Source organism: Vibrio syngnathi (assembly GCF_002119525.1).
Classification (GTDB): domain Bacteria; phylum Pseudomonadota; class Gammaproteobacteria; order Enterobacterales; family Vibrionaceae; genus Vibrio; species Vibrio syngnathi.
Map to the genome: position 1 here is coordinate 1 of NZ_CP017917.1, position 230,686 is coordinate 230,686.

Consider the following 230,686-nt stretch of genomic DNA (forward strand, 5'->3'; position numbering starts at 1 on the left):
TTATGTGAGTTTGCTCATAAATGCATGTTCATGTTTTTGTTGTGTTTGTTGTTAATCGCTGTACAATTTGTGCTTAGTTAATCATTACGGAAACTGGCAATGAAAAGAGAACAAACGATTGATAAGCTCTATCAGCTAGCCGAACAAACTCAACAAGTTCAGGCTGACCGAATTGAGATTATTTTGGAAGAGCGAAGTGATGAACATTTCCCTCCAATGTCTAAAGCTATGATGGAGACTCGTTCTGGTTTAACGCGTCGTAAACTCGATGAAGCGATCACTAAACTTGAAGCTGATGGCCACCAGTTTACAAAGAACAACGCTAATCACTACTCGATTTCATTGACAGAAGCTCACATGTTGATGGACGCGGCAGAAGTGCCAAAGTTCCATCAACGTAAGCAGCATGCTGACAACAAACCATGGATTATCAACGTACAAAACCAAAAGGGTGGTACGGGTAAATCGATGACGGCAGTTCACTTAGCTGCTTGTTTGTCTCTAAATTTAGATAAGCGCTACCGTATCTGTCTGATTGACTTGGATCCACAAGGCTCTTTACGTCTGTTCTTGAACCCACAAATTAGTGGTGCAGAGCACGACAGTATTTATTCTGCAGTCGATATCATGTTGGATAATGTGCCAGAAGAGCAGGATGTTGACCTAGAATTCTTACGTAAGAACGTGCTGTTGCCAACTCAGTATCCTAACTTGAAGACTATTTCAGCCTTCCCAGAAGATGCGATGTTTAATGCTGAAGCATGGCAAAGCCTGTCTAGAGATCAGTCACTTGATATTGTTCGTCTTTTGAAAGAAAAGCTTATCGACAAAATCGCCGATGATTTTGATGTGATCATGATTGATACTGGGCCACACGTGGACCCGTTAGTGTGGAATGCAATGTACGCGTCGAACGCACTTTTAATTCCATGTGCAGCCAAGCGTTTGGACTGGGCTTCTACGGTTAACTTCTTCCAGCATTTGCCAACAGTTTATGAGATGTTCCCGGAAGATTGGAAAGGGCTTGAGTTTGTTCGTCTAATGCCAACCATGTTTGAAGACGACAACAAAAAACAGGTATCTGTTCTGACTGAGATGAACTACCTGCTGAATGACCAAGTTATGATGGCCACGATTCCAAGAAGTCGAGCCTTTGAAACTTGTGCCGACACTTACAGCACGGTTTTCGACCTCACGGTAAGCGACTTTGAGGGTGGCAAGAAAACTCTGGCTGTCGCTCAAGACGCAGTACAAAAAAGTGCTCTAGAATTAGAGCGTGTATTACATAGCAACTGGCCTTCACTTAATCAGGGATAACAAGAATGGCAATTAAAACATCTGACTTAAATGCAAAGCTATTTGGTAAAGCAAACAAACGTCGCGTAGCTACGCCACAAGAAGCTCAAACAGCGGCAAAAGAACAAGCTCAAGTGATCGAGCTTTCTGTTGCGGGCGAAGACTTAGTTTCATTTGAATTAGTTCGAATTCCTGCGGCTGATGTAGCAACACGAACGGTTGTTTTCGAAGAGAATGCACGTGAGCAATCTTTCTTAAATGAGCATGCGCTTTCCGATGTACTGACTACGCTTAAAGAGCGCGGTCAGCAATATCCAGCGGTTGGTCGTAAGAACAAAGACGGCAAGATTGAAGTTCTTGATGGTAGCCGTCGTCGAATGTCATGTATTTTGGCTGACAAAGAGTTCCTAATCTATGTCGCTGAAAATATTAACGGTGAGCACGCTAAGTTTTTATCCGATGTAGCTAACGCTCATAAACCACTTTCTCTCTATGAGAAGGGTAAAGAGATGCAAGCTAAGCTTGATAAAGGCGAAGCTGAAGACCAAAAAGCACTCGCGAAAATGTTCCAGTGCAGTGAAGCTTTGGTCAGTGGCGCATTAAAAGCGGCCGCTCTGCCGCTTGAATTGCTACAAGCTTACCCAAATGTAAGCGACCTTGGCCGTCCGACTATTGTTAAGCTACACAAACAATTCAGCGCTCTTACTAGTGAGCAGCAACAAACATTACTGACCAAGTGTGATGCTTCTGAAGGTTTTGTGTGGCAGCGTAGCGAAGCTCAAGGTGTCACTCGTTTAACAAAAGACGTTACAGAGACTTTAGAAGGCTGGGTTCTTGAATTGGCACCAGCACCTGCGAAGAAAGCGTCTCCAAAAGTTGAATTTATTAAAGGCCGAGCGTCATATAGCCGTAAGGGTTCAAACTTGGCGTTGAACCTTAAGAAAGTTGATGATGCAACAATGCAAGAAATCCTCGCGTTCGTTCAATCTAAGCTCGACTAAGTCGACGACTTTTCATTACTCTTCTAAAGCCGCTTTATGCGGCTTTTTATTTGGCTGTGATAAACTGTGTTTAGATGAATCTGGACGCTAACTATGACAAACCCAAGCAACACTTTTCTGCATACACTTTTTAATATTGCCCAACACAATGGTCACCGTTACGGCGTGGTCTTTGATGGCGACTTTAATTGGCAAAACTCTGCTGTTTTTACCTTCCTTCAAAATTCATACACTCCGAGCATCTTCCAGATTGGCGGTACTCCATTTGAAGGTGTGATCCATGCTCCAGTCAAAAAAGGGCAACAACTGCTGGGTCGTGAGTGCCAAGTTCTTGTTTGTGATTTTAGAGAGCAGTTTGATGCGAATGGCTTTAGCGCTGCACTAGGTTCGTTAGTCGGTGGCGGACTGATGCTGGTGTTGCCGCCAAAAGTTGATGACTCCGAAGATAGCGCGAGCTTTGGCCAACGTTGGTTAAAGGGGCATTTCGATAAGCTTATTTCTGTTTCACAAAGCAATGAAGCTGACGATATTGTTCAAGCAACTAACGCACTTCCTCTGAAGAAAGACTTTGAAAATGGTTTGGACAAATTTGACCAGCAAAATCTGGCTGTTGCGTTAGTTAAAAAAGTGGTGTTTGGTCATCGCAAGCGTCCTTTGATCATCACTGCTGATAGAGGGCGTGGTAAAAGCTCGACATTGGGTATTGCGGCCGCACAACTTTTGGTTGAGCGTGTTGGGTTAAATATCATTGTGACAGCGCCTTCAGTAAAGGCCATTGAGCCGGTTTTTTTCCATGCGGGTCAGCGACTCAAATCCAACGAAATGATTAACGCTACTCACTTTCGCTATCAAGGCGGAAGTTTAAGGTTCATCGCTCCAGATGAATTACTTAAGTCTAAGCCTGATTGTGATTTGCTATTAGTCGATGAAGCGGCTGCAATTCCAATCCCGATGATCAAATCTATGGTTGGCATTTATCATCGTATGGTTTTTTCAACCACCGTTCACGGATACGAGGGCAGTGGACGAGGTTTTGGTATCAAGTTTGAATCTTGGCTTTCAGAGCATCGTCCGGGGTGGAAAGGCTTTAAGCTTGAACAACCGATTCGTTGGAATCAAAACGATCCGCTAGAGGCTTGGTTGTTTGATTGCTTTCTACTTGGTAATAACGCATCACTAAATGACTCGGCGGTTAATGAATTAAATGGCTTTTCCGCTGATGCAATTAACCAATTAACTCTGGTCGAGTTATCAAAAGCAGAATGCTTGGCTAATCCTGATCAGCTACAACAATGTTTTTCCCTTCTTGTGGATGCTCATTATCAGACGTCACCAAACGATTTAATGCAGTTCTTAAATAACCCCGCAATCCACCTGTATGCAGCTTGGCATCAAAATGAATGTGTGGGCTGTATGTTGGTAACTGAAGAGGGCGGGTTGGATTGCGATCTGATTGCTCAGATTCAACTTGGAAAACGAAGACCTCAAGGTCACCTGGCTCCAGTATTACTCGCAAACCAATTGGGTTGTACACAAGCGGCGACCAGTCGTTGTCTTCGAATCATGCGTATTGCCGTTTCAACTCGTCATCAAGGTCTGGGAATTGGTCGCTGGATGTTGGGGCAGTTGTCAAAGAAAACTAATCAGGCGGATTACTTAGCAACGAGCTTTGGCGCGACCAGTGAATTGATATCTTTCTGGCGTGGCAGTGAGTTTAACGCTTTGCATATTGGCCACCAGCGCGATCAAGCAAGTGGCTGTCACTCAGTGTTGATGGTTAAGCCACTTAACGAACAGACTCAGAACTGGACTTATCATCTCGAAAGTCATTTTGAGCGTAGTTTCTGTTTCCTCGCTTCTGGTTCTCTGGCTTCTCTTGAAACGGATATGGTGCGTTCATTACTACCCAAACATTCGGAATCTGTCAGCGAATTTGAACTGCAGTTAGTTAAAAATTATGTTGATGGCGGTAACAGTTACGATGCTGTTGGGTTCAGTATCTTGAAGTTAATACTGCTCAGTCACACTCGACATGCTGAGAATTTTCAAACTCACTCTTTGTTTCAAACTCACTCTCTGTCTCATAATAACTCTCAGCCTCAAAATCAGTCACTGTCTCAAGCTCAATCTTGCGTAGTTCTAGGAGCGGGTATTTCTGACTTACTTATCGCGAAGGTAGTGCAGCAAAAAGAGTGGGGGATTTGTGTTGATCAGTTTGACCTTGTTGGACGAAAGCAAATTGAGCTACAGTTTAGAAAAGACGTTGAAGCCTTATTATTAAATTTACAGTGTAAATAGGCAGGCCAATGATTGTTACCAAATTTGGAACTGCAGATCATATTTAGAACTGCTAATTAGATTTACAGTGTAAATTAGAATCCCGGATTTACACTGTAAACTGAAGCGCTGATTGTCGAAATCTAAGTAATTCCAATTAGCCAATCGTTATGTAGATTTCCCCTTTGTTGAGCATGTCCACCATGACGCTTCCGATATCAATTCTACCAATCTAATTGTCGCCGTTGTTTGGAAGCAATGATTTCGGATTATCACATTCATCCCGAATAATTTGGTGATGAGCTCCGTCGCTGTATTGCGATCTTATACTCGTACCCAATACTCATGGTTTGAAAAAATCGTGAAAGAATCTTTTTTGTAAAGGTGAAGTAGAACTTAGAATTGGTCAGTCTTATTTATGAGTCCCTTTGCAACATCGAAAGTAAGTGATGTGACGCTGATTATTATACTGTAGTGATTCTAAGCACTGAGCGAATTATATAGACTGCATAACAACAGAGTTATTAAGGGTACACAATTCGAATGTGGGATAGCATCGTTACATTGTCGGAAGATAAGAAGCAAGTAATGGCATGTCTGCCGTCTGGGTTCGTGGTCAACGCAAGCTTTGACAATAAGACATTGCCAACAACCTTAGAAGCTTTGAACGCATCAAACTATTTTATTTTCGAAGAAGAGATACTGCGTTTTGTCACTCTTGCCAAAGAAGGTAAGGGAGAAGCTTATAAAGGAATATTGATTGCTGAAGTTCGTAATTCCAGTGTTGCGGTTGAACTGTCTGATGATGAGATGCTTGCAAGTCTTGTGGTGACCGGGGCATATAATGGGCAGGCATTACGAGGCAGCGATATCATTCATTGCTTGGCTCAAGCTCACATAACGAAAGGAATTAACAAGCTAGCACTTAGAAAAGTCTTAATGATGAGTAGCAAGCTTAAGCCGGGTGAAAAGTTTACTCAGCCAGTAGCCAAAGGTTCTCCACCGGTCAAGGGGAAAGATGCCAAGTTTTCGGCGTTAGTCGAAGATATTACTAACCAAGTATTAAAGCCTCGCAGTAAAGATGAAGGCAAGATCGACATGCGAGATCTCGGAGAAACCATTACCGTTGGTCAGAATGACCCATTAATGAAACGTACTCCTGCCACCAAAGGTATTGCGGGCTTTACAGTTCAAGGTCGAATTATCCCCCCCCTTCCTGGACAAGACAGTTTGATCAAGCCAGGCAAAGGCACCCACATTTCCCCTGATGACCCCAACTTATTGCTCTCTTCATCCTCTGGACTTCCCATCATCAAAGAGCGAAGTATTGAGGTGGATGACGCCTTGTGTGTTAGTAATGTCGATGTGTCTACCGGGCACGTTAAATTCAAAGGCAATGTGTTTGTCTCTGGAAATATAGAACCTGGAATGATCGTTAAAGCGACCGGAAGTATTACCGTTGGTGGTTTTATTGAATCTGCAGAAGTTCAGGCTCAGGGAGACATAAAAGTCGCGAAAGGAATTATTGGTCACACGACTAAAGAAGACGAGCCCAAAAGCTGTAAGGTGCTTAGCAAAGGCTCTATCACAGCAAGCTATGCACAGAATACAGAACTTCAAACTGCCAATGATATTCTACTCAATCTACATAGCATGAGTAACGACATTCGTTGTGGCAACAATCTCATTGTGATGGATACCTTGAAAAAGCATGGCACGCTGAGTGGCGGTGAAGCCAAAGTCGGCGGCAAAGTCGAATGTGTTTTCTTGGGCGTTGAGGGCGATACAGCAACTAAGGTTCATGGTTTTGCACGCTACGATGGGTATCAAAAAAAGATAGCTCAATTGAAGGAAATTTATAAACACGCTCAAGAACAAACTATGGACGTCATCCGCCAAGAACTCGAATTTAAGAAGCGACCAAAAGCTGAAAGAAGCGAAGAGAAAGCGTTGGAAATTGAACAGCAACGAGAAAAAAACAATCAAGCGATAGAGAATACTAAATCGCAGTTGGATACACTCGAAGCTGAATTTGAGACAAACCTTGCAGAGTGCACAGTAGAGGCGCACGAGAAAGTGTACACCCGTGTATCGGTTTTGTTTGGTGATGAGATGGTGACAACGAAGCGGACGCATGGCGGCAGTGTTTTCTCATTCAATCAATATGAGATTCAATGTTCTTTCAAAATGGAAAAAGAAGATCTTTCATTGTAATTGAACCTTTTTCATTAGGGGTGTTTGAGGTGCTTTTTACTCAATCAAACCAATCCTAGCAGGGGGAGGGGATACCTTCAGGCTGGTAAATTAAGTATCAGCTGTCCCGTACTGAAATGTACTTTAGGAGGCCTTATCGTTTAGCGATAAGGCCTCTTTTTTTGCTCGCGTGATAGTTGTATTTACGGTAAGACCGATCAATAACATGTCATCTAAACTTGCAAAAACACGGCATCATGCTGCTAGGATTTCTGATTATAGAAATTCTACTCTCCGAAATGACTCATCCAAAAGCTGCACCTTGTTCCGAGGTTTATTCCTACGCTATTTCTGAACACTTACTACTATGATTAGTACAACTTGGTTTTGATGCTGTCACTGCTTCGCCAGATATGACCCAATTCAAAACCCTCAAGGACAGTTGTAAAGAACGCGTCTCTCTATCTTTGGTGATAATTAAAAAACATCGTTTTATTTAGCAAGTTTAACCTTTTGTCAATATGTGAATTTTATTTATAAAGAATATACCCAACAAATATGACCTTACCTCTTGATAAATCAAGGGCTACAGATAGTCACTTTATCAATGAAAAAATAGGTTTCATTTGTGAGGGTTTTATAAATCATTCGTCAGCGATACCGTGATTTACATCACAGGATGAGTAAACAAGGTATTATCATGAAAAAATCAGTATTAGCACTCGGCTTAATCGGTTTAGTTTCACTTCCAACTTTTGCAGCAAGCACAGATGGTGGCGCGTATGTAGGTGGTGGACTTAGTGTCTATCAAGATTCCGATACAGATGGTCACGGTAATTTAGATTCAGATGGTATGGGTTATAACCTATACGGTGGTTACCAATTCAACCGTATTGTTGGCGTAGAGCTTGGCTACAACGATTATGCAGATTACAAAAATGGCGCAGAAAAACTCTCGCCAACCTCTATTTCCGTATCAGCGAATATCGGTTATACGTTTGACAACACTATTCGTCCATTCGTGTTAGCTGGTTTAAGCTCTGTTGACCTTCACGCGAACCAAGCGGCAAACTATGGGGACGACAGCGGTACTGGCTTCCACTTTGGCGTCGGTGTTGAATACACGCCGATTGAGCACTTAACACTTCGCCTTATTTCACAAGCTGACGCGGTGAGTGTTGATGACTATTCCTATCAGGGTTCTCTCAAAAACGATGACCACACACTAGCGTTCAACAGTGTTAGCTTCGGTGGTTCATACAACTTCTAATGTGCTCCTCACGGCCACGTTGTAAGTAAATAACTCAAATTCACTTTGCTACTTTGCCCTATGATAAGGCAGCACAGTAAAGTGAATTTTTGTATCTATACACCCTATCGAGCCATTTCACTTTAGCCGGTTATCACTCACCATCACTTCTCGATCTTTATGCGTTGATATTAGAGCTTTCTTGATAGGGAGACTAAAATAAAGAGATAAGATACGCAGGAAAAAAGACCTATGAATCTACCAAGCTTAAACATGTCGATAAACAAGCTGCCCTTTGTGTTGGCTGTGTATTATCTGCTTGTCGTCAACCTACCGCTCTCTCAAGAACTGTTTAGTATTGTTCAGGCATCAAAGTCTGAAAGTGTCGCGTTTCTTGTATCCATCCCGTTCTTCTTCCTTGCTGCTTTTAATTTCATCTTCCAAGTCTTTAATTGGCCGATATTCTCCAAACCGTTTTTCATCTTATTACTGATCACCTCAACCTTAGTCAGCTACAGCATGTTCAATTACGGCATCTATGTAGACTACGGGATGATAGAAAACGTATTCGAGACCAATAGTGGTGAAGCAGCTAGTTATATCAGCGGTCACTCAATCTTATGGCTACTAGCCATGGGTGGAATTCCATCACTTATCCTCTGGTTCACCAAACTTGAAAAAGAGTCTTGGAAAGATTTCTTTGTCTGGAAATCGATTGGGCTGCTCTCTTCCTTGATCGTCATTGCCATCATTGCCGGGCTTTTCTACAAAGATTACGTATCTATTGGTCGTAATCATTCGCACATCAAAAAGATGATCATCCCGACCGAGTATGTGTCATCAACGGTTAAATACATCAATAACACCTACATCAAACAGCCCATTCCCTATCAAGAGTTAGGGTTAGATGCGAAGCAAACAGCACAAGCCAAAGCGGCAACCAAACCGACCTTATTGGTGTTTGTGCTGGGTGAGACAGCTCGCGTGTATAACTACCAATATTATGGCTATGAGCGTGAAACCAACGCTCATACCAAACCTTACAACCCGATATTTTTCTCTGATGTTCAGTCGTGCGGGACAGCCACTGCGGTTTCTGTGCCATGTATGTTCTCTAACATGAATCGCAGCAACTACGACCGCGACAAGGCTTACAACCAAGACAACGTGGTCGACATTATGAACCGTGCAGGCATTCACTCTATCTGGCGAGAACACGATGGTGGAGACAAGGCGGTCGCACATCGAATCAAAGAGATGACTCTCGTCGCCAAAGACAGCGACCCGCTGTGTAATAACGATGTGTGCTACGACACAGCCATGCTAGAGAACTTCGAACAAGATACTCAAGAACTCAAGCAAGATAGCATCATTTTCTATCATATTTCGGGGTCTCACGGGCCTACTTACTTTGAACGTTACCCAGACGAACATAAGAAGTTTACGCCAGATTGCGCTCGCGCTGATATTGAAAACTGCACCAAAGAGCAAGTCGTCAATACCTATGACAACACTATTTTGTACACGGATTTCTTTCTCTCACAGGCGATTCAAAAACTTGATAAACTCACAGATAAGTTCAATGTCGCGTTGATGTACATTTCCGATCATGGAGAGTCTTTAGGAGAAAACGGCGTCTACTTGCATGGCATGCCCTACTCACTGGCACCAAAAGAGCAGACTCACGTACCAATGATTCTATGGATGTCTGATGGCTTTGCTACAGAGAAAGGGATCAATGAAACGTGCTTGCGTAAAGAAGGAAAGGAACAGAGCTTTTCGCACGACAACCTGTTCGATTCTTTGCTTGGCTTGATGGACGTGCAAACCAAAGAATACCGAGAGGAACAAGATATCTTCGCACCATGTCGATAGTGCTTTGTCTTATGTAAACCATCGAAAAACTCGAGTTTCCTGAGCAGGCTCTCCTCAACTTCCCCTAAAAAGAAAAGACCTCGGTCTTTTCTTTTTTTTTCGTCGCTAACATGGAGACAGAGTGCTAATTTATAACGACGAAACAATGAGCTACATTTAATGGAGACAATAATGGAAGAGTCCGTCGCGAACCCAAAGACCAACCTCTCTTATTAGACTTTATCTCACTCACATAGCTCATTAAACTTACCACTATTAATCTCAGTTCAATACGGCACCTGAATGGCGCCATAATACCAATGTTTACGTCATATCATTAAGGACAGCGAATGGACGCTTTCATAATTTCAAGCTGGCAATTTTCAGAAGGTGTGGCACATGAGCACACCACCAGCCCTGCCTCATTCGAGCAATCAACTTGGTATCACTGCCAAAGAGATGCTGACGGTTTGAGAGAATGGCTCCACAGTAATACGGTTCCAAATGCCATCATCGATTCATTACTCACAGACGATACTCGTCCTCGATTTGAGCAGTTTGGTCACGACTGCTTTTTGATGATCTTGCGAGGCATTAACCTAAACGAAGGTGCGAACCCTGACGATATGTTGAGCTTACGCATCTTATGGTACAAAGGCACTTTAATCTCGACACGTAAAGTTCCTTCGAAAGCGGTCAGTAATCTAATATCCGATCTAAAACAAAACCAAGGTCCAACATCATTGCCTGATGTCTTACTTGGAATGATCCGTGGAATTAACCATTACATATCAAGCTTCTTGACTCCCGTCGAAGAACTGATTGATCAGCTAGAGTCTGAATCTCATCACGATATTAAGTCCATCAATGCTCTGCATTCTAGATTGCTCAGGTTGAGACGCTATTTAAAACCACAGAAATACGTTTTTGAGGACTTAATGAGTGACCTGCCTGCACCATTGAGTAAGCACAACAGTCATATCAAAAACAGTCTTGATACCATCTTGAGGATTAACGAATCCGTTGAATTCTATATCGACCAGATTAATGTGTTTTTGGCGAGTAGAAGTCAGCAGCAAGCTGAAAAAATGAATAGAAATACATACCTATTTTCTATCATTGCGGGTATTTTCCTACCTGCCGGATTTTTCACCGGTTTGTTGGGCGTCAATATTGCTGGGATCCCAGGAACAGACAACACTGTGGCATTTCCACTTTTTTGTATCGGACTGCTGATGGTCGTGGCGATTGAAGTCGCTATTTTGAAGAAATTAAGGTTTATTTAATGGTTGAATATTTACAATCAAATATGTGGCTTAAGCAAGTGAGTTTAGGTTTACTTCTTATCACTGCGTATTGGGTGACAAAACGCTTGGGGAAGAATTGGATCGAAGCACTGGCTAAAAACAAGCGAGTAGCATTCAAGCGTAAGCAATTCGTGATCAAGTGTTTTAATATCGCTCTGTTTCTACTCTTCATCGCTGTGTTTACGATTGTTCTTAACTTAGGTTTTGGTGATATTTCACTATTCTTGTCATCCATATTTGCGGTGCTGGGTGTCGCTTTGTTCGCGCAATGGTCGATTCTAAGTAACCTTACAGCCAGCGTACTAATATTTTTCGTATTCCCTTATCGCATTGGTGACAGAGTAAGAGTCGCGGAGAAAGACGAAGACATCAGCGGTGTGATCATCGATATCACCATGTTCCACGTTATTCTTCGACACAGTTCGGGCAACATCATCACCTACCCTAATAACCTGATCCTACAAAAGGGCGTGATAAAGGTATTAGTTGATCCTGAGTTAAAGAGTAAAACTGTCGATACAAAACTCATCAAAGCTGAAGACTCAGGAAAGTAATGCGCCCTATTCAACGTCCCAATCAATAAGTTCAGCAGAGGGCAAAATATCTTGCCCTCTTTCAATTAACATCAGCTCTTCTGTTAACACCCACACACCTTTCAAAACTGTCGTTTTTATTCAATACCAGCCTCAAGCCGTCGCCTACAATTGCTGTTATTAAGACGTGGCTCAGCTAATCGATTTATTTCATCGTCAATTGAAGTACCTGAGAACAAGCTGACGACCACGCACTCTACCGAATCAAGACAGCAGGAATTCAAGCGATGTTAGACATCAAAAAAATCTCAACACTTAGCGACTTAAACGAATTTAAAACGGCTTACTTTGCTGAGTCAACAGCACCACTCGATGGCATGTGGCACTTTGGCTTTGTGCCAATGTCTGACCATTTTGGTTTTTACGAAAACGGTAATCTTGTCGGTTACTGCGTATTAAATGGTGAAGGCTACTTGCTTCAGTTATTCCTAGCGGCAACAGCCAACGCGAACATAGCCGACTTGTTCACCTTGATCATCGAAAACAACAGCTCTGTGATTGGGGAGGTGAAAGGCGCATTCGTGAGCACAGCAGAGCCGCAATATCTGTCACTATGCTTGGACAATACCGAGTCCTTCAAAGTCAACGCATTGATGTTCCGCCAGCGTCCAACGGCTGTCGCAAACAACATTGAAAACATCGAGATGACTCTCGCGACGGAAGAGCAACTCGATCAGCTAGTCGAATTTGCTTCCTCAGCGATTGGCGCGCCTAAAGAGTGGCTCACCGGTTACTACGGTAATTTGATTGCCCGCCAAGAGCTATGGGGCTACTGGGAAAGCGACAGTATTCTTGCTACAGGAGAGTGCCGTAAGTTCGATGAGCACCAAACGCAGTTTGCTGACTTGGGTATGATTGTCGCGCAAGCAGAACGTGGAAAAGGCTTAGCAACACGCGTACTGAACTTTCTAACACAACACGCCACCAGCCAAGGTTTGGAAGTTATTTGCTCCACAGAAAGCAGCAATATTGGCGCACAAAAGGCCATTAAACGCGCTGGGTTATCATCAAAACATCGCATCTTACAGTTTGATTTTAGCGAGTTAAAGAAATAGCTTAGCCTTGATATTGGCTAAATATCAGAACTAAGCTGAAGGTTCAGTTCTGATAATAGATGCTCTTAAAAACTGTCACCTCCAACGATATCCACATATAGTTGGAGGTGACAGTCATCTGAAATAGAAGGTCTAATGATCAATTGGTTACAGTCTCCAAAATCCCCTGTAGTTGCTCAGTTCATTGATTGCTACTGGCTGATTGAAAAGACGCCCGACGCTCAAACTCATCAATTTCCGATACTCAATCCCGATCCATCGGCGCACCTGATCTTATCGCCAAGCGAGCAGGCATATCACTACACGATTGAGCAACAGATCGATCAAGGCGTTGGCAGCCATCTGCTGTTACCACACCATAAAGCCATCGAATTGGATCACTCGAAGCCCTTTGTTCACCTAGGCATTAAATTCCATGTCGGGGCCTTGTATTCATTGGCTCTCCCAGATTGCCCTCACCCTAGTTTAGACAGGGTTAGTCAGGTTTGCTAAACAACCCAAACGCCGATGCAACGTCACTGATCAAGCTCGCCCAAACCGATGTTGAGGCCTGCTGTCAGCAGTTAGATGATTTGCTGCTTCCTTGGTTATCGACAGCTAAAACGGATAGGCACAGCGAACTGACAAGTAAGGTGTTGGGTGTGCTTGGTTCGACACCGATTGCAGAGCTTGGCGACAAGCTGTTTTGCTCGCAAAGAACCTTGGAAAGAAGCTTCAACAAGGTAACTGGGCTGACATTAAAACAGTGCCAATCGATGAACAAAGTCGAAGCGATGTTGGAATACTTGTATAAGCGAAATTTGGATGACATCGACTGGATGGACGTCGCCTTTCAATTTGGATTTAGCGACCAACCGCACCTGATTCGTTACCTAAAGAAAACCATCGGTCTAACACCCAATACTTACGCTAAACAAGGCGGTTTAACTATTGATGTTTATGGTGGAGTGAGATCGGACTAACCTACCCTTTACCTTTACCCATCAAGCACTCTCTGTCTTTTGTGTCCCATTAGTAGCAAGTTTTATTGAGTTTAGATTTGCGACTAAATATACTGGGGACACCATAAGACGGAGGACAAAAATGAATAATAAAAACAAACATATAGTTTTAATTCATGGTCTATATATGCCTGCGTTGATCATGCAGTATCTGGATAGAAATTTCAAAAAACGCGGCTTTACAACGCACAAGTTTGCCTACAATTCGCTGCGTTTTCCTTCTGCAGCCAAACGCCTTAATCGCTTCGTGAATGCTCGATTTGATGAGCACGATGAGGTCTATTTCTTCGGTCACTCACTGGGTGGCTTGCTCATTCGCCACTACTTTAAGTTCTACCAACCCAACTTTGCCGATACCTGTATTATCACCGCAGGCACGCCGCACAATGGCGCGACTATCGCCAAAACACTCTCGAATCATGGCCTCGGCTTTATATTCGGTTCGAGCAAGATGATCTTAAGTGATGGCTTGGGTGACTACGATATTGATGTGCCGATTGGCGTGATTACCGGCACCTACGACGCCGGAGTCGGACGTATTGTACTGGGAAGAAACCCTGGCGATGGCACAGTGACACTCGAAGACGCAAACCTGAGAGGGGCAACAGATACATACGCTCTCAAACTCAACCATACTGCGCTTGTCTACTCCAAAGAAGTCGTGACACTGTCGGCTCAGTTCATCGAACACAGAGCTTTTAAGGACGCTTCATAGTTTTTTCCTGTTAGCTTTTGCGTGCTAGCTCTTGTATCAAGCTCTGGTTTTGTTATTTCTGTTTTCTTACTTCTGGTAGACCGAGACAAAGATAGATAAAAATAAAAATACCACTCTGCGATAAGAGTGGTATTCAAAGATTCATTGCTAAAATGAGTGCTTGTTATACTTTCTATACTTGTTACAAACGATTCACTCGCGTTGGTAAGAACACCTCACCCAACATGCATCGCACCGAACCACCACCAATGTCTTCAATCGTTTTCACGTTAAATGGCAGTAGCTTTCCATGTGTTGAAAGCTGAGCTAATTGAGCTGGAGAAAACGCATCGTAAGCCGATTGGGACATCGCGATCACCTTGTCGCCATTCACCGTTTCCAATTGCAGAATGTTGCCGCAGAATCGGTTCATCTGATCGAGCGAGATTGAGATAACCTGCTTGTCTTTGGCAAGAGATTTCACCACAAAGCGGCGTTCAAACTCAGGGATCACTTCATCACAGATCACGCAGAAGTTATCACCAATCGCCATCATCACATTGGTGTGGTAAACCGGCTGACCAGACGGTAATGCAGTTTGGAATGAAACCACACGAGAATAACCAATACGCTTCGCGTAATCTTCCAAGACTTCGCGGTCGCAACGCTGAGAAAGCGCAGCATAGATGGTCTTATTAATATGATCGATAACCATCACACCAGTGCTCTCTAGATAAGAACCTTGGGCAACGTATGACCCCATAGACTCACTATGGTTAACAATGCGACCAGACGCTTCCAACACTTCAATAAGAGCTGTAGGCTTAACTTCATGCTGACGGTTTTCACAGGCCATAGGGAAAGTGAATAGGCTTCCATCACTACAAGTACTGAACCAGTTGTTCGGGAACACTGCGTCAGGGGTTTCAACATCCAGTTTCGGATAATCAAACTCTACAACTTGCACACCTTCTTTACGCAACGAAGCCACCATGGCCTTAAACTCAGCCATTGTTTCAACCTTCACCTCAGCTTCGGTCAGATTGACCCTGTGCTGAAACTCGTTATCACGGGCAGTTTCTTCGTTAAATTTAAATTCTTTTGGTGGCACCATAACAACGCAATTTGCGTTTTGAACATTAGTAATATGCAGTGATTTTTTGTGTAGGTTTAACATTTCAACCGTCCCTATCTTTTATTTACCTCAGAATTGTAAACAACTTGTTACAACAAGATTCACTGAAAATAATAATGATTTGAATATTTATCCCAAACAATTACTGTAGATCTTAGATTAATCGGTAATTTTTACTGCAAGATAACAGCACATCAGAAAGAACCAATTGTATGCATATTCGTTAAAGAATTTTATGGATAAATATGCCTATTTCATTATTTCAGCTCCACACGAGTTTTGATTACAATTTAATCCATTTAACGTTAGGATTATCACCGTTGCATAACCATCAATTACGTTTGAAATAAGCTTAACTTTTCCTGCCTAATTCAATCTAAGATAAGCGTCGTGAAAGACACTCTTTGAACCTTTCCTACGTCACTTAAAAAGAACTAACAACAAAATCTACCTGATGAGGTCATACTGATAAGAACTCATTAGCACTTATAAAATTTCAAACCAAATTTATAAAAACAAGCTACACGACGATGCCGTTACTAATAGATGCATTGTTTATAAAGGGAAATCTATGTACAAGAAATTTGAAGGCTTTACTAAAGCCTTTCCAAAGGAAGAGCCGATACAACCTCCTGCTGGAATAGTGGCATTCTGCCGCCATTACACCCGTGGTTTTGAAAAACCGTTGATCTTGCTCGGCCTAATGAGCATGACCATCGCGATCATCGAGGTCGCGCTATTTGGTTACATGGGACAACTGGTTGACTGGCTATCAACAAGCAATCCCGAAACCTTCCTTGCTGATAATAAATCAACACTGATGGGGCTCGGCGTTCTGCTGTTGGTCGTGATGCCAATCTTGATCAGTGTTTATTCGCTATTGCTTCACCAAACTTTGCTGGGCAACTACCCAATGTCGATTCGTTGGCTAGCCCACCGTTACCTTTTGAAGCAAAGCTTGTCATTCTATCAAGATGATTTTGCCGGGCGTGTCGCGACCAAAGTGATGCAAACCTCGCTCGCAGTGCGTGAAACCGTAACCAAAATGGTCGATGTATTCGTCTACGTGACGGTTTACTTTACAGCGATGCTATTCATGCTTGCAGAATCAGATTGGCGCTTGATGGCTCCGATGTTGATTTGGTTGTTCATTTACGTTGGCATTCAACTGCACTTCGTACCAAAGCTGAAAGACGTGTCTTCAGAGCAAGCGGATGCTCGCTCGTTGATGACGGGCCGCATTGTGGATAGCTACACCAATATCGCAACGGTCAAACTGTTCTCACACAGCAAAAGAGAAACCGAATACGCTGAAGAGGGCATGGAAGGCTTCTTAGACACAGTCCATCGCCAAATGCGCTTGGTTACTGGCTTCAACATCTGCGTTGAATTTGCTAACTATCTATTGGTATTCAGCATTGCCGGTATTTCTATCTACCTATGGCTAGACAACGCGATCACCGTGGGCGCAATTGCCATTGCAGTCAGCTTGGCTTTGCGTATTAACGGCATGTCGAAATGGATCATGTGGGAAATCGGCGGTCTGTTTGAAAACCTAGGCACCGTGATTGATGGCATTAAAACGCTATCTAAACCTATCGCTATCGAAGACAAAAAAGATGCGAAACCTTTAGATGTGCCACAAGGCGGCATCAACTTCGATAACGTGAGCTTTAACTACGGCGAGAATAAGGGTGTGATTAACAACCTTAACCTCAACATTAAACCAGGTGAAAAAGTGGGCTTGGTTGGCCGTTCAGGGGCAGGTAAATCAACCTTGGTTAACTTGCTGCTGCGTTTCCACGACGTAGAAAGCGGTCGCATCTTAATTGATGACCAAGTGATCTCAGATGTCACGCAAGATTCACTGCGCAGCAACATCGGCATGGTGACTCAAGATACTTCACTGCTTCATCGTTCAATCAAAGAGAACATCCTTTACGGACGACCTGACGCAACAGATGAAGAAGTGTATGCCGCAACCCAACAAGCGCACGCCCACGAGTTCATTGAAACGCTCACCGACCCGTTTGGTAACATTGGTTACGATGCTCAAGTGGGTGAACGTGGCGTTAAGCTTTCTGGTGGCCAACGCCAACGTGTGGCTATCTCACGCGTACTTTTGAAAAATGCACCGCTGTTGGTTCTAGATGAAGCAACATCAGCACTCGATTCTGAGGTAGAGGCTGCGATTCAAGAGAGCTTGATTGAGCTAATGGAAGGCAAAACGGTTATCGCGATTGCACACCGTTTATCGACGATTGCAGCAATGGACCGTTTGATCGTACTCGACCAAGGTAATATCGTCGAAGAGGGCACGCACCAAGAGTTGATTACACAAAATGGCATCTATGCTCAATTGTGGAATCACCAAACAGGTGGCTTTATTGGTGATGATCTTGAGCAGGCAACGAGTGCTTAATTAATATTCCATTTTAAAAGTGCAGCGTAATTCACACCAAAATGTTAAATACTAGTAAATTACACATGGCAGAATGTTATGTCGTAATCATATAATGACATTAACAGCAATGACGCTTCGCTTGCGCGTTCTGGAATAAGGCTAGACTTCGGGGGGAGGCTAGCCTTTTTTATGTCTGTTATTCTTCGCGTCTCTCTCGTCTGTTTTTATCGGTTCTATAACTTCGTCGATCCTTTTGTTTTTTTCTTGGCATTTTTTTCTTAAAATGCGCGCAGTATTCTTTTTAGAGATCAACCATGAACAAAAGTGTCTTAACTAACGTTATTGCGTTAGCGCTGCTTGCTGGCGGCTATGCGACAGCAAACCAATACTTACTTTACGCAGGCTTATTCGCCTTTTCTGGTGCCATCACCAACTGGCTTGCGATTCACATGTTGTTCGAGAAAGTACCCGGCTTATACGGTTCTGGCGTTATTCCTGCACGCTTTGAAGAGTTCAAGGCAGCCATCAAGCAATTGATGATGGAACAGTTCTTTACTGAAAGTAACATCGACCGTTTTCTTAGTAGTGAAATGACCGGGAAATCACTCAACCTAGAGCCTGTGATCAAGAAGATTGACTTTAACCCTGCATTCGATTCACTGGTGCATGTTATCGAAAACTCACAGTTTGGTGGCATGTTAGCGATGGTTGGTGGCACAGAAGCACTACAGCCAATGAAAGCGCCATTTGTTGAGAAGATGCAAGAATCTGTGATTGAAATCAGCAAGAGTGATTCTGTAAAAAATGCCATCAAGGATGAACTTGAATCGCCTGCAATGATGGATGAAATTAAAGAAAACATTGAGGCGATCATCGATCAGCGCTTGAATGAACTGACACCTAAACTGGTTAAAGAGATGGTTCAAGCCATGATCAAAAAACATCTTGGTTGGTTGGTCGTTTGGGGTGGGGTATTTGGCGGTGTGATTGGCTTAATCTCTGCGGCAATTACGCTATAAGCAGTTTATCTGTTCTCATTCTATTTGCTCTAACTTAATCTGCTCCCCTTTATCTGACGTTCAACAAAAAATGGAAGCTTATTGGCTTCCATTTTTTATATCTAAATAATCTTGGTAAGGCGAAAGCAGGCTACTATTTTAGGGTTGCCAATAGCTCGGGGTTCACGCCAAAACCTTTTTTGTGCTCTTCAATCACCACTTCACTGCGCGTCTGAATTACTCCGGGTAGGGTACCCAACTTAGTTGCCATAAATGCTTGGTACGCCTTCATGTCTTTTACTCGAACCTTGATCATGGTGTCAAAATCCCCCGACAGCGAATAGCACTCTTCGACTTCAGGCATCGTTTCAACCGCTTGGGCAAATTTATCAAAAATTGAAAAACTGGTTTGATCGAGACGAATATGGATAAACACTTGGACATCGAGCCCCAGCTTTTCTGAACAAAGCTCAGCATGATAGCCAGTGATGTAACCCGCTTTTTCCAATCGCTTCAACCGATCAGAGCAAGGTGAAGTCGTTAGGTTGACCTGTTTGGCCAGCTCGACCACAGGCAAACGGCCTTTCATATGCAGAATTCTTAGTATCTCTTTATCGATACGATCGAGTTGATGCTGAGACATAACATTCCTTAAACATTCTAGATTGTGCTCAGTATATTCCATACTAAGAGCAATCGAAGAAAACCGCGCTCACACATTTAGAAAACTAAATAGGCCATTCGCATTCACGTTAAATATAAAACCACACAGAGTGATAACAACCCTTATAAATCAAACTCCGGATATTAACAAATTATTATAGGAATGACCCGATTAACAAATAAGTTGAGCCAGAAACGAAAGAAAGGATATAGGCCAAAGTGAATAATAGAATTCTCAAAGAGAAAGGATGACTCTATTATGAAAACGCAAGAACTCGCATATAAACCTTACGGAATCGGTTCATGGACACACGTAACGGTATCTAAAGATGTTGCCCAAGCACTCGCAAGTGAATACTCAAACTATGGCTGGGAAGTTAAAGTTGATGGCAATGTCGTCGAAGCAGAACCTGCACGAAAAGCGGCATAGAAACGAAAAAAACCTCCATCAGGGAGGTTTTTAAATCTAAGTTAGTAAGCACTTACTATAATCTAAGCCAGACCAACTTGGGGAACTGTAGTTCCTGTTTCACAACGACAGTTGCACGTTCGACAGAAGTGCTGAGTTTCCATGTCGTAGTACAGGTTTCCACTAAATAGCTTTGACGTCCATTGCATCATACGGCCAGATGTTGTCTCAGGCTCAGATTCACAACGTTTCATTATAGACTTATGTAGTGTTGTTTTTTTACATCCTTTGCAATAGAGATCAGGCATACCTTTGTCCTATAGGTCTTTAGTGGTTACTGATAATTGACACATGATGTCCAATTCAGTGTAACAATTCACCGAGCTAATAACAAAAGTGAGCGTCAAGTTCAAAAAATAGCCATTTTATCGTTTGTTTTTTGACATCAAGCGCTATAGAAAGTCTCCCTCTTCTATGTTTTTCTTCTATCATTTGGTTTCAATTTACATTGTAAACCTCACAACCGCCGTATTTCCCCTGTATTCAGCAGAATTTTTAATAAGACAAAGGTAGTGCCCGCATAAAAAAATAGAGCCACCGAAGTGACTCTATTGCTTTTATTGTTCAATTACTTTTTTACAATTGCTTTTTAGCTCATGTTCTTTTGCTAATTCACATGTGTTTTACAATGTAAATTAGTCTAGCTCAACTAGGTTCTTCTCGAACTCAGCGTGTTGCTTTTTCACTTCGTCTTCTGGTTCGCCAGTCATTAGGCTCACAATCACGATAGAAAGCGTCGATAGGATGATTCCCGGTACGATTTCGTAAACATCGAACCAACCGCCCGTCAATTGCTTCCAAAGTACAATCGTAACACCACCAACTACGATACCCGCTAGAGCGCCGTTACGGTTCATACGAGACCAGTACAGGCTTAATACGATGGCAGGGCCGAATGCAGCACCAAAACCAGCCCATGCGTAAGATACAAGGCCAAGTACTGAGCTGTCTGGTGTCATCGCCAGAACAAGAGCAACAAGAGAAATTAGAATAACAGCGAAACGGCCGACACGAACAATCTCTTCTGACGTTGCGTCTTTCTTCAAAACTTGCTTATACAGATCTTCTGCCATTGCAGATGAAGAAACAAGAAGCTGTGAATCCGCAGTACTCATGATTGCCGCTAAGATTGCAGCCAGTAGGATACCGGCGATTACTGGGTGGAACATCGCGTTCACAAGAAGCATGAAGGTCTTTTCGCCATCGTCTAGCTTAGGTGCACCAGAGTTAGTCACATAGATTAGACCCACAAGACCCACAAGCATTGCACCAACCATAGACAGTGCAGTCCAGATCACTGCAATGCGACGTGCCGCTGTTAGGTCTTTATTACTACGTGTTGCTTTGAAACGTGCAAGGATATGTGGCTGACCGAAGTAACCCAAACCCCATGCCGCGAGAGAGATGATCGCAATAGCAGAAAGAGGTTCACCTTTCGCATCATTCCATAGCGTAAGTAGCTCTGGGTTGATGTTGTGTAGGTCGCTAGAAAGCTGACCTAGGCCACCGTTCATTGCCGCGATGGGTACAATCAATAGCGCTGCAGACATCAGTAGACCTTGAACCAAGTCAGTCCAAGATACCGCAAGGAAACCACCAAACAGGGTGTAAGAAACGACACATACTGTACCGATAATTACCGCTGTTGTGTAATCAAGGCCGAATACCGTTTCAAACAATTTACCACCAGCTACCAAGCCTGAACTTGTGTAGAAAAGGAAGAATAAAAGGATAAAGAAAGCAGAAATCGTTTGGATCAGCTTAGAGTTATCATTGAAGCGGCGAGATAGGAACTCAGGCAGCGTCAGTGATTCAGTTGTAATGCTGTAAGTACGTAGACGTTTTGCACTGATTAACCAGTTTGCCCAAGTACCCACAAGTAGGCCACCAGCAAGCCAAAATGCTTCAAAGCCAGCAGCGTAAGCGTAACCAGGCAGGCCAAGTAGCAACCAACCACTCATGTCTGATGCACCAGCAGAAAGTGCAGCAGGCCATGGGCCTAACGAACGACCACCTAGGAAGTAGTCAGTTGAGTTAGATGTACGTTTGTAAGCAATAACACCGATCGCTAGCATCATAATTAGATACGCAATGAACGTCGTCGTTATTGCAAAACTGTTTTCTATCATTTGATAGTCCTCATTTTGTAGAAAGCCTTCCATGCCTAATTCAATGCAAGACACTCACCGTAAAGGCAAGCGAGTGCATTGAGTTAGGTATTGAGGCTCCAAGGCGCTAGGGGAGAAAACCAAAAATGGGAAAACCCAAAAATGGAGCAAACCAAAAGTGCTCAGAGCCAATTTTACTGAAGGTTAGTGAGCTTCGCTTCCAAGTTCGAGCAAGGTCGCGTTACCGCCCACGGCTGTTATATTTATAGTTCGCGTACGCTCGGTAATGAAGCGCAGCGATAGGTGTGGATCATTAGCAACATTCATTGTCACCAGATCCGTTTCAGCCACTAAACCGACGATTGCACCGTCACGCTTAGCAAGCTGTAAATTGATAGCTTGTGCCGTTTGTGAATTACCCACGTAACCCGCGCTTCGCACATCGCAAGACAGCAGCTGTTGAGCAGCGTCATACGAGGCAACCTGCACCAAGTTGGTTGGTAGATTCGCTTGTTTTGCGGCGTCAGCAATTAAGGTATTGAACTGCGCATCATCACTGCACAATTGGACGCTGTTACCTGCCAATAGTGCAGCGGTAATCAGAGCCATTGCCGTTTGTAGTGCTGGCAGTTTGTCTTGGCAATCATCAACAATCACTAAAGCCACACCGCGGCCTGCGGCATACAACTCATTGGTTTCGCCCGTAGGGCCAGCCATTAGGTGATGCTCAGAAAGCAGCGCAGAGGCTTGCTCTAGATGATAAGTCGCCACTGCAGCCAAAGGCGCAGATTGACTTTCGATCTCTGATTTGAATGAAAGTACCTGAGCACTCTTATGATCAAAGTCGGTAAGATTCCATTGTTCCCACGCTAACAAAGCATCAGAAAAACCTGTCACTTGATGAACCATGATACTGCTCCTTATGCCTTGTCTTGTGATTGAGAGAAATGAACATCAGTAAAGCGGAATAGGTAGTGAGGACCACCCGCTTTAGGGCCAGTACCTGATAAGCCTTGGCCGCCGAATGGTTGAACTCCAACAACGGCGCCCACTTGGTCACGGTTGATGTAGCAGTTACCCACGCGCACGTGTTTTTCGATCCAACGGTAAGTTGTCTCGTTACGGCTGTGGATACCCATGGTTAGACCAAAACCGGTTTGGTTGATTTGGTCTACCACTTGCGCTAGCTCACTCGCTTTGAAGCGAACAATGTGTAGCACAGGGCCAAATTGTTCTTCTTTCAAGCAGCTGATGTCATCAATTTCAAAAGCACTTGGTGGAACAAAATCACCATGTTCACAATCCGTACCTAGAGAAAGTTGAGCCACCTTCTTCTGGGTATTGGTCATGTTTTCTAAGTGCGCCATTAGCTTCTGTTTCGCGTTTTGGTCGATAACAGGGCCAACATCGGTTTTATGAAGGTGTGGAATACCAACACTCAGCTCGTCCATTGCACCATGAATCAATCCAACCACGCGGTCTGCAATGTCTTCTTGGATGTAAAGCACACGTAGTGCAGAACAACGCTGACCTGCTGAAGCGAATGCTGAACGAATCACATCACGAACTACCTGTTCAGGCAGTGCAGTACTGTCGACGATCATCGCGTTCTGGCCGCCTGTTTCCGCAATAAACGGAACTGGCTTAGCGTTACGAGTGGCTAATGACACATTGATACGCTGTGCCGTTGGCGTAGAACCAGTAAAGGCAACGCCCGCAATCGCATCATGGCTTGTTAGTGCACTGCCGATCTCAGCACCGCGACCTGGTAGTAACTGAATCGTGCCAGCAGGGAAGCCCGCTTCATTCATCAGTTCAACCGCGCGAGCTGCAATCAGGCTTGTTTGCTCGGCAGGCTTAGCCACAACCGTGTTACCTGCAACCAATGCCGCTGTAATTTGGCCAAGGAAGATAGCTAGAGGGAAGTTCCAAGGGCTGATACAAACGAACACACCACGACCTTGTCGAGAAGCGATTCGTGTTTGGCCATCAAAACCTTTTAGTTCGAAACCTTGTAGGTTGTCCGCTTGTTTTGCGTAGTAACGACAGAAGTCGACTGCTTCACGTACTTCATCAACACTATCGTGAATTGTCTTACCCGCTTCTTGATGACAAATCGCCACCAGCTCAGCGAGGTTGTCTTCCATCAGGTCTGCCAACTTATCAAGTGCCGCCGCTTTGGTTTCAACCGATGTTGCGTTCCAATCAGCGAATGCTGCGTCTGCGCCAGTGATCGCTGCGGAAACATGATCAAGGTTAGCGAAAGCCACCTGCCCCACATTAATACGACGATCATAAGGTGCAGTCACTTGCTCAACGTTCTGATCAGCCTTGATCATGCTTTCGGCAAGAGATTCACCGTTGATCACAGGGCCCGCAGTCCATTGATTGTTTAGGAAGCCTTTTACTTGCTCTTCAAACTGATGCGCTTCGCTTTCAATATCAATGTTCACACCGTAAGAGTTCTTACGCTCAGGGAATACCGCTGGAGGCAGAGGAATCTTAGTGTTGTGCAATGTATCGAACGCCAGAAGCATATCGACAGGATGTTGAGTCAGCTCTGCCACAGGGCAACGCGCATCAACTAGACGGTGTACAAACGAGCTGTTTGCGCCGTTTTCTAGCAAGCGACGTACTAGGTATGGCAGTAGATCTTTATGGCTGCCAACCGGTGCGTAGATACGTACCGATTGTTGGTAAGCTTCCATCGCATGGTTGTACAGAGAATCACCCATGCCGTGTAAACGTTGGAATTCAAAGTCTTTATGGTCGGTCATGACGGCAATAGCAGAAACCGTATGAGCATTGTGGCTCGCAAACTGCGGGAAGATATTGCCACGAACACTTGGGCTCAGTAGGTAACGCGCACAGGCAAGATAAGCAACGTCTGTCGCTTCTTTGCGTGTGTAAACTGGGTAATCAGTAAAGCCAGCTTGCTGTGACCATTTGATTTCGCTGTCCCAGTAAGCGCCTTTTACTAAGCGAAGCGGGATCAAATCACCTTGCTCTTTCGCTAGGCGGTTTAGCCATACTAGAACCGGTAGTGCACGCTTTGAGTAAGCTTGAATAACCAAACCAAATTTACCCCAACCTTTTACAAGATCGGTACGGTACAGTTTTTCGAATAATTTTAGAGAAAGCTCTAGGCGATCCGCTTCTTCAGCATCAATCGTAATCGCTACATCGAGCTCTACTGCGCGGCGCAATAGCTGCTCTAGCGTGTCGCAAAGTTCTGTCAATACGCGTTCTTCATTCGCTACTTCGTAACGTGGATGAAGCGCAGAAAGCTTGATAGAAACAGACGGTGCTGGGCTTGATTTTGAAGAGACATTCGATTGTGGAGAAACATAGCTGTCTCGACCTACGGCTTCAATCGCCATTAGGTAATCTTTGAAGTATTTGTTTGCGTCAGCTGTAGTCAGTGCCGCTTCACCTAGCATGTCGTATGAGTAGGTAAAACCTTTGTCACGCATAGACTTACCGTTCTTTTGCGCTTCAGCAATGCTGCGGCCAAGAACGAATTGGTGACCCATCACCTTCATTGCTTGGTGCATCGCTTTACGAATCACCGGCTCAGAAAGCTTGTTCACTAAACGGTTTACTGCTTGACCTGCACTCTGCTCGTTAGATGAAAGTCCAACCACCTTGCCTGTTAGCATTAGGCCCCAAGTTGATGCGTTAACAAAAACTGAGTCAGAATTCTTCAGGTGAGATTTCCAATCCGCAACGCTTAATTTGTCACGAATCAGTGCATCAGCCGTTGCCGAATCAGGAATACGCATCAAGGCTTCCGCCAGACACATCAGCAAGATGCCTTCTTGAGTATCTAAGCTGTACTCAAGCAACAGCGCATCGATCATCTGGATGGAAGTTTTATCCGCACGGATAGCTTCGATCAATGATGTCGTCTTGGCTGTGATCTGCTGCTTTTCAGACTCAGAAGGGGTAGCTAGTGGCAGAAGTTGCTCTAGCCATTGGGTTTCATCCACCATATATAATGGTGAGATAAGCGTCCAAAGATCAGCAAGCGACTGCTCGTTGAATTCTGGCTTTAACACATCAGTAGCTGTAAACATGCGCTTTCCTTAATCTCACACCCGAAAAGAGTTCGGGATCTCTACAATGGCTGCAGTGTATTTAGAGTATATAAGGATTACTTGTCAAAAACTCCGAGTTTTTTGCTAAAAACTCGCTTTATTAACAAAACAAACACAAGGTCACACATAAAACTTTAATATAATATGCCGTTTTGTTTCATTGTTTAACAGAAGTTTGCTTTTTGTATTGAGATGGTGACATGCCTTGAAGGCGAGAAAAGGTGTGAGTAAAGGAGGATTGACCGGAGAAGCCCGCCAGTTCTGCAACCTGTCCAAGGCTAAGATTACCTTGTTCAATAAGGCGTCGAGAGCGGTCGATACGCTTTCCTAAAACATATTGGTGAGGGGTAATGCCCATTTGATCTTTGAACAACATGTGGAACTGACTTTCGCCTAAAAACACGCTGCCCGCAAGCTGAGCGACTGAGATCTTATTAGCCAAGTGTTGTTCGATGTAACGATCCAATGCCTCCAAATCAAAACGCGAGTCTTTAATCGAGGTTTCAAAGGCCGAAATGTGCCTTTGCATTAACGCGATCACCGTGTCATTACAGGCACGGCTTAGTAGAAGATCATCAGGACTGGCCTGCATCTCTTGCACCAACATATGAATAAGCTTTTGAATTTGAGCGTCTAATTGGAAGTAAACGTTCGATGATTCTAACTGGTTGATTTTCTCTAGCATCAGAGGGTCATCATCCGTTGGCACTGGCATATTGAGTACTAGGATGTCCGACTGACCAACCACACCACCGAAAGCATGATCAGAGCTTGCTGTTACTACACAACCCTGACCGGGGCCGACAAGATTGCCTTTACCGCTGACTTCAAATTCCGCCTGACCTTTCAGACCAATCACCACCTGCGAATAATGATGATCGTGACAATCCATATGCGAAGGCAAAGTAATGATTTCCGCTGGTCGAGGGCCTGTAAGCCCTAGCGGAGACAAGTCTAGGTTTGGAAAGGGTAAAGGTTTTGGCATGACAGCAAAGTACTTAGGTCGACATAATAAGAATAATACTCTGAAATCTGCATAAGATGAATTTGTAAATGATCATGAGAGTCGTTTTCTCTTCTTTAAAGAAAGATCATTACTGATAACCATTTGATCATGCCTCCGGAAGTATGATCAAGTGTGACCAAACTACGGACTTTGTAAAACCAACCTTCCAATCTTTCGACCACTTTCTTCATCTCAATATTAAAGAAATCAGAACACCAAAAGTCAAAGCAAGTCACAAATGGAAACCAAATGATTACACCATAACGACAATATTTTCTTATATAGCTCAATTATTTCGGTGTAAATATGTAAAAAGTGTATCCGAAGTACCGAAACTTAGCTTTTGAGTAGATTGGAGGGCAATAAAACGGTATAAAGACGGGTACTGTGTTAATTGCTAATAACTAGTGACTCACAACTAGGAAGTAGACACTTTATTAACGAGCCAATTTTAAATATACAAGTTGCAGGGACCTATGACTAACTTTCGAATTTCAGCGCTTTTACTTGCGCTATCCCCACTTTGGGTATCTGCATCGTTATCAGCTGAAGAACTGAATCAAGTCGATCCCGTTTCAGCTATCGATGCAAAGCTAACAGAGAAAAACTCAGATATTGAGCGTATTTCAGCGACCAAAGTATCGGCAACTGAGACCTTAAAACAACTACAAAACCAGAACAGTAAGTTGTTACGTGAAGGTGAAGAGTTAAAGGCAAAACGTAACCGAGCTAAATCTGTACTCGACAAACAGTACAGTCGCTTACTTGATGATCCAGAAACGGATCTGGTTTCTTTTCAGAAAGGATACCAAGATGCTTGGGCTGCGGTTAAAGAGAATCAATCGTCTCAGCTAGATAATCAGCAAGCGATGAATGAGAACGAAATTTACCTTTCTCAAATTAAGCAAAAGCAAGCTCGTTTGAATAATGAGCTGGCTAACTTGAAAGAATCAAAAGTTGAAGCTCGCGTTAAACGTATTGCAACAGAACTTCGTGAAAGTGCGGTTCTTGAAACTAGCTACACCACCACATGTTCATCAACAATGACGCTGGGTGAGTGTATTGCTCAAGGTAACCACCTGACGAAGCAGAAAGCGGTACAAAACTTCAAGAGCAAATTACTTGAGCAGCTCACAGAAAGCACGCTAGCGAAGCAAAACTTACAAGGTGTTCAATTGAACATTCATGTTCAAGACAGCCAAGCAATCAAGAGCGGTTTCTCAGGAAACAACTCTTACTTTGTGCAGATGCAAGCTCAACTTCAAGCAAAGCCTGAAGCGATTGCAGCATGTAACTTATTGAACGTTTCAACTCGCTACTGTTTAACGGACAGCGACGTTAAGGTTGCAAAGAAGAGCGACAAGCAGTGGGCAAACGTGATGGTACGTTCTGATCAATATAATGACTCAGTCACTATCAACGGTATTAAATACGGCAGCACACCTCTAGAGGTTTCGCTACCGAGCGGTCGTCATCAAGTAACCATTTCAAAAGAAGGTTACGAGTCATACAACCGCACAGTGACTATCAACGGCAGCGATACTATTTGGGTGAAACTCCTTCCTAGTAAAGAAAATGAAATCTAAATATATAAAGCTAAGCCTGATATAAATAGCCGTGCCTATTTCACAAAGCTGAATGAATACTCGCCATCTTGTTGTAGTTATAGAAAGTAGCTTCAAACGAAATGGCGTTTTCGTTAGAATATTCAATTAACCTAAATTACGACTGAAGTAGCCCAACATGCGCCAAGGTTTTCCTACTCTATTATTTGCACTTGCTCCATGCTTAATGACGCCTGCTGTTTTCGCTGAAGCGACATCTCCAGCAATCACGTCATCAGTCATCGACATTGAAAGCTCTCTTTTCGAAGAACATGCCAGTTTAACGGCTATCGAGAAGAAGATGGCGGACAAACAAAATCAAGTCGACAACCAAGCAGAGCAAATGGCACGTCAAGCCAAGTTATTAGCTCAATCAGAGCAAAAACTCGCAACGGCGAAAACTAGCCTAGAGCAAGATTACACTCGCATGATTGATGAGCCAGGTTTCGATATTTCACCTGCTCAAAACCATTTTCAAGACGCCTGGAAATCGGTAAAAGAGCACAAGCTTACGATTTCGGATTCTGAGCAAAAACTGCAAAGTTTAGTGATGGAGCTAGAGGCCATCAAAGCCGAAAAGTCGGCTGTAGAAATGTCTATCGCACATTTGAATCAAGATAAGCTAAGAGCAAGAGCCGAAAGGTTGAGAAGCGAGGTTACTCAAACACAAGAGCACACCGTTAGCTTTACTAACCGCTGTAGCAGCGATATGACCTTAGCTCAATGCTCAGACCAAACGGTAGCTTTAACACTTCAAAAAGCAGTAAAACAATTTCAAAATAGCCTTGTAGACAACGCGACAGAATCAAAAATAGTAAAAGAACACCTAGCGTCTGCTTCTTTGAATATTCACGTTCTGCAACACAACGTGAAATCATCTGGCTTCTCCGAAGATAACCGTTACCGAGCAGTGGTTACTGCGAATTTAGAAACTCGTCCAGATAAGAACACCCCTTGTCGTCTACTTGGTATTCAGTCTTCAAACTGTTTCGATCAAAGCGATCAACAAGCCGATGATCAACAAAAAGAAGTGGCTTGGGTTAATTTGGTGGTTCGTTCAAATCAATATAATGATAACGTTTCTATCAATGGCGTGAATTATGGCAGCACACCGGTTGAAGTGATGCTACCTACAGGGCCACACATGGTTACGATTGAGAAAGAAGGTTACCTTTCTTTCCACCAAGAGCTGAAAATAGCCCGAGACCACAACCTAAGAGCAGTATTACAAGCGAAGCAGAATTCACTGAATGTAGGTACCAAATTTGCAGACCCAATGGGCAGTGGTACTCAAAGTCCAGAAATGATTGTGGTTGGATCCGGGACTTATCTACTCGGTGAAAACAATGCTGAGCAAGTCACGATCAAACAGCCATTTGCGTTAGCGGCAACCCCAACTCGCGTTCAAGATTTTAGAGCATTTGTGAAAAATACGGGTTACCAGACAGACGCTGAGTTGATGAATACCTGTGACACTTTCGTCAATGCAGAGATCACGACTGTGTCAGACAATGACTGGAAAGCTCCTGGTTTCAAGCAAGTCGATAGCTCGCCTGTTGTATGCGTTAGCCAAAGCGATGCGAAAGCGTATACGCGTTGGTTATCTAAAAAAACAGGCTTTACTTACCGTCTACCAACACAACAAGAGTGGGAAGCGGCGGCAAGAGCAGGGCAAGATACTAGCTTCTGGTGGGGCAACAAATTCCGTTCAGGTAGAGCCAATACTGGTTGGTCTGGCACACAGTGGTCAAACGTCAGTACTTCTCCCGTTAAATCATTCTTGCCAACGCCAACAGGTTTCTATGACATGGTGGGTAACGTTTGGGAATGGACTGCAACTCAGAAAGGTATCGCTAAGGGGGGCGCGTGGAGCTTCTCTCCTGAAGAGGCAAAGGTGTTTACTGAACTGTACGTTTCGCCTTCTACTGCCGCGAACTATCTAGGGTTCCGAGTATTGCGAGAGCTGTAAGCTCTTGGTATTACTCAAAGCCCTCAAATATTTACCTTAGATTCTCCTATTATCACATTGAGCCTGCGTTTATAGGGGAATTCCCTCCTTATATTCGGTCTCGCCTAGGAGTAAATTCGTCGATAGAGTAGTAAGTCACTCTGGGTATCTAACTGATACCTCAGCTTAATTTACACGACCCTCGTAAATTAAACTGGAAATCTTCTACGTGTCGACAAGGTATATCTTGTCTTTGGCCAGCCCTTCTTCAGGCTGGCTTTTTTTTGCTTTTTCTTTGCCCTTTTTGTTTAGGTATTGATCAATGGCAGCGCGCTTAAACGGCATGCCGTTCAACTATTGATCATTCTCCATTTCTGATGCGTAACTCGGCTTCTAATTGTCATTGCAGACCAATAAGAAACTGATATCATTGCAATACTTCCTCTTACGAGATAAAGCCTTGCCGGATCCCTTTGACTCCATACATCACTCTTTATTTGAACAACTTCCAGGTTGCTGGGGTTGCAAAGATACTGGCTCTGTCTTCGTGTATGCCAACCTTGCTTACAACCAATTAATTGGCTTAAAACCCAACGAAACTTGTACCGGCTTAACCGATTTCGAGATGCCTAGTCAAACAACCGAATGTGCTCAGGATTTCAGGGCTCAAGACAAGCATGTAATGGATACACGCAGTACTCTTAAAATCCTCGATATTCACCCTTATCCAGACGGACGCTGGCACGCTCATATTTTTACTAAAACCCCTTGGCTTGATGGGAATGGCGAAGTTCAAGGCACCATTTTTTATGGTCAAGAACTCACCGACACCGCCATTTTAGAGGTTGGCCATTGGGTGTGTCAGGCGACTTGCGAAAAAGACAATCAAGTGTCCATTACAGGATCAAAACCGCGCGTGTCAAAGCTTCAAAAGCGACTGACTTCGCGAGAATCAGAAGTGCTGTTCTTGTTACTATTCGGCAAGAAACCACAGTACATCGCGTCTACGTTGAACATTTCAATCAAAACGGTCGAAGGGCATGTCGCCAGGTTGAAACAGAAATTCGATGCGCGCAGTAAAAGCCAGTTGATTGGGTATGCGTTGGACTCGGGGCTAGGCTCTATGATCCCAGAAACCCTGCTTAAAAAGCAGATCTCGGTTGTCCTGCACAGTGACTAGTTATTGATTTGATGAGTTTAAGCTCCAAATCAACGGCATCTTTATATCTATAAAGCAGGCGGTTAAGCTGACTATGGCGCTAGGCGATCAATATCCCAGCTATTGTCTTGGCGTGAGAACAAGAAGCGGTCATGCAAGCGGTGTTCGCCACCTTGCCAAAACTCAATGCTATCTACACGCACACGGAAGCCTCCCCAGAAAGAAGGAACCGGAATCTCTCCTTTTGCGAACTTCTGTTTAAGCTCTAGATATTTGCCTTCCAAAATCCCGCGAGCAGAGATACGGCTACTTTGCTTACTTGCAATTGCGGCCAATTGGCTCTCTTTTGGTCGTGACGAGAAGTACTTCATGTTTTCAATCGCTGTTAGCTTTTCAGCCGTACCCGTAATATGAACTTGTCGTTCAAGTGGGTGCCATGGGAAATGCAAACTGATTTTACTGTTGTGACCAAGCTGATGTGCTTTACGGCTACCTAAGTTGGTGTAAAAAACGAAGCCGTCTTTATCAACATTCTTTAGTAGAACAATTCGTTGGAATGGCTGACCATTTTCATCAACCGTAGCAACTGTCATGGCAGTAGGGTCCGTCAACTTAGCTTCAATAGCTTGCTCTAGCCATAGATTGAATTGTTCAATCGGGTCTGCGGCTAAGTCTTTACGTCTCAATCCACCCTTAGCGTATTCGCGACGAATATCGGTCAGTTCCATTTGGTTGCTCCTTTAAATTTTTTTTGATTTTGCGCTGTAATCCTTTGAAACACAAGTCTAAGCCATGGTTTTGTCTCACAGAAGGCGCTCTGTGTTAACAAGATCTCGGTACTCTGTCCATCATATTGGTAATCTTTATACAAACCGATTACACGCTGAGATCCGAGTGACCAAGATACTGCCTAACCTAATGACTCCTTTTGTTTTATTCTCGTTGTTACTGGGAGCCGCAGGGCTGACCGCAACCCACTTTATGGCCGTACAGTTCCAAGAAAAAATCGTCACTCAAAAGCTCAGCGAAGCAGCCAATAAAGCGAACCTACAAATCGATTCTGAACTGGATAAGTTCAAACAGATCCCTGATTTGCTCAGCCATGACCCGCGCTTGCTTTCTTATTTTGACTCATCACCACGAGCAGATAAGATTCCTGCTTCGCAGCTTAATCAATTGCTATTTGAATGGTCGAATCAGAGTCAAGCCGACACTATCTATATCCATGACCCTAGTGGTACTGTCGTCGCTTCAAGTAACTACCAAAAGCCTAGCACTTTCGTGGGTGAGAACTTCTCGTTTCGTCCTTACTTCGCCTCTGCAATTAAAGGCAGCAACACACACTATGTCGCACTGGGTGCACGCTCGAATGTACGCGGTTACTTTTTGTCTTCACCACTGTATATAGAGAATGACATTGTTGGGGTTATCACCGTTAAAGTGAGTCTAGAGAACCTTGAAAATATCCTAACCAGCGATGATTTTGAGATTGTGGTACTCGACTCTAATCAAGTGGTTTTTCTCTCGAGCCAAACTCAGTGGCTTTATCACTCGTTGTTGCCATTAAGTCAGAAGCAACAAACCGATATCGCTTTGCAACGCCAATACGGTCAAAGCGAAATTTCGATCATAGAAGCTTTTCGCTCTTCCAATTATCAACCACAAGTTAACGACGCTAATCAGCCCAACAATATTCAACCAAATCGAGAACAAAAAGAACTCACAGCAAACCAATTGTTTAAACTTGGGGCGTTCAATCTTTACCCCGCAACCTTCAGCAACAATCAGTACCAAGTTGTCGCATTAAAAAAGGCCGAAGCAGAGCTTATTAAAGTGCTGCAGATCGATGTCATCTTCGTGGTGATTTACAGCTTGGTGATGCTCATCGCGTGGTCGTGGCGACAGACTTACGTCGCGAAAGTGGCGCTAACCCGGCTCAACCAAAACCTAGAACAAACCGTTGATAAACGTACTCACTATTTGAAGAAATCCAATCAACAACTTCAGCAAACCATTTTTCAATACCAAGCATCGCAGTTAAAGCTGAAGCAGACAGAACAAGAGCTGACCCAAACAGCAAAATTAGCGGTACTCGGAGAGCTGTCAGCAAGCATTAACCACGAAATCAACCAACCGCTTGCAGCGCTTCGAACTTATAGCGAGAACAGCTTAAAGCTGCTTGAAATGGAACGGACAGATTTAGTGAAGAGCAATCTTGAGAAAATGATTGGCCTCAACAACACCATTACCGACATCATCGCGCGACTCAAAGTCTTTACTCGCAAGGTCACTAAACAAGAACATCATGTCGCGAACCTGCACCAAGCGATCAATAACGCCACCAGTATTCTCAGTACGCTGATGATCAAGCAAGGCATTACACTAAGACTAAGCACGGTGCCTGATGAGATTAATATTGCGATTCACCCAACCGAACTCGAGCAAGTGCTGGTGAATCTGATTCACAACGCGACCCAAGCGCTTCAACAACAAGTTCTTGAACAGAAAATCTTGCAGGAGCAACACAACCTGGAAAACGTTGACCAACAGGCCAGCCCACAGATAGGTATCGAATGGCAACTGCATCATAACTCTTGTCAGTTGATCATTTGGGATAACGGAATTGGCATGCCGAACGATAAGCTAGAACAGCTGTTCGACCCGTTTTTTACCACTAAACCGGAAGGCTTAGGGCTAGGGCTTTCAATATCGAAACGGATTATTGAAGCGTATCACGGCACGATCAGCGCCAACCGATTAGAGCCTTCAGGCATGGTATTCTCGCTAAATATCCCGTTATATAACGATAAAGACCAACGTGCCGTTGTTATCGTTGATTAGAAAATGAATGTTACATACTGCTAGTTTTATATATAGCTAACCTCACATACTGTTAAGGATTCGACTTTTGCACTCTATGCCTAAACTCTATTTTGTCGACGATGAACCTGCCATCCGAGACTCCGTAGAACAAGCCATGCTCATTGAAGGCATCGATATCGTCTGCTTCCCCAATGCCATTGAGGCACTAAAGAAAATAGATGTGACGCAAGCTGGGATTGTGATCACCGATATTCACATGCCAGTGATGGATGGCATCCAATTGACGCAAAAGCTGCTGAATCAAAACCCTCATTTTCAGATCATCGTACTTACAGGTCATGGAGACGTGCAAACAGCCGTATCCGCGATGAAAGCCGGCGCCTACGATTTTCTGGAAAAACCATTTGTGGTTGATGCCCTTTTAACGGCAGTCAAAAAAGCGGCCGACAAGCTCGCCTTGGTAGAAGAGAACAACCTACTGCGTAAAGAGTTGGCGGTACAGAATCAGGTAGGGCCAAAACTGATTGGTCAATCGCCATCAATGCAGGCATTACGCCGAGAACTGATCTCTCTAGATACCAAAACTAATCCACTTCTACTGTTTGTCGGTGATGTAGGGACGGGTAAAAGAGTTACGGCGCAGTACACGCACGATCTTCACAGCCATAAAGCTGCAGAGCTTTGCCCTGTCGCAGCGTTTAATTTGCCACGCCGTGACGAAGCGACATTCCATCAGTTTGTTTTACAACTGTTCTTGAAGCATCAAGGTGGAACGCTTTATATACATGAAACAGAAACATTAACTCAAGACCAATGGCAGTGGTTAGCGAACTTAAAACCCACTCTACTTCGTGAAAACTCATGCAAGACCAATGCAACTTGTATCATTTTAGCAACCGCAGCACTTCCTACTACAATGGTAAGTGAGTTCCGTCGATTTGACTTGCTACCACTAGCGCAACGAACAGAAGACATTGGCTCTTTGTTTAAGCACTTTGCTCGTGGTGCGGCGAGTCGATATCAGTTGCCTCCCCCGGTGATTACAGAAAAAGAGGTTCAACGATTGATCGCCACTCATTGGGGGGGAAATATTCGACAGCTTCGCCAACATGCTGAACTCCGAGTGTTGACTAAACCCAAGCTGCCATCGCTCGACAATACTGAAGATGATGAGAACAAGCTTGATGTCAGCATTGAAGAGCAACAACGGTCATTAAGCCAACGTACCGATAGCTTTGAGCAAATCATCTTGATAGAGGCACTACATCGTCATCAAGGGCGTTTAAAAGAGGTACAGCAAGAGCTGCAAGTGTCACGAAAAACGCTTTATGACAAGTTGAGAAAGCACCAACTTGATAAAACAGATTTCAAAAACCAATAAGAGTTAAAAAATATATAAATTCAAAGATTTAAAGGAGCAAAGCCTTAACATTTATCAAAAGTAAGAATACACTCACAAAGCTTGCACTTTTATTTAGCGAACAAGGACTGTTATGAGTCAGAAAAATTTCAGCAAATTGAACGAGACCGAACTTGAGTATGTCGATGACAAAACAGCGGCACTGCTCCTCAATACGCCCACCAGTGCGCGTATTATGCTATGGGTGATCGTGCTGTTTTTTATTGCTGCTATTGGGTGGTCTGCTTGGGCTGAAATCGACAAAGTGACAGTTGGCCAAGGCAAGGTAATCCCTTCTTCTCAGATTCAAGTGGTGCAAAACCTTGAAGGTGGTTTGGTTAAAGAAATTTTAGTCAAAGAAGGGCAACGAGTTCAAAAAGGGCAACAATTACTATTAATAGATGACACTCGATTCCGCTCTGACTTTCGTGAGCGTGAGCAACAAGTTGCGAACTTAACTGCTAATGTACTTATGCTGTCCGCTTCGCTGACCAGTGTTGTTATCAATGAAGAATTCTCAGTAAAAGAGTGGAAAAAAAGTGTCTTACTCGACTATGGTAAACTCGCCTTCCCACCACTATTCTACGACCTTCACCCCAAATTGGTTAATCGCCAAAAAGCAGAATATCGTCAAGATCTGAACAACCTGAAGAACCAACTTTCCGTTTTTGATCAGCAGGTTGGACAGAAGCAACAAGACCTAGTTGAAATAAAAGCGCGTGTTCAGAATTTAAGACAGAGTTACAACTTTGCCCGTCAAGAGCTGGATATTACCAAGCCTCTTGCTGATGAAGGGGTGGTGCCAAAAATTGAACTGCTCAAGCTGCAAAGACAAGTTAACGACACTCGCCGAGAGATGACCTCTAGCGAACTCAAAATCCCTCTTCTACGTTCAGCAATCAAAGAAGCGATGCTCAGTCGTATCGATGCTGCATTGAACTTCCGATCAGAACAACAAGAGAAGCTAAACCAAGCACAAGATAAGCTCTCTGCAATGACGGAATCAGCGGTTGGCCTTGAAGACAGAGTTAATCGAACTGTAGTAGTTTCTCCAGTAACAGGAACCGTCAAAACGCTTGGTATTAATACCGTAGGCGGTGTTATCCAGCCGGGTATGGACATTGTTGAAATTGTACCAACTGAAGACTCCCTATTAGTTGAGGCGAAAATCGCCCCACAAGATATCGCATTCCTCCGTCCAGAATTGAGCGCTGTGGTTAAGTTCAGTGCCTATGACTTTACTAAATACGGTGGTTTAGTAGGTGTGTTAGAACACATCAGTGCCGATACCACTCAAGATGAAGAAGGCAACAGCTTTTACATCGTGCGAGTGCGTACCGATAAGTACAGCTTTGGGGCTAATGAAGAGCTGCCTATCATTCCCGGTATGACCGCTTCTGTCGATATCATTACGGGTAAAAGAACCGTGCTTGAATATATGTTGAAGCCAATTTTGAGTGCTCAAAACAACGCACTAAAAGAGTAAGGACGGTTAATGCTTGAGAACGTCTTCCTACATGCAGTGAAAAAACAAGAGCAGCGGCAATGAAATCTCGATTTTCGTTATTGCTGCTGTTCCTTACCTCTTTTACTTCCGGAGCACTGAACAAGAGTGACCAAAGGTGGATAGACGCAGTCTCTGTAACCTACGGAGAAAGAGCAGGGAAACGAGTATCGACATGGCGCTCGAATATGACGTCGTACGCAGGGTTAAGTGAAAAAGATAAACTCGATTCGGTAAACCGGTTCTTCAACCAAATGTACTTTGTCGATGACAGTATACTTTGGGGAAAGAATGACTACTGGGCGACACCGCTGGAGTTTTTGGGCAGTAACGCGGGTGACTGTGAAGATTTCACTATCGCAAAATACTTCTCTTTACTTGAGCTGGGCGTCCCAGATAAGAAATTACGATTAGTGTACGTAAAAGCACTTGAGTTAAACCAATTCCATATGGTGTTGGCTTACTACTCTACACCCAGTGCAGAACCGTTAATTTTAGATAACTTAAACCCTGAAATAAAACGTGGCTCCAAGCGCAGAGATCTACGACCGATATACAGCTTCAATGGTAAAAACCTATGGTTGATCAAGTCGGCGGCTGGCAGCGGTAAGTTATCAGGAAAATCTTCAAGATTGAGCTTGTGGAACGACTTACGTTCTCGTGAGCGCTCTCTAAAATTAAACAAACCCATTATCAATTACGATGAGTAGGTACAATGACTTTATATAAACAGCTTGTGGTCGGGATGGTTGCAGTGTTCATACTGCTGATGACGTCAGTTTTTATGATCGAATTCAATACCACCCGTGGATACTTAGAAGAGCAGCAACGCTCTGAAGTAAATAATACCATTAATACTGTTGGACTGGCGCTCGCCCCTTACCTCGAAGAAAAGGACCAAGTGGCTGTAGAGTCTGTTATCAACGCACTGTTTGATGGTAGTTCTTACTCTGTCGTACGATTGATTTTTCTAGACACCGGAGATGACATTCTTCGCTCATACCCTGTGAAACCAACAGGTGTACCACAATGGTTTACCAACCTGAATTTGTTTAAACCGATTCATGATCGCCGCGTGATTACTAGTGGTTGGATGCAACTTGCCGAAGTTGAAATAGTGAGCCACCCAGGCCCAGCCTACACGCAGCTTTGGGAAGCATTTACCCGACTAGTGACCTTCTTTGGAGCGATTTTCTTACTGGGTTTGATCTCGATTTCATGGATACTCCAGCGAGCACTACGCCCGCTGTCACTAATTATAAAAAAAATGAATCAGATTGCTAAAAATCAGTTCGGAGAACCTCTGGCTCGCCCTAAAACAAAAGATCTCATCTTAGTCGTCGACGGTATTAACCACATGTCGACTCAGGTAGAGCAGGCCTTTAAAAATCAGGCGCAAGAAGCTCAACGACTTCGTGAGCGCGCGTATATCGATCCTGTTTCTCAATTAGGTAACCGTGCTTACTACATGTCTCAACTAACTCAGTGGTTAGAAGAGTCTAGTTTAGGTGGTCTGGCGGTGCTAAAAGCCGAATTTATTAGTGAAGAATATGATGACAAAGGCTATCAAGAAGGCGATGCCTTAGTTCACCAATTAGCTGAACAGCTACAGGCTTCTATTTCATCTCCAGATATTACTATCGCTCGTATTTCTAGTGATGAGTTTGGCTTCATTATGCCGAACATTGATGAAAATGAACTGAAACTCGTCGCGAGCAGCATCGTAAACTGCATTCAAAATCTAGGTTCAGATCCAACAGGTATGGCAAATCCACACATAGCTCTCGGTGTGACATACAGCAAGAAACGTAAAACCAGTACTGAAATCATGTCTTTGGTCGATAACGCACTGTCTAGCGCGAAAGCTAACCGTGAGCTCGCTTACGGTTACGTAACTGCTGACGACCATGGCGCTGTAATGGGTAAACAGCAATGGCGCATGTTGGTCGAAGAAGCAATCATCAATGACCTAGTAACTTTCCGCTTCCAAGCTGCAAATAATAGTTTTGGCAAAACCTATCACCAAGAAGTGTTCTCTGCGATTGAGAAAGAGGGGGTTCGTTACGGTGCCAACCAATACTTATACGCATTAGAACAGCTTGAAATGAGCCACATCCTCGATCAATACGTTATCGAGAAGATGATTGATAAACTGAATGCAAAAGAGCTTACTAGCCCCGTTGCTATCAATATCTCGCCAAGCAGTATTTCTCAGCCAAGCTTCATCCGTTGGATCGGAAAGTCTCTTGAGAAAAATGCGTCAATCGCTCATCTGTTGCATTTTGAAATTCCAGAAAACTGTTTCGTCAATGTTCCTCACTACACGGCACTATTGTGTAACACCATTCGCAACGCTGATGCGGTGTTTGGTGTCGATAACTATGGACGCAACTTCCAATCGCTCGATTACATCAACGAGTACCGCCCTAGCTATGTGAAGCTGGATTACCTATTTACTCATAACCTTGATGACGAAAAACAGAAATTTACGTTAACGTCTATCTCAAGAACGGCTCATAACCTTGGTGTGACGACTATTGCGTCACGAATTGAAACTCAGACTCAGTTAGATATTTTGTCTGATAACTACGTAGAAGTGTTCCAAGGCTTCATTGTTGATAAATAGTTGTAAGGTTATATCGCATGCAAGATCCACTATTAAACTCACTGATCTACGTTAGTCGGTATTACGGGTTAGCTAACTCGCCCGAAGCGTTGATCAATGGGCTACCACTCTCTGATGGAAAGCTAACCCCTTTCCTATTCCCTCGCTCTGCAGAGCGTGCGGGGTTAGTGGCCAAAGAAAACCGTTCCGATCTAGAAAACATCCCTCACTTAATTCTGCCCGCTATATTGTTACTCAAGCAAGGTGAGGCTTGCGTTCTTAATAGTATCGATATTGAGAAGCAAGAAGCCGAAATCATCACAACGGAAAGTGGGATGATGCCAATCGTCATCCCAATCGAAGAGTTGAAAGAGCAATTCATCGGCCGTTACTTCTTAGTAAAGAAACAATTCCGTTATGATGAACGCTCACCAGAAATTTTAAAAACGCGCGAAGGTCACTGGTTTTGGAGCACAATTTGGCAATCTAAAAAAATCTATCGAGATGTGCTGATCGCATCAATTCTAATCAACCTTTTCGCTATTGCAGCTCCAATGTTTACTCGTTTGGTGTACGACAAAGTGGTACCAAACCTAGCGTTTGAGACGCTATGGGTACTCGCGAGTGGTATTTTTGTCGTCTTCCTCTTTGACTTGCTTTTAAAGTTAATGCGAAGCTATTTTATTGACGTTGCGGGTAAGAAATCCGATATCCTGATTTCATCTAAGTTGTTCAGTAAGGTGCTCGGGATTCGTATGGAAGCGAAGCCTGCTTCTGTCGGTGCTTTTGCTAAAAACCTGCAAGAATTCGAATCAATCCGTGAGTTCTTTACTTCGGCAACTATAGGCTCATTAATCGATTTGCCATTCGCTCTTATGTTCTTGGCGCTAATTTGGTTGATGGCTGGCAACCTTGTGTTTGTTCCTGTCGCTGGCGTGGTGATTCTGATCATCTATGCATTGCTAATACAAGGCCCGCTGCGTCGTACCATTGAAGAAGGCTCTCGCCTTGCTTCTCAGAAGTACGCAAACTTAATTGAGAGTTTAGCGGGACTAGAAACCGTTAAGCTATTCAGCGCTCAAAGCCAGTTCCAATTCCGCTGGGAAGAAGCTGTCGCGCACATGGCGAACTGGAATATCAAGAGTCGTCGCATTACCGATAGCATCCAAAACACCGCAGGCTTTGTTCAACAAAGTACCAATGTGGGGATGATCATTTTTGGTGTGTACCTAATGGCAGAAGGCACTCTTACAATGGGTGGCTTGATTGCCGCTACTATGTTGAGTGGTAGAGCAATTGGTCCTCTTGTCCAGTTATCATTGCTTTCTACGCGTTATAACCAAGCGAAGTCATCAATGACCTTGATTGAGCAAGTCATGTCGATGCCCAGTGAGCAAGAGGAAGGTAAGCGATACATCCACCGTCCGATTATTCAAGGGCATATCGCGCTTGATAAAGTAACATTCCATTACCCTGATTCGCCAATCGCGTCTATAAGAGACCTGACTCTTAATATTAGTCCAGGTGAAAAGGTCGCGATAATTGGCCGAATTGGTTCAGGTAAAAGCACACTTGAACGCCTGATTATGGGCCTGTATAAGCCCACAGAAGGTCATGTTCGCATTGATGACACTGATATGGAGCAACTTCACCATGTCGACGTACGACGCAATATAGGCTGTGTGCCGCAAGACAGTAACCTATTTTATGGCACTGTAAGAGATAACATTACTTTGGGACGCCCGTTGGTTGACGATCGTGATGTTATGGATGCAGCGAACCGTGCTGGTGTTACCGCTTTTACTCAGCAAGATCCCGCAGGCTTAGAACGTCAAGTTGGCGAAGGTGGTGGTTTGCTCTCTGGTGGTCAACGTCAGTCGATTGCCATAGCTAGAGCCTTCCTAGGGCGTCCTCCTGTATTATTGATGGACGAACCTACCAGCGCTATGGATAACCGTTCAGAGATGCACATTAAGCATCAGCTGAGCCAGCTGTTACCTAGTGAGACTTTGATTCTTATCACCCACAAAACGTCGATGTTGGATATCGTGGATAGAGTGATTGTGATGGAGAAAGGCAGCATTATTGCCGACGGACCAAAATCACAAGTTCTGTCAGACTTGAAGCAAGGTAAGGTAAAAGCGGCAAGTTAGGTTGTTCTGAATTTTCAGCTCGCTTGAGATGAATATCTTCAAGCGAGCTGAAAGTAATTTAAACCCAAGCTGGTATAAACCAAAACCGACGAGGCTGTTCCGCTTTCATGCTGAATATCAGGCAGTAGCTTCCAAGATCAGGCAGTAGCTTCCAAGATCAAACTTTGGCGTCGTCACTAGGGTCGTAGACAATCAAGTATGAGTTAAGCTTTGCAGTAAACGCGAGCTTCACGTGGTGTATAAATACCGAAAGTCAAAGTCGCTAGTAAACCATTTACGAATGTTTCTTGAACTTCAACTTTAGTCACGTTGTCGATACCGTTACATACTTTAGCTGCATCAATGTGCTTTTTCTGCGCTAGACCATTGATGAAAAAGTGGTGTGACTTTTCAGTTGTTGGTGCTGTTGCTTCGCTCTCTTGAGGGGCTATTACGAAAGTTTGTTGAGCGCAACCTGTTGCTGCTAGCGATAGTGCCGCGATGAGCATTAATTTTTTCATGTGTTTCTCCAGAGATAAAATTCAGCTCACGCTAGTAAGACTGAACGAGTGTTGTATTCTTTGAAGGGGATATGTACTCCCCTTCAGCTGATGAAGAATATTATTCCAGAGATGATTTTTCGTTACTGTATGGGTTTGTCAGCTGAATCGTTACATAGCTGAGTTATTACATAGCTGAATGGTAATGGTGAATACCGCACCCTTTAAGGTTTGGCTCTGACCAACCTCCACAGTAGCGTCGTGTTGAGCACAGATCTTCTCGACGATAGAAAGCCCTAGACCATGACCGCTCTTGGTTTTGTTACGTGCTTTGTCACCAACATAAAAGGGTTCAAACAGGCGAGCTTGATGTTCTTGAGCCACACCATCACCATCATCATGTACTGCAATTTGTAGTTGTTCTTGATGCACGGTTGCTTCAATCAACACTTGAGATCGTGCGAATTTCATCGCGTTACGGACTAGGTTATCTAGTGCTCGGTTGAGCAGTGTTTCATCCGCCAGTATCGAGCTAGGTTGCTCTGGCAGTGATAGGTCGATGTTGAGCTGAGTGTCTTTATTCCAACGCGTTATTGCGTGGTTGAGAAAGTCTTGTATCTCTAATGGTTTTTGTAAGTTTTCTAGGTCAGTACTATCGAGTTTGGCGTAATACAATAGTTCATCGACCATCTTTTCCATCTCTTCGGTATCTTCAACAATACTTTCAATAGTTTTTTTCTGACTATCGTTGAGTGGGGTGTCTTTGAGCATTTCCGCTTGCCACTGAATGCGGAATATCGGTGTGCGCAACTCGTGAGCTACCGCATTGGTGAGTGAACGATTACTCTCGATTAAGCTATGGATTCGGTCGGCCATCAGATTAAAGGATTTATTCAGAGATCCAATTGCGCTGCCTCCAGACGTTTCTGCTCGCGAAGAGAGGTCGCCTTCTGCAAAGCGCAGTGTGGCATTTTCAAGTTTCTTGACTCTTCGGAAAATAATCAACAGATGACCTATGCCATATACGATGAAGCTCGCGATAAAGAATACCCAAATAAGATCATCTTCGAGCTCAATCTTTTGTCGAACGAGTGTGTCGTCATTGGGCTGGTAGTGGTAAGTGTTTTGACTATCAGATAACCTGAACCACAGCTCACGATAGTCGTCGTGAAAAATAAATATGTTGGGGTTAGCAATAAAGAATTCAGAAACTTGAGTCGGTAGCTTATCATTCGGTTTGAATGTGAGTAGGGTGTTGCGAGTAGTATCTACAAACAGACGTATGGCTTGATGAGCGGCTTCGAGCCCTTGATTATTCGCAATGTTTTCTATGAGTTGCTGGTGAGCTGTCGCTTCGTAATCTTGAAATATGTATTCGTAATCAGTATTGAGCTGATAGACGCAAACCTCGTAGGCAAAAAGGCCAACAATAAAGCAAGTTAACAGCCCTAGAACGGACTCCAAATAGATACGTCGCATAATCGCTCTCTTTCATTGCGCCCACACTGAACGCGGTTAATGCCAGGCGGTCGAAACAAATAAGTAACCTTTTCCGCGAATGGTCTGAATTTTCTCTGCCGGTGTTTTGTCATCACCAAGTATCTTTCGCAAACGCACCACTTTGTTGTCAATCGTTCGGTCGATCCCGTCGTACTCGATCCCACGCAGCGTTTGAGTTAAGTAATCACGTGAAAGCGGGGTATCAGGGTTGGATGCTAACAGCCAAAGTAGATCAAATTCACTGTCTGTCAGTGATAACACCGAACCTGAAAGTTGACACTTTTTATAGGTGTTTTTCAGCGTAAGTTGATCGAACTGAAGGCAACTTGGATCATCAACTGTAGGTGTATTGGTTTCTTGACGTCGTAATAGCGAGCGGACTCTTGCCAACAGAACTCTTGGTTTTATTGGCTTGGTGACATAATCATCAGCGCCAGTCTCTAAACCAGCGACGTGATCAAAGTCATCATCGCTGGCGGTGAGCATTAAAATTTTACCCTTAAAGAGCGTACGGGTCTGTCGGCAAATTGTCAGTCCGTCAGTTACAGGAAGCATTAAATCCAATAATACGATATCTGGCTGTTCGGCAAGAATTATCTGCGAGGCATCACTGCCGTCATCTAACGCGGTAACATCAAAATCTTGCGCTACAAAGTAATCCTTTAGCATTCGCTGAAGTTTTAAATCGTCTTCAACGATGATCATTTTAGGTTTTGTCATTCCGTTATCAGCCCTGTTGTGCGTTTAATTTATTGAGATTACGTGACCGCATTTAATCTTGGTGGTTACTGCTGTTGCATATTAATCGAAAATGCGTCACGAAGAAATTCCTGATGCGAATGATTAAACACTTTCCACGCTAGTTCAATGCCGATTTGTGATTAATTATTAAAATAAAAAACAATGTTCAAAAAGATCTACAATCTATTACATTCGCACGACAGACCGTTTTATGATTAACCAATAGAATCTCCCAATCAAAATTTGGGGAATAATGGTATGAAGTACTATCGAAATACTTTGCTAGCGTTACCTTTGGCTCTCTTGGCTGGCTGTAATTCAAGTTCAAACGCGGGACACTCAACCACCATTTCGCAAAAGAAACCGAAGGCTGACTACGTATTTTCTTCAGCTAAGCTTGGTGAATTGTATCAAGAGAGGCAAAAGCTCCAAGAAGAGGCTATGAAGCTCTCTTACGATGGTATTTTGTATCAAAAAATTCAGTTTGCTGAAGATATTAGTGGTAAGCAAAAAGTGATTAGGCTTTTGGATGGCTTAGGTCAAAGCGTGGATCTGTACTTTCCTGATGCTGGGTTTGATAGCTGTGGTATCTATACAGAGAGTAAAGGCTTGGATCTATTTGATTGTGATGCAGCACAACGCTTTACTTCTAATGATACTACGTCAATAAAAGCGATGACGAAGGATAAAAAAATCTCCGTTAAGCTTGAATACCATAATGAAATGTTGGAATACGTGACTAGTGTTGGGTCGACTGTTCTGAGTAGGGTCTCAGAAGGAAACAAGGTGACTATCACAACTTCGTTTGCCTTTAACGCATTTTATCGTGATGTATTTAAAAATACTGGGGATGTTGAGCGCATTACTTCGACGCTTGGTGTATCAACCTATTCCCAGATTTTTGATATCGTGAAGTTATACCAAGGCAGTGAGATGACCTTGAAGTTTAATAATCATATCGGTGGCAGTGCCGACGACGATATCAATATGTACACTGGGCGCATGATTAATAATAGCAATATGACAACGGTTGTAACGCCTGTAGGCTCTGTTTTCTCAGGAGGCACGGATCTATTCGCAGCGGGTAGTCCGCGTATTTTACAACGCGCAGATCCCACTAAAGCCATTGAGCTGAATAAGCAGGTTGGTGTACATAGTTGGGCAGAGGGTGATAAAACGGCCAAGCAATTCTCATATACTAACGAGAGTCATCGCAAACAAGCGACCTATTTCAAAAAGGTGATGGGAGAAACTGGGATCGATTTCTATATCTTCACTTTAGACTCTGCGCCATCTGATGGAGAGCACTGGGTGACTAAGGCTGATTCAGACAAATATGGCTTCATCACTCGCATTGAGTAATTTAAGCTCGGATTAAAATAGAAATGACTTGAGAAGGTTGGTGATGACGTTGTTGTCACCAATATTTTTTGTTCATTTTTTGATTCGTTACTTATGTTGAGTGTGAATTTCCTGTCTCACACTTCAGTATCAAAACTCACAGATACTACTTTTTTACTTCCCTCCCCAAAAGTGTCTACACGGACTTTTACTGAATGATTTTTGCTCTTTCCAAGCAAAAACATTTGACCAATAACTATCACACCTCAAATCTTTAATTATTTTCCATTGTGCTCTAAATGATATTTAACTTGTTGTTTTATTGTGGCTTTTATTGTTTTGAATGTTGTGTTGTTACGGGTTTGTTTAAATTAATCGTTTGAACCCTAACTAAACTTCTGTCATTTTATATTTAACTGAACGTTCAATATAAAATAGAAGGACTAAGAAATGCCCAAGGTTGGGATGCCTGACATACGTAAACCACAGCTTGTTCAAGCGACCATGACGGTGATTGATCGAGTCGGTTTGCATGCCGCGAGTATTGCGTTGATCAGCAAAGAAGCGGGAGTCTCCACTGGCATTATTAATCACTATTTTGGTGGAAAGCATGGGCTGCTCGAAGAGACCATGCGAGAAATACTGCGTCAACTTTCGAATACCATCACCACGTCACTAAAAGCGCTTCCTGTTGATGCTCACCAACAGAGAATTAACGCGATCATCGATGGTAACTTCAAAGGTTACCAAGCCGAAAATAAGGTCGCGAAGGCATGGTTGGCATTTTGGTCCTATTCAATGCATGACCAACAACTGAAAAGACTGCAGCGTGTGAATGAAAAACGTTTGATTGCTCACTTACTTATTGAATTAAAATCGATTTTTCAACCTGATCAAGCGGAATTGATCGCACACGGCATTGCATCATTAATTGATGGGGTCTGGCTCAGAGGGACGCTCAATCCTGAAGGCATTAACGCCGATAAAGCTCGTGCAATCATCAATGACTACTTAGACAAGCAGCTTACGTTTTACTCGTGTCAGCGCGATTAATGAGTCATCAAAAATTATAGTGAGTGAGCTTAAAAGGCTCGCTCTCAACAACGATATGCATTCACAAATACATAGACCGATAGAGTCTAACAACAATAATTAAGTCAGAAGATCAAATGGAAATGAACTCGTTATACATCGATGGTAAAGCGGTTGACGCTACCTCAGGCGAAACTTTCGTCAGCATTAACCCTGCAAACGGCGAACCTATCGCAACGCTTGGCCAAGCTTCTTCAGCTGACGTTGAAAATGCGATTGAATCGGCGAAGCGCGGATTTGCGGTATGGTCAGCAATGACAGCCGTAGAACGCAGCCGCATTCTTTTAAAGGCGGTAGAGATACTTAGAGCTCGAAATAATGACCTTGCGAACCTTGAGGTTGTCGATACGGGCAAGCCGTTACAAGAAGCGATCGAAGTCGATGTGGCTTCTGGCGCCGACGTTATTGAGTACTTCGCAGGGCTAGCACCTACGCTGCAAGGCGATCAACAACCTCTTAGTGAATCTCAATTTTTCTACACACGCCGTGAACCGCTAGGTATCTGTGCGGGCATTGGCGCGTGGAATTACCCTATCCAAATCGCAATGTGGAAATCGGCTCCAGCACTCGCTGCGGGTAATGCGATGATCTTCAAGCCTTCAGAAGAAACGCCGCTAACGGCAATTAAACTTGCTGAGATCTTTACTGAAGCTGGCCTTCCTGATGGCGTGTTTAACGTAGTTCAGGGTGACTACCGAGTGGGTCAAATGCTAACGGCTCACCCTGACATCGCGAAAGTGTCGTTCACAGGCGAAACCGGTACGGGCAAAGCGGTAATGTCAGACAGTGCTAAGACACTGAAATCAGTCACCATGGAACTTGGCGGCAAATCACCGATGATCGTGTTTGATGATGCGAAATTGGATGATGCAGTTTCCGCTTCGATGGTTGCTAACTTCTACACCCAAGGCGAAGTGTGTACTAACGGTACCCGTGTTTATGTACACGAAAAGATCTACAACGCATTCATCGACCAACTTAAAACACGCACTGAGAAGCTGATCATTGGTGATCCAATGGACATGGAGACTCAGATCGGCGCGTTGATTTCTAAAGAACACCTTTCAAAAGTTCTCGAAGCAATTGAGCTAGCTAAACAGTCGGGCGCAACCCTGCTGACGGGCGGCTATCGAGTGACAGATAACGGCCTCGAAAATGGTAACTTTGTTATCCCAACCGTGTTTGTGGATTGCGAAGACAACATGCCTCACGTTCAGCAAGAGATCTTCGGCCCTGTGATGTCAGTGTTGAAGTTTACGGACGAAGACGATGTGATTCGCCGCGCTAACGACACCAAATATGGCCTTGCGGCTGGTGTGTTCACGCAAAACCTTTCTCGTGCGCACCGTGTTATTCATCAAATGCAGGCGGGTATTTGTTGGGTGAACACGTGGGGCGACTCACCGGCAGAAATGCCTGTTGGTGGTTACAAGCTTTCAGGTATTGGTCGTGAAAATGGACCAGAAACCCTACTTCACTATACGCAGACTAAGAGCATTCTTATTGAACTTGGCGACTACGCCAGCCCTTATGCCTAACGCGTAACACTCAATTTTATGGGTTAGCTTAACAGAGCTAGCTCCACTGACTCATCTCAGGGAAATCAAAACATGGAACAACGCTACGATTATATTATCGTCGGCGCGGGTTCGGCCGGCTGTGTGTTAGCGGATAGGCTAACGGAAAGCGGTGAACATAGCGTTTTATTACTGGAAGCGGGTGGCACGGATAAGAGTATTTTTATCCAAATGCCAACCGCGCTTTCTTACCCAATGAATACTGAAAAGTACGCTTGGCAATTTGAAACAGAGAAAGAACCGGGCCTTGATGGACGTGAACTGCACTGCCCACGTGGCAAAGTGTTAGGCGGGAGCTCATCAATCAATGGCATGGTTTACGTGCGTGGCCATGCTTGTGACTTCGACCAGTGGGAAGAAGAGGGTGCTGCCGGTTGGAATTACCAAGCGTGTTTGCCTTATTTCCGCCGTGCTGAATCATGGAATAAAGGTGGCGATCAATACCGTGGCGACAATGGCCCAGTCGGCACTTGTAACGGTAACGATATGGAGCTTAACCCGCTTTATCAAGCATTCATCGATGCAGGTAAAGACGCTGGTTACCCAGAAACACAGGACTACAACGGCTACCAGCAAGAAGGCTTCGGCACCATGCATATGACGGTAGACAAGGGTGTTAGAGCCTCAACCTCTAACGCTTATCTACGTCGAGCATTGAAGCGTTCAAACCTGACCTTGAAGAAGGGCATCGTGGCGCGCCGTTTCTTACTTGAAGCACTCGTCGTAAAAGACCAGTCATCAAAAGGCCAATCAAAGCTGAAAGCCGTTGGTGTCGAGTTTGAAAAGTCAGGCAATACCCAAGTGGCTGTGGCGAACAAAGAAGTGATCTCTTCTGCGGGTTCTATCGGTTCTGTTCAACTGCTGCAGCTTTCTGGTATCGGCCCGAAAGCGGTACTTGAAAAGGCAGGCGTTGAACTTAAACACGAGCTGAATGGCGTCGGTGAAAACCTTCAAGATCACCTAGAAGTGTACTTCCAATATCACTGCAACGAACCCATCACACTCAACAGCAAGCTTGGCTTGGTCAGCAAGGGCATGATTGGCGCAGAATGGATTCTGACTCGTAAAGGTTTGGGTGCCACTAACCACTTTGAATCGTGTGCGTTCATTCGTTCTCGCAAGGGATTGAAGTGGCCGAATATTCAATACCACTTCCTACCAGCAGCGATGCGTTACGACGGACAAGCGGCTTTTGATGGTCACGGCTTCCAAGTACACGTTGGGCCTAACAAGCCAGAAAGTCGCGGTACGGTGGCGATCACTTCGGCTGATCCACATGCCAAGCCTGAGATCATTTTCAATTACATTTCGACCGAACAAGACCGCCAAGATTGGCGTGATTGCATTCGCTTAACTCGTGAAATTTTGTCGCAACCTGCGATGGATGTTTACCGTGGCGAAGAGATTCAGCCAGGTCTGAGCGTCACTTCTGATGAAGCGATCGACGAATGGGTTAAGCAGAACGTTGAAAGTGCTTATCACCCTTCTTGTGGCTGCAAAATGGGTTCAGATAACGACCCAATGGCGGTACTTGATGAAGAGTGTCGTGTTCGCGGCATTGATAATCTGCGCGTTGTCGACTCGTCTGTTTTCCCTGTTATTCCAAACGGTAACCTTAACGCACCGACCATTATGGTTGCTGAGCGTGCCTCGGATCTGATTCTGGGCAAGCCCGTTTTAAAAGAACAAAACGTTCCGGTATGGATTGCACCTGAATGGGAAGACAAGCAAAGAATGAATAAACCAGTAAGAGAAGCGTAAGCCTCTGTTATTATTTAAAAAATAGAAAATATTTCAAAAATAGGAAAAGCAAAAAGTAACAACAAAAATTAGTCAAAAGTCAGAAGAACTGCTCTCTATCGGTGTTGATATCGAGCAGCAAAAGGAAAGATAAAAAGGAACCATTATGACGACTCTAAATATTCAGAACGTGAAGACAAAAACGTTAACAGCACTAGCCATCAGCTCATTTGCATTTGGTGTTAACGCTTCTGTTGAACCACAACAATGTGAAAACGTACGCTTCGCTGATGTTGGTTGGACAGACATTACCGCAACAACGGCTGTCACTTCTGAGCTACTGAAAGGCCTAGGCTACAAAACCAAAACTGACCTACTTTCAGTACCGGTTACTTACTCTTCAATGGCGAACGGCGATATTGATGTCTTCCTAGGTAACTGGATGCCAACTATGGAAGGCGACATCGCTAAGTACCGCGAAGCGGGAACGGTAGAGACCGTGCGTGCCAACCTTGAAGGGGCAAAATACACACTAGCCGTACCAAAATACGTGTACGACTCTGGCGTGAAAAGCTTCGCCGACCTAGCAAAACATGCCGACAAATTTAAAGACCGCATCTACGGCATCGAGCCGGGTAACGACGGTAACCGCTTAATCCAATCAATGATTGATTCTGACGCGTTTGGCTTGAAAGATTTCAGCCTAGTGGAATCAAGTGAAGCGGGCATGGTATCGCAAGTATCTCGCGCTGCTCGTCGTAGCCAGTGGATCGTTTACCTTGGTTGGGCACCGCACCCAATGAACAGCAATGTTGAGATGGAATACCTTTCTGGCGGTGACGACTTCTTTGGCCCTAACTACGGCGGCGCGAATGTTTACACCAACGTTCGTTCAAACTACCTGTCTGAGTGTGCAAACGTCGGTCAACTTCTGCAAAACCTAGAATTCACTCTTGAGATGGAAAACCAGTTGATGGAAGAGATTCTTAACCAAAAAGTGAAGCCAGAAAAAGCAGCTCAACAATGGTTGAACAAGAACCCTCAACAAGTTGAAGCTTGGTTGGATAACGTAAAAACGCATAAAGGTGAATCAGCGACTCAAGCGGTTACTGAATACCTAAAGCAAGTTAAAGCTTAGTTCTACCTATCTCAACAGCTACATAAATAATAAAGGTGGGCTTGCCAATTTATCGATTGGTTTGAAGTAGCCCACCCATAATAAAAGGCAATATTGTGAATTTTATTACGGAAAACAAAATCCCTGTCGGACAATGGATGGAAGCGGGTGTTGATTGGCTAACAATCAATGCAGCAGGCTTTTTTGATGCTATTTCTATCTTTTTAGAAACTGTCATTATGTTTTTAGTCGATGTATTTAAGTGGATGCCGCCTGCTCTGCCAATCGTGATGACTGCTGCGATTGCATGGTACTTACACCGTAAACCTTCGCTAGTGATATTTGTGGTCGCAGCACTGCTGACTATTCTTAACCTCGGCTATTGGCAAGAAATGCTGGAAACCTTTGTTCTCGTCTTTGCGGCGACAACGATTTCCGTATTAATTGGCGTACCGGTTGGCATCATGGCTGCTCACCGTCCTTGGCTCTATACAGTTTTGCGTCCAATCCTTGATTTGATGCAGACAGTCCCAACTTTCGTTTATCTGATTCCAACTCTGGTTCTATTCGGCTTGGGTATTGTTCCTGGCTTAATCTCGACCATTATTTTCGCGATAGCTGCACCGATTCGTTTAACCTACTTAGGCGTCACTAAAGTGCCTGAAGAGTTGATTGAAGCGGGTAAAGCGTTTGGTGCCAGCCGCATGAAATTGCTGATGAAGGTCGAATTACCGGCGGCTCTACCAAGCATCATGGCGGGTGTAACCCAATGTATTATGTTGTCGCTTTCGATGGTGGTTATCGCCGCTCTTGTCGGTGCTGACGGACTTGGTAAACCTGTTGTTCGTGCATTGAACACAGTGAACATCTCACAAGGTTTTGAAGCTGGATTAGCGATTGTATTAGTCGCAATCATCCTTGACCGCTTGTGCAAAACACCAAACCAGAAGGAAGCTTAATCATGTCTAACTCTCAGGAAAAAAAGACAATGGACGCGATTACCATTAAGAATCTCGATGTTGTGTTTGGTAATAAATCGAAACAAGCGCTTGAGCTACTCGACCAAGGTAAAACTCGCCAAGAGATCATTGATGAAACTGGTCAAGTTGTCGGCGTAGATAATGTGTCGCTGACGGTGGAAGAAGGCGAGATCTGTGTATTGATGGGTTTGTCTGGTTCTGGTAAATCATCTTTGCTTCGCGCAGTTAACGGCCTGAATGAGATCAGCCGTGGCTCATTGGCGATCAAAGATGGAGACAAGCAGGTTGATTTAGGTGAACAGTGCGACGAAGCGACCTTGCGTCATCTTCGTACTCACCGCGTTTCTATGGTGTTCCAAAAATTTGCCCTAATGCCTTGGTTAAACGTGTTAGATAACGTGGCGTTTGGTCTAGAAATGCAAGGCGTAGCCAAAGATGTTCGTCGTGCTAAAGCGCGTGAACAACTTGAAATGGTGGGTTTGGCAGAGTGGGAAACCAAGTATCCGCATGAGCTTTCTGGCGGTATGCAGCAACGTGTTGGTCTAGCGCGTGCCTTTGCGATGGATACCGACATTCTTCTTATGGATGAACCGTTTTCAGCGCTTGATCCGCTGATTCGTGCGCAGTTGCAAGATGAGCTAATTTTATTGCAAAACAAGCTTAACAAAACGATTTTGTTCGTGAGTCATGATTTAGACGAAGCGCTGAAGATTGGTAATAACATTGCGATCATGGAGTCAGGCAAACTGATTCAACACGGTAAGCCTGAAGAGATCGTACTGACGCCAAAAACCGAATACGTAAAAGACTTCGTTGCTCACACCAATCCATTGAATGTGCTTAAAGGTCGTTCTTTAATGCAGCCTCTTGATTCACTGACGCAAGAGAATGAAAGCTGGAAGATCTGCGATTCTAAAGATCTCTGGATTGAACAGAATGAAGGTGCTTTATCGGTGAAAGGTGAATCTACCTTGGCGCTTGTTGAGTGGAGCGAGTCTGACGACCTAACCGCGATTAACGCGTCTAGTGTGGTAGTGACAAGCCCGGAGATTGGTATGCGTGATGCGATTAAGCTTAAGCAGATCAGTAACCACCCAATTCTGTTGGTTGAAAACAATCAATTGGTAGGGATTTTGGATAACAGCGAGTTTTACAACGCGCTAACGGGTAACTTTTAGATGAATACCGCTGCGTAAAATTTCGTTTTTCAGCTTAGCTATTGAGGCTGGTTTTTTATTGGTAGGAGAGGGTTAAATCTCTCTACCTCTATGATTATTAAAATATATTATTCTTTGAGTTTGTATTCTCTGGTTCATTATTTTTGTCTTCATTGAAGCTTTCATTCCCTCTTCATTAAGCAAAAGTGCCGTACCACGCAAGTTTAGTGGTATAGAAAAGATTGAGAATAGTATGAACATCAGTACAATGCGGAAAAATCAATGAAGTAATTTATCAATTTACAGTGTAATTCGAGCGCGCGTGACGTAATCACTCGAGACATTTCATCGCTTCGACGCTGTAAAACCATTCACAGTATATTAGTACAAAGGTCTGCATCTTGGACAAACATGACGAAATCCTGGTCGCTATTCGCCAAATTATTCGCGCTATCGATTTACACTCGAAGAAGCTGAGTAAAGAGTATGGTTTGACTGGCCCTCAATTAATCTTAATGAGAGCAATCCAAGAAATGGGTAATGTGACGATCAAAGAATTGTCTAATCAGACCAATGTAAGCCAAGCAACGACGACGACGATCATCGACCGTCTTGAGTTAAATGGCTATGTACAACGAGTACGCAGTTCATCGGACCGCCGTAAAGTACACGCGAACCTGACTGAAAAAGGTCAAGAGTTGCTAAACAATGCGCCACCGCCGCTGCAAGATAACTTCGTTAAAAAATTCCAAAACCTAGAGACGTGGGAGCAAAGCTTACTGCTTTCTTCGATGCAGCGTGTATCAGCAATGATGAACGCAGAAGACATCGACGCTGCTCCAGTGCTTCAGCTTGAAGGCATTGCAAACGTAGCCAAAAGCTAACGTTATTTTTAAATTGTCTATTTAAAACAAAAGCTTAAAGAGTTATTAAATGGTCGCATTAAGCGGCCATTTTTTGATCTTGGCCTCCCAGTTTTTCTGACTTTACTAATGAAAATCATCTTTCAGTTGTAGCCTATCGATATAAGCTAAGGTTTTCGAAAGACTAAGTATCAAGCGAAGGTATCTATATAGGCTATTGTATCAAGTTTGTGCTGACATATGATGATCTTCTCGTTGTGTCTAATCTCCCCCCACTTCTAAGCGACAAAACTTTTTTCAAGACAATCGCATATCATAAAACGAAAATAACAACCTTAAAGGGCTTGTTTGATGCCTTAAAATGGCTAAATTGAGGTGTTTTAAGTTGCTGTTTTTGTTGGTTTTTAATTTGGTGTTTTCTTAAGATCGCAATGGTAGTCTTAGCTTAATTTTTTTAGGGGGCTAAATGAACACCAATAACAGCACTTATCATCAGCACAGTTTTGCTCAGCAAGATCTATCAGAGCTTACATTTACAGCCTGTACGTTTATTCGTTGTGATTTCAGACGTTCGAACTTACGTGATGCAACGTTTGTGAATTGCAAATTCATCGAGCAAGGTGACATCGAGGGCTGCCACTTTGATATTGCAGACTTACGAGACGCAAGTTTCCAGAATTGCCAGTTGGCGATGGCGAACTTTAGTAATGCGAATTGTTATGGGATTGAGCTGCGTGAATGCGACTTGAAAGGAGCGAATTTTACTCGTGCTAACTTTGCCAATCAGGTAAGCAACAGGATGTACTTTTGCTCTGCGTATATTACGGGCTGTAACCTGTCATACGCCAACTTGGAGCAGGCTTGCTTGGAAAAGTGTGAGTTGTTTGAAAACCGCTGGATAGGGACTTACCTTGGCGGTGCGTCACTGAAAGAGTCTGATCTCAGCCGAGGCGTGTTCTCCGAAGATGTATGGGGGCAATTCAGTATGCAAGGGGCTAACTTGTGTCATGCGGAATTAGAAGGGTTAGACCCTCGCAAAGTGGATACGACAGGGATTAAGATTGTCGCTTGGCAACAAGAGCAGTTGCTTGAAACCATGGGTATTGTTGTGATGCCTGATTGATTTCTAATTCTGCATATCACGCTGTAAAACTCGGTTGTCGTATCACTCGGTGTAATACCCACAGCAGTTAGAAGAAAAGCCCAAAGTTAATAACTTTGGGCTTTCCGTATTTGGAGTCCGTAACCTGCAATTTATCAAAGCGACTCCTCAAACTGAGAGCGAAGTAATCTTGTGAGTCTTTCGGTTTGATATACTCAGTGTTCATTCGATTAAGATGATGGAGATGATATGTCGAAAACCGCGAAGATCATTAATGAAGATAAATTGCTCAAGAAAGCTTTGGAAGTCGGTTCTAAAATGGCAAAGTTACAAGGCTTTGATTTGCCACACTCATCTCAACCTATAAAAGTTAAGGCTGTGTACTTGTTTCTTGTTGGAGTTAATCAGATCACGCCTTTACCTGAAAGTAAGCTTGATGGCGCGAACATTAAAAAGCGCCTAGCGTTATGGATACACAAGGCACTGCCTGATAATGATCCTTTAAAGTAATTCGCGTTGAACTCGATTGACTCAAACTCGTTTCTTTTGATTAACAGCTAATTGATTTTATTTGAGAAACCTAGCTATCACACGCTAGGTTTTTTTGTTTTAGGTATCTGCGTTTCAATAATAGAGCCTCAACCGACTCTGGTGAGAGTGTGACGGTTCATTTCCTTCCACATTGGATTCGATAGTTTTTTGATTCCGGGTATTTCCCGAATAGGCTCTTGAACGCCGTATTTTACGAATTGCACTAACGATTTCCTTTCGTCTATTTCCTTCAAGACACTCAGTTTTATACCGCCCTAATAAATACATTAGAACTCAAAGTATTATTAAATACATGCAACAGGCCTTAAAGTGTGATCTGAGTCGATAAAATTTGATTTTAAGAGTTAAGGTGTTGATCTTTGTATATGGTAAATGCTCATAATAAAAAGGAATTTAATTAGAGTTCAAAGGAATTTCTCGGTATGATTACATCAGCGCCTTGGGTGTTGTGTCCAGAAGTGATAGAAAAAACGAGTGAAGAATGGAGTTTTCGCGAGCCCAAAGCTTCAGATGGCAACGACATTTATCGACTGATTTCAGAATGTCCGCCACTAGACACCAACTCGTCATATTGCAATTTTTTGCAATCCACTCACTTTAGTAAAACTTGTATTTTGGTTGAGAACAAAGGTGAGCTTGCGGGCTTTATCTCGAGTTATCAAAAACCGAGTGAGCCTAATGTTCTCTTTATTTGGCAAGTTGCAGTTGCCCCTCGATTTAGAGGTCACTCTTTAGCTTACAAGATGTTGAACAGCTTACTTCGTCGAGAGTGGCTGAAGAGTATAGAAGCTATTGAAACAACCATTACTAAGTCAAATCAAGCGTCTTGGGCACTCTTTAAAAAGCTAGACGCAAAAAATAGTAGCACTGGAAAAGTGACCACTTTCTTAGATGAAAATGTTCATTTTAAAGGGCTGCACGATACTGAGTATTTGTATCGAATACCCCTTAAATAATCATTAACTTATAGGAATCAAATAACGGCCTTATCATGGATATTTTTAAAAAGCAGGAATCTAACGTACGTTCATACTCGAATAGTTTTCCAGTCACTTTTGCTAAATCAAAAGGCTGCTGGCTTGAAACAAAACAAGGTGATCGTTACCTCGATTTTCTTGCTGGAGCAGGATCTCTCAATTACGGTCATAACAATCCAATACTTAAGCAAGCTTTACTTGAGTATATTGAAATGGATGGAATTACACATGGCTTGGATATGCATTCAGAAGCCAAAGCTGAATTCCTAGAAGCTCTTAGTCGCTTTATTTTGGAACCTCGAGCATTAGATTACAAAGTTCAATTTACCGGCCCGACAGGAACAAATGCGGTTGAGGCAGCGATTAAGTTGGCGAAAAAAGTAAAAAGTCGAAGCAGTATTGTTGCATTTACCAATGGTTTTCATGGTTGTACGGCGGGTGCATTGGCTGCTACAGGCAACCAACACCACAGGCAAGGTGCGGGCTCAAATCTCAACAACGTTACGCGTTTGCCATTTGAAGGTTACGCTGGAATCGATGGTTTAAAATTATTTGAAACGATGTTAACCGATAATTCCGCTGGTATGGATAAACCTGCTGCCGTTTTATTGGAAACGGTTCAGGGTGAAGGTGGGTTAAATGTCGCTTCAAATGAGTGGCTACAGAAGTTAAGCAAAATCTGTAAAGCCCACGATATCCTACTTATTGTGGATGATATTCAAGCCGGTTGTGGTCGAACAGGAACGTTTTTTAGCTTTGAACCTTCAGGTATAAAACCAGATATCGTTACGCTATCTAAGTCGATAAGTGGTTATGGCTTACCGATGGCTGTGGTTTTATTAAAGCCTGAACTAGACAAGTGGGAGCCGGGAGAACACAACGGCACCTTCCGTGGTAACAACCATGCGTTCATTACTGCTGCTAAAGCGTTAGAAATGTATTGGTCAAATGATGATTTTGAAAATCATATTCAACGTAGCTCAAGCATGGTCGATGATGTCATTCAACGCAATCTCAAGCGTTTCCCTGAGCTATTTGTTCAACGCAAGGGACGCGGAATGATGATTGGCATTGAATGTAAAGATGGGAACACAGCTGATGAGATTGCAAAAGTGTGTTTTGACAAGGGCATGGTAATTGAGACCGCAGGTCCAAACGATGAAATCTTGAAGTTCTTTTGTCCATTAACCATTTCAGAATCGGAATTGATGCAAGGTTTAACTATTTTCGAAGACTCAGTTGAAGTGGTAGCAACCAAGCATTTCAAGAAAGCATCGTAATAGGGAGAGTAAAATGATTGTTAGAACACTTGATGAATGTCGTAATAGTGAAAGACGTATTGTATCGGATAACTGGGAAAGCACTCGCATGTTATTGAAAGATGACAATATGGGATTTTCTTTTCATATCACAACAATTTACGAAGCGACAGAAACACATATCCATTACCAAAACCACTTGGAGTCTGTGTTTTGTATGAGTGGTGAAGGGGAGATTGAAGTCGTTGGTGGTAAAACTTACCCAATCAAACCCGGTACGTTGTACATCCTAGATAAGAATGATGAGCATTATTTACGCGCATATAAAAACAAAGAAATGACAATGGCTTGTGTGTTTAACCCACCAATTACTGGCGCTGAAGTACACGATGAAAACGGCGTTTATCCACTCGTTGATTAACCCATATATTCAGGGGTGATATCTCACCCCGCTCCCTATTATTTAGTCTTTAATCTCTTCAAGAACAAAAGGTCTTTTATGACATTTACCGTAGAAAAAATCGGCGGTACATCAATGACAGCATTTGATGCTGTGCTCGACAATATTATTCTCCGCCCTCAAAATCCTTATAACCGAATCTTTGTTGTGTCCGCTTACAGCGGTATGACGGATGCATTGTTGGAATGTAAAAAAACAGGTAAGCCTGGTGTCTATCAATTGATAGCGATGCGTGACGATTCGTGGAAGGATGCTCTATCTTATATTGAACGCCGCATGCTATTGACCAATGAGCATATTTTTGCGGATCCAATGAATCGTATGAGAGCAGATAAGTTCATCCGGTCTCGTATTTCAGAAGCCAAAAACTGTATTACTAACATTCTTGAAACGTGCCAATACGGACAGTTTTCACTGAGACATTATTTACCACAGATTAGAGAGTTTCTTTCTTCAATTGGAGAGTCACATAGTGCATACAACACGGCTCTTAAATTAAAAAACATTGGTATAAATTCGACCTTTGTTGACCTTTCTGGTTGGGACAACAAAACCCCTCAAAGTTTGGACGATACGATTAGAGAGGCTTTCTCTGACATTGATGTTACTGAGGAGCTTCCCATAGTAACTGGTTATGCGTATTGCAAAGAAGGTTTGATGCATACTTATGATCGTGGTTACAGTGAGATGACGTTTAGTCGTATCGCTACTATTACTGAGGCATCATTGGCGATCATCCATAAGGAGTATCACTTTAGTTCGGCTGACCCAAAAGTCGTTGGTGTAGGTTCGGTTAAACCGATTGGGGCAACTAATTATGATGTTGCCGATCAACTGGCTAACCTTGGTATGGAAGCTATTCACTCTAATGCGGCTGCTGGGTTACGAGAAAGTGGCATAGAACTGCAAATCAAAAACACCTTCGAGCCAGAACATGAGGGAACACTGATTTCTTCTGATTACCGACCAGACACGAATCACATTGAGATCATTGCCGGAAAACAGAAGGTATATGCGTTACATGTTTTTGACCAGGGAATGGTCGGTAAGGCGGACAATGTTAGTTATGAGTTAATGGAGATTATCGCAGATGCTAGAGTTAACCTTATTGGTAAAGAGATGAACGCCAATTCTATTACCTATTATCTAGGTGGTAGCACCGAGAGTTTAAACAAGGTGTCTTATAAGGCTGAGAAACGTTACCCTCAGGCATCTATTTCAGGTCGAATGGTCGCTATAATCTCAGCGATCGGTTCTCAAATTGATACCAATAAAACGCTCGCTAATGGTGTATTGGCTTTGATGAACCGTAGTGTTACGCCTATTGCATTACATTCGTCTATGAGAAACGTAAATGTGCAATTTGTTGTGAGTGATGACAAGTATCAACAAGCGATTTGCGCGTTGCATGAAGAATTCTTTGACCAAGATAAAAGAACCGAGACATCGGTGAATGCAGCATAAAATTTAACAGTGGAGGGCTCACCCTCCACTGTTAAAATTTCATGGAAAAGCAAAACATCAACTGCAAATTAACGATCGCCTGTATCTATTTTGATCACACAGCAACATCAGATATGAGTATTACTACTCTTGATACTTATCGAGCTTGTTATAAAGCGTTTTGATGCTGATTCCCAAGTCTTGTGCTGTTTCCTTTTTGTTGCCTTCATTTTCTTCGAGCGTATTGATAATCGCCGCTTTCTCAATCTTCTCGAGAGAAACACCCGCCGGAACCATATCCTCAACGGTAGTCCCTGTTTCTAAAGGAGGAGTATCAAAAATTAGGTGTTCATCTTTAATCGTCTCATCTGCCAATATAAAAGCTCTTTCAATACAGTGTTTTAATTCCCTGACATTCCCTGGCCACGCATGGGCTGATATTTTTTGAAGCGCTGATGTGAAAATGGTCTTCGCAGTGGTTTCATTTGCGTTGCGATGAGCAATAAAATGTTTTGCTAAGCCGACGATGTCGTCGCCTCTTTCACGCAATGGAGGGACATGTATGGGGAAGTGAGCCAACCTGAAATAGAGATCCTCTCTCAAAAACTGTTCTTCAATAGCGACTTGTGGATCTCGGTTTGTCGCTGCAATGACTCGAGTATTAGCGATACTCGTTGCATTACTGCCTACAGGGCGATATTCACCTGTTTCTAAAACTCGTAGTAATTTGACCTGGTGTTCAAGTGGCATTTCGGTGATTTCGTCGAGAAACAATGTGCCACCTTCTGCTTGCCTAAACACCCCTTGGTGTGTGCGATTCGCCCCTGTAAAAGCGCCTTTTTCATGACCAAATAATTCACTATCAACTAACTCAGGGCTGATAGCACCGCAGTTGATCGCAATAAAAGGTTGGTTTTTACGATCACTGGCAAGGTGAATCGTTTGTGCGACTAATTCTTTACCTGCCCCACTTTCGCCGACAATCAAAACATTGGTGTCAGTCTTCGCGACTCTTCTTAAAGTTCGATACAGCTTATGCATGGGCTTAGAAGAACCGACTAACATACCGAACTGGTCTAAATCGCTGGTGGACACTTTACGCCCTTCTTCCTGCTTCTGGAGGAAGTATTGACTGAAGTCTGCAAGGGTATCTTCCAATATTTGCATGTCGACGGGCTTTCTATAATGGAAGATTGCGCCATGGTTCATCATCATGTCTAAATTTTTGTTTGGCGTACCTGTACTGATAATAATCAAGTCCATTTCGTCCAATCCTGTTGCACTCGATAAGGACTTAAAATCATCGTTAGTAAATCGAGAGACTTCAACAATAGCAGTATCTGGTTGCAGTTGTTGTAGCTTGTCAATCCAATGAACATCCATAGTACTTTGAATTATTTCAAAGCTTGATAATTCATCTAGAGAGTTTATTTTAGACCGCAATAATTCATCTTTTAACTCTATAAACAGTGTCGGTAATGACATGATTTAACTCTCTTTTTGTACGACAGAAAACGACCTTGATAATAACATGATGTCCTTCAAATACGAATCTATCATTTACTATACGCCACCTTTTAAATGTAGTTACAATATTACTGATAGTAGAAGTGGCTAATTAACAGTATTGATATTAATTATTCTAGGATCTCCATTGATGATAATTTTTACAAAATACTCGTGTAATTAATACACCTCCGATTATTTTACCAATGGTAAATTTTCAAAATTAAAGTGTAAATCCTTTATTTTCAGTCAGTTAAAAAGTTGGCATGCTGGTTGCAATTGTACAAGTGTCAATTAACTAGAGGAGATAATTAATGAGAAATACTGCAAGTAAAATATTATTAGCTACTTTGATTGCAACTTCTTCATCAACTGTTTTTGCTAATAGCATGTGGGAAAAAGAAACTTTCGATGCGTGGATTGATGGAAAAGCAGAAACGACTTTATTACTGAATACTAATTTAAACTCATTTGACATCAACACCTACGTTAAAAATCGAGTGGTTACTTTAACTGGCTCGGTTAAAAATGAAACAGAGAAAGATTTGGCAGAAGAGTTAGTGCTAAGCCTAGATGACGTTAAGTCTGTAAAAAACGAACTTACAGTGATTGATGAAGACAAAGAAAAAACACCCGCAGCCGTACAAGCTTTGACTGATGCTCACATCAAGACACTGGTAATCACTCGTTTATTAATGAATACCAATGTTAGTGGTAGCGATATTCAAGTTGAAACTGAAAACAGTGTGGTTATCTTGAAAGGTTCAGTTTCATCAAGCAGTGAACACGACTTAGCTTTATCTATAGCAAATAATACCCCGAATGTAGAGAGAGTGGTGGATAAATTAAATATTATTTAACCTCTCTACAATTGGTAATTTATTAAAAATTGGGGAATAACGATGATTCGCTGGTCGCTAATATTTTTTATTGTCGCAATTATTGCCGCCCTATTGGGATTTAGTGGTATCGCTGGGGCTGCTGCGACAGTAGCAAAGATCATATTTTATATATTTGCAATATCACTACTGGTTTCAGTGGTAATTATGTTGCTGAATAAAAACAAACATTAGGAGTTTATATGAACATCAAATCGAACGCTTACCGTTTTTTAACTATTGTGGGTATTACATTTGCACTTGCGGCATGTAGTGATGAAGGTCCGATGGAACAAGCCGGGGAAAATGTAGATGAGGCTGTAGAGGATACTCAAAACGCAATAGAAGATAGCTGTGAAAATATTAAAGAGCATTTAGATGCGAAAGATGAAGATTGCTAGAACTGTCATCTAGAGTGCAATGAGATGCCAAAATCCTCATAAAAATAAACCAATGAAGTAGGAATTAGACATGAAAAATATATTTGATGTGCTCAAAGACAGTCATGAAAAGCAACGACTTTTGATGGATGCGTTACTCCAAACTTCGGGAGACACACAAGCTAGGCAAGAACTCTATGTTAACCTTAAGGATGAGTTAACCAAGCATGCGATTGCAGAAGAGCGCCATTTTTATGCACCTTTGATCGAGAGTGATCAATCCATTGACATGACTAGACATGGAATCGCTGAACATCATGGAATCGACAAAATACTCGCTCAACTCGATGATACAGAGATGTCTTCACCAGCTTGGCTTGTTTTAATGAAAACATTAAAAGATAAGGTTGAACATCATTTAGAAGAAGAAGAGCAGCGTTTTTTTCAAACCGCAGGTCGAGTCTTAGATACTGAACAAAAAGAAACATTAGCTCGTAAATATGAAAAAGAGGTTGCTTGAATCACGAAGTAATCAAATTCTTTAAATAAGTATAAAACTGCTTTGTTATCAAGCTAAGGGCTCATTCTTGAGCCCTTCTTTTATTTAATTTAGAGATAGATAAATTTACGGATAAATATATTTAAATTAACGGATAAATTAAGGCGTAACATGTTTATTATTAAATATTATATGCTTCTTGCTATAGCTTGTTTTTTTGCTGCTGCTCTTATACCACAGCTAATAATCCGTGGTGTTTTTGCCTGGTGTAGTTTGTCGATGTTCATCGTTAGTGTTGCCTACATCTTCGATATGCCGTCAATATTTAGGAAGACTAGCGATGGGAAAATAGTGTGGTGGATTAGATGGATCTTCATTCCATTCTTCTTAGGTGTTCGACTGTACAATGCATGGGCAATTAAAAGAGATAAAGTTGAACCAATACAGAAGGTTGGAAAAGGTTTATATGTATCTCGTCGTTTGTTCCCTTCAGATTTATCGTTCTTAGAATCTCAAAACATCCATTGTATTGTAGATGTTACAGCTGAGTTTTCTGGTTTAGAAAGTGCAATGACCGGTGATCAATTTCGCTATTTAAACACCCCGGTTCTTGATCATAAAGTCCCTAAAATGCATAAGCTTAAACATGCTATAAATTGGATCGATACCCAAATCAATCAATCTAGATCGGTTGTTGTGCATTGTGCTCTCGGTCGAGGACGTTCTGTCTTTGTCGTAGCTGCCTATCTTTTAGCAAAAAATCCGTCACTTACTGTAGAGCAGGTCTTGAAAAGTATTAACGACGTGCGAAGTACAGCCCAATTGAACCATCTACAACTAAAAACACTTCAAGCAATCAGTGATAAAGGTTTGCTCACTCTTGGCCATAAAGCTTGCCTTATTGCCAACCCTGTTGCAGGTGGTGGTAAATGGTTGGCGAATGAACAACAGGTTATTCGTGAACTTACGAGAAAGTATAGTTTAGATATTTTTCTTACTAGCCAAGAAGTATCAGCAGAAATATTAGCTAAGCAGGCCAAAGACCGGAATACTGCGCATATTATCGTTGCAGGTGGCGATGGGACGGTTAGTGAAGTCGCAAGGCAAGTTAGGAAGACTGATACACAACTCGGGATTATACCTTTGGGTACCGCGAACGCTCTATGTCATATGCTTTATGGATTGACCTCGAAAATATCGCCTGTTGAAAAAGCGTGTGAGGCTATTTTATCTGGCAACTCAAAAAGAATCGATCTGGCGTTCTGTAATCAACAACCAATATTACTGCTTCTTGGTATTGGGTTTGAAGAACAGATGATCGATTACGCACATCGAGAACAAAAAAATGAAAAAGGGCAATTCGCGTATTTGACTGGGTTCTTCAATGCAGTAATCACCGACGATAATCAACATTTTCAAATTTCAATCGATGACCAACCATCACAAAGTATGAAACTACAAAGTTTGGTCGTGGCGAACTCTTCCCCTTTTAGTACTGTGCTTGCTCAAGGGGGACAGCCTCCTAGGCCGGATGATGGGAAGCTGCATATTACCTATTTGGAAAATACAAATTCACTTAGTAAACGAGCTATCGCTCTATCTGATCTGTTGTTATCGAGTCTCGGAGCGAAAGAACAAGCTAGTTACTTTACTTATGCTTCGGCACAGCTCGTTAAAATTGATTCTGACCGACCTATTTCATACGTGATTGATGGAGAGACGTATTCGGCTGATTCACTGGAGATAAGTATTGATAAGCAAGCCTTAACGGTTTGTATTCCATGAATGTATTGAATAATCCGCATATTGAATAAGAAGGAGACACCATGGAAATGAATCTCTCTTTTAACTTAGAGAAGTTTCAGCATCTGATAGAGGGTAAGTTAGAGCATTGGTTAGTTGAAGCAATTAAACTTATCCCTAACCTGATTGTTGCTTTTGTTACGTTTCTTATTTTTATCTTTGTTGCCAACATAAGCGGTAAGTTGTTTAAAAGATTGAGCAATAGAGTTGTCGACTCTCAAGAAGTCATTAACTTACTGGCTTCTATTGTTAAGGTTACCATTGTTACTATTGGATTTTTTGTCGCGTTAGATTTTGTTGGGCTCCAAGGTACGGTTACATCGTTGCTTGCCGGTGCCGGTATTCTAGGTTTAGCTATCGGTTTTGCTTTTCAAGATATGACTGAGAACCTCATTTCAGGTATTACAATGAGTATTCGTAAACCTTTTAAAATTGGCGATGTTGTTGGTTCCAACGATGTCATGGGTACCATAGTCAAAATAAACTTACGAAATACACTGGTTGAAACGTTCTCTGGTCAACACGTCATGATTCCCAATAAGATGGTTTTCCGAAATATTTTGACGAACTACAGTCGAAAAGGACGAAGAAGGGTCGAGATCCCTGTGGGGATTTCCTACGCAGACTGTCCTAAAAGAGCCGCTGAGGTGATAACCAAAGCGATAAACCAAAAGTCTTATGTTAGTCGGAAAGAAGATACGACGGTTTACGCTTCAAGCTTTTCTGATAGTAGCGTTAACTTATTGGTTTGGTTTTGGATTGAGTACCCAGGAGGTTTTGGTTATATGGACGCAAAGCACGACGGTATTATAGCGGTTAAAGAGTCATTATCAGAGGCTGGAATGACAATACCGTTTCCGATTAGAACACTTGATTTTGATCCCAAAGGCGGTAAAAGTCTGTCTAGAATGATGACTGGGGCTGTCGATGACGCTTCCTAGAATAACATAGCGGTCCCTCTCGTAAAAAAGCGTCAAGGCAATATGCCTCGACGCTTTTTATTTTGAGTGATGTCAGAATTAGATCAGAATTAAACCTAGATTATTCCCACTGTTTAATGATTGTGTTGTAGGCTTTGATTCTCTTCTCAAGTTAATTAATCGTATCTATTTTAGATGGGTTATATCTGTTACAAATGCTTTGCTATCTCATCATTTTCAACTTGCAACGCCGCAACCCAATAGGAAAAAAAAGCAGACATATGTTGATTGTTAAACTTTCTAATAGTGTTTTTGAGGTAAGAAATTAGGCTTAAATTACTCTGGTACATATCGTTATAACTAACAATTAACGCAGGGGGCTGACTCAATATGTCATTGTCATTAACTTCATTGTTAATGCAGAACTTGGTGTTTACTTCGTTTATTAATGAACGTTCAACTTTTATAAATCGATTTGCAGCTCTTGCAATGTTCCCATGTGCTTTCTGTTCAATTAGGTCAACACATGAGAAGTAGTGATCTTTCAATGTACATAGTATTTTTTCTATGCCTTTATAGTGAATTACCTCAAGGGGATCATTGTCCTTTTTAAACAACATATCATTACTCCTTTTTATCTCAGTAGTATTTATAATTTCAGTTGATTTATAATAATTAAAATAAGCCTTTTCTTTGATTCTGATTTCCAACCATCATTCGCTAATAACTAATTCTGACGCATGTTGTGTATTTGGTCTCGACATGATTCCATTTCATTTTTTACCACTTTTAATCTTCTTCTCCCTTCTAAATCAGGGTTAGTTTCTAGCAGTGATTCAATGTCGGAAATGATCTTTGTCTCGACACCTTCTAGGTGCTTTAAATAGAGCTCTTGATTGTTTTTACCTTTTGTATCTTCCGCTTCAATACAGCGCTCTCTGGCATTTATCGTATAACTAGCGGGTATCTGTTCTTGATGTATTTTTGAGTAGTAAGTTAAAGATTGTAACTTTAACTCTGCACATTTCTTTACCGTGTAGATATCAAAAAGATTTTTTGCCATCTTTTCACTTCTTATGTTGGATATCGCTTTTTCGTAAATAATATTTCCACTTTTTATCAGGTTAACAATAGATAATATACTTTGGTTTCTCATGAATCCTCATTTGGTTCTAAGCTGTATTTGGTTTATTGCATTTTTTATGCCAATTAATAACCCTATATTCAGCTTGTTTCGTCTAAGGTTTTACTTTGTTTTTGTAAAAAATACATTAATAGATGTTTTCTAGTGAAATTATTACATTGATTAATGCCATTTATTAATGATATGGGAGCTTATCTTCAATTATTCTGGTACTTGTGAAAGTTGGCACGATGCTAGCATTGATTATTAAAGTAGCTAGAGATTAATATTATTCTCTGGCTTATGATAATCAAATAAGGAGAAAACTTATGCCAAAGTCAAACGCTAAAAATTCAGAAGCCAAACAACAAATTGAAGAAACTTATGAAAAAGCTGAAGAGGCCGCAGTAGAAGTTATCGAAAATGTGAAAGAGGCGGTCCATGAAACTCTCGAGGCCAGCTCTGAAAGTGTGAAGAACACGTCTGAGAAAGCGGAAAACATCATTAAAGAGCGTCCATTATTGAGTGTTGGCTGTGCGTTTCTCGCTGGTTGGGCTGTCTCGAAGTTAATCAAATAGCCATATATCAACATCGCAATTGAGAGAGCACCGTTATGCAGGTAAATAGTCAAAATGATCCAGTAAACTCTGCCAATGATAAATCGAGCGATCGTAAGGTGGATGATCTTAAACGTTCTGCTTCTGAGTTAAATGGATTGTGGAAAGACTTAGCTATATTACAGACACATACCCAGCAATGGTCTCAATCGACCTTAGAGCTTTTCTTATTGGAGTTTCGCAATAGTGTTGATGCATTTAAAAAGCGTCTTGTGTTTCAGCTCCTCTTTGTTGCGTTGTTACCGCTGTTTCTTTTTAGTATCGCCGTCGGTGCTGGAGTAGTGATCTACTACTTCACTTTGAATCTGTTAGCGGGTTACGGCGCGTTTATATTCACACTCGGTTTGATTCTAATATGCTTGGTACTTCGTTCTAGTTACTTAAAGCAATTTATAGGTTTTGAATGTACGAAAGAGCAATTGAAGGAGGGGTTACATGTCATCACTCAAGAATCGACAAAGACAGATTCAAATGAAAAGACTTGAGGGGAGAAGTAGAGCTCGTCAAGTTGCACTTTGTATGGGACTTATTCGTCACAAAGGAAAAGAGTTTGTTCACAAGTACCCCTTGTATGCTCTTGGCATCACAGGCCTTGGTGTTGTAATTTTGAATCGAACTCATCGTTTTAAATCGTCTGTTTTTGGTTATAAACAGCTATCGCTAATACTTAATTTACTTAAGTAACCATCATTTTTAATTCAAGTTAGTGTTGGCTGACGGTATCGAGTGCCTGATTCAAATTGACGAAGCCTCAAAAACAAAACCTCCTACTCATAGGAATAAAATGACATCAAAAAAATACAGTATTCTTAGACAACGAAGTGTGTTGCAAACTAGTTTTATGCTCCTTGCTGTTCTCATGATGTCTATTTTTACATTACATATCGCCAAGCCATTTTTGTTGCCAATCATCTTTGGTGCTTTTATTTCTTTGCTATGTAGCCCTCTAGTTAACTACCTTACTCGCTTCGGTATCCCTCGAGTTATTAACGTAATGGCTGTACTTATTGGTTTTATTGGCTTTGTTGTGATTAGTTTGAATATGTTGAGTGAGCCCGCTCAGCAATGGTGGTCAAAATTACCAATGTTGGTTGAGAATGTATCTAATGAAGTGAGTGAGGTTACTCAAAACAGTCGCTTAACTGACGCCACCGGGTTCTCCATGAGTAGTACTGTTACCAATGATGGGCTTACCAATAACACGGCTTTTTCCATTATAGAATCAGTGCTTACGACAACACCAACCATTGTTACTCAGTTGTTGGTTGCGTTTCTTATGGCGTATTTCATGATGAATTACGGTCGAAAAATTTATTCTCAAAGCTTATCTCTTTTTGAATGCTTTTCAGATAAGCGTAGGGCTGTTGAATTGGTTAAAGTTGTTCAAAAGGATTTGTCTCGTTACATAGGCGCCATCACCATCATTAATGTTTGCTTAGGACTCACTGTTGGCTTTGCTTTTTATATGATGGGATTGCAAGACCCTTTCCTTTGGGGCGCTTTTGCAGGCTTAATGAATTTTATCCCCTATCTTGGCCCGATGGTTTCAGTTACGTGCTTTGCTTTAGTCTCTTTTATACAGTTTGAGTCGTTTAGCTACGCATTGACGGTCGCTGCGATCTTCCTAGCGATTAATTTGATAGAAAGCCAATTGGTTACTCCTACATTACTGGGGAAAAGGTTTAGTCTCAATCCGCTGATTTTATTTGTATGGCTTGTATTTTGGGGTTGGCTATGGGGCTCTATGGGAATGCTAGTAGGGGTCCCATTACTTGTCTGTGTGAATGTATTTTTTGAACAGTTAAGACATCCAAGGTTGAATGCTCATAAAGGTCAGTAGAGCAGAAGTAAGCCTTGATAACCACTCAGCGTCACTTCTTTCACATAGTCTCCAATGTTGCCATTTGTATCGACCGGCCTCATTGGCTTGTTTAATGGAATACTGAGTTTAGGTACCAAATAGAAGTCACGATTTTTACCATAGAAATCGGTTCGATAAAGTACGCGACCTTGCTCAAACTCTCTCGCGAGCACCATCTCTTGTGGGCCTCCCTCTACGATGTTTGTTTCCGAACGATAAAGAAAATAGGTATAGGTTGGTAACAGCTGAACCTTACCGTTTGGCAGATCAGCATGCACAACTTGGTGCTTGGTTGAATCGCCGACAATGGTGTAGTCACTAGGTGTCGAGAGTGTGGTCGAAAGCATCAACGGAATGGGCTCTAATTTATTTGGAATCCGGTTGGCTGGAGAACCTAGGTCGACCTTGAGCAGTTGTGTCGGTCGGTAAGCGATGTTTTTCGGCACACCACTCTTCCAAAAATTCTCTTCGGTAGTATTGCCGCTGCCATACACATAACTGCTATTCCACTGGTTAAAATAACTATGTTGTGGCTGGTAGCTGAGGTAATAAATAGCGAGGGTTGAATACTGATCTTGTTGCCAGTTATCTTGGCTGTTACCTAGGTATTGAACGCGCCCATAGCGAGTAGTGGCTTGGAATATAACGTTTGAATCAGTGTTAGCTAACGCTGAGTTGTCCCAAAACTTAGATAGTCCAGCATAGCCACTAAAACCAGTGGAAGGGAACAGGTAGTGCTCTCTAAAATACAAATTTCCGGCTTCAATCAGGTGTGATTGTCCATTTTTGCCATACAGATTGGCCGTTCCTATATTGAGACCTACCGAGGCTGTGTCCTTGTTAATCTGCAAGCGTTTGAGAAAATTAGAGAATTGTTGTTTGTAGAGATTATCAGCCTCGACAGAGCCTACGACAACCCCAAGCTCACTGACGGTTCCCCCTGAATAAACCTCAAATTGATTACCGCCTAAAAGCTTATTGGTATCGTCGTTGTAGGCGCCATTGAGCCCTTGCTGCCCCCAATGTTTGGAATAGTAGTTTCGCATCAACATCAGTAGGTCTGGGTTAGCAAGGTTGGTCAATGACCACGATGAGTTTTGGTTCCACATTCGACCGAAAGGAATAACGCGTGACTCCCAACGAAATCGAGCTGTAGCCAATTTGTTGTTCCTTTTTTCATACTCATAAGATGATAAATAGTTGTCTTGGTCGAGATCGGCTGATTGGTCAAAACCACGGATTTTTCGCCAATGGTTAGTTTCTTTTGGTAGTTGCGGGTCTGTCTTGGAAGATTGCAGATCTGTCTTGGAAGACTGCAGATCTTTGAATTCTATTTTTGGGAAATAGTTCTTTAATTGAACGTGATTTAAGCGAGGCCGAATATCATTTCGGCTCCCTTCCCAGCGCACTCTAACAACGTATAAACGCCCGCCATCTCGAATAAACGTAGAACCAAAATACTGACCTCCACCATAACTCTGGCCACTTCCATCGTGAGTGCTTGCTCTTGCCCAGTTAGATGGTACTTGCCAGTTTACGGCTTGGTTCTGGGTCATGTTGCTTGTGTTGTCTTCCGTTATAACGACGCTAGACCATGCCGTAACTTTGCCCTGAACGTTCATCGACGATGGATACTCAATCTGAAATTCTCCGCCCTGCGCAAAGCGTGAAAATTCAAATGCTAAGTGATTGAATTTCTCAGAGTGGTAAATATAGAGCGCCCCACCTTGCTCAAAGTTTTCAAACACATCGGCATCCCAAGGCGGTTGTTGATAAAGCGAAAACCCCGCATGCATTTCATCTGCGGTATAGCCAACGATCATAGGCTTGCGATTTAAAATTGTATTTTCACCGTGTGTAGAGTCTGGTTCTGCAAGAATTGTGTCTTCTGAAAAGTGTAGAAAAAAGTCTTCGTAATCAATGCCATTTCGCTTTGTGGCGTTTCTAATTTCGTTTTCCAACGCTCCCGAATTTAGTTCTAACTTTTGGTTGTACATATAGCCGATACTATTGGCTTTTTCGTTGTCACTTTTATTGCCGTAAGCCCCAAATACCAAATCGCTGTTATTAATCTCCCAATCAATCACTTTGTCTGCTGATACAGCAGATCCTTGCAGGTTGTTCCCTTGCTCATGCTGGCCGGGTAGCACAATGGCGTAGTTAGCTAAACTGGCATTTGGAAGTGCGAGGCTGATAAAGGAGAGGAGTGACCATAACGAGGTACTGTGTTTTTTCATGAAGTTTCCTAGCTACGATGGGAGTCACCTTGTAGTGATCAATAAATACCGGAGACTCGCTAAAGCAAGAATAACAAAACGTTCTCAGAGCGATATAAGTGTAGCAAACCCTGTCAATGAAATTATCGTCTCTAACTTGACAGCTTAGAGGTTACTAACAACTATTAAGTTGATGATTTTAAATCCGTAATCCATAGATTTACCGAAGTTGCATGATTAAGGGCGTAGGTGTGGATATTTTTATGACGTTCACCTTGAGTGAACTCGATAAATAAGGAGAGGATGCCTCTTATGATGTCTTTATTATTTTTGTTGTTACTTGTGGCGATGGTGTACGGGTTTTTCGGCAAGAAGACCGCCGCGTATGGCTTTTTCGCTGGCTCTGTGATCCTTGGTTTGTATTGGTTTAATCACCATGCGACTGACCCTTTGTCGATCTTATTGTAAGGAGCGAGCATGAATCGAAATCAGTTAACTCTTCTGAATACGCTTGGGTTACTGGGTATGACAGCCGTTTTGTTGATCGGCTTTATTCTTCAGTTTGTCCTCAATGAACTTCCTTGCCCACTGTGTTTACTGCAACGAATTGGCTTTGTGATGGTCGCGTTTGGCTTCATGCTGAATGTGGTTTATGGGCCTCAACCTCGTCACTATGGGGTTGTGCTAATTGGCGCTTTGTATGGTGTCGCCACATCGTTAAGACAAGTTTCCCTACACGTGATTCCGGGTACTCCTGGTTACGGTAGCCCTATTTTTGGGATGCATTATTACACTTGGGCCTTTGTGTTGTTCGCTGCAACCATATTGGGTGTTGCCGTGATCTTGATGCTGACCAATAAGGCCGAGTCTCATGAACTTTACAAGATGAGTAATTTCGGGCGGATTGTTTGTCTGCTGGCTATCGCAGTGGTGGCATTGAATGCTATTGCTACGTTTGTAGAGTGCGGGCCTTATCAGTGTCCGGATAATCCGGTGAGCTATTGGTTACTTAATCAAGGTTCTGGTGGATAATTTCTGGATTGGAACAAAAAGAGCGAGAGGCTAACCTCTCGCTCTTTTTGTATGTAAGGCGTTCTCAAATTGGTGAATAGTTTGGCTGGCTTGGATTAGATTGCTTAGCGATTCACCTGCTCAACAACCTCTCGCGTTAGGCGGGCGATCTCATCCCACTCTTCGTTTTCAACGAGCTTCTTGTCTACCATCCAAGTGCCACCGCAGGCTAATACTTGAGGTACAGCCAAGTAATTGTCGATGTTTGATGACGTAATGCCGCCTGTAGGCATTAGCCGAATATCGCCGTATGGGCCGACTAATGACTTAACCATACTGATACCGCCTGATGCTTCTGCTGGGAAGAATTTGAGTGTCGTTAATCCCATTTCTAATGCCGCTTCAACGGTGCTTGGATTGTTCACACCTGGAATGATATCGATGCCGATCTCTTGGCATGCTTTAACTGTGTTTGGATTGAATCCCGGTGATACCACAAACGTTGCGCCCGCTTTTTTCGCGGCCAGTGCTTGCTCACCATTCAAAATCGTTCCGGCACCAATCAGCATGTCTGGTTGAGCTTGTCGTAGCAGTCGAATAGCTTCAACTGCGGCTTCTGAACGGAACGTAATTTCTGCTGCAGGCAGCCCATTTTCAGCCAAGACTTTACCTAGTGGAATAATATCTTCAGCGTTATCAATCGCGATAACAGGGATAACTTTAAGTGCTTTTAATTGGTCATTAATTGTAGGCATGGTTTACTTCTTAATAGGGTTTGAAAGAGTATCGGTGATGGCTTTTGGAATAATTGCACCGTGGTGTTGAATCACTAGTCTCGCTAGTGCATTACCTTGTTGACAGGCTTCTTCAATAGAACCTCCAGAGAGGTAACAAGATAAGAAGCCACCGTTAAAAGAGTCACCTGCAGAGGTGCTATCAACCACAGTTTCGATAGGTGTCGTTGTGATTTTTTCTGGTTCATTTTCGGCGTTTTCGCTGATCAAGCAGCCTTCAGCACCAAGCTTTACAACAACAGTTTTGACGCCGAGTGCATGCAGCCTTGTTATGGTGTCTTGTGGTGTTTGATCACTCCACAACAGTTGTTCATCATCGAACGTGACTAGGGCTATATCGGTCGTTTTATAGCCCAATAGATAGCATTCTTTAGTTGCGGCCTCTGAGCTCCACAACTTTGGTCGGTAGTTACTATCAAAGGCGATGGCAACGCCGCGTTCACGTAGACCTTGGATGATAGTGAGTAACTTTAGCTGATCGCCACGAGGCAAGATCGCCAGAGAGATTCCGCTCAAAAACACCATATCGACATCTTCAAGTTGTGCGGCTATTTTGTCGAAATCTGGGTGCTGTACCATGTAGCGAGCAGCCGAGTCATTACGCCAATACAGAAATGTGCGTTCACCAACGTCGTCTAATTGAATCAGATACAGGCCTGGCGAGCGCTGTTCGTCGATAAGCACTAAATCGGTTGATAACCCTTCATCTTGCCATCGGTTAAGCATCTGCTGACTGATAGCGTCTGAGCCTAGCGCTGTGACATAACTGGTACGAATCATAGGTGCATCTGACGAACAGGAATAGCTGGTGGCACTTCGGTTCAAATAAACAGCGGCGTTGAGCGTATCCCCACCATAGGTCTGTTGCATGGTACCGAATGGAGCGCCGTTCAGTTCTATCATGCACTCGCCGATAATCGCAATGTGGCTCATAGTGTGCCCTTACAGAAAAATTGGTATTGCTAGGTATAAATGATGGAACGTGGCTACAAGGAAAGTAGCCACGTTGATTCTTTTCCCAATAGCTTGAGAGGAGGTCTTATTTGTTGTCTAGTTTCACGAACAACAGCGTTAGAACATAAGACAGTGCGAACACACCAACCACGCCCATTAGTGCTTGAATGAAGTTTTGTGTACCGCCTGCAAGGTAAGCCGGCAAGCTGAACACAGAAGAAAGAATGTAGCTGGTTAAGTGAGTATCTATCGTTACCGAGATAGCACCGAACACACCCGCAGCCAAACTCGCGGTCATCATTGCTTTTGTGTATTTCGTTAGGACACCAAATAGAGCTGGCTCCGTGATGCCTAAGATAGCGGTAACGCTTGAGCCCATAGTAATTGAAGATTGCTCTTTAGAAACTGTCTTACGCTGCTTGTGCCAGATTGCCATTGTCGCACCGGCAATTGCCATGTTACCTAAACACATGATTGGCATAAGTAAATCCTTACCATACAGTGCAAAGTTGTTCAGGCTGATTGGTGTCATGCTGTGGTGAATACCAAACACAATGGTAATTGGGCGAGTTAGACCAAACACAAAGCCCGTTAACGTCGGAGAGATTTCCAGTAGTGAACTCATCACCCAACCTGCGCCATTACTTAGCCAAATTCCTGCTGGGCCAACAAATGAAAGCGTGATAGTAGAAGTCACAGTAAACGCAAGCAGTGGCGTAAATACTGGTTTCGCTGAAGAGGGTACCAGTCGGTCAACCATCGGCGTGACTTTAGACAACAACCAAATCGCCAAAATAGCGGGTACGATAGCGCCACCGTAGTTGAGCAGCTCAATGGGTACTACGCCTAGCACCGTCAGCTCAGGTGCAGCGCCAGCCTCTTTTAGCATCGCCGCTTTATCTACTAGCTTGGGTGCTAGCATTGCAGAGGAGACAGCAAGTGCTATGTACTCGTTTACTTTGAATACCTTAGCGGCAGAGAAAGAAACCAGCATAGGTAAGAAGAAGAACACAGCAACAGAGATTGAGCGGAAGAAATAAACCGTGTCTGAGGTTTCAGAGATAACATTGGTTGCGATAAGGCCAGAAAGTAAACCCATCAACATACCTGCACCGGCAATCGCTGGAACTACAGGGCCGAAGATGCCCGCGACAATGCGCATCACGCCTTGGAACAGCTTGCCTTTCTCTAGCTCATCGGCCGGATTAGCGTCAGCTTGTTGAGTATTCGAGAGCGCGTTGAACCATTTCTCTACCTCAACTCCAATGATAACTTGAGTTTGGCCTTGTTGAAGGACCACACCTTTCACATCAGCGATCTTCTTGATAGCCTCTTCGTCTACCAGAGACTCGTTTGCTAATTTGAATCGTAGCCTTGTCATACAGTGCGTGATACTCACGATATTGTCTTCACTACCAAGTGCAGTGATTAATAACTGTATATTTTCTTTGAATTTTTTATTTTTCGATGATGACTTTGAGTTATTAATAACGGCATCACTTTTTTCTACCATTTGCATACTACACCTGTTATTGGAATGTATTTAACTCGAGCAATCATAACGACAACCAATTTAAATCCAACGCAGTAAAAAGAGATCTCAATCACACTTAAAATTAGAAAAATTATTTTTTCAATGTTTTTAGCCAATTGGTATGTTTTGTTTATCAAAAAAATACTCTTAACGTACCAATTATTTTTTCGAAAAATTAGCGCTTGAAATGTGGTTTTTAAAGCGGTTAGATAATAGGAGTTGACTTAAGTTTAGGTTATTTAATTGTGAAAGAAACTATTATATCTGATATCCATTGTATTATTACTAAACCAGACAGACACAATCTCATTACCGTGGTAGTTGAAACGAATGAAGGCGTGACTGGATTTGGTTGTGCGACATTCCAACAGAGACCACTTGCTGTAAAAACAATGGTCGATGAATATTTAAAACCTATTCTTATTGGTAAAAACGCCAATAATATTGAAGACTTATGGCAAATGATGATGGTCAACGCTTATTGGCGAAATGGCCCTGTCATCAATAATGCAATTTCCGGTGTTGATATGGCACTGTGGGATATTAAAGCTAAATTGGCGGGTATGCCGTTACACCAATTATTTGGTGGTAAGTCTCGTGATGCTATTCCTGTATACACACATGCGACTAGCGACACGATGGAAGGTATTTATGAGCTGGTGGAGTCTTTCCTAGACAAAGGCTACAAGCACATTCGTTGTCAGCTTGGTTTCTATGGCGGTGTTCCAACCGATTTGCATACCACTCAAAACCCAACTGAAGGTTCGTACTACGACCAAGATCAGTACATGGACAATACTCTAACGATGTTTAAGTCGCTGAGAGAGAAATATGGTAACCAATTCCATATTCTGCATGATGTTCATGAACGCCTATTCCCGAACCAAGCGATACAATTTGCCAAAGAAGTCGAGCAATACAAGCCTTACTTCATTGAAGATATTCTGCCGCCCAATCAAACTGAATGGTTGGATAATATCCGTAGTCAAAGCTCAGTTTCATTAGGTTTAGGGGAGTTATTTAATAACCCTGAAGAGTGGAAATCTCTGATTGCTAACCGCCGTATTGACTTCATCCGTTGTCATGTTTCACAAATTGGTGGGATTACTCCGGCTCTGAAACTCGGCCATCTATGTCAGAACTTCGGTGTTCGTATTGCATGGCATTGTCCGCCAGATATGACGCCAATTGGTGCAGCGGTAAATACGCATTTGAATGTGCACCTACACAATGCAGCAATTCAAGAGCATGTTGAATACAACGAGAACACACACAAGGTATTCCCGAACGCTGCAGAGCCAATTAATGGCTACTTATACGCTTCAGAAATCGCAGGTATTGGTGTTGAAATCGACCGAGAGGTTGCAGCCGAGTTCCCTGTTATGTATCGCCCCCATGAGTGGACTCAAAGTCGCCTTCCTGATGGCGCGATCCACACTCCATAACTCATTGAGTTAATCAAAATGGCCGCTTAAAGCGGCCGTTTTTTTATCTGAGATTTCTCATTGGTTTTAGCTTCAGGGTCAGTGTTCGTTCTAGATTTTTTTGCTGTTGCTTGCCTAGCCAGTTAATCAGAAAGTTATCAAATTTTTCATATCTAAATTCTTAGTATTATCTCTCATATAACTTCGATTAACTGAATTTAAATCGCTCAGTAATAACAGGCTGACTATCATGATAAATATTTCATTATAAGTTTACGTTAATTCCCCCCACTTTCTAGGCTTGTCTTTTCGATACAATTTTAAGTTTTATTTGATCGGTTAATGGAAAAGTAGTGATGTACATTAATTATCACTGTTATTGTTTTTAATACGGTTTCATTCGCCTTTAGCTATTGAAAGTTCAATCGACAAACTGGCTGTTATTAAATAGCTTAATGGTATTAATAGTTAAGTGATTTAACGTATTTTCTATAAAACCACACATCTATTGGTTGTTATTTAATCTGTGTTGTGTAATAGAGGTTATTTTAGTTTTTAATTTTGCATTTTACATTTAAAGCATTGAATTTAAAGTGTATTTTCATAAATGTAAAACAGTGATTTAGGTCTGCAATTTCAGATGGATAATATTGTGGGTGAGGAGTTAATTAGTAAATATACGCCCTAGAAATCGAGTCGAATACTGTCCATATATTTCAACTTGAAGACCAATAAGTTGCTATGCAACTAATAACAATAAAATAATATTAGGGTTTATATGAAAAGCACATTCAAACTGTCTTTAGCTGCTGTTTTAGTTACTTCTGCAATGGGGGTTCATGCAGGCATTGCCATTGTTGATACAGAAGAAGGCAACTTCTCTGTCGGTGGTAACGTTGAGCTGAACTTCAACTACCAAGATAGAGAGTCTAACGATAACGGTGACGCAGAGTTCAACCAAGATGGTCGAGTTCTGATTGAATTCGCTGGTGAAAAGTACACCAGTAATGGTCACTATGTTGGGGTTAAAGCGCAGCCTCTATTTGAAAGCACAGGCAATGTCGCACTCGATGATGCCTATTTTGAGTTCGGCAAAAAAGACGGGTGGGCGATAAAGGCGGGTCGTTTTGAAGCCTACGATATGTTCCCTGTGGGCCTCGATGTTTTCCTTGAATATTCAGGCGATACTTCAAATGAACTTTATACGGGTGGCAGCGCATATGTGTACCAGATGAAAGAAGCACGTGGTCGTGGTTCTGATGGTCAGTTGATGTATAGCCAAAGTTTTGGGGATTTGTATGTCGAACTAGGAACAATGATCGGTGATCGATCTGACTTGTTCTCTGATAGCTACCATGGTGTGGAAGTAGACCACGACAACGCTAAAGATGCGTTCCTTGTTCGCCCGGTTGTGTCATATAAAATGGGTGACTTTGCTATTGCAGCCTCAATGGAAACTAACTTAGTCAGCGATGCCGTTGTCGACAGTTCGGGTAAAGATATCTCTGACCGAACTGGCTACGGTCTAACAGGTAATTGGTCTAATGGTTCTTGGAACGTTAACGCTAACTTTGCTTACTTAGATGCTGTCGATGAGGCTAATGCAACTGTGGGTTTGAACGCGCTTTATAACAACTTCGGTATCGGCTACATCTATGGTGCGAACGAATATGACTCAACATGGGCGAAAGGCGATGTGACGGTTAACACAGGCTACGCATCTTATGAGTTCCAGAATGTGCTCGAAGTACAAGATTTCTCTGTTCTTCTTGGTACTTACTACACAACAGTCGATAACAAAACGACGAACACGTCTGCGTTCTCTGAAGACGATGATTTTGGTGCTCGTGTACGTCTGTACTACGAATTCTAATAACAGTTGATTCAATTCTACTGACAACCCGCCACTGTGCGGGTTGTTGTTTTTTTTTGGGGAGGAGGAGAGCTACGGAAAATAAATGTGGGAAGGCAAAGTGGTTTGAATACCAACCAAACCGTTACTTTTTGTCTCGGAAGCTCATGCTCTCACTGTTAAAAGGCGTGTGGTAGGTGCATTGATAGTTGATGTCGATGATATCGCTGACGATGAACAGTTCACCCGATGCCAAGAAACCTCGGTTGGTGATATTCATCGCTGCTGCATTTTTTTTGCAGCCGAGTAGCTCTGCGTCTTCTTTAGAAACGTTGATCGCTTGATAAGTCGTTAAGTAGCTATCGATCTGAAGGCCTTTCGCTAGCGCATGTTTCTGGATTGAGCTTTCAATGATCTCGGCATTCATCTCTGGGAAGACGCTGACAGGTATCTTGGCTTCTTCAATCTGGACTACTTTGTTGTTAATTAATCGAAGTCGTCTAATTTTCCAAATGTAGTCATTGTCGTCTAAAGAAAAAATCTGCTGTTCGTGGTTATCGGGTAGCGCTTTATTCAGTTGGAGCTTTTTATAAGTGATTTCTTCAAAACTGTTTTCAGTGATGGAGTTGTACACTAGTGGTGTACCAATGAGAGAAGTGTTGACGAAGTAACCAGAACCTATTTTAGATTTCACCATGCCAATAGCCTCTAGCTTGGCTAGCGCTTTACGAATCGTAAAACGAGATAATCCATATATTTCAGATAGTTCTCTTTCTGAAGGAAGCTTATGGTTGATACTGTTTTGGCAAATTTTGCTCACAATATCTTGAACAACTAACTCGTACTTTTTCATAGATCAATCACTTTAAAGTGTATTCACTGTGACTAAAGAATAGTGAACTAAATCAAGGATTCAGCACGCTCTGAATGACTGATAATTATAACATAGAAGGTTAAATGGGGGATGATAATTGAGGGTAGCTAGGTACATTAGTGATGGTCTTCTTTGTGCCAGCTCTGTGACATATTGTGGTTTCAGTCCTCATTTTGTAAAACAAGATTATGAACTTTAAGGTGCGGCATTTAATGTCTGTGTTGTTGCTATTTTAAGTGACTAATTCAGGAGTAGGGTATGAGTTCGAATCAAATCAAAAATGTCGTATTTGATGTGGGTAATGTGATTGTGCGTTGGTCGCCGCTGGAAATTACTCAACTAACGTTTGGTAACATTGCCGACCCTGAAGCCCGAGCGCTTTCGATTTTCCAAAGTGCGATTTGGTCGGATTTGAACAAAGGGTTCTTAACCGAAAATGAAGCCAAACTTCGTTACCAACAAGAGCTCAATTTATCTTCATTAGAGTGCGACCGCCTGTTTTATTACGTTAAGCAAACGCAGATCTTATTGCATGGTTCTGTCGACCTCATCGAGCGTGTAAAGCGTGCTGGGTATGGTGTGTATGCACTTACCGACAACGTGGCCGAGATTGTTGAACACCTAAAAGCCACCTACGAATTTTGGCCTTTGTTTGATGGCACAGCCGTATCCGCTGAACTTGGCATGCTTAAACCACAGCCTGAGATTTACCAAGCGTTGCTTTCTAATAATGGACTTGAAGCTTCAGAAACGGTGTTTATTGATGATATGCCTTACAACGTAGAAGGGGCAAAGGCCGTAGGCATGGCAGGCATTCAGTTTATCGATTCTGTGCAATGCGAGAACGAACTGCGTGCTCTTGGCATCGAATTTACGTGACCATGTAGTGAAGTGCTCAAGTTATCTATATTTAGTCAGGTTTCTCTATACAGATAATCTAGGTAGGCAAGATAAGTAGAAAAACGACGGATAAAAGCTAAAATGAATCGATTAAAAAGAGGCGATGTTTCATCATGAACATCGCCTCTTTTCTATTTGTTCTTTTAATTAACTTTATTCTTCTACTTAACTCTATTGTTCAGTATTCAAGTGTCGAATCAACTTCGCTGGCGTACCACCGTAGAGACAGTCTGGCGGAACATCCCTGTTGACCACAGAGTTAGCCGCGATAACCGAACGAGCGCCAATCGTCACGCCTTGGTTAATCACCGAGTTTCCGCCAATCCACACATCATCTTCTACTGTAATAGGCAGACAGAAGGTTTCCCATTTACGACGACTGAGGTGATCCAGTGAGTGAGAGGCTGTGTAAAACTGGGCACTTGGCCCCACCAATACATTATTACCAATTCTGATATTCGCACCATCCAGCATCACCACGTTCATGTTGATGAAGGTGTCGTCACCAATCTCGATGGTTTTACCAAACTCACAATGAAAAGGGGGCTGGATTAAGCTGCTACTACCAACCTTACCGAATAGCTGCTCTTGCAATGTGTGTTGTTGATCTGGGTTTTGGTGGTTGTTGAAAGCCATTAACGCCTTTTTGGCATTGGTACGCATGGTATCAATTTCTTGGTCTACACCATCATACACTTGCCCAGATAACATTTTATCCAGTTCAGTTTTATCGTTTGTATTACTCATGCTTGCCCACTTTCCGGGAGTCTCGGTCTAAATGACGAATACTGCAAGATTAGCGATTTTTGGATATAAAAAAAGAGAAAAGCCTCAGCCTTTCTCTTCCTATTTTGTACCTTTAAGCACTAATGCTAAGTGAGCCCAGCTATTCAGCAAAAGGCGCGCTCTACAAATTAGATTTGTTCAACAAAACCCATTAGATGCTGTTTCACTTGGTCTGAAGCAAAAGCGCTCTCCACAGAGTACTTGTAGATTTCTGCGTAATCTTCTTTTGTTAGGCCGAAAGTCTCACATACACGCTTCACTTCGTTGGTCATGGTTGTGTTCGACACAGTACGGTTGTCTGTGTTGATGGTAACAACGATGCCGTCTTTCTTGAATTCAGCAATTGGGTGGTCGCTGAATTTGTGAATACATTTAGTTTGCACGTTACTTGTTGGGCAAGTTTCAAGCGCAACCTGCTTCTCTTTAACGATGTTGTACGCGTCTTCGTTACCTTGGATATGAACACCGTGGCCGATACGCTCAGCGTCAAGCAGAGTTACTGCATCGTAAACGTTCTGACCATGCCATTGCTCACCTGCGTGAACCGTCACACGGTAGCCTTTTTCGATCGCGTATTGCGTGTACTCAGGGAATTCAGCGCAGAAGCCTGGCTTTTCACCACCAGCGATATCAAACGCAACAACACCTTTACCTAGGTAGGGTTGGCCTGCATCGATTACGTCTTTAATAGAATCTTTAGGGAACATACGAAGCACAGACATGATGTAGTTGCCCTTGATGTCGTATTTCTCTTCAGCACGCTTCATGCCTTTTACTGCGCTTGCAATGATCGTATCAAGAGACAGACCTTTGTTTACGTGCAGGATTGGTGCGAAGCGAACTTCTAGGTATTTAACGTTCTCTAGTGCCGCGTCTTCGTATAGCTCGAAAGAGATACGTTCAATCGCTTCTTCAGTCTGCATTACTTGTAGTGGCAGGCTGAAACAAGCCAGATACTCATCTAGGTTTTTGCAATCTTCTGGCACAGTTAGAGATTGAACAACCGCGTCGCGATCTTCAGGTAGTTCGATATTGTACTGTTTTGCTAGGTCAATAATCGTATCTGGGCGAACACTTCCGTCTAGGTGGCAGTGTAAATCAATCTTTGGTAGTGCTAGAAAATCCATGAGTATTCCTTAATTCTATTATTCTTTGAGTGTTTTAACTCACATGCGCTAAATTTACCAAGACAATGATATGATTTAAAGTGACAATTAATCATCATTAACCTGAATTTAGGGAATATCATGGTAGATGTTAAAAGCTTACTTAAATGCGATATGAATTTGTTGCTTTGCCTACACGTTCTTATTGAAGAGCGAAGTGTGAGTAAAACAGCAGAGCGACTCTTTTTGAGCCAGTCTGCGGTAAGTAAACAGCTCACTAAGCTGAGAGCTTTGTTTGATGACCCGCTATTTGAGCGAGAATCCAAAGGGCTATTCCCCACACCCAAAGCACTCGCGTTAGCGCCTAAGATCCACCAAATTCTACTGCAGATCGAAAAGCTGACTGTTCCCGAAGTTTTCGACCCCAAAGACAGTGAGCGTACCTTTACTATAGACCTTGTCGAAACCGCGTACACGGCGATTTATCCGCATTTTATGCCGACGGCACTTGCTGATGCGCCTCACATCACCATCAACAGTTCAACGTGGAGCAGCGATAGCTTCAAGCGCTTACTGAAGCGTGAAGTGGATTTTGGTATCGGTATCTTTGAGCTAGATGAGCGCGCTTCTACCCACGTGCAGTGTATTCCTGATGAGCTGGATTATGTGGAGCTGTGCTTGGATTACTCGGTGTGTTTGATGCGAAATGACCACCCAGCCTTGCAAGAAGAGTGGAACCTCGACACTTTCTTGAAGTATCGACACATACAGTTGGTGACGGGTGGAGCCGGTGATTGGCTTCTAATGGAAGTGTTAAATTCCAAGCAATTGGAAATCAATAAAGCCGCGAATGTTTCAGACATCACCAGTGCCATTAAGCTGTGTAAGCAGAGTGATTTACTTATGTGTTACCCATACAACTCGGTACGCGATTACATTGATAGCGGAGAGTTGGTGATGAAGCCTGTCCCGGTTGATTTGGTGCCGGGAGGCTTGTTCCTTCTATGGCACAAATACTTCGATTCAGAACCGAGCCATAAGTGGCTCCGAGATTTGATAGTCAATAAGACCCAAGACACTCCTGATGTCAGTCACAACTTGTCAATCACAACTAAAGCACTTGATTAGTTGAATACCTATTAAAAAACCAGAACGCATATTCTGGTTTTTTGTTTCTGAGATTAGAGGGAATATGTGAATTTTGGAGCGAGAGTTAAGTTCTTAGCTTAGTGAAAGCCAATGGTGTTTGCCCTGTTTGTTGCTTAAAAAAGGTAATAAAGGCGCTATCTGAAGAGAATTCAAGACGATGGGCAACATCACTGACAGGTAAGTGTTGAGCGAGTAGCTCAATCGACTTAATGAGTCGCCATTGCTGACGCCAGTCTTGATAAGTCATTCCTGTTTCAGCCCTAAATAATCGCGTGATAGTTTTAGTGCTCGCCCCAACCGATTGAGCGAGTTCATTGAGTGGTGGAACCAAGAAATCTTCTCTTCCAACTTGCTCGCTAAAACGTTTTAATCGGCGATCTGTCGGCAGTGGCAATACCAAAGATTGCTGCTTCGCTTGATTGAATTCTTCCCAGAACAACGTACAAGTTGTGGTTGTTTTATTCATGGCGATATCCCAATCCCACAGCGCTATTTTGTTGATCAGTGCTTTCAATAAATCATCGACGTTGACTGTTGTGATTTCTGGCGGGCACTCGAACAGAGCGGTATCAAAATATAAAGAACGATAAGAGACCACATTGGTCATCTGCGCTCGGTGCGGCACGTGTGGCGGGATCCACACGGCTTTGGTCGGCGGTAAAATACACAGTGCATTGTCAAGCGTGAGCGTAATACAGCCGTATGGCGCGTAAAGAAGTTGCCCTTTATTATGCTGATGGATTCCAGAATCATGCTGTCCGAGATCTGCAGCAATCCCCACGACGTTTGCTTTGATGCCATTTGCATCAACGATTGAATCTACGTTAAATACGGTTGTTTCATTGATGAATGCCATCTGTCCCAATCTTGATGTTTTTGGTTTTAATGTTGTTAACGAGTCAAGGTTAGTTTCCACTAGACTGCCCGTCAAGTTGATTGATATTGGAATAAATGATGAAAACAAAACCTTCGCTATGGCAGATGATGGTGCTACTGATGTTTCCGCAAGTTGCAGAGACCATTTATAGCCCGGCTTTAGCTTCTATTTCGCAGTCTTTTGCTGTGACCAACGCTCAAGCCGCCCAAACCCTCTCGGTTTACTTTTCGGCGTTAGCGATTGGTGTGGTGGTATGGGGAATCTTGGCGGATAAGTGGGGTAGACGACCAATCATGCTGCTCGGGTTAACTATCTTTGCTTGTTCAACAATAACGGCAATGCAAACCGAAAGCTTTACTGTTTTGATGTTGGCGAGAGCTACGAGTGCATTTGGTATCGCCGTTGGTTCTGTGGTGACACAAACCATGCTCCGTGATGTGTTTAGTGGTGATGAGCTTGCTAAGGTTTTTAGTTTTATGGGAATTGGACTATCGATCAGCCCTGTTGTCGGGATGCTCTTAGGTGGTCAGCTCGTTCATGTGGGCGGTCACCAAGCAGTATTCTCTGCGTTGTTTGCATTGGTCATGTTAGTGCTAATTTACAATGTAAAGATGCTTCCAGAAACTCAGCAGTCAAAACAGCCAATGCAACTTAAAGCGCTGGGTTTTAAGATGTTAAAAGATCGCCAAATTTGGACTTCTGCCATGCTGGTGGCACTGTACAACATCGCGCTGTTTTCTTATTACCAATTAGGCGCTTTTACTTTTTCAGAACTTGGGCTCAGTGCAGAGATGTTTGGGTATAGCGGCGTTGTTTTGGGAGCAGGTACATTCCTAGGTAGCTACCTGAACAAGATACTATTAGACAAAGGCTTTTCTCAAAACACATTACTCAGCGTTGCCTGCGGTTTGTTGATGTTTGGCTCTTTGGGCGTGTTAGCGATGCAGCATCATATTGGGTTCCTGTTACCAATGATGTTGGTGGTGATGGCGTTTGGTATCGCAATCCCTAATGTTTTGAGCGGTGCTTTGGTCGACTACCGTTCACGAGCGGGCAGCGCTGGCGCGGTGTTAGGTTTGCTTTATTATTTGATGATTGGCTCTGGACTGGCCGTTGTTGGTATGGTGCAAAACTTAGGCGTGAGTTTGGTGTGTTGCGCGCTAATTGTGGCCACTATTACTTTCACATCCAAGGTTAGAACTCGCTGTTAGTATTGGCTCAACGTTCGGCTAATTGATGATTTTAATACACAATCCTGCTTTTTGACCGAAGCAGGTTTTTAGGTTTTTCTCTAGAAGAAAGATCATATTGTCGCGGTAATACAACCAGTCTCTGCAGAGCGTATTGGTATTGGCTCAGACTCAAGTTACAGCTATACGATCGTCGGCTAAGCTCTATTATGTAAAAGTCGGTAAGGCTAGCAAACTTGTCTAACCATAAATCACAAATGGTTGATCCATAATTGGTCGAGCTCACACCAACCGAAACCATTCACTTGCGCGCCGTGTATCTTTTCAGAAACCTCTAAGTTGAACGCCTCTTGCTTGAGCTCAACCACAACCCCAGAGTTATTCAACCAATGCTTGAGTGCTAACAGTGCATTCATCGCTAACTCAAAGTTTGGCTGGCTTCTTATTGAGGCCAAGTATTGTTCTATTGTCTCTAACATCTCAGCAGGCAGCGCTAACTCCTCAAAGGGGAAGCGAGTGAAAAAGCTTAACCACGAAGTGAAGGGGTCGTTCTCATCAATAATGCTGCATAGCGCGACGTCTTTGGTAGTTAGGTAGTGGCCATATTCCACGTTGGTTTTGCTGTCGCCGGATACTGATAACTGATCGAAAAGGGCTTGGCATTCAGAGGTGTCTTCAACGGTGAATTCACTAATGGTGTTCGACAACATCGGGTTCTGAATTTTGAAAAACGTTGAGCCGAAATCCGGTTGAGAATAATGGTCATCACCACGCACGGTGGTCGTCTTTTCGGGCAGTTTCACGCACACCTGATTTTGAGCGCAGGCTTTGCTCTGTGCCCATTCCGGATAGACCCACAACTCGACTCGATTGAGAATCGGAGTGCTATGTGAATACGCGCTATTACGGTTTAATCTCAACATCTTGCTCGAGAATATGTTTAATGAGAACGCGCCAGAACCAATCAACCTATCAGTCGGTGATGAGGGATCAAATACAGAGGCTTCAACTCTGGAAAGTAAGCGCGGTAAATGCCAATCAGGTTGATTCAATTTTACGACAACCACATTACCTGCCGAGGCAGAGACCTCATCAATATGCTGATAACAGCGACGCCATATTTTGCTTTGGCAGAGCGAGTTAAGGTTGCACGCTATGTCTTGAGGTTCGAGAGTTCTTCCGTTATGAAAGCGAACGCCATTGCGTATTTGAAAGTGCCACTGTGTCGCATCTTCATTAGGCTGCCAATGATAAGCCAGATCGCCGCTGAGTTTGCCGTGCTTAACTGAGGTTAAGCGTTGGCAAATTTGCATCACTAAGAAACGTTCGGTGCGCCTAAGTACTCGTTGAGGGTGAAGAGCCTCGAGCTCTCGGTGAAAGGGGATGTACGCGATATTCTGCGCCGACGAATTGGTATTGCTTAGAAAGGCTTGCAACTCAGCGCCAGCATTGCGGCCATTGAAGCTCAAGGTGCTAAAGACCTGTTCTATGTTACCTGCGTCAGCTTGGGTTTGTGCGTATTGGTAACATGCCTCAATGGGCTCAACCAGACACGTGAGTTGTGCCTTCTTGCTGCGGCCTGAGCTGGCTTGCCACTCAAGCCAACCTTGTGCTGTCATCGCTTTTATTAAGGTCTGAACATGACGCTCACTCACATGCAGCAGTGTGGCCAGTTGGTTGACCTGACAATGTGATACTCCAGGCCCAAAAGCCTGAAATATCTTTTCATACAGTTCAAGCTTGCGCTTAAGGTTGCCCAATTTGCTTTTCCTAACGACGAGGTTGAGTTAAATGTGGATAGCCAGAGTCAATGAGTGCTTTTTCCATCGTATCGAGAACTCGTGAGGTTATCTCTGAGCTTAGGATATCCGACTCAGTTTTGCCTTGAAGCACCAATCCTGAAAAATGGTCGATTTCAAATTCGAATCCATTCCCCATCACTCGGTTGGTGATAGTCGACTTTTGCCCTTGATGTTCAATGTCAATAAAGGCCGGGTTCCACCATTTTTCGTGGATGGTGATCTTGGTATCAGGCCCACTCAAATGTGCTGTTCTGGGAAGGTTCTGCACCGTTGATGCCGATATTTTTCCGTTCATATCACCAGAGAATGTAAAGCATGCATCGGTATCAACATTCACCCCCTCATAAAGACACGACATCTCTACTTGAGGTTTTGAAGGATTCACACCCAACGTGCGACACAGATCGTAGAAGAACCAAAGCCCATAGACGCCGACATCGAGTGTTGCTCCGCCTGACAAATCCGGATTGAAGATAAACAAATCGGGCTCATAGTCGTGATGGTTACCAAAGCTGGCTTCGATTGAATCTATCTGAATGTTGTTGTCGACCAAAAATGATTGGAGCTCACGATACGCGGGAAACACCACGGTTTTCATCGCTTCTAACAGCATCACGCCATTTTGCTTGGCGAGGGCTTTCATCTCCAGCCAATCATTAAGATTGGTGAAAGCGGGCTTCTCGACCAATACGTGTTTTTTATGGCTTAGAAACAGTTCAGCAAGTGGCTGGTGGTATGGATGAACGGTGGCGATGTAAACCGCTTCTACTGTTGGGTCATTCGCCATGGCTTCATAAGAACCATAAGCCTTGTCGCAACCAAACTTGTTGGCGAACGTGGCTGCGCGTGAGTGATCTCTGGCGGCAACCGCATAAAGCTCACTATGCAGACAGTGTTCTGTGACTGCGGTTGCGAATAGATTGGCGATATTACCTAGCCCTGCGATGCCCCATTTTGTTTTGCGTTGCGTGTCGCTCATCAGTTGCTCCAAATCGTTGTTTGTCTCAGTGTACTCAGAGGCGCCACATACAAATAGAGAACAGATTTCTCAACCTGTTCTCTATTTAATTCTATTCTAGTTGAAGCTCTGGATCAGCTCCCGGATTAGCTCTGTAGGGAGCGTTTCCAATCGGCTAGGGCTTGAATGTGTTTTGGCCCGATGCCACAACAGCCACCGACAATATTCGCTCCTAGCGCGTGCCAGCGTTTTGCGTAAACTAAATAACCTTGACCATCCAGTTCACGTATCTCTTGAAGCATATCATTTGCTTCATGTTCGCTACTGATCGGTGCAAAGTTGTTGGCGTAGACACCAATTTCTAAATCACAGCCTAGCTCACCAATCACTTTCTTAGCATCAATAATGGCTTGATCCATCACTTCAGGCACTGAGCAGTTAAACATAATGCCTTTCGCGTTTGATTGGCAGGCAAGTTTGATCGCATCTGTTACGCTTTCGCCAGAGCGAATGCTGGCAGAGTCGCCCTTGGTATCTTCCAAGCTAAAGGCGTAATAACACGGTTTGTTTGATTGCTTGAGTACCGCATGAATGGATTCGAATTCTTGCAGGCTACAGATGGTTTCTGCTATCCAAAGATCGATGTTCGGGTCTTGGGCATCGTAAAGCGTTTGAATGATTGGCGCTGCCTCTTCGACCTTAAATAAGTCTGGTCGGTAGCTGCCAAATGGTGGTGGAATCGCGCCCGCCACTTTCACGGTGTGAGAAGCTTTGTCAGCAACTGCTTTAGCCAGTTCGCCAGATAGTGCTGCGAGTTCAAAGCCTCGTTGTTCAAAGAGCTCTTCACCCAAGTGAAAAGGTACACACGCGTAGCTATTGGTGATCAAGATTTCAGCACCTGCATCGACAAAGTTTTGATGCGCTTGGCTGACAAATTCGGGTGCTTCAGTCAGCGCTTGAGCACTCCAAAGCGGTTGAGAAAATGGCGCGCCAATTTCTTTGAGTTCTCGGCCCATGCCGCCATCAAGTATGGTTAGTGTTTTCATATTCAATACTATCTAAACAATTGCTGAAGTTCTGCCGTCACCATATCAGACAACCTTGTCAGACAGAAGCCATCAAGACTCTGTGTTATTGATAAAATGTGTCGGACTGTTTTGGAGATAGCCTCTGCATAATTTAGATCACCCTTATCCAATAATGTTCACCACCACACGCATCAATATCTATACGCATGAGTGGCATACTTGCTATTGTAGTCAGCAGTTTAGAGCGAGTTACCAACTTATGAAGTATGGCCTTACCATTTTGGTCTACAGCATGAACACTGAAGTGGTTTTTAGCTAGGTCGATACCGCAGAAATAAGAATAATCAGACATGGTGCCTCCGGTGCATTTAAGTACTACATAAGTTTGGCAGATTCTCGGGAGGAGAATTCATGTTATTCGTTATAACTACGTGGCATTTTTGAACTCCCTCGAAGTAAATTCTTACTGCTTTGCATAGTAAACTAGTTGCTATTAGCCTATTGGTTTACAATGCCAATTAGGAGTGGATATGTTCAAGTGCCCAAACTGCGCAGAGTCCTTGACAGTGAGGGATAAGTTAAAATTCATCCCTGGCAAACTAATAAAATGCAAAAAATGTTCTCATGAGTTAAAGCTGTTCAAGGTCTATTATTATGCTACCTTTTTTTTTGCAGCTTCGGGTAGTTCCCTTTTCGTCAATCAATTCGGACTTAACGAGTTAAATGCAGCAGGATTAGCGTTTGCGTGTTGTTTTTTGTTGTTTATATGTCAACCAATTAGGAAGCGTAGTTATAACAAATAAGGATTAAGGTGTTGCGCAGTCAACACTAAATCCCGAGTGTTGAACAAGCCCGAAGCCGTATTATTAAGTAAATGGTACGATTGGGTTTGGGAGATATGTTTATCTCATCAACCATTTCAGAACGTTAAATGGTAGGTCATAACAATCTGTAGAGGGAAAGTACATTGAAGTTAACGAATAAACTCGTACGTTACCCGCACATTGATGTTGATCGTGCGTTTGAAAAAGAAGATGAGTTATTGCAGCAAATACAGGCCGGTGAGATTGCGCAAGCCTTAATGCTTTGGCAAGCAAAAACGGCAACACTCGTATTGCCTGCGGGTAAAAAGTGGCCAGTGACGTTAGAGTCTAGAAAACAACTTGCGGCACAAGGCTGGCAACTCACCTCACGAAAAACCGGCGGTGCTCCTGTTCCCCAACTACCAGGGATCATTAACCTATCGCACATTTACCATTGGCCTCGTGATGAAGCATACAACATCCCAAAAGCGTATCGACATTTATGCGATGTATTAACCCTGTTTTTTAAAGTACTGGGCATTGATGTGGATGTACACGCAACCCCCGGTTCTTATTGTGATGGTGACTACAACCTCAATATCAATAAACAAAAAATAGTGGGTACTGCACAGCGTGTTTTGCTTAAACAAGGGGGCGGTCAAATCGTACTTTCGCAAGCCTGTATCTTGTTAGACGTAGACCTAGAGAACATCGTTGCTCCCGTGAATTTTTATAATCAAGTTTGCGATAACCCAACCGTGGTGGATGCGCAGGTTCATACTCCTTTGTCTGAGCATTTGGCAACCCTGCCCAACGTAGACTCACTCTTTCAGCAGCTAAGCCAGGCTTTCATCAAGTATGCGTAATGCTAACCAAACAAGAAAGCCTCAACTAAATGAATTAGCTGAGGCTTGGTCGGTATTAGCCTTGTGATAGCCTATATTGGCTTCGTTGACGTTATTATTATTTTGTTTTTTAGGTCTTAATGAGCGTGAACAGCTGAATCTTGGTATAGCTCAGCATCCACTTCTTCGCCTTTGTTCGGGCGAGGTACAATCTCAAAATAGGTGTCGGCTTCAGTCAGAGAATTCAGCAGTTTATTGAGCGATGTCTTGTCACCTTTCACGCCAGCTTGTCCTTCTTCCAACAGTTTATTGAGCGTCGTTTTCTTCAACACGATGTCAGACACATCAGACTTATTGATGATCAGTGTCGTATCCGCATCTTGTAGCTGACTTACTTGAATGTTGTTTAGGTTGCCATTAGACATCTCAACGTAGTAGAACTCTTTCATGTCAGGTAGCTGAATATTCATTGTGAACGGCGTGTCTTGCGCCTTCAACGAATCCACTTTTACCGCTAAGTAATCGAGTAGGTTTTCAATCGTCATGTTCGCCAATACATCCGGAGAAGCGGTTTTTGGCGCGCCTGGTTGTGTACCGATACGCAGTTCTTGAGCACCCGTCAGATAGATGTTTCTCCAACCTGCACCTTCTGATTTATAACCTAACTGCTCGTAAGTATCTGCCAATAAGCCACGGGCTTTTTTGTTCTCTGGTTCAGCTTGGACAACCTTGTTAAGTGCCGTTGCGACGAAACGATATTCGCCTTCTTGGAAATCTTGCTGCGCTTTCTCAATCACAGCATCACTGCCCCCCATGTATTCAACAAACTTAACCGACTCTGGGTGAATTTGCAGTGGGTTCAGGTTCGCAGGGTTCATGTCGAAGTAGCCAAGGTACATGTTGTACACAGCGCGAGCATTGTGAGAGTAAGTACCGTGGTAACCGTTGGTGTGCCAAGACTGTTGAATGCTGTCTGGCATTACCTTGTAAATCTCGTCACCGATGTCTTGTAGAACCACACCGTTGTTGGCTAAACGAAGCGTTTGGTTATGAGTAAAGCCGTACGCGTCACGCTGCATTTTTAGGTAATCAGAGATCTCTTGCTCACCCCAAACTGGCGCTGAGTGAGACGCAAATAGCACCTCTGTTTCTTCGCCCCAAGTGACTAACATCTCGTTGATTTTTTTAGACCACTTCAAACCATCACGTACTTTTGCGCCGCGAAGTGTGTATAGGTTATGCATGCCTTGGTAGGTCAGTTCGCCTGTCCAAAGTGCTTTCATGCTTGGAATATACGTCACCATTTCTGATGCCGCTTCGGTACCTGAAGCATCCATGAATTGCATTTCTAAGCCGTCGATAACCAGAGTTTCAATCTCTTCGTTATGGTTCAGCTCGTAGTCTGGCAGTACGTAAGTAATGCTACCGGTTGATAGGCCTTTCGATAGTGCCGCATCCACAATACCGTGTTCATGACGATTCAGTGTCGCGCCGTATTGATAAGCAGTACGACGAGACATTGCATTACCCGCCAGTACGTTTTCGTCGACGATTTCTTTGGTGATGTTTTTTGAACCGTAGACTTTTACATCTGGGTACGCGTCTTTGATTGCTCTTGCGCCACCAAAGTGATCAGCGTGCGAGTGAGAATAAATCATGGCAACGACGGGCAGTTCACCGCCATCAGGCACATTGTTCTTAAAGAATTTGAGTGATTTAGCGGCCGCTTCTTTGGTGAGCAGAACGTCGTAGGCGATCCAACCGTTGTCACTACGGATGAAAGAGATCGATGCCAAATCGGCACCACGAACTTGATAAACTTTGCCCGGTACAACCTCGTACAAACCTTCAGCCGCTTGGTTCAAGACCGCTTGGCGCCAAAGCGAAGGGTTTACTGAATCTGGTGCTTTTTCAGCGTTTGAAACACTTGGTTCGATGAAGTTGAAGCTGTTACGGATGATATCGCCAGTTTCTTGATCGAAGCTAGCAATAAGGCCTTTGTTGTTATTGTCGAAAGCACGAGTGTCGGCAAAGTTGAGTGTTTTTGCGAACTCTTGGTTTGCTTTGGTGGTCATCTCGGTTGCGCTTTTGCCACCTTGGTCGCCAATTTCGCTAAAGTGTGCGTGGTCATGGTTAGCTGCAACAGCAGGGAATGCGAGTGAGATAGCTAGGAACAGTGATGCATTTTTGAACGTGCGAGAAGTTTTCATAAGAGCCTCTTCATTTCAGAATTTTGTTTCGTTGAGGCGATTATAGGAATAAGACATATAGCAAAAAATAAAGTAAGCTTTAGTTGATACATCACGGATGGCTATGTATTGAATCATGCAATGGTTGGGGAACGAAGACGAAACCTGACCTATGATTGATTAAGGCCACATTGACAGGGAGAGTAACGGTGAGCGACGTGGAAAAGTTGGATTTAAATCTATTGAGCGTGTTCTTAGAGGTGTATCGATTAAAGTCGATCACGCTTGCATCTGAATCGCTTGGTATGACTCAACCTGGGGTGAGTGGGGCATTGAAACGACTGCAATCTCAGCTTGATACTGACCTGTTTATTCGTGAAGGGCGAGGGATCATTCCGACCAATGCTGCGGTGCAATTGGCAAGCCGAGTAGAACCTGCACTCGAGGGGATAACCAGCGCAGTCAGTACCTTAAAGCAGTTCGATAATCAGCAGCATCATGTCTTCCGACTTCTAGTGAATGAGATCGGTTTAACCAAGCTTCAGCCCCTTGTAGAGCAAGATGAAACGCTGGGAAATATCTCAATCGAATTCAATATGGTGCCGAATAACGAAGAAGAACTTCTTCAGAGTTTGAGCATGCAGCAAGCGGATCTTGCCATCGATATTCACTACCCTCAGGTCAATGGTTATATGAATCAGCAAGTGCTTGAGGACAAGTTGGTATTGATTGCTCGTAAAGGGCACCCAAGAATTGATGGTGTCGTGACCGAAGATCAGTATTACGATGAGAAGCATGTTACTTTTAGGATGCGTCGTTCTCGCCTTTATACGGCTGACTATTTCACCAAGAAGGCGATCAAACCGAGAAAAGTGAGTTCAGAGTGCGACTCATTGATGATGATGTGTGTGTTGGTATCCGGTTCTGATTGCGTCGGCAGTACTTCTCGTGATTTTGCAAACCAATTTGCGGAGCGATTCCAGCTTCAAGTTCTTGAGCAGCCATTTGAGGTGTTGCCGATGCAGCAATACATGATTTGGCATAAAAGAACCGAATCCAACCCTGCTCATCAGTGGTTGAGAAACAAGATCCAACAATACATGGCTGACTAACGAGATGCTCTTTCTGCTCGTTTTTGTTTGGCGCTCTCTATCATCTTAGAAGGTGTCATACCTGTTACTAACATGGTGCCAGTGATTACCAGAATTGAACCAGTAATCGTATTGATGCCAATTGCTTCATCTAAGAATAAGTTACCCCAGAGAATACCAAATACCGGAATGATGAAGGTAACGGACAGGGCTGAAGGCGCGCCGAGTTCAGAAACTAGATTGAAGTAAAGCAGGTAAGCAAGTCCAGTACACACCGCGCCCAGTAAGATAACCGATGTAGTAATAGTTAGATCCGGAGCCTCTCTCATCGGAATGAAAAAGATGAACGGCAACACGATCAATACCGCAGCCCACATGCTGCCATGAGCATTATTGAATGCCTCAACTTTAGGTGCTTGTTTGGTATAGTTTGATGCTATTCCGTAGCTAAAGGCCGCCATCACCGCAGCACAAATCGGAAGTACAGCTTCATGGCCGATGTTTATCGCATCCCAACCAACGAGCACTCCTACTCCTGCTACCCCAATCCCAAGTCCTAATAGAACTCTCGCCTCGAGTGCTGTTTTCGTCCATATCGCACCAATGATTGCCGCCCATATTGGCGCGGTAGAGTTCAAGATGGCGAGTGTCGAGGCGTTCAGTGTTTGTGCGGCATAAGCGAAAAGTAAAAAGGGAACCGCAGTATTGAACAATCCAAGAATAAAGAAGTGTTTAGCATGTGAATTGAACGACAACTTCTTTCTCAAGTAGAAAGAGACCAATAATAGAGTGATGGCAGCAAACAGTACTCGTGCTTCAATCAACACCGCTGGGCCCAATGGATTAGCGGCAATTCTCATGAACAGAAACGAACCGCCCCATATAGCCGCAAGTAGTATCAGTTTTAAAAAGCTCACAGTTTGAATCTCAGATTGTGTAAAACACCGACTATGGATCAAAGCTATGTATTGCACAAATTTAGATGTTAATACTGTGCAGCTAATTGTTGGTATTTTGATAACGGAACTGACTATTAAATAGGAACACTTTTGATGAATTATGTTCTGTTTATTGTTCCTTATTTGATGAGTAATCTAGCGTTAGACATCAAACTTAGGCAAACAAAATGAAGATTGAACACATCGCAATTTGGACCAAAAAACTCGAAGTACTAAAGCGATTTTATGAAGATTATTTCGGCGCGACATCGAACTCAAAATATCACAACCCAACTAAAGGGTTTTCTTCATACTTCCTCTCGTTTGAAACGGGAAGTCGTTTAGAGATCATGGAAATGGATTCTGTGCCTGAATCGAAAGATGACATTTATGACCAGTTCACAGGCTTCATTCACATGGCGATTTCATTAGGGTCGGAACAAGCGGTCGATCAACTGACTCAACGCTTGGTTGAAGACGGCTATGAGCGCTTAGATGGCCCAAGAAGAACAGGCGATGGTTATTATGAGAGCTGTGTGCTCGATCCTGATGGCAATCGCTTGGAGCTTACTGCTTGAAGCAAGAACTCAAGACCAATCTAGCAAACACACACATGATCAATATTTTGAAGAGCACTGATCGTAACGCTGACTTTTGATTAGTCTGTAGTTCGATCAGAAAAAGATCGTTTAGTTATTGCTGAAACCGGTTTCAATCTGTATCTTGGCTTTTATTGAAATCGGTTTCAGAGTTGTGAGCGCAGCTCTAACCCTGATCTTTTTCACGAATAACTTGTAGCGAGTAATGGTATGAACAACGAATTTCCGAACGATTTTTTATGGGGTGGCGCGGTTGCGGCGCATCAACTAGAAGGCGGCTGGGATGCGAATGGCAAGGGTGTAAGTGTTGTTGATGTATTAACAGCGGGCGCTCATGGCGTGCAACGTCGAATCACCGATGGTGTGATTGATGGCGAAAACTACCCAAACCAAGTCGCTGTTGATTTCTACCATCGATACAAAGAGGACATTAAGTTATTCGCTGAGATGGGCTTTAAGTGTTTCCGTACCAGTATCGCTTGGACGCGTATTTTCCCTAATGGCGATGAAGCTGAGCCGTGTGAAGCGGGTTTAGCGTTCTACGATGATCTGTTTGATGAGCTATTGAAATACGAAATTCAGCCAGTCGTAACGCTGAGCCACTTTGAAATGCCTTACCATCTAGCCAAAGAATACGGCGGTTGGATGAACCGTAAAGTGATCGACTTCTTCGTTAAGTACTCGACTACGGTAATGGATCGTTATCAGCACAAAGTGAAATACTGGATGACGTTTAACGAGATCAACAACCAGATGAATACCTCTGCGGATATTTTCGGTTGGTTATGCTCGGGCGTGAAATTCCCACAGTGCGAAAAGCCGCAAGAAGCTATGTATCAAGCAGTTCACCACCAGTTTGTGGCAAGTGCTTTAGTGGTTAATAAAGGTCACGAGATCAACCCAGATCTTCAGATCGGTGCAATGTGTGCGATGGTGCCTTTCTACCCTCGTTCTTCAAAGCCAGAAGACATTATGGTGGCGCAGAAAGCGATGCGTGATCGTTACTTCTTCTCGGATGTGATGGTTCGTGGTCATTACCCAAATTACGCTAAGCGTGACTGGGCAATCAAAGGCTTCAATATTGAAATGCAGCCAGAAGATGAGCAGATCCTAAAAGAAGGTAAGGCCGATTACTTAGGCTTTAGCTACTACATGTCGAATACCTTGGATTCTTCTTCTCACCAATCTACAGAAGAAGCGATGGACGGCGGTCATGAAAACTCGGTCGAAAACCCGTTCATCCAGTCGAGCGATTGGGGCTGGCCAATTGATCCAACAGGTTTGCGTTTCTGTTTAGCTTCTCTGTATGAGCGTTATGAAGTGCCATTGTTTATTGTTGAAAACGGTTTTGGTGCGGTTGATACCGTTGAAGAAGACGGCAGCATTAACGACGACTACCGTATTGCTTACCTTGGCGACCACATCAAAGAGATGAAAAAAGCAGTCGTAATCGACGGTGTTGATTTGATGGGTTATACCCCATGGGGCTGTATCGATTTAGTGTCGTTTACCACCGGTGAGATGAAAAAGCGTTATGGCTTCATTTATGTAGATAAGCACAACGATCAATCTGGCTCACTAGAACGCAAGCGCAAGAAGTCGTTCGAGTGGTATAAAGGCGTGATTGCATCTAACGGTGCCACTATTTAGAATGCATTTCCCAGCGCAGTTATGTGAACTGTGAGCTGTCATTTTGCAATGAATTAGTCGGCCTATGTCGGCTAATTTTTTATAAAGGAAAAGAAGCGAATGGTAACCATGCTTGATGTCGCAAACCGCGCAGGCGTATCTAAATCGACCGTTTCTCGTGTCTTAAATGGCAAGAACATCGTGCGCCCAGATGTGGTGAAAAAGGTATTTGATGCGATTCAAGAAACAGGTTATCGACCGAACTTGTTGGCTCAGCAATTGGCGACCAAGAAGACCAATTTCATCGGCTTTGTAATCACCAATGAGTTGTTCAATGGCCCTTACTTCTCTTCCTTGATGTATCACGCGGCTTCTTATAGCGAAAAGTCGAATCACCAGCTGGTGATCACCGATGGCAAACACAGCGCTGAAGACGAAATAAAGGCGATCAACTTCCTGCTGGATATGAAGTGCGCGGGCATCATCATTTATCCGCAATGCTTAGCTGAAAGTGAGATTGCAAAGATCATCGAAAGCACTGACACACCGATTTTGGTGCTCAACCGAGAAATGCCGTCGAAGCCTAATCATGCTATCACCACCGACCATTATCAGAGCGCTTGTTTGATGGTGGAACACATCATCGAACAGGGTCATACAGAGATTGCGGTTATTCGTGGTAAAGCCGGTTCTTCGACCGATGAGCTGCGTTACCAAGCCTATCAAGATGTGCTAACTAAACATGGTATTGCATTGGATGAGGCCAAAGTTGTTCAAGGTGATTGGACGATGGAGAGCGGTTATCATGCGGCTCAGGCTCTGGTAAAAAGCAAAGTAACATTCACTGCTATCTTGTCGGAAAACGATGACATGGCGATAGGTGCGATTAAGGCGTTAACCGAACTTGGGTACTCATTACCTCAAGATGTTTCTATCGTCGGTTTTGATAACAGCAAAGTGGGGGCGTTTTTAACGCCAAGCTTAACGTCTGTCAGTGTGCCATTAGAGCAAATGACGCAAAAGGCGATCCTGCAAATTGTCGCTGAAACAGAGCAAGCGACCACCATCAATACCACTGGCAGTTTGGTGTTACGTGATTCGATAGCGAAGCTAAATTAGCACCGTTCGAATTTCATATTTCACCTACAAAAAGTGACGAGCTGCGCATCTCTTCAACCAAGCGTAAACACTCTTTATTCACTGTTATTTAGATGTGCGATATTGCGTTTTTGGGTCGATGAATTGACCTGCATTAGTTAAGTAATGTGAAACTAGATAAGTAATATGAAAATAACTAATTGATGTGAGAACAGGTAAGTAACGTGAAAACAGAAAAACAAAAAATGCTAGCAGGCGAACCTTATCAGGCTTGGGATAAAGAGCTTTATGCCGCTCGTATCGAATGTCGTAAGGTGCTTCAAAAAATCAATAACAGTATTCCTGATACACCCGAATGGGAAGCGGCAACGCAAGAGCTCATTCCGGGCTGCGAAAATGCGCATTTAGAGCCGCCGTTTCGTTGTGACTACGGCTCGAACATCAAGTTGGGCAAGAACTTCTACGCTAACTTTAACTGCGTGATTTTGGATGTGGCTGAAGTGACCATTGGCGACAATGTGCTGCTTGGTCCAAACGTTCAAATCCTGACCGCAGGCCATCCACTTGATGTGAAAGGCCGAGTTGAAGAGGGTGTTGAGTTTGGCACACCGATTAATGTTGGCGACAATGTTTGGCTTGGCGGTGGTGTAATCATCTGCCCGGGTGTAACCATTGGCGAAAACAGCGTTATTGGCGCAGGCAGTGTGGTAACTAAAGACATCCCAGCCAATGTGGTTGCAGTCGGTAATCCATGTAAAGTGCTGAAAGCGATCGATAACGGACAATAATCAGATTTAAATGACGAAGCCCGAACCTAGGTTCGGGCTTTGTTTTTTCTATCCTTGCTAGATGCTAGATGCTAGATGCTAGATGCTAGATGCTAGATGCTAGATGCTAGATGCTAGATGCTAGATGGAACAGCTTGTTGTGCTTGCTTCTTATCTAACGCACCACTGAATCGAGTCAGAATAAGAGCGATCAAAACAATCACAGCACCTACCCAAGGGGTGTTCATTAATCCAGATTTCGTGACAATCAAACCACCACCCCACGAGCCCAATGCAATACCGACGTTGAAGGCTGCAATGTTCAACCCAGAAGCGACATCGACTGCGTCTGGTGTGTATTTCTCAGCCAGTTTCACAACATACACTTGTAGCCCCGGAACGTTACCGAATGCAAATGCACCCCAAACCAAAATAGTCGCAACGGCTGCATAAGGGTTTACAGCGGTAAAGTTGAATACCACCAATACTGCGGCTAAACCAGAGAAGATAACGGTCAGCGCTTTAATTGGGCCCATCTTGTCGGCCATTTTACCGCCCCAGATGTTACCTACCGCCACTGACACACCATAAACCAACATGATTAAACTGATAGAGCTCGAATCAAACCCTGATACGTTTTCCAGTATTGGAGCAAGGAAGGTAAAGGCTGTGAATGTGCCGCCATAACCTAGTGCTGTGATAGCGTAAACCAACAGTAAGCGTGGTTGAGTTAGAACCTTTAGTTGTGCCGAAATCTTCGCCGCTGGTGGTTGCTTAAGGTTGCTTGGAACCAAGATAGCGCTACCGATAAGAGCAATAAGACCAAGCAGAGCAACGATCAAGAAAGTCGCTTGCCAGCCAAAGGTTTGGCCGATGTAAGTGCCCAGTGGTACGCCGGTTACCAATGCAACCGTTAAACCCGTAAACATGATCGCGATGGCACTGGCTGCTTTATCTTTTGAAACCAAACCTGTCGCGATGGTCGACCCAATCGAGAAGAACACACCATGGGCAAGGCCAGTCAAAATTCGTGCGGCGATCAGCGTGTTATAGCCTGGAGCTTGCCACGCCAATAAGTTACCAATGACAAACAATGCCATCACGGTCAGCAACACCGATTTACGATTCCATTTGCCGGTTAATGCCGTTAATACTGGTGCGCCAATAGCAACGCCAAGCGCGTATAAACTGACTAATAAACCTGCTGATGGCAGAGATACATTCAAGTCGCTCGCCATGGTAGGAATCAAGCCTACGATGACAAATTCTGTGGTTCCGATGGCAAAGGCGCTGAACGTCAATGCGAGTAATGCTAGTGGCATAATCATCTCTCTTACTGTTCTTTGTTAAATACCGAGCGCGATAAAATGGGGCAGCTTGTGACTGCAATAGGAGCGCTTCGTTTGATGGCGAGGATTATCTAGCAAAATATATTTGTGAAAAATGCCGTCATTAACAAATAACCTTTGTGTTATTTGCAATAATCGGAGAGTTAGCCGATCATTGGATTAAGCTGATGAGATCGAAAAGACACCGTGATTTGAGCTGTGATGAGCACAAGCGAGATGACATTAAACAAAATGAAGATAGCGAAGGAGCCTCATGTTAACCCGTTCAGATGATTTAGAAATGGTACTCACCGTCGTCGATGCTGGCGGGTTTTCTGCGGCGGCAGAGGCGCTAGATGTGCAGGTCGCCAAGGTATCTCGTGCGGTGAGTAAGGTTGAGTCGCAACTCGGCGTCTCAATATTCAACCGAACAACGAGACGCGTGGAATTAACGGAGGAAGGGCGGCAGTTTGTCGATTCAGTCAGGGTGGGATTACAGATGATTCAGAGCGCGGAAGAAGAAATCGTGTCGCGCGGTGAGTTGCCAAAAGGTCGTTTAAGAGTCGATGCCGCCAGTCCATTCGTATTCCATCAGCTAGTGCCTTTGGTGCAGTCATTCAAAGAGGTTTATCCAGACATTGAGTTGGAACTCACTTCCAACGAAGGCTTCGTTGATCTTCTGGAAAAGAGAACTGATGTTGCGATTCGAATCGGTAAGTTGTCTGATTCAACACTGCACGCTCGCCCGTTAGGAAAAAGCTTACTCCATATTGTGGCGTCACCTGATTATCTCGCTAAGCGTGGGCTACCCACCAAACCTGAAGATTTGAGTTCGCATCAAATTGTGGGGTTTGCGGGTAACAAAGTGCTTAACCATTGGCCTTTGCCAAACCCAAGTGATGTCGCGCCGACTGTGACAGCCAGTAATGGTGAAACGGTGCGTCAACTGGTATTAGCTGGAAATGGGATCGCTTGTTTATCGGGGTTTATGGTGCAGGAAGATATGGCAGCAGGGCGTCTAATCCCTATTTTGGAACAAGACAAACTTGCCAACACAGACCGAGAGCGAGTGAATGCGGTTTATTACAAGTCGTCCTCTGTCTCTAAACGTATCTCGGCGTTTATTGACTTTATTCAGCCCCGTTTGAGCTTGTAGGAAAGAATGAAACACTCTTTAGCAGCACACAGCCAAGCCGTTATTTGAATCGTTTGAGAGCGGGTATTCGTATCAATGTTTAGAGAGTGCATACTGTTGTATTGAGATTCGATAGGTGGATGTGATCTCAATAGCGTTTACTGACTTTCAGTGTTTAAAAACCGCCCGCCCAAGCATCGAAGTCATCAATATTGTCGAGTTCTTGCTGGCTTCTTGGCGCTGGGTAATAAGGCAGAGCCAATCTCTGAGCGGAAGGTTGCAGTTCCCAATCGGGCGTAATCTTGAGTCGGGTCAACTCATCGTTGAGGCGCACAAACATATAGTAGCCATCGGCATGGGTATTGGCGTAACTCGCGATTGTGGCGATATCACCAGAAGGTAATTTTACGTCTCGACCGAGTGGATAGAGTTGGTGCAATGCGAAACTCACTTTGGGATCTTCAAGTTTGCCTCGCTTAAAGCGTTCTAATCCGATGGCGGTTGAAGTAGTGCGCGGCTTCCACCCTGTGAGGAACAATCCACTCAGATTATCTTGGAACGGCTTACCCTTTCGATTGCCTTCATTGGTAATGAATTGAACCGTCAGCGTGTCTCCCGATTCTTGCAGAATTTCTAAAAACTGTTCACCAGTGCGATCGACCAAAAGCTTCATAATATCCAGCTACCATCAAGAATGAGAGACGATAAAGGGTACTACTTTAGGGGAGGCTTGTGTAGAGACGGTAAAGCTTACGTCGCGTGAACAATGTTTTCGGTGTTGATCCTTTCATGCCCTTAGAGCAACAACAGCTTTAATGCTTACGTAAGTAATGCGTTTGCACTATTTCATCAAGGTACGTCGTGACGTCTTTTAACGTAAAGTCGACGGGAGATACTAAGTCACCAAATAACGGAAACCCGCCACCAAGCACGACAGGAATGGTCGAGATGATCAGCTCATCAATCAGGTCTTCTTTCATGAAGTTTTGAATGGTGATGCCGCCATCAATGTACAAGTTGTTTAGGCCTTTGTTATTCAAATCCGCGACAATCTGTTTAAGCTCGCCCTTCATCAAAAACACCTTACCTTCAAGCTCTTGAGGTACTTCATTTAAAGTGTTGCTCAGTACATAGACTGGCTTGCTGTAAGGCCAATCAATGCCAAAGCTCAGCACCATGTCCATTGTATTACGCCCCATAACCAGTGCATCGATACGATCGGTGTGGGTGTTGTAACCCATGTCGTCACCGTCTGGATTTGGAATCGCTTGCAACCAATCTAAGCCGCCTTGCTTGTCTGCAATGTAACCGTCAAGGCTGGTTGCGATGAATACAATATTTGACATTTTTAACTCCGATATCGATGAGAAACTTGGCATCTACACAGTAATAAATTAAAATATTCTACAGTGTAGAAATAAAGTTTAAGAGGTGACGGTATGACTGTCAAGGATCAGAAACGAGGTCGACCAAAGAGTGGATCAAGCCAACTCAGCGCCGAGAGAATTCTCGCTATTGCTAAAAGCATGATGCGAGAGAGTGGCAAAGTACCAAGTATTCGAGGGCTAGCGACAGAGCTCGGTGTGGATGCGATGGCGATATACCATTACTTTAAGAACAAAAATGATCTCTTGGAATCGATCACTGTCTCTTTGGTAGGAGAAGTCGCGCTGCCTCAACAAAACCAAGTGTGGCAAGAGAACCTTTATCAACTCAGTGTGAGTTACCTGTCGGTGTTGAATGACTATCGTGGGTTGCTAGAAACTCTGCTGACCATGCAATCTCTTGGGCCGGTTGAGGTATTTAGCGAGCGTTTTGAAGCGGTGTTGAGCCCGTTATCGTTAACCGAAGAGCAAACCAAAAACGCGTTGGATTTGCTGGTGGATTATTTACACGGCTACGCTTTGGCGTTGAACTGCAACCCAGACCGAACTGAACTCACTATTGAAATGGTCGAAAAGCCGCTGAGTTTATACTGTTTGGCGCTCACTCAACTTAAGTGATCTGTAGGCCAATTTACCGACCTTTAAATTTATACTGGATAATTACCTATAAATTTCAGGCTTTAGCAGTAATAATCAATGAATAGATCGGAATAGCTTGTTCATTGAAAAGCTGTACGGAAAGTTTATAAAGACGCCATCGTGAAAAGGAAGTCAGATACATGCCTGTGCTCCAACGCATCAGTTTAACCTTAGTTTTAGTCGCTATTCTCGGCGGCTGTTCTTCATTACCCGAAGGCATCGACCACCCAGCTGAACCGCAAACCTCTCCTGAACTTAGCACTCTGTCGGTTTTAGCCAGTGAATATCAACCTCAAGCATTAGAGCAAGCAACCACAGCTGTTCGTTTACAAGAATCTGGTTGGGATGCATTGGCTCAGCGATTGGCGTTGGTTGAAAGCGCAGAACACACTATCGACATCCAATACTACATCTGGAACTCTGACGAATCGGGTAGCTATCTCGCTAGCCGTTTATTAGCCGCGGCTGAGCGTGGTGTGAAGGTTCGCGTAATGCTGGATGATATCAACCTAAACGAACGTGAAGGCTTGTTGTCGGCGCTAGATGCACACCCGAACGTCGAGATTCGTATTTTCAACCCAACGCCAACGCGACGTGGTTTCAGTAAGTGGCTGAGCTTTGTTGGTGACTTTTCTCGCTTAAACCGCCGTATGCACAACAAGTCGTTTACCGTAGATGGCACCTTGTCTGTGGTGGGTGGACGTAATATTGGTGATGAATACTTCGACCTTTCTGACGAGATAAACTTCCGAGATCGTGATGTGTTAGTGATGGGCTCAGTCGTTAACACCATCCAAACAAGTTTTATCGAGTACTGGAATAGCCGTTGGTCTTACCCCGTCGATATGTTGGGTGACGATGAACAACCCGATCTCTCAAAGATAGATAATATTGTCGCTCCGCATTATCAAAATTACCCTGAGTTACCATTAAATCCTGAGGCTGCTGATAGCTTGCTGAACGAGGTGATTGGTGAGATGACTTGGGTAAATGCGCGTTTTGTTTACGATCCACCAGTGCCTATCGATTCAGACAATACCGATCAACCGAAAGCGACCGCGGTTCTTCTTGGGAAACTAGCGAGCGAATCGAAACAAGAGATCTTGTTGGAATCGGCTTATCTAGTGTTTGATGATGGTCAACTTGATGAGTGGCAATCTCTGAGTAACAACGATGTTGAAATAAAGGCGCTGACCAATTCAATGGCCTCTAATGATCTTGTGAGCAACCACTCTGCTTACGCTGGAAGACGTTCCGATATGCTAGAGCATGGTATTGATCTGTTTGAGCTCAAACCAGAATCTAAGCTATGTGAAGAATCGACTCAAGACGCGGCTAAATGCGCCCCAACGACCGCTTATGGTCTGCATGCTAAATCAGTCGTATTTGACCGCAGCATTGCGAGCATCGGCTCATTTAACTTCAACTTACGCTCTACCTATCTCAATACGGAATCGGTTTTGATCATCGAGAATAAAGAGATAGCTGAAACATTAGCAGAAACCATTGAGCAAGCGATGAGTGAAGAAAACAGCTGGCGATTAGAGCTGGAAGACGGTGATGTGTATTGGTATTCCGGCGAGCAAAGTTGGGACAGCGAACCTGAAACAGGCAAGTGGGAGAGAATGCAGTCAGGCTTCCTGCAGTTGTTACCGATAGAGAAGTATCTGTAAGCTAATCGCCTCCGGATAAATAAAAATGTCAGCGTATATTACGCTGACATTTTTGTTTGTGATGGCGAAAATTGAGCTCGCTCATCTGAGTCTTTTCTGTATTGAGCTCTGTTCTAGACTTATCGCTTGGTCAGCTGTTTGCTGTTTAAGTAAGGCAGAATGTGTGGGCGAGACTCACCAGACAGCTTTTGCGTGATCTGTTGTGACCAACTGCTTTGCTTCTGATTGCTTGAGCGGTTTGCGTAGTAGCTTTGCATTGAATCGTCGTAGCTAGCAATTTCATCTAAGCTCAATGGCTGGTATTGGTTTTCGTGCATTACTACGTGAGCTGGAAGGCGAGGCTTAACCTCTGGTTGCTGCGCCGGGTGACCTAAACACATTCCGAACAATACGGCGGTGTGTTGTGGTAGTTCTAACAGTTCATCGACTTGTTGTGCGCTGTTACGCAAACCACCAATGTATACGCCACCCAAACCTAGAGACTCAGCAGCCAGCATGCAGTTTTGCGCCATGATGCCAGAATCTACCGCGCCAATCAGGGTCAGTTCAGTAAAGTCGGTTTTCACTTCAGGGTTGATTTGAGCGTGACGTTGATAGTCGATACAGAACACCAAAAACTCAGCCGCGTTCTCAACGTAAGCTTGATTGCCTGCGTATTCGGCTAACAGTTTGCGCTTCTCTTTGTCTGTCACCCTCACGATAGAAACAGCCTGCAGTAAACTGGATGATGACGCGGCAAGACCGGCCTGAATAATCACATCAAGTTGTGCCTTTTCAATCGGTTGATTTGTATATTGACGAATGGAGCGGTGCCCCAGAATAGTTTCAATCGTGCTGTTCATAACTCTCAGCCAGTCCTTGTGATGATGACGTAGAGAATCACAATAACGACTATTACCATGAGCGTAAAGGGTGTTAGAGCCTTTCTGTTTGGCGAAGTGATATTCGTGAATTCAAAAGGATTGCTCTCACAGTTAATCCTTTTTTCGTACTGTTTCCTGCTAGAAGCTAGAAGCTAGAAGCTAGAAGCTAGAAATGGAACGATCAAGAGTTCGCTTTAATGGCGAAGAGATAACGTGATGAAGTGGACTCTGTTGGTCGAATAGCGACCAGAAGGCTGAAATAATCCGGAGTCAGCACTAATTTCACCATGGCCTAAGTCCTGGTATTGGTAGCTCAGCCCAAGATACAAGTCATTGGATATCTTTTTCTCAGCACCGAATCCGATACGCCACTGTTTATCGAGCGGGAGTAACACATCCCTGTTTTGACTGCTTACAGGACTCTACGACACGATCAATTCCCTCTGGCACTTCACCTGCCCAGCCTTTATTGACCAAAATCACTTTTGAACCGTGGTCTCCGACATTCTTGACGTGCAGATCTTCAATCGAATCAGAGTAAGCATCCAATAACTGAACAATGTAGTAACGGCTATCGGTACGAGGAATATCTATCACCATCGGGCCCGACAAATCGAGATCGTAGTGAGCTTGTGAGTAGAGCGTATCGTTGTTGACAGTAGGCACAATTCTATCCTGAGGCCCAGATAGAACGCGTGTCTTACCCATCTCATTCAATGGTGCCATGGCGTTGTCCATCGGCGCGTCAACCGATGTGGTTGTTTGCCTAACCGCCGCCACGGTTAATGGACCCGTACCGTAGATAAACGCTTGAACACCTAAGTTGTAAGCGAGCTCTTCTTCAGGATTAATAGATTGTTGGGCAAGGGATGGCATCGCGATAATACTGGACAAAGAACACACTAAACTGGTCAGTACACTTTTCTTATAGAGCAGCTTTCTCATGGAAAACCTTAGATCGTAGGAACAGAGTTAGGCATTTATCATATGAGTAAGTGAGATTAAGGAGTGTAATAGCCGATATTAAGGATGTTAATACGCTATTTTTGTTATTTAACTCATTGCTTTATTTGATGTTTTTTTGAAGTGGAAAGGCGCTTGGATAGCGTGTGTTAATAGGGCGACTGAGGCGCTATTGTTTGATTGATTTGCGGTTGATATGTTGACAAAAAAGTACGGGAATCAATATGAACACATCAACTCATCCTTTTAGCTTATTCATTAAAGCCGAAGGGGCTCAGTGCAATCTGGATTGTAGCTACTGCTATTACCTCAATAGACAAGATGGCGACAAAAGGTCTTCGATGTCTCTGGACATGATGGAGCAAATTGTCGGTGCTCATATCGACGCGCAGCCAATGAAAGCTCAGCAAGTGGACTTTATCTGGCATGGTGGCGAGCCCATGTTAAGAGGGCTCGATTTCTATGAAACAGCAATGAAAGCACAGGCAAGCAAAGCGACGAAAAAGCGTGTCGTAAATACCATGCAGACCAATGGCACCATGATTAACGATCGCTGGGCGAGCTTCTTTGCTAAACACAATTTCATGATGGGCATCAGTATCGATGGACCCAATATTCTGAATGACATCGCTCGGATTGATAAAAATGGTCAGTCGTCTTTTGAGCGCACAATGCGTGGAATGTCTTATCTGAAAAAGCATGATGTTGAGTTTAATACGTTAACGGTCGTGAATAATAAAACCTACAAACATGGTAAAACGATTTATCAGTTTTTGGTTGAAAATGGCAGTGGTTATATGCAGTTTCAGCCTTGTATCGATCATGAATTAGATAGGCGAACAGGGCATGATTGGTCGAATCATGGACCTTGGCGGTGACGATTCTGCAACCGCTCAAAAGCTCATGGATCAATGGAACATTAGGACTTTGTCGGAATACTTAGGTCAGAAAGGTCCAGATCCCGTTGTTCGCGAATATCCAGATCCTAAAGACTCTAATTGGGTTGAACGAACCAATTTTATTTTGTCTGAAGGAACGATGAAGGCACATGACCAAAAGCTTCTTGAGCAATTTAAGCAACTTGGTTTAGGTGACTCTGATTTAGGCAACGTCAGTAATCCATTTACGGTAGATCAGCTTCGTATGATCGAGTCTGGCCAAAAAGAGGGGCTGGAACGAATCACTAATGCGGGCTTTGATGATTCTCGTGACGTATTAGGCACTCGCGATGAAATGACAAAGGTTCCAAGCTTTCAACACGCCTACGGTACGTTGATGGGCCAATGGGGGCTGCCTGCAAAGCACACTATGTATAGCGGTGACTTCTTTGATAGTGAAGGTGCTGCGCTCGATGGTGGAAAATATGATTACACGGTGACCTTCGATGCGCCACCGCTAGAAGAGGGTGGTTTTTGGTCATACACGGCTTACAGTGGTGAAACCCGATTGATGGAGAAAAACGAGTTAAACCGCCATTCCCGTGGAGACAGAACGCTAACGCCTAATGCTGATGGCAGTTACACCATTTACATGAGTAGCGATGTAAAAGGGCATGAAGATGATCCTAACTTCTTACCTATCCCCGATCATCAATGGTATTCAGTGTTACGTATGTACACGCCCGGTGAAGAGGTCATAACAGACAAGTGGAAATCGACACCGTTTACTAAGGTCAAGAAATCCACGATAAAGTGATGACTTAGATCGCCTGTTTAAATCAGCCAATGAGTGAAAAAGCGCAGAGCGTAAATAATAACGAACTTAGAAAGCTGAACTTTGAGAAATTGAAGTTCTGCTTTTTGTAAACATAGGTTCGTTGGCTAATGAAGCGATACTTTTTCATTAACCAAGGCTTTAGCGGTAGGTGAGGCTTTCTTCTATGTAAAACACCGAATCTCACCGACTGATGTTGTAAGTTTGTGAATCTTAATTGTCTATATTCTAGGCTGTGTACTGGATCTCATTTGTTATTTGAGTCCCTTGCTAAGGTAAATAATGAATGTGTACTACCAATCACTTTATTCAACTTAAGAGGTTTCTATACTAGGTGAAAATCACTCTCTTGTTCACGAATTTCCTGAAATGAAAGACAAAATTGCTGAGCTTGCTAAAACTGACGATGGCTTTGCAGCAGATATGAAGACATACGACAACCTTGATAAAGAGATTCGTAAACTAGAGCTGAAAGATTCACCCATTGATGACGGCTCGATGCACCAATTGAAGCATGATCGTTCTGAGCTTAAAGATTCACTGCATGCTCGCTTAATAGCCTAGCTAGCGGGTTGTTTTGCTGAATAGCTAAATTAAATAGTTAGTTAGCGAATTGCAGATTTAGACTATAAAAACTCCTTCGGGAGTTTTTTTCGTTTCTGCGTTCCAGTCTCTATCTCAACGCATAAGAATATTTGGATACAATAAAACCGTAGATGTAGGCAAACCCAATTAGCATTAAGGTTTTGTAAATAGGGTGGGTATAAAAAAGCTTAGCGCGGGGGACGCTAAGCTTGGTTGTTAAGTATGTTCTTGAACCATGTTTAGGCTGGTGGAATTAGCCCACTTGAGAAAAGCTCACTACCTTTCTTTGTAGTTTCTCTTTCAGGTAATCCGTTACTGCATGCTGCTCTGATTCACTCATGTACAGACCAAGCTTGGTTCTGCGCCACAAGATGTCTTCGTCAGTCATCGCCATCTCTTCATTGATCAAGTAATCGATCTCAACTTGATAAACGCCATGCGCTTCGTTTGAAAATTGGCTGCCAAGGTCAGCTTCGCTATTTGCGCCCTCAAGTAGCTTCCACGTGTAAGTACCAAATTGAGTCACGTAGCGAAGTAACAACGCTTCAGATGCCCAAGGGTATTTAGTGTGGATCATCTTCGCAAGTTGCTCTCTGCTGCAACTAAAGTTACCACCTGGAAGCGTGTCGTTAGCTGTCCATGGTGCCCCCATGTTGGTTAGGTGTGGCTCAAGTTTCTTAAGTGCCGCTTCGCCGAGTTTTCGGTAAGTGGTTAACTTGCCACCGAAAACCGAAAGCAAAGGTGCTTGATCCAGCTCTGCGTCCAATTCCAACGTGTAGTCACGAGTGATCGCTTGTGGTGAATCGGATTCGTCGTCACAAAGCGGTCTTACACCACTGTATGTCCAAACCACGTCTTCACGGCCAAGCTGTTTAACAAAGTGCTGGTTAACGATATCAATCAAGTAATCCACTTCGACATCATCAATTGCGACATTACGTGGGTCGCCTTTGTATTCAAGGTCGGTGGTACCGATGATCGAGAACTTATCTAGGTAAGGGATCATGAACACAATGCGATTGTCTTTGTTTTGCAGAATGTACGCTTGTGGTTCATCGTGAATGCGTGGCACAACAATGTGCGAGCCTTTGATCAGACGAATATTACGAGGCGAAGCCTGCTCTAATCCATCATCGAAGAATTGCTTAACCCAAGGGCCAGCTGCGTTAACCAGTGCTTTCGATTTACGTTCAAAACGCTGGTTTGTCATGACATCAAGGATCGTCACATGCCAAATACCACCTTCGCGGTGCGCTTTTTCAACACGGCAGTAGTTACGTACTTCTGCGTTGTTTTCTTTTGCTGCCAACACGTTGAGCAATACCATACGAGCATCATCCACCCAGCAATCTGAGTATTCGAAGCCTGTCTTCATTTCTGGTTTCAGTAGCCCTGATTTTGCTAGGTTGACGGCCTTACTTCCAGGAAGAGTGGTGCGCTTACCCAAGTTATCGTAAAGGAATAGGCCACAGCGAATCATCCAAGCTGGGCGTAAAAATGGTCGATGAGGTAAACGGAAACGCATTGGCTGAGCAACGTGAGGCGCTTTTCTTAACAAGACTTCACGTTCAGCGAGTGCTTCCGAAACCAAACGAAATTCGTAATGTTCAAGGTAGCGTAGGCCACCGTGGATAAGCTTTGAGCTAGCGGAAGACGTCGCAGACGCGAAATCATTTGCTTCGTATAAGCCAACGTTTAGACCACGACCTGATGCATCTGCCGCGATGCCTGCACCATTGATGCCGCCGCCAATCACGATCAAGTCTAAAGTGGAAGATGTACTGTTGTTTGAATTATTTTGTTGAGCACTCATGGTTTTGACCTCTTCTGAGCGAACGAGCATTTTAGAACATAATTGAATCCTATATGAACTTTCGTTTGCGGTCATTTATTATTTTCGTTTATGCGCGTTTTATGTGATTTGGGCATAAAAAAACCTCTGCTTATGAAAGCAGAGGTTCAAATAAGTCTAATTCGAGCATAGAAGCGACAGTGGTAGTGAGCAAGTTTTACTTTTTTAACTTTTCTATAAAGAATCGTGATTCATTATAGAAAGTGGCTCACCGAGCACTTATGTGAGTTATTCGCTCACAGGACGAGCGGTATTGATCACTTCTAATGGTATTGCTGAATCTTTAAGGATGTTGAGAATCTCTTCTGGTGGCTGTTTATTGGTAAAGACCATGTGCGCTTGAGAGATATTACCGAGCTTAACCATCGCGTTACGGCCAAACTTGGTGTGGTCGACGGCTAAGAAGATGCTGCGACTGTTTTCGATGATAGCTTGTTTCACACGAACTTCGTGGTAATCAAAGTCGAGCAGTGAGCCATCAAAGTCGATGCCGCTGATGCCCAAAATACCGAAATCAAGGCGGAACTGCTTCACGAAATCGAGTGTCGCTTCGCCAACTATGCCGCCATCACGGTTTCTCACTTCGCCACCCGCCAAGATAACCTTGATCTCTGGGTTCGGTAGAAGGATGCTGGCAACGTTGATGTTGTTGGTGACGACTCTTAGTTGTTTGTGGTTTTTGTTGAGTGCGCGTGCCACCGATTCTGGCGTGGTACCGATATCAACGAATAGGGTTGCACCATCTGGGATGTGCTTAACTAGTTCGTCGGCGATCACGTCTTTTTCGTTGAAGTTAAGCGCTTTACGCGTGTTATACGAGGTATTTTCCGAGCTTAAAGGAATGGTTGCACCACCATGATAGCGACGAATTTTGTTGCTATCGGCAAGTTCATTGAGGTCTCGTCTGATGGTTTGTGGGCTGACATCGAACTTTTCAACGAGCTCTTCGGTACTTACATATCCTTGTGTTTTTACCAGATCTACAATCTGCTGGTGTCTTGGTATCTGCTTCACTTAACTTACCACTCCCTGCGCGCAAAGGGCTCTAGCGCGTCAAAATCGAAAATATAAACTCACGCTATTGTGCTCGAATTGATGAAAAGAGAGAAGTAATGATGGTAAGGAATCATGTCTAAACCGCAAAAACGCTGCGCAAAACGCGGAATTTGAGCCTGAAACGCAAAAAAGAGCACAAAATAGTGCTCTTTTTAGTTTCGTTTGCTGAGGTTCGAACAATCTAGTCGATTAGATTACTCGGGTTCCTAGGTCAGCGGCTAATGATTAACGATTAGCTGAATAATCAGTATTACTCGTTGTCATCGTCATCGTGCAGCTCAGACCAAACCTGTGCACACTTGATAGCACGTTTCCAACCTTTGTAACGGCGGTTACGCTTTTCTTCGTCGTGGTGCGGCATGAATGTGCGGTCAAGAACGGCTTTGTCTTGAAGCTCATCAATGCTGTCCCAGAAACCAACCGCTAGGCCGGCAAGGTAAGCGGCGCCCAGAGCGGTTACTTCCGTTACTTCAGGGCGGTGAACTTCAGTATCCAGCACGTCTGATTGGAATTGCATTAGGAAGTTATTCGCTACTGCGCCGCCATCAACACGTAGTTTCGCTAGCTTGATGCCAGAGTCAGCTTGCATTGCGTCAAGTACGTCACGCGTTTGGTAAGCAATACCTTCCAACGTTGCACGGATGATGTGGTTAGAGTTAACACCACGAGTCAGGCCAACAATCGTACCGCGAGCGTAAGCATCCCAGTATGGTGCGCCTAAACCAGTAAACGCAGGGACTACGTAAACGCCGTTTGAAGAATCTACTTTGGTTGCGAAGTACTCAGAGTCTTCTGCGCCAGCCAGCAGCTTCATTTCATCACGTAGCCATTGGATTGATGCGCCGCCCATGAATACTGCACCTTCGAGTGCGTATGCAGGCTCGCCTTTAGGACCACATGCTAGCGTTGTTAGTAGGCCGTTCTTCGACGTTACTTTCTCTTGGCCAGTGTTCATTAGAAGGAAACAACCTGTGCCGTAAGTGTTCTTAGCTTGGCCTGCTTCTACACACATTTGACCGTAAAGTGCAGCTTGTTGGTCACCCGCAATACCCGCGATTGGGATACGAGTACCGCCTTTACCACCAAGGTTCGTTTGACCGTAAACCTCAGAAGAGCGCTTCACTTCAGGCATCATGATTGCGGGAATGCCCATTTCATCAAGTAGCTTCTGATCCCAGCATAGGTCATTGATGTTGAACAACATAGTACGTGACGCGTTGGTGTAATCCGTAACGTGTACACGTCCTTGAGTCATTTTCCAAACCAACCAAGTATCAACTGTACCGAACAGTAATTTGCCAGCTTCAGCGTCTTCGCGAGCGCCTTCAACGTTGTCTAGAATCCATTTTACTTTGGTACCTGAGAAATACGGGTCAAGGACTAAGCCAGTATTGTCACGTACGTAGTCTTCTAGGCCACGCGCTTTTAGGTCTTCACAGATGTCTGCAGTACGGCGACACTGCCATACGATTGCGTTATAAACAGGCTTGCCTGTCTCTTTGTTCCAAACAATGGTGGTTTCACGTTGGTTCGTGATACCAATGCCCGCTAGCTCATCGCTGCGGATGCCTGCTTTAGCAAGAGCTTCAACCAATGTAGAGCTTTGAGTCGCCCAGATTTCCATTGGATCATGCTCAACCCAACCCGCTTTCGGGTAAATCTGAGTGAATTCTCGTTGAGAAGAACTAACGATGTTTGCATCGTGATCGAGGATTACAGCGCGAGAACTTGTGGTGCCTTGGTCTAGGGCAACAATGTATTTTTGCTCGGTCATGGTAAGAATCCTTTTTCTTTCGTTATTTATATTTTAGTAAATGTAAGGTCGCTTAGGGATTAAGCTTGAGCTTGAGCTTGTTCAGCTTCTTCTTCTGTTTCACATTGGTTTGGAATTGTGCAGCCTTGGCCTTCTACTGGTAGGTAAGCACCGATAACACGTGGGTACAACCAACCACCAAAACACGCACCAGCAATTGGAGCAAGAATTGGAACGATGAAGTAAGGAATATCACGAGCACCGCTTAGTGCGAAATCCCAACCTGCAAAGTAAGCGAACAGTTTTGGTCCGAAGTCACGAGCAGGGTTCATTGCAAAGCCCGTCAGTGGACCTAAAGAACCACCGATAACCGCGATAAGAATACCGATCAGTAGAGGGTTCATTGCACCGCGAGACGCGCCGTTGTTCTCATCACCTAACGCTAAAATGGCAAACATCAACACTGCAGTAATCACGAATTCCACAGCAAAAGCGCCGAAGAAAGAAAGTGAAGCATGTGGGTAAGTCGAGAAGATACCAGCAGTTGATAGTGCGTCTTGGCTGCTACGAACAAAGTTATGTGCGATTTCGTAGTCAGTAAATAGGTTGCTGTACAGGCTGTAAACCAATGCTGCAGAGCAGAAAGCGCCAAGCAGTTGCGAAATGATGTAAGGCACCACTTTCGCTTTATCGAAGCCATGGAACATGGCCAGTGCAATCGTTACGGCTGGGTTGATGTGTGCGCCTGAAACGCCGGCAGTACAGTAAATTGCAATCGCAACACCGAAGCCCCAGATGATGCTGATTTCCCATTGTCCGAATGTCGCACCGGTCAGTACCAGTGCTGCCACACAGCCAACGCCGAAGAATATGAGTAATCCTGTGCCGATAAATTCAGCCAAGCATTGCCCAAATAAAGAAGGGTGTTTGTTTGTTGTCATGTTCGAGTCCTTTTTAGTTTTGCTTATCTAGCACGTGTATTGTGCATATATTTGCGAACTCGAAAATAAACGAACATCAAAAGTGAGCGTTTGAGCATAAAATTGTTAATTAAAGTCACTTGAAATGTTAATCCGAACACTTTTGCTCGAAAAAGATGCTCGCATGAACGTCATTGCTCGAATTGATAGGTTGCGAAGCCGCTCAAACTACCTATATGTAAATGAATGCGCAACTGGTACGAGGAGTTTATGTTTGGATTTGTGATGCTACTTCGTGAGTGGCGGATTATTAGACTTAATTAGGGAGGGCTGTGTGATGTTTTTGCTATGTAACAAGGGCGTTAACAAATGAGCTCATATGCATAAATGAATAAACTGCCAACTATGTTGTAGTTTGGCAGTTTTAATAGTTAGTCAGTTCATGGCTTTTAACTTGCCGTAGTTGGTTAACAACAAGTTATAAAGAATTGTCTACGATCGGTGTTTGAGACTCTAGTTATTGAACGATGTTTGATATTGAATTAATCAAATACGGATACTCAGGTACAGCCTAAGTTCGATCTTCTCTCGCAATAGATATGATAATTTTATTACCCTATCTGTTGTTTCCAGAGTTTGGCATAAAGCCCTTCTTTCTCAACCAGCTCATCGTGAGTTCCGTTTTCACACACTTGGCCTTTATCAAGAACTAGAATGTTATCCGCATGACGAAGAGTGTTGAGGCGGTGTGCGATGCTAATTACGGTTCTACCTCGACAGATCTCGTCCATGTTGCTCATGATGGCAGCTTCAGAGTTATAATCGAGAGCAGAAGTCGCTTCATCAAGCAGCAAAATTCGAGGGTTTACGAGTAAGGCTCTTGCCAATGCGACACGTTGACGCTGACCACCAGATAGAGAAGAGCCTTTCTCACCAACAGGTTGATCGAATCCGTGGGGAAGCTCTTCAATAAATTCTAGAGCGCCAGCAAGTTGCGCTGCGTGGCGCATCTCTTCATCTGAAGCTTGTGGCTTACTTAGGCGAATGTTATCTGCAACACTTCCTGAGAAAAGAATGCTGTCTTGCAACACAACACTCATATTGCGGCGTAACGATATAGGGTCCGCGATAGCTAGGTCCATACCGTCGACCAACACTTGACCATGCTGGGGAACATACAAGCGTTGTAGTAGCCGGGTTATGGTGCTTTTCCCTGAGCCCGATGGGCCTGTAATACCGATAAATTGCCCTGGTTTTATTTCTAATGAGAGGTTAGCTAGTACCTCTGGAGCGTCTTCGTGGTAACGGAATCTAATGTTGTGAAACTCTATGCCACCATTGAGTTCAGGGACAGAAGCTAGCCCCTGTTTACTGTTTTCTTTTGGTTCATCAAGAATGTCACCCACTCGCTTCAATGCAATGAGAGTATGTTGAAAGTCTTGCCAAATTTGAGCAAGTCTAAGTACCGGTTGGGTAACATGACCAGCTAACATATTGAATGCGACCAATTCACCGGGCGTTAGCTCACCATTTAGTACAGCGCTGACTCCCCACCATAGCAATAATGCGGCGGTAAGCTTTTGGATAAGTGCGATGCTTTGCCCTGCGATTAACCCAGACTTTTGAGCATCGAAACTACGCTTTAGTTGCTGGCTGAGTATGCGTTGCCATTGATGTAAGAATCGATGTTCAGTCGCAGTTGTTTTAATGGTTTCAATGCCTGTTACTGCTTCAGTTAAAAAGGTTGTGGCGTCGGCGTCTGATTCGTATTCTGATTCCACTTTTTTTCTTATTAAGGGGCCAGCGATAAGCCAAAGTAAGAAGTAGATGATCAATGAACCGATGACTAACCAAGTCAGAGTACTAGCATAGTGGAACATGACGGCGATAAAGACAGCCACAAAAATTAAGTCGAGTACTAACATTAACGTCGAACCCGTTAAAAACTGACGGATTTGTGCCATTTCACGAACTCGCGCAATGATTTGCCCGGTTTGTCTCTGCTTAAAATAAGTGAGTGGAAGGCCAACTAAGTGACGATAAAGGCGCCCTGATAGCTCAGCATTAACCTGACTCGCCAAATGACCAAAGACGGTATTGCGTAAGTAGCTGTATGCTGGTTCAGCAATAGCTAATGCGAGCATGGCCATTGCGAGCACATGAAGACTTGATAAACTGCGACCTACTAGTACTTTGTCGATGACATTTTGAAATAGCAACGGGCTTACTAGTGCGAATATCTGAAGTGCAATAGCATAGAAAAACACATCACGCATCTGGCTTTTTTGACGCCAAATAGAGGGGGCAAACCAACTAAGGCCAAATTTCACTTCTTTGTTACTTAGTCTTTCATCCGCGACCAGCATTACCTTGTACATCGATAATTGACTACTCAGACTAAGCTCACTCTGTTGGTCTAATTGAGTGGTTGGGTCATATAAAAGAGAGGAACCATCGGCTGACTTTGTGAGCACTTTCCAACTATTGTCGATTTCAATTAAAACGGGTAGTGGAAGGGTATCTAACTCGTTTGATTTTACTTTCGTTACTTGACTTTTCAGGCCGATATAATCCGCCGCTTCCCTTATTTGCATGTCGCTCAAATTGGAATGATTGACACCCAATGCATGTTTTAGCTGTGTTTTAGTCGATTTCTTGTGAAAGTGATTTCCGGCATAAACGACGGCGTCTATTCCGCCATTATCTTTTGTGGCAGATATATCTTGATTGCTAGAGGTATCTTGAGTGCAAGATGTATCTTGGGCGATAGGCACATCTTGTGTTGTTGATAAGGTCATATCCATTCTCATCTCTCTCGTAGCGACTCAGCTTGGTATTCACGTATTGGGCTAAGTATATAGTCGATAACTCGGCGCTTATCCGTTTTGATTTCCGCAACAACGGACATACCAGGCGTTAGCTCAACGCTTTCTCCGTTAATTAAGATATTGTTATTGATGAGTTTAACTTGGGCTGGGAAAACAAGCCCTAGACGTTCATCCGTGGTCGAATCACGAGAAATACTTAACAACTCCGCTTCGATAGTGCCGTAGCGAGTATATGGAAACGCATCTACTTTGACGGTCACTGACTGTCCGGGATAAACAAAACCTACATCTTTGTTGAGAATCTGTATCTCTGCTTGCTGAACGGAATTTCCAGGGACAATAATCATCAAGTTTTGTGCAGGTTGAAGTACCGCGCCTAGCGTGTAAATGCTGAGTTGCTGCACCGTGCCATCGACAGGGGAGCGGATTATTTCTAATTGTTCACGCTCACGAACTTTAGATAACTCCTGAGCTAACCCAACCAACTGCAACTTTGCTTGCTTTCGTTTCTCAAGCCACTCTCTTTGCTTTTGTGCTTTGAAACCGGTTAACCTCTCTTCAAGGCTGTGATATTGGGATTTCAAAACCTCTAATTCAGCTCGCTGCTGAGACACTTGACGCTGAACCTCCAGTAGCTCTTTTTCTTGCTCTAGATACTCTACGTGTCCAATGACTTTTATTTGATTCAACGTTTTTCGTGCCGCGAGTCTTTGGCTAATATTTTCGGTCAACTGGATTAAAGCGTTGATATCGCTTTGACGGGCTGCCTGTGATGCATTGTTGACGTGCATTTCTGCCTTGATACTTGCAAGAGTCGACTCGTACTCGCGTTTCTCGCTAAGGTGGTTTTCATTGATTAATGTCTGCTGTGCCGATGGTAAGGTCGAAAATAGAAGGTCTTTAGAGAGTGGAAGGCCACTGTTCAGAGATCGATAGCGAACTAACTCATTTGTCTGATATTCGGATTGAGTGATGAGACGTGTAATATCTTGATTAATGCCTAGGGTGTCGAGAGTAAGAAGTGGCGCGCCTTTATCAACTCGCTGCCCGTCCTTAACGTGAATGGAGAGGACTCTACTTTGTTCATAAGATTGAATTACTTGTGAACGTCCAGAGACAACGAAACGCCCGGTTGCTGTCGCTTGTACGTCCAGTTTTCCCCAATACGCCCAAAGCAATACCGCCATTACCCCTAGGCTAAGAGTGATTGCCGTTAAACGAGCAAATGGTGAAGGAGGGCGCTGTGACAAAGCGAGGTGTGCAGGCAAAAACTCGTAGTGGTTCTCTGCAGCTTGGTTGAACTTGAATCTAGCCAAGAATTGCTTGATTACGCTTTTCATGCGTTTGAATCCTCTTGTTTGAGCTCTTGTTGAAGTTGCCACAACTGTTTGTACTGTTTACCCAACGTTAATAATTGTTGGTGGCTGCCTTGCTCGACGATACTCCCTTGGTGAAGAACAATAATTCGATCACAATCTCGTACGGTGGATAATCGGTGAGCGATAGTAATGACCGTTCGGCCCTTTGCGATGTTCGCCATATTGGATTGAATCAACGCCTGTGATTCATCGTCAAGTGCACTAGTAGCTTCATCTAAAATAATGATTTTGGGGTTAGAAAGCAGAGTTCGTGCAATCGCGAGCCGTTGCTTCTGCCCGCCAGAAAGAGATTGCCCGCCTTCGGCTAATATCGTGTCATAGCCAATTGGGAGCTTCATAATAAACTCGTGGGCTCCAGAGAGCTTCGCCGCTTCGATAACCTCTTCTAAGCTTGCCTCAGGTTTTGATTGGGCAATATTCTCGCAAACGCTTTTGTTAAATAAATAGTTTTCTTGCAGCACTATGCCGATTTGTTGGCGCAGTTGCTGAATACTAATTTGATTCAGTGGAGTGTCATCAACCGCGATTAACCCTTGCTCTGGGTTGTATAGTCGCAGTAATAATCGAGCTAAGGTGCTTTTCCCAGAACCAGATGTGCCGACAACGCCTAAGGTTTCTCCTGCTTGTATATCCAAAGATAAATTATGGAGAGTAGGAGGGGTATCAAGTTGGTAACGAAACAGAACGTTTTTGAAAGAAATAGCCCCTTGCATTGTCACCATGTCGTTACCTGTATGTTGTTCTACCGGCAAATTGAGCATGTCTCCTAATTTCTCTAACGCTACGCGGGTTTGAATAAACTGCCCCCAAAGTTCGACCATACGAGATAAGGGTTGAGCGATGTGATTCGTCATCATGTTGAAGGCAATGAGTTGGCCAATAGTCATCTCCAATGACAATACTTCAGTTGCTCCTAGCCATAAAATACCGACACTGGTTACCTTCTGTATAAGTTGAACAGCATGATTAGAGCGATTGTTGATTTGTTGGACTACGTATCCAGTAGAAACCATTTTTTCTGTTTGTTCGTCCCAACGGCGAACAAAGCGTGGCTCTACGGCTAAGCTTTTTAGAGTTTCACTGCCAGCCACTGTTTCTGTTAGAAATGAGGTGTTTGCAGCAGCATGTGTAAATTGCTCTTCTACCGCTGTTTGCATTCGAGGCGTAAGCCACCAAGCGAGCAATACATAAAGAGGAATGGTTGCAATAAATAACCATGTGAGGGTCGACGAAAGTAAGCTCATTACGTAGAGAAAGACAAACATGAACAAGAACTCGACAGTTAAAGTGAACATAGAGCCTGTCAAAAATTCTCGTACGGTATCGAGCTCACGCACTCGAGTTACGATAGCGCCTACTTGGCGTGTTTTGAAGAACATCAAAGGAAGGCCAAGTAAGTGTTTTACTAATTTAAGCCCCAATTGAATATCAATTCTATTGGCTGTGTGCGCATATTGATATTCGCGCAAGCCGCGAAGTATAACCTCTACAATGCCAGTGATCACAAGCCCTATCACAAGCACGTCAAGGGTTGACCAAGCTTGATGTACAAGCACTTTATCCATCACAACCTGAAAAAATAGCGGTGAGATTAAGGCGAGTATTTGCAATACAAAAGAAAACAAAAAAATTTCCCCGAGTATTCTTTTGTGTTGCAAAAACTCAGGAATGAACCAGGTGATATCAAAACGTGATTGAGGTTGTTTTATTTCAAGCCAACTTTTATTCCATATCGAGTTGATTTTATCATAAGAAATAACTTCAGGAGATTCTTTATTAGGGTTTTGTATTAAACAAGATCCTTTATTAGTCTTAGCTAAAATAAATGGTAACCCTTGAGCATCAAATAGAATAACAGGTGTTGTTATATTGTTAATTTTTTTTGTTTTTGAGCGTTTAATTACAACATTAACTTTGTTGTTTATTTGTATTTTCTTTAATTCATCGTTGAAGTTTTTTGATTCTTCAGTTGTGTTCTTTATATTAGTTATGTCTTTTTTTACGCCTAAAATACTCAAGTATAGGTTTATACATTTCAGGGTTAGAACTTCATTTTGTGTCATTATTTAAGCTTCATTGCTGATTTTTATGATGTTTAAAAAAGGGCGGCATAGTATCAGCACCTTAGAAACTCTTCAAATTTATATTTACTAATAAGAAAAATAAAACATGCAACATTTTTCTTGGAAAATGCATTGTTTATTTTTTTTATTATGATAATGAGATTTTTAAGTTTTTCAATTAATAGAATATATACTCTAAAACAAAAATAAAAGTAAGTTGATTCAAGTTTTTTTGAGGTGTAAAATTAATTTATAAAACGCAACTAATTCTTATTTTGTGTTTTTCTATTTTAATAATAGTTGTTTCCAAGGCTAATCAAGCCGTTGTATATAATTAATCGGGTTTAATTTATGACAGAAAAGTTTGTTCAAACAGTATCTAGTGTTAATTACAATAAAGGTGTTTTCTCTCTTTATTTCGTAGGTCAAGATCAAAACAATATGGCTAGCGGCGTAATGGCTGAAAATGATGGTGACCTCGAACTTAAACAAGTCGTTCATATGCCAGCTTCTGGTTTTATGTATATGGTCTCAATGGTTAAAAATATGCTCGAAGATCCTCGCATGTCGGCAGAATTTGACAAGCTAGTTGCAGCAGGTTTTTTACCTTCAGACGAGCCTAATGTTGAGCAGACTGAAGAAGTGCAGACAGAAGAAAAACTTGCGCCAAAGAAGAGAGCTTCTAAAGCTAAATAATAGCTGTATTCGGTGATATAGAGCCTATGTCTATTACACATCAATCAGCAAATCTTACCTTAGCTCAAATTAAAAATTTAATTGGTGGGGTGATGTTGTTAAGTCAGCATTCTCCTCTCCACAGCAGATACGTTGTTGCTGAATGGCAGCAGCGCATTATGCCGGCGTTTGAGCTAAACCAGTTTTGCTATTACGAAGATGAACAAGGTCGCCCAATTGCATTTTGTAATTGGGCGTTTTTGTCTGAGCAGAGTCGAGATGCACTGCTATCAGGGAATCGAGAAATCTCTTTATCTGACTGGCGGTCCGGTCAGCATATTTATATTCCAGAGATGATAGCGCCATTCGGGCATGGTCGAGAGGTCGTAAATGACCTTCGACGCCGTGTATTCCTTCCGTGGAAGGGGCAGAAAGTTTGCACTGTCCGCGGCAAGGTCGATGTTCAAAATGATCGCTGTATCAGAAAAGTACAGTGGTTTTCTATTTAACCCAAATTTAGAGTTTTTTTTATGGGAAAACCATTTTGGAGAAGTGTTGAATACTTCTTTACAGGGAACTATTCTGCCGATGAAGGTAACAACAACATTGTTGCTATCGGTTTTGGCGGCGAAATACATGCTCGTGGAGGTGATGATCACGTCACTGTCGGTTCAATTGGGGCGACGGTTTATACGGGTAGCGGAAATGATACGGTAGTAGGTGGTGCGGCATATCTAAGAGTAGAAGACTCTGTTGGCAACCTAAATGTACAAGGTGCTGCCGGGTATGCGGACATTAACAAAAGTGGCGATGGGAACGTTTCATTTGCTGGCGCTGCTGGTGGAGTATCTATTGATCATCTAGGTAATCGCGGTGACGTAAATTATGGCGGTGTTGCTGCATATAATGGGATAACCCGTAAAGGTCTAAGTGGTAATGTGACGTTTGGTGGTGCTGGTGGCTATAACAGCCTTTGGCATGAAACAAATCAAGGTAATTTATCCTTTACTGGAGCTGGGGCCGGAAACAAACTTGACCGAACTTGGTTCAATAAATACCAGGGTTCTCGCGGTAATGTGACGTTTGATGGTGTTGGTGCTGCCAACAGTATTAGCTCACGAGTAGAAACGGGTAATATCACTTTCCGTGGTGCTGGTGCCGATAACCATCTCGTACGAAAAGGTAAAGTCGGTGATATAACATTGCAGGGTGCGGGCGCATCAAACCGTATTGAACGTACGCGACAATCGGATGATGTCTATGTGGAAACACGTGGCAACATTCGTTTTGAAGGAGTTGGTGGATACAACAGTATCTATTCTGATGTGGCACACGGTGATATTCATTTCTCTGGAGGCGGGGCTTACAACAAGATTACCCGTAAAGGGTCTGGTAACGATTTCAAAGGCGAAGGGTTAGCCAATGCCAATGCCGATGAAATCGTGCTTACTAAGGCTGTAATGAGTGGCTCTTGGGTTGGTCAAAATCATCAAGTAACTGGCATCAGCTCATCTCGTGAACCTAATACTTACCTGTTTGCATTCGCAGACGATACTTATACAAAAATCAACAAAGTTCAGCTTCGTAACGATCCTCAAACTGGCTTGTTAGAGTACTACTCTACCGCTTGGTATAAAGCGGGTAATCACCTTGATAACTTATCAGATCTAGATATCTCTTCTCAGGGAGGGTTCAATGCTGTCAACATTAATGGCGCGTATACACTATCTGATCTTACGGTGGAACATCAACAGCCAGTAACCGTTCATGCTATTGAGAAAGACCTGACTGAATATGAATGGGTTACATACGCAAACGGTGCCTTAATCGATGCTGAAGATGTTGTTTTGGCCGATGCAAAAATGGGTGGCCATGCTATTTCTACAAATGGCACCACAGTTGATGTTAAAGGTGTTAAGTCAAATCGTAAATCAAACACGTATGTATATGCGAAAGTGCTTGGCCCTTATACAAAAATTGTGGTGGTTGAATTAGCGAATGATTCAGAAACTGGCGAGTTAAAGTACCAGGCCCGTTCTTGGTACAAAGAAGGTAATTACACCGGAAATTTGGCCAATGAAGATATTTCGTCAGCAAATGGTTATCACTCAATGGGTCGAGGTGGATATTCGCTGAGTGATCTTCAGTACAGTGTAAATGCGGTAAGAAGTACTAGCGAAACGGTCGCAGATATTGACGAGTACAATGAACAAGCATTGATCAAACCTGCTACAGATACCGGTGAAAGCTCAGGAGATGTGCGTTTTAATGGTGTTGGTGGTGGTAACGTCATCAAATCCAATGTTACCCGCGGTGATGTTCATTTTAATGGTGGAGGGATTGCCAACGTTATCCTTCACAGCTCTAAGTTTGGTGATACTGAATTTATTGGTGGTGGCGCGGCTAACGTTATTGTTAAAAGTGGCGATGAAGGCGATCTCACTTTCCGTGGTGCTGGTTTGGCTAACGTATTAGTCCATCAGAGCAAGCAAGGCAAAATGGATGTCTATGCAGGCGGTGCGGTCAATGTATTGGTTCGTATTGGTGATGGCGAATATTTAGCTCACTTACTTGCTTATGGCAATATTTCAGTTCACAAAGGTAACGGTAATAGTCGTTTGACTATGCTAGGCGGCTACAACACGCACACCCAAATTGGTTCTGGCAACGGGCTGTGGTTAGCGGTCGGTGGCTTTAATGTCATGACACAGGTTGGTAAGGGTGACATCGCATCTGTACTTGTCGGTGGCGCGAATGTCATGACTAAAGTGGGTGACGGTGACCTCACGGCAGGTATGCTTGGTGGTGCCAATATCATTACTCATATTAGCGGTGATGATACGGCCTCAAATACGACCGCAGTCGCACTTGGTGGTGCAAACATCCTAACCAAAAAAGGCAATGGCAATGCGCTTGCCGTTATGGGAGGAGGCGCTAACGTACTTACACATGTTGGTGATGGCTCGACAACTGGCGTCATGGTTGGTGGGGCGAACATTCTAACCAAGGTGGGCGATGGTGATACCACTGGCATTATGTTGGGTATTGGTAACGTACTGACTCATGTCGGCGATGGCCAAACAATTGGCGTAATGGGTGCTGCGGGTAATATCTTCACCAAAGTAGGCGACGGCACTTCAATAGCAGCTATGATCGGCGTAGGCAATATCTTCACTCACGTTGGTGAAGGGAACGCATGGGCGCTAATGGGTGGCCTAGGCAATGTATTTACCAAGGTTGGTCATGGTGATGCATTAGCGCTTATGGTCGCGGAAGCCAATGTCTTTACGCACATTGGTGACGGTACAACAGTCGCATTAATGGTGGCGAAAGGTAATATCGCAACCAAAGTGGGCAATGGTACTTCGATAGCCGCGATGGTAGGTAACGCAAATATATTCACTCAGGTGGGTAATGGCAGCACGTTTGCTGCAATGCTTGGCCAAGCCAATATCATGACTAAAGTGGGTAATGACCTAACTGCTGCATTAATGATCGGTAAAGCGAATATCTATACTCACGTTGGTGATGGCACAAGCTTAGGTTTATTTGCTGGCGAACTAAACGTGATGACGAAAGTGGGTAATGGAACAACCTTAGCCGCGATGTTTGGTAAAGCAAACATTATGACTCACGTAGGAGATGGTCTTACTGGCGTACTAGCCCTTGGTGAAGCGAATATCATAACGAAAGTCGGTGATGACTTCATGGGTGTTGTCGCAGCTGCGAAAGCAAACGTAGTGACCCATGTTGGTGATGCAACAACCGCAGCTGTGTTGGCGGGTAAAGGTAATATCTTAACCAAAGTTGGCGAAGGAACCACCGTTGGTTTACTGATATCAAAAGTGGGCAATGTCATGACCCATGTGGGTGATGGTACGACTATTGGTTTGGCGAAAGGTAAAGCTAACATCATCACAAAAGTGGGCGATGGATTAGGCGTTAACGTGGCCTGGGGACAAGCAAATATCTTCACTCACGTCGGTGACGGTGATCGATACAACTTCGCCAAAGGTGAAGCGAACATCATTACCAAAGTAGGTGATGGCCAAGAAGTTTCTGTGGTTCAAGGTAAGGCGAATGTCATTACTCACGTCGGTAATGGCGATGATTACACGGGAGCTTGGGGCAAAGCGAATATCATTACGAAAGTGGGTGATGGCCGTAATGTTGTTTTAGCGAAAGGTGAAGCGAACATCATTACTCAAGTGGGTGACGGAGATAGCTTCAACGCACTTTGGAGCAAGGGCAATATTGTCACTAAAGTCGGTGATGGTATGCAGGTCACGGCGGCGAAAGGTAAAGCTAACATTACGACAACCGTGGGTAATGGCCTGAGTGTAACGGCGGCCTATGGTGATGCGAATATCAACACCAAAATTGGTGACGGTATTTCAGTTAACGTTGCATGGGGCAAATATAACGTCAACACCAAAGTGGGTGACGGTCTAAATGTTGCGGTGATGAAAGGCAAAGCAAACGTGAATATTCACGTAGGTGATGGCTTAGGGATTAACGCTTCTTATGCCAGAAATAACGTTGCTATCAAAGTGGGTAACGGTGATTTCTATAGCCTAGCCGTCGCGTCAAGTAACACGAGCAGCAATAAGCTTTCCGCACTGTTTGATAATATTAAACAGACTCTTCTTGGAGTGGGTGGCAGCCAAGCGATTAATTACCTAGTTCAAGGTGATGAAGCTTCGTCATCAGGAATTCAGAAAGGGCGAGGTGCTATTTCAACGCCTGAAATCACGAAACTTGATGGTTTCGCTCTGGATGAAATCGAAGAAGTAGGTTCCGATCTAGGAGACGGGCTAAGTGGAAGCGTGACTAACGTTGAAACGCCTGATCTCAGCAGCATGGAAAATGAACTCAACATCGAAGAGTCTTCAGATCAAGCGCAAGCACCTAACCTGATAGTTAATGGCGATTTTGAACAAGGTGGCGACGGTTGGGAATCTACTCATGGCGTAGAAGCATCATATTCAAGTAGCGCTTATGGCGTAAGTGGCGAAGGCCATGGCTCACGTGTAACAGAGCTAGATACTTATACTAATACAAGTCTTTCTCAAGATTTAACGGATTTAGCGGAAGGTGAAGTCATTGCGGTTAGCTTTGATTTTGCGAAGCGTGCAGGCATTTCAAGTAACGAAGGCATAGAGGTTCTCTGGAACGGTGATGTTGTATTCTCAACCTCTGGCGATGAAGCAGCTTGGCAACAAAAAACACTTAAGTTGACTGCAAATTCTGGCAGCAACCGAATAGAATTCAAAGGCACAGGCCATAATGATGGGTTGGGCTATGTTTTAGATAATGTGGTGGCGAAATCTGAAACGTCACACCAAGCTAATGCTGTTGCCGATAATGCGGAACAAAATCAAGCTGCAAAAAATGCAATGTCTGACAAAGAACGAGCGGAAGCCGATCGCCAGCGTTTAGAGCAAGAAAAGCAGAAACAACTTGAAGCTGTATCAGGTTCTCAGGCTCAATTAGAATCAACCGATCAAGAAGCATTAGAGAGTAATGGTCAAGCGCAGCGCGACGCTGTGAACGAAGAGTCTAAAGCGGTAACTAAAGATTTAACGGCAATGGCTCAAGGCCTTGATGTACTTGACAACAAAGCTGAGTATACGGGAGTGTCTGGTGATCATTGGCGCGATCGTTTTGCTGGTGGTCTTCTAAAGGATGTACAAACCCAATTAGACAATGCCAAAGATGTGTCTGGCGAGCAGATCGCCGATGCGAAACAGGCTCATAAAGACAACCAAAAGAACGTCAACGATTCGGTGGCTAAATCAGAAGCAGGCGTTGCGAAAGGCGAAGATAATCGTTCTAGTGCAGAGCAAGATATTGCGGACGCTAAAGCCGATGCTGATGCACGTAAAGCAGAAGCGACCACGAAAACCAATGAAGCTAAACAAGCTGAATCGAATGCCAATAATTCAGCTAGAGACGCTGAAGAACGTGGTAATAGTGATGCAAGAAATGCTGAAAATAAAGCACATCAAGCACAAGCGGACGCGAAAGGTTCTAAGCAAAATGAAAGTGACCGCCCTGATCGTCAAGGTGCCTCTGGCAGCGGCTTATCTAATGAAAGTCACTTTACTCAAAGTGAAGAGACAACCAGTAGCGATGTCGACACGGTAAATCCACAGAGTGCCGACGGTCGATTCAGTGAAGGATTAACCGATCAAGAACAAGAAGCGTTAGACGGTGCGGTACAAGCCGTAAATCGACTACAAATCAATGCAGGCATTCGTTCTAAAAATACCGGAAGCTCAGTCACTTCTCTGTTCACTGAGAGCAATGCCGATAGCATTGTGCTGCCAACTACGCACTCTCAGGATGTGGCTCGAAAAGAGATCCGTATTTCAGGGGTTAATCTTTACGGGTTGGGCGAAACGGCTGATGTTTCAGCTTCGATAACGAAAAACGTAGACGGTTTTAAATTCTCATTACTTGGTCCTGACGATGTGAGATTTGTCGACTCGACTAAGAGACATCTTGGCAAACTTTCAACTGATTTACCTAGCAAAGAGCTGAAAGCTGTAAGAAGTCACATTCAGTCAATTCAGCGTATTCCATCTGAAAGTAACCTTGCTGTATTAGAGCTAGCTGTTGAACAATGGCAGCAAAATAATCCGAAAGAATTTGCTCAACGCGGTGAGATGGTTAAGACACTTCAGTTTGAAATTGTGTCGTTGCAAAGCCATATTCAGAAAAACCGTTCGAAGGATGCAGGTATCTTTGGTATTGCAATCGATCCAAAATCTGTCGAAGCGTTTGAGTCTAAGGTCGTGTTTGATGGTGTTGGCCGTGTAATTGGTTTAGTTGAACCTCTAGCTGATGCCCAAATTAATAGCTTAAAGTCTCTTGAAGTAGTTTCTCCGACTCTGACGAATTCAACATCGGACAGAGAAACGGCAAAAACTGAAAGTGAGAGTATTGTTGAGTTTATTTATAAATTAGGTCAGGTAGAGAGTACAGAAACCTCTACGAGTGAAATAAACAAGTTAGCAGAGCAAGCTAAGACGCTATGGATGAGCGGTAATGTGACTCAAGACAGCGCCGTTAAGCTGTTTACGGAAGCTAATGACAAGCTTGCTGCGCACCCTAAACTTCAAGTTTTGGCAAGCAAGTTGCTTTTTGATGCAAAGAAAGAAAAAGAAATAGGTCAGTACTTTGATAACTTGTTTGGACGCCGTTTTGATTCTGAAATAGCTCATGAGTTGGTAAAAACACCGACAGATAAAGCGATTAATACTTCAGCTCAAATCGGGAATAGCTTAGTTAATGATTTCGACGAGTGGATGCATAGCCTGTTACCGGACGCGGCGGATGACGTCCTGAGAGCTGAGCGAATCCAGACAAAAATGGAAGAATTTGCCCAAGCGATAGCTCAAGATGAGCGACCATGGTTTAGCCGAGTACCTACCTTAACTCAATTCTTAGATACACCGAGCCATGCCAACTTCAAGACCATGATGACACAGGTTGATGATGGTTTCGGAGTGATTAAAGTTCCTTTCCTTGCTGTAAAAATGGCAATTACCCCTGGCTTGGGGATGGAAATGGCTCCGTGGAAAGCTGAAGGCGATCGTTTTTATCAAAATGTGATCACCAAAGCTCGCTCAACCAATACAGTAATCTCATCAGGGGTTGATGGTGAAAACCAAGTTAACCTTATTGAAAAGAAAACCAGTGATTATGGTACAGCGCTTCATTACCAGCCGAAGGGCGATACTTACGATGACTTTAAAGAAGGTCGTAGTGTTGCGGATGGTCGAATTCTTAACCCGGGCAAAAAGACAACCTTTGAAAGCAATGCGTTGAATAATGGTCTCTCGGTAGTGACGGGCGCGTCGGGTTCAACCAATATCATGACCCACTTGAACCAATATATTGCGAGTAAGAATCCAGGATTCTCTGTTGATCAAGCGTATCTGAATACATTGTCTTTCCTAGTCTTTGACGGCGGTCACTCAGTCAACGAGAGTCTTGCTGTGTACAAGGCTCTTCAGGAAACGGGAGATGATCGCAAAGCTGTACTGGAAAGCTATACCGCTAATTATCAGGATCTGATAGATCTAGTTGATGATAGCTCGAAGGGCACAGTGCGTGATGCGTTGGACAACGCCCTGGGTAAAACTCTTGAGTTCTACAAAGAGCACGCAAACTCCGCATCAAACGAGTTAGAAGCTCTTGGTGGTAAGCGTAAACCTATTTCAGAACGGAACAAAGAAAACGTAGCGATTGAAAATGATGGTACACCACCGCGCGACAAAGAGTCTGTTAGCCCGTTAACTCGATTCCTAAACAATGAGTTGTTCGGAACTAAAGATGCTCGTCGTAAGGTTGGTGATATCACCGAAACATTGCTAGGGTTTGCTGTCGAAAAAGGCGAGTCTCAAAAAGTGACTCTGAAAGGTGAAGCTGGTCGTTTGTCAGGATACTTCCATAAGGGGGCTAAAGCATCTGAAGGCGAAGAGAGTGTTGGGAACGGTAAAGTAGTGCTGTTCCTACACGGTTCTGGTTCATCCTCAGAAGAACAAGCGAGCGCAATTCGCAGTCATTATCACAAGCAAAATATTGATATGTTGGCTGTTAACATGCGTGGTTATGGCGAAAGCGACGGTGGGCCGAGTGAAAAAGGTCTCTATCAAGATGCCCGTACTATGTTCAAGTATCTCGTGAATGATAAGGGTATAGACCCAAGTAACATTATTATTCACGGGTACTCTATGGGCGGTCCGATTGCGGCTGATCTCGCGCGTTTCGCTGCTCAAAATGGTCAAGCTGTTTCGGGCTTGTTATTGGATAGACCAATGCCGAGCATGACCAAAGCGATCACTGCGCATGAAGTGGCGAATCCGGCAGGAATTGTTGGAGCTTTGTCTAAAGCGGTCAATGGCCAGTTTTCCGTAGAGAAAAACTTGAAAGGTTTACCGAAAGATACGCCGATCATGCTGTTAACTGATAATGAAGGTTTAGGCGGTGAAGGTGAGAAGCTTCGTGCCAAGCTAGCGGTATCTGGCTTTAATGTGACCGGTGAGCAAACCTTCTATGGCCACGAGGCGAGTAATCGCTTGATGAGCCAGTACGCGGATCAAATTGTCTCGGGTTTGTTCAATGCAGAGCAAGCGGCGACAGAAGCGGGCGAAGTGCTTAAAGGACTACAGGAAGACTTTAAACGCTATGGCGACGCGCTGAAACCGGATACTAACGTACCAGGAAAATCGAAAGACATTCGGACCACCAAAGATTTCCTAAATGGTTACAAAAACGACCATGCGAAGGACACCGTTGATGGCTTCTACTCAGATATGAGCATCAAGCAACTGGTGGATCTGTTTGTTAAGGGCAACTGGAGTGCAGAGCAAAAAGGTGCGCTTGCTTGGGAAATCGAAAGTCGTGCACTGAAAGTGACGTTCCAGAACAAATCTGAGAAGTATAACCGACTGTTCCGTGAGATTGCCTCTGTTGGAGTGGTGGATGCGAAAGCTACCGAGCAACTCGCACCGCAGTTAATGCTGTTGAACCTATCGAACGACGGTTTTGGTGGACGCTGTGATCCACTCTCTAAACTTGTTCTGGTTGCGAAACAGTTAGAAAGCGATGGTCAAACTGGCGTTGCAAGACAACTGCTGGAGAAAATGTATTCTGCGGCGGCGGTGCTGAGCAATCCAACGCTTTACTCCGACAGTGAAAAAGCCAATGCAAGCAAGTTGCTCAGCAGCTTGGCTGCGATTCATGCTAAGAACCCAATGCATGATACTTCTATGAAAGTATGGCAGGAAAAGCTGGAAGGGAAGCAAGCGCTGACCGTAAACGGTGTGGTTGAAAAGATCACCGATGTATCGGCTAACGGTAAACCTGTGTTGTTGGAACTTGATGCGCCGGGTCACGCGATGGCGGCTTGGGCAAAAGGCTCAGGAGAGGATCGTGTTTACGGTTTCTATGATCCAAATGCGGGCATCGTTGAGTTCTCGTCCGCAGAGAAATTTGGTGCCTACCTAACGCGTTTCTTCGGTAAGTCCGACCTGAACATGGCTAAAAGCTACAAGCTGGGTAAAAACGATGCAGGTGAGGCGATCTTCAACCGCGTGGTAGTGATGGATGGCGATACGTTGGCTACTTACAAGCCGACATTGGGTGACAAGACGACATTGCAGGGAATTCTTGATTTACCTGTCTTTGACGCAACACCAATTAAGAAGTCAACAGAAGTAAAAGTAACGGACCTTGAATCGTTAGGAAACAAGACAAAATTAGTCGTTGATTTGTCTACCATTATGACGAAGCAAGAGTTGAAAGATGGCGGTAAAGTCTTTGCTAAACCGATTGGTGCTTCTTATCAAGCCATCTTGGAGCAAGTTGAATTAGTGCATAGTTCTATTGGTCGAGATCAGGTGGGGGCGAGTTTTGAACTGAACAAGCAGATCAATAATTATTTGGCCGAACATCCAACCTCTGGACGTAACCTTGCGTTGACGACATTGAAAGAGCAAGTAAACACAGCGCTGTTCAGTGGCAAGATGAAAGTAACCCAAGAGAGCATTGATGCTATTGCACAGACGCGAACTGATTTGGCCGCTCGTATTTATGTTGTTGCTATGGAAGAAGCAAATGGCGAGCATGTTGGCCTAACGGACATGATGGTGCGCTGGGCTAATGAAGACCCATACTTATCGCCAAAACAAGGTTATGCAGGAGAAACTCCGAGTGACTTGGGCTTTGACGCGAAGTATCACATCGAGCTTGGTGAACAGTATTCTGACTTTAAACTATGGTTAGAAAAGTCACAGTCTGCTGACTTGCTTAGTAAAGCTGTTTTGGATGAGGCAACACAAACCGTTCACCTTGGCTATAGCTATCAGGAGCTTCAGGATTTGACGGGGGTTGAGTCGGTACAAATGGCTTTCTACTTCTTGAAAGAAGCCGCTAAAAAGTCTGACTCAACGACCAGTGATTCCGCTGAAATGATATTGCTGAAAAAATTCGCTGATCAAGGCTATATATCTCAGCTTGAGACAGATCGTATGGATCACATTGAGGGTATATATCGCAGCAGTCATGAGACCGACGTTGACAATTGGGATCGCCGTTATTCTGGTGCTGGTTATGATGAGTTAAGCGACAAGCTTGCGGGTGCGAACGGCGGTGTTGAAGAACAATTGTCAGTACTTCTCAACGAGCGCAAAGGCCTCTTAATTGGGGAAGTTCATGGAAGCGATGTGAATGGTCTGCGCTTTGTTAATGAACAAATGGACGCGCTCAAAAAGCAAGGTGTGACAGTCATCGGCTTAGAGCATCTTCGTTCCGACCTTGCCCAACCACTGATCGACAACTATTTGTCCACAGGCATTATGTCTAGTGAGTTGAGTGCAATGATCAAAACTAAGCATTTAGATATTACGTTGTTTGAAAACGCCCGTGCTAACGGGATGCGTATTCTTGCTCTAGATGCAAATAGTACAGCGCGACCTACAGTTCAAGGTACAGAGCATGGCTTGATGTACCGTGCTGGTGCTGCGAACAACGTTGCCGTCGATGCATTGCAAGCTCTTCCTGATGGCGAAAAGTTTGTCGCTATCTACGGGAAAGCGCACTTGCAGTCACATAAAGGCATCGAAAGCTTTGTTCCAGGTATTACCCATCGTTTAGGGTTGCCTGCACTTAAAGTGAGTGCCTCGGATCAGTTTGTCATCGAACAAGATGATAAGACTTTACGTACTGTCTACGATGATGTGGCGAACAAACCTAAGATTGATTTCCGAGCAAGCTTAAATGGCTCGGATGACACGGTTAAAAACAAAGACGTTAACAGTTGGGAACGCCTCATAGTATCCCCTCAATCTGACGGTGGTGAAACGCGTTTTGACGGTCAAATCATTATTCAAATGGAGAATGATTCTTCGGTTTCCAAAGCAGCTGAAAATTTAGCAGGCAAACATCCAGATAGTACCGTGGTTGTTCAGCTAGACTCAGACGGTAATTATCGTGTGGTTTACGGTGACCCGTCTAAGTTACCTAAAGACAAGTCAACTGGACAATTACGTTGGCAACTAGTTGGTCATGGTCGTGATGAATCTGAAAACAATAATACTCATCTAAGCGGTTACAGCGCAGATGAGTTAGCCGTGAAACTAGCAGCGTTCAATCAAGCGTTTAGTGAGGCTGAAAATGTCAAGGCTAGCCCTGATTATATTAGTGTAGTCGGTTGTTCGTTAATCAGTGATGACAAACAAAATGGCTTCGGAAGACTTCTTATTCAATCGATGGGTGACAACGATATCCGTAGCGATGTTTCTGTCCGTAGCTCAGAAGTTGCTGTTGACTCGAATGGTCGTAAACATACCCATGACGAAAATGGTCATTGGGTACAAAAAGAGAAAAGCAACAAAGTGACACTTAGCTGGGATGAACAAGGCGAAGTGACCGAAAAACATGAACGTATAAGAAATGGTATCGCAGAAGGAGACATCGATCTTTCTCGCGTAGGTACCAGCGACGTTGATGAGACCGCTCGCGGCGCAATTGCTGAAAACAGTGATGTGTTCAATGCACCAGAAAAACGCAAGAATGATACAGAGTCCTCATCATCTGGTAGCAGTAAGAGCAAGCTCAGTTATTCTGGCAATATCCAAGTTAATGTCGGTGATGGTGAGTTTACTGCAGTGAACTGGGGCACTTCGAACGTTAGCGTTAAAGTCGGCACTGGTGGCTTTAAATCTCTAGCTTTTGGTGACAACAATGTGATGGTTCACGTTGGTGACGGGGAAAGTAAACATAGCTTTGATATTGGCGGATATCAAGCTCTAGAAGGCGCACAGATGTTCATCGGTAATCGTAATGTGAGCTTCAATTTGGGGCAAAGCAACGACCTTATTGTGATGATGGATAAATCAATTCCTACGCCTCCTCTGGTTAATCCGTTTGACGGCGCCTCTCGAATCTCTGGTGTGTTAAAAAGCATAGCGAGTTCAGGTGAAGGTCAAGATTGGTTGGCTGCTCAAGAGCAGCAGTGGACATTATCTGGGGCTAAAAAGTTCGTTAAAGATATGTCTGGCTTAGATCAGAGTAGCAGTGTTGATTACACAAGCTTGGTTGACTTAGATTCTCAAAACGAACGCAGTAGCCGCGGCTTGAAAAATGACGCTGAAGCGACGTTAAACAAGCAATACAACCAGTGGTTAGGCGGAAGTGATAACTCTGACTCAAGCAAAATGAGCCGTGCAGATAAGTTCCGACAAGCGAATGAGAAGCTAGCGTTTAACTTTGCTGTTGGTGGCCAAGGCGCTGATATTCAAGTGACGACGGGTAACTGGAACTTTATGTTCGGTGATAATATTCAGTCGATTCTTGATACCAATTTGGGTTCGTTGTTTGGTCTTATGACTCAACAATTTTCCACAACGGGGCAAGCTAAAACAACGTTTACTTACAGCCCCGAGGATCTTCCTCGTCAGTTAAAAAACAAGCTTCTAGGCCAACTTGCCGGTGTAGGTGCAGAGACGACGCTAGGTGATCTCTTCGGTGTGGATTACACAGCTGCAGGGCATATTGTGTCTCGTACTGGCGAATCAGTAGATGGTGTCGCAATCCTAAAAGAAATGCTGGAAGTTGTTGGTGAGTTTAGTGGCGATCAATTACAAGCCTTCGTTGACCCAGCTAAGTTGCTAGACAGCCTAGAGTCGGGCATCAATATGGGTGCTGACGGCATTAAGACGTTCGCAGAAACACACGGCTTGAAGGAAAAAGCACCGGAAGAGGAAGAAGATAATTCATCCGTTTCTGTCAATGGCACTAATGTCGCTGGAGCTCAGGATCACGGCCATGCAATAACGGCAGATAGCTCCGCTAAGGAAGATCGTGCATTTGGTTTTAATTCGCTAAATCTACCTAATTTGTTTGCGACCATTTTCAGTGAAAATAAGCAAACAGAAATGAAATCTCTGGTGGAAAACTTAAAAGAAAACCTGACGGCTGATCTACTGAATATGAAGGAGAAAACATTTGATTTCCTTCGTAATAGCGGTCACTTGCAAGGCGATGGAGACATCAACGTTTCTTTAGGCAATTACAACTTCAATTGGGGTGGTGATGGTAAAGATCTCGGCGCGTATCTAGGAGATAACAATAACTTCTGGGGTGGTCGAGGTGATGATGTCTACTATGCGACAGGAACATCTAATATCTTTACCGGCGGTGAAGGCAATGATATGGGCGTGCTAATGGGACGTGAAAATATGATGTTCGGTGGCGAAGGCAATGATACTGCCGTCGTTGCTGGACGAATCAATCACGTCTTCTTGGGCGCGGGTGATGATGAGTCGTTTGTCTTTGGTGAAGGCGGCGAAATTGACACTGGAACTGGCCGTGATTATGTCGTCACATCTGGTAACTATAACCGTGTTGATACAGGCGGCGACCAAGACTACTCAGTTACGATTGGTAATAATAACCAAGTTGAGTTAGGGGCTGGAAATGACTTCGCCAATGTCTTTGGCAATTACAACCGTATCAATGCTAGTGGCGGCAATGATGTTGTTAAGTTAATGGGTTATAACGCGGTGCTCAACGGTGGCGAAAGTGATGATCACCTAATTGCTGCTGCGCTTTCTAAGTTCAGCCAGCTCAATGGTGGCGAAGGAAGTGACGTGATGGTACTTGGTGGATTCCAAAATACCTTCAAGGGCGGCACTGGCGTAGATAGCTTTGTTGTAAGTGGTGACGTCATTGACAACCTCGTTGAAGACATTCGCAGCGAAGACAACATTGTTTTCAATGGGATTGACTGGCAGAAATTGTGGTTAGAACGCAGTGGCTATGATCTTAAATTGTCGATACTGCGCGATCCTGAAAGTGATACTGACCAAGCCAAGTTTGAACACATTGGTTCTGTCACTTTCAATGATTACTTCAATGGTAATCGTGCGCAAGTTGTTGTGGCGATGGGAGATCAAGGCACATCCCAAGATGATACTGTGTTGTCCAATAATGCGGTTGATGCATTAGTTCAAGCTATGAGCGCTTTTGAGCCTCAGGCTGGTGATAATGGCTTTATCGATAACCTTGATAGTAAATCTCGCGTTGCTATTACAACAGCATGGTCCGATGTATCTAAAGGGAACAGTGCTATCTCGTAGCAAATAATCCCTACTTTAGGTAAATAATATGAGCCGTCTTCTTTTGAAGACGGCTTTATTAATTCAGCACACTTACTTTTCCTTTCGCTACCAATTGATCTCGAACTGAGTCATACGCCCAGTTGAACGCTATCGCGTAAAGTACGAAGAAAATAACTAGGCCGATGTCCATGATCAGTACGGTTAGGAAGTCGAGTTGTAGAACCCACATCAAGACAGGTAGAGTCACTGTCATTAAGCCAAGCTCAAAACCTAATCCGTGCAGGACACGTGTTTTCTTGGTTCTTTTGCTTCGGTCAGCTCCGTAAATTTTGTCGTAGCCATAGTTGTAAGCGTAGTTCCAAGCCATTGCTATCAATGATATTACGAGCGCTAAGCCTGCCATTTCGCCTGCGCCGTTTCCTGTAATATAGGTTGCAAGCCCTGCCATCAAAACCAAAGCAACCAATTCAAATAGCACCATGTGCAACATGCGTTCTTTATGTGACATTTTTCTAACTCTCTTTACGATTAAATAGCCGCCGATGGGCTAATGACTTGGCTAGATAATATCTAGTTAAGTGATAATATAAAGATAGTTAGCATCACATATTGTGATAGTAAGTTTTGGGAGAAACCGAATGTACAACATTGAACAGCTGAAAATGTTTGTGTATGCCGTTGAATTAGGGTCATTTTCTGCCAGTGCTCGTCATTTAGGGAAGGTGCAGTCGGCGGTAAGCCAAGGCATCAGTAATCTTGAAATAGATTTTAATGTTGAGCTTTTTGATCGTTCGACTCGAAAGCCTTCACTAACCAAAGCAGGCGATCAGTTATTTAAACAGGTGAAAGCGATCGTGCTTCAGGTTGAAGATCTGAATGTGACGGTTAGTGCGATGGGTAGCGGTGAAGAGGGGCTCATCAAAATTGCATTAGATGATTCATTACTGGTTCCGAACTTATCTAAGATCCTTAGTCAGTTCAGTCAACAATTCCCTGCTACTGAAGTTGAACTGGTTGCGTGTACCACAACAGAGGTCAATCCGTTAATTATCGAAGAGAGAGCCGACATTGGATTGATGTTTACCAACTTGGCTTTTGATGTCGGTTCTGAGCCATGCTTTATCGGTCACTTACCGTTTATTGCTGTGTGTCATCCAAGTCATTCGCTCGCAAAAACAGGTGTGGCGAAACTTTCTGACTTACTCCCGCATCGTCAGTTAATGTTGAGGGGAGATAAAGGAAAGGTGATGGACCAGTTTCCGCTGATTGCCGGTAAGGTATGGTGGTCGAACAGCTTTATTGTGATCAAAGAGATGGTACTTGGCAGCGATATTGGCTGGGCATACTTACCCCAGCACCTTGTCGAAGAGGGGCTGAACAAACAGCGTTTAGTGGAGATTAATGTCTCATTCGATCACAAAACATGGTCGCCGCCCGTTGATCTTGTTCTGTCTAAAACACGCTCAAAAGGTCCTGCATTACTTTGGCTTGAACAAGCATTGAAAGGCTTATTAGACGAAACGTAAACTGGACGAGACTTAAATTGGATCAAACTGAATAAAGAAAAGGCTCACCGTTTAACGTGTGAGCCTTTCTGTTTCAAGTGATACTGCTTTTTGTGAGTGCTAGATGTAGATCCTAGACGCTAGGTTTAACCGTCTGACCGTTGTAGTACTTGTCTTTCATCTTAAGCGCCACGTTCACTAGGTAAATCAACACAGGTACTTCAATCAGTGGACCGATAACACCTGCAAACGCTTGGTCTGAGTTGATACCGAATACAGAGATTGCTACGGCAATCGCTAGCTCGAAGTTGTTACCCGTCGCTGTGAATGCAATTGATGCGTTCTTGTCGTATTCAATACCCATCTTCTTACCAATGAAGAAGCTGATGAAGAACATCGCTGTGAAGTAGATAGTCAGTGGAACCGCAATCAACAATACGTCCATTGGCAACTCAACAATCATCTCGCCTTTTAGGCTGAACATCAGAACGATAGTCGCAAGTAGCGCAATCAGTGTGATTGGAGAGATACGTGGAATAAACACGTCGTTGTACCACTGCTCGCCTTTCATTGACACAAGGATCTTACGGCTCAAGAAGCCCGCTAGGAATGGAATACCTAGGTAGATAAGTACACTGTGTGCAATGTCGATCATCGAGATATCAACCATCATGCCTTCGTAACCGAATACCGGTGGTAGAACGCTGATAAATAACCACGCCATAAAGCTGTAGCTCACTACCTGGAATGCACTGTTTAGAGCAACCAATGCCGCGCCGTACTCTTTGTTACCACCACCGATGTCGTTCCAAACCAGAACCATCGCCACACAACGAGCAAGACCAATCAGAATTACGCCGACCATGTAACCTGGGTGGTCACCTAAGAATGTTAGCGCCAACACGAACATCAGAATAGGGCCAACAAGCCAGTTCATGATCAGAGATAGTTTGATGGCTTTCTTATCTTTGACCACGGTGCCTAATAGGTTGTAGTTAACCTTAGCAAGAGGCGGATACATCATTAAGATAAGGCCAATCGCAAGCGGAATGTTGGTGGTACCAACCGACATCGATTCATTCCACTGTTCGATCTGTGGGAATAGGGTGCCAAGCAATACACCAAGGCCCATGGCAATAAAGATCCACAGTGTTAAGTAGCGATCTAGAAAACCTAACTTTGGTTTCATGATAATCTCTCTTTGTTGATATCGTTAATCGTCGAAAAACGATATTTAAAGGCAAAAAATACGCTTAGTTTATTGTATTCGACAAACTAAGCGCGATAAATCTATTTCAAAATGGTGTCGATTAGCGATTCAAATTGCTGAATATTATCTCGATTAATGCGGTAGCACATCTTCGGTGGTATCGATTCAGCAGTGATGAAACCAGAGGTTTTCAAGATTCTTAGGTGCTCTGATACTGTCGATTGCGCCAAACCTAATTCGCTAACCAAGTCACTGTTCAAACAGCCCCCCGATTTTTCTAGCGTTGAAAGGATACTCAATATACGAACTCTTGCCGGGTGAGCGAGCGCTTTGGCCAGAGCTGCCATTTGCGTTTCAGCTTCGGTATCACCATGTCCGATTGGTAGAGCGCAGCCACCAGTTGTAGGGCAAGTTTCGTTCATATTGATGTTTCGCTTTCCATAATCGTTAAAAGACGATTAATAGTAAGCCCATTTTATACAAGGGTCAATGTGATCTTTCAATTTGCTCTTAAGTTGGATACGAAAATCGTTACTTACTATTGAAATTCAACGGACTAAGACTTAGATGAACCAAACCAGTATAACGGCCATTTTTGTTGTGAATTGCTGTTATTCAATAACGCACCAATACCGACCAAAGCGATGCTGCCGATTAATACTGGAGTAAATAAGAACGTCCAATCCACATGCGTAGTACCTGCTAAAGCTATCACAATAGGATTAGCGCCAGCAGGTGGGTGAACCGCTCGAAAGTATTGCATTAGCATGATGGATGAGCCGACGGCGATTGCCATGGTTAAATAGGCATCCCCAAAGCCATATAACGCGATTAGACCAACAGCAGCCGAAATAAAGTGGCCTGCAATGACGTTTCTAGGTTGAGCTAACGGCGATGTAGGCACCGCAAACAGCAGTACGCACGTCGCACCAAATGGAGCCATTAGCCACGCAACCCCAGAACTTTCTGCTAATAAACACAAGATTAAGATACCCAGCGTACCGCCAATAAAACCTTTAATCAGTTGGCTTATGCTTGCTTTCGGAGGAAGAGCTCCACCACCAGATAGTTTACCGATCATAATCATTTCCTCTTGTTATCTCTTTTTATTGAAAGTGTACAGATCTGTACCATTTGATCTGGATGATACAGATCTGTACACTTCTTGCAACGAGAAATTGAGCTCTACGATTTCAGAGCGATTTGAGGTTGATGAACGATGAGTAAAAAAGATTTGATTCTGGATGTAGCGGAGTCGCTATTTAATCAGTATGGCTATACCGCAGTTGGAGTGGATATGATCCGAGACGAGGCGGTGGTATCTAAAACCTCCATGTACCGCCATTTTGGCTCGAAAACCAAACTGATTGAAGCGGTGTTAGAGAGGCGTCATCAGCGTTTCGAGTCGAGTTTAGAAGCGGTGCTATCATCAACTTCTGGGATACAAAATCAACTCGATGCGCTGTTAGATTGGCATCTTGCGTGGTTTGAACAACCTGACTTCAAAGGCTGCATGTTCATGCACGCACTAGCCGAATTTAAAGAGTCGGAAGATGACATTGCGATGCTCTCACGACAGCACAAGGTTTGGCTCAAAAACAGCATTCGTGATGTGGTAAGAGGTAATGAAGAAGTAGACACTGCAATACTCGAATTACGCAGTGAATCGGTTATGACTTTTATCGAAGGACTTATTGTAAGAAGTGAATTTGGTCAGCTTGATTCAAAGTCAGACTCAAGCCATCATTCGAAGAAAAAAGCCTATCGAAAAGCATTGCTTTCACTGGCTACTCTAGCGATATAATCGAACGCAGAACCGTTACACTAGATAACGAAAAATCATAATTTGCTATTTAATTTTCATACCAATCACAGTAAGTAAATGATCAGATATAGCGCAGGAAAAAGACTTGAGAACAAGGCGGAATTTTTTGATAAGTAGTTATTCTACAATCAAAAATTCTAACGCAGTTATCGAGTATTTTAACCAGCTAGGATGAACAGTTATTTACTACGATTGGTATTACTATAGGTAAGCCCTGAAATGCCACAACAGAACATCAAATTTATCGCTGCTGATATGGACGGCACCCTGCTTAATGAACATGGAAAGTTAGACCCTGAATTCTTCAATCTTTATGAGCAACTAGAAGCGAAAGGCATTATTTTTGCTGCGGCATCGGGTCGTCAGTATTACAGCTTGATGGAAACCTTTGCCCCGCTTAAAGATCGCATGATGTTCGTTGCTGAAAACGGCACATTAGTGATGCATAAAGGCCAAGAGCTTTACAGCTGTTTGCTTGATACTGATGCCATCAAAGAGATCATTAAAGAAGCTCGCTCGATTGAAGGTGCTCATGTGGTGCTATGTGGTAAGAAGTCTGCATACATTGAAACCAAAGACGAACGTGCTTTAGCGGAGATCTCTAAGTACTACCACCGCCGTGAGCAAGTAGAAGACTTACTGGCGGTAGAAGATGATTTCATCAAGGTGGCTATTTGCCATTTTGATGGTTCACAAGAGAAAGTAAACCCAAGCATCAACGCCAAGTTTGGTGAGAACTACCAAGTGGTTGTGAGTGCAAAAATCTGGCTAGATGTGATGAACGCTGAAGCGTCAAAAGGTGCGGCGATTAAGCATCTACAAAACACATTAGGCTTCACTTACGAGCAGACCATGAGCTTTGGTGATTACCTCAATGACTACGAAATGCTAAAAGAGAGCTACCACTCTTACGCGATGGAAAACGCGCATCCAAAGTTGAAAGAGATCGCTCGGTTTGGTGCGCCAAGTAACGTTGAAGCGGGTGTATTCCAAGTGCTTGAGAAACTGCTAGCGTAACGCGGTTAGGCTCATCATATTTTTATCAAAGCCAACTCGTGAAGATGAGTTGGCTTTTTTGTTGGTTACTGGGGTATCGAGTTTAATTTGAACGAGTGTTCAGCTTGTTGTAGTCTAATTAGAAAGATGGGTATTCACTTTGAATTGGATACGCCTTAGCAACGATATTTGGAATGACGATGAGCAAGAAACTTCAACTCGATATTATTTCTGACGTAATGTGCCCTTGGTGCGTGGTCGGCTACAAAAACTTAGAGCAAGCCATTGCGGAACTTGGCTTAGCGGAGCAAGTTGAACTTGAATGGCAGCCGTTTGAGCTCAACCCTGATATGCCACAAGAAGGTGAAAACCTGCGTGACCATATCATGAGAAAATACGGTTCTAGTGCGGAAGAGAGCCAAAGTTCTCGTGAGCAACTGGCTGCTCGTGGCCAAGCCGTCGGGTTCGATTTCAATTTCTATGACAGCATGAGAATGGTGAATTCACGTCACCTGCATGTGCTGCTCGATTTCGCACTGGCGCATGGCAAACAGACCGAGTTAAAGCTACGCTTCTTCACTGCGCATTTTTCAGAGCAGAAAGATCTGTCTGATCTTGAGGTTATCGCACAAGAGCTTGAAGCGGTTGGGCTAGATTCAATGAAGGCACTGAAACGTTTGAAGAACATCGACAACTTAAAGCAAATTGAAGCGCAAGAGTTTGAATGGCAACGCATGGGCATCTCTGCGGTCCCTACCGTGGTATTCAACCGCAAGAGTGCAGTCACTGGTGCGCAGACAGTAGAAACGTACAAGCAAATCCTTCAAGAGCTTATTGCTGAATCATAAGCTGATCATTGGTATCAATTAGAGTCTGAATTTCATGGAATCACTGTCACTCGCTCAAGCGAAAAAAATTGTACTGCTTTCGCAAAAGCTGCCGCCTAAAAAGCAACGTAATGGCGGGGCCTTAGCGAATACGCTGTCTGCGATTGAAAACCTTGGCTATGTGCAAATTGATACCATTTCGGTGATTCAGCGAGCTCACCATCATACGCTGTGGAATCGCAATCAAGACTACCAACTTGACCACCTTGTTGAACGAAGCCGCTGCGCGGCAGATTAAAACGAGTGCAAGCCATACTCTTGTAACACCATCACCCTGATGGTCGTTCACAGGAGTAACCCCATGAAACCCGATGACTTAAAACGCTACAACACCCTTTATGAACAACACCTTACCAACCTAAAGCTGCAAGGTAAACGACCTGCGACGATCGATGCCTATTCTCGTGCGGTTCGTCGGATCACCGCTCATTTCGATCGCGTACCTGACACGTTAACCACTGCCGATCTCAAACAGTTCTTCGCGTCTCTTATTCAAACCCATTCGTGGAGCACCATTAAACTCGATCGTAATGGCTTGCAGTTTTTCTATCGCTACACGCTCGATAAACAGTGGGAGTGGCTCAATATCGTCAAGCCGCCACAAGTAAAACGACTGCCCGACATACTGACACCACAGCAAGTCAGCTCTCTGATTACTTACACTCGACAGGCACGTTATCAGGTGTTTTTTCTTACTCTGTACAGCATGGGATTACGACTCAGTGAGGGATTAAATCTTACGGTTCATGATATCGACAGCCAAACAATGCGCGTTCACATACGGGAAGGAAAAGGCGGGAAAGACCGAATGGTGCCGCTTCCTCTGCGAACGCTTAAAACTCTTCGTGTGCATTGGCTCAGCCATAAGCACCCGCGATTACTGTTTCCAGGGCTTAGAAAAGGTGACAACGCACCGATGGACAGAGGCGGCATTCAAAAAACCATGAAGCTTGTGCTCAAAGAGTGTGACATCCAAAAACACGCCAGCCCCCACTCTCTCAGACACTGCTTTGCAACACATCTACTTGAGCGAGGGCTTGACCTGCGTTCACTGCAAACGCTGCTGGGTCACGCAAGCCTTAATACCACTGCCCGTTACACCCGAATGACTACGCTTAAACAACGCGATGCGGCGATGGCCATCAACCAATTAACCGATGCTCTAGACTTAACAGGGAGCATGAAATGAGTACGTTCATTGAGCTGCTTCGCCAACATCACCGTGCGCTTAAGCGTCACTATCATGCTCAGATGAATGGCGATATGCATCGGGCCATTGGGGCGATGCTCCGTTGCAAGACCGAGCAACAAGGTCGCTCACAATGGTTCTGCAGTCACTGTCATCACGACGACCGATTACCGCTTTCTTGTGGTCACCGACACTGCCCTCAATGCCAACAACGCACCACTTCTGACTGGCTACAACGTCAACAGCAAAAGCGGTTACCTGTTCACTATTTCATGGTGACCTTCACTTTGCCGTATCAACTAAGAGTCTTAGCAAGACATCAACCTAGAGCGACATATAACGGTATGTTTAAGGTGGCATCGGGGGTTTTAAAGGACTTTGCGAAAAGACAGATGCAAGGTGAACTTGGGTTTACCGCCGTGCTGCATACCCACAGCCGACAACGAAACTTGCATCCACACCTGCATATTATTGTGACGGCAGGCCAATACGACCCATCAAGACAAACGTGGCACAAAGGCAACAAGCATTACCTTTTTAACGCGTTTGCTTTGGCCAAAGTCTGGCGAGCAAGAATGCTAGAGGCGATTAATCAACATCCTACGTTGTGGCTGCCGAGTGGCATTCCCAAACAATGGGTGGTCGATTGTAGGCAGGTTGGTTACGGTCAGTCAGCACTGAGCTATTTGTCGCGCTACCTCTATCGCGGCGTGTTGCCTGATGAAGACATCATCCATATCACCGATGATACCGTCACCTTCCGCTATAAAGAGAGCCAAACCAAAGCATGGCGAACGCGCACCTTGCCCATCCTTAAGTTCTTATTGCTCATTTTGCAGCACGTGCTCCCCAAAGGGTTACAACGAGTTCGGGATTACGGATTTTTACGTGGTCAGGCACACGCCTTAAGAGCCCGCATTCAACTGCTGTTATTGAACTTGGTCTATAGGATGCCGCCACTCACCGCCCCGATAAGGAGCAAAGCGATAAGAATATGCCCTTGCTGTGAGCATGAGATGGCGTGTGTTGGAGTAAGCCGACCCATGTAGCCGAAAGGCATTTGATAATAAGGAGAATGTCATTGACGAAAACAGAGGAGATGTGACGACGAAAGAAAGAGAAAATAGCTAACTGGTTGATAAGATTGCTATCGCAACCTTATCTTGACCTCGCTCGCCTTGAGAAAAGCCTCAAAGCGATGTGCCCTTCAAATACAATCGTACAATTTACTTAATAAAGTGGCTTCGGGCTTGTTCAACACTTGGGATTTAGTGTTGGCTGCGCAACACCTTAATCCTTATTCGATAAGCTGTTAGAGCGTCGAGAGGTGTTTGAGTATTGGTCGCATGCCGCCGCGTATTTACCCATGCAAGATTACCGATTCAGCCTACATCGCAAGAATGGATTCGCAAGCGGTAAGCTCAAGCATTGGTATAAAAAGGATGACACACTGATTGCTCATGTTCTCAAGCGAATTGAGAACGAAGGGCCATTAATGGCGAAAGACTTTGCTGGGGACAGGCCAAACCCCGGTGGGTGGGGCGGTAAACCGGCCAAACAGGCGCTAGAAACCTTGTTCATGCAAGGTGACTTAATGGTGCCGAGCCGAGTGAACTTCCATAAGGTCTATGACCTAACTGAGCGAGTTTTACCGAGTGGCATTGATACCTCTGAGCCGACTGAACAAGAGTACATCGAGCATCTGATAACACGTTATTTAGAGGCCAATGGCGTGGGAATAGCGTCGGAGATGAGCTATCTCCTCAAGAACACGAAACCATTGATACAGAAAACACTCCAACAGATGCTTGAAGATAAGCAGGTACTGAAAGTGGATATTCAAGGTTGTGACTATTATGTGCTGCCGGATGCTTTTGAACTGTTGAATCAGTCTCTTTCTCGAACCAAGCTTAAGATACTCTCGCCATTTGATAACTTGCTGATTCAACGTAAGCGAATGCAATCATTGTTCAACTTTGATTATCTTCTTGAGTGTTATGTTCCTGAAGCCAAGCGCCAGTTTGGTTACTTTAGTTTGCCGATTCTGTGGCAAGGTGAGCTGGTGGCACGAATGGATTGTAAGGTCGACAGGAAGAGTGGCTTACTCAATATTCGTAACTTGGTTGTGGAAGCACGAGTGAAAAATCATGAGTCTTTGATTCACGCTTTATGCGAAGAACTTAAACACTTCATGGTGTTTAACCAATGTGATGAGATGATCGTCCATAACACCACACCTTCCGATCTTGGTAAACGTTTGATGAGCCATTGGCATACAGTCTAATGATCTTTGCTATTTAGAAGCACTTTTTCACATAGTGATTCTGTCGTTACTTATAACCTTGGTCGCAACTTAGAACCATGGCCGTTACTTAGATAGTTCGTTGTTGCCCAATACATCACCTTCGGTGCTTTCCAATAAATACTTTGCATTTGAAACCGCCACAGTGTCCAATATCAGATAATAAAAAACTGACCGAAAAACCTTATTTTTTAAGGTGTTAAATAGGACCTTTGCCGCATGCGTAAATCAGATAAGAAGATCGAAAACCAGATCAGAGACGTGCTAACTGACGTTTGTGAAGGCACGTTGAAAAGCTACGATGGTTTTCTATGGGTGACTCATTCGGCCAACTTCTCTTCATTCCCGCAAAGTTTAAAAATCGTCTGTGTATTCGACACCAATCAGGATAGAACGAACTTTCTAAATGGCGAAGGTCAACAGAGTGTCTCTGGCGCTATCCAAAAAGCGTTCAATCAGGTTGGAATTCAATTGAAAAATATTGATAAGCATATTAGCTACGATACACAAGAAAACTGCGATCGTGACCTTCAAGGCAAGTGGAACAAAAGGCTTTAATACTCTTGCTGCTTTAGAGCTACCCCCTGTGTTGTGATAAAAAGGTCGTGAAATGAAAAAGCTCAAATATCGCTTAACAAGAACACACTGCTAGGTGTATTCGAGCAACTTTTAATATTAGCCTTATGGCTGCTCGCAGGAAGTGTCGTTTGGTTTGTTTGGTTTGTGTGGGGAATCAACGTTGTCCCCTTTGACGATCCTTACCTCTCTGATACTGAGTATCAACGTCTAATTGAGCAAGAAACTCAGCTGAACAATATCGGCCTATGGGTAGGTAAGCTCTATATTGCGTGTGTGGTGATGTTTTTTATTGTGCGCGTTAGGAAAGTGCTTCGAGCCTCAAGCGATTGATGTAATCAGCAAGGGTTTCGCTTTGAACTGCCTTAACCGTTAGATAGAAATGGTAAGGCAAAATTTATCTTTTCCTTAATGTATTGATTTTGAATCGGCATTCGTTCATTCCTCTTCCTTCCGTTGAAGCAATACAGACGAGCACTTGAACAATACTGCCATGTAGACGATACTTTTTCGTACATTGCTCCCTAAGTTGACGCGTAATTTATTGATTTTAAATTAGGTATTTTGAGTAGCAATAGCATCGATTAGGAAGGTTGAATGAAGAACCCCTACATTTTATGGTTACTAGCGCTGATTCCGTCATACCTGATCGCTAGTACGTCTTTTGCTACAGGTACTGCAATTGTATTACCCGGATTGCATCAACAGGGCGTCGATTTAAGCGGTTTTTCAATGTCTGAGCGCGCTGTCATTGATTGGGAAATTGCGAACAGTGACCTCGTATTTGGCTCTTATGCAGATAAAACCGACAATAAGCGAGCTACGACAATTGGGTATATGTACAACCAAGTCATGGCGATGAACTCGGGTTGGTTGGAGAACGACCTCCGTAACCAAGCTGAGTTAGCAGGCCTCAACTTCGAAGACTATTTCTTGCACTTTTCTGAAGATACTGTCATTGCCGAAGTGGATAAAACTCACGGCGAAAAGACCCTTTTAAACCGAAAACCTATGATCTTGGGCTATACAGCCAGTGAAGACCATGCTGGCTTTTGGCTGTATCAAGAGCCTCCGTGGGATGCCGATGTGTTTGAAAATTTCGAACAAGGCGGGGTTTTGTATGTCTATCATGCTGAGCAGTTCGAACGGCTAACCTTTAAATTCTCACAGTTTGCTGGCAGCGGCGAGTTCTGGATTGAATACCCAACGGCTATTGATTCTCACGGAAGGGTTTCACAGTGGGAAAAGCTCGATATAAAGAAAGACAAAACGCTCAATATGACCAAGAATCATTCGGTGATTTGGAACCTTCCTAATGATTGGGCAAGAGCCACAACTCATGATGGGAGTGGTGCGAGTTATGGCGGCGGTCAGTATTTTGGCTCAACCTTTTTGAGAGATGGTGGGCGTTTGTACGTTGTGAGAGTTCGCTGGCAAAGTGAGAACGCCGACGACAGGCCACGTTTAAAAGAAGTAAAACTCAAAAACAGCTTTCCAACCGTCAAATTAACCGATGCTCTGACTACAACGCCGGACGGCAAGGCTATCAGCCAATGGCGAAAAATCCGCGGCTTTGATGTGTCATCAGACCTAGATGGCGATAACTACTTGTCGCCAAGCGAGTATCGAAATCGAACCAATAAGAATGCGACAGCGCGTTTTCGTTGGGAGTCACGTGTTATCCCATTCGGTCGAATGTGGAGCGCGAATTCATCATGGGCGATAACCAATGTCGCAAACGCGGATTATTTATCTGCGATCCATCGCTACTACAAGCAAAGCTGGGCAAGCCAAGGTTTGAATGGTGCATACAACGACGACACAAATAAACTCATTGGCTCGAACCAGTTCTATGTTCATTCTGGCGGACATGTTCAAGAGTTAGGAGCTGTTGCGGGTTCAAATCAAGCGGATGATCTCTACAAGCAACAATTTTCAGCGTTTCTCAAAAATCTATCTGCTTTAGAAAGTGATGCGTCTATTGGGTTGAACATTGGTACGGCGAACTTGCTGGGTCGAAATGGACAGTCTCATCTTAGCGAAGCCGGGTCTTTGTATCTGAGAGAGCATTGCATTTTTCCGTCTACTGGATTTAGTGGTTACTCGGGCATCTCTAAATTCTGGGATAATTCTGCGCTCGCCTATAATGGACAAAGAGTTATTTTTCAGGCGACAACACGTTACGGGCGAGTCCAGTATCTTGGAAATAGTGAAGAGAACTGGAAGAAAGACCAATACTCGACCCTAGCGATTTACCACCTCAATCGACACGCTCAACATAGCTACTTTAATCAGTGGAACAATGGTTACGTCTATGGAAGTGGTAACACGACTGCTGACACTTTCTGGCAAAGTGGTGTCCCTAAAAATATCGCCTATCAACCAAGTTCGTTATTGGCCGTTGATTTGGGAGAGCCGAGTCATCAGATCCCACAAGGCTTTGAACCGATTCCTTTGATGCTATCGACAACGACACCTCAGCCCGCTGACTACACCATCGTTGGTGATTCCTCGATGAAAGAAATGGTTCATGTTGATCTGCCTAATGGTATGACTCACGTTCTACCTACGTTCACGTACTTTATGTATCAATCTGAAAACCAGGTGGTCTCTGGTGGCCCTGAGGATATGGTGTTAGCGAGAGAGTTCAGCAATGGTCGTGTGTTGTATCGCACGGATTTCCACGGTAAGAATTCGAACTTTTATGAGGCAGAGAAGCTGATGATTGTATTGGACGTGCCGATGAAGCCTGTCGATGAAAACGGCAACATCGGAGAGTATGTGACTGAAATTCATATTGGCGGTTATGAAGGGCTGTTCTTGGTTTATTAGAATTATTTAGATAGACGAAGGAGGTTATTTGATAGAGCAGGAGGCAGAAGGCTCTAGAAGTTTTGCATATCGACTGATTGATGACTGAAGCCAATTGATTTTGCCGCATTTAGTAGAGCTTGTTGGGTCTTGAATACCCTTGGTTTCAGCTTTCGGTCGGACTCTAAGAAACTATTTATTCCCCACTTGCTGCTTAGAACCATCAAGTAATAGCCATCATTGTTTGGAGAGTTTACGGCAATTGCTGATTCTAAATCGCCACGTTTGAAATGCTCCTTAAATTCGCGTAATACCATATCAATATCCTTATTCGATGATTAAAAAAGGGAGCGAATCGCTCCCTAGTTAATGTTGGTACTAATGATTACAAGAATGCGCGGTATGGCAGTTCTGGGTCATTTTTAAAGATATCTGCAAAACCACGGAAGTGTTGGTAGTGCATGCGACCTTTATCTGTAGGGTAAGTGTATCGGCCACCGACTTGCCAGAAGAAAGGTGCGAAGCCGTATTGCAGACGTTCTTTCTTCATGTTCCAAAGCATTTCTATCTCACGTGGGTCATTTTGGAAGTTAGCCCAGATATCGTGGTGGAAAGGAACCACGACTTCACAATCCAAAGACTCAGCGGCACGTAAAATGTCAGAAGACGTCATTTTGTCAGTCACGCCACGTGGGTTCTCACCGTAAGAAAGCAATGCAACGTCGATCTTGTGGTCATTACCGTGCTTAGCGTAGTAGTTTGAGTAGTGAGAATCACCAGAGTGGTAAACTGAACCGCCTGTCGTTTCTACTAGGTAGTTAACTGCACGATCGTCCATGCCACCTAAGATATCAGTGTCTAAAGAAGAAGTGCCTTCAGGAAGTGTCACAAGTGCAGTACGGTCGAATGCATCAAGAACCTTAATATTGACGTCTTTGATCTTAATCTCGTCGCCAACTTTCGCGATAACACAACGATCTTCTGGCACACCCCATTTCATCCATAGATCAACACACGCTTTAGGACCAATGAATTTAACGTGCTCGCCACAGTTTTGTAGAACGGCTGCAGCAACGTTGATGTCAATGTGGTCGCCGTGATCATGAGATGCCATAACCGCATCGATCTCTTTAATAGCGAAAGGGTCCAATGGGAAGATTGCAGTACGTAGGTTTGGCTGAAGTGCTTCAACACCGCCCATACGCATCATTTGGTGCTGGTTTTTCATTTTTTGAACAGCTTGTGTTTTTTTACCAGTACCACACCAGAAGTCCATTGATAGGTTTGCACCACCTTCTGATTTTAGCCAAATACCTGTACAGCCAAGCCACCACATAGAAAATGTATTCGGTTGCACGACGGTTTGCTCGATCTCTTCATTTAACCATGTGCCCCACTCAGGGAATGTATTTAGGATCCAAGACTCGCGAGTGATTTCGTTTACGTTGCTCATGATAATACCTTTTATTTCAATAATTTGATTAATTTTGGATGTAGGGAGCCGAGCGCCTTAATTTTGACTAAGGCACTGAGCTAAATTTATTATTAGTGGTGGGCTAGTTAGCCCTTCGATTTAAACTAGGATGACTTGCGTCCCTTGATCTTCAATCCGCTTAACGACTTCGGGGTTGGCATCTTTACCGGTGATGACGATGTCTATTTGCTTGGTGCTGCAAAATAGCATTCCGGTACGTTGTCCAACCTTTGAACTGTCGACAACAACAACGAGTTTATCGACCTGTTCAAGCATTTGTTGCTCGGCGACTGCGGTTAACATGTCGGCTTTGTAGAGCCCAGCATCGGTTAAGCCTTTACCAGAGGTAAACATCCAGTTTCCGGCATAACCACCTAATGAATTAGGTGCTGGGTTTAAAAAGATGTTCTGTGCTTTGTTGTATTGACCGCCAATGATGATGACATCGTCATGATCTTCGTTGATCAAGTAGCTTGCGAGTGGGAAGTAGTTCGTTACGATCTGTACATCTTCCCCACATAACTGTTGTCCAAGTAGGAACGCAGTAGAACCACAGTTGATCACAACTGTATCTCCAGCCTCGCAAAGTCCTGCTGCTGCTTGCGCAATCTCTGCTTTCTCTTCATAGAACTCAGTGCTGTTGATATTGAGTGGTGACCACTTTCTCTTCTGATTCTCTACTCGCTCAGCGCCATTTCGAACTTTTCTAAGTCGGCCAACTTCATCTAATTTAGCGATGTCACGTCTTGCAGTAGCAGGTGAAACACTAAATTTATCAATAATATGTGAGACGTTTATTGTCTGCATATCTTCTAATAGCGACACGATGCCGTTATGTCTTTGTACTTCATTCATATTTATCACTCTTTATGTCGTTGTGACAATTTGATGATTACTTTTGATTTGTTTTGATTCTAATAATCACCATCATGATTGTCAAACTACATTGCTATAAAAACTAGATCTTAATCACAATGATTTATAAGTTATTGATTTTATTTGGTTTGTTGTTTTTGGTGTGATCCGAAGCTCAATTAGGCACATTCTGGTTGTGGTTAATTGATATAAATCAAAGTAATCACAAGTGAGCATTGAATGATTACTTTTGATTGGTAAAGTCTAATTCGTGAGCAAAAATAGACATCATCACATCCTACATACCATTAAAATTAAAATTAATCAGGGGTAAAGATATGGAATTCTTATACGATATTTTCTATATTTTTTACAGTCAGGTAATGACCAAAGCACCTTTGCTACTCGGTCTTGTTACTTGTCTGGGTTACATTCTACTCAAGCGTGACGCAACAACTATTATCTCCGGCTCTATCAAAACCATCGTTGGTTTCATGATAGTGCAGGTAGGTGCAGGAACATTGGTAGCGGGTTTCAAACCAGTGATTCTGAAAATGAGTGAGATTCATGGATTGACGGGGTCAGTGATAGATCCGTACACAACCATGATGTCTACCATGGAGACCATGGGAGACAATTATTCTTGGGTTGGATATGCCGTATTACTGGCACTTGGTCTCAATATTCTTCTTGTTGCCTTCCGCCGCATCACGGGCATCAGAACCATCATGCTTACGGGACATATCATGTTCCAACAAGCTGGCCTCATTGCTGTTTTCTACTTCGTGCTTGGTGCAGGTATGTGGGAAACCATCATCTATTCAGCAATATTGATGGCGTTGTACTGGGGTATCTCGTCTAACATCATGTTCAAGCCTACCCAAGAGGTTACTGGCGGGGCGGGTTTCTCTATTGGTCACCAACAACAGTTTGCGTCATGGGTAGCGACAAAGGTTGCTCCTAAGCTTGGCGACAAAAATGACAGCGTTGACCACATCAAACTGCCTAAATGGTTACACATTTTCCACGACAGTATCGCAGCGACAACGCTAGTCATGACTGCTTTCTTCGGCATTATTCTTCTTTCATTTGGTCTTGATAACCTTCAAGACATGGCAGGAAAAACACACTGGTTTATCTATATTTTCGAAACTGGGTTGAAATTCGCAGTGGCTATTCAAGTTATCGTCACCGGCGTCCGTATGTTCGTAGCGGAATTGTCTGAGGCATTTAATGGTATTTCTCAACGCCTTATTCCTAACGCTGTGTTAGCAATCGATTGTGCGGCTATCTACGCATACTCTCCAAATGCAATGGTGTTCGGTTTCATGTGGGGCGCTGTTGGTCAATTCACAGCCGTTCTTGCAATGTTAGCCTTTGATTCTCCTATCATGATCATTCCTGGCTTTATCCCAATGTTCTTCTCGAACGCGACGATTGGTGTGTTTGCGAACCACTTCGGTGGTTGGAAAGCGGTAATGAAGATCTGTTTCGTGATGGGCATCATCGAGGTGGTTGGTTCTGCTTGGGCAATTCATATCTTTGCTCAATCGGGAGCAGAGTTTAATGGCTGGATGGGTATGGCTGACTGGGCTCTCGTCTTCCCACCTATCATGCAAGGTATTTCGAGCTCTAACATGTTCTTCTTCGGGATTTTGGCTTTAGCTGGTGTCTACATGTACTTCGCTTCTAAACAACTACGAGCTGAAGAAGACGCAGAAGCTGCCGCTGAAACAATGACCGCAGTAACACCTGAGGGCATTGAGGTTGAAGTCGCAGTACCACAACAATCAACAGCAACAGCAACTGCTCAAGCTCCTTCAGCTTCTACAACATCAGGAAATCGAGTGTTGCCAGCAGTTGACCAGAAACCAGTCCGTGTCTTAGTGTGCTGTGGTTCAGGGCAAGGTTCTTCAATGATGTGCTCTAAGAAAATCAAAGAGTACTTGGACAAGAAAGGCATCCCAAGCACGACATTCAACAGTGCCATCACTGATTACAAATCGCACCTTGGTTCATTCGACATCATCGTTACTTCGGTTGCTCTGGCAGCGAAGATCACGGGTCTGCCTGAAGGTAAGCAACAGTTAGCGGTTAAGAACATGATTATGGTGAAAACTTTCGGCGACGAGCTTGTTTCCATCATCGAGAACAACTTTCATAAATAATTAAAAACGGCTCAGTGGTATCGCACTGCTGAGCCAATAAAAACAATTATATAAGTGAGCAATAACATGAACTTAAAAGAATCTCTTATCAAGAATAACTCTATCCTACTGAACGCAAAAGCCACTGACTGGAAAGCGGCGATCAAGTTGGGTACTGACGCATTGGTTAAAGCCGGTGTTGCTGAAGAGCGTTACTACGACGCAATTACCAAAGCGATTGGTGAAGAAGGCCCTTATATCTGTATTCACGATGCGTTCGCTCTGCCTCATTGCCGCCCTGAAGATGGTGTGATTCGCACCGGGTTCGCGTTAACCGTGCTAGAAACACCGATTACTTTTGAAGGTGTTGATGAGCCTGTTGATGTACTGATCACGCTAGCGGGTAAAGATTCAGAAGAACACATCGAAGGCACGATGCAAGTGGCGAACTTGATTGAGTTCGATGAAGACTTCTCAAAACTTCGCGCATGCAAAAGCCCAGAAGAAGTGGCGCGTTTAATTGATGCTGCGTTACTGCAAGCGGAAGCAGCGTAAGGAGACAACTATGTCTATATATAGCCAACTGAAACAACGTGTCTTAGAAGCGAATTTGCAACTTCCTAAATACGGCTTAGTGACATTTACTTGGGGCAATGTCTCTGAATTTGACCGTACTAATGGCGTGATAGCGATTAAGCCGTCCGGTGTCGAATACTGTGACATGACAGCTGAAGACATGGTGGTCGTCGATCTAGAAGGCAACATTGTTGAAGGGAAACTTAATCCTTCAAGTGATACCGCAACTCACTTAGAGCTTTACAAAGCTTTCCCTGAGGTCAGTGGCATTGTTCACACACATTCACGCAGTGCCACAATTTGGGCGCAAGCGGGTATCGATATTCCAGCATTGGGCACCACTCATGCTGACTATTTCTACGGTGACATCCCATGTACACGTCGATTGTCTCACTCTGAAATTGCTGAAGAGTACGAGAAAAATACCGGCTTGGTGATCATTGAAGAGTTCAAGCAACGTCGAATTGATCCAATGGCAGTTCCAAGTGTGATTGTTGCAGGACATGCGCCTTTCTCTTGGGGTAAAGATGCTAACGACGCCGTTCATAATGCCGTGGTCTTAGAGGAAGTTTCTGCAATGGCGTTGGCAACGCGCAGCTTGAACAGCGGCATCAAAATTCAGCCAGAGCTATCAGACAAACACTACTTACGTAAGCACGGTGAAAATGCTTATTACGGCCAACAGTAAATAGGCTTTTGGTTTCAGTAAGCCGCCTAAGTAAGCCGTTTAGCGAGCTTCGATTCTAAGTAGTTTCAATATTGATTAGGCCCGATTTCAGGAAATAAGTGAGAGGACTCTATGTATAAAGTGCTGGCGTTAGATCTCGATGGAACCGTATTAAAGGATGATCACACGATTCATCCAGACGTGAAAAAGGCGATCCAAGAAGCCAAACAAAGTTGTCATGTCGTGATTGTGACTGGTCGACACCACACAGCAGCAAGACCTTATTACTACGAATTGGGGTTAGATACGCCAATCATCTGCTGTAACGGCACTTATGTTTATGACTATCAGACTGAAACGGTACTGACTCAAAATTCCATAGATAAAGACAAAGCGCTGACCTTCATCGATATGGCAGACGAGTTTCAGCTCAAAATGGTCATGTACATCACGCATGCCATGACGTACTCACACTACAACCCATTTGCCTACATGTTGGCATTGGAAAGTTGGGCAGAAACGGCACCAGAGCAGCATCGCCCTCAAATTTACCAAGTGGAATCATTCATTGAAACGGCTCAGCAAGCCGAACACGTTTGGAAGTTTGTGGTGGAAGGTAGCCAAGACTCAGTAGACCGATTAATGCAACACCCATGGATAGAAGAGAACTTCAACGGTGAGCGTTCTTGGTCAAACCGAATCGACTTTGCTGCAAAAGGTAACAGTAAGGGCCTACGCCTTGCTGAATACATCGCAGAACTCGGTTATCACGCCGATGACGTCATTGCCGTCGGTGATAACCATAACGATATATCCATGCTCAAGTACGCCGGATTAGGCGTAGCGATGCTCAATGCTGATGACATCGTCAAGTCACACGTTCAATGCGTGTGCTCAACAGATAACAACCATGATGGCTTAGCCCGTCTAATACGTGAACAAATTAAAGGATAACAACATGACTAAACCAATGATTCAGATCGCCCTAGACCAAACAAACCTTCCTGCAGCAATTGAAGTGGCAAACAACGTTGAAAGCTTTGTTGATGTGATTGAAGTGGGCACTATTTTGGCTTTCGCCGAAGGCATGACGGCGGTTTCTACGCTTCGTAAAAACCACCCAGACCATATCCTTGTATGCGATATGAAAACCACCGATGGCGGTGCTATTCTAGCGCGTATGGCATTTGAAGCAGGCTCCGACTGGATTACCGTTTCTGCAGCCGCACACATTGCGACTATTGGTGCATGTAAGAAAGTCGCCGATGAATTTAACGGTGAAATCCAAATCGAAATTTATGGTAACTGGACAATGGACGATGCTCAATCTTGGGTCGACCTAGGTATCTCTCAAGCTATCTATCACCGTTCTCGTGACGCTGAATTAGCTGGTGTGGGCTGGACAGAAGAAGATCTAGTGAAGATGCGCGCCTTGTCTGAAATGGGCATCGAGCTTTCCATCACAGGTGGCATCGTGCCTGAAGACCTATACCTATTTGAAGGTATTAAAGCGAAAACCTTTATCGCAGGCCGCGCACTTGCGGGTGACAAAGGTAAAGAGACAGCAGAAGCGCTAAAAGCTCAGATCGACCGTTACTGGAACTAGGAGGCGTTATGTATCAAAACCTGTTACGCCATCGTGTAGGGCTTTATGAGAAGGCTCTACCTAACGAACTCAGCTGGGAAGATAAACTTAAGCAAACCAAAGAACTCGGCTTTGATTTTCTTGAGATATCGGTAGACGAATCAGACGAGCGTCGCAGCCGACTAGATTGGAATGACGAAGAAGTTTATGCCTTACGTCGTCTTTGTGAAAAGCACGGCGTACCGCTGCAATCCATGTGTTTAAGCGCGCATCGTAAGTTCCCATTTGGATCTGCTGATCCGGCGATTCGTGAGCAAGCTATCATCCATATGGAGAAAGCGATCTCACTGGCCTATAAGCTGGGTATTCGTACCATCCAACTAGCGGGATACGACGTTTACTATGAGCCTGCGGATAAAGTAACGCATCAAAGGTTTATTGAAGGGATGAAGCTTTCAGCGCAGTTGGCAGAAAGAGCCGGCGTGATGCTTGCTGTTGAGATCATGGATACGGACTACCTGAATTCTTTGAGTAAATTTGAAGTATTGAGTCGCGAAGTAAATTCACCGTATTTCACCGCGTATCCGGACGTGGGCAATATCTCTGGTTGGAATTACGACATAGTAACAGAACTGAAGTTGAGTAAACCTCATATCACTCAGATCCACCTCAAAGACACGTATAAAGTGACTGACGAATACAAAGGGCAGTTCCGAGATCTCGTGATTGGTGATGGTGAAGTTGATTTCAATGCAATTTTTGAAACGTTGAGAGAGACAGAATGTGTTGTGCCACTTGTGATTGAGATGTGGGCCCAAGATGAGTATTGGAAAGAGAATATCCTCACGGCACAAAAGCGTTTGAATGAGGTTTGTGTGCAAACGGGTGTTCCGAGATTGTTTGACCACTAACTCTACTTAGAATTATTAACCAGTTTCTCTTTGCGTTCTCGATGCTCCTAACGAAAAGAGAAAATGCAGCATATTGCCCCCAATATGCTGCATTTTTATATCAACATGTCGCTCTAAACTGTTGAAGCTGAGGTTATGTCAATGTCGAAATAGTGGCGGTTCTTAAACAGCGATCGTCACATGATCACGGCCCACTTCAGCCATCTGAATCAGGTAGTCCGTATGGTACTTCTTCTTGATGACGATTTGGCTACCGATTTCAGCAACAATCTTTACCACTTCCAACGCATCAGAAGGATGCAATGAAGAGTCTTTTGAAATTTCGATATTAACGCCTAAATTTGCCAATTTGATGATGTCGCTAGAATGCATGGTCGTGTCCAAGGTATTTGATTTTCGTGGACTATATCATTATCGATTTATTTAACTCTACTCTACCAAGTCTAAAGTTTCGGTCGATGTTCTCAAACTATGATTCCAATATGTAAGTAGTCGATCTCTCTCACAAACTGGGTGGTTCAATCTCTGCAACGTGATGTGTCTACTAATTCCTTTATATACTGCCTCTATTAAGTGATTAGCTTGCTGATCTTCAATAGGGGCATTTTTGGAGCAGGCACTCATCAAACCTAATATTCTTTTGGATCTCTCAGTATGAAAATTGTTATTGCACCAGACTCGTTTAAAGAATCTTTATCGGCGGTATCGGTGGCGGCGTGTATTGAAAAGGGTTTTCGTGAAATCTTCCCTGACGCTGACTATGTGACTTTACCTCTGGCCGATGGTGGCGAAGGTACGGTAGATGTATTGCTACAAGGTTTAGCCGGACAAAAGCGAACCCATCAAGTTGAAGGGCCATTGGGTGAGTTGGTTGGTGCTGAATGGGCGATGCTTGAACCATCGGAGCATAACCAGAATAAAACGGCTTTGATTGAAATAGCCGCAGCATCGGGTTTGGACTTGCTGGCGCCAGAACAGCGCGACCCTTTGATTGCTTCGTCTTTTGGTACAGGACAGCTGATATTAGAAGCGATAGAGCAGGGCGCTCAAACCATCATTCTTGGATTGGGTGGCAGTGCGACCAATGATGGCGGCGCGGGTATTGTTCAAGCTCTAGGTGGGCGCTTGTTAGGTAGTAAAGGGCAAGATCTTGGCAGAGGTGGTGCAGCACTTGCAGAACTCACATCAATAGATCTTACCAGCTTAGATTCTCGCTGCGAAGATGTCGAATTGATTGTGGCATGCGATGTTGATAATCCATTGTGTGGTGATAACGGTGCCAGCCATATATTCGGCCCACAAAAAGGGGCGACTGCGGATCAAGTATTACTGCTCGATAAGGCGCTAGCGAATTTTGCTCAAGTCGCAGAAACACAAGGTTGTATCGGTGGCGATGATCCTGTTTACAAGCGTGTGGGTTATGGCGCGGCTGGTGGTACGCCAATGGGGCTCGGTTTGCTATTCAATATGCAGATTAAACCCGGTATCGAGATGGTACTTGATATTCTTAAAGCCGATGATGTGCTGAAAGGTGCAGATTTGGTGATTACTGGTGAAGGGCAAATGGATAACCAAACTCTGCAAGGGAAAACGCCTTATGGCATTGCTAAACGAGCGAGCTTACAAGGCATTCCGACCATAGGCATTGCTGGCTCGCTGGGAACAGAAGTAGAAGCGCTTTATGGTGAAATGAACAGCTTGTTTGGTACGGTTCGCTCTCCTCAGTCACTTGACCAGGTTCTGCTAGAAGCCGAATTAAACCTTACCAGAACGGCGAGAAATATCGCTGCGACTCTGAAAGTAGGTCATGCGATTTTGAAATAAAGTGTGTTTTGACAATGGGTTACTTAACATCATAGTTTGATAGGTTTTATAGATAGCAACGATAAATAGAAACGATTATATTTTATACTCTTAGAGGTCTATTCTATATCCATAGTGTTTTTAGGGCTTTTTAAAGGAAGTCCGTATAAATATCAAGGTGCACTCACTATTGCTGTACCTTTGGACCTTAAGGAATAGATCATGAGTAAAAAACTAACTACAGCTGCGGGTTGTCCTGTCGCTCATAACCAGAATGTTCAAACTGCGGGCAAACGTGGCCCTCAACTGCTTCAAGATGTTTGGTTCTTAGAGAAAATGGCGCATTTTGACCGTGAAGTCATTCCAGAGCGTCGTATGCACGCGAAAGGCTCAGGCGCTTACGGCACATTTACTGTGACGCACGACATCACAAAATACACCAAGGCAAAGCTGTTCTCTGAAGTGGGTAAACAGACCGACCTGTTTGCACGTTTTACGACAGTAGCGGGCGAGCGTGGCGCGGCTGATGCAGAACGTGATATCCGCGGCTTTGCATTGAAGTTTTATACTGAAGAAGGCAACTGGGATATGGTGGGTAACAACACGCCGGTATTCTTCCTTCGTGATCCTCTTAAGTTCCCAGACCTAAACCACGCGGTTAAACGTGACCCTCGCACCAACATGCGTAGCGCGAAAAATAACTGGGATTTTTGGACTTCTTTGCCGGAAGCGCTTCACCAAATCACTATCGTAATGAGTGATCGTGGTATTCCCGCGACTTACCGTCACATGCACGGCTTTGGTAGCCACACGTTCAGCTTTATTAACGCAGACAACGAGCGTTTCTGGGTTAAATTCCACTTCAAATCTCAGCAAGGTATTAAGAACCTTTCTGATGCAGAAGCGGCACAAGTGATCGGTGACGATCGCGAAAGCCACCAACGTGATTTGCTAGACAGCATCGATAACCAAGACTTCCCTAAATGGACATTGAAAGTACAAGTGATGCCAGAAGCGGATGCAGTGAAAGTGCCATACAACCCGTTCGATTTGACTAAGATCTGGCCTCACGCTGATTACCCATTAATTGAAGTGGGTGAGTTTGAATTGAACCGTAACCCGCAAAACTTCTTCGCTGAAGTAGAGCAGTCGGCATTTAACCCGGCGAACGTGGTTCCGGGTATCAGCTTTTCCCCAGACAAGATGCTACAAGGCCGTCTGTTTGCTTACGGTGATGCACAACGTTACCGTTTAGGTGTCAACCATCAGCACATCCCAGTGAACGCGCCTCGTTGCCCTGTGCACAGCTATCACCGTGATGGTGCAATGCGTGTTGACGGTAACTTTGGTAGCACACTCGGTTATGAACCAAACAATGAAGGTCAGTGGGCAGAGCAACCCGATTTTGCAGATCCAGCATTGAATCTTGAGGGTGCCGCTGCACACTGGGATCACCGTGAAGATGAAGATTACTTCTCGCAACCGGGTGACTTGTTCCGTCTGATGACACCAGAAAAACAAGCGATTCTGTTTGATAATACTGCTCGTAACCTAGGCGGCGTACCTAAAGAAATTCAACTGCGCCACCTAAGACACTGTTACAAAGCCGATCCAGCTTACGGTGAAGGCATTGGTAAACTGCTTGAAATCGATGTAAGCGAATTTAAGTCGTAATCAATCATCTTGATTAGTTAATCGAAAGGCCGTTGATTGAATCACTCGATGGCCTTTTTGATCCCTGTTCTAAATAAACAAATAAATAAGTAATTAAGCTATTGAATCTTAGGTTATTGCCTAATGATAGTTTTTGCCTATCAAATTAATAAATTCAGCCCATTATCTTTATTAATCAGTCGGGATTATCCTACGGCTATCAGTTTATAAAGTAATAGAGTTTGAGATGAGTAAGAGCGCATTAATCGTTGAAGGTGGAGCAATGAGAGGCATCTTCGCAGCCGGAGTATTGGACGCCTTCATGCAAGACGATTTCCGTCCTTATGATTTTGCCATTGGTGTATCTGCGGGTGTGTCGAACCTTGTTGGTTACCTGTCTCAAGCACCAAAACGCAGCTATAGCGTGATTACTACCATGGCAACGGATAAGACGTTCTTTAACCCTGCTCGCTTTGCCAAAGGTGGTAATTTGGTCGACGTTAAGTGGTTGTGGGATGAATCTAATCAACGCTATCCACTCGATTGCGGTGAGCTGTTCTCAAGTGTTCCCTTAATTGCTGCTGTAACGAACGTCGATACTGGCAGTGCGGATTACTATCATATCAAGCCTGAAAACCTATCTAACGTGGTTGAAGCGACAACCGCGCTACCTATCGCTTACCGTGAGACACCATGTTTCTCGGGTGGTTGCTATACCGATGGTGGTGTGGCTGATTCGATTCCAGTTCGTGAAGCATACCGACGTGGTGCACGCGACATTACCGTGATTCTGTCTCACCCACTTAGCTACCGAATGAAACCGCAGAAGTATCAGTGGATGCTGAAAAAACTGTTAAAGAAATTCCCGAATATTGCAGAGTCGATGGCGGTGCGTGCCGAAAACTATAACCAGTCTTTGGAGTTCATTCGTAATCCACCAAAAGATGCGACCATTAAAGTGATAGCGCCGCCAGAAGCGTTCGCGGTGAAGCGTTTAACTATGGATCAAACGGTCTTGAATGCAGGTTATGAGATGGGTGTGAAAGCAGGGGAAGAGCATCTTGCTATTAGAAAAGGTGTCTATGGCTTAGATACCGAAGATTGTCATTTCTGCGTTTAGAACTGTTTTTGAATGCGGGATAAACGAGAAGCCACGCTGTTCACTCAGGACTAGCGTAGCTTGATATTTTAGATTGAGTTTATTACTAACTCGGTCTGCTATTAACTCAAGTTGTTGTTAAACCAGTTCGTTGCCGCTGGTGTTGCCTGTGAAAAAGGCATCAACGCTGGTGAGCGTTGTATTGGCAATGTTGAACAGAGCATCTTTAGTCAAGAAGGCTTGGTGACCTGTGAACAATACGTTGTGACAAGCAGATAGGCGACGGAATACGTCATCCACAATCACATCATTAGATTTGTCTTGGAAGAACAGCTCTTTCTCGTTGTCGTAAACATCAAGGCCAAGCGCGCCGATTTTGCTCTGTTTCAGCGCTTCAATTGCGGCTGTCGAATCAAGCAGTTCACCACGACTGGTGTTGACGATCATCACGCCATCTTTCATTTTGCCGAATGCCGTTGCATCCAACAGGTGGTAGTTCTCTTTGCTCATAGGGCAGTGCAAAGAAATTACGTCAGATTCTTGGTAAAGCTCGTCGAGTTCTACGTATTTAGCACCCAGTTCTTTTGCCAATGGGTTCGGGTAGGGGTCGTAGCACAAGATGTTCATGCCCAAGCCTTTCAGGATACGCATGGTCGCTAGACCTATTTTACCTGAACCGATCACACCAACGGTTTTACCGTGGAAGTTGAAGCCAACCAAACCCTCAAGAGAGAAGTTCGCGTCACGAGTACGTTGGTATGCCTTGTGTAGTTTACGATTCAAACACATCATCATGCCGACGGTGTGTTCTGCTACCGATTCTGGTGAATAAGCAGGAACGCGAACCACTTGCAGACCAAACTCTTTGGCTGCACCTAAATCGACTTTATCAAAGCCCGCACAGCGCATCGCGATCAGCTTGGTGCCGCCTTTAGCAAGAATCTCTAACACGTCTCGCGATAGGTCATCGTTTACAAACGCACAAACCACTTCGTTGCCGTGCGCCATTTTTGCTGTTGTTGTAGTGAGTCGAAAATCGTGAAAATGGAACTCGGCGTTGAGTTCGCCTTTTGCCAGTTCAAATGATTTTTCGTCGTATGATTTTGAGCTAAAAAAAGCAATGTTGAGCATGGCTTCCTCTCTTACCTAAAATATAAATAACCCACTGATTCATTCTTTGAAACGGGATTAAAACTAATAACTCTGTTCAGTGTGCTAGAGTTTTTTTCTCTTGTCTATCACCATTAGTCATTGTAATTACTATGGTTATTTGGTCTGTTGTCTTCACTTATTGAACATTAAAAATCACAGTACGAGGCAGCTTGCTTATAAGTTCATCAATATTGAATGGATCTTACTTTCGGGTGTTGAACATCTTCTTAGTCTCTTTCTCAGACCAGAAGTTAATGTTGAATTGTGCGTCGTCGCTCAGCTCTACTCGATGCCAATATTGAGGTGGACTTGTGGCAAATTGCCCTGCTTGGATCGTGATAACACTTTCTGGTTCTGTCGCGTCGGCATCGGCAAAACCATAGAAGGTGACGGTGCCTTTCATTACGCAGATCTGCCCGAATACACCTTCTGCGGTGTTGTGGTGATTAAGCAATGCAGCCGGTATGTTGTCTTTGGTGAAAAATGGCGTTGAACGTTGAATTTTCCAGTGTGACGGAATACGTAAATGACTCATATAAAACCTCTTGTCTGTATTTTGAATACAAGCTTTAGCTTTGATTGAATTGGTGACCGTGATTACCAGTAGTTTTCACTGCTGAATTGGCCGGGCTTTCGGCGTAAGTGCTTCTCGAAACCTAAGTTGGTTAGAGCTTCACTTGTGTCGCGAACCATTTGCGGATTGCCACAAAGGTAGAAAAAACTGCGGGTTTGATTGAAAGTGACAGACGTGGTTTGCTCAAGGTCGCCTCCAAGTAACAAGCTTGGGATTCGTCCGCGCAAAGTTCCGGTGACTGATTCTCTAGAAATAATTGGCACATATTGTAGTTTCCCCTGAAAGTGTTCAACGAGTTGATTGATTCGATCTTGATACGTGAGGTCTTGCTCTGTTCTTACGGCATGAACCAGTACAAGGTTTTTGAACGAGGTGATTTTTTCAGATTCAGAGCCGTTTTGCTGTTGTATCTGCATGCTTTCGAGCATTGAGATAAAAGGCCCAACGGCGGTTCCGGTTGAAAGCATCCACAGATCCTCGGCGATCTCTGGAATCTCATTTAGCGTCATAAAGCCGCTTGGGTCTTTGCCTACAAATATGTCATCGCCTATCTTCAACTCATGAAGTTGAGGTGAAAGCTGCCCGTTCTGATCCTTAATAATCAAAAATTCCAGATGTTGATGACCTTGTTCGTGCTCTGGCGCATTCACCATGGAATAAGCACGTCTGACAAGCTCCTCCTCGTTGTTAAGTAAACCAAGTTTCGTGAACTGTCCCGCTTGATAGGGCGAGATTGGCGCACTGACTTGCAGTGAGAACAGCTGATCTGTCCATTGTGTTTTATGTAAGACTTTGCCAGTTACCAAACCATGAGGAATATCTGTCATATCATCACCTTTACTTAGAGAAGTTATCTCATTAAGGATACTCAACTATTTACACTTTGGAGTTGCATGTACCATGCCATTAGTGAGAATGCTTATCAATACTGGTTATTCGGTAAAAATCAACTTGAATGATGTCAAATAGACTTTGTACTGCTGTGTCTAAATGACATCTTTGTTGTTTTTTGATGTGATTCCTTGTGATTAAGAACGATGAGTTGCCCTATGGGCACAGACCAAAATTAGTTCCGTGGTTTGACCCTTAATGTATTCACCAATAACTAAAGAGAATATTTTATAGATGAGTATAATGGCGGCTTTCGATCTCAATATAGCCGTGTTTTATGCTTGATAATCTTCGTATGGCCTTGAACGTATTGTTCGTGACTATCAATACCGCAATGACTGCGTTTACCGTGAGCTTCTTTGGCCTCATCAAACTGATTCTTCCAATCTCTATTGTTCAAAAGTCATGTACTCGTTTAGCGAATTTCACATTTTGGTGTTGGGCTTCGCTCAATCTTTGGATGTTGAATGTGAATAACGATATCGAGTGGCAAGTTGAGGGCGGGGAAGACATCTCGACCAAGCAATGGTATTTGATGATGTCGAATCACCTCAGTTGGGCGGATATCGTGATCTTGTCTTCGATCTTGAAAGACAAGATGCCAATGACCAAGTTCTTCCTTAAGCATGAATTGCTGTACGTCCCTTTTGTTGGTTTGGCTTGTTGGGGCTTGGATATGCCTTTCATGAGACGTCACTCACGTGAGTTTTTGATTCGTAACCCTGAGCGTCGCAATGATGATTTCGATGCAATTAATAAGGCATGCACTAAGTTCAAATGGGCACCGACAACCTTGGTGAATTTTGTGGAAGGGACTCGTGCAAACCACGAGAAACTGACGACAACGAAAACACCTTATCGACATCTACTCAAGCCAAAAACCGGCGGTGTGGCGTTCGCTCTGTCTGCTATGGGCCCAATTTTGGATGGTATTGTAGATGTTACTCTGGCTTATCCAGAAAATCAGGCTTCTCCATTTGAAGACATGCTGAAGGGTAAAATGACCAAGGTGGTGGTGCGTATTAAACTGCACCCAATGGATGAGAACGTGAACGGTAATTATTTTGAAGATAAAGCGTTTAAACGTCGTTTCCACAGTTGGTTGAATAATACGTGGAAAGAGAAAGACGACTATCTAGATACGGTTTATGGGGTTGATACGCCCTCTGAGGTTGAAATGATTGATGAACCTGATGTCGCTTATAAGAAACAAGAACAATAAGCTCATACCAAATCGATAGCATCAAAAAAGCCGATAGTTCATTGAACTGTCGGCTTTTTTATTGATTGGGCTTTGTCTACTCAAACAGTGCAGTCAGTGCTCACTATGTTTTAAAGCGCTAAAACAAGGATGGTCAAAGAGTGAGGAAGTTAAATAGCTTGGTAAGCCTCAATGATGTGCTTAACTTCACTGGTTTTTCCTTGCTTCTCTTGTCCTTGATGGATGCGCAAGTAGTGCTGCAATGTTTTGGCTTTGTATTGCTGTGATACTTGCTTCTGTTGTTCACAGTTCGGAGTCCAGATCTTGTCGCCGACGCTTGATATCTCAGTTACCGTTCGGTTATTGCCGTTTTCATCTAGATTTTTGTCGCTTTCACCTTGGTTATTGCTGACCAATAAAATCTCGTAGTAACGACGGTTTTCTTCAATTAACACTTCATCAATTAGGCTGAAATTGAGCGCCTTTAAATGATTTCTTAGCTCGAACTGCTGATGAACAGGGCAAAGCAAAAAATCGATCGCTTTGTCTGGATGCTTGCAATGAATATCGTCGACGAGCTTTTGTGTTAGATCGCCTCCCACCCCCGCAATAATGACTAGATGTCTGCCAGTGTGCTTTTCCAATGGAATCGCTGCGACATCCAAGCAGTAGACTTGCCATTGGCTGGTAATCGCTTGTTGGTCCGAATTATCTTGGGGAAAGTAACGCGTTAGCTTGCTTTCCAGTTCATTCATCAGAGAAGGGACAATATCGACAAAATGAATCTGCGGTGCTTTGTGGTCAGATAATAGTTGAACACCCAAAAAGCCGTGATCACAACAACAGTCCCAAATATGTTGGTAGCCATTGCTGACAAGGGAGTGGAGAGTTTGCAGTCGGTTACTTAGCTTCATAAGGCTCGTGTCGTTAAAAAAGGGTATTGTTGTATCGAACGCGCATTGTAATGACTTTCCATAAAAACAAAAGCACCTAGGGGATTAATCCTAGGTGCTTTTTTGTTATCGTACCAATCGCTGTGATACTAGCGTGTTAGCTAATGTCTACGACGCTTTGGCTACGCCTCTAATGTGACCTTCTACTCGATTCTTTCCAAGTTGTAGTGCGATAAGCTTTGCTTGTTCGGCAAGGGCTAAAGCCGAGTTTGTTTCACCTTCTATTTGCGAAAACCCGACGCTGATACTGAGTGACAATGTGATATCCGGAGTGACTATGGTTTTCTCGGCGATGCTGACTCGACATTGTTCCAATTGGTGCTTGGCATCCTTCGCATCATTCGCTTTGAATAAAACGGCGAACTCCTTGTCCCCAACTCGAGCAAGGCAAAGCCCTTTTGGCTTAGGAAAGTAAGAACGCATAGCTTCTGCGGCAAGCTTTATCATCTTGTCGCCAATCGCTTCACCGTAAGCTCGATTTACGTGGTCAAAGTTATCGATATCGAGCAGAGCTACATAGGTATCGGGTTCGCATGCGTAGTTGTCGATCGCGATGTTAAAACTACTTTTGTTGTCTAACTGAGTCATGAGATCTTTACTGCTTAATTGATGGTGGAGCAGTAAGTTAGACAACGAGACTTCGGTGTAATCTTTGATCATACGTAAAATACTTTGGCTGATCGGCAAGGGCGCATTGACGTAAATCACCGCGATTAGCTGGTTACGAGAGTGCAAAGGGATACAGTAGTGGCGTTGGAGTATTTTGAGTTTACGTGCCAATGGATCCGCGTATTTACTGTTTCGATAAGCCATGGTCTCGGGAGCAAATCGCTCAGCAAGGGCTTTGTCAGAATGTACCGTTGATTTGTTTCCATGATAATCGATGGTACTGAATGAATAGCTCTCTGCTTGATAAAGGCAGAATTGAATGCCTTTTTGATAGGTAAAGCTATTGAATATGGCTTTTAACTCTCGTTTAAAGCTGGCGAGATCATCAACTTTATTCAGTTGAGACAACGATATGTTCAAGCGGTGAGCCAGGTAGTGCGCGCCAATCCACAATAGAAGCAGTGACCCGAGTACCACGCCAGTTAGCGTAAATTGGTGTGAGCTGGTGAGTATGTCGTGACGATCAGTGCCCGAGACGAATACCCAGTTTAAGCCATTGTCAGCATCAAATACCGTTATTTTGAAATTATCTTGATAGTAGTATTCATGTTGACCGACGGTCTCACCTTGCGAGAGCTGGTGGCTGATGCCGGCATGATAGCTGATGGATTTGGAGCCAATGCGTTTCGGATCAGGATGGAAAACCAGTCGTTCGGTTGCTCTATCAACCACAAATACATAGCCACGGTCTAATGTCTTTAAGTCTCTCAGGCCTTGTGTTGTATGCAAAAGATCAAACTCAATCCATATTTCTTTGTTCAACTGTTCCGTTGTGTGTTTGATCGCGAATACCCAACGGCTATCGGGTTTTTGATAGGTAGAAGAGATGTAAAAACCGTCTACAACGCTATCAATTGGATTCCACTGGATGGCATCGATCTGCTCATTAGAAAGAGGTAGACCACGAGTTGAGATATATTGTTGGGATTGAGGCTGGTATTGAACAATATCGGAGAAGTTAGGTGTTCTTTTAAGAATATTGTCACTAAGCTCCCTGAATTTTTGATCACCGACGGGTTCTGAGGTCGATAAGCTTAAACTGGTTTCCAAAAAATAGAGCTTGCCGAATGTGGCTTCGATGTTGGAATTGATGATGGAACTTGCGATACGAATATTTGAAAGTGACTGTTCGGTTGCTGTCGTTTCTACTTTTTCAAGTTGAGCAGCAGCAAGATAGAGCATCCCTCCAGTTAATAAAATAATGTATGGTTTAAAAAGCCGAATTAATGTTTTAGGTAAAGCCATGATATCCAAAGACGTTATAGATTCATTTTTATAGTACGGCCATACTAAACAGTTTTCGTAATCACATCAATGCAAAATGTTCCATATAAAAAATTGAGTTTGTGACGTTCAGCTAATAAAAAAGCCAGTCAAAAAATAACTGGCTTCTTCGGTTTCTGGCGTTCTATTAAGCTGTCTTAGCTTTTAACCTTAATCAAATCAAATCAAATCAAATCAAATCAAATCAGTCTTGTCTGGTGAATAGTGCAAAATCGCCATTGAAACGGGAGATAACAGCATTTCACCTTCGGCATGACCCGGTTTCACGTTTCGCAAGTTGGTATCACAGATGGTTACCCAGTCTTGCTGACGGTCACTCGGTAAAGAAAATCGAGCAGGAGCGTTGGTTTGGTTGATCAGATAAATCAACTCGTCGCCATCCTTGCCGATGCCTAAATGTAAGGCTACGGAGCTTAAACGGTTCCAATCATCATGTTCCATAAGTGTGCCATCAACACGCCTCCAGAATATACGGTTAGAGTTACGTTTATCGCCACTGAACGCTTTGATAAACGGCACCATGTATTGCTGACGTGCAGATATCATCTCAGACAGCCAAGTCTTAAAGTAGGTTTTACGCTCTGAGCTTTCCCAGTTAAGCCAACTGGTGACCCCGTCTTGGCAGTACGCGTTGTTGTTACCCTTTTGAGTATGAGATAACACATCGGCCGTCAAAATATGTGGAATACCGAATGCAAATAACAGGCTAGCCATGAAGTTACGCTTTTGCTTTTCGCGTGTTGCGATAACCAAAAGGTTTTCTGTGTTGCCTTCTACACCATAGTTTTCAGAGCGATTATCACCGTGTCCATCGCGGTTGCTCTCACCATTTTCTTCATTGTGCTTATGTTTATAAGAAACAAGATCTTGCATGGTGAAACCGTCATGATAAGTGATGTAGTTAACGGTTAATTTGTACGGCCAGTGTGCGGCACTGTAGATGTCACGAGAGCCCATTAAGCGAGTCGCAAACTCTTTCAAGTAGCCTTGATCACCACGCCAGAAGCTACGAGTGATATCTCGCAGTTTGTCGTTGCACTCATTCCAACCCAGCGGAAAATTACCAACTTGGTAGCCATTTGGCCCGATATCCCATGGTTCTGCAATTAACTTGGTTTCTTTTAGTACCGGATCTTGGGCAACAGCTTTGAAGAAAGCAGCCTCAGGATTGTAGTTATCGCCTTCGCGCCCCAGTGTTGCTGCCAAATCAAAACGGAAGCCGTCGACTTGGAACTCACTAACCCAATAGCGCAGTGTATCCATCACTAAGTTGAGTGCTGGCTGGTGGGTGAGGTCGACCGTATTACCACAACCGGTGAAGTTCGCGTAATGACAGCCATGCTTAATGTAGTAGCGGCTATCGAGTGCTTTTAGGTTGAAGGTTGTGCCGCCTTCACCGCCTTCTGCAGTGTGGTTGTAGACGACATCGAGAATGACTTCGATACCGTTGCGGTGCAGTTCTCGAATCGCGGTTTTGAGTTCACTAACGGCGTCTTTCTCTGCGTAGCGTGGGTCTGGCACCATGAACAAATATGGATTGTAACCCCAGTAATTCACTTTCCCCATATCCAATAGGTGGGGTTCATGCATACATGCAGCAATAGGTAAAAGTTGTAGAGAATTGATGTTTTGCTGTTTATAGAATGCAAGCATTTCGGGGCTAACTAACCCCAAATAACGGCCTTTTGTATTGGTCGCGACTTCTGGGTGAAGTTGAGATAGGCCTTTAACATGGGTTTCGAAAAGAACGGTCTCTTCGCGGCTAATACGCGGCTTTTCGACATCTTGCCAATCGAACGTGTCATCAACTACGAGACACTTCGCCATCGAAAAGCTTTTTTCATTGGTATAGGGCGTTGTGTAATCGAGCGGTTCGCTGATTGCTTTAGCATAAGGGTCGGAAAGCAAGATCGGGCCATTATCAGTTTCAGCAATGAAACCGTATTTTTGCCCAGCTTTAATACCATCAACAAATACATATCTGATATCAGCGTATTCATTTTCCAATTTATAAGTGGTGAACTCATCGTTCTCGTCAAAAAGAGCGAGAGAGAGAGATTTACAGTCAGGGGAATAAATTGAGAAGTTACAGCCAGTGTTACCTAGCGTTGCGCCTAGTGGATAAGGGCGAGCGAGCGTTCTAGTCATTGCTTGATTTCTTGTTCGTTTATCGACATCAGTGAACTATTAGTAAAAGGCTTTGTCCCATTAAGGTCAAGCAACTTCATAGAATAAATTTTGTTGAAAAATAATTCATCGATGAAGTTCAAATTATATATTTGAAGTAGATCTCACTTATGCTGAATAATTAGATCTGTGTGCTGTCTACTCCTCCTAGATTAAGTGATCCAACCCTTTAAAACACCATTCCGTATAAATTCTACTCCCTTCTCATCCCCCTTAATTTAGTTCGGGGTGGAGGAAGTCAAACTTGTCACCCCCTCTTAATATTGGCTCCGTTGAAACGAATCAGGGGAAACCCTAAACCTCTCTATCTTACGCCCACCATTACTGCCTTTGGTTGTCGCAAGAGAGCAAAAATATAAAACCTAAAATAAATCGTCCTTAATGGAGTTAAGAATGAAAAAAGTAAGTTTGATTGCTGCTGCAGTGGCTTCTGCACTTGTCGCTGGTTCAGCGTTCGCAGAAAATGACGTTGCACTTGATGTAACAAGTGGTGACTCTTCAATGGAAGTAGAGGTGAAAAACCCTACTGACGTTATCACTGACGGCTGGGAAGTTCACGGTTACATGTCTTCTAACGTTCGTGTTGTAGATGGTAAAACAGTAGACACTGAATTCGGTAAGCCAGATTACAAAACAGCGGGTACTCACGGTAAGAGTACTAACCAAGTTGAATTTGTAATTAAAAAGCACTCTGAGTACCAAAATGGTGTGTGGGCGGACTACGTTCTTCGTACTGAATATGGTAATGGTAACTCATACGCTTATTCTTCTGAAGGCGGACAAAAGAAGAATGATGATTCTCAGTTCGAAGTAAAAGAAGCTTTCGTTGAGCTCGGCGGTATTTTAGGTGAAGACACTTCTATTTGGGGTGGTCAACGTTACCTAAACCGTGCAGCAGGTCTTTTATCTGGTGAGTTCTGGAAACAATCATCTGGTATTGGTGCAGGTATTCAAACTAAGCTTGCAGGACATACTGCTGGTATCGCATACGTAATGGCTGATCCTGATGCGGGTGCTGCAGATTCTTACGCGATTGACTGTAAGCAAAAAGATGGTACTACATCGACAAACCCGAATGAATGTAAAGTGAATAAAAATGGTGCAAAAGAAAGAGAGACACTCTCTTCTATTGACTTGTACTACTACGGCGTGGATGCGGGTATCGGTAGCCTAGACTTTGACCTTAAATATGGTCAGAAACACATTAATGGCGGTGAGAACGAAGACGGTATCGGTGCTGCTGTAACGCTTAATACAAGTTACTACGGCCTAGACGGTTGGACTCAAAACGTAATTGCTTACGGTTCTGGCGTAATGAAAAACCGTGGTGTTAACTTCGGTGGTTGGTCTGGTGGTGGTGATAAAGAAGAATCACTATTCTTGACTTCTTACGGTGTGCTTAATATCTCTGAGAAATGGCAGCTAGGTACGGAAGCAGTGTACTTTACAGCTCTTGACCAACTGTTTGGCGCTGAAGGTTTGACTCGTTACATGGTTGCTGCTCGTCCTTCTTACAAACTGAACGACAACGTTCGTTTAGAAGCAACAGCTTCATACGGACATGAAGAAGGTGATGAAGGCTACTGGGGTCGCACAGGTGATGCTCTAGAAAGTAACATTCTAAACCTTGAAATTGCAACAGCGTTTACTGCGAACTCTGACTACTTCGGTCGTCCACAAGTTAAGCCTTACATTAGCTACATTAAAGCTGATGATGAAGCAAGTGCAGGTATTATCGGCATCAATGACGGCGATGATGAATTTGTATTCGGTGTACACACTGAAATTTGGTTCTAAACCGTTTAAAGTATAAGGCAGCCATTGGCTGCCTTTTTCCGTTTCCCCCAACAACAACCAATAGTGAGAGAGATTACAATGACAAATAAAAGCTCTATGTTAGCCGTGGTACTAGGTGCCTTGCTAAGCGGTTGTGCTTCCGATGCTCAGGTTCAAACTAAACTCGATGCACCTACCAATGCAGAAGTCTGCTGCAGCGATTTTTCGCAGTTCCCATACGCACAATTGAATGATAATGAAGATTTAAAGTTTGATATCGACTTGGGATCACCTGTCGGTACATTTACAACAGGTAATAGCCACTTTGCAGCGTTCAAGTTCAGCGAACGCTCAGGAGAGATGGTCGTTAAGCTATCGAGCTTGATGATCGATGATTCAGTTTTTGCTCCAGAAGCCATGCTTCTAGATGAAAACTTTAAGCCAGTGCAAACATTGAAGTTTGAAGACTTTAAGGTTCAGGCATCCGACGCTTTTACTCGCACGAGTTACATTGAGCGCTTGCGTATTGATGCGAGTAAGACACCTTATATTGTTATCTACACGCCTGCTGATGAGCTTGGCAATAAGGTGAAAGTTGATCACCCAGCAAAGGTGAGAGCGAAAGAATTTGGTGAGGTGATGCCTATGGTCACCGATCCGGTATACACCAATCAATTAGGTGGTCGTTTAGAGTTAGAAATTAAAACTTTAAAACTTCGCCCTTACCGAGCTAAACCTGCCGTAGCGCCAGTCGCTGCTGTTGCTGCCCCTGCCGCTCTGGCAGCGACTGCAACGACAACAGCAGTCGCACCGAAGAAAGCAGACACGCAGATACGTGTGCAGCAAGAGACAAAAGACTTCTATTTGTCTGCGATTCAAAATGCGGTGAAGTCAGGTGATATACCGAAAGCTTTAGGTTTGTTAGATGAAGCGAAGGCGCTTAATGTTGAAGGCGCACAAGAAGCTTTTGTACGAGCCGTCAACGCAAAATAGCTTGTTAGCTTGTTAGCTTAATAACTTAATAGATTAGTAGGCTTAATGGCTTAGCAGCCCTGTATCTTAGTCGCTTAGATAGAGATAGAGATAGAGATAGAGATAGAGATAGAGATAGAGATAAAGATAGAACGCTCCTTTAAAGGGGCGTTTTTTATATCTGAATTTATAGACACTTCAAGTTTAGAGGTCGTTATGCAATCTGAATTGATTATTATCGATGAGTTCTTTATTCCAGAGTTGAATCGAACTCGAACGCTCCGCATTTACCTTCCTGCGGGCTATCACCAAGTAGAGCACGCTTATCCTGTCTTATACATGCATGATGGACAGAATGTCTTTGAGAAGTCTACAGCGACGTATGGGATGTGTTGGGACGCACAAACGACACTCGATGAGATGCAAAGGCTCGGTAAGTTATCAGGGTTAATTGTTGTCGCCATCGACAGCAGTCATGAGCTTGATGGCATGGAGCGTTATAATGAGTATTCGCCTTGGTGCGCTAACCAAGAGATAAAAGAGTTGGGTGTTGGTGATGAGCTACTTAAATTTGGTGGTGAAGGGGACGAGTATATGGCGTTTATCTGTCATACATTGAAGCCTTATATCGACCAAACATACAGAACAAAGCCGAACCGAGAGTTTACGTACCTTGCTGGCAGTTCAATGGGCGGGCTAATTAGCTTATATGGTGGCTCACTGTACCAGAATACCTTTGGCGTGCTTGGGATTTTCTCTCCGGCGTTTTGGTTCAATAAACCCTCATGCTTCGAGTATATGAAAGAGTTCAACTTTCTGTCTCCAATGAAAATATATATGGATATGGGAACGGATGAAGCTCGTGAAGAGACAAGCGTGGATTTTGCTGACGTTTATCTGAGTGGTTCAAGGAAAATGAACTCGTTACTCACTCAAAAGCCGAACGTGACGCTGTTTTATCAAGAAGGACAAGGTCATCAACACAATGAACTGGCTTGGTCGTTGCGATTCCCGGATTTTATCGACTTTATTTTTAGACAATAAAAGAAGGCCTAACTCCGTTTTGTCTTCGTAAACGGAGTATTAGGCATGCTTTTTTATCGCTTTATAGCCGTATCACTTTATACGTCTATAAAGCGATAGGCTTAGTATCAGCAAAGCTAGTCCTTGGCTGCTGACAATTTTTGCTTATTGCGTTTATTCAACAAGTAGTCCTTGCTCATCAAGCTGTTGTGTTGCCTTGTAAAGTCAGGCTTGGCAAACTGTAAATCTCGTAAGATGGCGTTATTTGGCTTTGGTTGAATCTCAAACTGCGCTTGTTTGTCGTTAACCGTGACCTGTTGTTGGTGACTGTCGATCATGATTTCCAACGATGGTGTTAATGGTGTCGAGATTACGGCAACAGACTCATGGTTTATGTCTAGCGTAAGCACCAATGTGATTTCGGGACTTACCGTATCTTCTAGATTTGACTGAATCTTGTAATGAGAAATCCCATTTTTAGATTCAAATGACAGTCGTAGCTGGTTTCCTTGACCAAAAGGCAATGAAGCCACTAATTCACTCCAACAACATGGAAAATTTGGTGTTAGGTGTATCTGATTGTCCAATAAGCGTGGGCAATATCCCAAATAGTCCTGTTGCGCGTTACGAGCGTATTCTGAAACAGACCAGGCTTGTGCAAACGTGCCTGATTCTACAAGGTTGCGGTCATCTTCTTGATACGCATCCAAATTCTCACTCATTGTCCCTCTACAGCCTTGTGTAAGGATCTGTTTTGCCAAGTTTTTTGATAGTTGGTAACTGAGATCTTGCTGCTTAAACTTATTGAGCGCCGTAATGGTAAAGCCCGCATTCCACCCCCAGATCGTCCCGTTGTGATAACCCGCATCCTTGTGGTACATGACTTGATTGTCGTGATAAGGATGAAAATCGACATGCTCTTGTTGTAAGGAGCAGATGCCCCATGGGAACAATAGCGTTTCTACCGCGTTCTTGACGATGTATTGCTCTCTTTCATTCTGATTAAGCTGATTTTTCTGAGGAATTGAAATCGTCATCAACTGATTCGGGCGCACGCTATAATCAGGCACATCATCTTGTGATAAATGATCGGCTAGGCGATGGTTTTTACCATCCCAAAACTTGGTGGCGAAACTCTCTTTCACTTTTCCTGCTTGGATTGTCCAGCTCTTTTCTGATTCAGAGTCGCCCACCAGATTAGCGAGTTGAATAGCGCAGTTTAAGCTTTCAAACCACAAAGCTTGGATGTCATTGGCTTTAGGCCCGCGAGGAGACCAAGGTGTCATCCCATCAATTTTTGCATCCATCCACGTATCAGGGTGGCGATGTGCCATCAGACTGTCTTTATTCAGGCTGTCTTTATTTAAGCTACCTTCATTCAAGCCATCATTATTCAAGTAGTGTTTTTCGACACCCGTGATGAAACGCTTGAGAGTGGGATAAATGGCCTTAGCGAACGCCACATCGCCAGAGTAGTTGATGTACTCAAGGGCTTCACGAATCATCCAAGGAGTACCATCGGTGGTGTTATAAATGATGTTCGTTTTACTCGTCACTCGGTTCGGGATTCGGCCGTAATTTTTGGAGTTTTCGTCGAGCATCTGCATGGACGCAAAGTTTTCAATGATCTCTTTTGCTTCACTAAACAGCCCGTTAACCAAGCTTGTGCCGGACAAGGCGATAAAGGTGTCGCGGCCCCAACAGTCCTTAAACCAAGGTAAGCCAGCCCAAATGCCCGTGCCAAATTCATGACTCACAAAGGTTCGGCTTGCAAGGCGCGACCACATGACGGCTTGGTTGTATTCAAGGTCGTTGGTCCACAAATAATTCTTGGTTAAGAACTCATAAACTCGCTGTTGGTGAAGAACGTGTTCGTTACTTTTGACCGCTTGATTAACCAATGAGCTAGCGGCTTCAAGAGTTTCAGCAAAGCCGAGATAGACGATGAGTTCAGTTTGGTTATCTGACGTCGTGAGCATGAATTTTGCGTTGCTCTCTGAGAGCTGAACTAGGTCGCGAAGTTCAGGGTGAGCGTCTAGCGAGATCTCTCGCGCATGTACTGCATGGTTGCTCGCGATGGCGATAAATCTTGGGCAGCCGTCTGGGCAAACTTGAGGGCTGAGTTCTATGACGATGTTTGAGTCTGAAATATGAACTTTAGAGTGCGTTGTCGGTATGTTGAGTTCTGGAATTAGGCTTAAAGCGCTCGGTTTTGTTGATGAAACCGTAAGTGATACGAGTCTGGAACCTTGAATTAGGCTCAGCGACTCTCGACTATTCTCATAATGATGTTCAATACCATAAGGCGTCAGGCTGGCACGCTCAGCCTCTAACTTGTTATTGAATTTGCCATTGGTATAGCTGGCGAAGGTTCCCAGTATCCAACCTTGGTGGTGACGATATTTACCACCGTTTACATAGCTATAGGTTGCTCCATGATAGTAACCATCGACATTATCCCCGAACACAAACGGGAATGACTGTGTCTCTGAGATGGTGAGCTGCTGGAATAGTTGGTCATGTGGCATTGCAAATTCAGGGTGTTGCCAGCTAGGCTGCGACTCCGCAACTTCTATCAGATGTGCGTTAACAGGCTCGCGTTGAGGTGTTGATAGATCATTGTATTCCCCTTTGGTTACGGTGATCGTTGGCGTCGAAGAGCTGAATTGCACCTTCAAGGAGTATTGACCAGCGACAGCAGGAGAGAACAGTAGGTCGTTGCCAATGCCTTGTGTATTGATAAGCGGCATTGCTTGTTCCAATTCACAGAGAGTGGCTTCACTTTCATGCCCTGAAAGTGTCCATTGCTTGGTGCCATCTGAATCCGAAATTTTGAAGCGATAAAGGTCGGTAGATAAGCATAGGTTTGCTCGATAGGAGCCGTCTTGCTCTTTGAACAATGGGGTGTCTAACCCCCAACCATTGAACGTACCTTTTAGGTAAAGAGTAGGGATTTGCATAGCGAGTTGATTTCCAAAACAAAAAAGGCACAGCATGCGCTGTGCCAAAGGACAATAGGATATTAATATGAGGAAAGGTTATTTGGTAATTTGCTTAGCTGCTGTGTCTAGCGCTTCTCTAACGGTTTGCTTACCCTGCATTGCGTTATCGATAGCCGCACCTTCAGCGAACCAGTAAGCCGTCATTTGCGGGATGTTTGGCATGATTTCGCCGTTTTCAGCATTCGTCATGGTTGATTTGATGCGATCATCGCTCTCAAGAATTTTTTGGAATGATTTTAGTGTTACCGCGCCAAGAGGCTTGTCATCATTCATGGTTTTCAGAGCGTCGTCTTGGAATAGGTAGTTTTCTAAGAACTCGACAGCAAGATCAGTATTTGGACTCGCAGCATTGATACCCGCACTTAGGATTCCAACAAATGGGTTACCTTTACCGCCATTTAATGTTGGTAGTTCAGCAACGCCATAATTAACACCAAGCTTGTCTAAGTTACCCCAAGACCAAGGGCCATTAATGGTCATTGCCACATTGCCATTGGTGAACTCTGCTTCTGCTACTGAGTAATCCATATTCGGGTTAACTACCCCTTGGTTTACCATATCAACTAAGAATTGAAGGCCGCGAACACCCGCTGCATTGTTAACACCTGTGCTTTTAGCGTCATAGCCTGTTGCTGTTTTTTCAAACGCAAAGGCACCACCGGCAGAGATCATCGGCCAAGTGAAGTACGCATTTTTTACATCCCACATGATGGCTTTTTTGTTTTGCTTAGCCATCTCTTTCTGAATGGCAGCAAGCTCTTCCCATGTTTTTGGTGGGTTTGGAAGTAGGTCTTTGTTGTAGATTAGAGAAGGTGCTTCGATTGCTAGAGGGTAGCCCACAACTTTACCGTTGACTGTCACCGCATCCCAACTGAAGTCGACAAGCTTTTCTTTGAATTCTTTACTTGGATTAAGTTCGTGAAGTAGCCCTGATTCTGCGTAGCCACCAAAACGGTCGTGTGCCCAGAAAATGATGTCAGGGCCGCCGCCAGTTGCTGCGTGTTGTTGGAATTTAGCTTCCAGTGAATCTGGGTACTGAACGTTAATTTTTACACCAGTATCTTCTTCGAATTGTTTACCAATTTCAGCAAGCCCGGCATAACTTTTATCGCCGTTGATCCAGATTGTGATTTCACCTTCTTCCATAGCAAAAGCCGGTGCATTGAAAAGAGCAGCAAGGGTACAAATAGACAGTGTTTTCAATAGAGGTTTCATAGTTTTATTCCATATTCAGAAGGTTATCCATAACGATAATCACTTCTATCAGTTCTTATTATCTGAGAGTGATTTTAGCGATTTCCTCTCTTCTTGAGAAATAGGTAAACAGGTAAGAGATATAGTAAAAATCTATATCATTATGGTGAGCCTAGTATTTTGGAGGCAGTGGGTAGCTTTTGTGATGTTGAACGTGAAAAGAAATGTGAAGACGGGCTCAAACAAATTGATGGTGATTTGGCTATCGCTCGCTAAGAAGAGCGTTGCGTATATTGGCTTATGTGATGTCGGATCCAATATACGGATATGTCGAGTTAAATGTACGTTTATGTTGGAGCTAATATTTCGCTATGTCGGCTAAATATGTGGCTATGACAGTTAAGTTTTTTCGCTAAAGAACAACGAAAAAGGCAAGGGGTTACCTTGCCTTTGTTCGTGGACTAGCTCTTATGGTGCTATAGCTTCATAGCTTCATAGCTTCATAGTTTGATGCTTTATAGCTTTACAGCGAATGCCTCATAGCTTTACAGTTTTAAAGCGAAAGCTTCATAAGGGGCTAAGTTGAGTTGCGCGTCGAGGCTCGAAACCTCATCATAGTTTTTGATTAGGCAAGTTGCTGTTTGAGTACGATATTGCTCAGGGACGTCAAGCGTTAACGCTTCTCCAGAGAAGTTACATACGACAAATAGCTGCTCACCATCCAACTCACGTACATAGGCGAAAACCTTGTCGTGTTCTTCAAAAACAGGAATGAATGAACCGTAGACAATCGCTGGGTGAGCTTTTCGTAACTCTATCAATGTCTTGTAGTGATAAAATATGGAACTTGGATCAGCCAACGCACTTTCGACGTTGATCTCTGGGTAGTTTGGATTCAGCTCAATCCAAGGTGTTCCGTCAGAGAAGCCTGCATTAGTTTGGTTGTTCCAGTGCATGGGTGTTCTAGCGTTGTCACGGCTGTTCTCGTGAATGGCGTCCATCATGTGTTCATGAGTGACACCCGATTCCGTTTTTACTTTATAGAAATTGTGCGTTTCAATATCTTTATATTGGTCTAGATTGTCAAAAGCGACATTGGTCATGCCAATCTCTTCACCTTGATAAATGTAAGGTGTGCCTTTTAAGAAGTGCAAACACGTCGCCAGCATTTTTGCTGACTCAACTCGGAAATGTTTGTCATCACCGTATTTTGAAACCAAACGTGGCAAATCGTGGTTGTTCCAAAAAAGGGAATTCCAACCACCATCGGCCAGCTCTAGCTGCCACTTGGTCAGCACATTTTTGAACTCTCGAAGATCAAGCGGAATAGGGTTCCATTTGTCACCGTTCTCCCATGTCAGGGTAATGTGCTCAAATTGGAACACCATAGAAAGTTCATTTCTATCTTGTCCACTATATAGCTTGGCTATTTCTGGTGTTGCGTCCCAAGTTTCTCCTACGGTTAACAAATCCTTGTTACCAAAGGTCGCCTGATTCATTTGTTGTAATAGCTTGTGCAGCCTTGGTCCGTTCCCAGTGATTCCTTTATCGATCTCTTTACCAATAAGATCAATCACATCTAATCGGAAGCCGCCGATGCCAAGGTCAATCCACCAGTTCATCATGGTATGAACTTCTTCTTGAACCTTAGGGTTTTCCCAGTTCAAATCTGGCTGACGTTTCGAGAATAGATGGAAGTAATATTGTTGTGTGAGTTCATCCCACTGCCAAGCACTTCCGCCAAAGATAGAGCCTTGGTCATCCGGTGCATTGCCATCCGGTTTTGCATCGCGCCAGATGTAATAGTCTCGATACGGATTATCCTTTGAAGAGCGTGCTTGCTCGAACCAACGGTGCTCATCTGACGTATGGTTTACCACTAGATCCATAACAATCTTAATGTCACGTTCCTTCGCTTCATCCATCAGGTGTTTCATCTCTTCCATCGTGCCAAACTCTTCAGCAATCGCTTGGTAGTCGGAGATGTCGTAGCCGTTATCGTCCATTGGAGATTGATAAACAGGGGAGAGCCAAATGACATTAATGCCCAGTTCTTTGAGGTAATCGAGTTTGCTGATGATTCCATTTAGGTCACCGATACCGTCATTGTTCGAGTCTAAAAAGCTACGCGGGTAAATTTGGTAGACCACTGCGTCATGCCACCATTTCTGTTCCATCTCGATATCCACTTAATAAGTTAATTGACCTTACTATAGTGATTTCACCTTTCTGTGGGAAATAGCATTACTAATGCTCTCTATAGAAAAATCCTATATCATGAGCTCTATCCGCTGCACGCTGTGTTCAGTGGTTTAATTTGTTGAATTTCTAACCTCGCATTTTGTGATCGAATGCAAACTAAGAGAATCCTATGAACAAGCTATACCGATACTTTCTGATGGTTGCGCATACTGGCAGTATTAAAGGTGCCGCGGAAAAGCTGAATATTAGCCAGCCCTCCTTGACCGCTGCGATCAAAAAATTAGAGAGTGATGTTGGTGTGGCTATTTTTACTCGTAAGTCAAAAGGCGTTGAGCTTACCGAGTACGGATTGTTGTTTCGGGAGTTTGCCCAAGAACAGCAAGAAAAGCATCTGTCGTTAATGCACCGCTTTACTGACATGCAGCAGCGCCAATCCGGTAAATTGAAACTCGGCACCGGTGAAGCTTGGTGGGAACAATTTGTTTGCGAGGCGGTTGAGGAATACAAGCAACAAGAACAAATGGGCTCGCTACATTTAGAGTTCGGTAACAACTTGTCTTTGATGCACCACTTGGTTCAAGGCGATATCGACTTGTTTGTTGGCCATGAAATCTATGGGCTGCATGAGCGATGCAAAGTAACGTTTTACCCACTCTTTCAAGACAAAGAAGCGGTGTTTGTTCGAGCTAACCATCCATTGTTAATGAAGAAAAACTTAGACCCGATCTTGTTAAGGCGTGAGACATTAGCGTTTCCAATCCTCCAAGTGACCCCCGATCACTCTAGACATAACTCTGTACTGTCTGATCACGTAAATTCACAGCCTGGTGGGCGTGATACTGAGGAGGTTGGGCGAGATGTCTATGACGTTGACTCTCTTTTTGCGAGCTTAGATATGTTAAGGATGTCTGATGCTGTCATGCCATACAGTCATAAAATGTGTGACTGGATGAAAGACAAAGGCTTCGAAACCTTACTGATTGACGATTCTAAGCTAGGAAACGTTGGCCTTTACGCGAAGCAGGGAGCGGAAGACCTTAAGATTAAGACGTTCATTGAGATCTTACAAAAAGCCAACTTTGATTAAGCATTGCATGAAATACGAAACTCGTTTGGGTAAGAGTCCAGTCTTGGTTGTGCAGAGCGGTTTAAATAAAGTCTAAATTTGAACTAGTAGTGATCGGGTAGTACAATATAGCTATTGAATGAGTGATGACATTCAACTAACTAAAGCAACAAATACAAACAGGGTGAGTGATTATGGACACAGCAAATGTAGAAACCGTCAGTTTCTTAAAAAAAAATGCGGCTAACTTGCCTTTAAGTGAACCACTAACGATCACGCAAAATGGAAAACCTACGTATGTAGTTGAGTCGTATGAAGACCATAAAAAACGTCAAGATGCCATTGCGCTAATGAAACTGGTTAGCTTTGCAAAAAATGATGTTGTTCAAGATCGTGTAACTTCGTCTAGAGATTTAAGAAGTCGATTAGCTGCCCGTAAGTAACAAAGGTAAATATGACTCATAAAGTAGAAATTCAATACACGGAAACATTTGAAAATTCGCTAAATGATTCGATTGATCACCTAACTCAATGGAATGATGAAAAATCAGTCATTGAAGGGATTGAGAGTCTTTTAGATGCCTTTGAAGAAAATGTGAGCCATAACCCTAACATGTACTCTAGATGTTCTGAGCTTGTAGGGTTGGGGGTCACTAGTATCAGAGAGTTCAAAAAATCGGGCTTTAGGCTGTTTTATGAGGTGAATAATGGCACGGTTATAGGCCTGGTCTTATTAAGGCAAAAACAAGACATATCAATGGCTCTCGTTGATTATTGCATCATACATAAATAAAGTTATAGCAGAGATTTATCTGATGTACTTATAACCCCGTTTAGTGACTTACGGGGTGTGTTTTAATTCGAGTTAAGCGGCTGTTGTTAAAAAGCTTTATGATGTGTTCGCTTTAAAATCCAAAGGCTATCAGCCGTAATAGAAAGCCCCTCTACACCCATTCGCTTACTCTTTGGTCTGGTGACCTGTTTTCTGCACAAACTTTTGCATAGCCTCAGCGAAGGTTGTTGCCCCACCTTTAGCTTGAACCTGTACCACCTTATACCCCAATTTTTCTAGTGCTTGGCGCTCTACTAAAACAGCGTCATCGTCTTGCTGGCTGCCCTGTGCTGGCTGATGAAGGTAACACCCTTCGAGTTGACCATCTTCGACCAGTTGGTGGTGTTTCAGTGCATTGATATCAAAATTCATAATCAGTCTTTTCGTTTAAATGGGGATACCTGCGGCAAAGCCTGTAAGTATCGATAGTTTTCTTGTTTGTACCATAAGGCATTTTAACCATAAAAAGCGAATCGAAAAACAGTAAACCAGTGGAATGTAATCGGGAGCTGTTAACCTCAGAAAAGGGATGAGGTAATTGAGATCGTGCTAGCACGTTTTTGGACAGAACTTTGTCAGTGGTTTTGCTAAATTAGCAATTCATTAATAACTTGAGGTATGGCAAAGTGAAAAATTGTGAATTAAACCTCATTAGAATTGTTGTGTAAATCGGATAGATACCCTTGGGCATGCCCAGGGGTATCTACTTTATTTGTTCAAGTCACCCATGCGCTTAAAGACACTTTTTGTAGTTGGACCGTACACATTCATGAGCAATTTTTTGGAGGTTTAATACATCTTTAGAAGTTAACTTAGTACTTAAAACTGATAGCATTCTATCACCGACAGAAGGGCCATTATTTAACTTTGAAACGTACCCCCAGACATATGCTTTTGAAAAATCTTGGGGAACACCTTTACCATCTTTATACAAAGATCCTAAATGCAATTGAGCAATCGCAATACCTTGATTTGCAGAAAGCTCGTAATACTGACGTGCTAAAGTGAAATTTGATTTGTTCCAATCATTAATTCTGCCAATTTGAAATTGAGATAAAGCGTGATCGTTCTCTGCTGCCTGACTAAACAATTTTAATGCTTGTTCTTCATCTGACATCATTAACCCAATCGCTTCTTGATATATTTGCTCCGTAGAACGTTTAGTTTCAGCTAAAGCTGAAGTACAAAAACAAAGCAGGGTGACAAGTATACATTTATTCATATTAACCACTCTCGTATGACTAACCCATAGACTTGGATATAAAAAATTAAATAGTTTTACAGGTGCTACCACGTACGTATCCCTGTCACACTCAAGGGGTACTCTCTTAATTTTTGTGGTTGATAGCTGGGGTGACCTAAGGTATTCGGATAATATCCGTTAGCTTGAATATCTCGCTCGATTTCTCGTGCAGACTTTATAAATAACTCAAACAAGCGAAAATTTGGGCTCCTAAATGAAGCAGTTTGGAGCGAAGCAATTAGTAAGGCTGCTTCTTCATCGTCCAAAAATTCAGGTAATTCAACTTCAGCTGACTCCATGAGTGTTTTTCCATGTGCAAATGCGTCTCTCATTTCAAAACACTGTTTAGCTAACTGATAATTTCTAGACCCCAAATAATTTTTTAAATTTACGTGGTTAAATAGCTTCTTGTGAAGTTCTTTCCTTTCTATCTTTAAGTCATTCCAGTTGTCTTCATAAATACTACCAAAGTGATTAATCATTGCTTCTATGGAGAATGCAGTAAACGTAATCCCAGTTATACAGTGATGGTCTCGTTCCCAGTCCTCCTTTGCTCTTCTGGCTAATTCAAGTGATGTATTTGCAACCTTAAAGCAATCACAAGCCGATCTTGCTTGCATTTCAATGGATACTTTTTTCATATTAACCTACAAATGTAGCACTACTAAATTGATAATTTCATTGCCGAACGTAGAAATCTCATGATGTTTCTTTAGTGTGATTCTACTAAATATTATCATTTATTAACAATTGGTTACGGATAAAACTAATTTAATATTTTAGTTCGAGGTAAGGAGATCGCGCGCAAACTTGGAACTACAGCGAGGTTGTATGGCGCTGATAGATACGTCGAATTTCCCCCCGTGATACAGCTCGGGGGTTTACAACGAACACCATTAGAAAAATGGATAACTTTTAGTAAGGCAAAACCCAATTAACAGGATATGAGTGAGTATTTACTCTGTCTGATAATAGGGCAAAAACGAGTTACAGCCACCCGCCAGAGCTTCTTCGAATTGTGCTTTGAAATCCAACGAACATTTAACCTATCCGAAGACGACGTTAAGTTCCTTTTATTTGTATTTTAACGTCGTCATTGCTAGTTGCTTTTAGATCGGTTGATTAAAGGGTTAACACCCAAGCGAAAGCGGCTAGGGGTTTTAATTCTGCACTCAAGTAACCTATGCCACTTTCCACATACAGCGTCTGTTGTTGGACGCCTTCAATATGTTCTTTGAGCGTATAGCTTCCGTCAGCGATGCCTAGTTTTTGAATAACCTCTGCCGTCACCTTCAACTGAATGTGGTCTGTTTTGCTTTGGCTGAAGTTAGTCGCGGCGATAATCAGTTCTTGGTTATCAAAACGCAAGAAAGCATAAACAGAATCACTTAGCTGATTGGATTGGTGTAAATCTTGGTACGCTCCGGTCATCGATGAATGGTTCAGTGAAAACGTCATCACTTGTTGGTAGAAGAGTCTGAGCTGCTTTTCATCATCGTTGAGCTGCCCACCATCGAACTTTCCTCCGTTCATCCATTTTTGATGTTGAGGAACACCGATGTAGTCAAATATAGACGTGCGAGAAGGTTGCCCAAAGCCTGCGTTCTCCGCGCCCGATTCGCCGACTTCTTGCCCGAAGTAAATCATGGTGGGAGAGCTACTTAATAGCGCACTGACTAACATGGCGGGTTTCGCTATGTGAGGGTTACCAATAAACTCTGGAGACGCGACACGCTGCTCATCGTGGTTGTCTAAGAAGTGCATCATGTGGTGTTCGATGTCCATCATTTGATGTTGGATCTCAGGGATGATTGCCGTTGAAGCCTTACCTTGCATGATTGCTTTTAGGCCGTCATAAAGATCGACTTTGTCATACAGGTAGTCCATTTTACCTAAGCGAATGTAATCACGATAAAGGTGCGGTTGATACACTTCCGCCATCAAAAAGGCGTCTTGATTCTTTACTTTGATTGATGAATTGAGATAGCTCCAGAATTCGACCGGTACCATTTCTGCCATATCGTAGCGAAATCCATCAACGCCTTTTTCTAACCAATATAAGGCGATATCTCGAAACTTAACCCATGAATCCGGCACATCAACGCACTGCCAGAAATGGTAGTGGGCGAGGTGATCACGCGTTGCGTAATCACTCGGTAACTCGGGGAAGTCTTTTGAATCGTCTGGTCGCACGCCATAGTTAATCTTTACGGTTTCATACCAATCGTCGAAGTTAGGTTTGCTCAAGCGCGATCCGTTTCCTGTCCATTTGGCTGGGGATTCAACAAACGGTGAGGCCAAACTCGGGTGTTGTTCGCCACCAAGAGGAATGAACGCAGGTTCGATCTCGGGCAGTTCAAATACGCTGTCAGGGATGTAATAAAAGTTATTGTTGCGATGATACTCAACCGTCGTGTCATCTTGATCGCCAAAGTCACGCACGCCTTCTGGGTTATTTAAGCCTTGGTAATTTCGGGCAATGTGGTTAGGGACGATATCAATGATGACTTTCAAACCATTGTCATGGCTTCTTTTGATCAAGGCTTCGAATTCCTGTAAACGCTGCGCTGGGTTGTCAGCAAGATCTGGGTTTACGGAGTAGTAATCTTTGACGGCATAAGGTGAGCCAGCCCGTCCTTTTACAACGCTCGGATGATCGTCTGAGATGCCGATGTGCTTGTAGTCGTTGATCACTGCATGATGTGGTACTCCGGTGTACCAAATATGAGTGATGCCGAGATCTCTAATTTCTGTCAGCGCTTTATTGGTGAAGTCACTGAACTTGCCCACGCCATTTTGTTCAATGGTTCCCCAAGGTGTGTTCTGTGTATTTTGATTGCCGAACAAACGGGTAAAAACTTGATAGATTGAATGTTTCTTGTTGTACATACTTATATTCCATCTTGAGAAGTGGAGGTGTAGGGCTTTGTCGTTGAAGCTGTGCTAGACGTTATGTTTGATATAGACGTTATATTTGGTATAGAAGTTATCGTTAAGAGGCTAGCTCAATCAGAATGCGGCTTTATCCTCCTTGGGTAAGAAAGTCGGGGCGTAGTTGCTGTGGTATGTGAGCGGCTGCTCAAAAAAGGGGAGGTTAATACCTCCCCCTCGCTCTTCCCCAAAAAAACAGGCTCGTCTGTGATGATTATGTGAATGTGAAGCTTATTGTTTCGTCACAGATACCACGGCTTTTTCTGCGCTGTCATTGAGTTGATGAATCGCATTCAGTGTGAATGTGTAGTTGCCGGCTTCGGTTACATTCAACTTACAGTCGCCTTCGCTGCCAATGTTGATCGAGCCCTGAGCTAAGTCGACGGAGTGACAGCCAATATCCAAGATACCCCAAGTAGAACCGCCAAACTTGAAGCCATATTCACCCACAGCCAAAGCGCCAGTGACAGAGTAAACGCCGTTACCAACGAAGTTCATCGCCCAAGCGTCCGTCGGGTTCCATCCGTTCATTGCACCACGTACATAGACGGTCGTTTTGCCATATGGCGGAATCTTAGATACGTCCTTTTGTGAGTTATCAACCGATAACCCAGCACCTTGTGATGCGCCTTGAGTTTGCACAAACACAGCGGTGGTTAATGGCGGTACGGTGAAAGTCTCAGCGGAAAAGGTGGCGCCTTTCACGATGTCATCGGCAGAGTTCTGCTGAATGGTATGGAGTGTAAAGCCCGTTGCTCCCGTGATCTTGAACGATTGAGATTTACTCGTTGAGTTTATAACAACCACAATCGCATCAGCGGTAGTATCTAGGTCTTTGCCCGTGGAGATTCCGTCATCAATAGACATCACGATCAGGCCTTCGATTTGATCTTTGCCTACATTGCGGAAGTCGACACGCTTCATGACTTCTTCTGCTGTGTCTAAGCGGAACAGTTCACTTGAGCTGCGGATTTTTAATAGCTCTAGGAATTGCTGCTTGGTTAGGTCAATGTCTTCTTTTACTGGTTTAGCCGTGCTGTCGGCAATGATGGTTTTGATGAGTTCCCAGTTGGCACCATCTTTGTCTTCACGAGGTAAGCCAACATTCCAGTTATTGCCAGTACCATCAAACATCACACGGTTGTACCAATCGCCAGAGTCGTAAGAATCACGCTGCATCGATTTAGAACGTAACAGTTCAGAACCCATGTGTATGAACGGGATGCCTTGACCCAACATGACGGTCGAGAGCGATACCGACTGCATACGAGCGCGTTCTGCAGAGCTTGTACCTTCGGCGATTTTGTAAGCGTTGTTATCCCAAAGCGTTTGGTTATCGTGCTTGGAAACGTAAGAGATGTTCTCTGACGGCATTTTGGTGTAGCCAGCGGGTGCGCCGTTGTAGTCGACGTTTTTGCCCAGTTTGGTATCGCCTTTGTAATCCAGTAATACGTATTCGGCTAGGTTCCCCGCCATGCCTAAGCGCACAAGATCTTGGTTGTGTAAACGACCGTTGACTGAATCTTGATCAACTTTGGTCTCTTCGTTGGCAAACGCGGCGTTACCGAAGCCTTGGTTAAAACGAAGTGGATGCTTACCTTCAGAGTCGACACCGCCATCAAATGGGCTACCGCCTCGCACTGCATCACGCAAACGGTCAGAGAAGGTGCCAATTTCGGTGCCTGCCATGTTGATCTGGTTGGCTTGCTCGAAGCGAGCGTTGTTTGCTACTTCGCCAAAGTCCCAACCTTCGCCATAGAACAGGGTGTTTGGGTCGATCTTGCGCACTTCTTTCAATGCTTCAACCATTACACTTTTTGGCTGGTGGCCCATTAAATCAAAACGAAAACCATCAACCTTATAGTCGTCAGCCCATACCTTGAGTGAGTCGACCATCAACTTACCCATCATTAGGTTTTCAGTTGCGGTGTTATCACAACACGTTGAGCTTTCCACGCCACCTGTGTTCACATTCAGGCGGTGATAATACCCAGGGACGATCTTATCCAGTACGGACTTATCGTTCACGCCAGACGCATTGGTATGGTTATAAACCACGTCCATGATCAGTTTAAGATCCATTTCGTGCGCAGCTTTAACCATTTGACGGAATTCAAGAATACGCTTTGAACCGTTAGGATCTGTCGCGTAACTTCCCTCAGGAACGGTGTAATGAAATGGGTCGTAGCCCCAGTTGAAACTATCAAGCATACGCAGATCGTTCATTAGAGCTTGGGCATCGCCTGTTGAAGAGTTATAGCTGTTGAGTACGGTTTCGATGGTTTTGTTTTCATCTTCGGTGCCACATAAAGTCGCCGTTGGTTTTACGTTACAGAGTTTGCCGACGGTGTCGGTGATATCCACGCGGCTCGCGTCATCTTCATTGATGGTGGCGATATCGAATGCAGGTAAGATATGAAGCGTGGTTAAGCCGGCATCTTTCAGAGCTTTCAAGTGTTTGACTGATTCACGGTCAGGTTCTGTTAGCGCTAGGTACTTGCCGTTTAAGTTCGCGGTACCTAACTTATCACTGAAGCTAAAATCACGAAGGTGTGATTCGTACAGTACGTGGTCTTCGTCTTTCTTCACCGTTGGGCGCTTATATCCAGCCCAACCTTGTGGCATCAGTGTTGCTTCATCAAGGTCAATCACTTGAGAGTATGCTGAATTCTTCGACAAGCCGAGTGAGTATGGGTCGGTCACAAGGCGAGTTTCGATATTACCAGTGGTTGGGTGGTAGACCTTCACTTGGTAACGGTAATAACTGTTCACGGCGTTAGAAATTGAATCCGTTGCCCAAATGCCTGATTCCAAGTTTTCGGTCATTGGGAGCACTTTAGAACTTTGTCGGTCTTCGCTGTAGAGGACGAGTTCAACATCTTGCGCGGTAGGGGCCCAAAGCTTGAAGGTCGTCGTGCTGCCTTCCACAATCGCCCCGAGTGTTTCTCCGATTGCGTTACCGGCCTCTTCGTTGGCAAATACAGCATCAAGTACGCCGGGCTTTTGAACTTCAGTTGAAGAGATAACGTCGCCATTCGCATTATACGCAACAACAATGATCTGAGATTTCAAAATGGTGCGCAGTGTCCTGTCGTCAACATCGATTGATAAAGCGGGTAGGCTTGCTAGGTGACGGAAACGTTCTTTTAATGCAGAGGATAGGGTGCCATCTTTTTTGAGTTCAACGGCCTGCCCACCGACGATCGCCTTGTCATCGTTTATCGTGATGCTGTTATCGAGCGCGTAGAACAACTTGAGAGAATCGGCACCGTCTGCTGCTTCCCAAGCGATTGTGTTTGAGTCTAACCAATGTGCCTTCTGGCCATCAATCTTAACTGGGCGTTCTGAAATCGGTTCGTAGTACAACGCGCTGCTGCCATGGAAACCGAATACAGATTGAGATTGACTCAGTTTGGTGAGATCAATTTTCGAGTTTGCGCTGCCAAACGCTTTATCGCCGCCATTATGCAAGATGAAGTTCATACACTTATGAGGGTCGGATGCATCTGGGTCGACTTTCAATACGTAGTAGGCGCCGTAGGTATCATTGATGCCCTTGAATTCATAAGGTACATCCCAGTCAGTCCCATTGTTACCTAATCCCATGCCGACTAAGTCAGTGCTCGTACAACCTTCGCCATTCCAAAGGTGAAGCCCCCAGCCGTCGTAGGTCGAGCCAGAAGCGCGAGCCGCTGCAACATCTCGTTTGTAATAAATAACAACTTCGTTTTCAGCGGCTTTATATAGACTATTGCTGTCAGAGTTTGTTTTGCTAGTGTCGCTTCCACAGCCTGCTACCAAGGTCGCGGTGACGATAGGCAATATCGCCTTGGCTAAAGCTGAACGTTTGAAGCTGTTTGTTTGCGCAATATTGAAGCTCTTTGTTTTTGCAATCTTCAAGGCACTTTGTAGAATCTCGTGTTTATTGGTATTTATTTCGTTCACGTTTTGATATCCATATTTTTTACGAAGATGAATATCCTAGGCTTAAGGATGCTCCACTATTTGTGACGCTTATGTATTAAGTTATTTTTAATCCGTAAAAATAGGAAACCTAGTGTCGATATCACGGATTGTGGTGGTTAACGCGCTTTTTTATTGGTTCAATAGCTCATAAAATACAGTTGGTTAGCCATAGGCGTAGAAGATAGGAGTAGTAGCTAAGGGTGATAACTACGCCTTATTTATGTGAGCTTAGTGGCACTTCACTCGCAGGTTGTTTTTTCTATCAAAAAAAGTTTGTAATCATTCGCCTCAAATAGCCTTAGTGAGTCTTTAATGTGGAATGGTGACGCTATGTTGTTCATTATCCAAAGGAGTTGATGTTGTCTTCATCTATTCAAATCGCTATTACTTATCTGTTATTAGTAGCGGTATCTGCGTTGTTTTCAGAAAGTTCAAAATCGCTCTTGGTGTGGTATTTAGTTATCGGAATAGTGACGTTTTTTGTGTACGCGAAGGACAAGAGAGCGGCAATCAATGGTAGTTGGCGTGTACCAGAGAAAACTCTGCATATTTTTTCTGTTGCTGGTGGTTGGTTAGGGGCGTTAATTGCTCAAGATAAACTGCGTCATAAAACGCAGAAGCAACCATTTAGATTTGTATTTTTTGTGACGGTGTCACTTAATGTTGTGGCTTTTGTCTGGACGTTAACACCGAGCGGGCAGGCGACATTTGGTCAATGGCTAAGTGAGATTATTAAGCTCTTTTAAAGAAACGGATGGTTAGCACCGGTGTACTAACCATCAATAGATAAAGTAAGTCGATTAGATCATCGGAATCGTCGATGCTAAAAGTAACCCTGCCATACCATAGTTGAAGCTTTTGATTCGAACGGGCGTTGTTAGCCAATGCTGGAGCTGTTTACCTGCCGCTGTCCAGAATGTCACAGAAGGCAAGTTGGCTAGTGTGAAGATACTGGCGATGATCGCGAGCTCCCACCATGAACTGCCACTGCTATACACTGAAATAGCCGTCAGCGCCATTGACCAACCTTTCGGGTTCACCCACTGAAAACTGGCTGCGCCGATGAAGGTCATTGGTTTAAAAGCCTCAGTACTTTTCGCTTTGCCGCTCAATGCTATCTTAATCGCAAGGTACACGAGGTAAGCAAGACTCAGGTATTTCAAGATTTGGTGAGAGACCGGATAGGCGTTAAAAATCCCCATTAAGCCGAAGCCAACCAATAGCAACATGGCTGCAAAACCCAGAGCAATGCCCAGCATGTGCGGAATAGTACGGGCAAAGCCAACATTGGCACCTGATGTCATGAGCATGATGTTATTTGGACCTGGTGTGAAGGTCGAGACAAACGCAAACAAGGCAAGTGCGCTAAGTTGCTCTAAAGGCATTGTGATTCTCCAGCAGTAAATGAACGAAGTGACTGACCGGTCATGACTTTCACGTGTTGAGAAACATAGTAGGTGGAAAGTGAGGCAATTATGTGCTTTTATTTCCTCAATTATCACTTAATGCACAATAATAAGTACTTATGGATAGATTTGACGAAAGAATATTGCAAGAGCTTAAGTTGGACGGCAGAATCTCCAACATTGAGCTTTCAGAACGAATTGGTTTGTCGGCTTCAGCGACTTTAAGACGAGTACAGGATCTTGAGCGCAAAGGCATCATACAAGGTTACCGCGCAGTTCTGGATAATGGCCTGATGGGTGTTGGCTTTATTGCGTATGTTTCGATTGGCTTGTCGAGCCATAGCAAAGCGGCTCAGCTGGAGTTTGAGCAACACGTCAGTATGGAAAAAGAGGTGGTAGAATGCCACAACATTACTGGTGCCAACGAGTACTTGCTAAGGGTAGAAACCAAAGATCTGCCGGGCTATAAGAAGTTTCATGCCGATGTGCTTGGGGAATGTGCTCAGGTGCAATCTATTACGACTATGGTTGTGATGGATACCCCCAAAGATGAACGCTAGTCGAGTTTTATTTCAGGAGAGGCGCAGTGCCAAATACTAATCAGTTATTGTTGTTCTTAGATGTGGTTCAACAAGGGTCGTTTACCAAAGCGGCAACGTTACATGATATGGACAACTCATCGCTCTCTAAACAGATCAAAAAACTCGAGCAAGATTTAGGTGTTCAGCTACTCAACCGATCTACTCGTTCGTTCTCATTGACGTCGGCAGGGGAAGACATTCTCGCGCAAACCTATGTGCTGAAAGACACGATCAATCAGATACAAGGCATTGCCGACTCGTACCAGTCTGAACCCAAAGGTGTGCTACGAATTACGTCGCCGATCTATTTTGGTCAGCAATACTTGCAACCTATCATTACTCAGTTCATGAGAAAGTACCCGGATGTTCAGATCGTACTTTCGTTGGACGACAAGATCGCCAACATTATTGCAGGGCAGTTTGATATCGCGTTTCGCTTCAGTAAGCTTGTTGAATCCAATTTGATTGCCAAGAAGATTGCCGACAGTAACTTTATGCTCGTTGCATCGAACGACTTTGTGAAAGAGCACGGTAAGCCAAAGACGCCACAAGATTTGCTCTCTTTACCTGCGGTTATCTATACCAATGGTGATATGACGGTTGATCATCTGCGTATAAGTGAAGAGCCACATGGCAACACTTTCCAAAGCCTGACGATTCGTGGCAACTATAAGGTCAGTGATGTTCGTACCATGGTGTCTTGCGTAAAAGATGGCTTAGGTTTTGGCTTCCTTGACCAATCAAATCTGTATGCCTCAATGAAAGAACTGGGCTTGGTTACGTTACTTCCGGATTATGCCATCTCGACGGTTGATACGGCGATCTACGCTGTCTATCCGCACCGTAAGCAGACCAAGCTAGTTAAAGAATTCATCACTACGGTTCAAGACTATATTGGCTCTCCAACGATTTGGGAGAAGATGCAGCAAGGTTAGTCATGTCGCTAGGCCGTAAGCTGATAGATAAGATAGATAAGATAGATAAGGTAGAATAAGTAAAGCCCCAAGACTTATAGAGAAAAAGCGAGCGGGATCACAGCATTAATGGAGTGCAGACGGATAGATACCAGTAGGCTTTTTATCGCTATGTATTCCTGAGATACTGAACAAAGTTCATTTTAGGGCGGATCGTTTTAATAACTGCGCTTTTCCCTGTCATTCAAACATACTGCTCGCTATAGGTTGATTGCTTTCCTGTGTAGGGTGCTATTAGCCGAGTTAGGATAAAATATTTTATGAGTACAATGGGAATCGCAATTGGTGCGACCGCTCTTTCGTTAATACTTATTGCTGTTTGGTTGGTCTCTTTGTCGCTAAGAAAAAAGCGCTTGGAGCAAGAACGTAAAGCTCGCGCTGTCGCTTACCGAAAAGCGATTGAAAAAGCACGTATCCAAGAGCAAAAAGATCGTCAATTTAAGGCTGAAACAGGGCATGTGCCGTCGATTTTATATTTGGCGAAAGAGGCTGAACGAGTCAATCTTAAAGAAGCTCTGTATTGGTACGATAAAGCTGCCCATTTAGACAATGTCAACGGCATGTACGGCATTGTGCGTCTGAGTATGAAGTGCAAAGAAGACCTAATTTTAAGAGAAAAGGCCAATTTTTGGCAGTTAGCGATATCGGCACTGGATAACGATCCGCTTGCAAAATTCGAGGTGGGTAAAGCACTCGTGTTTGGTCGCGGAGTTGAGAAAAACCTTCCGAAAGGCAGCGCCTATATTGAAGAGTCTGCCGCTAGTGGTAACACCGAAGCGATGCTTTTTATGGGGGATTGGTGTTTAGATAGAGAGAACCCAGATTATTCTCCAGAAAGCTCTTTCATGTGGTACAGAAAAGCTGCTGAAAAGAATAACCTAGACGGAAAAATCAAATTGGGTATGAGCTATTTGAACGGTGTTGGCGTTGTCGCTAATCATCGTGAAGCGGTTTACTGGTTTGAAACGGCAGCTGAAAAAAACTGTGCAGAAGCGATGTTTAAAGCCGGTGAGGCGTGGATTGACCATGGTGAACACGGCAATGCTATCGCGTATATCTGGTTATTCTTATCGGCTCATTTTGGCTATGCGGATGCGAGGTATTTGAGAGATAAAGTTGGTGGGGATCTTGGTGTTGATGCTGTTGTGGGGTTACAGGCTCTGACTAAGCCAATAATGACCAAGTTGACGCAAGAAACAATCACCAAGCACTCTATCGTTAAAGCGCTCAACAAGCTCTACAAACGCGATATCCCAGTGCATAAGAAAGTGAAAGAAGCCTCTGACGAAGAGAGTGATGAGTTAGGTGTCGATAAGGCGGTTTTGGATACTGAAGCCTCAAATACTCAAGGTTCAAATGCCAACAATCCCCAACATACGACAGAAAGTCATGATGGTGATAACGCAAGCGCAAATCGAGCATCACAAGATAAGCAAGCTAACTCTAATAGCGGTTCTTTGGACTTTAGCCAACCGGCAGTTGAGTCTAACTGGAAGAGCAATTAATAAACCGTGTTTATGAGTTCTGACCTGTGTTCTGAACATGACTGAAACGAGTAGTTCTACAATTTAAAAAATCCAACGATGTTATATGAGTGTAGATGTTATAACTGACTGTATTAAGCCGCTAAGGTGCCCGTTATTCATACGGTCGATATTATTGACTGCGGCGGGTAAAGCACTCAAACAAAAAAAGGGAAGCATCAGCTTCCCTTTTTGTTTATGTACGATTTGCTTTTTAGAGCTTAGAGCTTAGAGCTTAGAGCTTAGAGCTCAGAACTGTTTAGGTTCAGAGCTGCTAAAGGATTATTGCTCTTTGTTTTGCTCGGCTTTACATACAGCAGCAGTGAACACTACGTCTGTTGAGCTGTTAAGCGCTGTTTCAGCTGAATCTTGAATCACACCGATAATGAAACCAACCGCTACAACCTGCATCGCTACATCGTTTGAAATGCCGAACAGGCCACACGCTAGCGGGATAAGCAGTAGTGAACCGCCAGCAACACCCGATGCGCCACATGCTGATACCGCAGCAACAAGGCTTAGTAGAATCGCAGTGAAGATATCAATCTCAATACCCATAGTGTGTACAGCTGCAAGTGTTAACACTGTGATGGTGATTGCTGCGCCTGCCATGTTGATCGTTGCGCCTAGAGGAATTGATACAGAGTAAGTATCTTCGTCTAGTTTTAGCTTCTTACAAAGGTTCATGTTCACTGGGATGTTTGCAGCGCTCGAACGAGTGAAGAATGCCGTTACACCAGATTCACGAATACATTGCAGTACAAGTGGGTATGGGTTTTGTTTTGTTTTAATAAATACAAGCAGTGGGTTAACCACAAGTGCGATGATCAGCATTGAGCTAAGTAGAACTGCTAGCAGCTGACCGTAGCTTGCCAGAGCATCAAAACCGGTTGTTGCGAACGTAGTCGAAACAAGGCCGAAGATACCGAATGGCGCAAGACGAATAATGAAGCGAACAATGTGTGAAACACTGTGGCTTAGGTCTTCGAAAACCGCTTTGGTTGTTGCAGATGCGTGGTGCAGAGCAAGACCAAGACCGATTGCCCAAGCAAGAATACCGATGTAGTTGGCGTTCATTAGTGCGCTAACTGGGTTGTCTACAAGCTTGAATAGAAGCGTATGAAGAACTTCTGCAATACCTTGAGGAGGGTTAGCACCTTCAGCGCCAGCAACCAGTGTCAAAGTGGTTGGGAACATGAAGCTCAGTACTACAGCAGTCAGTGCAGCAGAGAACGTACCAATCAGGTAAAGCACAATGATTGGACGCATGTGAGTATGCTGACCTTTCTTTTGGTTTGCGATAGAAGCTGCAACAAGAATGAATACTAAAATTGGGGCAACAGCTTTCAGAGCACCGACAAACAGACTACCTAGTAGACCTGCGTCTTGAGCTGCTGAAGGAGAAACCATGGCGAGAACGACACCGAAAACAATACCGGCAAGGATCTGTAGAACGAGGTTTCCACGAGCGATGCGGGCGAACATGTTGTTGTTTTGCATAAAATACCTGCAATTGTTAAATTATTATAGTGATGTATCTTTTTATGAAGTTGTACCAAATCCAACTATACACTAGCGGAATTGGCGGTCATATTAGCGGGATCTAAGAGGGTGTCTAGGGATAGTTTACTTTTAGGGTTATTGTTTGCGCTATGTGGTGTTTTTAGAGCTAAATGTTAAATGAATGTATTAACATTTGGCTATAAATCTACTCGTTGATATTTTTAAGGGGCAATGTTCTGGGCGTTTGGGTATGTAAACTGCTATTGGTAAAATCATTGTGTTCAGAAATAGTCATACAGATACCAAATTGAAATAAAAAAGCCCCACCTGATTAACAGGATAGGGCTAAGTCGTTTCAAATAAAGCTTATAGTCTTTAACTTTAAAGGTTTAGTCAGAAGCTTTCTTAAGATTACGGCTCTCTGATTGCACGGTTTTGTACATCTTAGAAAGTTGTTTACCGTTCGCACGTTGTTCAGCCAATGATGCACCGTTTCTGGCTTGCTCCCTCAATAGCTTTTGATAGTTGGTAAATCTTCTTTCAGACAGCTCACCATTTTCAATCGCTTTACGTATTTTGCACCCAGGCTCGGATTCGTGGCTGCAATCAGAGAAACGGCAGTGCATCGCCAATTCTTCGACATCAGAAAAGGTTTCACTCACCCCTTCAGCACAATCGGCGAGTTGTAACTCTCGCATGCCTGGGGTATCGAGCAATAAACCGCCCGACGTTAGCAAGTGCAGTGAGCGTGATGTCGTGGTGTGTCGACCTTTGCTGTCGTCTTCACGTATGCCGCTCGTTTCTTGTTGAGTTTCGCCAAGTAACGAGTTCACGAGTGTCGATTTACCAACCCCAGACGAACCCATCAAAGCCACAGTCTTGCCCGTTTTACACCAAGGCGACAAAACTTGAGTTGAGTCTTGGTCTAGGCTATTCACCGCTTCGATCATCAGCATAGAATCTAAGCTTTGCACTTGTTGTACTTTGCCTTCGTAGTCGTCACACAAATCTTTCTTGGTGAGTACGATAACCGCTTCAACCTGTGCTTCATTGGCTAGCGCTAGGTAGCGTTCAATACGGCTTAGATTAAAGTCGTTATTTAACGAAACCACGATAAAAACGGTGTCGATGTTAGCTGAGATATATTGCTCAGCCACACGACTGCCCGCGGCTTTACGACTGAAGAGCGATTGACGCTCTAATAAACGGCCGAATTGCAGTTCAGAGTTCAAGATTACCCAGTCGCCAACCGTCATTGCGGGTTGGTTTTGATGGATGGGTAGAACAATTTCGCCTTGCTCTGACGCTAGTGTATAGCCGCTACGATGATGCGCGACGATACGAGCAATGACGGATTGGTCATAGTCTTCGAGTGTCAGTTGTTGCTGAAATACAGGTTGCCATCCAAGTTGTTGAAGTGACATTGGATGAGAAAATGCGTTTTGTGAATTCATGTCTTTTTACCCAGACGAGCGAGCTTTCTTTTCTTGTGAGAGTATTAAAGTCTTATGAGAGCATTAACGTCTTGTGAGATCTCAATTTGTCGATGAGATCAAAAGAGTTAATGAGACCAAAAAGAGTTGCTGAGATTAAAAAGCGTCGAGCGTCAAAAATGTTTTGAGTTTGGGTCGAATTCAAATAGATAGGACCCCGGATTTAGTCATGCGCTATTGGGCATGCAGGTATTGATCACTTACGATCAATAGTAAACCGGGTAAAAGTGTGCGGTAGTCACGGGTGACGAGATGTTGGTCGATCGGTATTTAAGTTTGATTAACCAAACAAATTAACGCGTTACTTTTACTGCCAGTTTTAGTGTTTTCATTACAATCATCTTCTATTCTCCTTGGGTTATTTATGTGTTTAGGCTTTGAATAAAAAGCGAGCTCAGTTTAGCAAAAAGCCACGATGGCGAGAAGTCATCGTGGCTTAAATTATTTCATCGATTGTGAATCTGATTAATGATGATCGTGATTCATCTTTTTCATGCCGCTCATTACTTTCTTAACCGGTGCATCAAAGGTCTGTGTTTCACCGTTTGCGAAGGTCAGCGTCATTTCGATTTGTTCGCCTTCTTTTAGGCTGCTTTTCAAGTCAAACAACATGATGTGTAAGCTACCTGGTTTAAGTACCGCTTCACCATTTGCAGGGATAGTGATCGCTTGAACTTGACGCATCTTCATTACGTCGCCATCAACGATAACATCATGGAGTTCTACCTTTCCTGCTGCTGGTGTTGTCGCAGAAACAATAGCGCGATCTTTATCGCTATGGTTCATCAGAGTCGTGAATACCGCGCTGTTCACTGCTGAAGGCGGGGTTGCACGCGCGTACGCGTCATGAACCATAATGTCGCTATTCGCATGAGCAAGAGGAGTGAGCAATAAGCCTGCTAGAGCAAGTGCTTTTAACTTCATGTTGTTGTCCTTAATTTTTATGTTGGTCTGGGACCTGACTTTTTGTTCGAACTTTATTGGTTAAGTTCTTTATTTTTGTACACGTTGTTTCTCGTCGTTGATGACTTGGTACGCTAGCGCGTTAATGTGTTGATAGCTTCAACAATTGGCGCAGGCGTCAACGTGTGCGGTACTTTAGTAATCAAAGTACCGTCGGGCTTTAAAAAATAGAAATATGAGCTGTGGTCTAGGGTGTACTCCAACTCTGAACCTTCCAGTTTGGTCTTCCTGAAGATAACACCGTAGTTATGTGCCAAAGTCGTTGTCACATCTAACGGGCCACTTAATCCTTCCATCATTGGGTGGAAGTATTGCGCGTATTCATACGAGGCTTCAGCGGCATCACGTTCTGGATCGAGAGAAACAAACATCGGGCGAATCTTGGCTTTTGCTTCATCAGAAATCTGGTTAAGTGCTCCGGCTAACATTGCTAGAGAAGTAGGGCACACATCTGGGCAACGTGTGAAACCAAAATAAACGATACGAACTCTGTCATCGGTTTGATCAAAGACTTCAGTTGGCTGGTTATCTTTACCGAAAAGGGTTGTCGCGGAGAATTGTTGTTTTGCCGCGCGTTGTTTTTGAGCTTCGTTTTGCCCATCAAGATAACTTTTAACGCCAAAGCCAAGGACAAAAGCGACAACCAATGCTAACGACCAATTTCTACTCATCTTGCCATCCTTATTGCCGGGTTTACAGTATCGACACCATCAGTGATCTCACCGATCCATGTCATCTTGTCTAAAGTACATACAGGTAAAATCACATCACCTTCATAGGTATTATTGCCAATGTTTTTTAATTGAAAACGTGCCAAGCCCATTTCCATCTCTAAACCTGCAAGTGACAGCATTAATGTGTCAGAGGCTGCGTCTTCCCAGACCACTTTGATTTTGGTGGGAGCTAAAGGTTGAGCCGTCTCGCGATCAAGTGTCATCGTCACCGTATTTTGTTCACACGATGTGGTGGAAAGCATGCAGTAATCATCTAAGTTAACCTCAGCAGAGGCTCGCTCCATCGCTGATTCAAATTGCTGAATTACTTGCGGCCCATAAAAGCCTGCCACGAGAGCGATCCCAAGAGCAGCCACCTTTAATGCAGAGTGCATGTCGTGTTCTCATCTAATTTTATAAGAGCGGCGATGTTATCATATCCTTCAATATGTGCTTGTATCAAAAAGTAATTTTGTGCGTATGGTAGAACTAAAAAAGCGAAGCCATTGGCTTCGCTTTTGTCTGTTTCATAGGACGTGAGCTTAGTGTTTCTAAGTTCTATCCGCTCTGAACAGGTTCCAGAATTACGTTGACTTAGTCAGCGTTGCGCTCTGCAAACTTCTCTAGCCCTAGAACCAAGGCAATGGCAACAAACATCATCACAATAGCCATTACTAGCTGTGAAGGCTGAGAGGTGACGGCTTCAAAATCAAACGGTGATAAGTTTTCTTGAATCAGCGGAACCTGCTCACCTTTAGAATTCGTACGCCAGCTGATTGTTTCTTTCCACGGCCATATCTTCGGCAGTGTACCGATCATCAAACCAGTCAAGAATACTAATGTGAAGTCGCGGAATGAGCGCAATAACCAAGAAAGTACGTGAGAGAAAGTCAGCAGGCCAATCACACAGCCACCAAGGAATAGGGCAAGTACATCGACCTGAAATTCTTTAACGGCACCAAGTACCGGGCTGTACATACCAATTAATAGCAGAATGAAGCTCCCTGAGATACCTGGCAAAATCATCGCACAGATCGCAATCGCACCTGCAATGAGAATATTGATACTGGTAGGTTCCATTTGCAGCGGCTTGAGCACGGTAATGCTGTAAGCGAAGGCGATACCAAGCAGCAAAAATACGAATCGAATCATATCGCGCTTTTCTACTTGTTTAAGAATATGGAAAACCGACACCAAGATAAGACCAAAGAAAAAAGACCATAGTGGAACCGGGTGGGTGACTAATAACCAAGAAATCAGCTTTGCAAATGTCGCAATGCTCGTGAATACGCCTGCGAACAGTGAAATTAGGAAAAAACCATTGATGTGGCTAAACGCGGCTTTGAAACCTTCACGCTTCCATAGTCCAAGTACGCTAGGGTTAATTCTTCGAATGCTATCTAGTAGCGTATCGTAGATACCAGTGATGAATGCGATGGTTCCGCCCGACACGCCAGGGACAACGTCGGCTGCGCCCATTGCCATGCCTTTGAAAAAAGTACTTAAGTAGTTCATTGCTTCATAGAGTTGAGAGTGATTTTGTGCAGTATACAAACTTTAGTGTAAAAAAAATATGAATATGCCTTTGGCGAGGTGCTTTATTACCTCTTTAATTGTAAGGCAATACGTTGATGTGAACATCTGCCTTACATTTAAAATACAACTGCTTGGCGTCTTATTATTACCGGCTGCAGTGAAACTTGTTTTCTATCTATATTGCATCTTGCTTGCATTATGCAAATGCACTTTGCAATTCGCATCATGAATTAGAGGTTTTTATGCGATGCAGGGCTTATAAAACGGCCGAATTAAAATTGGCACACTAACTGCATTATATACATTGACCCTTCTTAAGCCGAGGGTCACCTAGCCAACTGACGTTGTTAGTGAACTTATGATTTGTTCACAAATATATAGAGCCAATCGCGATTATTGCGGTTGGCTATTTTTTTGCCTGTCATTTGGCTTTCTATGATCTTCTATCTGCTATTAACCCCATACTCCAAACGAAAAAAAAGCCAGCCACCATAGGTAACTAGCTTAAGTTTTTCTCGAATCAATCTCGAATCAATCTCGAATCGTTTAGTAGCCCATCAGCTGCAGTAAATTCTCCGCTGTGCTGATCGCTTCTTTACGGTTAGCAATATTAAGCTTTTGGTAAAGGTTGCGAATGTGGGTCTTGATAGTGGTACCTGCTACATCGAGTTCTTGAGCGATCTGCTCGTTACTGAATCCTGAATAGATCAAACCAAGTACCTGCCATTCACGCTGGGTGAGTGGGCTTGTGCGCACAAGTTCAGGAATGTTTGGGTGATTGACTAAGTTTTCAACAAAGTCTTCATCGAAGTGAACCGAGCGACTGCGTTGGGTGGTCGAGATATCTTTCATGATCTGTTGAGCGCGATGACGTTCTAAATCGCCCAAGCCAGGCTTGTTGCTCAACTTATCCAAGATATGTCCGATAGTCCCTCCGTCGACCAAGAAGTTACCGACCATACCGGTTTGGTTGGTCATATGAAGCGCTTCTTCAAGTAGTACGCGTGCATTGTCTTCATCGTTGAGCTGTGTGCTTAGCACGGCTTCAACGATCAAGTTTCGGTTGGTATCGGTAATCAGGTGTGAACGCTGAGCTTCACTCTTAAGGAAAGTCAGCGCTTCTTCCGCTTCTTCATACTGCTCAAGAATGATGTGAGCGCGAACGATGTTTCGCCATTGCAGTTGGCAGAAGTGATTACTTGCCAATTCTGGTCGAACAGCCACATTCAGCCAATCACGAATGGCCTCTTTATCGCCTTTTACTTGCCAGAAAAGAATCAATGAGAGAGAGGCATTCGCTGTCCAATCTACGTGGTAAGTCGATTGACGCAATAGGTGCTGAATCTGGTCGATAAACTTCGATGCTTTATCGATTTCACCACGGCTAAGCGAGATACGAGCCAACATTGAATAGCTGTGCAGGTGTTTACTTGGAGAATGGTGACCCAGAATATCCAGGCCTTTGTAACAGCACTCTTCAGCTTCATCTAATCGATTCCAACACCAAAATATTTGAGCTCTAACACGCAGTAAGAACTCATGCAGAGGCACGTATTTTAGTTGGTGCTCTTCAATCAATTTGAACGCACTGTCTTGCAGTTCGAATGCCGCTTGAACGTAACCCTGTGCAATTAAAATCTCGCTCTGTTGTAGAATCGCCCAAAGCGCTTGGTGGTAAACTTGGTATTGGCGTGCAAGTTTTTCCGTTTGCTGCATCATCGGAAGTGCACGGCTCAAGTTGCCCATTACGTGATTCACTTCACCAACAACAGATGTTGCGACAATTCGGCTACGATAAACGGTGGTGTTTAACTGACTTAGCGAAAGCTCAGCCAGTTCCAAGGCTTTTTCTGGTTCATTGCTGTTAATAGCAACTTGCGCGCGCAGAGCGTTGTATTGCCCCTGCTGCTGAGTATCGAGTTCAATGTTTCGAGCTTGATATTGAGTTTCAGCCTCTTCTAATAATGTCCCTACCTGTTCATAGCGGTGCTGACTTTGTGCAAGCCAAGCTCGTAACATGGACAGTTTAGGATCGCTGTAAAGTTGATCCGTACTCAGTTGTTTGATCGCGATCTCTAACGAGGAAAGTTCTCCTTGGTTAAACATCGGCCAACCGTGGTCTGTCAGTATTTGAATGATCAGTTCTGGGTCTTCAGCGCGCTGTGCATGGCGCAATGCTTGGTGTGGTGTGTCTTGTTTAATCCACGCCTTTGCAGCACTTCGGTGCAATTCTGCTTCTTGTTGAGGGATTCGAGCTTGACGCTCATGTGCCAAAAATTCACCAAACAGGTTATGGAAACGATACCAGTTCTTTTCTCCCTCAAGCGGGTAGATAAATAAGCCGAATCGATTTAATGACTCGATCATACCGAGCGCATCTTCACGCTGCGTTAGCGCACAAACCAGTTCGTCGTTGAAGTGGTCAAGCACTGAACACTGCATCAAAAACTGTCGAGTTTCTTGGTCTAACAGGTCGAAAACCTCTTCAACCAAATAGTCCCACAGGTGAGCTTGGTTAAAGTGGGAGAAAGACTCCGCAGACTGCGCAAGCGTACGCTTTTGATGTTGAGCTTGCAGCGCAATAAGTTGAAGTGCAGAAGGCCAACCCTCTACATAGGTACAAATGCTGTCTGCCGTTGTGTCATCAATGCCATCGGCAACACGTTGATTGAAAAAGCGTGTCGTCTCTTCGGTATCAAAAGCCAGCGAGTCATTACCTAATTCGATCATTAAGTCTCTAACGCGCAGGTTTGCTGTGCCTAGTGGTGGTGTTCCGCGGCTGGTTACAACCAACGTAAGATTGTCGGGCATGTGTTTGAGGAAAAAGCGCATTGCTTCTTGAATGTCATCATTGTTGACTAAATGGTAGTCGTCTAAAACAAGAAAACATTCGTGATGGTAGTCCGACATTTCGGCGAATACTTCGCTCAATAAAGAATGCAGCGATGAAAACTGTCGTTTCTCTGCCAGTTTTTGGGCATTGGGACAGGCGTTTTGAGTCGCTTTATTGAGTGATTGGAGTAGGTAGTTGATAAAACGGAAGGCATCGTTGTCACTATCATCGATGCTGTACCAACCCACATTCGGTTTATCTAACAGCCATTGTGCAGCCATGGTGGTCTTGCCATAGCCCGCAGGAGAACGGAACAATACAAGCTTATAGCAATCTGCGTTTTGGAGCAGATCGAGAACCCTCGGTCGTAGGATTGCATTATGTAAGCGGCCGGGACGAGTCAGTTTCGAAGGGATCCACATATCGAAGTTTTTCACCTATTCCGTGGCGTATGTTTTGGGGATTCTAAAACCGTACAGGAGTAGCCCAATCACATCTGCCTAATTACTTAAGTCTGTGCTTATGTTACGTGAATAAAAATGGCACCGACTATGATTCTCCTCAGAAACCTTGCGGTCTTGCATGTTTTTGGCTTTCTACGCCCTTGATTTGAGACTTTGCTCACGTTGCGGGTCGGTTTGTGAATGTGACTTTGTTCGGTCTTACACTGAAATTTATGCAAAAGATGATATGTGGGAAATAATTTCGTGATCTCAAACTCAGATTTGCTAATCAGTTTATTCCGGTTAAATAAAACTCACATCAATTGAAGTTAAGTTATCGAACGGGAGCTTGTGATCTTAGTCACTCCAACTTTTTGTTCGAAGTTAGAACATGAGAGTCAGATCACTAACCGTAATGGCGGTACGCCCCTACGCCCTCTCATCTACTCCTAGTTAGTGGCATTAACAGGAGGATGTTTAGTTAATGGTGACCATGCACGATATGTCACAGATGAATTAGAACTATTAAAAGCGAGATTTCTGAAATGAAACCAACTCAGCAAAAAACTTTCGACAAAGTGTCTTTCCAAGAAAGTGTTAAAAAGCATTTATCTGCAACTTACGCAACAACGATTGAAACAGCAGATAGCCGCGCATGGTACCTAGCAATGGGGCGTGCGCTAGCAGAATTGACAACATTTGATCTGCTAGAAACTGAAAATGATGAAAAAATCAAAAACGCGAAGAGCGTTAACTACCTTTCATTAGAGTTTTTGATTGGTCGTCTAACAGGTAACAACCTGATCAGCATGGGTCTGTACGAACAGATTACTCATGCAATGGAAGAGCTAGGCCAAAACCTAACTGACCTTCTAGAAGAAGAACGCGACCCATCGCTAGGTAATGGTGGTCTTGGTCGTCTTGCTGCTTGTTTTATGGATTCTTGTGCTGCACAAGAGTACCCAACAGTAGGCTACGGTCTTCACTATGAATACGGCCTATTCAAACAGTCTTTCCAAGATGGTCGCCAACAAGAAGCACCAGACGCATGGCGTGGTGTTGAAGGTTACCCATGGGAAGTCGCTCGTCCAGAACTAGCACAACACATTGGTTTTTACGGTCATGTAGAAGTTGAATTCATCGACGGTAAAGAAGTTCGTACTTGGGTTCCAGGTATGGAAGTAAAAGCAATGCCTTGGGATCTACCTATCGTAGGTTACGAGTCAAACACGGTTTACCCATTGCGTCTTTGGGAATGTCAGGCAATTGCACCATTCTCACTAGCAAGCTTTAACAACGGTGACTACTTCGAAGCGCAACACTCGCTAATCGATGCAGGTAACATCACGAAAGTTCTTTACCCGAACGACAACCATGAGAAAGGTAAGACACTGCGTTTAATGCAGCAGTACTTCCACTCAGCTGCGTCTGTTCGCGATATTCTACGCCGCCACGAAGCAGCAGGTTTCTCTCTAGAAGATCTGCCTAAGCAAGAAACGATTCAGCTGAACGATACGCACCCAACGATTGCGATTCCTGAGCTAATGCGCATCCTGATCGACGAAAAAGGTCTATCTTGGGATCAAGCCTGGGAAATCAGTGCACATACGTTCGCTTACACGAACCACACACTACTTCCAGAAGCGCTAGAGACTTGGTCTGAATCGCTGATCAACCGTCTTCTTCCACGTCACATGGAAATCATTTTTGAAATCAACCACCGCTTCATGCAAGAAGTTCGCAAGATGTGGCCTGGTGACGGTGAGAAACAAGCGAAGCTTTCTATCATCCAAGAAGGTTTCCACCGCATGGTTCGCATGGCAAACCTATGTGTGATTGGTTCTTACAAAGTAAATGGTGTAGCTGCACTTCACTCTCAACTTGTTAAGAAAGACTTGTTCCCAGAGTTCAACGAAATCTTCCCAGGTAAACTGACTAACGTAACGAACGGCATCACGCCACGTCGTTGGTTGAAGTTCTGTAACCCAGGTCTATCTAATCTAATCACAGGTAAGATTGGCTCTGAGTGGCCAGCAAAACTTGAGCAGCTAGAAGGCATCGCTAAGTTTGCAACAGACGCGAAATTCCAAAAAGAATTTATGGCTGTTAAGAAAGAAAACAAACAGCGTCTTGCTGATTGGGTTCAAGAGAACATGGGTATCGAGCTAGATACTAACGCTATCTTCGACGTTCAAATTAAGCGTCTGCACGAATACAAGCGTCAGCACCTAGATTTGCTACACATTCTGTCTCTGTACCACCGTATTCTTAACGAACCTGGTTTCGAGTGTGAGCCACGCGTATGTTTCTTCGCAGCGAAAGCAGCACCGGGTTACCACCTAGCAAAAGAAATCATCTTCGCGGTTAACAAGATTGCAGAGAAGATCAACAACGATCCTCGCATCGGTAACAAGCTTAAAGTGGTATTCATCCCTGACTACCGTGTAAGCATGGCTGAAATCATCATCCCTGCAGCAGACGTTTCTCAGCAAATCTCATTAGCTGGTAAAGAAGCATCGGGTACGGGCAACATGAAGATGGCTCTAAACGGCGCTCTAACTATCGGTACGATGGATGGTGCAAACGTTGAGATTCGTGAAGAAGTTGGTGATGAAAACATCTACATCTTCGGCCTAGAAGTTGACGGTGTTGTTGCATTGAAAGCTCAGGGTTACAACCCATATGACTACTACAATGCAGACCCACTATTGAAAGCTTCTCTAGATCTACTGACTGGCGATGAGTTCACTCCAGGTCAACCCGGTCTTCTACGTGCAACGTTTGATAGCCTACTAGACGGTGGTGACCCATACCTATGTCTTGCTGATTTCGCTTCTTACGTGAAAGCGCATGAAGACATGGGCACACAATACAAAGACCAAGCTGGTTGGGCTAAGAAAGCGATTCTTAACACGGCATTGGTTGGTAAGTTCACATCAGACCGCTCAATTCGCGACTACGTGAACAACATTTGGAAACTTGAAGCGGTTAACCGTTAATAGTTGCAAAGTAGCCAAGGCAGTTTATGCCTTGGCTCAATTAGCTTGTGAGCAAATAGACGGCTTATTCAGATAGCAATGCTTACAAACTGATTGTCACAAGCTAATTGATTAGTAAAAATTAAATAGACAACCCTACAAAAATTGAAAGCGTCAGAACGTTTTCGGAGAGAGCGATGAAAGAACAGACCGTATTAAAACAAGTCGCAGAAATGGCAAATATTGCCGATAGTTACGTTAGTGCGTGGGGCGATGAAGCACAAGTATCAGAAGAGACGATTACGTCTCTATTGGCTTCATTGGGCTACGATACAAGCAGCGATGATGCACTGCTTAAATCTGCAGAAAGAAAGCACAGAAAAGATGTACTAGACCCGGTTCTTGTCTTGCGTGACGGTGAACCAGTAGAAGTGACACTTAATTTGGGTGTGAGTGCTCGTGAAAGTGAGTTCAGCTGGCGTTTAGAAACCGAGCAAGGAGAGGTACTTGAAGGCTATCTTCAATCTCAAGTCGTTCGTGACGAGCGTGCCGAGGGTGGCCCTTTAGTGTTTGCATTGCCAAGTGATTTGGCATGGGGTTATCACAAGCTCATTGTGAGTCGTAAGCGCCGTAAGAAGCCTTACGAGATGACATTGATCATTACGCCTAAAGCGTGTTTCAAGCAGTCACCTATTGAGCAAGGCAAAAAGCTTTGGGGACCCAGTGTTCAACTGTACACACTAAGAACTCAGCACAACTGGGGTATTGGTGATTTCGGTGACCTAAAACAGCTTGTTTCGGATATCGCGTCTCGCGGTGGTGATTTTGTTGGTCTAAACCCAATTCATTCACTGTTCCCTGCGAACCCAGAAGGTGCGAGCCCATACAGCCCGTCTTCACGTCGTTGGTTGAACGTCTTATACATTGATGTGAGTTCAGTACCTGAGTTCGCATTAAGCGCGGAAGCGCAACAAACGGTAGGCAGCGCCGAGTTCCAGCAGCGTCTACAAAAAGCTCGTGAAGCGCACTGGGTGAATTACACTGAAGTGTCTGAGCTTAAGATGAGCATCTTGCCTCTGTTATTCGCAGAATTTAAGACTCGTCATCTAGATAAGAACAGCGATCGTGCACAAGCGTTCTTAGCGTTTGTTGAAGAGGGCGGTGAAAGCCTAATGCATCAAGCCGCGTTTGATGCGCTGCACGGCGAACTGCATGCTAAAGATTCAGGTATGTGGGGTTGGCCTGTATTCCCAGAGAAATACCGTACATTCGACAGCCCAGCAACACAGAAATACATCAAAGATAACCTAGATCAAGTACATCTATACATGTACCTACAATGGTTAGCCGATTGCCAAATCAACGATGCTCAGTCTCTTGCTGAAGAGAAAGGCATGGCAGTTGGCCTGTACCGTGACCTAGCGGTAGGCGTTGCGGATTCAGGCAGCGAGACTTGGGCCGACGAAGGTAACCTAGTGATGGATGCGAGCATCGGTGCTCCACCGGATATTCTTGGTCCTTTGGGGCAGAACTGGGGACTACCTCCACTAAACCCTGAAGTGCTTCAAGAGACGAGCTACGACGCTTACATCAAGCTGCTTCGTGCCAACATGAAGCACTGTGGTGCACTGCGTATTGACCACGTTTTAGGTCTATTGCGTTTATGGTGGATTCCGAAAGGTGAGAACGCGACCAAGGGCGCGTACATCTACTACCCAGTGCAAGACATGCTGTCTATTCTGGCGCTTGAATCTCACCGTTACCAATGCAGCGTTATCGGTGAAGACTTAGGTACGGTGCCGGATGAAATCGTAGACATCCTTGCAGATGCTGGCGTGCATTCTTACAAAGTATTCTTCTTCGAAACATCAGAAGATGACGGTGGTTTTATTTCTCCGAAGCACTACGCGTCACAATCGATGGCGGCACTGTGTACTCACGATATGCCAACGCTTCGCGGCTTCTGGCACTGTGATGACTTGAAAATGGGTCAAGAGATTGGTTTATACCCAGATGCACAACAGCTAGAAACTTTGTTCGATAATCGCTTGGAGTGTAAGCAAGGTATCTTAGACTCAGTGGCATGGCACGGCTTCCTACCTGAAGGTGTGGGTCGCGATGCGAGTCAAGTGCCGATGGATTCTTATCTTGCTGAAGCGCTTCAGTTGCACGTTGCGGCTGGTGGCTCAACACTCCTGAGTGTTCAGTTGGAAGATTGGCTGGAGATGGATAAGCCGGTAAACATCCCTGGTACGGTCGATGAATACCCCAACTGGCGTCGTAAACTATCAATGAACTTGGACGAAATCTTCGCTCATGAAGGCGTGAATCGTATCGCTTCTAAGCTGACTGATGTTCGAGAAAAAGCAGCTAAGTAATGGAATCGAGTGGCTTGAAAATAGGTGGTTTTTTGCTTACGCCGTACGAAACTACAACCTCGGTCACTCAATACTGAATGCTCATCTGGTAGAATAAATCGTCGTTATATTGCCCGCACTAATAGCGGGCATTTTTGTATTATGTTTTTTGGATGTTTGGTTAGGGAGAAACGTTTTGGAACTAAGTTCGATTTCAAAGCAAAAACAAATATATACCCAACTATCACAGGCTTGTTTTACTGACCCTTTTGCTTTTCTAGGGCCATACTTACCTTCTGATCAAGGTGCATTACGCGTATGGATTCCAGGGGCGGATAAAGTCGAGTTGATTGTTGGAAAGGAACCTCGTATTGAGTTAGCGCGAGAGGGTGAAAGTGGCTTCATTCTTAAGCAAGAAAGAGACTTACGTTTTACTCACTACAAGCTTGCGGTTGATTGGAATGGAGTAGAGCAGATCATCGATGATCCATACCAGTACCATGATCTGTACGCGAGTTATGAGGATCTTCATACACCTAAAGATATGTATCATCACATGGGGGCTCAGTTTATTACGCTAGAGCGTGATGGACAGACGATTTCGGGCACGCGTTTCTTGGTGTACGCACCGCATGCAACAGCGGCTAGTTTGGTGGGTAACTTCAACGCTTGGGATGGTCGTCGCCACCCAATGCAACGCTTAGATTATGGTATGTGGGGCTTATTCATTCCCGATCTGGAAGAAGGCGCTCAATACAAATTCGAATTAAAAGGACCTGATGGCGAAGGCTTACCACACAAAGCTGATCCATGGGGTTTCTACTCTGAGCAGTACCCATCATTTTCATCTGTGACTTACGATCACGCTCGCTACCAGTGGCAAGATTCTCAATGGCAGAATCGCCCGGTAACGCAAAAGCGCAAAGAAGCCCTTTCATTCTATGAATTGCACGCCGGCTCTTGGAAGCGTAATGCTGAAGGTGAATTCCTAAACTACCGTGAGCTAGCAGCAGAGCTAATTCCATATCTAACGGATCTGGGTTACACACACGTCGAGTTGATGCCGGTTTCAGAGCATCCGTTTTACGGTTCTTGGGGCTACCAGCCAATAGGCTTGTTCGCACCAACAAGTCGTTTTGGTTCTCCAGATGATTTCAAATTCTTCGTCGATCAGTGTCACCAAGCTGGTCTGGGTGTTGTTCTGGACTGGGTTCCTGCTCATTTCCCAAGTGATGATCACGGCCTAGCAAACTTCGATGGCACGCCTTTGTTCCATGATCCAGATCCTCGCCGTGGTTGGCACCAAGATTGGAACTCGTACATCTACGACTTAGGCAAAGAGCATGTTCGTCGTTTCTTGGTAGCAAACGCTCTGTACTGGTTCGAACAATTCCACATCGACGGCATTCGTGTTGATGCGGTTGCCTCGATGTTGTACCTCGATTACTCGCGTAGCCATGATCAATGGATTCCGAATGTAGACGGCGGTAATGAAAACTACGACGCTATCGCTACCCTTAAGTGGATGAACGAAGAAGTGTACAAACACTTCCCGAACGCGATGACGATTGCTGAAGAATCGACCGCTTTCCCTGGCGTTTCTGCACCGACCTTTATGGGTGGTTTAGGCTTTGGCTTTAAGTGGAACATGGGTTGGATGCACGACAGTTTGTCTTACATCCAAGAAGATCCGATCAACCGTAAATATCACCACGACACGATCACTTTCCCACTGGTTTATGCCCATAGTGAGAACTACGTATTGTCTCTGTCTCACGATGAGGTGGTTTACGGTAAAGGTTCTATCCATAACAAGATGCCAGGTGATGAATGGCAGCAAACGGCCAACTTACGTGCCTACATGGGTTACATGTATGCGCAGCCGGGTAAAAAGCTGAACTTCATGGGCGCAGAATTTGGCCAAACAGCTGAATGGAACCATGATGACCAACTGCAATGGTTCTTGTTGGAATATGAACGCCATCAAGGTGTTCAACGCTTGACGAAAGATTTGAACAATCTATACCGTTCTGAGGCAGCAATGCACGATCTTGATTTCGATCCGAAAGGTTTTGAGTGGCGTCTTCAAGATTCTGCTGAAGCAAGCATCTTAGCTCATGAACGTATCAGCGAATCTGGTGAACGAGTGTTGGTTGTTTCTAACTTTACGCCCGTTCCTCATGAGCGTTTCCGCTTAGGTGTTCCAGCCCAAGGCCAGTACTCGCTATTGCTGAATACTGACTCGGCTGATTACGCAGGCAGCGGTTTTGAAGTGAAGCAGGTTGCTGAGGTTGAATCAGTCGCGAGTGAAGGTTTAGACACGTCGATTGAGCTACGTTTACCACCACTTTCAACGGTGTTTTATAAATTAAACTAATAGTCACAAATACGAAAAAGGGAGCCTTAAGGCTCCCTTTTTTTGTTTCGTTTTTCATTCTAAGACGGCTTGAATTTCATTGAGTAGAGCATTAATCAGCACGTAATTTAAGCGTCGATTTCAATGAAACAGTCTAAAATGGATACCAGAATAACTGCGTTTCTAAAACACGTTTTGCGATCGCTAACACAACAATCAAGGCGATAACCATTAGCCAAACAAAATCGATACTTTTCAACGGTGCATAGCTATACCAGGTCCGTGACTTGTGTCGACCAAAACCTCGTAGCGTCATTGCATTTGAAATCTCGTCTGCACGGTCCAAGCTAGAAAAAATCAGTGGGCCTAGAACCTTAGCCACGTTTTTGATGCGAGTGAGTAAAGGCGCTTTCTTCGATAGTTCGACGCCACGAGCCTGTTGCGCGTGCATGATATTGATGAAGTCTTTTTTAACTTCAGGTAAATAACGTAGCGTTAAGCTGACCGCATAGGCGATTTTGTATGGAACACCAATACGGTTGAGGCTTGCTGCAAACTCGGTCGGATGCGTGGTAAAGACGAATATTAACGCTATCGGGAACATGCTCATGTATTTGAGCGTGACAGTGACTAAGTAAAACAGGGTCTCTTGGCTTAACGAGTAGCTTCCTGGCAGTGTCAGCAATAGAGTCTCGCTACCGATGAGCTCTGTACCTTGCTGTGGGGCAAGCAGGTACATGAACAAAGCATTTAGGCTCAGTACACTCACCGTTCCCAATAACAAAGGCTTATAAACGCGCACAGGCACATTGGTAAGCTTTAGCAGGAATAAACCAGTCACAATAAGCAACGCAATCAATCTCAGGTCGAACGTAGTCAAAACCACAGTCACCCAAGCGAGAAAAAGTACAAATTTAGTGATGCCGTTCAGTGCGTGTAGTGGTGATTTAGTATCAATGTAGTTGATGCCAAATTTCACTTTTGATGCATTCATAGCGAGCTTCTCTCGTTGTCGATGAAGTACTGCATAAATGCGTTGGTGTCGTCGATTTTCATCATAGTCGCAAGTTCATAAATGCTGGTGGTACAAAGGTTCGCACGTTCTAAAAGCGATGGCTGACTAAACACTTCCGTCATCGCTGCATTGGCAATCAACTTACTGTCTGCGATTACGATCGAACGTGTGGTGTATTCTAGAACCAAGTGCATGTCGTGTGAGATGATCACAACAGTAATACCTAAATCTCGGTTAAGCTTTTGGATGAATGCCAGCATGGATGTGTAGTTACGGTAGTCTTGGCCTGCTGTAGGCTCATCTAAGATGAGGAGTTCAGGCTCCAACACTAAGATAGAAGCTATCGTTACGCGTTTTTTCTGACCGTAGCTCAGAGCTTCAATGGGCCAGTGGCGGAACTTGCTTAACCCACATAGTTCAAGAACGTGCTCTACTTTTTCTGTAATCAGCTGCTCTGCAATACCGCGGTTACGAAGACCAAAAGCAATCTCATCAAAAATCATATGATGTGAGATCATATGATTCGGATTCTGCATCACTACACCGACTTTCTGGCTTCTTTCAAAGATGGAAAGTTCAGATAAGTCTTGACCATTTAGATAGGAAGAGCCTGAATCAGCATCGATCACACCCATGATGAGTTTGGTGATAGTGGATTTACCCGAACCGTTCTTGCCCAGAATCGAGACAAACTCACCCTTACCAATTTTGAAACTCACATCTTCGAGTGCATTCTTTTCGCCATCGTAAGAATAAGTTAAGCCATGAACTTCGAGTAAAGGTTGATACTGCTTTTCTGCAGCTGGGGCAGGGCGATCAGCAAACCAAGCTTGAACTGCTGGGCGGAACCTTTTGTAATCCAAAGCTTTGAGGTTTGACAGTTTATCTTCGCTTCGGAGCGGGGCTTGCGCTGCTTTAAGTGCGGATAAGTAAAGAGGCTCACGAATACCGTGAGTTTCTAGTAACTTGGACGCTAAGATGTAATCCGGAGTCATATCCGCGACGATTTCACCGCGCTCCATTAAGATCACACGATCGATATCGCGATGTAGAACATCCTCAAGACGATGCTCGATAATCACGATAGTCTTGTTGGTTTCTTTATGGAGTTGGTCGATGATCTCAATCGTTGCTTTGCCCGTTTTCGGGTCAAGGCTTGCTAAAGGCTCATCAAACAGCAAAATATCGACGTCGTCGACCAAGATTCCTGCCAACGATACTCGTTGCTTTTGACCACCTGAAAGGTCATGAGGAGAGCGCTCAAGCATATCCGCTAGGTCGACCATTTTTGCAGTCGATTTAACTAACGGGTACATATCAATGTTCGACATTAACTGGTTTTCTAATGCGAACGCGATATCTTCACCGATACTTAACCCCACAAATTGGCTGTCAGTATCTTGTAATACTGTGCCTACTTGCTCGGTATAGTCGTGCATTGAAAATTCAGAGATATTCTTACCGTTGATCTCTAAAGACCCAGATACCTCACCTTTGATTGCATGAGGTATCAGACCATTGAGACACTGACCTAGGGTAGATTTACCACTACCACTTGGCCCAATAATGACGATTTTCTCTCCTTTCTCTATCCTTAGATTGATATTTTTTAGCGTCGGTTTATCCAGCGACTCATATCTAAAAGAGAAGTTCGAAAATGCTATAGTCATTAGCGTTTATGCCTCGGTCAGGTTGCGACTTTGCTTGTTACGTTTAGCAACTGATTTTAGGATCAGGAAGCCAACAACTGCGATCAGAATCGTGTTGCCCGCAGCGATGATAGACAGTTGAGTGAAGACTTTAGTAAACGGTTCTGCGTATAGGATGGTGTCTAGGAACGCAGAGCTACCGTAACCCACAACGTTACCCACAAGGGCAAGTACCACAAACAGTGCAAAATCTTTCATTGGCAGATCGCCTTGTTGGAGGCGGTTCTTAGTTATCATTGGGAATAAGCCGATAACCATGCCGACAATACCTGAGCCTAATACCCAAGTTAACCATACCCCCCAACCTGCAAACAGATCCGTTACCCAGTGACCGATAAAGCCAACCAAGAAGCCAACGATAGGGCCAAACAAAACAGAAAACAGTGCGAGAACTGCCATTGCTGGTTTCAATGTCGTGTTAGCAAACACTGGGACACCAAACATAGGTAAACCACCAATGCCGTACAGTGCCGCGCCAATAGCAATAACGACGACTGTTTTAGCTGAAAAGTTCATAGATAACCTCGAATACTGAAAATAAAGCATAATATTCGCCATTATTAATATGCGTCTCAATGAGAACGTTTTTTGGGCAAATATAAAAAATAAGGCGCGCATTATACAGTAGAACCCTTCCATAAGGGAAGATAAGTGTCTAGATGTCTAAAATTCCACCTTAGTAGGCTGGTGCGGCGTAAAAAGTGCGACTTTACGGTTAATCAAGCAACAAAAAAGCCAGAACGAGTCTGGCTTTTTCATTCGTCTTAACAATATGTTAAGAGGGTTCGTCGTATACTGACGACCATTTAGTGGTCTAGATACGGTTAGTGGTCTAGATATAGATAGTTTTGCCAGCTCTTCATGCGAATAAGTACTTTACGCATGATAGATACGTGAGTGAAGCTGTCAGAATAAACGGCTACTTCAACGGCAGTACCCATAGGCAAATGGTACTCAGACAGGTCATCAGTGATGGTCAGCTTAACAAATACACGGCCGCTGGTACGCAGTGCGTCAGTACCTAGAAGTGTGCCTCGAGCTTGGAATTGACTCTCACCAATCGCTGGGATCACTTCATCAATGCGTCCTTTAAACACTTTTCCTGGCAGTGCTCTAAATAGAAACTCAGCTTCGTAGCCAGGTTGCAGGCGTTGTAGTGAGTTTTGTCTAAAGGCTGCGGTATAAAATTGTGCTTCAGTGTGAACAAAGGTCATCACAGGCGCTAATGGTAGTGGTACAGCCATTACACCTGGACGCAGTGCTAGTTGAGTTACGTAGCCATCGGTTGGTGCTCTTACCACCGTTTGGTCAAGGTTGAATTCAGCTTTACGCAAATCAGCAAGTAAGCCTGCTACCGCGGTATTCTCACCACCAATCTCAGAGTTAAGTGCGATCTGAGCTTGTTGCTGGTTCGCTTCGGCTACTTTTACTGCGGCTTCTGCACCCTTATAAGCTTGTCTGCGAGTATCTAATTGTTGTTCAGTGAATGCACCACTCTCAAAACCACGTTTGTAACGAGAAAACTCGCGCTGAGCTTTATCTCTTTCGGCAATGGCTTTGATTTTGGCGGCTTCTGCTTCTCCAACTTGGGACTCTAGACCTAAGGCGCCTTGGCTCGCTTCTTTTACTTTGGCTTGCAGCTTAGCCACTTCAGCTTCAAAAGGAATTGGGTCTATCTTGAAAAGGATATCGCCTTTCGTGAGAGGTTTATTCGCTTCAACCGGAACCTCGATAACTTTGCCTCGAACCCCAGAAACAATCGGTGTGGTTGAGTAAACTTGATTACCGATTTGTGTGAAAGGGTGGTTGTAGTTCATCAATAGAATCAAAGTACCGATGAGGACAACACCACCCAGAACGGCAGTGGGGACAGTCCATTTGTTTAGCGGGATGTTGAATACTTTGAAAATCGTAATACAAAGTGCCGCGTAGGTCATTATCAGCAGTAAATCCATTACTTAGTCTCCTGATCTTGAACGTTGTTTGTTTCTATCTCTGTGCTGTTTTGCTCAGTGCCCGCTTGCTTTAGCTGTGCGATTTCGTTCTGAAGTGTACTCACTTGGTCGATGAGAGTGTCGACTCGGTGATGAATATCGTGTTGTTCTTCTTCAAGCTTAGCGAAACCCCAACCACGATCTTTGCGCCACAACGTAGCCCAAATCCAAAGGAATGGCCAAATAGTGTGTAAAGTGAATAGGCTAACCCAGCCTGATACATGGATAGCATCTTGATGAGGGTGATTGCGTTCTTTCGCAATTTCATAGGGAATATCGTGAATAACGATGATGCCGTAAAAGATAACTAATGCTACGAAAATCAGTAGACCGAGTGCAAAGTAGTCTAAAAACATAACAGATCCTTGTAATGTTAGATGTTAGTTATAAATATACTACGCTATCATCCAAGTAATTGTTATCAAAATGATTTACCAATCTGCAAATAATATGTTGCCGCTGATAATGAGAACAAAACCATTGATGGGTCTTATAAAATTCAATTGAACTTGAATAGTTATTTCGGATTTCTTGTTGGTATTCTTGCTGACAAGATGACAGTTCTGATGTAAACGGCGCGCATTGCCACAATAACCACATACAACAAAGGATAAATGCGGATGTATATAGGTGAATTAGCGGCCATTGGCGCTGCGATGGTGTGGGCGTGTGCAACATGGATTTACGGGCAGTTTGGGCATCGCTTCTCTGCGATGCAGTTGAATATAGTTAAGGGTGTTGTAGCCTCCGGCATGATGCTTTTAGTCATGCCGTTAATACCGATGCCTGAATTCGAACTGAGTGCTAACCATTTTTGGATCTTGGCGATCTCGGGAGTCATTGGTATCGCAGTTGGTGACAGTGCTTATTTTGCGGCATTAAAAAGAATTGGTGCCAATAAGACCTTGTTGCTGGAATCTCTGGCTCCCCCTCTTTCTGGTGTTTTGGCATTAATGTTTCTTGGCGCGGCACTCACATTGCAGAGTTGGCTCGGTGTCGTGATAACAACATTAGCGGTGACCTTTGTGGTCTTTCAGCCGTCGAAATCGGCGAACGGTGATTCTACAGATAAAGCACAATGGAGTGGTATTGGATTTGGGCTTATGGCAAGTGTTTGTCAGGCGTCGGGCGTGGTGATTTCCCACTACGCGTTAGTTGCAGGTGATGTTCCACCTCTGTTAGGCGCTTTGATTCGCCTGACGATAGGCGTGTTTGCTGTAATGCTGATTATCCCTTTCGTTGAAAAGAAGCCGTACTCATCGATAAAAAGAGATTTATGGGCAATGACCAAGCTCGATAAACTTTGGTTATTAGGGGCAATCTTTGTCGGGACGTTTCTCGCTCTATGGCTTCAGCAAGTGGCGTTGAAAAATGCTAATCCAGCGATTGCTCAAACATTAATTGCGACTAGTCCGGTTTTTATTTTGGTGATCTATGCGCTTAAAGGGGAAAAGGTGTCAAAACAAAGTCTAATCGGGACACTTGTCGCTCTGGGGGGGATCTCTCTGTTTTTCTATCAATAGCCTATTGCTATCACTAACCTAACTAGATTGAAGGTTATTTGAGAGTAGTGCTGCACTGAATGAGAGTTAGTCTGTATTTTCTCTCATCTATATAGTTACTCTCAGATCATGCTCTATCGATTGCAACTACTCAGTACAGACCTGATTTCGACCATTAGCCTTTGCTCGGTATAGGGCTTTATCTGCACGATAGAAGGTACGCTGAGTATTTTCTCCCTCGCGATGCAAAGTGATACCGATACTCACGGTTAAACCGCGCTCGCCGAGTATTTCATGCCACCCAAATTGGAAGATACGCTCTCGATAATTTTCTGAGTGCATTTCTGCTTTTGCAAGGTCAGTATTCTCAAGGATGACGAGAAACTCTTCTCCGCCAAACCTGACACATGACGCGCCTCTAAACTTGAAGTATGAACGCAGTTCTTGAGAAACGTTGACGATCGCTTTATCGCCCACTAAGTGGCTCAGTTCATCATTGATTGACTTAAAGTGGTCGATATCGATAACCATTAATGCAAAAGGCGTTTCGTGTAGCAGTAGATCTTTCAGTTTTACATCTAACCAGCGACGGTTGTGTAACCCAGTCAGTGGATCGGTGAAAACATCTTGTTGTAGCTGAGCAACTGTATTTTTATGTTGCTCTGTTGTCTCTTTAAGCTCTTTGTTCTCTTGTTCGGAGAGAATGAGTTTAAGTTGTAATTCAAATCGAGATAGACGGCGCAGTTGGCTTGCACCAAGTTCGCTGATCGGGATCTGCTTCATCAGATCCGTTTCAATTCGGTAGCCTTTCTTCTCGTAGCTCAGCGCTTCTTGAAAACGCCCTTGATTCATACACACATCACTTAGGGAATCATAGAAGCGCTTCGCAAGCACTGGTGACGAGCCGGGCTTCACACGTTTGTGGGTGCTCGACAAGATCATACTTGCATAGTCTTGCTTTCCGGTCGCACTCAAGCAATGTGCTAACTCTAGACGAGTCATGGTCGCGAGCCAACTTGCTTGAGTACTGTTGGCTGGATATTGAATTTTTGACAGACAACGAAGCGCTTCATGGTGCTTTTTCTTAGCACGGAGCACTTTTGCTTGATACAACAGTATCTGAGCTGTGAGTAGCTTATCACTCACTAAAATGCTCAGTTCTTCGCATTCGTTCAGTAAGTCGCTGGCCGCCGTTATTCGGTTGAGCAGTAGCAGACTTGCTACCATATAAAGCTTGAATTTCAGACGAAGTGATCGACTGCTTATCGCGTGATCTATGCTATTGATTTTTTGGTAGTAGCGAAGAGCTCTGCTGTGGTCTCCGTAAGCGTCACACAGGTTCCCCATACCTAAGATAGCCATTACATATTCATCGATATGTCCGTGCTCAACGGCGATTGTCGATGAGCTGACGAATTCATTCAGTGCCGACGTGTAATCACCAATTTCAACCAAGCGATTACTTAAGCTGGTCTTTACAGTAAGAATATCTTCTATATCTGTAGGAAGGTGGAGTAGGTCGAGTGCCAGTTTTAATTCATCAATACTGGTTTGATTTTGTTGTAACTCGGCGCGGTACTCAGAGCTGATGATGTAACAGTGTGCTTGTTCTGTTTGTGTCGTCGAAACGTGTTGGCGAATATGATTCCAGAATATGATCGCCTCTTCACCCGATACCGATGAAGGATCTAGACCTGCATCTGTAATCTTGCTTAATAGGGTTTCCATCATTCTGTTACCTCAGCATCGTCTTCTTCTAGTTGTTCAAGAGTGAACGGGAACGTCAAAATATCGTTGAGGCTGACGGTCGGTCTCGAACCTTTTAATCCTTTTCTGTGCCATGGATAGATATCTAGCATGGTGGTCAGAGTTTTGAAGATCTGGTCAGCAGCTTCGTCTTTTTCGGAAAGCATAAGAGCCACACGTTCCGAACTTAGCCTTGCAATGAAGTCGTTCTGATTACACAAGGTATGTGCTATCTCGGTACAGACATCTAAGTAATCGGTATCGATGTGATGGAACATGATGATGCAGTGGTTAGAGCGTTTAAGCTCCGTCTTAAATAGTACCAGTTTTTCCCACCAGAAGGTTTCGGAAACGACATAAGAGAGGTGCTTTTCCGGGTCGTGTTCGTGTTGACCTCGAATGCGGTTAATTAGCTTACGAGCTCTTTGTTCAAGCTGGCGTTTTGAACTGCGCGCTTTGTCTAAACCGACACGATTTGTTTGTTCTTTAAGCATGCCGGTAGAATATTGACGGTACTTCTTAAAAGCGATCAATGCGGCTTCAAAATCTTGATTTTCTTCTGCGACTAAAGACTGTTGATAACAAATTTGGCTAAGCAGTTCGCCATTATCGAATTCGTTTGCTGACTCTTCTGCGAGCCTTAGCAACTCGGCGGCTTGTTCTGGTCTCTTTCTTAAGAGCTCCAGTCTAGCTCTGCTGATGTAGGAATGCGCTTTCATCCATACCAGGTTGTGCTCTACTGCTAGCTTGTGCGCTTTGGCTGTGGCCCGTTCTGCATCATCTAAACGTTCAAGGCCAAGTAGGGCAAGGCCTCGAAAATCCCATACTTCAGCGTGCCAAGTATTATCTTTATATTCTTTTAGTGCTTCTTCTGCACCGTCGAGCACCGACAGCATTTCAACATAGTTGTTGAGCAGGTAGTAATCCCATGCGAGAAGTATTCTTGCTTTGCCTTCTAACCAACCAATGCGGCTGTTATTCGCCACTTTTACAGCGAGCTGGTGGGTAGAGCGTGCAAGTTTATATTCGTGAGTCATTCGCCAAATGTTGCCAAGGCCAATGAGGCATTCAATTTGAATCTCCACTTCATCAACCAGTGCAGATTGTTCTAATGCATTGATCCAGAACTGCTGGGCGGAGTAATACTTGGCTTGTCCCCAGAATTGGAGTGCGTGTAAGTGGAGAATTTCAGGGAGAAAATGATCGGTATCTAATCGGCTTTGGCGCTTGTAGGCTTCCTTGATGTATTTTAAACCTTTCTGGTAATCCATAAGGTTCCAACAACATCTTGCCATTAACATTAATGACTGGATAGCGCCCTCTTCAAACAGAACTTGCTCTGATCTGACTAGGCATTGTTGTGCAATCTCTAGGATCACCAATGGCTCAGAATCAACGCGAGTTTTGAGTTGTTCTAGTTCGGTTTCAAGAAGGTACTGATTTTTGTCCAAGGCTTAGATCCATAATTATCGAACATATTGATAACACAATCATTATAGGAGTGTGATTGAGGATAAGCATCAATTATCTCTCGCTGAGCATAAAGGGGACACGTATCTTTTCCAATTTTGGGTGTTATCTCATGCTTTTGCTTTTAAATCAACGAGTTCTAGAGTGCACCTCTAGATGTACACCCCTATGAAAGCAATTGCTTAAGGGTTAATGGCTGCTCTGTCACACCTAAGCGTTGTGCTGCCGTCAACCCTTCCTTATCTTGGTAGCACAGATTGTGCCAAGATCTAAATATGTCGAGTAATGGAAGAATGCCCCCAGGGCGAAGTTTACGTCTTGGCTCATTGATGAAGCTGTCGAATAACAACTGAAAACGTTGTTGATAGAACTTTGTTTGCTGAATTGAGGCTGTATTAAACCACTGTTTTGGTTCTGGATTATTACCCGTTAGGTAGCAGATACCTTTTTGGTTGTCACCTTGACTCGCGATAGCCCAACGATCGCGCCACCAACTCATATGAACGATGTCGATCTTTTCAAAATTTTGGTCATCTTGCCAACCTGAGTCTTCCTCTACATACATAAGGTCAACATTTTGACTCTGAATGCGTGGCAAGCAAACGCTTAGAGCGGCAGATCTTAGTAATGGATCTTGTGGCATATAGATCGTGACATGCTTTTTCTCATCACACATATCAAGCACATGTAGGAAGTGAGCATAGGAAGTATAAGGCGGTCGAATTAGCGCGCCCTTCGAAGGGTAACTGAATGTCGTAAGGTTCCCCATTGGATCCTCTACATTGCCTCTCGCAAGAATTACTTGATATTGCTGCTCAATGCGCTCTTTCAGTTTGTCAGACGGTTGAGGAAGTTCGAGATTTGCTTCTGAAGAATGCTCTTTAGACACAAAGCGTGCAACGTCATCGTAAGGATTGTGATCAGCACTTCCAGATGGTTCTTCATTTTGAGAGTAATTGACGTGTTGGCAAAGGATGTAGCCAGAGTGTGCCTCGCCAGTCGCTATCCATACCACACCATTGTTGCTTTTCGGTTGCAGGCGTTGGTAGTGAGAAGCGAATTCGTAATCTTTAGCATGGTTGACCCAACGAGCATCGATCATCGCCAACTTGCGACGACAGCGACTGGCGATATGGTCAACATGATCATAGAAAGTTTTTGGATTGATCTCTAATTTTCTACAAATTTCACGTACTGAATACCCCATGAACAATAAGCCCATGAGGTTCTCTTGAAACTGAAGTTTTTTGTTGGATCCTGACCACTTATCAACGAAGGTTGATTGGCAGTCTTTACATCTGTAACGCTGCCTATCGCCACTGTAGCCGAAGGCATGATAAAGATGTTTGTGGGTATGAACCGATAAGCCAAAGTTATCGCAATCATCATTACGACAAGCAGGGAGCCCGTCGCTGTGAAGTTGTCTTAGGCGATGAAGTTCGCTTAACACTTCACTATTGTTAAGTAAGGGGGGGAAAGCTCCACATTCACGACAAACCATCGCTGGACGCTTAGGGTTTGCGTGTTGCAAAACATACCGTTTTGCATCGCTCAAGCCAAAGTTGTCACACGCCAATGTTTTACAAAAGTTGAGTTGCAAACCATCCGCATCTTTTGGCAGCTTGTCGTTAGACACGATCTCCCCCTCGGGATTATTTGAGCAGCCAAGTGAGCTTGGCTGCGGGGTAACGCTTTTCAATGTATCTTATCAATTCGTTAGATGTTGATTGCAGTCTCTAGAGCAACTTTCATCATGTCGTTGAACGATTTTTGACGATCTTCAGAGCTTAGTTTCTCACCACGGATGATGTGGTCAGATACTGTTAGGATAGTTAGGGCTTTAGCACCAAGATCCGCAGCAACACCGTAGATACCAGCTGCTTCCATATCAACACCAAGGATGCCTAGCTTTTCCATTTTTTCGAAAAGGTCAGCTTCTGGAGTGTAGAAAAGGTCTGCAGAGAATACGTTACCAACTTTAACTGGAACTTCTTGTGCACGTGCTTGGTTTACGGCTTCTTCTAGAAGACCGAAATCAGCGATTGCCGCGAAGTCATGGTTGTTGAAACGAATGCGGTTTACTTTTGAGTCAGTCGATGCACCCATACCGATAACAACGTCCATTAGTTTAACGTCATCACGTACCGCACCACAGCTACCTACGCGAATAACGTTCTTTACGCCGTACTCAGCAATTAGCTCATGTACATAGATGCAGCACGATGGAATACCCATACCGTGGCCCATTACAGAAACTTTCTTACCTTTGTAAGTGCCTGTGTAACCAAACATGTTGCGAACGTCACAAACTTGCTTCACGTCATCAAGGAATGTTTCTGCAATGTATTTTGCGCGAAGCGGGTCGCCTGGCATAAGTACAGTTTCTGCGAAATCACCAGCTTGAGCATTAATATGAGGTGTAGCCATGGTCGTTCTCCAAAGTTTTAACGGTAATTATAGGAACAGGATTTTATTAATTACCGATTCTGTTGAATTGAATTCGTTTTGTTGAGGCAATATTAGCGAGTTAAAACGAGGCTCCGTGAGATGTTTGTCACAAATTTGCTCTACCTTTAAAGTATTATTCATATAGATAACCAAATATGTTGAAAGTTTAGAGGCAATCGATTTTGTGTGGTTAAATTACGCTATGTCCAGACGAAAAACGACAAATAAAGGCCTGTTGCATATCAGCTTGGAGCAACAATACGTTGTCGCGACGTTTGATCAGCGATAATCTAAACTTTGATAAAAAGACAAACCAAGGAATTGTATGTCGTATTGCGCTAACTCGACGCCTTTGCACTCAATGAGAACACAGATACGTAAGGTAGCTTTACCTCTAGTGAGGGTCACCATGCTTGTGGCAGCGATGGCTTCGTCGTGTGTGTCTGCGGCGACCTTTGTACTGCCTCCGGCTGAAAGCCGTATCGTCGGCAGAATACAACAACACGAAGTGGCTGCTGGCGAAACGTTGGCTATCATTGCTAAGCAATACGATATTGGTTTTCTCTCTTTAATGGCGGCAAACAAAGGCGTTGATCCTTTTCTTCCTGCTGAAGGTTATGTGTTAAGTATCCCTAGCCGTTTGATTCTGCCGGATACGCCGAGAAAAGGCATTGTGATTAACCTTGCCGAGTTAAGGTTGTACTTCTTTGAACCTGAGAAAAATCAGGTGCACGTATTTCCTGTTGGCATCGGTCGAGTGGGGCGGGATACCCCAGAGATGATCACTAAGATAAGCCAAAAAAGACCCAATCCGACTTGGACGCCTCCAAACTCAATTCGTAAAGAGTATCTAGAGAAAGGGATTGAGCTACCAAAAGTGGTTCCTGCTGGGCCGGAAAACCCTCTGGGCGAGTATGCATTACGACTTGCTTATGGTGCAGGTGATTATCTGATACACGGTACCAATAAAGACTTTGGGATAGGCTTGCGAGTCAGCTCCGGCTGTATTCGTATGGAACCTAAAGATATTGAGTGGCTTTTTGAACAGGTTAGTCGTGGTGAGCAAGTCACAATAATCGATGAGCCTATCAAAGTGTCTTTAGAGCCAGATAGGAGCGTGTTTGTTGAAGCTCACGAACCATTGACGCGAAGCGACGGCTCTAAGAAATTATTGCAAATCCCCGTTGAATTAAAATGGTGGCTTGAAGATGCGGATCTACCAAGTTCAAAAGCGAAAGCGGTGATATTTGCTCAAAATGGCGTGCCTGTTGAGATAGCACCACCTGTGATTGAGTTCTAATTTGATTGCCTCTTCTGTAATAAGGGGCGTTTATTTTTGTCTACTTGAATTGATACCTTCTACTCGAATTAATGCCTTCTATTCGAACTAGTAACGCCCAAAAAAAAGCACCACATCCGTTAAGAGGTGGTGCTGTCTATTTACTGCATTTTACGACTGATTTAATCTACAGCTTCATCGCACTGAGCTCTCAAACTATTTAGTGTAAGACTCTGCGATGTTGTCGATACGGTCGTTAGCACGATCCGCTTCTTCTTTTGCTGCCATAGCGGCTGCAGCTGCTTCTTGAGCTTTCATTTCAGCTGCCGCTTTATCGCCTTTAAGTGCTTCAACTTCACTGGTTAGCTCAGCAACTTGGTTAGTCAATTGATCCATTTGTGACATTGCAGCTTCTTCTGGCTCAGAAGAACAACCAGCTAAAATGAAAACTGAGGCTGCAGCTGCGATTAATGTCTTATTCATAAGAACTCCTTGCTTATTTATCATCAAAAGATGCGCTATACATTCTTTATCATATAGTCGCTTCATTAATGATTGTAGCGACTAATCTTTTAACTGCAAAAACAATAACTAGAGAAATTACTAAATTTTTGAGGTAATTAGCTGAGCGTCACGTTATGTCTCGTTTATGAGATGGAGGGGTGAGAGCCGGTTTTGATGTGTTTTGGAGAGTTATTTCTTTACGATCAATGCATACAATGTTCTAGCAAACGAGAGATAAAGGGATAAATTTTCTGTGATCTCTATCCTTATAAAGTACTTTCGCGGTATCATGTCACGTTAAATTAATTTTATTCAATACCATCATGACTGGAGAGTCCTTTGCACTTTAAAGATTTAGGCTTAGATAACCGCTTACTGAAGAACTTAAAACATTACGACTTCAAGAAGGCGACAGAGATCCAATCAAAAGCGATCCCTGTTGCTATTGCCGGTAAGGATCTATTGGCTTCATCAAAAACGGGATCAGGAAAAACATTGGCGTTTGTGTTGCCGATGATACATAAAGCATTAAAAACAAAAGCTTTTTCTGCTAAAGATCCTCGTGGTGTAATTTTGGCTCCTACTCGTGAGCTAGCAAAACAAGTTTATGGCGAGCTGCGTAGCATGCTTGGTGGTCTATCTTACGAAGCGACACTTATTTTGGGTGGTGAAAACTTTAACGACCAAGTTAAGGCTCTGCGTAAGTACCCTCGCTTTATTGTTGCGACTCCAGGCCGTCTTGCGGATCACCTTGAGCACCGCTCACTGTTTTTAGATGGTGTTGAAACGCTGATCCTTGATGAAGCTGACCGTATGCTGGATTTAGGTTTCGCACCTGAATTGCGTCGTATCGCGAATGCAGCTAAACACCGTCGCCGTCAAACGTTGATGTTCTCTGCGACACTTGATCACGCGGAAGTGAACGACATTGCAAATGAAATGCTAGATTCGCCTAAACGAATCTCAGTGGGTGTTTCTAACGAACAGCACCTTGATATCACTCAGAAGTTTTACCTATGTGACCATCTAGATCATAAAGAAGCAATTCTGGATCGTGTTATTGAAGAAGCTGAATACCGTCAGGTGATGATTTTCACGGCAACTCGTGCTGATACTGATCGCCTAACCGAGAAGCTAAACGAGAAGAAGCTTAAAGCGGTGGCATTGAGCGGTAACCTAAACCAAACGCAACGTAATGCAATCATGAGCCAGTTCGAGCGTGCGGTTTACAAGATCTTGGTAACAACAGACGTT

At 43.8% G+C, this 230,686-nt stretch carries 177 protein-coding genes and 9 pseudogenes (1 of these 186 cut by a window edge); 107 read left to right on the forward strand and 79 right to left on the reverse strand.

The window, feature by feature from the left end; all coding sequences use genetic code 11:
* Positions 1–99 precede the first annotated feature (99 nt).
* The 11 genes and pseudogenes from K08M4_RS15020 (at position 100) to K08M4_RS15070 (ending at position 14,541) form a co-directional block, all read left to right on the forward strand.
* Positions 100–1,317, forward strand: a complete 1,218-nt coding sequence (locus K08M4_RS15020; protein ID WP_086050453.1) for a ParA family protein — start codon at positions 100–102, stop codon at positions 1,315–1,317.
* A gap of 5 nt (positions 1,318–1,322) precedes the next feature.
* Positions 1,323–2,297 (forward strand): ParB/RepB/Spo0J family partition protein, encoded by a 975-nt coding sequence (locus K08M4_RS15025; RefSeq protein WP_086050454.1) that lies wholly within the window; start codon positions 1,323–1,325, stop codon positions 2,295–2,297.
* Positions 2,298–2,390: 93 nt separating this feature from the next.
* Positions 2,391–4,323: pseudogene (locus tag K08M4_RS15030) on the forward strand (tRNA(Met) cytidine acetyltransferase TmcA domain-containing protein); the annotation flags it as partial.
* Between the two features lie 794 nt (positions 4,324–5,117).
* Positions 5,118–6,788 carry a FapA family protein gene (locus K08M4_RS15035; RefSeq protein ID WP_086050456.1) on the forward strand — a complete coding sequence of 557 codons (1,671 nt, stop codon included), beginning with the start codon at positions 5,118–5,120 and terminating at the stop codon, positions 6,786–6,788.
* 679 nt (positions 6,789–7,467) lie between these two features.
* Entirely contained in the window at positions 7,468–8,037 is a 570-nt protein-coding gene (locus K08M4_RS15040) for a porin family protein (RefSeq protein ID WP_435532566.1), read from the forward strand.
* A 231-nt stretch (positions 8,038–8,268) separates the two neighbouring features.
* Positions 8,269–9,891, forward strand: coding sequence for a phosphoethanolamine transferase (locus tag K08M4_RS15045; RefSeq protein WP_086050458.1), 1,623 nt, complete (start codon positions 8,269–8,271; stop codon positions 9,889–9,891).
* Between the two features lie 329 nt (positions 9,892–10,220).
* Positions 10,221–11,156 carry a CorA family divalent cation transporter gene (locus K08M4_RS15050; RefSeq protein WP_086050459.1) on the forward strand — a complete coding sequence of 312 codons (936 nt, stop codon included), beginning with the start codon at positions 10,221–10,223 and terminating at the stop codon, positions 11,154–11,156.
* A complete protein-coding gene (locus tag K08M4_RS15055; protein ID WP_086050460.1) occupies positions 11,156–11,731 on the forward strand; it encodes a mechanosensitive ion channel domain-containing protein in 576 nt (191 codons plus the stop codon). Before K08M4_RS15050 ends, K08M4_RS15055 begins: the two co-directional genes overlap by 1 nt.
* A gap of 266 nt (positions 11,732–11,997) precedes the next feature.
* Positions 11,998–12,825 carry a GNAT family N-acetyltransferase gene (locus K08M4_RS15060; protein ID WP_086050461.1) on the forward strand — a complete coding sequence of 276 codons (828 nt, stop codon included), beginning with the start codon at positions 11,998–12,000 and terminating at the stop codon, positions 12,823–12,825.
* A gap of 135 nt (positions 12,826–12,960) precedes the next feature.
* Positions 12,961–13,787: pseudogene (locus K08M4_RS15065) on the forward strand (helix-turn-helix domain-containing protein).
* Between the two features lie 121 nt (positions 13,788–13,908).
* The gene (locus tag K08M4_RS15070) at positions 13,909–14,541 is read left to right on the forward strand and encodes an esterase/lipase family protein (protein WP_086050462.1); all 633 of its coding nucleotides are present in this window, start codon (positions 13,909–13,911) and stop codon (positions 14,539–14,541) included.
* Between the two features lie 181 nt (positions 14,542–14,722).
* Here the strand turns inward: K08M4_RS15070 and K08M4_RS15075 are convergent, their stop codons facing one another.
* Positions 14,723–15,697, reverse strand: coding sequence for an arginine deiminase-related protein (locus K08M4_RS15075; protein WP_086050463.1), 975 nt, complete (start codon positions 15,695–15,697; stop codon positions 14,723–14,725).
* Between the two features lie 529 nt (positions 15,698–16,226).
* Between K08M4_RS15075 and K08M4_RS15080 the strand changes: the two genes are divergently transcribed.
* Positions 16,227–18,077 carry an ABC transporter ATP-binding protein gene (locus K08M4_RS15080; protein ID WP_086050464.1) on the forward strand — a complete coding sequence of 617 codons (1,851 nt, stop codon included), beginning with the start codon at positions 16,227–16,229 and terminating at the stop codon, positions 18,075–18,077.
* A 296-nt stretch (positions 18,078–18,373) separates the two neighbouring features.
* Entirely contained in the window at positions 18,374–19,078 is a 705-nt protein-coding gene (locus tag K08M4_RS15085) for a DUF445 domain-containing protein (RefSeq protein ID WP_086050465.1), read from the forward strand.
* Between the two features lie 133 nt (positions 19,079–19,211).
* Here the strand turns inward: K08M4_RS15085 and K08M4_RS15090 are convergent, their stop codons facing one another.
* Positions 19,212–19,700, reverse strand: a complete 489-nt coding sequence (locus tag K08M4_RS15090) for an Lrp/AsnC family transcriptional regulator (protein ID WP_086050466.1) — start codon at positions 19,698–19,700, stop codon at positions 19,212–19,214.
* A gap of 279 nt (positions 19,701–19,979) precedes the next feature.
* On the opposite strand from K08M4_RS15090, the gene K08M4_RS22150 reads away from it, so the two are divergent.
* A complete protein-coding gene (locus K08M4_RS22150) occupies positions 19,980–20,150 on the forward strand; it encodes a hypothetical protein (RefSeq protein WP_086050467.1) in 171 nt (56 codons plus the stop codon).
* Between the two features lie 674 nt (positions 20,151–20,824).
* Here K08M4_RS22150 and putP read toward each other — a convergent pair.
* From putP to K08M4_RS15120, 4 genes are all read right to left on the reverse strand, one after another.
* The gene (gene putP / locus K08M4_RS15105) at positions 20,825–22,351 is read right to left on the reverse strand and encodes a sodium/proline symporter PutP (protein WP_198299342.1); all 1,527 of its coding nucleotides are present in this window, start codon (positions 22,349–22,351) and stop codon (positions 20,825–20,827) included.
* 150 nt (positions 22,352–22,501) lie between these two features.
* Complete coding sequence (locus K08M4_RS15110) at positions 22,502–23,206, reverse strand: 1-pyrroline-5-carboxylate dehydrogenase (RefSeq protein ID WP_086050469.1); 705 nt, start codon at positions 23,204–23,206, stop codon at positions 22,502–22,504.
* Between the two features lie 11 nt (positions 23,207–23,217).
* Entirely contained in the window at positions 23,218–26,373 is a 3,156-nt protein-coding gene (gene putA, locus K08M4_RS15115; RefSeq protein WP_086050470.1) for a bifunctional proline dehydrogenase/L-glutamate gamma-semialdehyde dehydrogenase PutA, read from the reverse strand.
* A 178-nt stretch (positions 26,374–26,551) separates the two neighbouring features.
* Positions 26,552–27,379, reverse strand: a complete 828-nt coding sequence (locus K08M4_RS15120) for a helix-turn-helix domain-containing protein (protein ID WP_086050471.1) — start codon at positions 27,377–27,379, stop codon at positions 26,552–26,554.
* 497 nt (positions 27,380–27,876) lie between these two features.
* Between K08M4_RS15120 and K08M4_RS15125 the strand changes: the two genes are divergently transcribed.
* The 3 genes from K08M4_RS15125 to K08M4_RS15135 all read left to right on the forward strand — a co-directional run bounded on the left by K08M4_RS15125 (position 27,877) and on the right by K08M4_RS15135 (position 32,132).
* Positions 27,877–28,986, forward strand: a complete 1,110-nt coding sequence (locus tag K08M4_RS15125; protein WP_086050472.1) for a PEGA domain-containing protein — start codon at positions 27,877–27,879, stop codon at positions 28,984–28,986.
* 157 nt (positions 28,987–29,143) lie between these two features.
* On the forward strand, positions 29,144–30,973 hold the full coding sequence (locus tag K08M4_RS15130) for a formylglycine-generating enzyme family protein (protein ID WP_086050473.1): 1,830 nt from the start codon (positions 29,144–29,146) through the stop codon (positions 30,971–30,973).
* Positions 30,974–31,349: 376 nt separating this feature from the next.
* Complete coding sequence (locus tag K08M4_RS15135; protein ID WP_086050474.1) at positions 31,350–32,132, forward strand: PAS domain-containing protein; 783 nt, start codon at positions 31,350–31,352, stop codon at positions 32,130–32,132.
* A gap of 71 nt (positions 32,133–32,203) precedes the next feature.
* Here K08M4_RS15135 and pdxH read toward each other — a convergent pair whose 3' ends face one another.
* Positions 32,204–32,839 carry a pyridoxamine 5'-phosphate oxidase gene (gene pdxH, locus K08M4_RS15140; RefSeq protein ID WP_086050475.1) on the reverse strand — a complete coding sequence of 212 codons (636 nt, stop codon included), beginning with the start codon at positions 32,837–32,839 and terminating at the stop codon, positions 32,204–32,206.
* Between the two features lie 166 nt (positions 32,840–33,005).
* On the opposite strand from pdxH, the gene K08M4_RS15145 reads away from it, so the two are divergent.
* From K08M4_RS15145 to K08M4_RS15170, 6 genes are all read left to right on the forward strand, one after another.
* A complete protein-coding gene (locus K08M4_RS15145) occupies positions 33,006–34,952 on the forward strand; it encodes a sensor histidine kinase (RefSeq protein WP_086050476.1) in 1,947 nt (648 codons plus the stop codon).
* Between the two features lie 76 nt (positions 34,953–35,028).
* Positions 35,029–36,315 (forward strand): sigma-54-dependent transcriptional regulator, encoded by a 1,287-nt coding sequence (locus tag K08M4_RS15150; RefSeq protein ID WP_086050477.1) that lies wholly within the window; start codon positions 35,029–35,031, stop codon positions 36,313–36,315.
* Positions 36,316–36,427: 112 nt separating this feature from the next.
* Positions 36,428–37,819 (forward strand): HlyD family type I secretion periplasmic adaptor subunit, encoded by a 1,392-nt coding sequence (locus tag K08M4_RS15155; RefSeq protein ID WP_086050478.1) that lies wholly within the window; start codon positions 36,428–36,430, stop codon positions 37,817–37,819.
* 59 nt (positions 37,820–37,878) lie between these two features.
* Complete coding sequence (locus K08M4_RS15160; protein WP_086050479.1) at positions 37,879–38,547, forward strand: transglutaminase-like cysteine peptidase; 669 nt, start codon at positions 37,879–37,881, stop codon at positions 38,545–38,547.
* Positions 38,548–38,552: 5 nt separating this feature from the next.
* The gene (locus tag K08M4_RS15165; protein ID WP_086050480.1) at positions 38,553–40,463 is read left to right on the forward strand and encodes a bifunctional diguanylate cyclase/phosphodiesterase; all 1,911 of its coding nucleotides are present in this window, start codon (positions 38,553–38,555) and stop codon (positions 40,461–40,463) included.
* A gap of 17 nt (positions 40,464–40,480) precedes the next feature.
* Positions 40,481–42,595 (forward strand): type I secretion system permease/ATPase, encoded by a 2,115-nt coding sequence (locus K08M4_RS15170; protein WP_086050481.1) that lies wholly within the window; start codon positions 40,481–40,483, stop codon positions 42,593–42,595.
* A gap of 203 nt (positions 42,596–42,798) precedes the next feature.
* Here K08M4_RS15170 and K08M4_RS15175 read toward each other — a convergent pair whose 3' ends face one another.
* The 3 genes from K08M4_RS15175 to K08M4_RS15185 form a co-directional block, all read right to left on the reverse strand.
* Positions 42,799–43,095 (reverse strand): Bor family protein, encoded by a 297-nt coding sequence (locus K08M4_RS15175; RefSeq protein ID WP_086050482.1) that lies wholly within the window; start codon positions 43,093–43,095, stop codon positions 42,799–42,801.
* Between the two features lie 150 nt (positions 43,096–43,245).
* Complete coding sequence (locus K08M4_RS15180; RefSeq protein ID WP_086050483.1) at positions 43,246–44,553, reverse strand: sensor histidine kinase; 1,308 nt, start codon at positions 44,551–44,553, stop codon at positions 43,246–43,248.
* 36 nt (positions 44,554–44,589) lie between these two features.
* A complete protein-coding gene (locus K08M4_RS15185; protein ID WP_086050484.1) occupies positions 44,590–45,294 on the reverse strand; it encodes a response regulator in 705 nt (234 codons plus the stop codon).
* 279 nt (positions 45,295–45,573) lie between these two features.
* Here K08M4_RS15185 and K08M4_RS15190 point away from each other — a divergent pair, with 279 nt between their 5' ends.
* The 14 genes from K08M4_RS15190 to K08M4_RS15255 all read left to right on the forward strand — a co-directional run bounded on the left by K08M4_RS15190 (position 45,574) and on the right by K08M4_RS15255 (position 60,996).
* Positions 45,574–46,677 carry an alpha/beta hydrolase gene (locus K08M4_RS15190; RefSeq protein WP_086050485.1) on the forward strand — a complete coding sequence of 368 codons (1,104 nt, stop codon included), beginning with the start codon at positions 45,574–45,576 and terminating at the stop codon, positions 46,675–46,677.
* Positions 46,678–47,106: 429 nt separating this feature from the next.
* Positions 47,107–47,709 (forward strand): transcriptional regulator BetI, encoded by a 603-nt coding sequence (gene betI, locus K08M4_RS15195; RefSeq protein ID WP_086050486.1) that lies wholly within the window; start codon positions 47,107–47,109, stop codon positions 47,707–47,709.
* Between the two features lie 116 nt (positions 47,710–47,825).
* Positions 47,826–49,286 (forward strand): betaine-aldehyde dehydrogenase, encoded by a 1,461-nt coding sequence (betB, locus tag K08M4_RS15200; protein WP_086050487.1) that lies wholly within the window; start codon positions 47,826–47,828, stop codon positions 49,284–49,286.
* Positions 49,287–49,358: 72 nt separating this feature from the next.
* Positions 49,359–51,086, forward strand: coding sequence for a choline dehydrogenase (betA, locus tag K08M4_RS15205; RefSeq protein ID WP_086050488.1), 1,728 nt, complete (start codon positions 49,359–49,361; stop codon positions 51,084–51,086).
* Between the two features lie 145 nt (positions 51,087–51,231).
* On the forward strand, positions 51,232–52,203 hold the full coding sequence (locus K08M4_RS15210) for a choline ABC transporter substrate-binding protein (protein ID WP_086050489.1): 972 nt from the start codon (positions 51,232–51,234) through the stop codon (positions 52,201–52,203).
* 95 nt (positions 52,204–52,298) lie between these two features.
* Positions 52,299–53,141 (forward strand): choline ABC transporter permease subunit, encoded by an 843-nt coding sequence (gene choW / locus K08M4_RS15215; protein ID WP_009845976.1) that lies wholly within the window; start codon positions 52,299–52,301, stop codon positions 53,139–53,141.
* 2 nt (positions 53,142–53,143) lie between these two features.
* Positions 53,144–54,340 (forward strand): choline ABC transporter ATP-binding protein, encoded by a 1,197-nt coding sequence (gene choV, locus K08M4_RS15220; protein WP_086050490.1) that lies wholly within the window; start codon positions 53,144–53,146, stop codon positions 54,338–54,340.
* A 380-nt stretch (positions 54,341–54,720) separates the two neighbouring features.
* Positions 54,721–55,203, forward strand: a complete 483-nt coding sequence (locus K08M4_RS15225) for a MarR family winged helix-turn-helix transcriptional regulator (RefSeq protein ID WP_004732429.1) — start codon at positions 54,721–54,723, stop codon at positions 55,201–55,203.
* A 445-nt stretch (positions 55,204–55,648) separates the two neighbouring features.
* A complete protein-coding gene (locus K08M4_RS15230) occupies positions 55,649–56,305 on the forward strand; it encodes a Qnr family pentapeptide repeat protein (RefSeq protein WP_086050491.1) in 657 nt (218 codons plus the stop codon).
* 228 nt (positions 56,306–56,533) lie between these two features.
* Complete coding sequence (locus K08M4_RS15235; protein WP_009845972.1) at positions 56,534–56,794, forward strand: DUF5062 family protein; 261 nt, start codon at positions 56,534–56,536, stop codon at positions 56,792–56,794.
* A gap of 464 nt (positions 56,795–57,258) precedes the next feature.
* Positions 57,259–57,792, forward strand: a complete 534-nt coding sequence (gene ectA / locus K08M4_RS15240; protein WP_010431975.1) for a diaminobutyrate acetyltransferase — start codon at positions 57,259–57,261, stop codon at positions 57,790–57,792.
* Between the two features lie 35 nt (positions 57,793–57,827).
* Entirely contained in the window at positions 57,828–59,093 is a 1,266-nt protein-coding gene (gene ectB, locus K08M4_RS15245) for a diaminobutyrate--2-oxoglutarate transaminase (protein WP_010431972.1), read from the forward strand.
* 13 nt (positions 59,094–59,106) lie between these two features.
* Entirely contained in the window at positions 59,107–59,493 is a 387-nt protein-coding gene (locus K08M4_RS15250; RefSeq protein WP_010431969.1) for an ectoine synthase, read from the forward strand.
* A 78-nt stretch (positions 59,494–59,571) separates the two neighbouring features.
* Positions 59,572–60,996, forward strand: a complete 1,425-nt coding sequence (locus K08M4_RS15255; protein WP_086050492.1) for an aspartate kinase — start codon at positions 59,572–59,574, stop codon at positions 60,994–60,996.
* 123 nt (positions 60,997–61,119) lie between these two features.
* Here K08M4_RS15255 and K08M4_RS15260 read toward each other — a convergent pair whose 3' ends face one another.
* Positions 61,120–62,460 (reverse strand): sigma-54 interaction domain-containing protein, encoded by a 1,341-nt coding sequence (locus K08M4_RS15260; protein WP_010431963.1) that lies wholly within the window; start codon positions 62,458–62,460, stop codon positions 61,120–61,122.
* A gap of 335 nt (positions 62,461–62,795) precedes the next feature.
* On the opposite strand from K08M4_RS15260, the gene K08M4_RS15265 reads away from it, so the two are divergent.
* From K08M4_RS15265 to K08M4_RS15290, 6 genes are all read left to right on the forward strand, one after another.
* Positions 62,796–63,341, forward strand: coding sequence for a BON domain-containing protein (locus tag K08M4_RS15265; protein ID WP_017065851.1), 546 nt, complete (start codon positions 62,796–62,798; stop codon positions 63,339–63,341).
* A 42-nt stretch (positions 63,342–63,383) separates the two neighbouring features.
* Positions 63,384–63,554: a DUF1328 domain-containing protein gene (locus tag K08M4_RS15270; RefSeq protein WP_010431958.1), complete on the forward strand. Its 171-nt coding sequence runs from the start codon at positions 63,384–63,386 to the stop codon at positions 63,552–63,554.
* Positions 63,555–63,562: 8 nt separating this feature from the next.
* Positions 63,563–63,760, forward strand: coding sequence for a hypothetical protein (locus K08M4_RS15275; protein ID WP_010431955.1), 198 nt, complete (start codon positions 63,563–63,565; stop codon positions 63,758–63,760).
* Between the two features lie 70 nt (positions 63,761–63,830).
* Positions 63,831–64,259: a hemerythrin domain-containing protein gene (locus K08M4_RS15280; RefSeq protein WP_010431952.1), complete on the forward strand. Its 429-nt coding sequence runs from the start codon at positions 63,831–63,833 to the stop codon at positions 64,257–64,259.
* A 150-nt stretch (positions 64,260–64,409) separates the two neighbouring features.
* Complete coding sequence (locus K08M4_RS15285; protein WP_010431949.1) at positions 64,410–66,023, forward strand: diacylglycerol kinase family protein; 1,614 nt, start codon at positions 64,410–64,412, stop codon at positions 66,021–66,023.
* 41 nt (positions 66,024–66,064) lie between these two features.
* Positions 66,065–66,982: a mechanosensitive ion channel family protein gene (locus K08M4_RS15290; protein ID WP_016797856.1), complete on the forward strand. Its 918-nt coding sequence runs from the start codon at positions 66,065–66,067 to the stop codon at positions 66,980–66,982.
* Between the two features lie 188 nt (positions 66,983–67,170).
* Here the strand turns inward: K08M4_RS15290 and K08M4_RS15295 are convergent, their stop codons facing one another.
* Together K08M4_RS15295 and K08M4_RS15300 are read right to left on the reverse strand one after the other, a co-directional pair.
* On the reverse strand, positions 67,171–67,581 hold the full coding sequence (locus K08M4_RS15295; protein WP_010431943.1) for a hypothetical protein: 411 nt from the start codon (positions 67,579–67,581) through the stop codon (positions 67,171–67,173).
* A 107-nt stretch (positions 67,582–67,688) separates the two neighbouring features.
* Positions 67,689–68,117: a DUF2383 domain-containing protein gene (locus K08M4_RS15300; RefSeq protein ID WP_010431941.1), complete on the reverse strand. Its 429-nt coding sequence runs from the start codon at positions 68,115–68,117 to the stop codon at positions 67,689–67,691.
* Positions 68,118–68,413: 296 nt separating this feature from the next.
* On the opposite strand from K08M4_RS15300, the gene K08M4_RS15305 reads away from it, so the two are divergent.
* From K08M4_RS15305 to K08M4_RS15320, 4 genes are all read left to right on the forward strand, one after another.
* Positions 68,414–68,662: a hypothetical protein gene (locus K08M4_RS15305; RefSeq protein WP_010431939.1), complete on the forward strand. Its 249-nt coding sequence runs from the start codon at positions 68,414–68,416 to the stop codon at positions 68,660–68,662.
* Between the two features lie 35 nt (positions 68,663–68,697).
* Entirely contained in the window at positions 68,698–69,186 is a 489-nt protein-coding gene (locus K08M4_RS15310; RefSeq protein WP_086050493.1) for a hypothetical protein, read from the forward strand.
* Positions 69,173–69,385, forward strand: coding sequence for a hypothetical protein (locus tag K08M4_RS22335; protein WP_016795981.1), 213 nt, complete (start codon positions 69,173–69,175; stop codon positions 69,383–69,385). The genes K08M4_RS15310 and K08M4_RS22335 overlap by 14 nt, the downstream gene beginning before the upstream one ends.
* Before the next feature lie 100 nt (positions 69,386–69,485).
* Positions 69,486–70,541 (forward strand): AI-2E family transporter, encoded by a 1,056-nt coding sequence (locus tag K08M4_RS15320; protein ID WP_010431932.1) that lies wholly within the window; start codon positions 69,486–69,488, stop codon positions 70,539–70,541.
* Here the strand turns inward: K08M4_RS15320 and K08M4_RS15325 are convergent.
* Entirely contained in the window at positions 70,535–72,799 is a 2,265-nt protein-coding gene (locus K08M4_RS15325) for a hypothetical protein (RefSeq protein WP_086050494.1), read from the reverse strand. The two genes, K08M4_RS15320 and K08M4_RS15325, sit on opposite strands and share 7 nt — an antisense overlap.
* Before the next feature lie 291 nt (positions 72,800–73,090).
* Between K08M4_RS15325 and K08M4_RS22155 the strand changes: the two genes are divergently transcribed.
* Both K08M4_RS22155 and K08M4_RS15330 read left to right on the forward strand, forming a co-directional pair.
* A complete protein-coding gene (locus K08M4_RS22155; RefSeq protein ID WP_198299343.1) occupies positions 73,091–73,246 on the forward strand; it encodes a DUF5993 family protein in 156 nt (51 codons plus the stop codon).
* Positions 73,247–73,255: 9 nt separating this feature from the next.
* Positions 73,256–73,810: a disulfide bond formation protein B gene (locus tag K08M4_RS15330; RefSeq protein ID WP_086050495.1), complete on the forward strand. Its 555-nt coding sequence runs from the start codon at positions 73,256–73,258 to the stop codon at positions 73,808–73,810.
* Positions 73,811–73,914: 104 nt separating this feature from the next.
* On the opposite strand, the gene K08M4_RS15335 is transcribed toward K08M4_RS15330, so the two are convergent.
* The 3 genes from K08M4_RS15335 to K08M4_RS15345 form a co-directional block, all read right to left on the reverse strand.
* Positions 73,915–74,544, reverse strand: a complete 630-nt coding sequence (locus K08M4_RS15335) for a bifunctional 4-hydroxy-2-oxoglutarate aldolase/2-dehydro-3-deoxy-phosphogluconate aldolase (RefSeq protein WP_086050496.1) — start codon at positions 74,542–74,544, stop codon at positions 73,915–73,917.
* A gap of 3 nt (positions 74,545–74,547) precedes the next feature.
* Positions 74,548–75,516 carry a sugar kinase gene (locus tag K08M4_RS15340; protein ID WP_086050497.1) on the reverse strand — a complete coding sequence of 323 codons (969 nt, stop codon included), beginning with the start codon at positions 75,514–75,516 and terminating at the stop codon, positions 74,548–74,550.
* A 106-nt stretch (positions 75,517–75,622) separates the two neighbouring features.
* Positions 75,623–77,056: a PTS transporter subunit EIIC gene (locus K08M4_RS15345; protein WP_086050498.1), complete on the reverse strand. Its 1,434-nt coding sequence runs from the start codon at positions 77,054–77,056 to the stop codon at positions 75,623–75,625.
* A 260-nt stretch (positions 77,057–77,316) separates the two neighbouring features.
* Here K08M4_RS15345 and K08M4_RS15350 point away from each other — a divergent pair, with 260 nt between their 5' ends.
* Both K08M4_RS15350 and K08M4_RS15355 read left to right on the forward strand, forming a co-directional pair.
* A complete protein-coding gene (locus tag K08M4_RS15350) occupies positions 77,317–78,516 on the forward strand; it encodes an enolase C-terminal domain-like protein (protein WP_004732372.1) in 1,200 nt (399 codons plus the stop codon).
* A gap of 757 nt (positions 78,517–79,273) precedes the next feature.
* Entirely contained in the window at positions 79,274–80,368 is a 1,095-nt protein-coding gene (locus tag K08M4_RS15355; protein WP_086050499.1) for a carbohydrate porin, read from the forward strand.
* A gap of 124 nt (positions 80,369–80,492) precedes the next feature.
* Here K08M4_RS15355 and K08M4_RS15360 read toward each other — a convergent pair whose 3' ends face one another.
* Positions 80,493–81,200, reverse strand: a complete 708-nt coding sequence (locus K08M4_RS15360; protein ID WP_086050500.1) for a GntR family transcriptional regulator — start codon at positions 81,198–81,200, stop codon at positions 80,493–80,495.
* Between the two features lie 279 nt (positions 81,201–81,479).
* On the opposite strand from K08M4_RS15360, the gene K08M4_RS15365 reads away from it, so the two are divergent.
* Positions 81,480–82,100 carry an HAD family hydrolase gene (locus K08M4_RS15365; protein WP_086050501.1) on the forward strand — a complete coding sequence of 207 codons (621 nt, stop codon included), beginning with the start codon at positions 81,480–81,482 and terminating at the stop codon, positions 82,098–82,100.
* A 192-nt stretch (positions 82,101–82,292) separates the two neighbouring features.
* Here the strand turns inward: K08M4_RS15365 and K08M4_RS15370 are convergent, their stop codons facing one another.
* Complete coding sequence (locus K08M4_RS15370) at positions 82,293–82,868, reverse strand: sugar O-acetyltransferase (RefSeq protein WP_086050502.1); 576 nt, start codon at positions 82,866–82,868, stop codon at positions 82,293–82,295.
* A 167-nt stretch (positions 82,869–83,035) separates the two neighbouring features.
* Complete coding sequence (gene add / locus K08M4_RS15375) at positions 83,036–84,034, reverse strand: adenosine deaminase (protein ID WP_086050503.1); 999 nt, start codon at positions 84,032–84,034, stop codon at positions 83,036–83,038.
* Positions 84,035–84,154: 120 nt separating this feature from the next.
* On the opposite strand from add, the gene K08M4_RS15380 reads away from it, so the two are divergent.
* Positions 84,155–85,141 (forward strand): LysR substrate-binding domain-containing protein, encoded by a 987-nt coding sequence (locus K08M4_RS15380; RefSeq protein WP_086050504.1) that lies wholly within the window; start codon positions 84,155–84,157, stop codon positions 85,139–85,141.
* An 85-nt stretch (positions 85,142–85,226) separates the two neighbouring features.
* Here the strand turns inward: K08M4_RS15380 and K08M4_RS15385 are convergent, their stop codons facing one another.
* Positions 85,227–86,018 (reverse strand): AraC family transcriptional regulator, encoded by a 792-nt coding sequence (locus K08M4_RS15385; protein ID WP_086050505.1) that lies wholly within the window; start codon positions 86,016–86,018, stop codon positions 85,227–85,229.
* 98 nt (positions 86,019–86,116) lie between these two features.
* On the opposite strand from K08M4_RS15385, the gene K08M4_RS15390 reads away from it, so the two are divergent.
* A complete protein-coding gene (locus tag K08M4_RS15390; RefSeq protein ID WP_086050506.1) occupies positions 86,117–87,250 on the forward strand; it encodes a multidrug effflux MFS transporter in 1,134 nt (377 codons plus the stop codon).
* Positions 87,251–87,480: 230 nt separating this feature from the next.
* Here the strand turns inward: K08M4_RS15390 and K08M4_RS15395 are convergent, their stop codons facing one another.
* From K08M4_RS15395 to K08M4_RS15410, 4 genes and pseudogenes are all read right to left on the reverse strand, one after another.
* A complete protein-coding gene (locus K08M4_RS15395; protein WP_086050507.1) occupies positions 87,481–88,989 on the reverse strand; it encodes an SgrR family transcriptional regulator in 1,509 nt (502 codons plus the stop codon).
* 10 nt (positions 88,990–88,999) lie between these two features.
* Positions 89,000–90,010 (reverse strand): Gfo/Idh/MocA family protein, encoded by a 1,011-nt coding sequence (locus K08M4_RS15400; protein ID WP_086050508.1) that lies wholly within the window; start codon positions 90,008–90,010, stop codon positions 89,000–89,002.
* 125 nt (positions 90,011–90,135) lie between these two features.
* On the reverse strand, positions 90,136–91,035 hold the full coding sequence (locus K08M4_RS15405) for a homocysteine S-methyltransferase family protein (RefSeq protein ID WP_086050509.1): 900 nt from the start codon (positions 91,033–91,035) through the stop codon (positions 90,136–90,138).
* 136 nt (positions 91,036–91,171) lie between these two features.
* A pseudogene (locus K08M4_RS15410) lies at positions 91,172–91,369 on the reverse strand (IS110 family transposase); the annotation flags it as partial.
* A 178-nt stretch (positions 91,370–91,547) separates the two neighbouring features.
* Between K08M4_RS15410 and K08M4_RS15415 the strand changes: the two are divergent.
* Both K08M4_RS15415 and K08M4_RS15420 read left to right on the forward strand, forming a co-directional pair.
* A complete protein-coding gene (locus K08M4_RS15415) occupies positions 91,548–91,820 on the forward strand; it encodes an MJ0042-type zinc finger domain-containing protein (RefSeq protein WP_086050511.1) in 273 nt (90 codons plus the stop codon).
* 164 nt (positions 91,821–91,984) lie between these two features.
* Positions 91,985–92,686 carry a lipoate--protein ligase family protein gene (locus K08M4_RS15420; protein WP_086050512.1) on the forward strand — a complete coding sequence of 234 codons (702 nt, stop codon included), beginning with the start codon at positions 91,985–91,987 and terminating at the stop codon, positions 92,684–92,686.
* A 116-nt stretch (positions 92,687–92,802) separates the two neighbouring features.
* On the opposite strand, the gene K08M4_RS15425 is transcribed toward K08M4_RS15420, so the two are convergent.
* Positions 92,803–94,875: an alkyl/aryl-sulfatase gene (locus K08M4_RS15425; protein WP_086050513.1), complete on the reverse strand. Its 2,073-nt coding sequence runs from the start codon at positions 94,873–94,875 to the stop codon at positions 92,803–92,805.
* Positions 94,876–95,063: 188 nt separating this feature from the next.
* On the opposite strand from K08M4_RS15425, the gene K08M4_RS15430 reads away from it, so the two are divergent.
* Positions 95,064–95,966: a LysR family transcriptional regulator gene (locus tag K08M4_RS15430; protein WP_086050514.1), complete on the forward strand. Its 903-nt coding sequence runs from the start codon at positions 95,064–95,066 to the stop codon at positions 95,964–95,966.
* Here K08M4_RS15430 and K08M4_RS15435 read toward each other — a convergent pair.
* Positions 95,963–96,862: a DMT family transporter gene (locus tag K08M4_RS15435; RefSeq protein WP_086050515.1), complete on the reverse strand. Its 900-nt coding sequence runs from the start codon at positions 96,860–96,862 to the stop codon at positions 95,963–95,965. The genes K08M4_RS15430 and K08M4_RS15435 overlap by 4 nt on opposite strands.
* Positions 96,863–97,071: 209 nt before the next feature.
* Here K08M4_RS15435 and K08M4_RS15440 point away from each other — a divergent pair, with 209 nt between their 5' ends.
* The 4 genes from K08M4_RS15440 (at position 97,072) to K08M4_RS15455 (ending at position 100,997) form a co-directional block, all read left to right on the forward strand.
* Entirely contained in the window at positions 97,072–97,461 is a 390-nt protein-coding gene (locus K08M4_RS15440; RefSeq protein ID WP_086050516.1) for a VOC family protein, read from the forward strand.
* A 231-nt stretch (positions 97,462–97,692) separates the two neighbouring features.
* Positions 97,693–99,132, forward strand: coding sequence for a 6-phospho-beta-glucosidase (locus K08M4_RS15445; RefSeq protein WP_086050517.1), 1,440 nt, complete (start codon positions 97,693–97,695; stop codon positions 99,130–99,132).
* 99 nt (positions 99,133–99,231) lie between these two features.
* Positions 99,232–100,230 (forward strand): LacI family DNA-binding transcriptional regulator, encoded by a 999-nt coding sequence (locus tag K08M4_RS15450; protein ID WP_086050518.1) that lies wholly within the window; start codon positions 99,232–99,234, stop codon positions 100,228–100,230.
* Positions 100,231–100,433: 203 nt separating this feature from the next.
* Entirely contained in the window at positions 100,434–100,997 is a 564-nt protein-coding gene (locus K08M4_RS15455; protein ID WP_086050519.1) for a sugar O-acetyltransferase, read from the forward strand.
* A 113-nt stretch (positions 100,998–101,110) separates the two neighbouring features.
* On the opposite strand, the gene K08M4_RS15460 is transcribed toward K08M4_RS15455, so the two are convergent.
* On the reverse strand, positions 101,111–102,298 hold the full coding sequence (locus K08M4_RS15460) for an MFS transporter (protein WP_086050520.1): 1,188 nt from the start codon (positions 102,296–102,298) through the stop codon (positions 101,111–101,113).
* 280 nt (positions 102,299–102,578) lie between these two features.
* Here K08M4_RS15460 and K08M4_RS15465 point away from each other — a divergent pair, with 280 nt between their 5' ends.
* Complete coding sequence (locus tag K08M4_RS15465) at positions 102,579–103,460, forward strand: LysR family transcriptional regulator (RefSeq protein ID WP_086050521.1); 882 nt, start codon at positions 102,579–102,581, stop codon at positions 103,458–103,460.
* 154 nt (positions 103,461–103,614) lie between these two features.
* Here K08M4_RS15465 and K08M4_RS15470 read toward each other — a convergent pair whose 3' ends face one another.
* Positions 103,615–104,112, reverse strand: coding sequence for a hypothetical protein (locus K08M4_RS15470; protein WP_086050522.1), 498 nt, complete (start codon positions 104,110–104,112; stop codon positions 103,615–103,617).
* Between the two features lie 139 nt (positions 104,113–104,251).
* Positions 104,252–104,785, reverse strand: a complete 534-nt coding sequence (locus K08M4_RS15475; protein ID WP_198299344.1) for a dihydrofolate reductase family protein — start codon at positions 104,783–104,785, stop codon at positions 104,252–104,254.
* Between the two features lie 93 nt (positions 104,786–104,878).
* Here K08M4_RS15475 and K08M4_RS15480 point away from each other — a divergent pair, with 93 nt between their 5' ends.
* The gene (locus tag K08M4_RS15480) at positions 104,879–105,442 is read left to right on the forward strand and encodes a TetR/AcrR family transcriptional regulator (protein WP_086050524.1); all 564 of its coding nucleotides are present in this window, start codon (positions 104,879–104,881) and stop codon (positions 105,440–105,442) included.
* A gap of 161 nt (positions 105,443–105,603) precedes the next feature.
* Positions 105,604–107,136, forward strand: a complete 1,533-nt coding sequence (locus K08M4_RS15485) for a phospholipase D family protein (RefSeq protein WP_086050525.1) — start codon at positions 105,604–105,606, stop codon at positions 107,134–107,136.
* Positions 107,137–107,255: 119 nt separating this feature from the next.
* Here the strand turns inward: K08M4_RS15485 and nfsA are convergent, their stop codons facing one another.
* The gene (nfsA, locus tag K08M4_RS15490; protein WP_004732266.1) at positions 107,256–107,978 is read right to left on the reverse strand and encodes an oxygen-insensitive NADPH nitroreductase; all 723 of its coding nucleotides are present in this window, start codon (positions 107,976–107,978) and stop codon (positions 107,256–107,258) included.
* Between the two features lie 438 nt (positions 107,979–108,416).
* A pseudogene (locus tag K08M4_RS15500) lies at positions 108,417–108,944 on the reverse strand (DUF1254 domain-containing protein); the annotation flags it as partial.
* Positions 108,945–109,186: 242 nt separating this feature from the next.
* Here K08M4_RS15500 and K08M4_RS15505 point away from each other — a divergent pair.
* The 3 genes from K08M4_RS15505 to K08M4_RS15515 all read left to right on the forward strand — a co-directional run bounded on the left by K08M4_RS15505 (position 109,187) and on the right by K08M4_RS15515 (position 111,239).
* Complete coding sequence (locus K08M4_RS15505; RefSeq protein ID WP_198299345.1) at positions 109,187–109,840, forward strand: radical SAM protein; 654 nt, start codon at positions 109,187–109,189, stop codon at positions 109,838–109,840.
* Positions 109,809–110,657, forward strand: coding sequence for a DUF1214 domain-containing protein (locus K08M4_RS15510; RefSeq protein ID WP_232460253.1), 849 nt, complete (start codon positions 109,809–109,811; stop codon positions 110,655–110,657). Before K08M4_RS15505 ends, K08M4_RS15510 begins: the two co-directional genes overlap by 32 nt.
* Before the next feature lie 345 nt (positions 110,658–111,002).
* Complete coding sequence (locus K08M4_RS15515; RefSeq protein WP_012600119.1) at positions 111,003–111,239, forward strand: HP1242/YdcH family protein; 237 nt, start codon at positions 111,003–111,005, stop codon at positions 111,237–111,239.
* A 274-nt stretch (positions 111,240–111,513) separates the two neighbouring features.
* On the opposite strand, the gene glpD is transcribed toward K08M4_RS15515, so the two are convergent.
* The 7 genes and pseudogenes from glpD to K08M4_RS15550 form a co-directional block, all read right to left on the reverse strand.
* Positions 111,514–113,073 (reverse strand): glycerol-3-phosphate dehydrogenase, encoded by a 1,560-nt coding sequence (gene glpD / locus K08M4_RS15520; protein ID WP_086051486.1) that lies wholly within the window; start codon positions 113,071–113,073, stop codon positions 111,514–111,516.
* Positions 113,074–113,340: 267 nt separating this feature from the next.
* A complete protein-coding gene (locus K08M4_RS15525; protein ID WP_086050526.1) occupies positions 113,341–114,126 on the reverse strand; it encodes a DeoR/GlpR family transcriptional regulator in 786 nt (261 codons plus the stop codon).
* A 292-nt stretch (positions 114,127–114,418) separates the two neighbouring features.
* Complete coding sequence (glpK, locus tag K08M4_RS15530; RefSeq protein ID WP_004732235.1) at positions 114,419–115,942, reverse strand: glycerol kinase GlpK; 1,524 nt, start codon at positions 115,940–115,942, stop codon at positions 114,419–114,421.
* Between the two features lie 59 nt (positions 115,943–116,001).
* On the reverse strand, positions 116,002–116,862 hold the full coding sequence (locus K08M4_RS15535; RefSeq protein WP_086050527.1) for an MIP/aquaporin family protein: 861 nt from the start codon (positions 116,860–116,862) through the stop codon (positions 116,002–116,004).
* 590 nt (positions 116,863–117,452) lie between these two features.
* Positions 117,453–119,543, reverse strand: a pseudogene (locus K08M4_RS15540) (type I secretion system permease/ATPase); the annotation flags it as partial.
* 104 nt (positions 119,544–119,647) lie between these two features.
* Positions 119,648–121,009, reverse strand: coding sequence for an HlyD family type I secretion periplasmic adaptor subunit (locus K08M4_RS15545; RefSeq protein ID WP_004732228.1), 1,362 nt, complete (start codon positions 121,007–121,009; stop codon positions 119,648–119,650).
* Complete coding sequence (locus tag K08M4_RS15550; RefSeq protein WP_086050528.1) at positions 121,006–123,111, reverse strand: peptidase domain-containing ABC transporter; 2,106 nt, start codon at positions 123,109–123,111, stop codon at positions 121,006–121,008. The genes K08M4_RS15545 and K08M4_RS15550 overlap by 4 nt, the downstream gene beginning before the upstream one ends.
* Before the next feature lie 351 nt (positions 123,112–123,462).
* Here K08M4_RS15550 and rtxH point away from each other — a divergent pair, with 351 nt between their 5' ends.
* The 4 genes and pseudogenes from rtxH to K08M4_RS22490 form a co-directional block, all read left to right on the forward strand.
* Positions 123,463–123,807: a protein RtxH gene (gene rtxH, locus K08M4_RS15555; protein ID WP_086050529.1), complete on the forward strand. Its 345-nt coding sequence runs from the start codon at positions 123,463–123,465 to the stop codon at positions 123,805–123,807.
* A 26-nt stretch (positions 123,808–123,833) separates the two neighbouring features.
* On the forward strand, positions 123,834–124,295 hold the full coding sequence (rtxC, locus tag K08M4_RS15560; protein WP_017078533.1) for an RTX toxin-activating lysine-acyltransferase RtxC: 462 nt from the start codon (positions 123,834–123,836) through the stop codon (positions 124,293–124,295).
* Positions 124,296–124,316: 21 nt separating this feature from the next.
* Positions 124,317–129,986, forward strand: a pseudogene (gene rtxA / locus K08M4_RS22485) (MARTX multifunctional-autoprocessing repeats-in-toxin holotoxin RtxA); the annotation flags it as partial.
* Between the two features lie 2,025 nt (positions 129,987–132,011).
* Positions 132,012–138,935 (forward strand): annotated as a pseudogene (locus K08M4_RS22490) (alpha/beta fold hydrolase); the annotation flags it as partial.
* 58 nt (positions 138,936–138,993) lie between these two features.
* On the opposite strand, the gene K08M4_RS15570 reads toward K08M4_RS22490, so the two are convergent.
* Positions 138,994–139,425, reverse strand: coding sequence for a PACE efflux transporter (locus K08M4_RS15570; RefSeq protein ID WP_086050531.1), 432 nt, complete (start codon positions 139,423–139,425; stop codon positions 138,994–138,996).
* A 130-nt stretch (positions 139,426–139,555) separates the two neighbouring features.
* On the opposite strand from K08M4_RS15570, the gene K08M4_RS15575 reads away from it, so the two are divergent.
* Positions 139,556–140,443, forward strand: coding sequence for a LysR family transcriptional regulator (locus tag K08M4_RS15575; protein ID WP_086050532.1), 888 nt, complete (start codon positions 139,556–139,558; stop codon positions 140,441–140,443).
* Between the two features lie 112 nt (positions 140,444–140,555).
* Here the strand turns inward: K08M4_RS15575 and arsB are convergent, their stop codons facing one another.
* The 3 genes from arsB to K08M4_RS15590 form a co-directional block, all read right to left on the reverse strand.
* Complete coding sequence (gene arsB / locus K08M4_RS15580) at positions 140,556–141,611, reverse strand: ACR3 family arsenite efflux transporter (RefSeq protein ID WP_086050533.1); 1,056 nt, start codon at positions 141,609–141,611, stop codon at positions 140,556–140,558.
* A gap of 101 nt (positions 141,612–141,712) precedes the next feature.
* Entirely contained in the window at positions 141,713–142,054 is a 342-nt protein-coding gene (locus tag K08M4_RS15585; protein ID WP_017092734.1) for an ArsR/SmtB family transcription factor, read from the reverse strand.
* 134 nt (positions 142,055–142,188) lie between these two features.
* A complete protein-coding gene (locus tag K08M4_RS15590; protein ID WP_086051487.1) occupies positions 142,189–142,713 on the reverse strand; it encodes an HPP family protein in 525 nt (174 codons plus the stop codon).
* 138 nt (positions 142,714–142,851) lie between these two features.
* On the opposite strand from K08M4_RS15590, the gene K08M4_RS15595 reads away from it, so the two are divergent.
* From K08M4_RS15595 to K08M4_RS15640, 9 genes and pseudogenes are all read left to right on the forward strand, one after another.
* Positions 142,852–143,436 (forward strand): TetR/AcrR family transcriptional regulator, encoded by a 585-nt coding sequence (locus K08M4_RS15595; RefSeq protein ID WP_086050534.1) that lies wholly within the window; start codon positions 142,852–142,854, stop codon positions 143,434–143,436.
* A 240-nt stretch (positions 143,437–143,676) separates the two neighbouring features.
* Complete coding sequence (locus tag K08M4_RS15600; protein ID WP_086050535.1) at positions 143,677–144,474, forward strand: Cof-type HAD-IIB family hydrolase; 798 nt, start codon at positions 143,677–143,679, stop codon at positions 144,472–144,474.
* A gap of 179 nt (positions 144,475–144,653) precedes the next feature.
* The gene (locus K08M4_RS15605; protein ID WP_086050536.1) at positions 144,654–145,301 is read left to right on the forward strand and encodes a DsbA family oxidoreductase; all 648 of its coding nucleotides are present in this window, start codon (positions 144,654–144,656) and stop codon (positions 145,299–145,301) included.
* 34 nt (positions 145,302–145,335) lie between these two features.
* A pseudogene (locus K08M4_RS15610) lies at positions 145,336–145,548 on the forward strand (hypothetical protein); the annotation flags it as partial.
* 93 nt (positions 145,549–145,641) lie between these two features.
* Positions 145,642–146,529, forward strand: coding sequence for a tyrosine-type recombinase/integrase (locus K08M4_RS15615; RefSeq protein ID WP_086050538.1), 888 nt, complete (start codon positions 145,642–145,644; stop codon positions 146,527–146,529).
* Positions 146,526–147,578: an IS91 family transposase gene (locus K08M4_RS15620; RefSeq protein WP_086050539.1), complete on the forward strand. Its 1,053-nt coding sequence runs from the start codon at positions 146,526–146,528 to the stop codon at positions 147,576–147,578. Before K08M4_RS15615 ends, K08M4_RS15620 begins: the two co-directional genes overlap by 4 nt.
* 254 nt (positions 147,579–147,832) lie before the next feature.
* Positions 147,833–148,813 (forward strand): annotated as a pseudogene (locus K08M4_RS15625) (winged helix-turn-helix domain-containing protein); the annotation flags it as partial.
* Between the two features lie 237 nt (positions 148,814–149,050).
* On the forward strand, positions 149,051–149,389 hold the full coding sequence (locus K08M4_RS15630; RefSeq protein ID WP_086050540.1) for a Fis family transcriptional regulator: 339 nt from the start codon (positions 149,051–149,053) through the stop codon (positions 149,387–149,389).
* A 615-nt stretch (positions 149,390–150,004) separates the two neighbouring features.
* Positions 150,005–152,239 carry a hypothetical protein gene (locus K08M4_RS15640; RefSeq protein WP_086050542.1) on the forward strand — a complete coding sequence of 745 codons (2,235 nt, stop codon included), beginning with the start codon at positions 150,005–150,007 and terminating at the stop codon, positions 152,237–152,239.
* Between the two features lie 53 nt (positions 152,240–152,292).
* On the opposite strand, the gene K08M4_RS15645 is transcribed toward K08M4_RS15640, so the two are convergent.
* The 3 genes from K08M4_RS15645 to ulaR form a co-directional block, all read right to left on the reverse strand.
* Complete coding sequence (locus K08M4_RS15645; protein WP_009845904.1) at positions 152,293–152,535, reverse strand: hypothetical protein; 243 nt, start codon at positions 152,533–152,535, stop codon at positions 152,293–152,295.
* Between the two features lie 68 nt (positions 152,536–152,603).
* Positions 152,604–153,671: an L-ascorbate 6-phosphate lactonase gene (gene ulaG, locus K08M4_RS15650; RefSeq protein WP_017089479.1), complete on the reverse strand. Its 1,068-nt coding sequence runs from the start codon at positions 153,669–153,671 to the stop codon at positions 152,604–152,606.
* 120 nt (positions 153,672–153,791) lie between these two features.
* Entirely contained in the window at positions 153,792–154,547 is a 756-nt protein-coding gene (ulaR, locus tag K08M4_RS15655) for an HTH-type transcriptional regulator UlaR (RefSeq protein WP_086050543.1), read from the reverse strand.
* 338 nt (positions 154,548–154,885) lie between these two features.
* Between ulaR and K08M4_RS15660 the strand changes: the two genes are divergently transcribed.
* The 6 genes from K08M4_RS15660 to K08M4_RS15685 all read left to right on the forward strand — a co-directional run bounded on the left by K08M4_RS15660 (position 154,886) and on the right by K08M4_RS15685 (position 160,433).
* Positions 154,886–156,715, forward strand: a complete 1,830-nt coding sequence (locus tag K08M4_RS15660) for a PTS ascorbate-specific subunit IIBC (protein WP_086050544.1) — start codon at positions 154,886–154,888, stop codon at positions 156,713–156,715.
* A gap of 66 nt (positions 156,716–156,781) precedes the next feature.
* The gene (locus K08M4_RS15665; RefSeq protein ID WP_017092749.1) at positions 156,782–157,249 is read left to right on the forward strand and encodes a PTS sugar transporter subunit IIA; all 468 of its coding nucleotides are present in this window, start codon (positions 156,782–156,784) and stop codon (positions 157,247–157,249) included.
* 16 nt (positions 157,250–157,265) lie between these two features.
* Positions 157,266–157,958, forward strand: a complete 693-nt coding sequence (locus K08M4_RS15670; RefSeq protein WP_086051488.1) for an L-ribulose-5-phosphate 4-epimerase — start codon at positions 157,266–157,268, stop codon at positions 157,956–157,958.
* Between the two features lie 111 nt (positions 157,959–158,069).
* Positions 158,070–158,891 (forward strand): pyridoxal phosphatase, encoded by an 822-nt coding sequence (locus tag K08M4_RS15675; protein WP_086050545.1) that lies wholly within the window; start codon positions 158,070–158,072, stop codon positions 158,889–158,891.
* Between the two features lie 4 nt (positions 158,892–158,895).
* Positions 158,896–159,543 carry a 3-keto-L-gulonate-6-phosphate decarboxylase UlaD gene (locus tag K08M4_RS15680; RefSeq protein ID WP_017078555.1) on the forward strand — a complete coding sequence of 216 codons (648 nt, stop codon included), beginning with the start codon at positions 158,896–158,898 and terminating at the stop codon, positions 159,541–159,543.
* A gap of 8 nt (positions 159,544–159,551) precedes the next feature.
* Positions 159,552–160,433 (forward strand): L-ribulose-5-phosphate 3-epimerase, encoded by an 882-nt coding sequence (locus K08M4_RS15685; protein ID WP_086050546.1) that lies wholly within the window; start codon positions 159,552–159,554, stop codon positions 160,431–160,433.
* 162 nt (positions 160,434–160,595) lie between these two features.
* On the opposite strand, the gene K08M4_RS15690 is transcribed toward K08M4_RS15685, so the two are convergent.
* Positions 160,596–160,805: a hypothetical protein gene (locus tag K08M4_RS15690; protein WP_009845895.1), complete on the reverse strand. Its 210-nt coding sequence runs from the start codon at positions 160,803–160,805 to the stop codon at positions 160,596–160,598.
* Positions 160,806–161,087: 282 nt separating this feature from the next.
* Here K08M4_RS15690 and K08M4_RS15695 point away from each other — a divergent pair, with 282 nt between their 5' ends.
* From K08M4_RS15695 to K08M4_RS15705, 3 genes are all read left to right on the forward strand, one after another.
* A complete protein-coding gene (locus K08M4_RS15695) occupies positions 161,088–162,257 on the forward strand; it encodes a glycerate kinase (RefSeq protein ID WP_086050547.1) in 1,170 nt (389 codons plus the stop codon).
* 201 nt (positions 162,258–162,458) lie between these two features.
* Positions 162,459–163,910, forward strand: a complete 1,452-nt coding sequence (gene katE2, locus K08M4_RS15700) for a catalase KatE2 (RefSeq protein WP_086050548.1) — start codon at positions 162,459–162,461, stop codon at positions 163,908–163,910.
* 226 nt (positions 163,911–164,136) lie between these two features.
* Positions 164,137–165,009: a patatin-like phospholipase family protein gene (locus K08M4_RS15705; RefSeq protein ID WP_086050549.1), complete on the forward strand. Its 873-nt coding sequence runs from the start codon at positions 164,137–164,139 to the stop codon at positions 165,007–165,009.
* A 117-nt stretch (positions 165,010–165,126) separates the two neighbouring features.
* On the opposite strand, the gene K08M4_RS15710 is transcribed toward K08M4_RS15705, so the two are convergent.
* The 3 genes from K08M4_RS15710 to K08M4_RS15720 form a co-directional block, all read right to left on the reverse strand.
* Positions 165,127–166,119, reverse strand: a complete 993-nt coding sequence (locus tag K08M4_RS15710; RefSeq protein ID WP_086050550.1) for a 2-hydroxyacid dehydrogenase — start codon at positions 166,117–166,119, stop codon at positions 165,127–165,129.
* Positions 166,120–166,342: 223 nt separating this feature from the next.
* Complete coding sequence (locus tag K08M4_RS15715; RefSeq protein ID WP_012600152.1) at positions 166,343–166,675, reverse strand: TehB family protein; 333 nt, start codon at positions 166,673–166,675, stop codon at positions 166,343–166,345.
* A gap of 62 nt (positions 166,676–166,737) precedes the next feature.
* The gene (locus tag K08M4_RS15720; protein ID WP_086050551.1) at positions 166,738–167,541 is read right to left on the reverse strand and encodes a ferredoxin--NADP reductase; all 804 of its coding nucleotides are present in this window, start codon (positions 167,539–167,541) and stop codon (positions 166,738–166,740) included.
* A gap of 341 nt (positions 167,542–167,882) precedes the next feature.
* On the opposite strand from K08M4_RS15720, the gene yihG reads away from it, so the two are divergent.
* On the forward strand, positions 167,883–168,827 hold the full coding sequence (gene yihG / locus K08M4_RS15725) for a 1-acylglycerol-3-phosphate O-acyltransferase, YihG family (RefSeq protein WP_086050552.1): 945 nt from the start codon (positions 167,883–167,885) through the stop codon (positions 168,825–168,827).
* A 149-nt stretch (positions 168,828–168,976) separates the two neighbouring features.
* Here yihG and K08M4_RS15730 read toward each other — a convergent pair whose 3' ends face one another.
* The 3 genes from K08M4_RS15730 to glgX all read right to left on the reverse strand — a co-directional run bounded on the left by K08M4_RS15730 (position 168,977) and on the right by glgX (position 173,860).
* Entirely contained in the window at positions 168,977–169,720 is a 744-nt protein-coding gene (locus K08M4_RS15730) for a tRNA (adenine(22)-N(1))-methyltransferase (RefSeq protein WP_086050553.1), read from the reverse strand.
* A gap of 147 nt (positions 169,721–169,867) precedes the next feature.
* Positions 169,868–171,610, reverse strand: coding sequence for a sensor domain-containing diguanylate cyclase (locus tag K08M4_RS15735; RefSeq protein ID WP_086050554.1), 1,743 nt, complete (start codon positions 171,608–171,610; stop codon positions 169,868–169,870).
* A 276-nt stretch (positions 171,611–171,886) separates the two neighbouring features.
* Complete coding sequence (gene glgX, locus K08M4_RS15740; protein WP_086050555.1) at positions 171,887–173,860, reverse strand: glycogen debranching protein GlgX; 1,974 nt, start codon at positions 173,858–173,860, stop codon at positions 171,887–171,889.
* 432 nt (positions 173,861–174,292) lie between these two features.
* Here glgX and K08M4_RS15745 point away from each other — a divergent pair, with 432 nt between their 5' ends.
* From K08M4_RS15745 to K08M4_RS15755, 3 genes are all read left to right on the forward strand, one after another.
* The gene (locus tag K08M4_RS15745; RefSeq protein ID WP_086050556.1) at positions 174,293–175,696 is read left to right on the forward strand and encodes a carbohydrate porin; all 1,404 of its coding nucleotides are present in this window, start codon (positions 174,293–174,295) and stop codon (positions 175,694–175,696) included.
* A 78-nt stretch (positions 175,697–175,774) separates the two neighbouring features.
* Positions 175,775–176,668 (forward strand): MalM family protein, encoded by an 894-nt coding sequence (locus K08M4_RS15750; RefSeq protein WP_086050557.1) that lies wholly within the window; start codon positions 175,775–175,777, stop codon positions 176,666–176,668.
* 195 nt (positions 176,669–176,863) lie between these two features.
* Complete coding sequence (locus K08M4_RS15755; RefSeq protein WP_086050558.1) at positions 176,864–177,691, forward strand: alpha/beta hydrolase; 828 nt, start codon at positions 176,864–176,866, stop codon at positions 177,689–177,691.
* A 116-nt stretch (positions 177,692–177,807) separates the two neighbouring features.
* Here K08M4_RS15755 and K08M4_RS15760 read toward each other — a convergent pair whose 3' ends face one another.
* The 3 genes from K08M4_RS15760 to K08M4_RS15770 form a co-directional block, all read right to left on the reverse strand.
* Complete coding sequence (locus K08M4_RS15760; RefSeq protein WP_086050559.1) at positions 177,808–180,678, reverse strand: amylo-alpha-1,6-glucosidase; 2,871 nt, start codon at positions 180,676–180,678, stop codon at positions 177,808–177,810.
* Between the two features lie 30 nt (positions 180,679–180,708).
* A complete protein-coding gene (malE, locus tag K08M4_RS15765) occupies positions 180,709–181,887 on the reverse strand; it encodes a maltose/maltodextrin ABC transporter substrate-binding protein MalE (protein ID WP_004732148.1) in 1,179 nt (392 codons plus the stop codon).
* A gap of 524 nt (positions 181,888–182,411) precedes the next feature.
* Entirely contained in the window at positions 182,412–184,043 is a 1,632-nt protein-coding gene (locus tag K08M4_RS15770) for a glycoside hydrolase family 13 protein (protein WP_086050560.1), read from the reverse strand.
* 194 nt (positions 184,044–184,237) lie between these two features.
* On the opposite strand from K08M4_RS15770, the gene K08M4_RS15775 reads away from it, so the two are divergent.
* From K08M4_RS15775 to K08M4_RS15785, 3 genes are all read left to right on the forward strand, one after another.
* Complete coding sequence (locus K08M4_RS15775) at positions 184,238–185,155, forward strand: LysR family transcriptional regulator (RefSeq protein ID WP_086050561.1); 918 nt, start codon at positions 184,238–184,240, stop codon at positions 185,153–185,155.
* A gap of 173 nt (positions 185,156–185,328) precedes the next feature.
* A complete protein-coding gene (locus tag K08M4_RS15780) occupies positions 185,329–185,577 on the forward strand; it encodes a prevent-host-death protein (RefSeq protein ID WP_009845862.1) in 249 nt (82 codons plus the stop codon).
* Positions 185,578–185,588: 11 nt separating this feature from the next.
* On the forward strand, positions 185,589–185,927 hold the full coding sequence (locus K08M4_RS15785; protein ID WP_065679238.1) for a type II toxin-antitoxin system RelE/ParE family toxin: 339 nt from the start codon (positions 185,589–185,591) through the stop codon (positions 185,925–185,927).
* Positions 185,928–186,092: 165 nt separating this feature from the next.
* Here K08M4_RS15785 and K08M4_RS15790 read toward each other — a convergent pair whose 3' ends face one another.
* The 5 genes from K08M4_RS15790 to pulA all read right to left on the reverse strand — a co-directional run bounded on the left by K08M4_RS15790 (position 186,093) and on the right by pulA (position 194,085).
* The gene (locus tag K08M4_RS15790; protein WP_086050562.1) at positions 186,093–186,338 is read right to left on the reverse strand and encodes a hypothetical protein; all 246 of its coding nucleotides are present in this window, start codon (positions 186,336–186,338) and stop codon (positions 186,093–186,095) included.
* Between the two features lie 361 nt (positions 186,339–186,699).
* On the reverse strand, positions 186,700–187,260 hold the full coding sequence (locus K08M4_RS15795) for a tetratricopeptide repeat protein (RefSeq protein ID WP_157665753.1): 561 nt from the start codon (positions 187,258–187,260) through the stop codon (positions 186,700–186,702).
* Positions 187,254–187,850, reverse strand: a complete 597-nt coding sequence (locus tag K08M4_RS15800; RefSeq protein ID WP_086050564.1) for a hypothetical protein — start codon at positions 187,848–187,850, stop codon at positions 187,254–187,256. Before K08M4_RS15800 ends, K08M4_RS15795 begins: the two co-directional genes overlap by 7 nt.
* A gap of 481 nt (positions 187,851–188,331) precedes the next feature.
* A complete protein-coding gene (locus tag K08M4_RS15805) occupies positions 188,332–190,098 on the reverse strand; it encodes an alpha-amylase family protein (protein WP_086050565.1) in 1,767 nt (588 codons plus the stop codon).
* A 273-nt stretch (positions 190,099–190,371) separates the two neighbouring features.
* Entirely contained in the window at positions 190,372–194,085 is a 3,714-nt protein-coding gene (gene pulA, locus K08M4_RS15810; protein WP_435532567.1) for a pullulanase-type alpha-1,6-glucosidase, read from the reverse strand.
* A 377-nt stretch (positions 194,086–194,462) separates the two neighbouring features.
* On the opposite strand from pulA, the gene K08M4_RS15815 reads away from it, so the two are divergent.
* Entirely contained in the window at positions 194,463–194,852 is a 390-nt protein-coding gene (locus K08M4_RS15815) for a DUF1294 domain-containing protein (RefSeq protein ID WP_086050566.1), read from the forward strand.
* Positions 194,853–194,906: 54 nt separating this feature from the next.
* Here the strand turns inward: K08M4_RS15815 and K08M4_RS15820 are convergent, their stop codons facing one another.
* On the reverse strand, positions 194,907–195,491 hold the full coding sequence (locus tag K08M4_RS15820; protein WP_029223178.1) for a LysE family translocator: 585 nt from the start codon (positions 195,489–195,491) through the stop codon (positions 194,907–194,909).
* Between the two features lie 140 nt (positions 195,492–195,631).
* Between K08M4_RS15820 and K08M4_RS15825 the strand changes: the two genes are divergently transcribed.
* The 3 genes from K08M4_RS15825 to K08M4_RS15835 all read left to right on the forward strand — a co-directional run bounded on the left by K08M4_RS15825 (position 195,632) and on the right by K08M4_RS15835 (position 198,572).
* A complete protein-coding gene (locus tag K08M4_RS15825; RefSeq protein ID WP_009845852.1) occupies positions 195,632–196,072 on the forward strand; it encodes an Lrp/AsnC family transcriptional regulator in 441 nt (146 codons plus the stop codon).
* 26 nt (positions 196,073–196,098) lie between these two features.
* The gene (locus K08M4_RS15830; RefSeq protein ID WP_086050567.1) at positions 196,099–197,028 is read left to right on the forward strand and encodes a LysR family transcriptional regulator; all 930 of its coding nucleotides are present in this window, start codon (positions 196,099–196,101) and stop codon (positions 197,026–197,028) included.
* A gap of 308 nt (positions 197,029–197,336) precedes the next feature.
* Positions 197,337–198,572 carry a tetratricopeptide repeat protein gene (locus tag K08M4_RS15835; protein WP_086050568.1) on the forward strand — a complete coding sequence of 412 codons (1,236 nt, stop codon included), beginning with the start codon at positions 197,337–197,339 and terminating at the stop codon, positions 198,570–198,572.
* Between the two features lie 300 nt (positions 198,573–198,872).
* Here the strand turns inward: K08M4_RS15835 and sstT are convergent, their stop codons facing one another.
* The 7 genes from sstT to malT all read right to left on the reverse strand — a co-directional run bounded on the left by sstT (position 198,873) and on the right by malT (position 208,053).
* Complete coding sequence (gene sstT / locus K08M4_RS15840; protein ID WP_086050569.1) at positions 198,873–200,090, reverse strand: serine/threonine transporter SstT; 1,218 nt, start codon at positions 200,088–200,090, stop codon at positions 198,873–198,875.
* Positions 200,091–200,482: 392 nt separating this feature from the next.
* The gene (rsgA, locus tag K08M4_RS15845; protein WP_086050570.1) at positions 200,483–201,547 is read right to left on the reverse strand and encodes a ribosome small subunit-dependent GTPase A; all 1,065 of its coding nucleotides are present in this window, start codon (positions 201,545–201,547) and stop codon (positions 200,483–200,485) included.
* Between the two features lie 504 nt (positions 201,548–202,051).
* Positions 202,052–202,510 carry a copper chaperone PCu(A)C gene (locus K08M4_RS15850; RefSeq protein ID WP_086050571.1) on the reverse strand — a complete coding sequence of 153 codons (459 nt, stop codon included), beginning with the start codon at positions 202,508–202,510 and terminating at the stop codon, positions 202,052–202,054.
* A gap of 113 nt (positions 202,511–202,623) precedes the next feature.
* Entirely contained in the window at positions 202,624–203,220 is a 597-nt protein-coding gene (locus K08M4_RS15855) for an SCO family protein (RefSeq protein ID WP_086050572.1), read from the reverse strand.
* Positions 203,217–203,657: a hypothetical protein gene (locus tag K08M4_RS15860; RefSeq protein ID WP_086050573.1), complete on the reverse strand. Its 441-nt coding sequence runs from the start codon at positions 203,655–203,657 to the stop codon at positions 203,217–203,219. The genes K08M4_RS15855 and K08M4_RS15860 overlap by 4 nt, the downstream gene beginning before the upstream one ends.
* A 199-nt stretch (positions 203,658–203,856) precedes the next feature.
* The gene (locus tag K08M4_RS15865; protein ID WP_086050574.1) at positions 203,857–204,777 is read right to left on the reverse strand and encodes a polyprenyl-phosphate transporter; all 921 of its coding nucleotides are present in this window, start codon (positions 204,775–204,777) and stop codon (positions 203,857–203,859) included.
* Between the two features lie 567 nt (positions 204,778–205,344).
* On the reverse strand, positions 205,345–208,053 hold the full coding sequence (gene malT, locus K08M4_RS15870; RefSeq protein WP_086050575.1) for an HTH-type transcriptional regulator MalT: 2,709 nt from the start codon (positions 208,051–208,053) through the stop codon (positions 205,345–205,347).
* Between the two features lie 566 nt (positions 208,054–208,619).
* On the opposite strand from malT, the gene K08M4_RS15875 reads away from it, so the two are divergent.
* The 3 genes from K08M4_RS15875 (at position 208,620) to glgB (ending at position 215,786) form a co-directional block, all read left to right on the forward strand.
* Positions 208,620–211,073, forward strand: coding sequence for a glycogen/starch/alpha-glucan phosphorylase (locus tag K08M4_RS15875; RefSeq protein ID WP_086050576.1), 2,454 nt, complete (start codon positions 208,620–208,622; stop codon positions 211,071–211,073).
* 176 nt (positions 211,074–211,249) lie between these two features.
* Positions 211,250–213,430: a 4-alpha-glucanotransferase gene (gene malQ / locus K08M4_RS15880; protein WP_086050577.1), complete on the forward strand. Its 2,181-nt coding sequence runs from the start codon at positions 211,250–211,252 to the stop codon at positions 213,428–213,430.
* 175 nt (positions 213,431–213,605) lie between these two features.
* Positions 213,606–215,786: a 1,4-alpha-glucan branching protein GlgB gene (glgB, locus tag K08M4_RS15885; RefSeq protein WP_086050578.1), complete on the forward strand. Its 2,181-nt coding sequence runs from the start codon at positions 213,606–213,608 to the stop codon at positions 215,784–215,786.
* 133 nt (positions 215,787–215,919) lie between these two features.
* Here the strand turns inward: glgB and K08M4_RS15890 are convergent, their stop codons facing one another.
* The 5 genes from K08M4_RS15890 to K08M4_RS15910 form a co-directional block, all read right to left on the reverse strand.
* Positions 215,920–216,759, reverse strand: a complete 840-nt coding sequence (locus K08M4_RS15890; RefSeq protein WP_086050579.1) for an energy-coupling factor transporter transmembrane component T family protein — start codon at positions 216,757–216,759, stop codon at positions 215,920–215,922.
* The gene (locus K08M4_RS15895; protein WP_086050580.1) at positions 216,756–218,450 is read right to left on the reverse strand and encodes an ABC transporter ATP-binding protein; all 1,695 of its coding nucleotides are present in this window, start codon (positions 218,448–218,450) and stop codon (positions 216,756–216,758) included. The genes K08M4_RS15890 and K08M4_RS15895 overlap by 4 nt, the downstream gene beginning before the upstream one ends.
* A 6-nt stretch (positions 218,451–218,456) precedes the next feature.
* Complete coding sequence (locus K08M4_RS15900) at positions 218,457–219,005, reverse strand: ECF-type riboflavin transporter substrate-binding protein (RefSeq protein ID WP_086050581.1); 549 nt, start codon at positions 219,003–219,005, stop codon at positions 218,457–218,459.
* A 308-nt stretch (positions 219,006–219,313) separates the two neighbouring features.
* On the reverse strand, positions 219,314–220,444 hold the full coding sequence (locus tag K08M4_RS15905; protein WP_086050582.1) for an HlyD family secretion protein: 1,131 nt from the start codon (positions 220,442–220,444) through the stop codon (positions 219,314–219,316).
* Complete coding sequence (locus K08M4_RS15910; protein ID WP_086050583.1) at positions 220,444–220,839, reverse strand: DUF3302 domain-containing protein; 396 nt, start codon at positions 220,837–220,839, stop codon at positions 220,444–220,446. The genes K08M4_RS15905 and K08M4_RS15910 overlap by 1 nt, the downstream gene beginning before the upstream one ends.
* A 264-nt stretch (positions 220,840–221,103) precedes the next feature.
* Between K08M4_RS15910 and K08M4_RS15915 the strand changes: the two genes are divergently transcribed.
* Positions 221,104–222,006: a DMT family transporter gene (locus K08M4_RS15915; protein ID WP_086050584.1), complete on the forward strand. Its 903-nt coding sequence runs from the start codon at positions 221,104–221,106 to the stop codon at positions 222,004–222,006.
* 126 nt (positions 222,007–222,132) lie between these two features.
* On the opposite strand, the gene K08M4_RS15920 is transcribed toward K08M4_RS15915, so the two are convergent.
* The 4 genes from K08M4_RS15920 to deoD all read right to left on the reverse strand — a co-directional run bounded on the left by K08M4_RS15920 (position 222,133) and on the right by deoD (position 227,628).
* Positions 222,133–223,713, reverse strand: a complete 1,581-nt coding sequence (locus K08M4_RS15920) for a GGDEF domain-containing protein (RefSeq protein ID WP_086051490.1) — start codon at positions 223,711–223,713, stop codon at positions 222,133–222,135.
* The gene (locus K08M4_RS15925) at positions 223,713–225,182 is read right to left on the reverse strand and encodes a hypothetical protein (protein WP_086050585.1); all 1,470 of its coding nucleotides are present in this window, start codon (positions 225,180–225,182) and stop codon (positions 223,713–223,715) included. The genes K08M4_RS15920 and K08M4_RS15925 overlap by 1 nt, the downstream gene beginning before the upstream one ends.
* Before the next feature lie 185 nt (positions 225,183–225,367).
* Complete coding sequence (locus K08M4_RS15930) at positions 225,368–226,837, reverse strand: lactate dehydrogenase (protein WP_086050586.1); 1,470 nt, start codon at positions 226,835–226,837, stop codon at positions 225,368–225,370.
* Between the two features lie 80 nt (positions 226,838–226,917).
* The gene (gene deoD, locus K08M4_RS15935) at positions 226,918–227,628 is read right to left on the reverse strand and encodes a purine-nucleoside phosphorylase (RefSeq protein ID WP_004732072.1); all 711 of its coding nucleotides are present in this window, start codon (positions 227,626–227,628) and stop codon (positions 226,918–226,920) included.
* 346 nt (positions 227,629–227,974) lie between these two features.
* Here deoD and K08M4_RS15940 point away from each other — a divergent pair, with 346 nt between their 5' ends.
* Positions 227,975–228,949: a L,D-transpeptidase family protein gene (locus K08M4_RS15940; protein WP_086050587.1), complete on the forward strand. Its 975-nt coding sequence runs from the start codon at positions 227,975–227,977 to the stop codon at positions 228,947–228,949.
* Between the two features lie 195 nt (positions 228,950–229,144).
* On the opposite strand, the gene K08M4_RS15945 is transcribed toward K08M4_RS15940, so the two are convergent.
* Positions 229,145–229,411 carry an Lpp/OprI family alanine-zipper lipoprotein gene (locus K08M4_RS15945; protein WP_009845829.1) on the reverse strand — a complete coding sequence of 89 codons (267 nt, stop codon included), beginning with the start codon at positions 229,409–229,411 and terminating at the stop codon, positions 229,145–229,147.
* A gap of 360 nt (positions 229,412–229,771) precedes the next feature.
* Between K08M4_RS15945 and K08M4_RS15950 the strand changes: the two genes are divergently transcribed.
* Positions 229,772–230,686: the 5' portion of a DEAD/DEAH box helicase gene (locus K08M4_RS15950; RefSeq protein WP_009845828.1), read on the forward strand. Its footprint extends 417 nt past the window's final position; the window shows 915 of its 1,332 coding nt (coding positions 1–915); it begins with the start codon at positions 229,772–229,774; the stop codon falls past the right edge of the window.

Coding starts and splice junctions, on each gene's coding strand:
- K08M4_RS15020 (WP_086050453.1), top strand. CDS start 100: ATGAAAAGAGAACAAACGATTGATAAGCTCTATCAGCTAGCCGAACAA.
- K08M4_RS15025 (WP_086050454.1), top strand. CDS start 1,323: ATGGCAATTAAAACATCTGACTTAAATGCAAAGCTATTTGGTAAAGCA.
- K08M4_RS15035 (WP_086050456.1), top strand. CDS start 5,118: ATGTGGGATAGCATCGTTACATTGTCGGAAGATAAGAAGCAAGTAATG.
- K08M4_RS15040 (WP_435532566.1), top strand. CDS start 7,468: ATGAAAAAATCAGTATTAGCACTCGGCTTAATCGGTTTAGTTTCACTT.
- K08M4_RS15045 (WP_086050458.1), top strand. CDS start 8,269: ATGAATCTACCAAGCTTAAACATGTCGATAAACAAGCTGCCCTTTGTG.
- K08M4_RS15050 (WP_086050459.1), top strand. CDS start 10,221: ATGGACGCTTTCATAATTTCAAGCTGGCAATTTTCAGAAGGTGTGGCA.
- K08M4_RS15055 (WP_086050460.1), top strand. CDS start 11,156: ATGGTTGAATATTTACAATCAAATATGTGGCTTAAGCAAGTGAGTTTA.
- K08M4_RS15060 (WP_086050461.1), top strand. CDS start 11,998: ATGTTAGACATCAAAAAAATCTCAACACTTAGCGACTTAAACGAATTT.
- K08M4_RS15070 (WP_086050462.1), top strand. CDS start 13,909: ATGAATAATAAAAACAAACATATAGTTTTAATTCATGGTCTATATATG.
- K08M4_RS15075 (WP_086050463.1), bottom strand. CDS start 15,697: ATGTTAAACCTACACAAAAAATCACTGCATATTACTAATGTTCAAAAC.
- K08M4_RS15080 (WP_086050464.1), top strand. CDS start 16,227: ATGTACAAGAAATTTGAAGGCTTTACTAAAGCCTTTCCAAAGGAAGAG.
- K08M4_RS15085 (WP_086050465.1), top strand. CDS start 18,374: ATGAACAAAAGTGTCTTAACTAACGTTATTGCGTTAGCGCTGCTTGCT.
- K08M4_RS15090 (WP_086050466.1), bottom strand. CDS start 19,700: ATGTCTCAGCATCAACTCGATCGTATCGATAAAGAGATACTAAGAATT.
- K08M4_RS22150 (WP_086050467.1), top strand. CDS start 19,980: ATGAAAACGCAAGAACTCGCATATAAACCTTACGGAATCGGTTCATGG.
- putP (WP_198299342.1), bottom strand. CDS start 22,351: ATGGAAGGCTTTCTACAAAATGAGGACTATCAAATGATAGAAAACAGT.
- K08M4_RS15110 (WP_086050469.1), bottom strand. CDS start 23,206: ATGGTTCATCAAGTGACAGGTTTTTCTGATGCTTTGTTAGCGTGGGAA.
- putA (WP_086050470.1), bottom strand. CDS start 26,373: ATGTTTACAGCTACTGATGTGTTAAAGCCAGAATTCAACGAGCAGTCG.
- K08M4_RS15120 (WP_086050471.1), bottom strand. CDS start 27,379: ATGCCAAAACCTTTACCCTTTCCAAACCTAGACTTGTCTCCGCTAGGG.
- K08M4_RS15125 (WP_086050472.1), top strand. CDS start 27,877: ATGACTAACTTTCGAATTTCAGCGCTTTTACTTGCGCTATCCCCACTT.
- K08M4_RS15130 (WP_086050473.1), top strand. CDS start 29,144: ATGCGCCAAGGTTTTCCTACTCTATTATTTGCACTTGCTCCATGCTTA.
- pdxH (WP_086050475.1), bottom strand. CDS start 32,839: ATGGAACTGACCGATATTCGTCGCGAATACGCTAAGGGTGGATTGAGA.
- K08M4_RS15150 (WP_086050477.1), top strand. CDS start 35,029: ATGCCTAAACTCTATTTTGTCGACGATGAACCTGCCATCCGAGACTCC.
- K08M4_RS15155 (WP_086050478.1), top strand. CDS start 36,428: ATGAGTCAGAAAAATTTCAGCAAATTGAACGAGACCGAACTTGAGTAT.
- K08M4_RS15160 (WP_086050479.1), top strand. CDS start 37,879: ATGAAATCTCGATTTTCGTTATTGCTGCTGTTCCTTACCTCTTTTACT.
- K08M4_RS15165 (WP_086050480.1), top strand. CDS start 38,553: ATGACTTTATATAAACAGCTTGTGGTCGGGATGGTTGCAGTGTTCATA.
- K08M4_RS15170 (WP_086050481.1), top strand. CDS start 40,481: ATGCAAGATCCACTATTAAACTCACTGATCTACGTTAGTCGGTATTAC.
- K08M4_RS15175 (WP_086050482.1), bottom strand. CDS start 43,095: ATGAAAAAATTAATGCTCATCGCGGCACTATCGCTAGCAGCAACAGGT.
- K08M4_RS15180 (WP_086050483.1), bottom strand. CDS start 44,553: ATGCGACGTATCTATTTGGAGTCCGTTCTAGGGCTGTTAACTTGCTTT.
- K08M4_RS15185 (WP_086050484.1), bottom strand. CDS start 45,294: ATGACAAAACCTAAAATGATCATCGTTGAAGACGATTTAAAACTTCAG.
- K08M4_RS15190 (WP_086050485.1), top strand. CDS start 45,574: ATGAAGTACTATCGAAATACTTTGCTAGCGTTACCTTTGGCTCTCTTG.
- betI (WP_086050486.1), top strand. CDS start 47,107: ATGCCCAAGGTTGGGATGCCTGACATACGTAAACCACAGCTTGTTCAA.
- betB (WP_086050487.1), top strand. CDS start 47,826: ATGGAAATGAACTCGTTATACATCGATGGTAAAGCGGTTGACGCTACC.
- betA (WP_086050488.1), top strand. CDS start 49,359: ATGGAACAACGCTACGATTATATTATCGTCGGCGCGGGTTCGGCCGGC.
- K08M4_RS15210 (WP_086050489.1), top strand. CDS start 51,232: ATGACGACTCTAAATATTCAGAACGTGAAGACAAAAACGTTAACAGCA.
- choV (WP_086050490.1), top strand. CDS start 53,144: ATGTCTAACTCTCAGGAAAAAAAGACAATGGACGCGATTACCATTAAG.
- K08M4_RS15230 (WP_086050491.1), top strand. CDS start 55,649: ATGAACACCAATAACAGCACTTATCATCAGCACAGTTTTGCTCAGCAA.
- K08M4_RS15235 (WP_009845972.1), top strand. CDS start 56,534: ATGTCGAAAACCGCGAAGATCATTAATGAAGATAAATTGCTCAAGAAA.
- ectA (WP_010431975.1), top strand. CDS start 57,259: ATGATTACATCAGCGCCTTGGGTGTTGTGTCCAGAAGTGATAGAAAAA.
- ectB (WP_010431972.1), top strand. CDS start 57,828: ATGGATATTTTTAAAAAGCAGGAATCTAACGTACGTTCATACTCGAAT.
- K08M4_RS15250 (WP_010431969.1), top strand. CDS start 59,107: ATGATTGTTAGAACACTTGATGAATGTCGTAATAGTGAAAGACGTATT.
- K08M4_RS15255 (WP_086050492.1), top strand. CDS start 59,572: ATGACATTTACCGTAGAAAAAATCGGCGGTACATCAATGACAGCATTT.
- K08M4_RS15260 (WP_010431963.1), bottom strand. CDS start 62,460: ATGTCATTACCGACACTGTTTATAGAGTTAAAAGATGAATTATTGCGG.
- K08M4_RS15265 (WP_017065851.1), top strand. CDS start 62,796: ATGAGAAATACTGCAAGTAAAATATTATTAGCTACTTTGATTGCAACT.
- K08M4_RS15270 (WP_010431958.1), top strand. CDS start 63,384: ATGATTCGCTGGTCGCTAATATTTTTTATTGTCGCAATTATTGCCGCC.
- K08M4_RS15275 (WP_010431955.1), top strand. CDS start 63,563: ATGAACATCAAATCGAACGCTTACCGTTTTTTAACTATTGTGGGTATT.
- K08M4_RS15280 (WP_010431952.1), top strand. CDS start 63,831: ATGAAAAATATATTTGATGTGCTCAAAGACAGTCATGAAAAGCAACGA.
- K08M4_RS15285 (WP_010431949.1), top strand. CDS start 64,410: ATGTTTATTATTAAATATTATATGCTTCTTGCTATAGCTTGTTTTTTT.
- K08M4_RS15290 (WP_016797856.1), top strand. CDS start 66,065: ATGGAAATGAATCTCTCTTTTAACTTAGAGAAGTTTCAGCATCTGATA.
- K08M4_RS15295 (WP_010431943.1), bottom strand. CDS start 67,581: ATGTTGTTTAAAAAGGACAATGATCCCCTTGAGGTAATTCACTATAAA.
- K08M4_RS15300 (WP_010431941.1), bottom strand. CDS start 68,117: ATGAGAAACCAAAGTATATTATCTATTGTTAACCTGATAAAAAGTGGA.
- K08M4_RS15305 (WP_010431939.1), top strand. CDS start 68,414: ATGCCAAAGTCAAACGCTAAAAATTCAGAAGCCAAACAACAAATTGAA.
- K08M4_RS15310 (WP_086050493.1), top strand. CDS start 68,698: ATGCAGGTAAATAGTCAAAATGATCCAGTAAACTCTGCCAATGATAAA.
- K08M4_RS22335 (WP_016795981.1), top strand. CDS start 69,173: ATGAAAAGACTTGAGGGGAGAAGTAGAGCTCGTCAAGTTGCACTTTGT.
- K08M4_RS15320 (WP_010431932.1), top strand. CDS start 69,486: ATGACATCAAAAAAATACAGTATTCTTAGACAACGAAGTGTGTTGCAA.
- K08M4_RS15325 (WP_086050494.1), bottom strand. CDS start 72,799: ATGAAAAAACACAGTACCTCGTTATGGTCACTCCTCTCCTTTATCAGC.
- K08M4_RS22155 (WP_198299343.1), top strand. CDS start 73,091: ATGATGTCTTTATTATTTTTGTTGTTACTTGTGGCGATGGTGTACGGG.
- K08M4_RS15330 (WP_086050495.1), top strand. CDS start 73,256: ATGAATCGAAATCAGTTAACTCTTCTGAATACGCTTGGGTTACTGGGT.
- K08M4_RS15335 (WP_086050496.1), bottom strand. CDS start 74,544: ATGCCTACAATTAATGACCAATTAAAAGCACTTAAAGTTATCCCTGTT.
- K08M4_RS15340 (WP_086050497.1), bottom strand. CDS start 75,516: ATGAGCCACATTGCGATTATCGGCGAGTGCATGATAGAACTGAACGGC.
- K08M4_RS15345 (WP_086050498.1), bottom strand. CDS start 77,056: ATGCAAATGGTAGAAAAAAGTGATGCCGTTATTAATAACTCAAAGTCA.
- K08M4_RS15355 (WP_086050499.1), top strand. CDS start 79,274: ATGAAAAGCACATTCAAACTGTCTTTAGCTGCTGTTTTAGTTACTTCT.
- K08M4_RS15360 (WP_086050500.1), bottom strand. CDS start 81,200: ATGAAAAAGTACGAGTTAGTTGTTCAAGATATTGTGAGCAAAATTTGC.
- K08M4_RS15365 (WP_086050501.1), top strand. CDS start 81,480: ATGAGTTCGAATCAAATCAAAAATGTCGTATTTGATGTGGGTAATGTG.
- K08M4_RS15370 (WP_086050502.1), bottom strand. CDS start 82,868: ATGAGTAATACAAACGATAAAACTGAACTGGATAAAATGTTATCTGGG.
- add (WP_086050503.1), bottom strand. CDS start 84,034: ATGGATTTTCTAGCACTACCAAAGATTGATTTACACTGCCACCTAGAC.
- K08M4_RS15380 (WP_086050504.1), top strand. CDS start 84,155: ATGGTAGATGTTAAAAGCTTACTTAAATGCGATATGAATTTGTTGCTT.
- K08M4_RS15385 (WP_086050505.1), bottom strand. CDS start 86,018: ATGGCATTCATCAATGAAACAACCGTATTTAACGTAGATTCAATCGTT.
- K08M4_RS15390 (WP_086050506.1), top strand. CDS start 86,117: ATGAAAACAAAACCTTCGCTATGGCAGATGATGGTGCTACTGATGTTT.
- K08M4_RS15400 (WP_086050508.1), bottom strand. CDS start 90,010: ATGAGCGACACGCAACGCAAAACAAAATGGGGCATCGCAGGGCTAGGT.
- K08M4_RS15405 (WP_086050509.1), bottom strand. CDS start 91,035: ATGAAAACACTAACCATACTTGATGGCGGCATGGGCCGAGAACTCAAA.
- K08M4_RS15415 (WP_086050511.1), top strand. CDS start 91,548: ATGTTCAAGTGCCCAAACTGCGCAGAGTCCTTGACAGTGAGGGATAAG.
- K08M4_RS15425 (WP_086050513.1), bottom strand. CDS start 94,875: ATGAAAACTTCTCGCACGTTCAAAAATGCATCACTGTTCCTAGCTATC.
- K08M4_RS15440 (WP_086050516.1), top strand. CDS start 97,072: ATGAAGATTGAACACATCGCAATTTGGACCAAAAAACTCGAAGTACTA.
- K08M4_RS15445 (WP_086050517.1), top strand. CDS start 97,693: ATGAACAACGAATTTCCGAACGATTTTTTATGGGGTGGCGCGGTTGCG.
- K08M4_RS15450 (WP_086050518.1), top strand. CDS start 99,232: ATGGTAACCATGCTTGATGTCGCAAACCGCGCAGGCGTATCTAAATCG.
- K08M4_RS15460 (WP_086050520.1), bottom strand. CDS start 102,298: ATGCCACTAGCATTACTCGCATTGACGTTCAGCGCCTTTGCCATCGGA.
- K08M4_RS15465 (WP_086050521.1), top strand. CDS start 102,579: ATGTTAACCCGTTCAGATGATTTAGAAATGGTACTCACCGTCGTCGAT.
- K08M4_RS15470 (WP_086050522.1), bottom strand. CDS start 104,112: ATGAAGCTTTTGGTCGATCGCACTGGTGAACAGTTTTTAGAAATTCTG.
- K08M4_RS15475 (WP_198299344.1), bottom strand. CDS start 104,785: ATGTCAAATATTGTATTCATCGCAACCAGCCTTGACGGTTACATTGCA.
- K08M4_RS15480 (WP_086050524.1), top strand. CDS start 104,879: ATGACTGTCAAGGATCAGAAACGAGGTCGACCAAAGAGTGGATCAAGC.
- K08M4_RS15485 (WP_086050525.1), top strand. CDS start 105,604: ATGCCTGTGCTCCAACGCATCAGTTTAACCTTAGTTTTAGTCGCTATT.
- nfsA (WP_004732266.1), bottom strand. CDS start 107,978: ATGAACAGCACGATTGAAACTATTCTGGGGCACCGCTCCATTCGTCAA.
- K08M4_RS15505 (WP_198299345.1), top strand. CDS start 109,187: ATGAACACATCAACTCATCCTTTTAGCTTATTCATTAAAGCCGAAGGG.
- K08M4_RS15510 (WP_232460253.1), top strand. CDS start 109,809: ATGATTGGTCGAATCATGGACCTTGGCGGTGACGATTCTGCAACCGCT.
- glpD (WP_086051486.1), bottom strand. CDS start 113,073: ATGAGTGCTCAACAAAATAATTCAAACAACAGTACATCTTCCACTTTA.
- glpK (WP_004732235.1), bottom strand. CDS start 115,942: ATGACCGAGCAAAAATACATTGTTGCCCTAGACCAAGGCACCACAAGT.
- K08M4_RS15535 (WP_086050527.1), bottom strand. CDS start 116,862: ATGACAACAAACAAACACCCTTCTTTATTTGGGCAATGCTTGGCTGAA.
- K08M4_RS15545 (WP_004732228.1), bottom strand. CDS start 121,009: ATGAAAAGCGTAATCAAGCAATTCTTGGCTAGATTCAAGTTCAACCAA.
- K08M4_RS15550 (WP_086050528.1), bottom strand. CDS start 123,111: ATGACACAAAATGAAGTTCTAACCCTGAAATGTATAAACCTATACTTG.
- rtxH (WP_086050529.1), top strand. CDS start 123,463: ATGACAGAAAAGTTTGTTCAAACAGTATCTAGTGTTAATTACAATAAA.
- rtxC (WP_017078533.1), top strand. CDS start 123,834: ATGTCTATTACACATCAATCAGCAAATCTTACCTTAGCTCAAATTAAA.
- K08M4_RS15570 (WP_086050531.1), bottom strand. CDS start 139,425: ATGTCACATAAAGAACGCATGTTGCACATGGTGCTATTTGAATTGGTT.
- K08M4_RS15575 (WP_086050532.1), top strand. CDS start 139,556: ATGTACAACATTGAACAGCTGAAAATGTTTGTGTATGCCGTTGAATTA.
- arsB (WP_086050533.1), bottom strand. CDS start 141,611: ATGAAACCAAAGTTAGGTTTTCTAGATCGCTACTTAACACTGTGGATC.
- K08M4_RS15585 (WP_017092734.1), bottom strand. CDS start 142,054: ATGAACGAAACTTGCCCTACAACTGGTGGCTGCGCTCTACCAATCGGA.
- K08M4_RS15590 (WP_086051487.1), bottom strand. CDS start 142,713: ATGATCGGTAAACTATCTGGTGGTGGAGCTCTTCCTCCGAAAGCAAGC.
- K08M4_RS15595 (WP_086050534.1), top strand. CDS start 142,852: ATGAGTAAAAAAGATTTGATTCTGGATGTAGCGGAGTCGCTATTTAAT.
- K08M4_RS15600 (WP_086050535.1), top strand. CDS start 143,677: ATGCCACAACAGAACATCAAATTTATCGCTGCTGATATGGACGGCACC.
- K08M4_RS15605 (WP_086050536.1), top strand. CDS start 144,654: ATGAGCAAGAAACTTCAACTCGATATTATTTCTGACGTAATGTGCCCT.
- K08M4_RS15615 (WP_086050538.1), top strand. CDS start 145,642: ATGAAACCCGATGACTTAAAACGCTACAACACCCTTTATGAACAACAC.
- K08M4_RS15620 (WP_086050539.1), top strand. CDS start 146,526: ATGAGTACGTTCATTGAGCTGCTTCGCCAACATCACCGTGCGCTTAAG.
- K08M4_RS15630 (WP_086050540.1), top strand. CDS start 149,051: ATGCGTAAATCAGATAAGAAGATCGAAAACCAGATCAGAGACGTGCTA.
- K08M4_RS15640 (WP_086050542.1), top strand. CDS start 150,005: ATGAAGAACCCCTACATTTTATGGTTACTAGCGCTGATTCCGTCATAC.
- K08M4_RS15645 (WP_009845904.1), bottom strand. CDS start 152,535: ATGGTATTACGCGAATTTAAGGAGCATTTCAAACGTGGCGATTTAGAA.
- ulaG (WP_017089479.1), bottom strand. CDS start 153,671: ATGAGCAACGTAAACGAAATCACTCGCGAGTCTTGGATCCTAAATACA.
- ulaR (WP_086050543.1), bottom strand. CDS start 154,547: ATGAATGAAGTACAAAGACATAACGGCATCGTGTCGCTATTAGAAGAT.
- K08M4_RS15660 (WP_086050544.1), top strand. CDS start 154,886: ATGGAATTCTTATACGATATTTTCTATATTTTTTACAGTCAGGTAATG.
- K08M4_RS15665 (WP_017092749.1), top strand. CDS start 156,782: ATGAACTTAAAAGAATCTCTTATCAAGAATAACTCTATCCTACTGAAC.
- K08M4_RS15675 (WP_086050545.1), top strand. CDS start 158,070: ATGTATAAAGTGCTGGCGTTAGATCTCGATGGAACCGTATTAAAGGAT.
- K08M4_RS15680 (WP_017078555.1), top strand. CDS start 158,896: ATGACTAAACCAATGATTCAGATCGCCCTAGACCAAACAAACCTTCCT.
- K08M4_RS15685 (WP_086050546.1), top strand. CDS start 159,552: ATGTATCAAAACCTGTTACGCCATCGTGTAGGGCTTTATGAGAAGGCT.
- K08M4_RS15690 (WP_009845895.1), bottom strand. CDS start 160,805: ATGCATTCTAGCGACATCATCAAATTGGCAAATTTAGGCGTTAATATC.
- K08M4_RS15695 (WP_086050547.1), top strand. CDS start 161,088: ATGAAAATTGTTATTGCACCAGACTCGTTTAAAGAATCTTTATCGGCG.
- katE2 (WP_086050548.1), top strand. CDS start 162,459: ATGAGTAAAAAACTAACTACAGCTGCGGGTTGTCCTGTCGCTCATAAC.
- K08M4_RS15705 (WP_086050549.1), top strand. CDS start 164,137: ATGAGTAAGAGCGCATTAATCGTTGAAGGTGGAGCAATGAGAGGCATC.
- K08M4_RS15710 (WP_086050550.1), bottom strand. CDS start 166,119: ATGCTCAACATTGCTTTTTTTAGCTCAAAATCATACGACGAAAAATCA.
- K08M4_RS15715 (WP_012600152.1), bottom strand. CDS start 166,675: ATGAGTCATTTACGTATTCCGTCACACTGGAAAATTCAACGTTCAACG.
- K08M4_RS15720 (WP_086050551.1), bottom strand. CDS start 167,541: ATGACAGATATTCCTCATGGTTTGGTAACTGGCAAAGTCTTACATAAA.
- yihG (WP_086050552.1), top strand. CDS start 167,883: ATGCTTGATAATCTTCGTATGGCCTTGAACGTATTGTTCGTGACTATC.
- K08M4_RS15730 (WP_086050553.1), bottom strand. CDS start 169,720: ATGAAGCTAAGTAACCGACTGCAAACTCTCCACTCCCTTGTCAGCAAT.
- K08M4_RS15735 (WP_086050554.1), bottom strand. CDS start 171,610: ATGCTCTATCTTGCTGCTGCTCAACTTGAAAAAGTAGAAACGACAGCA.
- glgX (WP_086050555.1), bottom strand. CDS start 173,860: ATGACTAGAACGCTCGCTCGCCCTTATCCACTAGGCGCAACGCTAGGT.
- K08M4_RS15745 (WP_086050556.1), top strand. CDS start 174,293: ATGAAAAAAGTAAGTTTGATTGCTGCTGCAGTGGCTTCTGCACTTGTC.
- K08M4_RS15750 (WP_086050557.1), top strand. CDS start 175,775: ATGACAAATAAAAGCTCTATGTTAGCCGTGGTACTAGGTGCCTTGCTA.
- K08M4_RS15755 (WP_086050558.1), top strand. CDS start 176,864: ATGCAATCTGAATTGATTATTATCGATGAGTTCTTTATTCCAGAGTTG.
- malE (WP_004732148.1), bottom strand. CDS start 181,887: ATGAAACCTCTATTGAAAACACTGTCTATTTGTACCCTTGCTGCTCTT.
- K08M4_RS15770 (WP_086050560.1), bottom strand. CDS start 184,043: ATGGAACAGAAATGGTGGCATGACGCAGTGGTCTACCAAATTTACCCG.
- K08M4_RS15775 (WP_086050561.1), top strand. CDS start 184,238: ATGAACAAGCTATACCGATACTTTCTGATGGTTGCGCATACTGGCAGT.
- K08M4_RS15780 (WP_009845862.1), top strand. CDS start 185,329: ATGGACACAGCAAATGTAGAAACCGTCAGTTTCTTAAAAAAAAATGCG.
- K08M4_RS15785 (WP_065679238.1), top strand. CDS start 185,589: ATGACTCATAAAGTAGAAATTCAATACACGGAAACATTTGAAAATTCG.
- K08M4_RS15790 (WP_086050562.1), bottom strand. CDS start 186,338: ATGAATTTTGATATCAATGCACTGAAACACCACCAACTGGTCGAAGAT.
- K08M4_RS15800 (WP_086050564.1), bottom strand. CDS start 187,850: ATGAAAAAAGTATCCATTGAAATGCAAGCAAGATCGGCTTGTGATTGC.
- K08M4_RS15805 (WP_086050565.1), bottom strand. CDS start 190,098: ATGTACAACAAGAAACATTCAATCTATCAAGTTTTTACCCGTTTGTTC.
- K08M4_RS15815 (WP_086050566.1), top strand. CDS start 194,463: ATGTTGTCTTCATCTATTCAAATCGCTATTACTTATCTGTTATTAGTA.
- K08M4_RS15820 (WP_029223178.1), bottom strand. CDS start 195,491: ATGCCTTTAGAGCAACTTAGCGCACTTGCCTTGTTTGCGTTTGTCTCG.
- K08M4_RS15825 (WP_009845852.1), top strand. CDS start 195,632: ATGGATAGATTTGACGAAAGAATATTGCAAGAGCTTAAGTTGGACGGC.
- K08M4_RS15835 (WP_086050568.1), top strand. CDS start 197,337: ATGGGAATCGCAATTGGTGCGACCGCTCTTTCGTTAATACTTATTGCT.
- sstT (WP_086050569.1), bottom strand. CDS start 200,090: ATGCAAAACAACAACATGTTCGCCCGCATCGCTCGTGGAAACCTCGTT.
- rsgA (WP_086050570.1), bottom strand. CDS start 201,547: ATGAATTCACAAAACGCATTTTCTCATCCAATGTCACTTCAACAACTT.
- K08M4_RS15850 (WP_086050571.1), bottom strand. CDS start 202,510: ATGAAGTTAAAAGCACTTGCTCTAGCAGGCTTATTGCTCACTCCTCTT.
- K08M4_RS15855 (WP_086050572.1), bottom strand. CDS start 203,220: ATGAGTAGAAATTGGTCGTTAGCATTGGTTGTCGCTTTTGTCCTTGGC.
- K08M4_RS15860 (WP_086050573.1), bottom strand. CDS start 203,657: ATGCACTCTGCATTAAAGGTGGCTGCTCTTGGGATCGCTCTCGTGGCA.
- K08M4_RS15865 (WP_086050574.1), bottom strand. CDS start 204,777: ATGAACTACTTAAGTACTTTTTTCAAAGGCATGGCAATGGGCGCAGCC.
- malT (WP_086050575.1), bottom strand. CDS start 208,053: ATGTGGATCCCTTCGAAACTGACTCGTCCCGGCCGCTTACATAATGCA.
- K08M4_RS15875 (WP_086050576.1), top strand. CDS start 208,620: ATGAAACCAACTCAGCAAAAAACTTTCGACAAAGTGTCTTTCCAAGAA.
- malQ (WP_086050577.1), top strand. CDS start 211,250: ATGAAAGAACAGACCGTATTAAAACAAGTCGCAGAAATGGCAAATATT.
- K08M4_RS15890 (WP_086050579.1), bottom strand. CDS start 216,759: ATGAATGCATCAAAAGTGAAATTTGGCATCAACTACATTGATACTAAA.
- K08M4_RS15895 (WP_086050580.1), bottom strand. CDS start 218,450: ATGACTATAGCATTTTCGAACTTCTCTTTTAGATATGAGTCGCTGGAT.
- K08M4_RS15900 (WP_086050581.1), bottom strand. CDS start 219,005: ATGAACTTTTCAGCTAAAACAGTCGTCGTTATTGCTATTGGCGCGGCA.
- K08M4_RS15905 (WP_086050582.1), bottom strand. CDS start 220,444: ATGGATTTACTGCTGATAATGACCTACGCGGCACTTTGTATTACGATT.
- K08M4_RS15910 (WP_086050583.1), bottom strand. CDS start 220,839: ATGTTTTTAGACTACTTTGCACTCGGTCTACTGATTTTCGTAGCATTA.
- K08M4_RS15915 (WP_086050584.1), top strand. CDS start 221,104: ATGTATATAGGTGAATTAGCGGCCATTGGCGCTGCGATGGTGTGGGCG.
- K08M4_RS15920 (WP_086051490.1), bottom strand. CDS start 223,713: ATGGAAACCCTATTAAGCAAGATTACAGATGCAGGTCTAGATCCTTCA.
- deoD (WP_004732072.1), bottom strand. CDS start 227,628: ATGGCTACACCTCATATTAATGCTCAAGCTGGTGATTTCGCAGAAACT.
- K08M4_RS15940 (WP_086050587.1), top strand. CDS start 227,975: ATGTCGTATTGCGCTAACTCGACGCCTTTGCACTCAATGAGAACACAG.
- K08M4_RS15945 (WP_009845829.1), bottom strand. CDS start 229,411: ATGAATAAGACATTAATCGCAGCTGCAGCCTCAGTTTTCATTTTAGCT.